Here is a 220,928-nt window from a genome sequence, read left to right as displayed (position 1 = left end):
TGCGAGTCGGTCCTCGTCTGCGGCAGCCTGCAGTTCGGGGCCGGCGTTGGCCGCGGCGGTGAACTCGGGGCTCGGCGCGAACGCCGCTAGTTCGGAGGTATCTGCTGCGCTCGTCATGGTGGCTATCTCTTTCTCGACTGACGTCGGCAGTCATGGGTGTGGCTGGCATCCAGCCTGTTTCACGGGTCTAGAGTCTTCTGCCGCAACGGTGTACCGGTGATCTTCGTTCGACACGGCATTGGTGCGGTGGAGTGGTGCTCTCGCGGGGAACGCGGTGTAACCTGCCGCGACACGGTGGTGTCGCGGCGGGCGGTTCTCCCACGGCGTTGTGGCGCCGAATTGGGAGGGGAAGCTCCGAGTAGCTTCCCCTCCCACGGTCCAGCCGGTGTCCAACGGCTGGAGCAGGATGCCGGCACCCGATCAGGCTGGGGCGCGGGTGCCGGCAAGTTCAGGGCCGTCAGTCGGTCTTGACGGCCAGCCGGCGCAGCAACTTCGTCGCCGCGATGTAGGCCGATGCGCTGAACGGCCACTGGGAGACGATCTTGCCGCTTCCGGCCTGGAAGTAGTTGCGGGTCGTGGCCCACACGGTCTTACCCAACGCGCTCTGTACCCAGTCGTTGTAGATCAGGAATGCCGAGCGCCGCACCGAAATTCGGGTGTGGCCCTTCTTTACGGCGCGGGAGATCAGCCCGGCGGCGAAGCTGGCCTGCGCCTCGTAGAAGGACACCAGCGGAATGGCGTTGGTGTTCGGGCCGTACATGATGAAGAAGTTCGGGAACCCGGGCACCATCATCCCGAGGAAGGCCTCGGGCTCACCTTCCCAGTGGCCGTGCAGATCGGCGCCGTTCTCGCCGCGGACCCGGTAGTTGCCGAGGTAGTTCGCTGCGTCGAACCCGGTCGCGAGGATGATGACGTCGAGGTCGTGCTCGTCGCCGTTGGCGTCGACGGCGCCGGTGCGCGTGAGTCCCTTGACGCCGTGGGGGACCAGGCTGACCTTGGGGCTCTTGAGCGCCGCGTAGTAGGTGTCGCTGACCACGGTGCGCCGGGCCTCGTAGGCGAACTTCGGGGTGACCAGCTCCATCAGATCGGGACGATCACCGAGCTCGCGCTGCATGAATTCCAGCGACTGCTGACGCTTGACCTTGTTGGTCCGGCCATCGGAGCGGGCGTGACTGGCCCGGTACTGCCGCTTGTCGTAGTCGGCGTACAGCTTGAACCGCCGCCAGGCGTAGATCGGTGCGAAGCGGTTGAGCTTGCGCTCCTGTTCGGTGAAGTCCCGGCTGTTCTTGGGGAGCAACCAGTTGGGCTCGAGCTGGAAGATCTTCACTTCCGAGCCGGCCTTTTCGGCCTCGGTGACGACCTGGACTGCCGACGAGCCTGTGCCGACCACGCCGATCGACTTGTCGGTCAGATCGAGGCCGTCGATCCACCGCGAGGTGTGGCACAGGGCGCCCTCGTAGTCGCTCTCGCCGCGGGCGAACGGCGGAACCAACGGGATGTTGAGGAAGCCTACCGCGCTGATGACGGACATGAACCGTCCGTGATCGGTGCCGGATTCGGTGGCCACGATGTAGTCGTGGTTCTCGTCCGACCAGGTCACGCTCTCGACCTTCTCGTTGAAGAGGATGTGCTTGTGCAGGTCCCACTTACGGGCGACGTGCTCGAGGTAGCCCTGCAGTTCCTGCCATCCGGCGTGGGTGCGGCTCCAGTCATAGCGCTCGTAGGAGAACGAGTAGATGTGGGACTCGAGGTCGACCTCGGCGCCCGGGTACCGGTTGTGCCACCAGGTCCCACCGAGTCCGGGGGACTGCTCGAAGATGATGAAGTCCTCGATCCCCTTCTTCTTCAGCGCGATCGCGGCTGCGATGCCGCTGAATCCGGAACCGATGATGGCAACTCGTGCTGTGGTCCGCCCGCGTGCGCTGGGTGCCATGGCGTTCTCCTGTCTGAAGGCTTGGTACTGGGGCCGGAGTCTGGGACCGTGTGGACTAACCCCAAACCTCTATTGGTTCAGTATTTAGGCCTTTAAGGTGGATGTCAATCCCCAGAGGGAAATTTGCTGATGCTGAGGGGTTTTTCGGGGGCGGCCGGGATGGATCGGCTCCCCGGGGTGGTGCGCGTGTGAGCGTGTCCGGGATCGGATCTCCGAGACCCGACCACGCGGCGTCGCTACTTGATCTGTGCTGTCCAACCGCCGTCGACGACCAGGTCGACGGCCGTGATGAAGGACGCCTCGTCGGAGAGCAGGAACGCAATTGCGGCCGCGATGTCCTCGGGGAGGCCCAGCCGGCGCAACGGTGTCCGGTTCTCCATGTCGGTGCGGCGCTCGGGCGCCCGCTCGTAGAGGTAGTCGATCATCGGGGTGAGGATCGCTCCGGGGCACACGGTGTTGGCCCGAATTCCCTCGGGGCCCAGCTGCAACGCCAGGGCATGGGTCAAGGAGACCACGGCGGCCTTGCTCACCTGGTAGGCGTCGAGGGGAGAATCCATCCCGCGGACCCCGGCGGTGCTGGCCACGTTGACGATGCTGCGGCCCTGACCACGTCGCAAATGGGGGATCGCGGCCCTGATCACCTTCCGCAGCCCGTGCAGGTTGATACCGAGGGTGGTGTCCCAGATCGACTCCTCGATGTCGAGCGTCGACCCGTCGCGATCGAAGAACGCCACACCCGCCGCATTGACCAGGTAGTCCAGGCCGCCGTCGGAGAAGGAGGCGAACAGGTCGTCGAAACGCTCGCCGGCAAGAAGGTCGAACGCCACGTACTCCACGCCGCTGGGCAGATCGTCGACCCGTTCCTTGACGTCGGTGGCCACGACCCGGACACCGTCCTTGACCAGACGATGTACCGTGGCGAGCCCGATCCCGCCGGCCGCACCGGTGACGAGCGCGGTGCGGGTCATCGCACGAGCTCCTGATCGAAGGCACGAGCGAGCCGGGAACCGGCGAACTCCATGGCGGCGGTGGCCGCGGGAAACACCTCGTCGAGCCCGAAGAAGCCGTGCACCATGCCGAGTGTCTGGTGCACCTCGACCGCGACGCCCGCGGCCTGCGCCGCTTCGGCGTACAGCTCGCCCTGCGGGCGGATCGGATCACATTCGGCGAGGATGACTGTGGTGTCGGGTAGCCCGCTCAGATCGGCCGACAAGACGTCCACCCGCGGGTCCTGCGCGAAGTCGGGGGAGGGCAGGTAGTTGTCCTGGTGCCACTGCATCTCGTCGCGCTCGAGCATGATTCCCTGGTACTCGTCGTCGAATCCGCAATCGAGGTCGCAGGTGGTGACGGGGTAGACGAGCAGCTGGTGACGCAGCCTGGCGACGCCGGTGTCACGCACATGAATCGCCACGGCGGCGGCGAGGTTGCCTCCGGCGCTGTCTCCGGCGATGGCGACGCGGGTGATGTCGACCGGCAGCCGGGCGTCGCCGCTGATCGCCCATTCGAGGGCGTCGATCGCGTCGTGGACTGCGGTGGGGAAGCGGTAGTCGGGACCGCGGCGGTAGTCGACGGACAGCACGGCACTGCCGGATTCGGTCGCCAGCAGCCGGGTGGTGACGTCGTGGGAGTCGATGCTGCCGAGCAACCAGCCGCCGCCGTGGAAGTACACGGTCAGCGGCAGGTCGGTCGCCTCGCTGGGCAGATAAAGCCGGCCGCGGATCCCCTCATCATCGCGCGTGGGAATCTCGACGTCGACGGTGTGATGGATCGCGGGCTTCGTCAGCGCCCCGAAGGTGTCTTCGAAGTTCTGCCGCGCGGTCTCCACCGGCAACAGGTGGGCGTTCGGTCGCCCCGACGCACGGGAGTCGTCGATCATCTTCTGGGCGATGGGATCCAATGGCATGGCGGTCCTTTCATGGACAAGGGTGTTAGACACGTTCGTAGTAGCGGCGGGTTTCCCAATCGGTCACCGTGTGGGAATCGAAGGAGGTCAGCTCCGCCTGGGCGGAGGCGAGGAGATGCTCGTAGACCTCGTCGCCGAAGGCTGCACGCGCCATCTTGTTCTTGGCGAACAGATCGATCGCACGGTGCATCGACGTCGGTACAAGTTCGACGTCGCGCCCTTCCCAGGCATTTCCGCTGAAGATCGCGGGCGTCGGCAATTGGCGCTCGATGCCGTCGAGCCCCGCGGCGATGGTGCCCGAGTAGGCGTAGTAGGGATTGACATCGGCACCGGGGATCCGGTTCTCGACCCGGTAAGACGGTCCGTGCCCGACCAGACGGAAGGCGCACGAACGGTTGTCCTCGCCGAGTGCGATGGCCGATCCAGCGAACTGGTCCGGCTGAAACCGCTTGTACGAGTTGACTGTCGGGGAAAACAGGAGGCTGATGTCGACAGCGTTGTCGAGCTGGCCGGCGACGAACGAGCCGAATTTCGCCGACATTCCGCCGTCGGCGGTCTCCGACCAGCACAGCGGCCTTCCCGTCTCGGTCGACCACATGCTCACGTGCAGGTGACAGGAAGAGCCGACGTCGTCGATCTTCGGCTTGGCCATGAACGTCACGGTCAAGTCGGCTTGGTGCGCGAGCTGCTTGATCCCGTACTTGAACAGGACATGGCGGTCGGCCATCTCGAGGGTGTCGCAATAGTCGAGGGTGATCTCCTGCTGGCCGAGACCCCACTCGGGCTTGGATGATTCGACCGAGATCCCGAACTGCGGCATCTGGTTTCGGATCTGGCGGATGAACCAGTCGTCCCGCCCGGACTGGATCATCTGATAGTCGGATCGGTAGTTCGAGAGCATCTTCAGGTCCTGATACCCTGCTTGCCAGGCGTCGTTGGGTGCGACGGCGGCGAGGAAGAACTCGAGCTCCGAGGCGAACTTGAACTCCAGTCCTTCTCGGTGGGCACGCTCGATCTGCCGCTTCAAGATGGTGCGGGGCGCCACGCTGAGCATCGTGTCCGAGCCGCACTCGTAGGCGTCACAGATCACCAGCGCTGTGTTCGGCTCCCAGGGCACCCGCCGCAGGGTGGTCAGGTCCGGAACCAGTCGGATGTCGGCCCATCCGTTGGCGGAGTTCGACACCGGCAGGTTGAGCGGAGTCATCTCGAGGTCGACGGCGAAGATGAAACTACTCGCGTTGATCCCGTCGCCGCTCAGGCCCAGCGACCGGAACGCTTGGATTGTCAGTCGCTTGCCGACCAGGCGCCCGTACGGGTCCGGGGTCGCGCAGACGATCGTGTCGATCTCCCCGGAGGAGACGAGTGCCTCGAACTGGTCGAGGTCGAGGGTCTGAATGTGTGTGCTCACTGGTGCTCCAGGTGTCGGGACAGTTCCCAGTCGGTGATCGAGTTGTGCATCCACTGCTCGAATCGTTCGAGTTCGGCCCGTCGGGTCGCCGCATAGGACTGGGTGAAGGTCTTGCCGAGCAGATCGGCGGCAAGTGCTGACGACTCGAACAGCGCCACGGCCTGAGCGAGATTGCTCGGCAGGTCGACCGCGCCGGCATCACGTGATCCGGAGTGGGGCAGGTCGAGGGATCGCTGGATGCCGTCGAGACCCCCGGCCAGCAACGCATCGGCGACGATGTAGGGGTTGGCATCCGCACCGGGACGGCGGTGTTCGACGCGCGCCGACCCGATCCCGCCGAGAAGCACGCGGCAGGCCACGTTTCGGTCGTCGTATCCCCAGGCTGCCTTCTCCGCAACGAACATTCCCGGCGCGATGCGCTTGTAGGAATTGACGAATGGATTGAACATCAGCGCCAGGTCGGGCATCGAGCTGACCAGGCCGGCGAGATAGTGACTGCCCTCCGGGGAGAGCTTGCCGGGTTCGGAGGCGAAGACGTTCTGGCCGCCGCGGGCGAGGCTCGAGTGGACATGGCCGCCGGCGCCGGACTTGTCGGCGAACGGTTTGGCCATGAAGCTCGCACGAAGTCCGTGCTCGGCGCACAGATCACGCAGGTACTGGCGTGCGCGAGCGGCGTTGTCCGCCGCCCGCAGCGCGGGCTGCGGGGTGAGAGTGAATTCGAAGAAACCCGGTCCGAGTTCGGCATGGAAGGCCTCGATCTCGATGCCGATCTCGTTCATCCGGTCGATGAACTGCTGGGCGAAGCGGTCGATCTCCGCGGAACGGGTCAGGCTGTAGGCGTTCTCCGTCGCCCCGAAGGGCTGGAACCGCGTCAGATCGCCGCGCTCGCAGTCCTTGTTCTCCTCGAAGATCCACACCTCGTACTCGTAGCCGAGCACGGGCTCGAGATCGAGTGCGCGGTACCGCTCGATCAGCGACTTGAGCACCGCACGAGGCGACGCCTCGAAGGGGCGACCATCGGGTGCGACATGGTCTCCGATCACCGCCTGCGTCCCCGGACGCCACGGCAGATCGATCCGGGTGCTCTCGTCGGGGACGAGTGTCATGTCGGGGTAGCCGTTCTCGGCGTTGCTGAACGGCGTGTCGGTCACCTCGTCGGTCAACGAGAGACCGTAGATGATGGTGCAGAAGGCGAGACTCGCGGGACTGACCGTCTTGTCCGACTTGACGAGCTTGCCGCGCAGGCCCAGGTCGTAGTCGGGGACCTCGAGCTGCGTCATCGAGACGTGATTAGACATGGTTGTGGTCCTTCGGGCGGAGTTCGGGGTTGCGTCCGACGCGCCGGTAGACGGCATCGGGTACGAGTGAGGGGTGTTTGTAGACCCACCAGGTGCAGGTGGCGTCGGCACGGCTCTCCGGCCACGTCGGTGGGTCGATGACTCTGGTCGGGTAGCCGAGGCGGTCGATGGGGATGACCTCGTTGAGCAGACAGCAGTGGACGCAGTAGGAGCAGATGCCGCGTTTGTTCCACGCCCAGTCATGGGGTTCGGTGGTGACGGCGAAGCCGAAGGGGGCATCGGCGCGGGGCTGGTCGGCGGTGATGTCGGGATCGAGCGAGCGACCGCCGGACCCACACGGAGCGAATCGGAAACCGATGCGATCGGGCTCGTCGATCAACTCGATGTCACCCTGTCGTGAGACCCCGGTCAGGTGGGCATGGAACCCGTCGACGATAGCGACCATCAGTTGGTGCGCCGATTCGTTCCAACTCTGGTTCGTCAGCGAGTAGCGACGGGCATGGATGTCGTACCAATCGCCCATCAGGAAATTCCACAGGTCGCCGAGTGACGACTCACCGATCAGGCGGACCGCGATGTCGATCGTTCCGGAGATACGGTCGACCGCCCGGTCGTGGATACCCAACCAGACCAGTCGAGCATTCTCGATGCTTCCCGGCGCTGCGGGGTCGTTGCGGCGGCACTGTTCGCTCGCCACGTCGACGGCCTGGACGAATTGTCCCCACTCCGCCTCGATGCCGGCCATCGCCGTCTCACCGATCAGATCGGTGAGACGGCGAACCGCCGCGTCGACGTCGTCCGCCGAAGCGCCGTGTGTCGTCATCCACTCGATCGCCCGGTCCGGCCACTGTTCGTAGATTTCGCGCAGTTCCTCGGCCTCGAGGACGGTGACCTCGACCAGAGCGGCCGCATCGTCGCACAGCCCTCGGCGGAACCGATCGACGGCGGTGCGGAAGGTCCCTTGGGCCAGTTCTTCCCAAGTGCCGACGCGTGCGTTTCTCCCGAGTGACGCCTCGTACGCCACCACGGGTGAGACTGGCTTCAGGGTGCTCATGTGAGAGTGAATCCTCCATCGATGCGAAGATCGGACCCGGTGATGAACCGAGCCTGATCGCTGAGCAGGAAGACGACGGCATCGGCGATCTCCTCCGGTCGCGCGAAACGACCGAGCGGAACGCGCGGAGCCAGTGACGGCGGGAGAGCGTCGGTGTCCTCGTGCGCGGCCGCCAGCGCCATCGGCGTGGCAACGAAGCCCGGCGAAACGCTGTTGACGCGGACCCCGTCGGCGGCGAATGCCCGGGCAGCGGACTGGGTCAGCATGGCCAGCCCAGCCTTGGACGCGGCGTACTGGGGAGTGGGGTCCGGGTTGCTCAACGCCACCACCCGGGCGCCTTCGATCGAGGTCACATTGACCACCCCACCGGACTCGGACTTGCGCAGCAGGTCCCCGGCCGCATCGATGACGTTGTAGGCACCGATGAGGTTCACTTCCAGGCACCGCAGCCACGACTCGCGGGAGACGTTCGCGAATCCGGTGTCGTCGAGAACCCCCGCGCAGTTGACGAGGTAGCTCAACCCTTCCGGGACGGTATTTTCGGTGATCACCGCCCGCAACGCGGCGACGTCGGTGACGTCGGCGGCGCAGCGCATCTGCAGGTCGGCGGGAATCCCGGGAAAGGACTCGGGCTCACGCAGGTCCAGGCAGATCGTGCGGATGCCGGCGGCCATGAGCGTGGCGGCGGTGGCGCGACCGATGCCTGAGGCGGCCCCGGTCACCAACGCCACCCGCCCGGTGAAGGTCAGCGGCAACGACCGCCGATCCGGCACGCTCGCGGTCATGATTGACCATACCTTTTGGCGTGCTCGTCCAGCGCCGCCGCGAAGCACTCGCGCGGTGCGCGGATCACTCCGGCGCCGATCTGGCCACCGTCACGACCGGCGAGACCGACATCCATGACTGGCAGGACGGCGGTGTCGAGGACCTTTCGGGCATCGACACCGGTGGGGGTGCCGCGGAAACCGAACAGTGGGATGCGGTAGGAGCTGTTCTCGCCGTGGGTGATCTCGTACATTTCCCGGTTACGTTCGATCATCACCTCGGGGGAGCCGCCCTGATAGTCCTGCAACGACAAGGCGCAGGCCTGCGCGAAGCCGCCGAGTCCGACGGTCTCGGTGATCGGGCTTTCCCCGCCCATCCAGGTGATTTCGTCCTCGCTGTGTCCGGCGAACAGCTTGCCCTGGTGGATCGGCGGCGGTCCTTCGAACCAGGTGTTGCCGAGGCCGGCAAGTTTGATCGCGAAGCCGCGGCAGCTGAACGCCATGGCGGAGACGAGGGTGGAGCCGGGGACGACCATCGCGTCGGCGGAGGCCTTCGCCGCGGCCATCGACAGGCGGAGGAAGAAGTAGTCGTTCTCGGCGAGGTGAAGCATGGTCTCGCGGACCCCGGGCACGGAGTCCTCGATCATGTCCAGCACCGACGGCAGGATTTCCCGGTTGAACAGGATCGAGGCGGCGGCGTTGCGGCTGTGCACCTCGTCGCCCATTCGCAGCGCCCGGGCGATCATCGGTTTGAGCGCGATGCCGCCGCGGCGGCGGATCGCCTCACCGACGACGGGCGCGAGAACCGTATTGACGTGCTCGAGCCGTTCGTGGACGCCCTCGTCGTAGCAGCCGTAGTTCAGCCGGCGCGGTTCCTTGCCCTCGTAGAAGTTGCAGAACCCGACGTTGCCGTGGGTCCGGTTCTCGACGACGAACACCGGCATCGACGCCGTGTAGATCCCGGCGAGCGAGCCGACCGCGTTGTAGTCGTGGCACGCGCCGATCTCGATGCTGCCGTCGGCGAACTTCGCGATCGCCTCGTCGCGGTCGGCGGCCAGGCCCTCGAACATGGCGCCACCGATCAGGGCTTCGCGTTGCCCACCGACGTAGGCCTCCCACGGCATCGGAGCGCCGGAGGTGAGCACCAGGTTGTCGCGGTAGCCGGGGAGCACCTCGCGTGCGGGCCGGACGTCGACCACCCACGGGTCGGCGTCGTTGAGGCGGCGAAACGCCTCGTCGTTGGCGGCCTCGACCGACCCGTCCCAAGCCTCGGCCGACCCGCCCCAGATCTCGGCGGGGACGGTCGCGAGATCGTTCGCGGTCACCATGCGGTGACACCGCCGTCGACGAGCAGGGTCTGGGCGGTGATGAAAGAGGCGCGCGGGGACAGGAGGAACTCCACAGCCTCGGCGACTTCTTCGGGCTCACCGATCCGCTTGAGCATCGCGTAGCCGGCGCTGACCTCTTCGCCGCCGGAGACCCGCGCCATCGATGGGCTCATCGGGGCCCGGATGACGCCGGGGGCGACGTTGTTGACCCGGATGCCGCGCGGGGCGAGTTCCTCGGCCAGGTAGCGGGTGTACGCAGCAATCCCGGCCTTGGTGGCGCCGTACACCGAGGCGCCGCGGAACCGGCCGAAGTGCCCGGTGAGGCTGCCTACATTGACGATGGCCGAGCCTTCGGTCAGCAAGGGTGCCGCGACGTCGATGACGCGTGCCATGCCGGCGATGTTCACCTGGAACATCAACTCCAGCTTGGCCTCGTCGAGCTCGCCGAGGAATGAGTCCCGAAGGATGCCGGCGCAGTTGATGACACCCGCGAGCGTCTCGTCTCCGGAGGTCACCGAATCGACGGCGCTCTCAACACTTTCGCGGCTGGTGACGTCCATCGCCACGGCGATGGTGCCCTCCAGTCCGTCCTGATTCGGGTCGAATGCGTCGATCGCCTGCTTCACATCCGCCGCGATCGGGGTGTAGCTGCTCTGCAGCAGCCGACGGCAGATCGCCTGTCCGATGACTCCTGCGCCGCCTGTGACGATTACTTTGTTGCCCACTTCGGGTTCCTTTCCAAACACGTGACCGTGGTCACCACGATGGACCCAGTTTCACCAATAAAGGACGATTGGTCAAGTGTTTAGGTCTTTTATTTCCGTGACTGACGCAGGCGCCGGGTTGCAGACTTGGTCTAAAGGCTGGAGCAAATAACATGAAGGTGAGTGGTGCGCTAGATTGGGGCGAGGGAAAGGAGCCTCGTATGACAACAGCCGCGGCAGCGCCATCCGGATTCGGTCCGATCCGGCAGATTCCTGCACACGAACTCGTCGTCGATCAGATGCGCCGGGCGCTCGAGCTGGGTCAGTTCCGCCCCGGCGACCGGCTGCCCACCGAGCGGGAGCTGTCGGAAATGCTCGACGTCTCGCGCACCGTGGTGCGGGCCGCGGTGGCGGTGCTCGAGCGGGAAGGCCTGATCGCGGTTCGCCGCGGTCGCGGCGGCGGATTCACCGTGCAAGCCCCCACCTACGACCCGGCGGAGACCCGCCGGCTGATGCGTCAGAACAAGACAGCGGTCCGCGATGCGTTCGACTACCGGATCGTGGTGGAGACAGGGGCGACCCGTCTGGCCGCGATGCGCCGTCGAGCGGCCGACCTCACGAAGCTTCGAACGTTGCTCGAAAGCATGGACAGCGCCCTCGACGCCGCGATGCAGGACCAGTCCGCGCACAGGGTCACCGAGTTCCAGACTCTCGACTCCGCATTCCACATGGGGATCGCCCAGGCCTGCCGAAACGACTATCTGCTCGAGTCGGTGGCCGACGCCCGCCGCAAAATGTGGCTTCCGACGGGGGCGATCTTCGGCCGCCTCGAGCCCAACGCGAACGACCATCACGAGGCGATCCTCGAGGCCATCGAGAGCCGCGACCCGGAGGTCGCCGCCGCTCAAATGGAAGAGCACATCCTCGGCACCCGGCACACGCTCGAATCCTGGCTCAAGCGCTGACCACGGCCTCGGGCACCTCCGGAAGGGTCTGGCCCCCGTCGACGGTCAGTGTCTGACCGGTCACGAAGCCTGCGCCCTCACTGGCGAAATACAATGCGGCGTGCCCGATGTCGGTAGTGGCACCCAGTCGACGCTGCGGTATGCACGATTCCATCCGGGCGATGGTGTCGGTGCCGAGACCATCGAGACCTTCGGTGCGGATGCTGCCGGGAAGGATGGCGTTGACGGTGATCTTGCGGGCGGCGAGTTCCAGCGCTGCCGAGCGCACGAAGCCCAGCTGGGCGGCCTTGCTGGCCCCGTAGTGACTCAGCCCGGGAAATCCGGTGGTCGGTCCGGTGATCGACGAGGTCACCACGATCCGTCCGCGGCCGGATCGGGTCAGCGCATCCAGGCACGCCTGGACGCTGAAGATCATGCCGTGCACGTTGGTGGCGAATACATCGTTGAGCTCGGCCGGGGTGATCTGCTCGAGTGTCTGCTCCGGGTAGATTCCGGCGTTGGCGCACAACACATCGAGGCCGCCGAGCAGCTCTTCGGCTTCGGCGGCCATCCGTGTACACGATCGGCGGTCGGCGACGTCGGCGACGATCGTCGCGACCGTCGCGCCGAGTTCGGCCAGCCGTGCGCGGGCCTTCTCCAGCTTCGCGGGATTGCGGCCCGCGATCGCGACCTGGGCACCGGCGGCGGCGAACACCTCCGCGATGCCCAATCCGATGCCCTGGCTGCCGCCGGTCACGAGCACGTTCATCGAGTCTGAAGTCTGCTTCATCATTTCCTCTTCCGGTTGCTGGGTACGGGTCGTGACCGTGTGTGGCCCCCTCGCCGCGACGAGGGGGCCACACACGGTGGTTGATCAGGCGGGCTCGGGTGCCGGCTCGGTCAGAAAGGAGCGGTCGGGTTCGTCGTCGAAGACGGTGCTGCCGATCCGCGCGTACAGGTGCGGCTTCTTGGTGCGCCAGTACAGAGCCAGTGCCATCGAGCCGAAGAACAAACCGACCACGATCCACGGGATCGCCTTGAAGAACAGCGAGTCCGATGCCGATCCGGCTGCCGCCTTCATGTTGGTCGCCATCAGATAGATCACGAACACCATGCCGAGGCCACCGATGATCGGGCTCACCAGCGTGCGCCACCAGTTCGCGGTTTCCGGGTGCTGCTTGCGGACGTGGAAGTAGACGATGACCGAAATCGAACACATCGTCTGCACGATCAGCAGGCACAGCGTCGCCAGGACACCGACCAGCACGAAGAGCACGGCGTAGGGATCGGAGTTGGTCAGTGAGCAGAGCACCAGGATGAGCGCGGCGAAGATGCTCTGGGTGAGCGAAGCGATCCACGGCGAGGCATGCTTCGGGTGAGCCTCACCGAGCCGGCGCCACAGCAGCCCGTCGCGGCCGAACGCGAACAGATACCGCGCAGCGGAGTTGTGGATGGCCAGAGCGCAGGCGAAGGACCCGCCGAGGACGAGCCATTCGAAGACCGTCACACCCCACGCGCCGACGTACTCGCGTGTCGGTGCATACAGCAGCTCGAAGGGATTGGGTCCGGAGGCGCGTTCGACGGCTTGATGTGCACCGTTACCGGTGACCACGCCCCAGGAGATGAAGGTATAGAAGACGCCGATGCCGACGACGGCAATCATCGTCGCTCGCGGGACGATCTTCTTCGGGTCCTTGGATTCCTCGCCGTAGATGGCGGTCGATTCGAACCCGACCCAGGACCAGAACGCCATCAACAGGCCCAACCCGACTACCCCTCCGGCAACTCCGTTCGTGCTCAGTGCGCTGGCGGGATTGAGGGAGGACCAGATGATGCCGTCGGGTCCACCGGTGCTCAAGGACCTAACAGCGGTGATCGTCAGCATCCCGATCTCACAGACCAGCACCACACCGAGGACCTTGGCGGCGACCGAGATGTCCTTGTGCGACAGGACCGCGATCACCGCCACACAACCGAATCCATACAGCTCCCACGGCAGATCGAGGCCGAACTGGGAACCGACCGCCTGCTTGGCGAACGCGGAGAAGATCCCGACGAGACCGGCTTCCATGATCATGTAGGTCGCCATCGACATCACGCCCGCTGCCAGGCCGGGAATTTTCGACCACCCGCGGGAGACGAACGTGTAGAAGGCGCCCGCCGCGGTGATGTGCTTGGCCAACGCCACGAATCCGACGCTGAAGATCGTCAGCACCACGGTGGCGATGATGAAGCCCGCCGGTGCCCCGATGCCGTTGCCGAATCCGACCGCGACGGGCAGATTGCCGGTCATCGCGGTGATCGGCGCCGAGAACGCCACTACCATGAAGACGACACCGACAAGACCGATCGCACCACGTTTGAGTTGAGCGGGGTCGGCGGCGGGGCCGGTGGGGGAGGGGCCCTCTGGGGGGTGTGAGTTGGCGATCATGCGGGATCTACCTTTCGCTTTGTCTGCTCGATGAGCCTAAGACCGTAAAAGGCCTAAAGACAAGACCAGTAGACCAGAAAAAGTGGTTTGAGACACATTTTTCTTCTGGCCGAAACATCGTCGACGCACGCGCGTCCCGGCCGGCCGCCGATCAGAGAAATGGTCTATTGACTAGTTCTATTAGTGCGTTTAGTGTCGTCTTGTCAGTCCTGTGGCCACCGGTTGGTCACGGGATCGGTTTTTGTGCGCACGGCTCGGCTGCCGTATCAGGCGCCAGATCGCCACACGTGCCGTCCAAAAAGGGTTCGCTCTTTACGCCGTTGTGCCCCAGTGAAATCCGAGGTGCGAAATCTCCGTTCATCTCGCGCGACTCGAGACGCGCATCGATCAGCTCCAGGAGTATCTCGACATCGCTGCCGAGCACGGTCGCGCCGCCGCGGTGGCCGGGCACGTCTCGACCCAGGTACCGGCGCTCAGCTCGGTGCCACCGACGAAGTTCGGCATGGCCGTGGCGACCGTGGACGGCTGCGTGCTCACCGCTGGGGACGGAACCGAACCGTTTTCGATCCAGAGCCTCTCCAAGCTCTTCGCCCTGTGTGCACTCCTGCAACGCAACCCCGCGGTGTGGGACCACATCGGATGGGGGCCGACCGACTCCGGCTACGGCTCGGTGGCCGAGCTCGAACGCAACCTCGGCCGACCACGCAACCCCTTCGTCAATCCGGGCGCCCTGGTGGTCACCGACCGGCTGATCGAACTCACCGGGGACGCGGTGGGTGCCACCATCGATCTCCTGGCCTCGACCTCCGGTACCGCGGTGATCAACTCCGACGGTCGCGTTGCGCTCTCGGAGACTGTCGCCGACCACCGCAACGCGGCCATCGCGCACGTCCTCGCCGAGCACGGCAAACTCGTCAACGGGATAGATCGAGTACTCACGCAGTACTTCGCCCAGTGTGCGATCGCCGCGTCCGTGGAAACGGTCGCGAAGTCGGCGCTCTTCCTGGCCGACCGCTCGGCCGACGCGACCGTCCTCGACAGCGGATCCGTCCGCCGGGTCAACGCGGTTCTGCTGATGTCCGGCATGTACGGCGCGGCCGGCGACGTCGCATACCGGATCGGCCTGCCCGCCAAGAGCGGCATCGGCGGTGGCGTCCTCGCCATCATGCCGGGGTTAGGCACCGTCTGCGTGTGGAGCCCGCCGCTCGACACCGACGGCAACTCCGCCGGTGGAGTGGCGGCGATCGAGGAGTTCGCCCGGTTGGCCGGCTGGTCGGTCTTCTGAGCTGCACATCGGGTAGTCGCGGGTAAATCGATCCTGCACAGGCAGTGCAGAAGGAGGAATGTCGATGAGCACAGAGATCCCTGTCATCGCAGTCACGCTCGACTTCGACGAACTGCCCGGGTTCGTCCACTGGAAGGAGATGTTCCGCGGCATCGTCGTCGCCGGCGCAGCACCGGTCGCCGTCGATTGCGGTAAACCGCGAACCGACCTTGCCGCGATTCTCGAGTCTGTCGACGGTCTGCTCATCAGCGGGGGAGTGGACGTCGACCCTTCCCTGTACGGCGGCTCACTCGACGACCCGCGTATCCAGAAGATCAATCCCCATCGAGATACGAACGAACTCGCCGCACTCGAGATCGCTCGTGCGCGTGGAATTCCCATCCTCGCCATCTGTCGCGGAGCGCAGTTGGCCAATGTCGCGCTCGGCGGCACGCTCTATGCTGATCTGGCCCGGGACTGGGTCGGGCGCACCGGGCACTGGCACAGCGAGAAGCCCTGATCGACAGCCTGCACTCGGTGCAGGTGGAAGCGGACACCCTCCTCGCCGACTGGATGGGGATCGACGGGATCGTCCCCGTCAACAGTCAGCACCATCAGGGCATCAAGACCCTGGCGCCGTCGGCGCGAGCGGTCGCCTACACCGACGACGGTCTCGTAGAGGCCTTCGAGATCGCGTCCGATCGCCTCGTCGCGGTGCAGTGGCATCCAGAAGTGCTGTGGCGGAACGAGCCGCATGCCCTCGAACATCTCCGCCGCTTCGTCACGGGAAAGAGGGGGGCGAGGAAGGCCGGCGCCACGGCGCTGGTCGGAGACGGGGCAGCGAACGGAGGGCCCTGAGGCTTCTGAGGGAGCGGGTCGGAACCGCTGAGAGTGCAGGAGAGCGAGCCGAAAGGTATCGGCAGACGACGTGAGGACGCAAGATCGCCGGCGGTGGCCGCGAGCCCCGAGCAAGGGTGGCGGCGTGCGGCCGAACGGTCCGGCGAGCCGATCAGGAAGCCGATGAGATCGTCCACTGCCGGAGTTCCCACATGTGTTCTCCTGGTCGATTCAACCGTCGATTACGGCGTCGTCGACCAACTCCGCGCCAGCGGGTTGTGCCCCGGCGTGGTGGTCATCCGAGTGCAATCACACCGCAGGGAAGGAATCGGCACCGTGCAGGCTCTCAGGGCCACACGGGTGAACGCCGCCATCGTCGTCGTCGGCAGTGTCGAGACGGTCGACGACCGCGTCGCCTTCTTCGATTCGGGGGCCGATCACGTCCTCGATGCCTCCCTGACCACGAGAGAACTGGTCGCCTGGACTCGGGCAATCCTCCGGCGAATGCAACGAGCCCCACAACGCCCGGTTGGCAGAACCAAGGGACTGGTCCTGCAGCGGGAGTGCAACATCGTCGAACGCCTGGGCCTTCACACGGCCCTGACCCCGACCGAATTCGATCTGTTGGCAGTGCTGGCCGACAGCGAAGGAAGGGTCGTCCCCCGTCGTCACCTCCTGATGTTGGTGTGGGGCATCGCCGAGGAGACGACGACGAACGTCCTCAACGCGCACATCTGGTCGCTGCGCCGAAAGCTCGGCAGCATCGGTGCGTCCCACGCACTGCAGACCGTTCGGGGAGTCGGTTTCGCGCTAGCCGATGCGTGACTGCCGAACAAGGAAACGGAAATCTGCCCTCTGCCGCGCAAACGGTGTCAGTGAACCTCAGCGGCAGCGGCAAGCGCGGTGTCGAGGAACGCGCCGGACAGGCCGGGGTAGAGGTCGGCCCCTTTCGGCTCTGCCAGGTGGGTACGCAAAGAGGCGGTGGCGGCGACAACGTCTGTGCCGCCGTCCGCGAGGAATCGGACCAGTTCGTGCCGGGCGCACTCGACCACGACGGGAACCAGCGCCGCCTCGGCGTCGTCGGCGCGCCCGGCCGCCCACAGACACGAGGCCAGCAGGCGCATGGCGTACAGCCGCGCCAGTTCACGTCCGGTCCCGGCGAGCGCACCCACCCAGTCCTCCGCCCACTGGCAGGCGAGCCGGCTCGCCGTTGGCTCACCGGTGCGCACCAGCAGCAGGATGGCCGTCTCGTCCTCGAGCTGCGCGGTAATCTGCTCGATTCCGTCGACCGGTTCCGAATGCGAGTTGCGGGTGACAGCGACGAATCCAGGGCGCGGCGGAAGACCGAGCCGGATACGTTCGGTGTCGACGGCCGCCCGCAGCCGCGGAAGCGAGAACCGGGCTGCGGTCCCGACACCCTCGTCGAGCTCCTTCGCCGCGCCGATACGGTCACCGCGGGCACAGAGGATTCGCGCGCGCAGACAATAGTGGCGAATCATGAAATCCGGAGCGCCACCGAGCGCGGCCGGGTCGAACGTCTCGCTGAGCAACTCGTCGGCCTCGGCGAGACGGTTCTGCTCGTACAACATCTCGGCGAGCAGAGCACGGGTGAGCCGGGCGTGCTGAGATTGCGTGTTTCCGGCATCGCGGACAAGTTGAAAGGCCCTGCGGTACAACTCCGCTGCACCGGTCAGGTCCAGTTGTTCCGCTTTCGCCATACCGGCAAAGCAATACCCGTAGGCAACAGTGTACGGACCAGTCGTTCTGCTGTGGTACGGAGCTGCCCAGGTCTGTCGGCGATAGGCATCCCGAAAGCGGAACTCGTATGTGTCGGCGATAGTGACAAGCAGTGCGGCCATCGACACCACGAACGGATGTTGCCCCGCCGGGTTGGCCAGGCATTCGGCGACCAAGTCCGTGATCCCAGCGACCCGGTCCGTGGTGGCGTCGATATTCGCTTGGAGAACATCGGCTTCCACCCGCATCCGCGAGCGCACGTCGGTGGGGAGGTCAAGGAGATCGAGCAGCTCGAGCGCGTGCCGCCGAGCCTCGACGGCGACGTCGATACGCTGCAGCTCGGCATTCGCCCATCCGATCGTCAAGTGCAGTCGCGGACTCGACAGCACCAGATCCGCCGGCAACTTCGCGATCAAGCCGAGCAGCGTCGACATCTGCGACCGATCGAGCAGATACAGGTCGTCGTGCTCGAGCAGATCCAGCGCCCCTTGCCGGTCATCGGCGGCGAGAAGATGGTCGAGGGCCTCACCGAGCATGTGCCGCTCCCGGAACCACGCGGACGCCGTGCGGTGCAACTGCGCAATCCGGCCCGGATGATCCCGTTCGAGCCGCTGCCGGAGCACCTGCGCGAACAGGTTGTGATAGCGGTACCACCGGCGGTCGTCGCCCGTGCGGTCCAGGAACAGATCACGGGCGACGACACGCTCGAGGCGGACCGCACCGTCGGGGACCTCGGCCAACGCGGACGCCAGGTCGCCGCACACCCGGTCCGGGATCGCGGTGACGAGGACGAAATCGAGCACATCGGGCTCGAGGGCGTCGAGCACGTTCTCGGCGAGATACTCACCCAGGGTGTCGTTTCCGGCACGGAACTGTTCGACCAGGCCCGCCGCGTCACCGGCCTCCCTCAGCGACAGTGACGCCAGCTGCAGCGCCGCGACCCAGCCGTCCGTCGACGCCCGCAGCTCCTCGACCTCGGAATCGGTCAGCGCGACCTGCCCCGGACCACCGAAGAAGCGGCGGGATTCGGGGAAATCGAAACTCAAATCCTCGGGACCGACCTCCCGCAGCTCGTCGTGCACCCGCATTCGGCTCAACGGCAGATTAGACCGGCTGCGGCTGGCCACCACGATCCGCAGGTGATGACAACCGTTGTCGAGCAGGAACTCCACCGTTGCGATCGGCTCCGCGGCGGTCACCCGATGCCAGTCGTCGATCACGACCACGAGGGGCTCCCCACTGTCGTGGAGCCGGTTGATCAGCGAGGTCACCACGAACCGCTCCACCGCCTGCCCGTGCTCCTCGAGTGCCTGCCCAAGCTCGCCAACCACCCCCGGGCGGACCAACCGGATCGCCTCCACCAGGTGCGAGAGGAACCACGCGCCATTGTTGTCGTCGCGGTCGACCGTCAGCCAGGCGACGGTGATTCCGTCGGCGACCAGTTCGTCGCGCCACTGCGCGACGAGGCTGCTCTTCCCGAATCCCGCAGGTGCGTGAACCAAGACCAACCGACGCTCCCCGGCAGTCCGCAACATGGCGAGGAGCCGATCACGGCGCACCAACTGCCGGGTAGTGGTGGGCGGACGGAATTTGGTCACCGGCACCGGCGGTGTGCGTGGTGACGACATGGGGTACACCCGCGGAGGCCGCTGCGCGGCATGCTCCATCCCCGCGCCGCGGGTGGAGCGAGGATCACCGGCACGCACGGCGGGAACATGCAGATCGTCGACGACGATCCCGTTGCGGCGCTGGGTGGCACGAAGCTCGTTCCCGAACTCGGCCGCACTGCCCGGCCGCTCTTCCACGGCGCGGGACATCGCCTGTTCCACGGCGTTGCAGACGTCGTCGGGGACATCGGCGTCGCGCAGGTCAGGGACGGGCTGCGTGGAGATCCGCAGGAACTGGGCGATCACCTGCTCGCCGCTGTGCCGCTCGAACGCGGCATGTCCGGTGAGCGCACAGAACATCGTCGACCCCAGGCTGTACACATCCGAGGCGGTGGTCGGTGGCCGACCTTCGAGTACCTCGGGTGCGGTGAAGGCCGGCGAGCCCGTGATCGAGCCCGCCGTGGTCTCGAACCCGCCCGAGATCCGCGCGATCCCGAAGTCGGTGAGTTGCGGCTCGTCGTAGTCGGTCAGCAGGATGTTCGCGGGCTTGACGTCCCGGTGCAGCGTGCCGCTGCGGTGGGCGGTCTCGAGCGCCCCGGCGATCTTGATCCCGAGCCGGAGCACCTGCTCCCACCCGATCGGCCCGGCCCGGCGAATCTGCGCTTCCAGGGATCCGTGCGAGTGGTATGGCATCACCAGGAAGGGACGCCCTCTTCGGGTAACGCCGACCTGGTAGAGGTCGACGATGTTCGGGTGTCCGGACATCCGGCCCATCGCCCGCTGTTCGCGCACGAAACGCGCGAGGTTCTCGGGATCGAGGTCCGTGGTGAGGACCTTCACGGCCACCGTGCGGTCGAGATCCTCCTGAAGGCAGCGGTAGACGATCCCGAAACCCCCGCGTCCGATCTCCTCAGCCTCGTCGAAGCCGGCGACGGCCAACTCGACCGCGATGTCCGGCTCGCGCTGTGTGGCCCCCGGGTCGTCCGCCATCGGCCGTCACCACCTCTGAGACGCTTCCCCCAGGATAGTCCGCACGGACGACGGGGCGAGGTCGTTGCGTGGCCCGCCTGGAGTCCGTGAGCAGCACTACCAGCGGCGAGTCGGACGGGTTTTCCGCGTAGTGCTCGCAGCCAGGCGGCCGTTACCTGGTGCGGCCCTCAGCCGGCAACATCCACCAGTGAAGGGTGCTTCTCTGCGCCCGGGTGATATCGAATTCAGTCGTCAGCCGCCGACGGGAAATTGCTTGTCGAGCCGCCCGAACCACCTGTTGCCACGGTTCCGCTGGCCTCGGCGAAGATCATGTGCGCGGCATCCACCATCTCCAAGGTCGCGTTGGGCAACTGTCTAGCTACTTCGACCTGAAAAACGGGGGCCCTGGTGAGCATGATTCGGCTGTTCTCGGCCGGTCAGGATTGGGTTGGCCGCAAGCCCCCCGATCCGCGTCCTTCACGCTGCCAGGGTGCTGATCTTGACCAGGTTGTGCGCCAGGACCCCGTGGCCGACCCAGATTTGGGCGCCTTCGGTGCTGTCGATGCGGGTGCGGTCCCAGCCGTATCCACGTTTGAGGGCGCTGATTCTGCCTTCGACTCCGGTGTTGATTGTGGATGAACAATCCTGGTGCCGCTGACGACGAGATCTTCGCGGGCAGAGGACTGGGTGTCGCGGGCCAAAGGAGTCACGTCCTGGTGGCGCACCCCGTCCGACATCCTCGACGGCCGAACCCCGTTGCAGGAGCTCGAGGACGGCGATCTGACCGAGGTCGCCGTCGACAACAGTGATCAGCGTGGCCAAACAGGGATGGTAGGAGAGTGGGGCTCCTGCAACGGCAATCCGGTCCGGTCCTCCGGCACCGTTATCAACAGCGTGGACTCCGGTTGTGCCGCGGCCGCGGCACAACCGACGGCGCGTGTCGATCCGATCATCGCGTTGCACGATGTGGCCGGTAGCCCGGGCCCGGATGCGGCGGAGACGACCAAGCATCCTCGTGGGGCGATCCTGGAGGAAGGGGCGGTATCGCCGACGGTGCCCGGCCGCCGTTGCGGTTATTTCGTTTGATGCGTATATTTCGTTTAGGAGGTGTGTGATGTCCGCAGCACATGAGCGGCCGACCGTTGTCGAACAGGAGCAGGCCCGCCAGGCACTGCAGTTGCTTCGTGATGTCGATCCGGCGGGGGAGACCCTCGATGTGACCGTGGCCGGAACTTCGGAGTCGGTGCATCTTCCTCGTGCAGCGCTCGATCTGATCCGTGAGGTCTTGGCGAATATGGCTGCCGGGCAGGGGGTCACCGTCGTCCCGGCGCACGCGGAGCTGACGACCCAGCAGGCCGCGCAGATGCTCAATGTCTCGCGGCCGCATGTGATCAAGCTCCTCGACGAGGGGAACATCGAGTACCGGATGGTCGGCCGCCATCGCCGGATCCTGGCATCCTCTCTGCTTGCCTACCAGCGGACGCAGCTGGGGACCTCGCGTGCCGCCGCGGACGAGTTGGCAGCCCTGACGGAAGACCTCGGGCTGTACTGACGTGACCTTCACCGTGCTGTACGACGCGAATGTGCTGTACCCAAATGTTTTACGCGACGTGCTGATCCGGCTCGCGCAGACCGGTCTGGTACATGCCCGGTGGACGGATCGCATCCTCGACGAGACATTCGAGAACTTGGCGGAGGATCGCCCGGACATCCCGGCAGCGACGTTGACGAAGCTGCGGGAGCTGATGAACCGGGCAGTACCGGACTGTCTGGTCACCGGCTACGAGGCACTTATCCCCGCACTCACGCTGCCGGATGAGGACGACCGGCATGTGCTGGCCGCGGCGATCCGCGCCGGCGCCCAGGTCATCGTCACAGCAAACCTGCGGGACTTCCCCGACTCGGATCTGGCGCAGTTCGGCGTCGAGGCCAAGCATCCGGACGAGTTCGTGATGGATCTGTTCCACCTCGACGGGGTGCGGGTCCATCAGGCGATCAGTGCGACTGCCGCGGCCTGGCGCAATCCACCCGGGACCCCGGCTGATGTGTGTGACCGCCTTGCGGCGGCGGGGCTTCCTATTTCCGCGGCCGCGCTCCGTCGCTGAGCAAGGTAGGGAACCGCGCGTAACTCTGCATAGTGTGGTTTGTCGTCTGAGGTCACCTGCGGTTGGCGGACGGCCAGGAGGAGGTGATCAGTGCCGGTTTCTTCGTGCCCGAGCAGGGCCGCCTGGCGCATGCTGCCCCCGACCACCTTCTTCGTCTTCGGGGTGAAGGATGGTGGTGGATGGAATGGTTGGTTGGGTTGTGGATGGTGGAGCCGATGACGGGAATCGAACCCGCGTATTCAGCTTGGGAAGCTATTTCAGGGTGGGAACGTGGGTTCGAGCGACCTGCGATTCTGTCCGTCCGCCGGGTGCCATTGCCGCAGTTCACAGCGATATTCCGGGGCGTTCCGAAGGTGCTGCGGTTGAGGTCCGGGGGACTGGATCTGATCTCCGTTGGCGGCGTATTCGCGGCGTCTGTCTCCGGGACAGCGCAACACCCCTGGCGATGGGAACAGGGGGAGTTCACGCCAGGGGTGTTATCGGTTCTTGCCGCGACGAGGCGACATGTCAGCGCTCGTCCGCACGATCAACCCGAAGTCGGACATGTCTACGCTTCGGGTTGCAAGCCCCATCCGCAAAGGGCGTTACGGATGGGGAGTCTCTGTGTAGTTGTCGGTCGCGACTAGCGGCGACGGGTAGCCCTCTTGCGGGGTGTTCGTCGTGTTCCTCGCGACCTTGAACCTGTCGCGCGGGTACGCCTTACCTTCCGGCCCGCCGAACCCGCAGAATGGGGCGTAGTCCGTCGTCCGGCTTTGGACGGGGCGGTATAGCTGGCAGCGCCCAACAACGCCCCCGCCGTCAGGCCCAAAATCGAGTCGTCAACGACACTGCCTGCTACAGCACCGCTGAGTGTCGACGCGGCGAACCGCCCGAGCGCGTCGCGCTTGAACACGCGCCGCCTCGCCATGGGTCAGTCGTCCTGTCCGCGTCGGAGTCGCGCGATGGCGCGGACCGCGTCGGCCGTCATCGACTCGCTCACCGTGTCGCCGGCAGCCGTTCCGCAGTAGCGGGTGACGCCTGCGGGGGACAGGCCTGGACCGTGAGAGAACTCCGACGCTCCGGGCGCTGGCCTAGTGTCACCGCGCGAGTTGCGTTGATTCTGTGTTGGCATCGCGGCTCACCCCTTTCCAAGCTGGCTACGAGACGACGACTTCGCCCGATCCGGCACCTGTGCTCGTGTACGGTCGCGACGTCGAACCTCAGCGGCGTTCTTGGCTGCTAGTTGCTTGGCCACTACGGCGTTACTCCGCGCGGCTGAAGAGGTCATTCCCACAGTCGCCCACCTAGTTCGGGAACACCGGAGCGGTGTAGCTGGTGGACGTGGTGACCTTGATGACGGCTGCGCCGCCCCGGTGGCGAACGCCGACACCGAAACCAAGCGCGTAGTAGCTGGAGATCAGCGGGTAGCGCTGATCCGAGCCGGGGATGATGCGGAGGCCCTGGTAGTCAGGGTTCGCATGTACGCGGAACCCGACCGGGTTGCCTTCGGCGTTCGGGCCAGCCGACGCAACGACCGCGACATACCCAGCAGGGATGAACCGGCTCTCGATCACGAGGGCGTCGCCGTAGGATCCGAGAACGGGAAGTCCGTTCCATTGCGCCGGAGCCTGCTCACCGATGATCTGCTCAGTCACCAGCCGCGCCGGGGCCGCGACAGACGGGATGAAGTCGAAGTGGGCTTCGACGCTGTCGGCCCCCGGTTCACCCGCGCGGAAGGTCGCGACGACCTTCGCTTCGTTGGGGTGAGCGAGGATGAGGAGCTTGCGCCCACTGTCTGCGTTGAAGCCCTTGCCGGAGACCTTTTCAAGCAGAGTCTCGACATCCGACGGGTCAAGCACGGCGGAACCTGTAGTCAGGTAGTGCGTGTCGGTATCCGGGTCGAACTCCGCGCCGAGGTAGGACGGGATGTGAAATCCATCCCCGCTGTACAGGCCGTACTCGGGGTTTCCCTCCGGGGTAGTGCCTTGCGCCGGATCGAACAGCCGCGACAGAACCGCCGTCGTGGTCTTTCGGTTCGCGCCCTCAAGCACTGACGCGTGGACAGCCTCAACCTGCCGCGTATCGGCATCGCGAAGGTACTTCCAGGTGAAGCGGCTGGCGATGTCGTAATCCTCGAACCCGTAGCCGAGCTTCAGCACATCGTTCGGTAGACGGTTGCCCTGCGGCACGCCGAACTCAGAGGCGACCTCGAACTGTGCTCCCGCTACCGACTGAGGCACGGCGTCGATCTGCCGGGTGGTCTGGTAGCTGATGAGCGATGCCAGCGCGGTCCGGTGCTGGTTGTAGATGTCGAGCGTCTCCAGGAACTCCGCCCAAACGGCGTTCAGGTCCGTTCCGTCCGAAGTTTGCGAGACGAGAACGTCGCCCTGGGTATTGGTGCCACGCTCGGCTCCGAAGACGCTGAAGAACGGAAGGTTGGTAGTCATGGGTATCTCCGATGGGTTTAGGTATGCGTTCACTCGGTCGCGCGCAGCGCGGTATCGGGTGGGCATCCTGCCCGTGGAGCCATGCCAGCTGCCGGGTCTCAGACCTTGAGGGAGCGTTGACTTTTCGATCATACCTCGGGAAAGTGCTGTTCATCGGGGTCTTGGAAGCGACCTCCGGGGGAAGGTAGCGGGGTTCCGGGGGATCGGCTATATTCGGTAGCGAGTCCGGTTCGCCGGGTTCTCGCTCCGATACGAAACTAGCTGACGCGATACGAAACTGTAGATGACGCCGGTGGTGGCCGAGAGACAACGGCCCCACAATACTCAGGGACCTTGACGTAGTCTGCCTGCCACCCTGGGGAACCTGCTCGATGCGCGAGAACGGCTCGCGAGGAGGGTTTCCAAAATACTGAAACGCGGACACCAATACCGACAGTATCGTCGGGAGGTGTGCGCGTTTTGCGATTCCCGCCTCCTGGCAAGTCCTCAGGAGGAACTATGACTAGCGCGTCCCGAGCCGCGAAGCAGGCTACGGCAGCACCTCGGAATCCGAAAGCGCCACTATCCCCGCGACTTTCGCCCGTTCCCAACATTCGATCGAAGCAAGGTGCGGTCGACTGGTACTGGGACGAGATGAGCCTTCGCGTCAGCTACAACGAGGTTCAGAGGAAGACCGCGAACGGTGAGATGCCTTCATTTCGGATTGGAGGCGCAGTCCACTACAGCAGCCAGGACCTCTACGACTACGTCATGCGTCAGAGACGTAGCTCGGTCGAGAATGTGGGCGGTGCAGCGTGAACGCCCCGCTGAGTCGCGCCGAGTTGCTGCGTAAGTACTCCGGACTCTCGCGGGACATCCACGCGGAAAGCCCGTTGGTCGAGCAGATCGAAGCCGCGATGCAGGGTGACAAGCCGGTCTACAAATATGCTGGGCGCAAGCGAAATCCGACCTTGGTGGGGTACAGCACCTTCTCGCCCGGAGTCCGCTTCCATCCGCGACTGAGTGAGGCGTTGGACTTTGCGAAGGAGATCCGCACCACGGTTCCCGACAGTCGTTGGCTTGAGGAGAACGGGCGTATCGACTACCTCCACAGCAACCTTCCGGGCCGGAAGCGACTGGACTACGACCCAGACGGACACTCGCTCAACGTAGTTGGAATGGACCACGCGTGCCGCGTTGAGGACTTCCGCCTTGGCCTGGATATCGGGGTCACCGGGCCGGTGGGTGTTCGATGCGTTGTGCTGGTTGATCCTCTCGCTCCGACGTATACGCCGAAGTTGCCGTGGTCAATGACGGAGGACGGCGAAGCGTCGCCGAGCGTCGTCGCCTTTCCTGTGCCGTTCGGGTACTCGACCGAACGCGTAGCGCGCCAGCTCATGCACTACTTCGCGTCTCAGTGCCACTGGTGTGGTTGCAGCGGAATACCGTTCGGAATCCTGGTGTCTGCCGGTTCCGTCACCTACTTGTTCCCCGTTTGCGGAACCTGCTGGTGGGAGTACATGAACGACTTCCACGGCGACTGCGAAATCAGTCTTGTGGGTAACGACGGCGAAGACTTTGGAACCGGCTGGCCCGCTGACGAGCATCGGTGAGAACGAAATCATGCAACGCCCCGGTAAGAGGCCGGGGCGTTGCGTTTGACGAAGAATCCCTATCCCAGATCGAGGAACCCTCATGACGAATTCTACGCGCTCGCGGAAGAACGATCGGCCCAGTCGAAGCCAAACCGCACCAGCAGGCCCCCAACTGTACGAACTTCTTGAGGTGCTCGGATACCGCGAGTCTGATCGCGTCTCCGTCAATATGAAGGAGCCCGATGGTCGCTTCACGTCCCGCGTTCGCACGGTTGCAGATCTCCACGGCTGGACACCGCCGCGGGACCGGGATGTGTGGTTCGGGGCCAACCCGGTATCGAAGTCGGTCAGCGGCGGCAGGCGCGGAACGGAATCAGACATCACCCGCGTGAAGTGTGTCTTTGCGGACCTCGACATCAAGGAAGGTTCGTTGCATACCCTCAATGAGTGCCGCGAGGTAGTAGACCGCTTGTCTCGGATTCTTGCGGTGAACCCTGTCGCGGTGGTCGAGAGCGGGCATGGTCTGCAACCATTCTGGCGCTTGGCTTCGCCGCGCTCGGCGACGGCCCGGATTGTCGAGACTTCCGGTTCAGGGTCGGAGTGGATGCGGCAGGAATGGCGGGAGGTGTATGCCCGGTGGGGTGGGCTCGTCCAGCAAGTAGCCCAGAAGGTGCGCCCCTCAGCGCAGGTAGACAACGTGTTTGACCTCTCCCGGGTGCTGCGGTGCCCCGGTTCGGTCAACCGCAAGTCGACCCCGGTCCCCGTTGTGACGCGGGTGTTCCCGAGCTCAGACCGAATCAGCCGGACTCGATTGGTGAATGTGCTCGACCGCTCTAACGCGCGTCCCCTTGGGGGTTCGGTGGGTCCGCTTCGACCTTCGGTGCCGACGTCGATGGAAGAGGCGGTCGCTTGGATCAACGCGCAGCCTGGAGCGGGGGCGTCGATTGAAGAGATGCACGAACTCGGCCCGCATCGTTCGATGCTCGCCTGCCTGGATCGTGCTGCTCTGGTGCACTCCTTCGTCGCGGGTGAGGATGACGAGTCGTCCGCGCATAACCTCATGCGCAACCGGGTGCAGTACGTCGTCTTGCTGAGCACCGAGAACCAGGCCGGGCTCGTGAAAGCGCTTGGCGTTATTGAGAGCGCCTACCTCGAGCTCATGCGACTTCGGAGAGCGGGGCGAGCGCCGGGTGAGGCGCGGTCGGAAGCCGTGGCGTTGGGCGACTTCTATCGGGCTGTCGTCGGGGCTGTCGCGAAGGCGCGGGGCCGGGGGAACTCCCCGGAGCCTCAACGCGACGCGACCGGCCGCATCGTCATTCGCACCACCACCACGAACGGACAAAGAGCATGACCGCCAGCACTATGCAGTCGCAATCCACGGACGGCGGCTACCGGCACAAGTTCGACGTGCCCGATGCAGTCGGGGCTGAGGCACCGTACTTGTCTGACGAAGAACTCGAACGCATCCGCGAAGCAAAGTTGGCTGGCGAGGTCGCAACCACTCTCCTCCGCATGGAGGCGACGGAGATCGCGCGGCATCGTCTCGCCGCGTCGAAATGGACCCCGCCTCCCCGCGCGAGGGAGATCCTCGTGGAGCTGGCGGAGGACACACCCCCGGTCCAATACACGGTGGAGGACCTTGCGCCGGTTGGGTCGAACGTCCTTCTGGTCGCAGAAGCCAAGGCGGGCAAGACGACGTTGGTCATGAACCTGGTCGTGGCGATGGTGAAGGGCTGCAAGTTCCTCGACCGCTACGCGATCAATCTCCCTGAAGGGAGTTCAATCACCTACTCGAACTTCGAGTTGGAAGGGAACATGGCCAAGAACTGGCTGCGGGATATGCGCGTGGCGGAGGATGCGTCGGACCACCAACACCGTCTCTTCGTGGACTCGTGGAAGGGCTATCCGTTGCCGTTGCCGGCGGAGCACGTCGAGGACGAGCTTGTGGATCTGCTCACGAGCCGCCGGTCGTCCGTATGGGTCGTGGATCCGTACGGAGCGGCAATCAGTCACGACGAGAACTCCAACGACGATACCCGCGCCTGGACGAACGCGATCGACCGGATTGCCCGAAGGGCGGACCTGTCGTTGGTCGTGATCGCTGCCCATTCCGGCAGCAGCTCCTCCGGCGCTCAGGACATCCGCGTGCGGGGTGCGTACCGACTCGAGGACTGGATGAGCGTGAAGTGGTCGTATACGCACGGCGGCGAGGTCAACGAAACCCCACCCGACAACCTCCGCTACCTCAGCGCTCGGGGTCGTGACGTGGCGGTTCCTCAGTTCACCCTCGACTACGACCCCGCGCGAAGGCACCTTCACCAGTCGTCGTCGGTCAGCAACAAGGCCCAGAACGAAGCCGAGCGGTGGGCTTTGAAGGTTTACGACGCCGTCTACAACCACGAGCACGAGGCCCGCGCGAAGGGCGAAGAACCAGCGCCGTTCAAGGCTGGCGACATCAACGACGCACTCGGCGTGGCGAAGACGGACAGCAAGCCCGGCGGCAAGGGCAAGGCTGTCGCTGCTGGTCGTCAGTACGCCGTGTCCCGTGAGTGGTTGATTGAGGCTACTGACCGCGGAACTCAAAACTGTTCACGGTCGGCTCGGTTAATCCGCGAGAGAAGGTCGTCCTGCCGTTCAAGTTCAACGCTCAAGCAACCGAAGAGGCGGAGGAAGAATCCAAAGAGGCTGTGGCCGAGTAATAGTCAGTGTTATCGGATAACACTCGATAAGACGGATAGTACTGAGTGTTATCTGTGTTATTCAGTGTTATCCGATAAAACGGGTAAGTATTAGTCCCCTCCGTAGGAGGGACTACTACCCGTCGATCCGCGACGGTTCGGGCGGGATACGACTAAGACTCGAGCCCGCCCGGCCCCGCCCGAACGTGAAGGGCTGGGGCCAAACCCATACATCAGGAAAGGATAGAGCAAGCGATGCGCGCCACGAAGTCTGAACGCTGGAACGAGGACATTGGTCGGCAACGTCTCGACAAGGCACGCCGAGAGCAGGCGCTAAGCGACGCGAAGGCGTGGAGGGAAGTGGACGCGATGGCGGAGAAGCGTGAGCCTGGTAAGCCGAAGGAAGAGACGTTCGGGGCGAGGGTTGGAGCGCCACCGGAAGACGGGTGGGAGTGGTTCTAGAGGAGGTAATCCCTACGTGCAAGGTAGGGAACAAGATAATCAATACGGTCGTATTTGGTTCTCTTTCGCTCCCGGTCAGTCCGCCCCTCCTCGCGGAATCCGCCTGAGGGGTTCGCCGCCTGGCGTTGGTTGCCCCGCCCTCTGTCGCGGGATCGGGGCGCGCTACTCGCGACGGCCGGGCGAACCTTCGACCCCGAACCCAGATTGCACCCACCCGAGCCGCAGCCTGCCCATTGTTGAGGGCCTCCTCGGGGGATCGGAGGGGTACGCCCCTTCAATCCCTTAGAACCAAGATGCACTGGGGTGTAGGGTAAATCGCTTTGTACCACCCTATGTAGCGCTCGGGCCGGATTCGCGCTATAAACGTCGCTATCGACCGATTCCGACGTTTACGACGCTCGAAAGTGTAGGGAGAGTGCAGATGTACAAGGTGATTAGGAACGCCCGAGAGGGTGAAGTTTGCGTTACGTGCGGCACTACGTTGCGCGGTCCGGACTATGAAGACGCTTCGGGCGTGGTCTTCGAGGTATCGACTCCTCGCGGAATCGAGAGCGAAACGTTTTGCCTCCCATGCGCGCCCATCGGTATCGACGGCGAACTCCCCGACTGAATCGAGAGGAACGACCATGAATTCAAATACTGAGGGACTCAGGGTAATTGGCTACGTGCGCGTTTCGACCTCCGCTCAAGGCGAGCGGGGGCACGGCCTCGGGGCACAGCAGGACGAGCTGAAACGGTACTGCGCCGCGAACGGGTTGAACCTGCTCACGATCTGCTATGACGTCGTGAGCGGGTCGCAATCCGAGAAGATGTTTGGGCGCGCTACCGCAATCGCAGCGATTGAGTCCGGGCTTGCGGATGCGCTGCTGGTGCGCGCTCTCGACCGTGCCACGCGGGATCAACTCGACGCTGCGTCACTCTTCAAGCGAGCCAACAAGAACGGGTGGCGACTGCTCGACTGCGATAGGGCCGACAGTGGAGACCCGAGCCAGCGACTCCTCGCGGATATCAGAATCGCGATGGCCGCTGAGGAGAAGCGCAAGATCAGCGAACGCACTCGTGATGGACTGCGACGCGCGAAGGCTCAAGGCCAGCAACTCGGGCGTCCGTCGCGGATCAGCAGTGGCATCGTGGAAGAGATCGTCGCGATGCGCCGCGAGGAGGGTTACAGCGCGCAAGTCATCGCAGAGCTACTGGACGCAGCGCGAATCCCAACGCCCGGAGGCGGGGCGCGTTGGGCGCACTCGACCGTTCGGCGGGTCCTGGCTCGAGAGGGCGTGGCGTGATGAGCGACTTGCTTTGGTGGCTGGGCTTCATCGTTCTCTTCATTACTTCGGGCGGCATTGCCGCAATCTTCGGCAACGACAAACGGAAGTAGACCAATGGCAAACGTTCGAAAGCTCACCAGGCCTGATGGATCGCACTTCTACCAGGTCCGCTGGCGGACTCCCGACGGAAAGCACCGCACCAAAGGCGGGTTCAAGACCAAGAGGGCGTCCACCGACTACGCGAACGAGGTCGACCATAGCCAGCGTCGGGGAGCGACCTTCGACCCCAAGTCAGGCCAGCTGCGGTTCCGAGAGGCGGCGCGTCGGTGGCTGGACTCGCGCCACGACCTCAAGCCCCGCACTCGCGCGGGCTACGAGTACCTGATCGCAGACGGCAGCGAGATTGACCGGACGTTCGGCGGCTACCCAGTCAACGCCATCAAGCGAACGTTCGTGTCGGAGTGGGTGGAAGGGCTGTCGAAGGCAGGCAAGAAGCCCTCGACCGTTCGCCACGCGTTCTTCGTGATCCGGATGGTCCTTGCGCAGGCTGTCGCGGATGGACGCCTCGCGGAGAATCCGTGCGACCACGTGCGGTTGCCGAGCGAGCGAAGCGCCAACGGAGGGACGCCGGGCGTGGTTGACGACCCGGACCAGTTCCTCACGGCCGCTCAGGTTTCGGCCCTGGTTGAGGCGACGCCGTGGCCGTACAACGTCATGGTCCACCTCGCGGCGTGGTCCGGGCTTCGGGCGGCTGAGCTCGCGGGACTCCAGGTAGGCGACGTTGAGTTGCCGGCGGCACCGATCAACCCGAACGCTTACGCGAAGCCGGGGTTGCTCCGGGTCGAGCGAACGGTGATGGTGATCGACGGGGTGCTGTCGTACGACACCCCCAAGACCAAAGGCTCGCGCCGTCGCGTCCCGTTGACGCCCGCGACCGTAGGAATACTGCGGGACTACCTCGTAGCCCATCCTCGTGGCGATGAGCTGGGTGCACCGCTGTTCCCCGCGTCGGTCCTCGTCGCGGCGAAGCCGACCGGGAAGCGCGCGACCGACGCCAACGGCAAGCGAATCGTGCCGAAGGCCGAAGTTGTCTTGGCCGCGCTCTCCGTCGTGGAGGCCGAAGAACGGTTGACGCTGGATTGGTCGGTGCCGTTGCGGCACCCGTCCTTCTACAAAGCTGTCTACCGGCCTGCGGTGCTTCGGGCGAACCGGCTCGACCTGGGCGTGAGGCTTCCGCCCGCGCTCAAGTTCCACGCCCTCCGACACACGTATGCGAGCCTTTGTGTCGCAGCGGGGATCTCGCCCTTGGAGATTGCGCGGTTTATGGGCCACGCGAAGGTCACCACCACGCTCACCGTGTACGCGCACCTCTTCGAGGACGACCACGCCGACGCGATGGCCGCGCTCGGAGCAATGGGCGCCGAAACGACTCACGCGGAGAACGTCGTGCCGTTCAGGCGTGCGTAGAGAAACGGTTCTATGACGCCGAGAGCATGGACGCGACGTATCCTATTGCCAGACCAGCGAACAGCAATCCGACGCCGGACCAACGGCGGACCTTGCTAATCGCGTACTGGGCCGCGACGAACTCGGTGAGAGCGCGACGCTCGATCATTGAACTAGGCCCAATCTGGTCGGCGAGCGGCCCGCGAGCCTGTTCTGGGATTGTCGGCAGGTGAATGGAACCGCCGCGCCATCCCCGGACGGCGCGTCCACTTTGCGCCGCCATTTGCTGCAGATGTTCTTCCTTTTTACTGTTGGCTTCATCGAGCCTCTGCTTGAACGTGGTGACGTTGTCCTGGGCTTGCTTGACGTCGAGTACGACTAGGACAGCACCAGCGAGCTGGAGGACGAAGGCAAACGTACTCAGGAGGTAGACCACAACTCTCATGCGCGAGATCATCGCATCCCGAACCGACACCGGCTCGGCAGGCCGACAACGCGGTGGAACTACACCTTCGGCGGTGGAGCAGCTACCGTGCGCTTAGCAGCTTCAGTGTCCTTCTTATCGAGGTAGACGGAGTATGCGTCAATGTCGGCAGCGATGATCGGGCCACCGGGCTGTGCACGTAGGAAATCCACGATCACGCGAGGATAAGGCAGCCCTCCATCGAGCGGGGCCGATGCCCAGTGCACCTGGTTATTGTCCTTTGTCGCTTCGAGGAGTTGCGCACACTGATTCGGATCCATTGTCCGCAACTCCCGGAGGTGCGCCCAAATTGCGTCAGTCTTGGCGAAGCTTGGAGATATTGCTAGGGCTGCAACCAACGAAGCGCCGAGTCCGGGGGCAAGCTCGGGTTTCGTGCGGATTCGTTGTACAACATCTTCCGCGATGATAGTTGGTGTTTCGTTCCGGATCACCTGCGCTTGATGCTTGCCGAAGGGGCCGTAGGGGTCGGCGTCGAACTTCAAGGCCATCACCGGAACATGACGTCCGAGAAGCCACCCGACTTCTTGATCGCACCAAGGGCTCGCCCTGAATCCGTCGTGCAGGAAGGCAAGACCAGCATCGGCTAGGTTCAGCGCCTTCTCGATTTCGTCGTGCCATTGGGCATCTACGGTGATTGAGTCGTGCGCAACGAATAGGTTAATTCCATACGTTGAGAGTGCGGTGGCGACCTCGTGTACGAGACCTTTGTGCTTTGAGAGGTGTGACGCGAAGACGAACAGCGGCTGGGCGCTCTTAACCGTGGTGGTTACCGCGGCAACTGGGGCATCGTTCGGCGTTTCGAGTCCGAAGTGTTGAGCAAGCTCGATCAGCTGCTCATCGCTGGCGGTATTGACCGTTTCCGCGGTTGAAGGTCCGAAGGAATCGTCGTCTAAGGATCGGACGCCGTATGTATTGAGGATGATGTTCGCGTGGTCCCAGCGGAGGTCGGGGGATTCCAGCTTTTCGGCGAGCTTGAGCACCAATTCCACGCGGCTCTTCTTGTCTAGCGTCATCACACCTCATTCTCGCAGTCTTATGAATTAGTAGTGCCCCGGTCCGGCAGACCGACAACGTCGTGCCGATCCGAAGGGAAGATTGAGCCTACTGAAGGTAAATATCGAGCTCGGGAGCGAAGTCAGGCGCTAGAATCTTCCAATGTGTGTGGCCGATAGCGATGCCGAGCGTCGTTAATTGGAACTGGGTCGCGGATGTCTCTTTCATTTGCGCAAGAAACTTGTGTAGCGGCGGCGCGAGGTCGGCGGTGATCTCCTCAATGTGCTGGGTCTCCATTCGATTTTGGCCAAGGGCATTCTTTACGTCGTCGGCCAAATGCTGCGCTTGGGGTGCCAATCGGCCCCTCAAGTTTTGGTCGGTCCCGAATGCGATGCACTTTCGGCCTGATCCATCATGGGCAGGGCGGAAAAGGTCACCGTCCGCAAAGGGGGTGAGAGGCTCCGGTATCTGACCTTCGGGATAGCCGAGATTGAAGGCGCCAGGATAATTCGATACCAAGCTCGCATAAGGCTCGTTGCCGAGGCCCAGCGATCCGACTCCAACCGAACCCATGTACTGATATGAAGAGTTGGTAGTTGGGATCTTGCCATAGAGTGGAGTTAGCTGTTCGTCAAGCCCCAGCAGTACATCTTTGGGCGTCTCCCAGTTGAACCTAACGGTTTGCACTAATATTACCAAAGCGCATAGTGCTGCGATCTGTTCGGTGGTGAGTTTGGGAATCGTTTCAATCGCACTAGCGAGGACAATTCCTTTCATCGAGCGGTTTTGTGTTGCAGATTTCTCGAGAAGTAGTTCCGCTAGAGCCTCGGCAAGCTGTGGATCGGCGGTTTCGACATACGCCTTCTGTGCGCTGTAGACCGCCGACTGCATTGCAGGCGTTCGGAACTGTTCGACGTTGTGAGTATCGGCCTGTTCAAGCCTCAGCAGGAGCATCTCCGCGAATTCGTCCGCAAGTCTCCGCGCTTCCTTCATAGCGTCCGCAGTCAATTCGAGATAGTTCATGCGGAAGACGTCAGATGCTACTTGGCGAACCTCTTCGAGCGTTAATCCGTGTTGGTGTAGTTCGACGCTATTTCCTTGCACCAGGGTGGAGTGGTCACCCGCCTGTTGCTGTTGGTCCTTCATGACTTACTGTCGCCCATGCCGCCCTCAATGTGGATGTCACCATCGCGGCTTTGAATCAGTCGGGAGTGTTCGCCAGCGGTTTGAGACTGGTTGTGTCCGACCCGGAGTATGGGCTTAGGTCCGTTCGATGACGGCCAAGGAAACGTCAGAAGAACTCCGATGAGGACAACCAACCCGAGTAATCCCACGATCCACCGCGGAGTCGTGCCCAGGATGGGCGCGAGGCTCAAGCCGATGCCGACCAGGGCGAGAATTGTTGCGCCGATCCAACCTACATACTTGCTCACGTTCGTACTCCGTCGACGTTGCGGACTGTTTGCTGTCGATTGTGGCAGATGCGACCGACAGGTCTGGTATGCCCTCGGTCGGAGTGGTGCGCCTGGGTACGTCTCGCTCGCGGCGTGTCGGCGGCGTCACCGGAAAGCAAGAAGGGCGCTTCCGTGAACGGAAACGCCCTCTACCTGCGGTAATGCTGGAGCCGATGACGGGAATCGAACCCGCGTATTCAGCTTGGGAAGCTGATGTTCTGCCATTGAACTACATCGGCGCGCACGATATTGGGCGCCCGTAGGCAGGCCCAACACCTTGCGGCGGCAACATTATCAGATGGTGATCCGGACTACGCGGGCACACGCGCGGAGTGTCATACGAGGGGTTTGCCGGTCCGCAGTCTGCGTCGGAGGTCGCGCATGAGCAGGATGTAGGGGAGTTCGCGGATGGTGACGGGGATGCGTCGGCTGATGGCGCCGATGGTGCTCATGGTCCGGTCGAAGCGTCGCTGATCCTTGGCGGTCCAGGTGAGGTGCATCTGGTCGCGGAAGAGTGGTGGCAGGAAGCCGGTGGTGAAGAACAGGTTGAGCCGGCCGAAGAGTCGGGACACGACGGCGGGCATGAATTCGACCTTGGCGACGGAGACCAGGTATTCGCGGATGGTGTCGTCGATCGACACGTCGGCGAGGGCTTTGTTCCAGTACTCCTCGAAGGCGGCGCGGGTGTCGGGCCACATCTCCTTCGGCACCTGCAGGGTGGTGCCGAAGGTGGCTCCCTGCTGGTAGAAGTATTCGCTCTCGGTGGCGGTGAGTTCGCCGTGCATGGAGCGGTGGACGTCCTCGAATCCGCGGTAGATGCAGGCGGCGACCCACAGCTGCAGTTCGGGGTCGAACGCGTCGTACTGCACGGGGCTGTCTGGCCCCGACTGCACCTTGGCGTGGACGCGGTTGACGCCGTTGCGAAACGCTTCTTTCTCCTCGTCGGTGCCGCGCGCCGCCACGACGAGGTAGGTGAGGGTGGTCCGGGTTCGTTTGATCGGGTGCCGGAAGATCTGTCCGCTTTCGACGCGGCTTTCCACGACGCCGTATCCGACGGCGGGGTGGGAGAGCTGCATGATCACGTTTGCTGCGCCGGCGAGCAGGCCGGCGCCGTCCATGACCAGTTCGAGTCGGTCCGGCACCTCGAGAGATGTCGACATGTGCACTCCTGTCGCAAGCGGTGAATTACCTATCTGAATACGACCGTACTCACATATATGTGGCGAGTCCAGAGGCAAGTGCGAAGATGTTTCCATGGCAATCGCGTCGGACAGGGTGTACGGCGGCCAAGAGGGTGACCAGCGTCGATCGGATCGACGCAGCCAGCTCATCGAGGCCGGACTCCACCTGCTCGGCAGCGCGGACGGCGACCACGCCCTGACCGTGCGCGGAGTCTGCAAGCAGGCCGGGCTCGCCACCCGTTACTTCTACGAGAGCTTCCCCGACCGCGACGCGCTGACCGTCGCTGTCTACGACCACGTCGTGGAACGCATCGCAACGAGCACCCTGGACGCCGTGACGCACGCCGGGCCGGGGGAGCGGGAGATCGTCCGCGCCGGGGTCCGCAACATCGTGCGGGAGGTTGCCGAGGATCCGCGGCACGGCCGGCTGATGTTCTCGGTGGCGCAGTCGAGCGCGGTGCTGGCCCAGCGTCGCCTCGACAGCTCGCGGCTGTTCGCGGGCCTGGTCACGAAGCAGACGGTCGGGTACTACGAGGTGGCCGAGAGCCCGCGCCTCGACCTGGCCGCGCACTTCATGGTCGGGGGCCTGGCACAGACCCTGACGGCGTGGTTGAACGGCACCGTGACCCTCCCCGAGGAGGAGCTGGTGGATACCTGCACCGAACTGCTGCTCTCGATGGCCATCCACACCCGTTAACCTCTACCTGTGCTCCTCTCCGATCGCGATCTCCGTACCGCAATTTCCACTGGACGTCTGGGCATCGACCCGTTCGACGATTCGATGGTCCAGCCCTCGAGCGTGGATGTGCGCCTCGACAGCCTGTTCCGGGTGTTCAACAACACCCGCTACACGCACATCGACCCAGCTCAGCGGCAGGACGAGCTGACCACGCTGGTCGAGCCGGCGGAGGGGGAGCCGTTCGTTCTGCACCCCGGCGAGTTCGTCCTCGGTTCCACGCTGGAAGTGTGCTCGCTGCCAGACGACCTGGCGGGCCGCCTCGAGGGCAAGTCCTCGCTCGGCCGCCTCGGACTGCTCACGCACTCGACCGCCGGGTTCATCGACCCGGGTTTCAACGGGCACATCACGCTGGAACTTTCCAATGTCGCGAACCTGCCCATCACCCTGTGGCCGGGGATGAAGATCGGCCAGCTGTGCCTGCTGCGGCTGTCGAGCGCGGCGGAGCACCCGTACGGCAGCTCGGCCGTCGGCTCCAAGTACCAGGGCCAGCGCGGCCCGACGCCGTCGAAGGCCTACCTCAACTTCGCGCAACGCTGAGCGTCGGCGGCCCGCCGAAAAGCTGCAAACCGAGTGGTCCGCTACTCGTGTGTATTGCGGCGAGGAAGAGAAGACTGGGATTCGAAGCCGCCCTCTCCTGGGCGTTCGATCCCGGAGGCCGCCATGAAAGACGTCGTCGTGTTGTTGCCCGGTATCGGCGGGTCGGTCCTCGCGCGTGACGGCAAAGACGTGTGGGCACCGACACCGGGCGTCGCGCTGGCGAGCGTGCTGTCGCTGGGCAGAAATATCAAAACACTGAAACTCGACGGCGACGACCCGGACGTCGACGACCTCGGCGACGGCGTCGTGGCCACCCGGCTGGTACCGGACTTCCACTTCGTTCCCGGGCTGGACTGGAAGATCGACGGCTATACGAAGTTCCGCGACGACTTGGTCCGCCGATTCGGGGCCGTTCCCGGCGACAACTATTTCGAACTGCCCTACGACTGGCGGCGCGACAACCGGGTGGCGGCCCGCACGCTGGCCCGGCGATCCCACGACTGGCTGGCGCGGTGGCGCGAGAAGTCGGGCAACACGGACGCCAAGCTCGTGCTGGTGTGCCACTCCATGGGCGGAATCGTCGCCCGACTGTTCCTCGAACTGCTGGACGGGTGGCGCGACACCCGCACCCTGGTCACGTTCGGCACCCCGTACTCGGGTTCGGTCAACGCGCTCGATTTCCTCGTCAACGGATTCCGCAAGGGCTGGGGTCCGTTCACCGTGGACCTCGGTGCGCTGATCGGGTCGTTCACGTCCGCCTACCAGTTGCTGCCGTCGTATCGGTGCATGGCGGGTGACGACGGGTCGTGGCGCGCACTCGACGACACGGCGCTCGACTGGTCGGGCACGGGACTCGACGCCGGCCGGATGGGCGCGGCGGTGCGCCTGCACCGGGGCCTGCGCGACGCCGTCGACGCGCGGCTGAAGTCGGGACCCGAGGGCTACGACATCCGTCCGGTGATCGGCGACTTCCAGCCCACCAAATGGGCCGCCCGGCTCGCCGGGTCGAAGGTCGAGACGATGACCGTCCGCGGGCCCGGTGAGAGCGGCGGCGACGGCACCGTGCCGAAGCTGTCGGCCACCCCGCACGAGCTCATGACGGGATGGAAGAACGCGGCGTTCTTCAGCCAGCGGCACGGATCCCTGCAGAACGACGACCCGGTGCTCGACCATGTGGGCGGGATCCTGACCACCGCAGTTCTCGCGCCGCCGAACGTGTTTCCGGCGGTGAACGAATCGGTGGCGCTGGAGGTCGACGACGTGACGACCGCCGAGCCGCTGGTGATCCGCGCGCGAACCGGTGCCGGGGGCGCTCGACTGGTCGCTTCGGTCGAGCCCGTCGCAGGCGGTCCGGGCGGGCAGCACCCGTTGTCGCCGGCCGTCGACGGCTGGCAGCAGGCAGTCCTCGACGGATTATCCGCCCAGGATTACCGGATCACCGTGCGCGCGCCCGGGGTGCACCCGGTCACCGACGTCGCGAGTGTCGTCGACCTCGACGAGATCGCCCGGTCCGTGGACGCCTAGGAGCGCGGAAACATGAGACCCGCAACCGGTTTCGAGGAACTGGAGATCAGCGTCCTCCGGGCGGGCGACCACGTCTGGCTGTCGGCGCAGTCCTGGATGGGGTCGGTGTTCGCGGTGCGGCGAGAGATCCCGGAATGGAAACTGCCGAACGACGTCACGGGAAAGACGATCGACGCGCCGTCCGGATGGCTGACCGACACCGTCCGGCACGCGCGCACCGACGCCGCGGCCCACGCGCTCGACGTCGGGAAAGTGCTGACGGACCTGGTGTTCGGGATCCCCGACATCGAAACGCTGTTGCAGCAGAGCCGGGGAATCGCCGGGAGGGCGGGAACTCAGCTCCTCGTGCGGATCCTCGCCGCGCCGCAGGAAGTGTGCGCCTGGCCGTGGGAGTTGCTGCTGGATCCGCAACGCCCCGACCAGTTCCTCGCCATGGCACGCGACGTCCACGTGGTGCGGTCCGGACGGTCGCGCACGTACCCGATCCGGCAGACGCCGATCGAGCCGCCGCTCAATCTCCTGCTGGTGATGTCGAGTCCGCTGCGGGAGGGCCCGGAGGATTCCGAGGCCCCGTTCGACCTGTACGCCGAGAAACGCAGCCTGCTGTCGGAACTGCGGCCCCTGGTCGACCGTGGTCTGCTCCGGGTGGTGGTCGAGGACCGTCCGTCCGTCGAACGTCTTCGCAGTCGAATGGGCATGCAGAGACGAGGGTTTCACCTCTTCCACTATCTCGGGCACGCCAATCCGGACGGTCTGAAGGTGGAGCGGCGCAACGGCCGCGGGATGCTGCTGCCGAGCCAGGAGTTCGCGTTGCTGTTGCAGCAGCTGCCGGACCTCCGGCTGGCGGTGTTCGCGGGGTGCGAGACGGCCCGCGCGCCGGACGGGGCCACCGACGACGACCCGTGGCCGGGGCCGCTGTCCTCGGCCGACATCTGTGTGCGTGATGCGTGCCCGATGGTGATCGGCATGCAGGCGGTGCTGCCGTTCCGGACGGAGCGACTGCTGACACGCTTCTTCTACGAGGCGCTGACCGCCGGCCAGCCCGTCGCGGAGGCGTTGCGGCTGGCGCGGCTCGCGATCAACGGCGACGAGAACAGCGGCGACCCCCTGCTCGACTGGGCGGTGCCCTGCCTGTTCGTCGGCGGGAGCGAGCCCGGCGCGATCATCGACCCGGACGCGAAAGCGCGGCCGGAACCCTCGCCCCGGCGGATCTCGCGGCGGATCGGGATCCGCCAGGGCGAACTCCGCTTCATCTCCCGCCTAGCGGAACTGCGCGAGGGGGTGGACGTGCTGTCCGGGCGGACGTCCGCCCGGTTGTTGCACGTGGTCGGGATGCCCTCCACCGGAAAGACCGCCCTCCTGGACCGCGTGCTCGAGGAGCTCGAACCGCAGATCGCGCATCTGTTCGTCAGCGCGAAACGGCTGCTCGCGAAACCCGACCCGCTCCGCGAACTGTCCCGGATCGTCGCCGAGCTGATGGACGACGCCGGGGTCCGCACCGCCCGGCCCGGCAGGCTCAGCGCCGGTGACTGGTGGGAGCGGCTACTCGACGACCTCACCGAAGTCCCCACCGCGATCGTCGTCGACGACGGCGACCTGCTTGTCGGCGACGCCCCCGGCGCCTCGGACCTCCTCGACGCCCTGGTCCTGTTGACAGAGCGTCGGGGCGACGCGCGGCTCGCCGTGGCGACCACTGGGGAACTCGCCGGACTGACCGAGTCGCTCCGCGCCGCGGAAGTGCGCACGATCCGCCTCGACGCCCTGTCCTGGCCCGAAGTGTGGCAATGGATCCGGCGCAATCTGCCCACGCTGACGCGTTACCCGGAGCAGGATCTCTCCCGGCTCTACACCGACGTGCGGCACCTGGAACTGTGGGAGCAGCTGGCGGATCTCGCCGCCCAGGACGGCACCTTCGAACCGCGGGACCTGCCGCTGCTCGTCCGGCAACTCGGTGTCGGTGCCGCGAAGCCGGCACCGCCGGTGTCGAACGGGTCCGACTTCTTCGGCGCCGGCTCCGGGGCACCCGAGGCCGAGGCGGCAGCCGCGGCGCCGGTGCGGCACGCACTGCGGTTGGCGGTGGCGGGACCGTTCACCGCCGGTCGCCGTGAGGAGATCGCGGTGGCCGTCACGCAGTGCGCCATCCGGCACGACGTTCCGGGCCGGGTGGTGGCCGGCGAGACGGGGCAGGGCGAATCGGCGCTGGCCGAACTCCTGCCCCAGGAGCTGGCCTTCGCGCACGGTGTCCCGTCCGAGCGTGACGTCTGCCGGTGGATGGAGGACGCCGCCCTCGCCGACGCGGACATCCTGGTGTTCGACTACGGCAACGCGGTCCCGTCCGACGCGCAGAACGCCGTCATCGCGCGCCTGGTCGGCGACGGACGACTCGTGATCGTCTCGGGTGACCACTCCGACGAACCGGCGTATCCCGCGTGGAGTGCGGACGCGTTCGCCGTCGGTGCCGTCGAGGACGACGGCACTCTCACCCACGAAACCCCGTACTTCCCCGACGCGGGCAAACCCGACGTCTACGCGCCGCGGACGATCACCGGGACGACGTGCGAGCGGCTCGTCGACCGGCCGGAGATGGAGGGCACGACCTTCGCCGCGCTGTACGTGGCCGTCGCGGCGATGCTGGTCTGGGCGACCGACCGCGACCTGGCCGCGCGGGACGTCCGGGCGCTGCTGGTCGAGACGGCGACACCGATACCGACGGCACGGGGTGACACCGCGAAGCAACTCGACGTCGAAGCGGCACTGGACAGCGCGCGGCGGGAGGTCGTCGTCGGAGCACTCGGATCGGACGCACTCGAACTCGGGCAGTTGCTCGCGGAAATCCCGATCCGCCCGGAACTGGCGGTTCCGCTGCTCGACGCCCTGGTGGCCGACGGCAACCGCATTCGGCGGGTCGTCCGGAACGGCGTCGAACAGTACGAACGCGCCGGCGCCGCGGTCGGACCGAGAAACGAGTAGTCGGCTACGCATGACCGGTCCGCCCGCGGCGCGAAGGCTGGCAGGCACAGCACCGAGCCGCCGCCTACGTGAGGACCGAGTCATGACCATCGTCGACAACATCGGAGACGGGCAGTCGCAGCGCGCGACGCCTGCGGGAACGTTCGAGGCGGAACGGCAACGACAACACGATGCGGCAGAACTGCGTGCGCGGGAACGGGCACCCCAGCGCGGCGAGCACGTGGAGGCGCTCAACGGTCCCGGCGGGGTTGCCGCGGCGGATACGCCCGAACGGATCGCGAAGCGGGTGGACCGGCTCGGTCGCTACTATGGCGAGGACGGCTGGGCGTCGGACACCCTCCCGGATCGGATTCTCGAGAAGATCGTGGGCACAGCAGATTTCGTCGGCGCCCGCTACCTCGATGCCGGCGTCGCCGCCGCCCGGTCCATCGGACGGGTGAATATCCGCGACGCACGGGGAACCCTGCAGGGCTACGGCACCGGTTTCCTCGTCTCACCTGCCCTGCTGCTGACCAACCACCACGTGCTGCCGGACGCCGACATCGCCCGCAGCAGCGTGATCGAGTTCGACTACCAGGACGGCGTCGACGGAAAACCGCGGCCCGTGCAGATGTTTCCGCTGGATCCGGGGCGGTTCTACCTCGCCGACCGGGAACGTGATTTCGCGCTGGTCGCGGTCGGGGCCGAGCCCGGGACGCTCGCGCAGTTCGGTTTCAGCCCGTTGATCCAGGCGGAGGGCAAGGCCGTGATCGGCGAGTTCGTGACCATCGTGCAGCATCCCCGCGGCGAGAAGAAGCAGATCGCGCTGCGGGAGAACCGCATCGTCGACATTCCCGAACGGTTCCTGCACTACTCGGCCGACACCGAACCCGGATCGTCGGGTTCACCGGTGTTCAACGACCAGTGGGAGGTGGTCGCCCTGCACCACGCGAGTGTGCGTGCGCCGCAGCACACCGAGTTCGGTGGAGTCCTCAACGAAGGGGTGCGGATCAGCCGCATACTCGAATACGTGCGTGCGCAGAACCTGACCCCGCAGTGGCGGGACCTCGTCGACGAGATCCTCGGCGCCGAGCGGACGGTGCCGGCGGTCCGCCCGGAGTTCGAACAGGCACGGGAGGTGACCGTCCGGGTTCCCCTGGAGATCACGGTGCGCCTCGGATCCGTCGAGTCACCGGCCGCCGCGCCGGAAGCGATCTCGGTCGATCCGAACTACGGCACCCGGGGTGGGTACGACGAGAACTTCCTGCGGGTGCCGCTACCACTGCCGCGGCCCGAGGTGCCTGCGGTGGCGTCACCGGAGTTGAAGTATCACCACTTCAGCGTCGTCATGCACCGCGAGCGGGCGCTGGCACTGTTCACCGCCGTGAACATCGACGGACAGCAGTCGCAGAGCCTCCGGCGCGACAGCGACAGATGGATTCTCGACCCCCGGCTTCCGGCCGATCAGCAGACGGGGGAGGACGTGTACCGCGACAATCCGCTCGACCGGGGGCACCTCGTGCGGCGTCTCGACCCGGCCTGGGGCCCGCTGGCCAAAGCGGCGAACGACGACACGTTCCACTTCACCAATTGCACTCCGCAACACCACAGTTTCAACGCGGGACAGACGCTGTGGCTGGGACTCGAGGACTACGTCCTGAAGAACGCGGACAACGCCGATCTCTCCGTCACCGTCGTGACCGGGCCCGTTCTCGCACCGGACGACCCGAAGTACCGCGGTGTGGCGCTGCCACGGCAGTTCTGGAAGACGGTCGCCATGGTGAAGCAGGACGGCAGCCTCTCGGTCACCGGATACCTGCTCAGCCAGGCCGCCCTGCTCGACGAGTTCGCCGAGGGGGAGGAGGCGTTCTCCTACGGCGCGTACCGCACGTTCCAGGTACCCGTCCGGCGGATCGCACAGTTGACCGGTCTGGGCCTGGACCCCTACATCGCGGCCGACCCGCTCGAACGAATCGAGGCGAGCAGCCTGCCCCGCGAACTGATCCGCCCTCAGGACCTGATCCTCTGAAACCGGAAGGGAACCCGACGTCATGAGCACCACCGAATCAGCGGCCGATCTGCCGACCCGCCGCACGTGCGGGGCGATGGACGTGCACCGCCGGCTGCTGACCGAGTCGGAGTCGTATCGCATCGCCCGCTCGGAGATCGAGAACCAGAGCATCGAACTGGAGCCGTTGCAGTCGATCGCCGCCCGCGGACCGGTCCGGATTCCGGTCGTCGTGCACGTGGTGTCGACGACAGCGGCGCAGAACATTTCCGACGCGCAGGTCGAGAGCCAGATCGTGGTGCTCAACAAGGACTTCCGCGCCACCAACGACGACATCGACACCGTTCCGCCCGCGTTCGAGCAGCTGATCGGCGACGCCGGCATCGAATTCTTCCTCGCCGACACCGGCCCGGACGGGCGGCCGTCGAACGGAATCACCCGCACCACAACCGAAGTCGATTCGTTCGACCAGAACGACGGCGTGAAGTCCGCGGAGACCGGTGGCGCCGACCCGTGGCCGACGCAGAGATACCTCAACATCTGGGTCTGCGCCCTCGGCGGTGGCCTGCTCGGCTATGCGCAGTTCCCCGGCGGCCCCGTCGCCACCGACGGCGTCGTGATCACGTACACCGCGTTCGGCACGACGGGCACCGCGCGGGCCCCGTTCAACCTCGGGCGCACCGCGACCCACGAGATCGGGCACTACCTCAACCTCTTCCATATCTGGGGCGACGACGGCACCGGGTGCCGGGGCTCCGACGAGGTCGCCGACACCCCCAATCAGGGCGGGCAGAACGTCGGGATGCCGCGCTTCCCGCACATCAGTTGCGGGAACGGCCCCCACGGCGACCTGTTCATGGATTACATGGACTACACGGACGACGCGGGGATGGTGATGTTCACCAAGGGGCAGGGCGCCCGGATGGGCGCGTGCCTGGACGGCGTCCGGAAGGCGTTGTGGACCGGACGGGCAGCGAGTCCGGCCGTCTCCGCACTGGTGGCCCCGGGTGCCGCTGGACGCTGGCGGCATTCCTTCGAGGAGGACCACGACGGTGTCCGCGTGTACCGGCCCGCCGGATTCGACTTCCCGCGGGCGCGGGGGCGTGGCGGGATCGAATTCCGGCCGGACGGCTCGTTCGTCGACTGGGCGATCGGCCGAGGCGACGCCGACGAACCACGGGAGGGAACGTGGGTGCCCGCGGACGACGACGGAAGGCTCGAGGTGACAACGTCGGCGGGCGACACGCGCACCGTTCGGGTGGTCCGGTTCGACGATGACCGCCTCGAATTGGACGTCGGGGACGTAGCGGCCGGAGGTACCTGCGGAGATATACTTCTCTGACCTGGTATTCACACTCAGTGACGCGGTTCCGCCGTACTCGGGGAGACGGATTGGCGCGCCCCGAAAGGAATTCCGATGTCTACTCGAAAAGTGCTGGGTCGGCTGGGAGCAGTGCTCGCCGTCGCGGGCGCACTGTCGTTCGCTGTGCCCGGTGCCGCCTCCGCCGCGCCGTTCGTCCCCGGCTCGATGTCGACGTGCGCCCCCGGAGCCTGGCTCACGTTCAACGCGGAACGCGTCGGACCCGACCGGATCCGGTACACCACCGCAGCGCCGTTCGCGCAGTGGAACGGCGCCGTCGTGCAGTTCACGAACCTCACCACCGGGTTCCGGGGTGTCGCGTTCGTCAACGATCCGGTACCGGCCGCCGTCGGGTTCGGGCCGGTGCTGAGTGAGGTCGCCGGGCTGTTGCCGTGCTTCGTCAGCGCGGGCGTCACCATGTCGTAGCCGCCCTCAGCTGGGGTCGGAGCCGCGGACCGCCGCCAACCACACGGCGACGGCCGCGGCCACACACGTCGCGCCGGCGAATGCCGAAAGCCCGCCGCCCGCGACGTACACCCACAAGGCCCCGGCGAACGGCGCCGCCACCGCGAACTGAGCGTCGAGGACGAGCCTGCGGGCGGGCCGGACCGCGACCCGGGCGCGCACCGGACCGTCCGGATCCGGACGCGACGGGTTGTCGATCAACCGGCCGGGCGGCTCCGAACGACGCGCTCGCCCGGAGGGGAGCAGGCGACGGCCCTCCCACACCACCACGGTGCGACGGCCCGCGTCGTGCACCGTCGCCGCGGTCGGCGTCGGCAGGGTGACCAGAGCGGGATCGAAGAACACCGGAATCCACAGCGAACCCGGTTCCTCACGTACCTCGATCCAGGACCTGCTGGTCAGTCGGTGTTGCTGGCGAACCCGGTGCACCGTGGCCGGCCGACCCGGCCCCGAGCGCGTGCGGGTGGCCGCGAACCACGTGTAGCCGGTGACCCCGAGCACCGCCGCCGCCACGACGACCAGTGCGCTGAACTGATCGGCGTCGGCGTCCACGGCGAACCCGCCGCACACCAGCAGTGCGCCCCCGGCGACGGCCACCGGGTAGTGCACGGCCGCGAACCCGCTAATTCAGGAAGCCGATCTTGGTGTAGTCGTAGGACGCGAGGCCGGCGGCACCGAAGTTCGCCAGGTTGTCGCGCACCGCGACGTTGCCCGGCGCCTGCATCAGCGGCAGCGAGAACCCCTCCTCGAACACCGCGGTGTCGACTTCGTTGGCCAGTTCGATCGCCTTCTGCGGGTCGAGTTCCGAGATCGTCCGCTCGATCAGCGCGTTCAGTTCGGGCGAACCGATCCGGCCGTAATTGCCCTGCAGGTCGTCGGGGTTGTACGCGTAGATCTGCGGCAGACCGCTGAGCGGGAACGGATCACCTACCCAGGAGAATTGGGCGAGGTCGAAGTCGCCGGGCTGGATGACATCGGTGAAGAACCCGGTGCCGCCCCGGGTGTCGATGTTGAGTTTGGCGCCGATCTGCGCGAGGTTCTGCTGAACGATCTGCGCGATCTGGACCCAGGTGGTCGACTGGTACATCACGTCACGGATCTCGAGCCGGCGCCCGTCCTTCTCTCGGAACTCGCCGTTCAGTTTCCAGCCGAGCTCGTCGAGCCGCCGCGCGGCCTCCTCGGGGTCGTAGGCGACGGCCGCACTGTTGTCCTGGTAGCCCTCCTGACCGCTGAGGTAGACGTGGTTGTTCAGCGGCTGAGGGTCGTCGACCAGACCGTTCTGAATCGCGGTCGCGATACCCTGCCGGTCGATGCCCTTGGACAGCGCCACCCGCAATTCCGGATCGGCGAGGATCGATCCGTCCGCGCCGTTGAACGTGATGTGCGAGAACTGGGTTCCCGGCGCCCGGCGGATCGCGATGCCGTCCGATCCCTCCGCCGTCTTCACCTCGTCGATCGTGCCCAGCCCGGACGCGTCGATCTCGTTGTTCTGCAGCGCGGGAATTCGCGCGGAGTCGTCGAGTACGCTGTACGTGATGGTGTCGAGTTTCGGGGTGTTGCCCCACCACACGGGGTTGCGACCCAACGTGATCCGATTCTGCGCCCGGTCGATCGACGCGATCCGGAACGGTCCCGACGTCAGCGAGATCCCGTCGCGCAGGCTCGTGTTGAACGCCTCGGGGGTCGCGGTGGCCGACTTCGGGTAGAGCATCGAATTGCCCGCGAACTGGCCCCGCCACTCGGCGTACGGCTCGGCGAACGTGATCACCGCCTGACGGTCGTCGACGCCGCGCTCGACCCGGTCCACCCGCTCGAATCCGGACGTGTTCGCGATCAGGAATTCCTTGTTCTTCCCGCTGAGCGCCGCGGCCTGGGACTGGATGTCCTCCCACGTGATCGGGGTGCCGTCGGACCACACCGCCTTCGGGTCGATCGTGTACGTGACCTGCTGCGGGTCGGTGCCGGTGAGCGCGACGTCGACGAAGTAGTCGTGGTTCACCGACAGCGCCCCCGCGGCGTCGGTGCCGAACGCGCGGGGCATCATCGGCTTCAGCATGCCGCCGATCTCGGAGTCGTTGCCGTCGTTGGACAGCGTGTTGAAGTTCGGCGGGAAACCCGACAACGCCAACCGCAGGTTTCCGCCGTCGCGCAGTTCGCTGGGGTCGTGCGGGTTGATGTCGTTGGTGGTGCCGATCGACCCGGATCCGGTCCCGGTGCCGCCGGTGTCCGAGCCCCCGCAGCCGGCGAGAACGAGGCCGATGGCCAGGAACGATACCGCGAGGCGGGTGCGCGCCGAACGAATCCTCATGGATGTGCCCTTCCTCGAAGGTCGCTGACCCTAGTGTGCCAAATACGTCGGATCCGGTACGGGGATTGCCGCGAGCAGTGCCCGGGTGTACTCGTGCTGCGGATCCTCGAAAATCGTCTGCGCGGCTCCCGACTCGACGATCCTGCCCCGGTACATCACCGCGACGTCGTGCGCGATGTTGCGGACCACCGATAGGTCGTGGGAGACGAACAGGTACGACATGCCCCGCTGCTCCTGGAGGTCGCGCAGAAGGTTGAGCACCCCGGCCTGGATGGAGACGTCGAGCGAAGACACCGGTTCGTCCAGGAACAGCAGTTCCGGATCGAGCGCGAGCGCCCGGGCGATGCTGATCCGCTGCTTCTGGCCGCCCGAGAAATCGGCCGGATACCGGTCGGCGTGCTCGCGTCGCAACCCCACCAGGTCGAGCAGTTCCGGTACCCGGCGGCCGATCTCCTCGCGCCCGCGGCCGTCCAGCCGCAGCGGCTCGGCGAGCACGTCGAACACCGGCAGCCGGGGGTCCAGGGACGCCGTCGGATCCTGGAAGACGACGGCCATCTTCCGCCGGAGGGCGCGCCTGCGGTGGGCGCTCAGCGCCGCGACGTCGGCACCCAGCACCTCGATCGACCCGGATTCCGGCGCGGACAGGTCGAGGACCTGCGTCAACGTCGTCGATTTGCCCGAGCCGGATTCGCCCACCAACGCCAGCGTGCGACCCGCACGAATGTCGAACGTGATGCCGTCGACCGCCCTTATCTCGCCGCGCTTGCGGCGGAACACCAGACCGCTGGTGATCGGATACGTCTTCACCAGGTCGGTCACCTGCAGCACCACCCGGTGCTCGGGTTGCGTCCTCGCAGTGGGGGCGGGGGCCGGCTGATCCCGCCGATATGCCGTGAAGAGGTCGCGGGTGCCGCTCTCGTCGACGCGGATGCACGCCGCCCGGTGGGCCGGTCCGGTCGCGACGAGTTCCGGTTCGGCGAGCAGGCAGGCGTCCACGGCGAGCGGGCAGCGCGGCGCGAACGTGCAACCGGGTGGCAGTGAATGCGGTGCCGGCGGGGCGCCGGCGATCGAGACCAGGCGGCTCCGGATCGGCGCGTCCATCCTTGGTACGGACACGAGTAGTCCTGCGGTGTAGGGCATCCGGGGTTCGGCGAACAGCTCCCGCACCGGAGCGGACTCCACCACCCGGCCCGCGTACATCACCACCACGCGGTCGGCGAGGGTCGCCGCGATGCCCATGTCGTGGGTGATCATCACGACGCCGGCGCCGGTGAGATCACGCGCCTTGCGCAGCAGGTTCAGGATTTGCGCCTGCACGGTCACGTCGAGGGCGGTGGTCGGTTCGTCGCAGATGATCAGCGCGGGATCGTTGGCGATCGCGATGGCGATCACCACGCGCTGGCGCATGCCGCCGGAGAACTCGTGGGGAAAAGCCTTGGCGCGCACCGCAGGATCGGGGATCCCGACCAGATCGAGCAGGTCGACGGCGCGCTGCTCGGCGTCCTTCCTGTTGCTCGCCCGGCCGTGGACCAGCAGCGCCTCGGCGATCTGGTCACCGACCCGGTACACCGGCGTCAACGCGGACAGCGGGTCCTGGAACACCATGCTGACCGTCTTCCCGCGCAGCGCCGACAGTTCCCGGTCTCCCATGCCCAGCAACTCGCGGCCCTGCAACCGGATCGAGCCGGTGACGCGCGCGTGCTCGGGCAGCAGCCCCATCACCGCGAGGGACGCCACCGACTTGCCCGAGCCCGACTCACCCACGATGGCCAGCACCTCGCCGTCGGAGACGGTGTAGCTGACGTCCCGGACCGCCTCGATCCGGCCCTCCTCGCTGGGAAAGCTGACCCGCAGGTTCTCGATGTCGAGCAGCGGTTGCCCGGTCACCGCTTCGCCTTCTTCCTGCTCTTGCGGGACCGGGCCCGCTTCGAGGTGGGGTCGACCGCGTCGCGCAGACCGTCGCCCACCAGATTCGCCGACAGCACGGTGATCACCAGCAGTCCGCCCGCGAACATGAACAGCCACGGGTAGGTGAGCGCGGATTCGGTACCGTCGGCGATCAGCGACCCGAGGGAGATGTCCGGTTTCTGCACGCCGAACCCGAGGAAGCTGAGCCCGGTCTCGGCGAGGATCGCGGCACCGACGTTCAGGGTCGCGTCGATGATCAGAATCGACGCGATGTTCGGGACTATGTGGCTGGTGATGATCTTGTGCGTCGGTGCCCCCATGTACCGGGCGGCCTGCACGAATTCCCGCTCGCGCAGGCTCAGCGTCATCCCGCGGACCATCCGGGCGGTGATCATCCAGCCGAACACCGCCAGCAGCAGGATCAGCAGGACGATCGAACTCGACGACTTCAGCCGGGGGGTGAACACGGCGATGATGATGAAGCTGGGAACGACGAGCAGCAGATCGACCAGCCACATGATCACCCGATCCGGCCAGCCGCCGACATACCCGGCCAGCGCACCGACGAGCGCCGCGATGGCGGTGGAGAAGAGCGCGACGCAGATGCCGATGATCAGCGACTTCTGCAGCCCGCGCAACGTCTGGGCGAGAACGTCCTGCCCGATCTGGTTGGTGCCGAAAGGATGTTCGGCACTGGGCGGCTGCAGCAGCGCGGTGTAGTCGAGTTGCTGATAGTCGTAGGGGAGCAGGTACGGTCCGACGAAACTGGCGACGAACAGCAACAGCAGGATGCACACCCCGGCGATGGCGGGTTTGTTCCGGAGAAACCGCCGAAACAGCAGGGTCCGGCGCCCGACGGCCGACACCGCCGCATCGGTGGACGCGATCTGGATCTCGGTCACCCCACACGCACCCTCGGGTCCAGCGCCGCATACACGACGTCCGAGAGCAGCCCTGACAACAGCACGATCAGCCCGGTGAACGACGTGATCGCGACGACGATGTTGGTGTCCTGGTTGTCGATGCCGATCACGATCCACTCGCCGATGCCGTGCCAGCCGAAGATCTTCTCGGTGAACGTGGCCCCGACGACCAGCGCCCCGAACCCGTAGGCGAACAGGGTCGCCATCGGGATCAGCGCCGTCCGGAGTCCGTGCTTGAGCAGTGCCGCCCGCCGGGTCAGCCCCTTCGCCCGCGCGGTCCGGATGAAGTCGCTCCCCAGAACGTCGAGCATCGCGTTGCGTTGATATCGGCTGTACCCGGCGATGCTGCCCAACGCCAGCGCGATGGTCGGCAGCACCAGATGCTGCACCCGGTCGACGAACTGCGGCCAGAACCCGGTGATCGTGCTGGCCGAGGATTCCCCGGTGTACAGAAAGATCTGGCTGCCGGTCGCCGAGTTGATCTGGAGAGCACCGTATTTCAGCAGGGTTGCCACCAGGAACACGGGCACGCTGAGAATCAGCAGCGACACGACGGTGCTGAAATAGTCGCTGAACTTGTACTGCCGGATCGCACCCGCGGCGCCGATCAGCACCCCCAGCACCGCCCCGATGACGGAACCGAGGATCAGCAATCGCATGCTTACCAGGATCCGGCGGCCCAACTCGTCCGACACCGGCTGACCCGTGATGGTGGTGCCGAAGTCGCCGTGCACCACGCCGCCCAGCCAGTTCGCGTACCGCACCGGGATCGGGTCGTCCAAATGCAGTTCCGCGGCCTTCGCGTCGATCACCGATTGCGGCGGCCGGGGGTTACGTTGTTCCAGGCTGTCGAGCGGGCGGAAGGTGAGCGAGGTGAGGCTGAACGTCAGGAACGACGCCAGCAGCAACAGCACCACGTAATTGAGCGCTCGTCGTAGCAGGAAGATACCCATCGATCCCCGTTCATCCTGAGTGTTGTTTGGTGCACTCGGCATGAGCGGCCGGGTTACCCCGGCCACGTTCACCACTATGTGGCGTTCCCGCAGCGATACCGTCTGCCCGCCGGATGGCGGGTCTTATGGTTGGTTTCTGTCGGGCGTCTTTTACGTCTCGTCCGCAACTCGCCGAAGACGCACCACCGTCAACAACCGCCGCGAGGGCAGCGAGGTTGAGGGCGGCATTGTGATCACGATCAGCGCGGAATCCGCACGAATCGCAGGTGAACACCCGAACATTGAGGGGTAGTTTGGCTTTCACTACCTGACAGTTCGAGCAGGTCTTACTCGACGGATACCAACGGTCCGCCACGTGCAGTCTTGTGCCGGTCCACTCGGTCTTGTAGGTCAGTTGTCGTCGGATCTCGGCGAGCGCCGCATCACGCAGAGCCCGGTTCAGTCCACGCTTGTAGGCGCCACCGGAGCGGGTCATCCCCGTGACATTGAGGTCTTCGACGACGACGGTGCCGACGTCCCGCACCAGTCGGGTGGTGAGTTTGTGCAGGTGATCGCGGCGCGCGTCGGCGGTGCGGGTGTGTACTGCCCTGATCTGGTCTTGGGTGCGCAGCCACCGCTGTGAGGGCTCTTGGCCGGTGAGGCGATCCGGGCCGATCTGGCGGGACGCGCGGCGCTGCAGACGACGCAACACCTTCGCGTGCTTTCGTGTGTGTTTCGGGTTGTCGATCATCTCTCCGGTCGAGAGGACCGCGAGGTGTTTCACCCCCACATCGACGCCGACCACCGAACCGTCCACACCACCATCGGCAACGGCGGAGGCACAGGTGGCGGTGGGCGGGAGTGCCCTGGCGGGGAGAGTAGTTTCGACGGAAAACGACACCTGCCACCGGCCGCGTCGATACGACACGGTCGCAGATCGGATCCGCGCCGTCCCAGCGATAGTCTTGCGGGCCAGTTTGCGGGTGGATTCGCACGTCCGGATCGCCCCGATCCGGGGCAACTGCACATGACGGCGGTCACCGCCATCGGTGACCAGCCCGAAACTGCCCGTCGTGAACCGGCACGACAGCACCGCCCGCTTACTTCGGAACCGCGGAAACCCCATCGAGCCTTTCCGTTTCCCGGACCGGGCGTCGGACCAGTTCGACAACGCGGCAGCACAGTTCGCGATCCCGGAGCTATACGCCTCCTTCGAGTTCTCTGGCCACCACACTTTCCCGGTCTCGGGGGCGACCGCGACGTCGTTCTTGACGGTGTTCCAGAATTTGCGCAGACGGTATGCGGACCACGACATCGACGGGGTCAGCTCCGCGTCGGGAACACCGTAGGACCGTTCCGCGGTCCGTTGATCGAGGTTCGCCTTGACTTGTGACAGTGCCCAGTTGTAGGCGAAACGCTGTGCCCCGCAATGCGACCGTAACGCCTCGACCTGTGCCGGGGTGGGATCGAGAACGTAGACGTACGCCCGGATCACCGTCCGAGACGGATCCGGCGCAGTGATGTCGGCAGTCCGATCCTCGAGTGCAGCAGCGGCCGTCATGGGCGGTCCGTCGCGGCGGCCACGGCAGCGGCGGCACGCCGACGTGCACGGCGCTGCCCGTTCAGGCGGGCACGCAGCGACGTCACCACCCCGGTCATGTCCCACCAGATCATCAACCACCCCCATCGTCGGCCAACGTGAGCAGAGTACGACCTTGCGCCGACAAAAACGGCCTCGATGCATTCGAACCCGAGCCTCGTCGGGCTGCTCCCGATGCTCCACCACGATCGTCGTCACGTTCTGATCGGCAAACAGCTTACGAATTTTCATGCCCTTCCCGACCCATGGCGTGCAGACCGCAGTATCTCCCACCAGGATCGTGCCCGACGGCAACTGCTGAGCTCGGACAGAAAGCGTTCCCGCATGAAACCACGCCGACGCGGTCCGGTACTTCACTCCGCTCGCTGCCGCCCAATCCCTCAACATCACGACACCAAACTCCACTAGACAGCACGAAACAATCCCACAAGCGAACGGTTGCAAACCCTCGCAACTAGGGCTCAACGCTACGAAGTATAGGAGCGTGCCGCCGGCGGTCGGCCCGACTCGGCGAAACGGGTGCCGCGTCCGAGATCGCCGCCCGGCATGTTGCGTCGTCGCTTGTTAGCGTTGGCGGTGTGACAATTCGTGCCGGCGCCGTCGAACAGGTGACGCGGCGCACGGCGCACCTCACCAGGTACGACGAGTACGCGGTGACGGTCCCGCGGTCCGGCGATCGTGCGCTGGTCGGGGTGCCGCGCGGGGTGACGCCGTCGGCAGTCGCGTACTATCTGCACGGGCGGACGGGGGACGAGAGGTCGATCGACGATCGCGCCGGACTGCGGGACGGCCTGCTAGACGCCGGATACGTGGTCGCGAGCCCGTACCTGCATGGCGACCTATGGGGTAACCGGTCGGCGCAGGACGCCGTGGTGGCGCTGGACGCGTGGGTGTCCCGGCGGTGGCCGGTGCTGCGGCGGTTCCTGATCGGCGAATCGATGGGCGGGAACGCCGCCGCCAACGCCGTGCGACTGCGCGAGGTGCCGTGGGACGGTGCCGTGTTCATCGCCCCGTCGCTGTCGCTGCGCGCGGTGTGGGAACGAGGCGAGCACGGACGCGACACCCTGCGGGACGCGTTCGACCTGTCCGCGGACGGGCACGACCTCGAATCGAAGACGGAGCACTGGGACGCCGTCCGGCACCGGCCGGGAGATTATGTGGGAGTACCCATTCGGGTGTACGCCTCGCGGGAGGACGAGGTCGCGAACATCGCCGGTGTCACGGGGCCGTGGGTCGAGATGATCCGCCGCGGCTCGGACTCGGTCGAGTTCGTCGAGGTGAGCGGCCCACACGTGTCGGAAGACCACTTCCGGGCCGCGGAGGTCGTGAAGTTCTTCGGGACGATCCGGTGAACGCGGGGAGGCCTTCGCGGCGAAGGCCTCCCCGCCCGTTCACGCCTCGGTGCGGTGCGTGGTGTCGAGACGGAAGATGTTGGTGAAGAAATCCTTGACGGCCTGGATCTTCTCGTTGGTCAGGTCGATGGCGTGGCGACGCGATTCTTCGAGCGCGGTGGGCATGGAGGCTTCCTTTCGTCGAGAGGGCACAGCATGGCGATCGACAGTCTGCCCCAACATGCTGACGCCCGCATGACGAACAGGTGTCGCGCATGCAACTCGAACAGCAAGCGGGGGAGCGTGTTCGGTTAACCTGGCACGATGACGACGAGCAGCGCAGACGGCCGGGTCGCGATCACTTACTGCACCCAGTGCCAATGGTTGTTGCGTGCAGCATGGATGGCGCAGGAACTACTCGGCACGTTCGGGCAGGAACTCGGCGAAGTCGCACTCGTCCCCGGCACCGGAGGGATCTTCCGCATCACCGTCGACGACGACCTGATCTGGGACCGCAAGGAGCAGGGCGGCTTCCCGGACATCACCGTCCTCAAGCAGTTGGTCCGCGACCGGGTGGCACCCGACCGCGACCTCGGGCACAGCGACCGGAAGACCCCCTGACGTCAGATCCCGACCGCCCGCTCCAGTGCGCGCAGTTCGTGTCCGAGCCGGGCCGGGATCGACTTCAGGTCGGGCACGGCGCTGCGGCAGCCGGTGACACCGAACGAGATGATGTCGTCGTTGCTGGTGCACGTGATGTTCAGGCCCTGGCCGTCGACGGGCACCGACAGCGGGTAGATGGCGTCGAGCCGCGCACCGTTCCAGTACAGCGGTGAGCTGGGGCCGGGAACGTTGGAGATGATGAGGTTGAACGGCGGGCGCACCCGCGAGTTGTGCCCGAACAGCATGCTCGCGCCGATCGGTGCCGCCCCGAGCGCGCTCATCGCGAGGATCTGCGTGGCGGTCATCGAGCCGTAGGCTTCCTTGCCCTCGCGCATGGAGGTCCGGATGGTCTCGAGCCGATCCGCCGGTTCGCGCAGGTGGGTGCCGAGGTTGCACATGAGCACCCCGATGTTGTTGCCGGTCGCCGCCTCGCGCTGGCTCTTCAGCGACACCGGCACCATCGCGATCAGCGGCTCGGCGGGCAGGGCGTTCTGATCCTCGAGGTAGCTGCGGAGCGCCCCCGAGGACATCGCGAGCACGACGTCGTTGATGGTGCTGTCGGACAGCTTGGCGACGAGGCGGAGACGTTCGAGCGGCCACGACTGCGCCGCGAACTGGCGGGCGCCGGTGATCGGCACGTTGAACGGAGTCTTTGGTGCGGACAGCGCGAGCGGGCCACCCTGGTCGCGGAAGGCGCGGGAGACGGTGCCGGCCAGCGCGGGCACGAGACCGGCGACCTCACCGACCGTCTCGCGGGCGGTGCGGATGGTGGAACCGGCGAGACCCGACAGGCTGAACCCCTTCGACGGCGTCCGCTGCGGGCGCGGGCCGCGCGGCTGCCACGGAGCGGGCACGTCCCGATCGTCGGAGTTCTCGCTGAGCGCGTTGCGCAGCATCTTCATGGCGGTGACGCCGTCGGCGACCGCGTGGTGGATCTTGGTGTAGACGGCGAACCGTCCGTCGCTCAGTCCCTCGATCAAGTGCATCTCCCACAGCGGGCGGCTGCGGTCGAGCAGCGATCCGTGCAGCCGTGAGCACAGGGCCATCAGCTCGGCCTCGCCGCCGGGGGCGGGCAGTGCGTCGTGCCGGATGTGGTGACCGAGGTCGATGTCGTCGACGGTCTCCCAGCTCCACTGGCCGAGCGAGGAGAAGGACCGGCGGGCCCGCTTGGCGAGCCGGGGTGTGACGATGCCGTCGCCCTCGACGAGCGCGCGGTCGAGCATCGCGCGCATGTCATAGGTGTCGGCGCCGTCCGGGAGCTGGAAGATCTCCACGCCGCCGACGTGCATCGGGTGCTCTCGGGACTCGCCGAGAAGGAACATCGAGTCGAGGGGGGACATGGGGAGCGGCATCTATTGCCCTTTCCATCCCGAAGACGACTTCCCGGATCGCAGGAGGGCTCGTCTGTGGTCTGAGGTAACGGGAGATGGTGACGTTCCGTTTGTCAGGGACCACCACCGGATAACTAATTGATATGGGACAGGTCACGAAAGCGTGACGCTCGTATTTCTACAGGTTTCCCGTGAGCCATGCCACTAGACAAGCGTCCAGTTGGGCGTCTGTCATTCGAGTGATCGACACCGAAAATGAACTCCGTGTGAACATCCCAATTTTGTGCACTCAGTGCGGAATTCGCGTTTCCGAAACTGCCTAGGGCCGAAAGTCCCTACTCGGTAAGAATTGTGGCATGACCAAGCCATGGGCAATTGTTGAACATGTGTCGTTCGAAGGACCGGCTCTCGTCGGAACTCTGCTGGCGGAGCGGGGAATTCGCTACACCGAGTACCCCACGTACCGAGCGTCGGAACTTCCGGACGTTCACGACATCGGCGGCCTCGTGGTGATGGGCGGTCCGATGGGCGCACTCGACGACGTTACCCACCCGCAACTTCCGCGAGAGCGAAACTTCATCAAAAAAATTGTGGACGCCGGTCTCCCGATGCTCGGGATCTGCCTCGGCGCGCAACTTCTCGCGGCCTCGTTCGGCAGTCCGATCCGCCGCGGGCCGAGCCCGGAGAACGGTGCGGGGACGGTGACGGTGTCCGACGACGGAACGCGCGATCCCGTGTTCGGTGCCGTCGGCGCCGAGGTGCCCGTCGTCCACTGGCACGGCGACACCTTCGACCTCCCGGACGGCGCGGTCCGGCTGGCGAGCAGCCGCCTCTACGAGAATCAGGCGTTCGCCATCGCACGCCGCGCCTACGGTCTGCAGTTCCACGTCGAACTCACCCGCGAGCAACTGCCCGTGATGCAGGCCCACATGCCGCCCGGCACCGCGCCGTCGGGGGAACACATGGACGCCGTGGAGGCCGCCGGACGGATCATGATCGGTTCGTTCCTCGACCTCGCCGAGAGCTGACAGAATCGGGCGCGCGGGCGCCGATGAGTTTTGCGCACCGCCGTGGTCTGTATCGATGACTTCCGCACTGGGCGGAACCCGAGAAGGAGAATCACATGTCCCGGATGCTCTTCGTGAACCTGCCGATCAATAACCTCGACGCGACCAAGCAGTTCTTCGGCGGACTCGGCTTCGAGTTCAACGCCACGTTCAGCGACGATTCCTGCACCGCCATGGTGATCAACGAGTCCACGTCCGTGATGCTCCTCGTCGAGTCCCGGTTCAAGGACTTCATCGAAGGCGGCATCTGCGACACCTCGAAGGCCGTCGAGGCGCTGCTGTGTATCTCGGCCGACAGCCGCGAGGAGGTCGACAGCCTGGTCGACAAGGCCCTCGCCTCCGGTGGCTCGGCGTGGGGCAAGCTCCAGGACGAGGGCTTCATGTACGGCCGCGCGTTCCGTGACCTGGACGGCCACGTCTGGGAGGTCATGTGGATGGATCCGGCCGCCGTGCCGGCGTAGGGGTCAGGCGGGCGGGGTCTCCGGCAGTCCGAACTTCTCGAACAGATCGATGTCGAAGAAGCAGACGACGTGGGAGACCCCGTCGGCCGTCACGTCCAGGACGTGCAGCTGAAACGGACGATGGACCCCGTCCTCCCCGCGCATGTACAGGCCGAGCGCCGGCTGTCCGTTCGACACCGTCGGCACCAGTCGCATGTCGCCTCGAGCCTTGGCCGGGCACTTCTCGCTGACCAGGGTGCCGATCGCGGTCCCGCCGCGGTACCAGCCCTCGAACGGCGGCATCTCCCAGACGGCGTCCTTGGTGAACAGTTCGACGATCCCGTCGATGTCGTAGTTCTCGAACGCGGCCACGTAGCGGTCGAGCAGTTCGCGTTCCTCGGGGGACTCCGGTTCGACGAGCGTGTCCGCCGACGGCGTGGCCAGTTCGAGTTGCGTCCGGGCACGCTGCAGCAGGCTGTTGACCGCCGTCGTGGTGGTGCCGAGGGCCGTCGCGACCTCCGACGCCTTCCACTGCAACACGTCGCGCAGGACGAGAACAGCGCGCTGACGTGCAGGAAGATGCTGAAGGGCCGCGATGAACGCCAACCGCACCGACTCGCGCGACGTCACGACGGTGGCGGGATCGCCGGCGTCGTCGTCGATGAGGCGGTTGGGGAGCGGCCCGAGCCACGGCACCTCGTGTCGTTCGACGAGTTCGGCGGTCGGGTCGGAGTCGGGAGCGCCCAGACCGCTCGGCAGCGGACGCTTCGACCTGTTCTGCAACGCCGTCAGGCAGGTGTTGGTGGCGATCTTGTACAGCCACGTCCGCAACGACGCCTGCTGCTGGTAGCCCTCGTATCCGCGCCACGCCCGGATGAACGTCTCCTGCATCTGGTCTTCGGCGTCGTGAAGTGAGCCCATCATGCGATAACAATGGGCGAGCAACTCGCGCCGGTAAGGGTCGGCGAGTGCGAGGAATTCCCCGTCGAGCGACTGCGCAGCCGTCATGGTTGGAGCTTACTGCGGCCATCCGACAGATGTCGGGCCCTCACGCCCGCCGACCCGGTATTCAGCCCCAGTTCACCATCGGCTGACCCGTCTCGAGCAGCGTCTTCATTCCGCTCAGCACCTCGTTCCAGCCGCCGCCCGCGCCCTCGGGTTCGTGCCTGCCCGCGACCATCTCCGCCAGGCCCGGAGCATTGGTGAGGTCGTGTGTGACAGTCAGTTTCGCGACTCCGGGCCTGCTCGACTGCACGATCTCGTAGGTCAGCGTGGTGAAACCCTCCACGTTGTCGGCGTCCATCAGCATCCGCCACGTCTGAACCAGTTTCTTCGGCGGATCGGATTCGATCACCTCGCCGTCGACGATCACGTCCGGAACGCCGGGGTATTCCTTCATCGCGTCGTCCGCGCGCGTGCGGAACGACCCGCCCGCGCGGAGGTCGTAGTCGACGAGGCCGCCGTACCCGTACTGCTGCGACCACTCGGGTTTCGTGATGGCCTCCCAGATGGCCTCCGGCGTCGCCTTGATGTAGACGGCGTAGATCTGGATCGCGTCGACGGTAGTCATTTCTCTTCCTCCAGTTCGGATTTCAGCTGAGCGAGCGCCGAGGTGTGACGCTCGGTGTACTTGTCGATCCACCGGTTGTGGATCAGCTGTATCGGCACAGGATTGAGGTAATGCAGTTTCTCCCGGCCGGAGCGGCGCGTGACGACGAGTCCCGCGTCTTCGAGCACACGCAGATGCTTCATGACACCGAATCGCGTCATCTCGACGTGCGACTCGAGTTCGGTGAGCGTCTGACCATCCTGGGCGAACAATCGGTCGAGTATCAGGCGGCGGGTCGGATCGGCCAGCGCCTTGAAGACGTGATCGTCGTCCATGGATCGAGAATAGGTGACCATTTGGTCACATGTCAACGGTTGTGCGGCTTCGCCGCCCGTGAGTACTTGTTAACCGCGGGCGGTTAAGAAGTACTCACGGGCGAAGTTCGCACTTGGTTCATTCGCCCGCCACGGTGCGTCCACGAAGCCGGGCACCGCGGTACCTACCGTCCTGAGGATCCGGTTCGTCACCATGGAGGTTTCACACAGTGTCCACTGCACCACTCAACCGCCGCGGATTCCTCGGTCGCACCGCGCTCACCGGCCTCGGTGTGGCTCTCGCCGGAAGCGTCGACGCCCTCGTTCGCCCGGCGTTCGCGTCCGCGGCACCGGGACAGGCGATCGGTTATGGACCGCTCGTGCCGGACCCGAACCGCATTCTGTCGCTCCCGGTGGGCTTTTCGTACACCGTCGTCTCCCGGTCGGGCGAGACGCAGTTGGACGGTGGCCTGCCGGTGCCGAGCGACCCCGACGCGATCGGGGTGTTCGCGCGACCCGGCGGTTCCACGCTCGTCACCAACCATGAGATCGGTAGCGACGAACCGTTCGGCGTGCCGGCGCTCGACGGATTGACGTACGACACAGGCGCGCGCGGCGGCACGACCACGACTGCGGTCGGTGCCGACGGCGCACGGCAGGGCCAGTATGTCAGCGTCGCGGGCACCGTGAACAACTGTGCGGGCGGAATCACCCCGTGGGGGACCTGGTTGACCTGAGAGGAGACGGAGGCTCGCGCGGGGGAGGGCGGGTTCCTGCTCGACCATGGCTACGTCTTCGAGGTGGACCCCGCGAGCCAGGACGCGAACAGGGGCAAAAGTCCTGTGCCGCTGAAGTTCCTGGGGCGGTACGCGCACGAGGCCGTGGCGGTGGATCCGGCGTCGAGCACCATCTACCTCACGGAGGATGCGTCGGGGCCGAACGGGCTGTACTACCGGTGGACGCCGCCGCAGGGCTTCCGGGGCGGGCCGAACGCGCTGCGCGAACTCGCCCAGTCTCCGGGCGGCGACACCGCAGGCGCACTCCAGGCGATGGCCTGCTTCCAGGGCGGAACGCACGTCCCCGACCTGTCGCAGGCCACCGAGCCGGGCACCGTGTACTCCGTGCAGTGGGTCGGTGTGCCGGACCGTGACGCGACGAGCACGTCGGTGCGCAAGCAGTTCGGGAACGACGCCGTCACCCGGAGCCGCAAGCTGGAGGGGCAGTGGTGGGGCGACGGCGGCGCCTACTTCGTCGCGAGCTACGCACGGACCAGCGACGGCAGCGTCGCCGAGCACGACGGCCAGGTGTGGTTCTTCGACCCGGCGAAACAGACGGTCACCTTGAAGACGCTGTTCGGTGTCAATCCCGATCCGGCTGTCGACACCGGAAACTACGACGGGCCCGACAACATCACGGTCTCGCCGTACGGCGGTGTGATTCTCGCGGAGGACGGCGAAGGGATCAGTCACCTCGTGGGTGTCACGGCGGAGGGGGAGCCGTTCGCGATGGCTCGGAACGAGTTGAACGACAGCGAATTCTGCGGTCCGGCATTCAGCGCCGACGGGAGGATCCTGTTCGCGAACATTCAGTCACCGGGGCTGACACTGGCGATCACCGGTCCGTGGCACCGCCCCATGCCGTGAGTACTTATTAACCACGGGCGGTTAATAAGTACTCACAGGCCGGAGGCAAAAACCCAGCCGCGGAGGGCGAGGAACCGCAGGCCGCCGACGACGGCGCTGACGGCGACGACGAGCGCGACCTGCACGAGGCCGTCGGCGCCGGGGAAGAGCGTGTGCAGGACGGCGAGCGCGAGGGAACTGACGGCCAGCCCGATCAGGGCGAGGGTCCCGCCCTCCCACTGTGCGACGAACCAGCGGACGCGATCCGCGGCGCGGAAGGTGAGCCGGCGGTGGAGTTCGTTGGCCAACACCGAACTGGTCACCACGCCGACCAGGTTGGCGACGAACGACCCGTACATGTCGAGGGTGAAGAACGCGAGAGCGTAGACCACATTGCTCGACGTGCCCACCAGGGTGAACCGGGTCAACTGAGCGAACACGCCGCCGGCCCGCCCACGTAGAGGGGGATACGTGGGCGAGCCGACGGCGTCGTGGAACTGAACGATCATCTCATTCAGCGGATGAGGGCACCGTTGCCGGTGTCCGTCACGTGACCGCCACCGAGGACGCCGGCCACTTGCTCTTCACTCAGTCCCAGCTCGCGCAGACGATCCCACACCTCGTCGAATTCGACGAGCTTGGCATTGAGATCGGTACGCAGGCGGTTGACCTCGTCGCGGATCTTCTCCGCTTCGTCGATCGCTTCCAGCGTCCGCTCCGGCTGGGGCAGGAGCATGGACAGGAGACGGTCCCGGGCGTCGGCGCTCAGCCCGGCGAAGGGCTGATGCTGATCGGCGGGGGCCTCGTGCCTGCCGCCGCGGACGTCGGACGACTGGATCGGCGCGGTGTCGGATTCGAGTGCGTACTCCGGGACGGGGGCGTACTCGGGTTCCTGGACGGGCTCCTGCTCGCTCGACAGGTCGATGGTGCGACGCAGCGGGCGGTTGGGGATCAGGATGACGGCGATCAGGGTGATGACGGCGACGACGGCGGCGATCAGGAAGATCCGCCCGGTGGCGTCACCGTATGCGGCGCGGATGACACCCTGCACGGGAGCGGGCATGGACGTCAGGTCCAGGCTTCCGCCGCCGCTGCTCGATCCGGTCGGGATGCGGAGTTTTGCGAAACCCTCGGCCGACAGGTCGGCGACGCGGGTGGCCAGCACCGAACCGAGAACCGAGACGCCGATCGCGCCACCGAAGGTCCGGAAGAACGCGACCGAGCTGGATGCCGCACCGATGTTCTGGACGCTGACGGTGTTCTGCACCGCGAGGACCAGGTTCTGCATCAGCATGCCCATGCCGAGACCGATGATCGCGATGTACGTGCCGACCAGGGTCAGGTTGGTCTCGTGATCGATGGTGCCGAGCAGTCCGAAGCCGACGATCATCAGGACGGCGCCGCCGACGACGAACGGCTTCCACTTGCCGAAGCGGGTGATGAGCTGTCCGGATCCGACCGTGCCGAGGAGCATGCCGGCGACCATCGGGATGGTGAGCACTCCGGCCATGGTGGGGGTATAGCCACGCGAGGTCTGGAAGTACTGGCCGAGGAACGTGGTGGAGCCGAACATTCCGACACCGACGGCGACGGACGCGATGATCGCGAGTCCGGTGGTCTTCTCCGTGACGATCTTGAGCGGGATGATCGGCGACTTGGCCTTGGCCTCGACGAGGATCGTCGCGGCCAGCAGGAGCACACCGGATCCGACGTACAGGGCGGTCTCACGGGAGAACCACTCGTAGTAGCCCGCCTTGCCGGCGAACGAGACCCAGATCAGCAGGATGGACACACCGGCGGTCAGCAGGAGGGCGCCGAGCCAGTCGATGGAGACGTCGTCCTTCTTCTCGGTCGCGAGGTGCAGTGTGCGCTGCAGCAGGAACAGTGCGATGACGGCGAGCGGGACGCACACGAAGAAGCACCAGCGCCAGCCGAGGGGGCTGTCGACGATGACGCCGCCCAGGATCGGACCGCCCGACATCGACACGGCCATGACGGCACCCATGTAGCCGGAGTAGCGGCCGCGTTCACGGGGCGAGACGATGGTGCCGATGATGGCGACGACGAGCGCTGTCAGGCCACCCATGCCGATGCCCTGGATGACACGCGCGGTCAGCAGGATCGGCACGTTGTGCGCGAATCCCGCGATCACCGAACCGATGACGAAGATGACGATCGCGCTCTGGACCAGGACCTTCTTGTTGAACAGGTCGGCGAGCTTGCCCCAGATGGGGGTCGAGGCGGCATTGGCGAGCAGTGCACTGGTGATGACCCAGGCGTATGCGGTCTGGGTGCCCTTCAGGTCGCCGATGATCGTCGGGAGTGCGGTGGCGACGATCGTGCTGCTCAGCAGGGCGGTGAACAGCGCTGCGAGCAGACCCGTGAGGGCTTCGAGGATTTGGCGGTGCGTCATGGCCGTCGTCTCTTCAACCGGCGGCCGAGTCTGTGTTTCGGTCATACGCTTTGTGTTCCAATCGGGTTCGAGCTCGTGACGATCCGGTGTTCTGGATCGACGAGTGTTTCCTTCAGGTGCCTGATCGAGTCGAGGGCAGTTGCTGCCTCGGTCTCGTTCCACCCCGTCAACAACTTCTGCATTCGTGCGGCACGCTGGGTTCGGAATTGTTTGACGTACGTCATTCCGACTTCCGAGACGCGTATTCGAAATGCGCGCCCGTCGGCGGGATCGGGATGGCGCGTGACGTAGCCGAACTCCACCAGGTCGGTGATCTGGCGACTGAGTGACGACTGGCCGACGCACATCTCGGTGGCCAATTCGTTCTGCCGGCATTCCCCGCGAGCCGCGAGGACGAGGAGGACCCCCGTCAGTGCGCGTGGCATGTGGCCGTCGGCTTCCGACATCAGGGCCTCCTTGAGCACTCGGCCGAAGAGGAAGACCTCGTCGATGAGCGCTTCGGTGGTGCCCAGAGATACGGAAGGCACTGACGTGATGGACATGGCAACCCCTGAAGGACGACTTACTTGATGCAAGCAACTATATACATCGTTAGTGCAAGCAAGTAAGCCATTTCGGTGTCTGGTGCATCACAAGGCGAAGTGACCTATTATCTGCGTATGAATGCAGATAAGCGCATTTGCCGGCGCAGGCTCGACGAAGACCAGGTAGGGCTGGTGGTCGAGGTCTTCCGCATGCTGGCCGATTCCACCCGGGTGCAGGTGCTGTGGCAGCTGGTGGGCGGCGAACTGTCGGTGAACGAGCTGGCCGAACGGGTCGGGAAGCCGGCGCCGTCCGTCTCGCAGCACCTCGCGAAGCTCCGGATGGCCCGCCTCGTGCACACGAGGCGGGAGGGCACCTCCATCTATTACAGCGTCGCCAACGAGCACGTGCAGCAGCTGGTGACCGACGCCGTGTTCAACGCCGAGCACGCAGGCCCCGGCATCCCCGGGCACCATCGCGCGTCGGGGGATCTGCAGGTCCTCCACGAGGGTGCGGATCTGGCCGCAGAGGAAGGTGCGTCGTGAAAGACCACGACCACGGCCACGGCCACGGCCGCGGGCACGGTCATTCGGGCGGCGTCCGCGGGGCGATCCGCGAGATCTTCGCCCCGCACAGCCACGACTCCGCGGACAGCGTCGACGACGCGCTCGAGGCCAGCGAGATCGGCATCCGGGCGGTGAAGATCAGCCTGGTGGTGCTGGGCGTCACCGCCCTGGCCCAGGTGGTCGTGGTGGTGCTGTCCGGTTCGGTCGCGCTCGCCGCCGACACGATCCACAACTTTTCGGACGCGCTGACGGCGGTCCCGCTGTGGATCGCGTTCGCCCTCGGACGGCGGGCGGCCACGCGGCGGTTCACGTACGGATACGGCCGGGCCGAAGACCTCGCCGGGTTGTTCGTCGTGGTGATGATCGCGTTGTCCGCGGTCGTCGCGGGCGTGGAGGCCATCCGGCGCCTGCTCGATCCCGTGCCCATCCAGCATCTCGGATGTGTGGCGCTCGCCGGGATCATCGGTTTCGCCGGCAACGAGTGGGTGGCGCTGTACCGCATCCGGATCGGCCGCCGGATCGGTTCCGCGGCCCTCGTGGCCGACGGACTGCACGCGCGGACCGACGGATTCACTTCTCTCGCCGTGGTATTGGGCGCAGGCGGTGTCGCGGCCGGTATTCCCCTCGCCGATCCTGTGGTGGGCCTGGTGATCACGGCCGCGATCCTGCTCGTGTTGCGGACCGCCGCCCGCGACGTGTTCCGGCGACTGATGGACGGCGTCGACCCCGGACTGGTCGACGCCGCCGAACAGGCCCTCGCCGCCGAACCGGGAGTGGTCGGGGTGCGGAGCGTGAAGATGCGCTGGATCGGGCACCGCCTGCACGCGGACGCCGAACTCGACGTCGACCCCTCGACCAGCCTCAGCGAGGCACACCGCGTCGCACACACTGCGGAACACACGCTCACCCACGCGGTCCCGAAGCTGAGCACCGCCCTTATCCACGCCTACCCGGCGCACGACGTGGAGGCGGCAGGCCGGCCGGGGTGACCCGCCGCTACCGCGGGTCGGGGCCGGTCGCGACCGGACGTCCGGGATCGGACGACCACTGCGACCAGGACCCCGGGTACAGGGCGGCGTCGATGCCGGCGAGCGCGAGCGCCGCGACCTGATGGGCCGCCGTCACACCCGATCCGCAGTAGACGCCGACCGGACGTCCGGGCTCGGCGCCGACCGCGGCGAACCGTGCGCGCAGCGCCTCGGCGGGCGCGAACTGGCCGTCGGGCCCGAGGTTCTCGGACGTCGGGGCGCTGTGGGCGCCGGGAATGTGCCCGGCGCGGGGGTCGACGGGTTCGGTCGCTCCCGAATACCGCTCGGCGGCGCGGGCATCGAGAAGGTGACCGCGGGCGGCGAATTCGGCGGCCTCGTCCGCGGTCAGCGTCGCCAGGTGGCCCGCGGTGAGCACGACGTCGCCGGGGACTCGCGCCTGTTCGTCGCCGGATCGGACGGGGTGACCAGCCGACGTCCACGCGCCGAGGCCGCCGTCGAGCATGCTCACGTCGGCAACGCCCGCCCAGCGCAGCAGCCACCATGCCCGCGCGGCGGCGAGGTTCCCCGTCGCGTCGTAGACCACGACCGCGCTGTCCGCCCGGATTCCCCACCGGCGCGCGGCGTCCTGGAGGTCCGTCACCGCCGGTAGCGGATGCCTGCCGAGTTCCGGGCGTCCCGGTGCGGCGAGTTCGGTGTCGAGGTCGACGAACACGGCCCCGGGAATGTGCGCGTCGAGATAGTGCTGCCTGCCCTCGGTGTCGCCGAGGGCCCACCGCACGTCCAGCAGGACCGGGGGAGCGTCGCTGCGCAACAGCGCCGCCAACTCGTCGAGCGTCACCACAGGGCTCATCGCACCACTGTCGCACAACGAAGGTTCCGCGTGCCGCGGAGACGGGAACCTGGCACCCTGGCACGAGTGACGGGACGTCTGTCGACGGCGCTGGTCGTGGTCGCACTGTTCGGACTGGTGGGGTGTGCAGCGGTCCCGCCGCCGAGGACGCTGCCCCCGGTTTCCCCGGGTACAGGCCTCCCCGTCTGGTCTGACTCTCGACGGACGCCCGCGGTGCCGGACTGAACGCCTTTGACGTCCTCTCGGCCGTAATCGACCGAGATTCCCCTCGAGACTCACGTCCCGAGGTTCCTGTTTCACCGACAGTCGCCGCCCCACACGTTATGTGCGGGGCGGTCTCACACCGTCTCCGCAGGCTGCCACCGTCAGTCCGACGGCCAAAATGTTCTTCGCAGCGTTCACATCGCGGTCGTGGACGGCGCCGCATCGGCACGTCCACTCCCGCACGTTCAGCGGCATCGTCGAGGCGACCTCCCCGCACACCGAGCAGGTCTTGGACGACGGACAGAACCGGTCGATCGCCACCACCCGGCGCCCGTACCAGTCGGCCTTGTATTCGAGCATCGACCGGAATTCGGACCAACTCGCATCCGAGATCGCCCGAGACAGCGACCGATTCTTGACCATGTTCCGCACACTCAGGTCCTCGATGGCGATCACTTGGTTTTCGCGCACCAGTCGAGTGGAGAGTTTGTGCAGATAATCGCGGCGCCGATCGGCGATCCGGCCATAGATCTTCGCGACCTTCAGTCGGGCCTTGGCCCGGTTCCGGGATCCTTTCTCCTTCCTGGCCAGCATCCGCTGCGCCTTCGCCAGCCGCTCACGATCCCTGCGCTCATGGCGCGGGTTGGTGATCTTCTCCCCCGTCGAGAGCGAGTAGAGGCTCGTGATCCCGGCGTCGAGCCCGACCACCCGATCGACCGGCTCGAGTTCGCTGATGGTGTCCTCGACGAGGATCGAGATGTGGTACTGACCGCGAGCGTTGCGCGACACCGTCACCTGCGACGGCGCGGCCCCGTCCGGGAGCGGCCTCGACCACCGAATGTCCAGGGGTTCGGACTGCTTGGCCAACCGGACTTGCCCATCCCTGAAAATGAAGCAGTTCGAGAAGTAGGTCGCCGAATCCTTCGACCGCCCCTTCCTCTTGAACTGCGGGTAGCCAGTCTGCGTGCGCCAGAACTTCTCGAACGCACCCTGCAACTGCCGCAGCGATTCCTGCAACGGCCCCTTCGACGGCTCCGCCAACCACTCCGTCTCGGGGTCCCGCTTCCATCCGGTGAGCATCTTCGAGGTGTCCGCGTAGGTGACCCGCCGCCGCTCCTGCGACCAGGCACGCGTCCGTTCGGCCAACGCCCGGTTGTAGACATACCGGGTGCACCCGAACGTCCGAGCAAGCTGTTCGGCCTGCACCGCAGTCGGATAGAAACGGTACTTGAACGCCCGCTTCACCACCCTCCCCGCCATAACCCAGACACTAGCCACACCGTCCGACAAAACCAGATCGGCAATCCCGGACCTGAAGGACCGGGCTTGCGCCGAAAGACTCACGGATCAACTGGCCACCGACTCGTCCGTCACCCGTGGGTGCGGCGCGGAGGTGGACGTGGACGGGTTTGCGGGTTCTTCGGGACCCTGCCGGGGGGTCGCTCACACGGTTCAACGCGTTCCAGTGCACAAAATTGAACCGAGACTCCACTCGTCTCGTCCGAGGGCCGCTTCGGCCCCGCAGCATGGGAGAGTGGCGCGTCAGTACGATCCCAAGGCTGCCGACGCGCAGACCAGTTCCCCTCCTATGGTCAGATATCAGCCCCGACGGACGGGTGTCCGCCCGTACGGTTGCCGTACGGGCGTGGTGTTCGGCAGTTCGGGGATCGGCCGTGTCACCGGAAACGAGTCGAGAGTGAACCGGTTTCCGTGGTGGGCGAGCTCAACCGGTTCGCCCGACAGCAGGCGGTACGTTGCGGTCTTCGCGCGGATGTCCACGTGGATCTGGCTGCCCCGCACCGTCATCCGGAAGGACAGGTTGACCAGCTGTGGTGGTATCCGCGGTGCGAAGGAGATGTCGCCGTCGTGGTCGCGCATGCCGCCGAATCCTGCGACACACGCCATCCACGTCCCGGCGAGTGATGCGATGTGCAAACCGTTCTCCACGTTGGAGTGGAGGTCGTGGAGGTCGGTCAGCGCGGCCTCGGCGAGGTAGTCGTAGGCGAGTTGGAGTTGACCGACCTCGGCTGCCATCACGGACTGCACGCACGCCGACAGGGACGAGTCCCGAACGGTAAGGGCCTCGTAGTAGGCGAAATTGGCGATCTTCTGTTCGTCGGTGAAGGCGTCGCCCCGCAGATACATTGCCAGCACCAGGTCGGCCTGCTTCACCACCTGCTTGCGGTAGAGGTCGAAGTACGGGTAGTGGAGCAGCAGCGGATAGTGCTCGGGCGGTGTGCCTTCGAAGTCCCACTCGTCGTGGTGCGTGAAGGCGTCGGATTGCTGGTGGACGCCGAGTGCGTCGTCGAACGGAATGCGCATGTGCTCGGCGGCATCTCGCCAGAGTGCTGCTTCCTCGTCGTCCACACCGAGCTCGCGCGCCAGGCCGGGGCGTCTCTCGCAGGCGGCCGCCGCGTCCCGCAGATTCTTCTGCGCCATGAGGTTGGTGAACACGTTGTTGTCGGCGACAGCGGTGTACTCGTCCGGTCCGGTGACGCCGTCGAGCCGGAACTCGCCCTGCGCATTGTGGTGGCCGAGCGACGTCCACAGTCGGGCGGTCTCCACGAGAAGTTCGACGCCGCATTCGGCTTCGAATTCCTCGTCCCCGGTCGCGGCCAGGTACCGGGACGTAGCCACGGCGACGTCGGCACCCACGTGGAAGGCCGCGGTTCCCGCGGGCCAGTAGCCGGAGCATTCCTCGCCGTTGATGGAGCGCCACGGGAATACGGCGCCGGCCTGACCGAGCTGGAGTGCGCGGTTCTTCGCCATGTCCAGAGTGGAGTGTCGCCAGCGCAGTGCGTCGCGTGCCGAGTCCGGCACCGTGTACGTGAGCAGCGGGAGGACGAACGTCTCGGTGTCCCAGAACGCATGTCCGTCGTATCCGGGCCCGGTCAGGCCCTTCGCCGGGATCGCGCGCGACTCACCGCGAGCACCCGCCTGCAGCACGTGGAACAGTGCAAATCGCACCGCCTGCTGCAGTTCCGCGTCACCGTCGATCTCGACGTCGGCCGTCGCCCAGAAGATGTCGAGGTACTCCCGCTGCCGTTTCAGCAGGGTCTCCCAGCCGGTTTCGAGTGCTCCGGCGAGCGCTCCCTCGACCTGGCCGCGCAGGGCAGGCGTCGACCGCCGCGCCGACCACCCGTAGGCCAGGTACTTCGTCACCTCGAGGCGTTCACCTTGCGGAATGTCGACGGCCACGGTGAGCCGGGCCAGATCCTCTTCCGTCTCGATGCTGCACCGTCCGTTGGCGGGGTACTCGATCTCGTGGTCCATACCCGCGGCCATCCGCAGCCCCGAGGCCCTCGTGTGGTGGGCGAGCACAGCCCTGAAGTCGTGGGCGGCGGCGAAATCGGAGACCAGGGGAGTGTCGAGGGCGGCGGCCACTCTCGGGTCGTCCGTACGGGCCGGGATGTGTTCGTTGGCGAGCAGATCCGACTGCAGGACGAGTTCGATGTCGCCGTCGAGCGGTTCGACCTCGTAGTGGATGGCGGCGACCGCACGCGAGGTGAACGAGACGAGGCGTTCCGAATGGATACGCACCCGGCGTCCGGTCGGTGACGTCCACTCCGTGGTGCGGCGCAGGGTGCCCGAGCGGAAGTCGAGGACGCGTTCGTGCGCCGGTGCGCTGCCGTACCGCATGTCCATGGGCTCGTCCTCGACGAGCAGGCGGATGATGCTGCCGTCGGTCACGTTGACGACGGTCTGCCCGTCTTCGGGGTAGCCGTAGCCTGCCTCCGCGTACGGCAGGGGGCGCTGCTCGTAGAACCCGTTGAGATAGGTGCCGGGGAGACCGCGCGGTTCACCCTCCTCGAACGTGCCACGAATCCCGATGTGCCCGTTGGACAGTGCGAAGGTGGATTCGGTGGCGTGCAGTGCCTCCAGATCCAGTCCGCGCCATTTCAGCTGCCACGGCGAGATCTCGTAGCCCTTGTCGTCCATGCTCACCTCTCCAGGAGTTCGGCCAGGTCGTTCACCACCACGTCGGCGCCGTGCTCGCGAAGCGCGTCAGCCTGATCGCCCCGGTTCACCCCGACGACGTAGCCGAATTCCCCTGCGCGCCCCGATTCCACCCCGGACAGGGCGTCCTCGAACACGGCGGCCTGGTCGGGGTGCACGTTGAGTGCGCGGGCGGCCGCGAGATACGAGTCCGGCGCGGGTTTTCCGCGGAGACCCTGCTCCCGGATCACCACGCCGTCGATGCGGACGTGGACGTAGCGGCTCAGGTCGGCGGCGTCGAGTACGGACTTCCCGTTCGCGGAGGACGTGACGACCGCGATCTTCAGGCCTGCGTCGTAGGCCGCGCTGATGTAGCGGACCGAGCCGGGGTAGGGGCTGGGGCCCTCCTCGTCGATGACCTTCAGCAGCAGCCGGTTCTTGCTGTTCCCGACGCCGTTCACGGTCTCGGCGCCGGGCGGATCGTCCGGCGACCCCTCCGGCAACGTGATGCTGCGGGAGGTGAGGAAGGTCCTGACCCCGTCGGCGCGGGGGCGTCCGTCGACGTAGTCGTAGTAGTCCTGGTCGGTGAACGGGTGGAAGTTCGCGCCCTCCCGGTGCTTCAGGAACTCGTCGAATGTGCGTTTCCACGCCTTCCGGTGCAGTACCGCCGTTGCCGTGAGCACACCGTCGAGATCGAACAAGCAGGCCGAGATCGCATCAGGCAGTCCCATCACCTCCCCGACGGTACCGCCGTCGACCGCGGATTTGCTGAGGCGCGCGCAAATCCTGCACCCGATCGACCGGCACGTGGTCGTTGACTTCGAGGCGACAACGGTCGAATACTGAGAGTTCCAACCGACTGTTGCGGAGTGCACCGTGAACGTGGAGGAACCGGTCCCGTCGGACCAAGTGAAATCCCTCGCTGTTCGGTCGATCGAGCTCATGGCGAACGGAAGCCGCGCCGATTTCGACGCCGTCGTCCACCCGGATGCATTCAACCGGGAGAGTGCGACCGAACCCCGCGGACGCGAGGACGCGGACCCGACGCGTTCTACGCCACCGCCGTATGGCTGCGCTCCGCCTTCTCCGAGCTGCGGTTCGACGTCGAGGACGTCGTGGTCGAGGGCGACCTCGCCGTCGTCTACACGATCATGAAGGGCAGGCACGCCGGCCCCTTCGTCGTCTACGACGAGCGCGGATCGATCGACCAGGTGTTCGCGCCGACGGGGCGAGTGCTCGCGGTCAAGCAGTCGCACTGGTTGCGCGTCGAAGCCGGCCGCGTCGTCGAGCACTGGGCAACCCGGGACGACCTCGGTCAGGCAGTCCAGCTGGGCTGGGTTCCGCCGACCCCGCTGTCGCTGGTGCGCAATGCCTGGGCCAAGCGTGCGGCGCGCAGAAACGCGCAGAGCTGAGCCGCAGGTGACGGTTTCTCGCACACTCTGTCGGCCGAGCGCACCCATCAGGCCCGACCCCGAGCCGCCTGGAGGCACCGCATGGCACGCATCCTGTTCGTGACCTGGGACGGAGGCGGCAACGTGCCACCCGCTCTCGGCATCGCGACGGAGGCACGCAACCGCGGTCACCAGGTCCGATTTCTCGGACACGCCCAGCAACGCCGGCGGATCGAAAGTCACGGTTTCCCGTTCACGCCCTACACCCACGCACGACCCTGGCAGTCGACCACCAATCATCCCGGTATCACCGGCTTGTACCAATCGCTTGCTGTCTTCACCGACGCCGGGCCCGGAATCGATCTGCTCGACACCGTCGCGCGCGAGCCGACGGACGTGGTCGTGGTCGATTGCCTGCTGTATGGGGCCCTGCAGGCCGCCGCCGACGCGCACCTGACGCGCGTGACGCTGGTCCACACCTACTACGAATTCATGTATCGAGGCGTGACACGTGGTGTGACGCCCGTGATGGCCCGTCTGAAAGGTCAGCGGCCACTGAAGCTGTGGACGTCGTCGGACCTGGCGCTGGTGACGACCGACAAGGACCTCGATCCGGCCTCCCGCCGAAGCCTGCCGGACTCCGTCCACTACACCGGGGTGGTGCGCCATCCGATGCCGTCCACGTTGACGCCCGTGTCCGAACGTGATCCGCTGATCCTGGTCAGCCTCAGCAGCCTCAATTTCGACGGGCAGCAGCGGGCACTGCGAAATATCCTCGAGGCTGTCGGTGGACTGCCCGCCCATACCGTGGTCACGACCGGACCGTCCGTCGACCCGGCAACCTTCACGGCGGGCCCGAACATCGAAGTACACGGCTACGTTCCACACGAACAGATCCTGCCGACCGCCACCCTCGTCATCGGACACGGCGGCCACGACACCACCATGCGCGCCCTCGCGCACGACCTTCCCCTGGTCGTTCTGCCGATCCACCCGGCGCTCGATCAGAAGATGATCGGCCGCAGTCTGGAGCAGCGCGGCGTCGCCCGTTGCCTCCGCAAGACGGCCGCGCCCGAGCGCATCCGGTCGGCGGTCGGCGAGCTGCTCGTAGCCGGACCACACAGGACGACCGCAGCAACTCTGGGAGCGCGGATCCGCGCCCATGACGGTGCCGTTCATGCCGCGGATCTCATCGATCAACTGCCGATCGGAGAACGACGGAGGGGAGTGCGATGACCGGCGGGCGTCGAGCGGGGGATCAGTCCGAAATGCTGTTGACGCGATCGGCGAGCAGCTCACAATAGGTGCGATCGGTGCCCGGCGCGATGCGCACCCAGTAACTGGTGTGGTCGCCCCGGAACAGGTACCCGTTCACGTCGTCGATGGCCTCGGAGTATTGCTGCCACACCGTCCAGGGTCGCCACCAGTTCAGGATCACCGCCTGCCACCTTCTGGTGCGGAGCCGGTCGAGGAGGTCCACCACCCACGCCCTCGGGTCGGCCAGCGAGAAGGCCGCCGACTGGTCCGCGAACGTCCGCAGCGGCGAGTTGCCTGGACAGCAGCAGATGGCGTCCAGTGGGTCGGCGATCTGCCACACGGGCATCCCCGTGATCGGGCGTTGCCCCGCAATGCCCCAGCCCGGAAGGTCCGGAGAGGCAGGCCGCAGCGGATCGGCGATCAGTCCGACCCCACGCACGTCCAGGGTGGGGTGCTGCCCCCGTCCCACCTCGGCCGCCACGTTGCCGGCGAGCGCAGCGCCTCCCGAGTAGCCGAGCAGAACAACGGGATTCGGGTCGTCGGCGATCATCCGCAACAGGAGTGTCCGTCCTTCGGACAGCGCCTTGTCGAACGCTGATCCACCCGGATCGGGCACCGGTCCGTAACTTGCCTCCCACGGGACCTGCTTGACGACGAACCGTGCGGGATCCAGGAGTGACGTGGTGTTGGTGAGCATGTTGACGTCGAGATCCTCACCGATGCCGCGACAGCACAGAACGGTGATCATCCAACCTCCCAGGTGAGTGCCGCTGCGCGTCCGAGCACACTTTCCCACTCACCTGCGGGGGTGTCCTCCGATCGGGGGAATCGGGATTCATCCGATGCGCGACCTGATCGGAGGACAGACGGAGATGGCTGGGCGCGGGAGAGTTGTCCCGTACCGGGATCAGCCGTTCACATGGACAGGAATCTTCGTCATGTCACCCATCTCCAGCATCGATGTCGCCCGAGCCCGTCGGTCTCGCCGCGTGCTGTTCATCGGCAATCCCACCCGCTACAACGACGTGTCGCAGTGGGCGATGGTCCGGCAATGGGTGGCACTCCACGGCCTGGAACCGATCCGTGAATTCGAGGGGGACGTGCTCTGCGTCATCGTCACCGAGGACATCCTGGACGGACGCTGCTCCGCGAAGGAATCGGATACCGTCCAGCGCGCCCGCGCACTCGGAGTGCCGTGCATCAGCGTCCACGACACCACCCGGATCTGGCAGGTCACCGCCCGCGTACGGTCGCGGATCGCACGGACGCCGGTGGCTCGATAACGGCGCCTGATCCTCGGTACTTTCACGTGAATACGTCACCGGCTCGGAATGTTGCACCCATTCACGGCGGCGAGATCGAATATGTCTGAAGGCAGCCGACTTCGAGTACGTATTGAGGGCCTTTGTCCGCACCACGGCTGCGTCCAGGAGCCCCGGCGCAGACTCGATCGGTCGAAAATTGTTCCGCCTCAGCACTTGTGGTCAGTTTGTCGAAATCGCCTGTGTCCAAACCAATTATGCGAGTGGATAACCGCTGCTCAGTGGGGGTTTATTGCAGACCGCGCGGTCTGATGCCGGCGGTGAAGATGCGACAGAACCGAATTGCGCTGCTAGGTTCGACACTCGTTGTGAATGTTCGATGTCGTCCAGCCACATGGCGGTGCTCGGGGCAGTTTGGATCGTTACTCGTAGGACAGTAGTCGCCTTCGTGTAAAGGCCGCACGGCACGCAAGGCGTTGCGCCATGGGTGACGGCGGCACTGTTGTACGTCCTGAAATCCGCTGTCGCGATACGGCCGACTCGACCATCACTCTGCCGGCGATCGGTTCGACAGTGGAGGGGATGCATGGCGACGTTCAACTCGACTGTGGAGCGGGCGTCGGTTGTACACGGCGTTGCGGCAGTTCCTGCGCAGCGCGGTGTCGCACGGCGGCGCTGGCTCGCCGTGTACCTGAGGCGAATCCTCCTCACCGACACGCTCGTCGTCGTGGCAGCGGTCGCTCTGGCCCAATGGGTGCGCTTCGGCGGCTACGGGCCCCTCGTCGACTCGCGCACGCTGAGCAATGTGAGTTACGGGCTGATCTCCGTCGCCCTCGTGACCTCGTGGCTCGGCATTCTCGCCGTCTTCCACGTGCGATCCCCGCGAGTGGTCGGGAGCGGCCCTGAGGAGTATCGGCGCATCGCCACCGCGACACTACGACTGTTCGGGCTCATCGCGATCGCGGCACTCCTTCTGCACGTGGAGTTGGCACGGTTGTACCTGGCGATCGCATTCCCCACGGGCCTGCTCGGTCTCCTGCTGACCCGGTGGATGTGGCGCCGCGTCCTCGCCCGCAAGCGTGCCCGCGGTTTGTGCCAGACGTCCGTCCTGGTCGTCGGAGCCGAACACTCCGTGCGCAACCTCGCTCGGACGTTCGACCGTGGCACAGCGGACGGGTACAACGTGGTCGGGGTCTGCATCCCAGCGCACCACCGGGCAACCGAGGACACGATCACCGTGGACGGACGGCGGATACCCATTCTCGGCGACGAGCACGACGTCGTCGACGCGATCGAGCGATCCGGGGCCGATACCGTCGCGGTCACGGCGACCGAGCATCTCGGCCATCACGGGCTACGCGAAATGGTGTGGGATCTCGAGCAGTTGAACGTCGACATGGTGGTTGCTCCCGGAATGATGGATGTTTCCGGGCCACGCCTCGAGATGCGGCCCGTCGCGGGGCTGCCGCTGATCCACGTGGAGAAGCCGCGCTATCACGGCGCCAAGCGGTTCGGGAAGACGTCGTTCGATCTGATCTTTGCGATCGTCGCGCTCGTCGTCGTGAGTCCCTTGATGTTGTTCGCGGCCGCCGCCGTCAAGCTGACGAGCCGGGGTCCCGTGTTCTACAAGTCGGAGCGAATGGGATTGGACGGCAAACCGTTCCCGATGCTGAAGTTTCGGTCGATGGTGGACGAAGCAGACCGGCACCGTGCCACCTTGAGCGGCCCCAACGAGGGCGCCGGTGTGCTGTTCAAACTGCGAGACGACCCGCGTGTCACCCGTGTGGGCCGCGTCATGCGCAAGTTCAGCATCGACGAATTGCCACAGTTCATCAACGTGCTGCGAAGAGAAATGAGTGTGGTGGGTCCGAGGCCTCCGCTGCGCGTCGAGGTCGAGTCGTACGAGAACGAGGTGCATCGCCGGCTCCTGGTGCGGCCGGGTGTCACCGGCCTGTGGCAGGTCAGCGGGCGCTCGGACCTCTCGTGGGAGGACTCGGTGCGTCTCGACCTGTCCTACGTCGAGAACTGGTCGATGGTCGGCGACATGCTGATCATCGCCAAGACCCTGAAGGCGGTCGTGCGTGGTGACGGTGCGTATTGATCGACGACGACGTCAATGATGCGGTGCCCATCTCGAGATGTGTTTCGAGGCAGATCGACACGGAAAGCTGGTGATCTGGTAATGCGAATCCTGGTCGATGCGTATTGGTGGGTCGACGGACCGTATTCGAACCGGCTCGTGTTGCGGGAGATCGTCGGCGGATGGCGGTCGGCGTTTCCCGACGACGAACTTGTCCTTGCGATTCCGTCCAAGTGGAGCGACTCCGATGCTGAGTTGCCTGCGGGAGTCGAGCGCATTTCGACGCGAATGAGACGGCATCCGGCAATCAACGCGATCGAACTTCCCCTCTACCTCAAGTCGGGACGCGATTTCGACGCCATCTTTCTGCAGAATTTCGGTGCACCGACCTCGAGCGCTGCGGTTCTCGTTCACGACGTTCTCTTCCAGAGCAACCCTGAGTGGTTCACGAAGATCGAGCGGCTTTACCTCTCGGCGATACCGATCCTCGCGAAACGCACCGGCCTCGTCATGACCACTACACAACACGAGGCGAAGCGCGTGGTCGCGCACAACTCCCTCTCGTCGGAGGTGGCTGTGACGGGCCTGGGGCTGTCGACGACACTTCTGAACGCTCCTGCGCGAAAGCCACGGTTCGGATTGAAGTCCCACGCGTTCCTGCTGACCGTGGGCCGACTGAATGTTCGCAAGAATCTGGAGAACACCATCGCCGCCGCGATCGAATCAGGTGCAATCTCAGAGCACTTTCCCCTCGTCGTCGTCGGTCAGAGATCGGGCCGTTTCTCGGAGTCCGGTGTGGTCAGGTCGGGGGTGGCCACCGGTGCAGTCATGTTCGTCGAGTTCGCGCCGGATGACGAGTTGCGGTGGCTGTACGAGAACTGCGCGCTCTTCTGTTTCCTCTCCCTCGGTGAGGGATACGGCCTGCCGCCGGTGGAGGCGGCGTACTTCGGCGCGCCAGTTCTCGCGAGCGACATACCGGTCTTCCGGGAGAATCTCGGCGAAGCTGCAGCCTATGTCGATCCGAACGACGTCTCGGCGATCTCGAACGCGATCACCGACTTGTTGGCCCCAGCCAGGCGTGAGCGGGGACATACCACGCTGCCGGGTGCGGAAGGTCGAATAACAGGGGACTGGGACTTCACCGTGGAAACCATCAGAACTGCCATCGCGGAACTCGCCGACAGCACATAATCCCGACCGCTTGTTTGTGAACAGTGTGGTTTCGACAGGAAGAGCAGGAGTTCAATGACGTCAGTGCGCCGTTCGGTTGCAATCATCGGTACGAGGGGCTATCCGAGTTACTACGGCGGCTTCGAAACCCTGATCCGGCGTCTCGCCCCGTGCCTTGCGGAGAAAGGGTGGGACGTCACCGTCTATTCACGCCCCGGCGCCACCGTCCCTACCGACCCGGCCCGCGACCGGAGAGTCGTTGTCCGCAACACGATCGGATTCGAATCGCGCTCTCTCAGCACGCTGTCCTACGGGCTGACGTCATGCCTGGACGCGGCGGTGAAGAAGCCCGACGTGGCCCTTGTCCTGAACGTGGCGAACGGGTTCTGGCTACCTGCGCTGAAGTCGCGGGGAATTCCCACTGTCGTCAACGTGGACGGGATCGAATGGGAGCGCGCAAAGTGGGGTAAGGGCGCCAAGAAGGTGTTTCGCACGGGCGCCTCCCTCACGGCGCGTTACGCGACGCGCTTGGTGGTCGATTCCCTGGAAATCAAGCGTCGGTGGGAAAACGACTTCCACCGTGAGGGCGATTTCATCCCGTACGGAGGCGACTTCGTTGCTCCGCTTCCCCCCGTCGAGGGACTCACTCCGAAGAAGTACGTACTGATGGTGGCACGGTTCGTGCCGGAGAACACCGTGGTCGAGTTCTTCGAGGCCGCGGAGGTCCTGAGTCGCGATCGCGACGTCGTCATCGTCGGGTCATCGGGGTACGGCGGCGAGTTGGATGAGCAGGTGCGCGCCCTGGCCCATCGAAACGAACGGATCACGTGGATGGGCCACGTCAGCGACGACCGAAAACTGTTCTCACTATGGCAGAACGCCGGAGCCTATTTTCACGGTCACAGTGTGGGTGGAACGAACCCGGCGTTGGTTCAGGCCATGGCGTGCCAAGCACCCATCGTGGCCCGGGACACCGTGTACAACCGCGAGGTACTCGGTGACGCAGGAAGATTTGTCGCGGCGGAACCCTCGGAGATCGTCACCACGGTGAAGGACGTCATCGCCGATTCGGCGGGCCAGCAGGTGATGCGAGATCGAGCACTTCAACGGGCGTACGACTACTACACCTGGGAAGATGTCTGCCAACGTTACGAAGAGTCTCTCCTCGCGGCGATCGGCTGATCCTCTTTGAGTTGTTCGACAAATCTCCAAGGACCTTGATTGATGATTGCGCAGTCCACTGAACCTCGACGTGTCGCCGGTTGGCGCACTCTCGTCCACGAGCGCGACAGGCACGAGTTGGTGACCCTCGCGCTGGTGGTCGCTGTCGTCGTCTCCTCCTTCCTCGGCCATTACGGTGTGGCGATAGCCGGTTACAACGTCCGCGTCGAGCAGGTGGTCCCGCTGTTCCTCGTCGGGTGGCTGACTGCGGGGGCACGGTCCAGGGCCGACCTCTTCCGCGCCCTGACACATCCGGTGGTGCTCGTCTTCGGTGCGTTCATCGCGTGGAATGTCTTCGCCACGCTGATGTTCTCGCCGAGCCTCGGGAAGAGTGCATCGATCCTTGTCTGGCTGGTCATCGATCTCCTGCTGCTCGCGGGACTCGTCTCGCTCGGCACGCGCGCGATATGGGCCGAGAACACCGGCATACGTTGGGTCGTTCCATGGGGACTGGCAGGCTTCGCCGCGTTCATCGTCGCCAACGTTTCGCATGGCGGCTTCACACCCGGTACGGATTTCGACGGGATGTACCAGCTCTACGTCGCGCGCATGACGTCGCAGGAAGCCAACATCTATGCGGCGATCCTGGTGCTGTGGACTCTTCTCCTCGTGGCGCGAAAGGGGCGCAACCGAATCTGGATGCTCGCCGCTGCCATTGCGGTGCCCCTGGGAGTGATCGGTTCACAGACGCGCACGGCCGTCTTCTGCCTGGTCGTAGGTCTGATCGTCTATCTCGCGTACGAAGTGGTGCGTTCGTATCAGAACGATGAGCCACGCACAGGGCTGTGGTTCGGCCCGGTGCTCGTGATCGTGGGGATTGCTGTCGGCTACGGCGCCGCAACCTTCCTTCCCTCCTTCGGTGAGGGTGTCGGGCGGGCGGAACCTGCAGCGACGGCGCCGTCCTCCACTGCGGATGCACTCGAGCCGTCGGGGAAGTTGGGTGACATCGACTTTCAGGGCGGAAACATTGGTTTCAGGATCGAGGTAGCGAAGGCTGCCGCCGAAGACATGCACGGAGTGCACCTTTGGCTCGGCAACGGCACCAACACATTCAGTCTGCGTCACGACCAGCCGGGCTCGCCCGGAGTTTCCGGGCACATCATCATGCTTCCAGTGCAAATACTCTACGACGTGGGCATCGTCGGTTTGCTGTTGTTGGTGGGGCTCGTCGTCACGGTGTTGCGCCACGTGCCGTGGCAGAGAAGACCGATTGCCTACGCGGTGGTGGTGACGTTTGCCGCGGCGGCAACGATGACCAGTATGTTCTGGTTCAGCGTCACCTGGATCATCATGGCGTCACTGATCCGCCCGCTGACGGGCGAGGACGAGGGGACGAACGTCGCCGGGGATTCCGCGGCATGCGGGCACGACGACAGCTCCGCGGCAGCATCCCCTGCGATGAAGGGCCTCTGACTCATGCACCGGAACCTCCTGCACGTCGAGATCGCGGAGGTCGTGCAACGCGGAAACTGTTCCGGTTGTGGGGCATGTGCGCTGCTCGACAAGGACGTTGCCCTGGCACTCGCAGACGACGGATTCATCCGTCCCCGGGTGAGCTCGTCCGAGTCTTCGGAAACCGACCCGACGGCCTTGGTGGAGTTCCGCAGGTCGTGTCCCGGTATTTCCGTGACGGCACAGCGCCCAGTAGATGCCACCCGTCACGATTTCCTGGGCCCGATCGTGTCGATCTGGGAGGCTTACGCCCTCGACGAGGACATCCGATTCACGGGAAGCAGTGGCGGCACCCTCACGGCTCTCAACGAATGGTTGCTCGCCACCGGGCAGATCGACAGTGTCGTTGTCGCTGCCGCCTCGGAGTCGGGTCCCGAGAGGACCGAATCGAGCGCGGTTCGGACGAGATCGGATGTCGTCCGGGCCGCCGGTTCCCGGTATGCACCCACCGCGAATGCGGCGGTGGCCGACATCGACAATCCAGGGTCCGCCGTCGTCGGGAAGCCCTGCGAGATAGCTGCTCTGAGAGCGCTTGCGAAGTCCCGCGATCAACAGCCTCCGCTGCTGCTTTCCTTCTTCTGCGCGGGTGTACCCAGTCAGCACGCGACCGACTCCCTGATCCGCGGGCTCGGCGTGGACGAGGACGCCGAGTTGGCAGCGGTGCGTTATCGGGGGCATGGCTGGCCAGGCGACTTCTACGCGGAGGATGTACGCGGCAACTCGGTTCGGACGACCTATGACGACTCGTGGGGGAAGCATCTCGGGCCGGCGGTCCAGCAGCGTTGCAAGCTGTGTCCGGACGGCGTCGGCGAAAGCGCGGATATCTCTGCCGGTGACTTCTGGCGAGCGGACGCCAAGGGCTACCCCGACTTCACCGATCAGGATGGGCTCAGCGTTCTGATCGCGAGGACAAGGCGAGGAGAGGAGGTCATCCGGCGCGCCGCTCAGGACGGCGTGATCTCGGTCCGCGCCGTCGACCCGGACGATGTTGCGGCTGTGCAACCGTTCCAGGTGGTTCGGCGCGCCACCTTGCTGGGACGTCTGGCGGGAAGCAGGCTGGCGGGACACCCGACGCCCCGGTATCGCGGCTTCCGCCTGTGGCGGTTGTCGTTGCGATCACCGGTCAGAACCCTGCGTGCCACGGCCGGAACGTTTCGACGGGCCCGGCGATGGTAGCTGGTAGCGATGCGCGGACGAAGATCTCGGCGGTAGTCCAGTCGCCGAGCATCATCGCGGTGACGCGGCTGATCGTCCAGCTTGCCCCGCTGATCACTGCTCCGGTGATCGCGCGAGAGTTGGGACCCGCAGGGCGGGGACTCTATTCGGCCTGCTTCGCCGCCATGATTCTCGCGCCGGTCGTTCTGGGGATGGGGTTGCCGCTTGCCGTGCGTCGGCGTGCGTCGACAGGCGCTCCGGAAGCGACGCTGCGTGCCGTATACGTGGTTCTGCCGTTCCTGGTACCCGTGGCAGTGGCGGTCGGCTTCCTGCTCGAGCGGTATGTCGTCACTGAGCTCGATCCCGACAGTGCCAGGGCGTTCATCCTCGGGATGGGTTGTTCCGTTGGATTCATCGCAACACTGTGCTTTCAGAGTGTGTTGATCGGAGGCCGGCGGTACGGCGCTATCGCGCTCCTGCAATCGACGCAACCAGTTGCGCTCACATTCGGCGTCGCCCTCGGATGGATTCTCGGAAGCCTGACCCTGCCGTGGGTACTCGTTTGTGCGGCTGCGAGCACACTTCTGTCCACCCTCATGGGGGTGTACCTCACGCGTATATCGCCGCGTGGACCGAGGTCCCGCCTGCGTCCACTGGCGCGGGAAAGCATTGCCTTCTCCGGGAGCCAAGCCGCAGAGACGGCGGCGAATACGCTTCCTCAGATCATCGCGGTGGTCGCGATCGGGGCTCACGATGCGGGATTGTTTGCCATCGCCATAACAGTTGCGAGCTTGCCGATGACCCTGGGGCACACGATTGCGTCCGTAATGTTCCGGGATGCCGCTGCCTCGGCAGGGGAGGCGAACATGCGCCTGTCGGCGTTGTCGATTCGCATCACCGCCCTGACCGCTGTCGTGCCTGTCGCAGTGTTGGCATGCGCGACGCCCGTGCTCATTCCACTCATCTTCGGTGAGGGCTTCCGGGGTTCGGTATCGATCACTCTGATCTGTCTGTGTGGATCAGTCTTTCTCGCCGTGAACTACGTTGCATCCCAGATGCTTGTGGCGCAGGGCAAAGGTGTCCTCATGACCGCCGCGCAGCTTGTCGGGCTGGGCCTGAGTGTCGCATCGATGTTCGTTCTGGGACCTGCTCTGGGCGGCGCGGGGGCGGCGCTGGCGTCTGTTGCGGGTTGGCTGTTGACGACCGTCGCGAGCGTGCGTGCTCTCCGACTGACTGCCACGTCGTTGCTGTTTGACGCCGGTGACCTCCGTCAAGCCTTCACCGTCGTGACGAAGGGCCACATCGATCATGTCTGACGGATGACTGTGTCACCGAGGGTGGCGCCGAGTTCGTCCATCCTCGAATCGGTCCCGACAAGGAGTTGCAGCACCCGGGTGCGTGCCACGGTGAAGTCCGTCGAGTCGATGAGCGTGAGGGTGTCGCGAGCGGGATCCGCAGTCGTTCTCAGATCGACGTGCAGGTTCCACCCCAGCGCATCCATCAGCGGTGCGAACTTGCGCGAGTACGCCCAGGGAATTGCCGGCGTACCCACGGACAGCGAGTTGAGGCACGCGTGCATGCGCGCACCGACGACCACGTCGGCCGTGGCGAGAATGCCGCGAACCGATGTCAGGGAGTCCGGAACGAGGATCTCGACCGAGTCTCCGAAGTGCCTGCCGAGTTCTCGGACTGCCGGTACATCGTTGTCTGTCACGGTCGAATCGAGGACGTGTGCCAGGAGGCTGACTCTGCGATCGCGTTGGAGCAGTCCATCGATCAGCGCTGTGACGGATCGACGATAGCTTTCGCAGTCGACGTGCGGGTTTTCGTGCCAGAGAAGCCCGGAGACGTTGATCACCACGTCTCGCTCGACACCGCCGGTGTGATCTGCACGCGGCAGCGCGAACACCAGGTCCGTCGACTCGGACGTCGACTGCCGTCCCAGCTGTTTCGCGTACTCGAGACTGACCGGATCGCGGGCGAACACGCGGGTGGCCCGTTGGAGGGATCTTGTCGCGATCATCCGCCCGAGCCTGCTGTCGAAGGGGCCGATCGTCTGGGGCATGAGAATGGTCGGCACTCGCAACCGTGCGGCGACGCGCTGCACATAAGCCATCAAGATGAGGCGTCGAAGCCCGTAGATGTCCGTGAAGCTGTCGCCGGCGCCGGTATCCAGAATCGCGTCGTATCGGGAGAGTTCCCGCTTGATCGGTCCGCGTGAGCGGAAGATGTCCCGGAGCACGCTCCGCTTGCTGAGCGGGGTATCGTCGCTGTCCTGAGTATGGAACGTCAATTCGGCGTTCGGCCACCTCCGTTCGACTATCGACTCCGTTCCTTCCGCCAGGGCGCGAAGGCCGAGATTCGTCGAATCCCGATCGGCCCAGAGCACGAGGATTCGCGGATTCGGAGGGGTCATGTCGCGGCCTCATCGATTCTGCTGGATTGCGCGAGAAGTGAACGGGTGTACCAGAGGAACTTGTGCGACTCGGACCGCCACAGCACCGATCGTTCCGGTGCGCCGAGCGATTTCACGTAGAACGCCGCCGATCTCGACAGTAAGCCCGCAGCGACGGAAGCCTTCCACGCCACACTCTGTACACGATTCCGCGCCATCTTCCACTTGTACAGATCGTAGAGATTGATCACCCATGCAGGATTCGGCCTTGTCGATGCAGTGGGGCCTGTACTACCTCCGACGACGTGGGTTCCCGACTGCTCGGCACTCATGATGATCCGCATGCCGTGTTGCCGTGTGCGAAGACAGAACTCCAGGTCCTCCGCATACATGAACCATCTCTCGGTGAGTCCGCCCAATTCGTCCCATGTCTGCTTGCGGACCATCATGCACGCTCCGGACACCCAATCCAGCTCTCGAGTTGCGAAATCGTGAGTATGGAGGAGATACAGACCTTCGAAACGATGATGTCTGTGCGACAGTCGCGACAGGCCCGAGAAGTGGTTGAACACGCTGACCACGTTGGGTCTCTTTCCGCCTTCGCGGATCCGGAGGCGTCCGGCCGGTTGAATGAGCGTGGGTGCGACGATCCCGGCCTCTGGCGACTCGTCGAAGATGGCCGCCAGCGCGAGTACGTCCCGAGGGGAGATGCGTGCATCGGGATTGAGCAGCAGTATCGCTCGTCCCCGCGCATCGCGTGCCGCACGGTTGACTCCCCGGGCGAACCCCACGTTCTCCTCGCTCCGAATTACGACGGCGTCCGGCGCTTCCTCGGCGAGAACTGTCAGCGTGCGATCCGTGGATGCGTTGTCCAGCACGATGAGTTCGATTCCGTCCTGTCCGGACAGTGGGCGAACGCAATCGCTGATGACGGCCTCGCTGTTGTAGGTCACTATCACCACGGAAACCTGCGGCTCGCTCATTGCTTTCCTTCGATCGGTGCGCGGCTGGTGCATGACACGAGCGGAAGGGTCATCCGCCGCACGCTGGTGCATTGACGGTCACTTTCGGATCATCGACGAGCGGCTGGATCGGCACCCGCGCCTCACCCGGTGCGGTGGGCTCGTTCAGTTCGTATCGCAGTTCGACGGTTGCGCCCTTCGGGATGGTGACGGGCACCGTGAAGACCGGGTGGCCCAGTTCATTTCCCTGAATGGCGAACGACTGCTTGCCGTCGATGCTTGCTTTCGTCAGGGTCGCGCCGTTGGTCGACAGTAGCGAGACCATGGCGAGGTTGGTGCCGTACGGCAGGGGCTTGTCCTTGAACGTGCCTGCGACGATGCGCGGAAAATTGGTGTCCGGGGTGTTGTTGGTCAGACGCACGGTGACTGCGGACGTGCGGGTGTCGCCCGTGCAGTCGGCGGCGGAGTAGTCGATCTCGCGGTCGAGGTAGTAGTCCAGCTTGTTGCCGCCGTTGTTGTTGATCACGACGCCGGCGTACGGGGCGGGGTCTTCGGGCACCGTGTATCCCAGCGTGGTGCCGGCGAGAATTGCCTGCTCTTCCGGGTGGGAACTCCACACGGCGATGCGGCGCTCCCCGGCGGCTCGACCGACCGCGTCCAGCAGTCGCTGAGGTGACTCGATCTTGCCGGTCATCTTCTCGACGACCTTGCCGGCGATGGTCTGCAGGTATTCCTTGCGTTCGGCGTTGTCTTCGGTGTAGTTGGCCTCGTTGGTGATGAACCGGGTGTAGGCGGTGGATTCGGTGAGTTCGACGACGTTGCTTGCGTCGACGACCTCGCCGTCGGGCAGGGTGACCGGGCCGACGGCGGCCAGTACGTAGCTCAGCGCCACCGGGTCGGTCGCGATCGCCCCGTCCACTTGTTCGCCCGACTCCTGCGCCCACATGGACTGCCAGATCTGGCCGGCGTACGGAAAGTGGGAGCTCAGATTGCTGTTGCGGATGTCGACCGAGGGGTTGTAGTTGCCGTACATGCTCTCGTAGTCGGGGCCGAGATCGAGCGGGCGCTTGTCGTAGGTCACTTCGGAGTTCTTGCCGAGCTTCTCGATGCCCAGTTTTCCGTCGCTGGCCCGGATGACGCTGTAGCCGCCGACGAGTCCGCCGGTGCCGCGTGCCTCGGCGTTGGTCTGAAAGGCGAGGAAGTAGCTCCGAGGTCCGTCGAGGCCGAGCATCGCCGGAAGTACCTTGGCGCCGATCGTCGTGTTCTCCAGGAGTTTCGCCACGTCGTCGGTCTGATTCTGCAGTTCGGTTCGCGCGTCGTCCACCAGGCCGACGTACCCTGCGCCGCGAATGCCCTGCGCCTGGGTGGCCAGGTTCCGTGCTGCGATCGACGTTTCCTGCAACGTCGGGGCGGCGTCGCGCAGCGGTTGCAGTTGCACGTTGCCGCCCTCGCCGACCAGATCCCGGGGTGACAACGCGACGCCGATGTCGACCGCGGGGGTGAGGACGTCACGCGTGAGCCCGACCACGACGTCGGACATCTGCTGCGCCGATTCGAACGGTGCTCCGAGCCCGGGGACGGCTGCGAGGGAACTCCAGGGGGCCGAATGCAGATTGTCCCGGGCGTCTGCGGCCCGTTCCCGGGCTTCGGCCGCCGCCCGCTGGGCACCCTCGGTGTTGCCGTCGAGCAGTGAATTCTTGGCGAGCTGCGCGTTGTCCCTCGCGCCGGTGAGGTTGTGCTGGACCTGCGAGGCCGAGAACCCGAACCATGCGACGACAGCGACGGCGGCGACGCCCACACCGATCAGTACCCGCCGTCGAACGGTCGAGCGGCGCGGTTCCGTCGGTGCCTCAGCGGGTGTCGGACCGTCGCTGTGGGAGTTGTTGGGCGACTTCGCGTCCATTCGGGTCTGCTCCTAGCTATCGAGGATGAGGTTTCTGGTCGCGTAGCTGAACTGTCGGTCGCGGAAGGGCCGCCCACGACGGCCGCTGATCGTGTCATGACGGCAGTTTCCGCTGCCGCCGTCCCGTTTCCGGCGAAGTTCGTGGACCTGCGGCACGCCGTATTCTCCTCTGTCCGTGTCTGTTCCGATAGAAGAGTAAGGGTATGTGCTTTCACGTTCCTGTTCGGAGGTGGTTGGATGCAGTATTGCGAGTACGCGCGGGAATGCTGCCGGTAACCGCTACGTGAGCGCTGCGAACGTGCTGGGACTGCGAGTAGGGTCACTGTAACGATTTCCGCTGCAACACCTATACGTATACGGCCCGCGTTCGGGCCGTTCGGCAAGTGGTAGATCGGGGGGACGGATAGTGGGCTCGGGGTTCCCGCGTAAGGCTGCAGGTGAACTCGATTCGCGTGCCTTCCCGCTCTCGCATGCCCAAAAGGGGTTGTGGTTCGCGCAGCAGTTGGACCCGTCCGTTCCCATACTCGTCGCGCAGTACGTCGAGCTCCGTGGGCCGGTGGACGTCGGCGCGTTGAAATGGGCGTCCGAGCAAGGCTCGTTCGACATCGAGTCACCCGGTGTGCGGCTCGTCGACCACGCGGGTGAGCCGTATCAGTTGGCGGACGAGACGATCGATGACGAACTCGCGTACATCGACTTGCGGTCCCACGAAGATCCGGTGGCCCAGGCACACCGGTGGATGGACGAGCGCCGCCGCAGGCCCATGTCGGTGTACCGGGATCGCCTGATCTCCGCGACCCTGCTGCACGTCGGCGGCGACCACTACTTCCTCACCACGTTCGCGCACCATCTGATCCTCGACGGCTACGGCGCCATGGTGCTGATGAACCGGGTGGCCGAGCTGTACACGCATGCGGTGGATCGCACGGAGGCTCCCGCGTCGAAGGCCGTGCCGCTGCGGGAACTGTACGAATCCGAGGATGCGTACCCGCGGTCCCGCCGCTTCGAGATCGACCGCGAGTACTGGTCCGAACGAACGAAGGACCTGCCCGAGCCGTCCCGATTGACCGACCGGGACAGCGCCCCGTCGGCGGTGTCGTTGCTCGCCAGCGAGGTGATGGACCCGGTCGTCGTCGACGAGCTGAAAGCGCTGGCGCAGGAGTGGAATTCGTTCGAGGTGCCGATCGTGGTCGCGGCGTTCGCGGCATTCCTCGCGCGGATGACGGGCAATTCGGATGTCGTGCTGAGTCTTCCGGTGTCGGCCCGCACCACCGCGGGCGCGCGCCGTTCGGGTGGCAGCGTGGCCAACATCGTTCCACTCCGGATCGAGGTGGATCCACGCGGGACCACACACGACCTGGTGCGTCGTGTCCAACTGGAACTCACCGGTGCGCTGCGGCACCAGCGTTTCCGCTACGAAGACATACTCCACGACATGCGGTCGACGTCGCGCGTCGGCCGCGGCTTCGGGCCGATGGTCAACATCATGATGTTTCACACCGAGACGTGGTGGGGTGACGTACTCGGCGAATTGAACGTTCTCACGGCCGGTCCGGTCGACGACCTCGCGGTGGCGATCTATCCCGGTGCGGCCGGGCAGAACGTCCGCGTGGACTTCGAGGGCAACCCCGCTGTGTACGAGCGAGAAGAACTCGCGGGCCACCACGCGAGATTTCTGGACTATCTGGGTGGATTCGTGGGCGCGGACGCCGACGCGGCCGTGGGTAGCCTGCCGCTGCTCGTCCGGGACGAACTCGACGCGCTGATCCCTCTCGACGGTCCTGCGTCGGCGGACCCGCTCACTCTTCCGGACTTGCTGGACCTGACAGTGGATTCCGACACGGTCGCGGTCCGCTGCCGCGACGTCGAGATGACCTACCGCGCTCTGCACGAGCGATCGAATCGGCTCGCCCGCAGACTGCTCGCACAAGGGGTCGGCGTCGGCAACCGCGTTGCGTTGATGCTGCCGCGCTCGATCGAACAGGTGGTGGCGGTGTGGGCCGTCGCGCGGTGTGGTGCGGCGTTCGTCCCGGTGGACCCGGACTATCCCGCCGAACGCATCGCGCACATGATCGCCGAATCCGGCGTCACCATCGCCGTCGCCGTCGATCCGGGGGTGGTGCCCACGGGTGTCCGCTGGGTTGACGTCGCCGACGCCCCGGGGGACGGCACACCGGTCGCCGATGCGGAATTGGCGCATCCCGTCAGGCTGGACAACGCCGCCTACGTCATCTACACGTCCGGCTCGGTGGGGGCACCGCGCGGAATCACGATGCCGCACCGAGGACTTGCGAATCACGCAGCCGCATTGCGGCGTCTCTACGCGGCGGATTCCCGGTCGCGGGTGCTGATGTGCGCGTCGCCCTCCTACGACGCCTCGATACACGAACTGCTGGTCGCGGCTACCGCGGGCGCCACGTTGGTGATCGCGCCGCCGCCGGTGCGCGGAGGAAAGACCATGGCCGACCTGCTGCGCCGTGAGCGAATCACCCACTGGACCACGACACCGGCCATCCCGGCACAGATGGACCCGGCCGGACTGCCCGACCTCGAGGTACTCGCCGTAGCAGGTGAGGTCTGCCCGCCGGAACTCGCGGCGCGGTGGGGCGTCGACCGCACGGTCCTGAACCTGTACGGGCCGACGGAGGTCACCGTGTGGGCAACGGCCACCGAGCCGCTGGTCCCCGGTTCCCGTCCCACGATCGGGCGACCGATCGAGGGAGTGTCGGCAGTCGTGCTGGACCGCTTCCTGCAGCCCGTGCCGGCAGGGGTGGTGGGCGAGCTGTATCTGTCCGGTCCCGGGGTGGGTCGCGGATACCTGGAGCGGCCGGGTGCGAGCGCGACACGTTTCGTCGCGAACCCGTTCACGACCGACCTGCAGCGCATGTATCGGACCGGCGATCTCGTGCGGTGGTCGAAGAACCACGAGCTGGAATTCGTCGATCGTGCCGACGATCAGGTGAAGATCCGCGGATTCCGGGTCGAATTGGGCGAGATCACTGCGGTTCTCGGCCGGCATCCGGGAGTCGACACGGCGATCGCGGTGGCCCACGACCGGAACGGCGAGTTGGCAGTGGACGGCTATGTTCACGGCACCGGCCTGGACCCCGACGACGTGCTCGCCGGGGTGGCCGAGCGACTGCCGGCGTACATGGTGCCGTCGACGGTCACCGTCCTCGATGCCGTGCCGCTCACGCCGAGCGGCAAGGTCGATCGATCCGCGTTGCCTGTTCCGGCGCCGTACGACCGCGAGTTGCGTTACTGGAAAAGGCAGCTCGAGTGTCTGCCGCCGTTGTCGCTGCCGGAAGCCCGTGAAGTCTCAAACGATGCCGGGGCGTTCAGCGGCCGGGTTCCGTTCGCCGTGGAGCCCGCCCTGTGCCGGCGGGTGCACGAACTGGCGGCCGAACAGGCGGTCTCACCGTTCACGATCGTCCACGCCGTTGTCGCGGTGTTGCTGTCCGTCGTGAGCGGTGCGGACGACCTCGCCATCGGAGCGGTCCTCCCGGACGGCCACACCGGCGGCGACGACTGCGAGCCGCTGGTGCTGCGCAGCAGACTCGATCCGCAATTGACGTTCGAAGAGTTCCTGCTGGAGTCGCACCGCGTCGAGCAGGCCGCCCGAGCGCACGGCGACGTGCCGTTCACGCACGTGGTCGACGTTGCCGGGCAAGATCTTTCGGCCGGTCGTCACCCGCTCGTCCAGGTGATGCTGTCGGTGGACGCGGAGCCGGAACGGGAGTTCGACGGCCTGGATCTGGTGGTGACGCTGCGTGGCCGACTCGACGGCGACCGGTTCGAGGGGGTGTTGCGCTACGCGGCGCACCGTTTCGAGCGGCGGACGGTGGAGCAGTGGGCCCGGCGGCTACACCGACTCCTCGTGGTGGTCGCCGAGAACCCTGGCGTCGCGCTCAGCGCGATCGACCTGCTGACACCGGAAGAGCGGGCCCTGGCCGTCGGGGGAACGCAGGATTCTGCGCACGACGTCGCGTCGCTGTCCGAGGTCTTCCGCCGGCGCGTTACCGACAGCCCGGACGCCGTCGCCGTCACGTGCGGTGGGAAGGCGGTCTCCTATGCCGAGGTCGACCGCCGGTCCGCCGTTCTGGCGCGGGCACTGAACGGCTCCGGGATCGGAGATTCGAGCATCGTCGCTGTCGGACTGTCGAATCCGGTCGACAGCGTGGTCGCCCACATTGCCGTGCTGCGGTCGGGCGCGACCTGCCTGCCCCTGAGCCCCGACCACCCGACCGAACGCATTCGGTACCTGCTGGCCGACGTGGTGCCCACCTTGTTGCTGATCAGTTGTGCCGACGCCGACGCGATTCCGCACGGCGGGTACCCGACCGTCCTGCTGGACGACGTCGAGTTCGGCGAAGACGGCGCACTCGACGTCACGGCATCGGAACCGGGACCGATCCACCCGGGCCGGGTCGCCTACGTGCTCTGCCCCGTGGGCTCGGAACCGGTCGCGGTGACCCACGCGAATGTCCTGGCGCGGGTGCGGTCGGGCAACGACGGCGACGGCGTCGTCGCCGACCTGTGGGCGCCACTCGTCGAGGGTGGAACGGTGGGGCCCCGCTGCGGAGAGCGCGGGCCCGCGCAACCCACCTACCTCGACGCCGGGTCCCGCGTCTACGTGCTGGACAGGGCGTTGCGACCCGTCCCGCCCGGGACGGTCGGGGAACTGTATGTGGGAGGCCAGCAGGTGGCCCGGGGATTTCACCGTCGGCCCCCGAGTACCGCCGGACGGTTCGTGGCCGACCCGTTCGTGCCGACGGGTACGGGGGACGCCGGGGGAGTGCGGATGTACCGCACCGGGGACCGGGGGCGGTACGTCGACGGACGACTGGAGCGGCTGCCCCGCTCGTCCGGCGACAGCAGCCTCGCACGGTGGCAGCGGGCGCTGCGCGGCGTCGGTTCGTCGTCGCCGGTGCCCACGGACCGGATGGTCGGGGGAATTGCGTCTCCGTCGGACTGCGTGCACGAGTTCTCGATCGACTCCGATCGCCACGAGGCCGCCGCACGGCTGGCGCGCGAACAGGGCGTGACGCTGTTCACGGTGCTGCGGGCCACTCTCGCAATCCTTCTCGCCCGCATCGGTGTTCACCGGGACATCGTGATCGGCGGCGAGGCGGGGCTGACGGGAGACCGGGCGAACACGGTGGCGTTGCGGACCCGCGTCACCCCCGCCATGTCGTTTCTCGAGGTCCTCGAGCAGGTCCGGAGCTTCGACGTTGCGGCGTTCCAGCACGCGGACGTGCCGTTCGAGGCACTCGCCGACCTGCTCGGTGGCGAGCGTCCGCAGGTGTCGCTCGCGCTCACGCCGACGTCCGAGAACGGCACCGTTCCGACGCCGTTCGATCTGGCGTTCACGTACTCGGAGCGCTGGTCGGATCACGATCCCGCCGGAGTGGACGGTGTGGTCACCTACACGCCGTCGCTGTTCGACGCCGCCACCGTCCGGTCGCTGGCCGAGTTGTTCGTGGATGTCCTGGCCGCGGGCACCGACCGTCCCGGGATCGAAGTGGGCAGCATCGGCCTCGCTGCCGGCGCAGTCCTCGACGGCGGCGAACCGTCGGCACCGAGAACGCTGTCCGACATTCTCACCGGCACCGCCCGCGACTTCCCGGACGCGCAGGCGCTCTCCGACGGCACCGTGACCCTCACCTACCGTGACCTCGACGCACGCTCCGATTCGCTCGCGCGCGTCCTGATCGACGCGGGTGCGCGCCCGGGCCGCGTGATCGCGCTCGCCCTGCCGCGATCGGTGGACTTCATGATCGCACTGTGGGCCATCACCAAGACCGGTGCCGCCTTCGTCCCGGTGGATCCGACGCATCCGGCGGAACGTCTGGAACGGGTGCTGACCGAGGCCGACGTGTGCATCGGGGTCGGGGCGATGTCGGTGGGCGGTTCCCGGATCACGTGGCTGCCGGTCACGGCGGGCGACTATCTGAACGGGGTTCCGCCGGTGCATGTTCCGGTGCATCCGGACGAGGTGGCGTACGTCATCTACACGTCGGGCTCCACCGGGACGCCCAAGGGCGTGATGGTGCCGCACCGCGGGGTGTCCTCGCTGACCGGGGAAGCGGTGCGCCGGTACCGGGTCGCGCCGGACTCGCGGGTGCTCCACGCCTACAACCCCACGTTCGACGCCGCGCTCCTGGAGGCGCTGCTCGCGTTCGGTTCCGGTGCCTGCCTGGTGGTCGCCCCCGCCGAGGTGTATGCGGGACCGGATCTGCAGCGGGTACTTGTGAAACACCGGGTGAGCCATTACCTGTCGACGCCGGCGGTGCTGTCGTCGCTGAGTGTGGACGGGCTCGAGCACATCGAAGTCGTCGCGGTCGGCGGCGAGGCGCTGCATCCGGATCTCGCCGCGGCGTGGAGCGACGGCCGGCGGATGCTCAACGCCTACGGGCCGACGGAGTCGACCGTCGTGGCCACCCTTGCCGCGGTCGACGGCCACGTGACCATCGGCGGGCCGATTTCCGGCACCACCGGCCAAGTCCTCGACGACCGGCTACGCCCGGTTCCCGTCGGTGCGATCGGCGAACTGTATCTGTCCGGTTCCGGGCTGGCGCGCGGGTACGTCGGCGACCCCGGGCGGTCCGCGGTGCGTTTCGTCGCGGCGGCAGGCGGTGTCCGCATGTACCGCACCGGCGACCTGGTGCATCGTCGCGCCGACGGCAATCTGCAGTTCATCGCGCGAGTGGACCGCCAGGTGAAGATTCGTGGTGTCCGCATCGAACCGGGGGAGGTCGACGCGGTGATCAGCCGGGTCGCCGAAGTCGACGGTGCGATCACGGTGGCACGGCCCAACGCGGCAGGAGCCGACGCATTGGTGTCGTACGTCGTGCCCCGCGGTTCCCTCGATGTGGAGTTGTTGCGCAAGAGACTCGAAGACGTGTTGCCGTCGTACCTGGTGCCGTCCGCGATCGTGGTGCTCGACGCGTTTCCCCTGAACCCCTCGGGCAAGATCGACGTGAAGGCGCTGCCGGCGCCGGTACTCGAGTCGCGGGTCTTCCGGGCACCCGAGTCGGCGGTGCAGGAGACCGTCGTCGCCGTGTTCGCCGAGGTTCTCGCCGTGGAGCAGGTCGGGCTGGACGACGAATTCTTCGCGCTGGGCGGCAACTCGCTGATCGCGACGCAGGCGGCCGCACGGTTGGGTGAGGCGTTGAACGCGCACGTGCCGGTCCGGATGCTGTTCGAGGCACCGACGGTGGAAGCGCTGGCCGAGCAGGTGTCTACGCTGCTCGGCACGGGCAACCGTCCGGTCCTGTCGCAGCGGCCCCGTCCCGAACATGTTCCCCTGTCGCCTGCGCAGCAGCGGATGTGGTTCCTGAGCCGCTTCGACCCGGCGTCCCCGGCGTACAACATCCCGCTGGCCGTTCGGGTGACCGGAGACCTGAACGTGCCCGCCCTGCAGCAGGCGCTGCGCGACGTGCTGGAACGGCACGAAGCGCTGCGGACCGTGTTCCCGGAACACGACGGCGAACCGGTGCAGGTCGTGTTGCCCGCAGAACGCGTCGAACTGGACCTCTCCCCGATGACCGTCACGGCGGACGTCGTGGACGCTCACGTGCTTTCCGTCCTCGCCCGGGGATTCGACGTCTCGGCCTCGGTCCCGATCCGAGCGCGACTTCTGCAGGTCAGCGAACACGAACTGATCGTGGTCGTCGTGGTGCACCACATCAGTGCGGACGGCGTCTCGATGGCACCGCTGGGCCGGGACGTGGCGACGGCGTATCTGGCGCGGACGCGGGGGGAAAGCCCCGGGTGGGCGCCGCTCGAGGTTCAGTACGCCGACTTCGCGCTGTGGCAGCGGGAGGTGCTGGGCGCCGAACACGACCCGGACTCTCTGGCGGCGACCCAGTTCGACTACTGGACGCGCACGCTCGCGGGGATCCCCGAATTCCTCGAACTGCCGACCGATCGCCCACGCCCGGCGGTGCGTACCCATCGGGGTGCCGCCGCGCCGGTGGCCATCGACGCCGACACCCATCGCCGTCTCGGTGAGATTGCGCAGCAGCACAATACGACACTGTTCATGGTGGTACACGCCGCTCTGTCGGTGTTGCTGGCACGGGTGACGGGAACCTCGGACATCGTGATCGGCACACCGGTCGCGGGCCGCGGTGAGCGGGTGCTCGACGACGTGGTCGGCATGTTCGTCAACACGCTGGTGCTGCGGACGGAGATCGATCCCGGCGCCTCCCTCCTCGACGTGCTGGAACAGGTTCGTCAGACCGATCTGGACGCGATGGCGCACGCGGACGTGCCGTTCGAGCGTCTGGTCGAGATTCTGAACCCGGTTCGTTCCCAATCATATTCGTCCCTCTTTCAGGTCATGCTCGCGTTCCAGAATCAGGCGCCGGCGGTACTGGAACTGCCGGGTCTGACCCTCGCGCCGCTCGAGATCGACGCGCACGTCACCAAGTTCGACCTCGACTTCTCGCTCTCGGACAACTACGACGCGAACGGTGCCCCTGCCGGCATCGCCGGGAGCCTCACGTACTCCACCGAACTGTTCGACTCCGAGACGGCGGAACGGTTCGCGCGGAGTGTGATCCGCGTCGTCGAGGCGTTCGCAACGCAACCGGGGCAACAGGTCTGCGACGTGTCGCTGCTGACGGGCGACGAGACGGCCCGGATGCTGGGGGCGTGGAATGCGACGGACGTGGCGTCGGACACGGCGACTCTGGTGGATCTCCTCGATGCCCAGGTGATCCGAACCCCGGGTGCGGTCGCCGTCGCGTTCGAGGGCGAAGTGCTGACGTACGGCGAACTCGACGCACGGGCCAACCGCCTCGCGAGAATGCTCGTGGAGCGGGGAACGGGCCCGGACTCCCTCGTGGCGCTCGTGTTCGAACGGTCGACGGAGATGATCGTCGGAATGTGTGCCGTCCTCCGCGCCGGCGGCGGCTATGTGCCGATCGACCCCGAACACCCGGCCGAGCGCATCGCGGACGTGCTGGACTCCGCGGCACCCGAACTGGTGCTCACCACCTCGTGGACCCGCGGCTGCCTGCCGCCCGGCGTCGCGCACGTCGACGTCGACACCGTCGATCTGTCCGGGTTCGATGCGCACCCGATCCGCGATGCCGACCGGGTGCGCCCGCTGCGGCCGCGGAACACGGCCTACGTTCTGTTCACGTCGGGATCCACGGGCCGACCCAAGGGTGTGACGGTCAGCCACGCAGCGATCGTGAATCAGCTGCGCTGGCTGACCGAGGAGTACGGGGTCACCGCGAACGATCGCGGAATTCTCAAGGCGCCGTACACCTTCGACGTGTCCGTGTGGGAGGTCTTCCTGCCCCTGGTCGTGGGTGCCCGGCTGGTGGTGACGCGCCCCGGCGGGCATCGTGAACTCGACTATCTGGCCGCCGTGATCCGCGAACACCGGATCACGATGATGCATTTCGTGCCGTCGGTGCTGGCCGCGTTTCTCGCGACGGGCGAGGGGGAGACACTGTCCTCACTGCGGCACCTGTACGTGGGCGGCGAGGAGATGCCGGCCGAGCTGGCGGAGGACGTGATCGCTCTGCGGCGGGGCGCATTCCACAATACGTATGGTCCCACCGAGTTGGCGATCACCACGACCGCGTTCGAGCTGCGCGAATCCGTGGAGGCGCGGGTGCCGATCGGTGCGCCGGTGCGGAACACCCAGGCGTACGTGCTGGACGCGCGGCTTCGTCCGGTCCCGGTGGGGGTTGCCGGTGAGCTCTACCTCGGTGGCGACCAACTCGCCCGCGGCTATGTGGAGCGGAGCGCGCTCACCGCGGAACGCTTCGTGGCCGACCCCTTCGGGCGGCAGGGAACCCGCCTCTACCGCACCGGTGATCGTGTGAAATGGGCCCGAGAGGGTCAGCTGGTGTATCTGGGCCGCACCGATCTCCAGGTCAAGCTGCGTGGACTGCGAATCGAACTGCGGGAGGTCGAGGCGGTGCTGGAGGCGGCCGCGGGTGTGTCCCGGGCAGCCGTGGCACTGGTCTCCGACGAACGGGGCGGTGACCACCTCGTCGGTTACGTCGTCGCCGAGCAGGGCCGGCAGATCGATACTCACGACGTGACGGCCTCTGCGCGAGAGCGGCTCCCGTCGTACATGGTGCCGTCGCAGATCATGATTCTGGACAAGCTGCCGTTGGCGTCGGCCGGCAAACTCGACCGGCGTGCGCTCCCGAAACCACGCTTCGAACCGCGCGCTTTCCGCGCCCCGAGCACGGACACCGAGATCGCGGTGGCCACCGTCTTCGGTGAGCTGCTGGGCGTCGAAAGGGTGGGTGCCGACGACAATTTCTTCGAGCTGGGCGGAAACTCCCTGACCGCGGTGCGGGTGGTGCGTGCCCTCGAGGCGTCCACGGGTGTTGCAGTGTCGCTGCAGACGGTGATGACGGATCCGACGCCGAGTTCGATCGCCGCCCGCATGAGCACGGCCGACCCGGAACGGGACGGGGCGCTCGACGTGGTGTTCCCCATCAGGACTGCGGGGGAGGGGCGCCCACTGTTCTGCATCCACCCGATCGTGGGACTCGCCTGGTGCTACACCGGTCTGACGTCCCGGATCGATCCCGATCGGCCGATCTACGGCCTGCAGTCACCGGCGATCGCGGGCGAGGACACGCCGCCGACGTCGATCGACGGCCTCGCCGCGAGGTACGTGCAGGAGATCCGCCGGATCCAGACCGACGGTCCGTACGACCTGCTGGGCTGGTCGCTCGGCGGCGTCCTCGCGCATGCCGTCGCGGTGCAACTGCAGGCTGCGGGTGAGGAAGTGGCGACCGTCGTGATGCTCGACAGTTACGCGCAGCAACCGGACTCGAGGGACACCGAGATGCCGCTGAGCGTGAGCGACCTGCTTGCGGGAATCGGTGTCGAGGGCGACGTGCCGGCGGCCGTCGCGGAGATGGCACCCGAATCCGCGGTAGACCTGCTGGCCACCGCGGCGGGTGGGCCCATGGCCGTTCTCGGCCGTGACCAGATCGAGGTGCTCATCGAGAGTGCGGCGCACACGTGCGCGTTGCTGGACCACCACACCCCCGGGGTCTTTCGCGGCGACGTCGCGTTCTTCACCGCGGGTCGCGACGATCCGACGGGATCGGCGGCGGCGACGAGTTGGGCGCCCCATGTGACGGGCTCCGTCCGGAACCGCACCGTCGACAGCGCGCACTGGCACATGACGTCACCTCGCGTGCTGCGGGTGGTCGGATCGGCGTTGAGGCGCAGATAGCTCGACAGTCGCAGACGGCCGCTCAGTACCGGGAACGAAGTAGCTTCCTGCGGCGCCGCGTGGTTCGCCGCGCCCACGGGCGGTCGCCGGTGGTCGCGAACGTCCATACGGCGATCGCGAGCGCCGCAACGGACAGGAGATCGGACACCGTGAGGCCGTGGGTGGCGTCGAATTCCCAGAGCACCTGGCCCTCGAGCGGGCCGTTGCCGAAGATCCAGACCACCGCGGCGACGACGGTGGCGCCTGCGGTCAGGCTGGAGGGGCGTGCAAGGCACAGTGTGGTCGCCGCGAACAGGAAGTTCATGAACACGAGTGGATAGAAGGGCAGCGCCATCCCGTCATTCTTCCAAGCTGCATCGGGATCGCGCACGGCGCGTCAGGCAACCGTACGGTCGGGAGGGTCGTTCTTACTTGTCGCGTCCTCTTTGGCGGGCAGTTCGTGCAGGTCTTTCTGCCGTATCGCTTTCCCGATGAGGATCGCGAGCGGCACCGACAGTGCTATCCACGCGAGCAGGACCCAGGCAATCCACCACACACATCGAGTATGCCCGCCCCTGGACGCGTGCCCAAGGGCGTCGGGTGCGCCGCCGTCCGTGGGGACTGGTCGGTAGCGGAAATTCGGAAAAATTACCTGGTCATCGCCGGTTTGCCGTAGCGAGTTCGGGGCACCCCCTCGATAGGGATTGGTTCTCTTTTTCAAGGAGGTGGGTGATGACGACACCAGGTATGTCGATCGAGAGACACCCTGATATCGCCGAGTTGCGGGCTCGCTACGACCGAGTCTCGGAACAGCCGATGACACAGGTCACCGAGGGCCTGATGTTCATGGCAGGCCTGTACATGGCGGCGTCGCCGTGGATTGTCGGGTTCGCAAGCCAGTCTGGCCTGGCGATGTGCAACTTGCTGTCGGGTATTGCGGTGGCACTGCTTGCCGTCGGTTTCACGTCGGCCTACTCACGCACGCACGGCATGGCATTCGTCGCGCCGTTGCTCGGACTGTGGATGATCGTCAGCCCGTGGCTGGTCGTCGGAGTAACCACCACGGCGGGAATGATCTGGTCGAACGTGGTCTGCGGCATCGTCGTGTGTCTGCTGGGTCTCGGTATCACCGCCATGGGTATGGCGGACGGCGGCATGAGGATGAGGAGGAGGTAGACACGCACGTGCCCGCATGGGGATGGGGCACGAGCCGAAGAAGCGCCCGCCGGATCCGGTGGGCGCTTCGACTGCGTTCAGCTGGTCCCGCGTTCGGCTAGTTCTGTTTGAGGAACGCGTCGTGCTCTCCGTGGGCGCGTTTGATGAGGTCCAGGAGTGCGGTTTCCTCGCGGACCATCTTCTTGAATTTCGGGTCGAGTTTCTTGAGTTGTTCTTCTTCGTTGATCAACCTGTCGTACATGCGTTCGCGCTCGGCGAGGTCGGCGGTGTAGTCGAGGTCGAGGTAGTTGACGGCGTGCCGCCGGGCGCCGGCGATGGTGGACTGCGCCCTGCCTTTCTTGCTGGCGAGCGACGCGATCACGGTGATCACGAGGATGCCGATGATGACGCCCAGTGACACGAATGTGCTGATCTCGATGACGTTTACCGGTTCGCCGCTGTTGATGAACGGCAGGTTGTTCTCGTGCAGTGCGTGCAGGATCAGCTTGACCCCGATGAACGCGAGGATCGCCGCGAGTCCGTAGGACAGGTAGATGAGGCGGTCGAGGAGACCGTCGAGCAGGAAGTACAGCTGCCGCAGGCCCATCAGCGAGAACACGGTGGCGGTGAAGACGACGAAGACGTTCTGGGTGAGACCGAAGATCGCGGGGATGGAGTCGAGGGCGAACAGGAGGTCGGTGCCGCCGATCGCCACCATCACCAGCAGCATCGGCGTCATCATCCGCTTGCCGTTCTCGACGGTGAACAGCTTGTCGCCGTCGTACTGCTCGGTGGTGTGCATGAATTTCTTCGCGATGCGGATGATGAAGTTGTCGGCCGAGTGCGAGTCCTCGGTTTCGGGTCGCAGCAGGTTGCCGGCGGTGATCAGCAGGATGAGGCCGAAGAAGTAGAACACCCACGCGAACGAGTTGATGAGCGCGGCGCCGAGGAAGATGAACCCCGTCCGGGCGAAGATCGAGAACACGATGCCGAACAGCAGCACTTTCTGCTGGTCTTCCCGCGGCACCCGGAAGCTGGAGATGATGATGAGGAAGACGAAGAGGTTGTCGACGGACAGTGCCTTCTCCGTGACGTAGCCGGCGAAGTACTCCGTGCCCATGTCGACGCCGCCGAAGATCAGGACGGCGACACCGAAGAGCAGCGCGAGTCCGACGTAGATCGACGACCAGATCGCCGCTTCCTTCAGCGTCGGGATGTGCGCGTGGCGGACGTGGAAGAAGTAGTCGAACGCGAGCAGCGCGACGATCACCACGATCGTCAGAATCCAGGCGAAGGGAGTTACATGCACCGTTTCTGCCTCTCCGTCGAAGCGAACGCTCTGCCCGTCAGCGTAGTCCCGCGCACGGCGCGACTTGGCAGAACCGGCGCGGTCGCCGGGGCGGCACAGTTGCTGCCGCCCCGGCGACCGGGCTCAGTTTCGGTCGCCGAACACCGTCCGGTGCCAGTCCTTCCTGGCGGTTCCGGTGATGTCGGACATGACGTGCTTGACGTTCGTGTACTCGTCGAGCGAGTACGTCGACATGTCCTTGCCGTAACCGGACGCCTTGTACCCGCCGTGGGGCATTTCGCTGATGATGGGGATGTGGTCGTTGATCCACACGCAGCCCGCCGCGATGTCGCGGGAGGCGGTCTGCGCCCGGTACAGGTCCCGCGTCCACGCCGACGCCGCCAGCCCGAAGTCGGTGTCGTTGGCCAACGCGATGCCGTCCGCATCGTTTTCGAACGGCAGGACGACGAGGACGGGGCCGAAGATCTCGCGCTGCACGATCTCACTCGACTGGTCGGCGCCCACGACGAGCGTCGGCTCGTAGTAGAAGCCGGACGCGAGGTCGCCGCCGGGGACGGCACCGCCGCGCACTATCTTCGCCCCGGTGTCGCGGGCGCGGTCGACGAACCCGGCGACGTGCTGCTGCTGCCGCCGCGACACCAACGGACCCATGTCGGTGCCGGGATCGGACGGGTCGCCGAGGCGGACGGTGTCCATGAGCGAGGCGACGCCGGCGACGAAATCGTCGAACAGCGGACGCTGCACGTAGGCGCGGGTGGCCGCGGTGCAGTCCTGGCCCGAGTTGATGAGGGCACCGGCGACGGCCCCGTTGATCGCCGCCTCGAGGTCGGCGTCGTCGAACACGATGAACGGGGCCTTCCCGCCCAGTTCCAGGTGCAGCCGCTTGCCGGCCGCGGCGGCCGCGATCTGCCGTCCCACGGGAGTCGATCCGGTGAAGCTGACCATGCTCACGTCCCGGTGCGACACCAGCGATGCGCCGGTGGTCGCGCCGCGGCCGGTGATCACGTTGACGACGCCGTCCGGCAGTCCGGCCCGGGTCGCCGCCTCGGCGAACAGCAGCGACGTCAGGGGAGTGATCTCCGCGGGTTTGAGCACGATGGTGTTGCCTGCGGCGACGGCGGGCAGGATCTTCCACGCCGCCATCTGCAGTGGATAGTTCCACGGCGAGATCGACCCGATCACCCCGACGGGTTCCCGGCGGATGCTGGACGTGTGGTCGGGCGAGTACTCACCCGACGCCTTTCCCTCCAGATTGCGAGCCGCGCCGGCGAAGAACGACACGTTGTCGATCGACCCGGGGACGTCGAACTCGGTCGACAACTTGATCGGCTTGCCCGTCTGCCGGGTTTCGGTGGACGCGAGGTCGTCGGACATCTCGGTGAGTTCGGCGGCCCATCGCGTCAGGACGGTGGAACGCTCGCCCGGGCTCGTCGTGGACCATTGCGCGTACGCGGCTTTCGCGGTGGCGACCGCGTCGTCGACGTCGACGACCGAGGCCTCGGTGCGCGACGAGATCACCTCACCGGTGGCCGGATCGAGCACCTCGTACCGTTCGGACGCTGCGCCGTCCCGGTAGCGGCCGCCGACGTACAGCCCGGGAAGGTCCTGGTGGTTCACAGCAGATTCCAGGCTTCGGTGAGGACGCCGCGGAGGATGTTTTCGATTTCGTCGAATTCGGTTTGCCCGCAGATCAACGGCGGTGCGAGTTGGATGACCGGGTCGCCGCGGTCGTCGGCCCGGCAATACAGGCCGGCGTCGAACAGGGCGGTGGAGAGGAACCCGTGCAGGATCCGCTCGGCCTCGGCGTCGCTGAACGACTCCTTCGTGGCCTTGTCCTTGACCAGTTCGATGCCGTAGAAGAACCCCTCCCCGCGCACGTCCCCGACCATCGGCAGATCGGTCAGCTTGTCGAGGGTGGCCCGGAACGCCGGCGCCTGCTCGGCGACGTGCGCGTTGAGGCCCTCGCGTTCGAAGATGTCCAGGTTCGCCAATGCCACCGCCGCGGAGACCGGGTGCCCGCCGAAGGTGTAGCCGTGCGCGAACATCGACGTCCCGTCCGCGAACGGTGCGAACAACCGGTCCGAGGCGATCATCGCCCCGATCGGTGAGTACCCCGACGTCAGGCCCTTGGCGCAGGTGATGATGTCGGGCACGTACCCGAAGTCCTCGCACGCGAACATCGACCCGATCCTGCCGAACGCGCAGATCACCTCGTCCGAGACCAGCAGCACGTCGTACTCGTCGCAGATCTGCCGGACCCGCTCGAAGTAGCCGGGCGGCGGCGGGAAGCAGCCGCCGGCGTTCTGCACCGGTTCGAGGAAGACGGCGGCGACGGTGTCGGGGCCCTCGAATTCGATGGCCTCGGCGATCCGGTCGGCGGCCCAGATCCCGAACGCCTTCGGATCACTGCCGAGGGGGTCGGGGGCGCGGTAGATGTTGGTGTTGGGGACCCGGAACGCGCCGGGGGTGAGCGGTTCGAACGGCGCCTTCAGCGCGGGGATACCGGTGATCGCCAGCGCCCCCTGGGGGGTGCCGTGGTAGGCGATGGAGCGGGAGATGACCTTGTGTTTGCCGGGTTTGCCGACCTTCTTGAAGTACTGTTTGGCCAGTTTCCAGGCGCTTTCGACGGCCTCGCCGCCGCCGGTGGTGAAGAAGACCCGGTTCAGATCGCCCGGGGCGTAGCCGGCGAGGCGTTCGGCGAGTTCGATGGCGGGTTCGGTGGCGTAGGACCAGAGCGGGAAGAACGCCAACTGTTCGGCCTGCTTGGCGGCGGCCTCGGCGAGCTCGGCCCGGCCGTGCCCGGCCTGCACGACGAACAGCCCGGACAGCCCGTCGAGGTAACTCTTACCGGTGGAGTCCCAGATCCGGGCGCCGTCGCCGCGGGTGATGATCGGCGGGGTGATGTTGTCCCCGTGCCGGGAGAAATGCCCCCACAGATGGCGGCGGGCGGACGCTTCGAGCTGCGCTGAGGTGCGCGAGGAGGTGGTTTCCGTAGTCATCGGGTTCCCCAATCATATTGCTGCTTGACAAGTTTCAGGTACACCATCGTCTCGGTGCCGAGCACGCCGGGGATGGTGCGAATCTCTTTGTTGAGCACGGTCAGGAGGTGGTCGTCGTTCTCGCACACGATCTCGGCCAGAATGTCGTAGGCGCCCGCCGTCAACACGACGTAGTCGATGGCGTCGACGTCGGCGAGCCGGGCGGCGATCTCGGTGACATCACCCGAGCAGCGGATCCCGACCATGGCCTGGCGTGAGAATCCCACTTGAACGGGGTCGGTGACCGCGACGATCTGGGTGACGCCGGTGTCGATCAGCTTCTGCACGCGTTGGCGTACAGCCGCTTCCGACAATCCGACGACCTTGCCGATGGCCGAGTACGACCGTCGTCCATCCTCCTGAAGTTGCTCGATGATCTGCTTGGACACGGGATCGAGAGACGCGGGCTGCTCAGACATGGTCGAATCCTCCCTTGCTCACTGTGTCGAAGACAATCGGCTCGGACATTGTCGGAAACTATCGCCTCTTCCCGGTGGCTTCGGCGCTCATCACTCGGGCGCCTTCACTTCCGTGTCGGCGGTGAGGGTGCGTCCGCGGAAGAAGTTCCCGGTTCCGGTGGCGAAACACAGCAACATCAGGGGGATTCCGACGACCAGCATTCCGACCCCGAGAACGAACACGCCACCGAACGGGCCGAACGCGGTGAATCCGTAGTCGGGACGCAGCATGTCGACGGCGCTCTGAACGAAGGCCCACGTCATACAGAGTGCGCCGAGCAGCGGGAAGATGCCGCGCATGAACAGATTCCGGGTCGAGTCGAACAGTGTCCGCCGGAAATACCAGACGCAGGCGTAGGCGGTGATGCCGTAGTAGAAGGCCACCGCGAGCCCGAGTGATGCCACCGAATCCTGCAACGCGTTGGAACTGGCGAACGACAGCACCAGGTAGAACAGCAGCGCCGCCGCCCCCATGACGAGGGTTCCGAAGCCGGGTGTCATGTATCGGGGGTGCACGGACGCGAACCGTTTCGGCAGCGCCTCGTAGACCGCCATCGACAGCGTTCCGCGCGCCGTCGGCAGGATGGTGGTCTGGGTCGAGGAGAGCGCGGAGATCGACACCGTCAGCAGCAGCAGCGAGGCTGCCACCGGCCCGGCGACCGGCCCGCCCAGGGTGGTCAGCACGTCGTCGACGTTCTCGGGGTTGTTCAGTCCGATCCCGGTGTCGCCGAACCCGGCGAACGACTGGACCGCGTAGCCGACCAGGACGTAGGTGGCGACGAGAATCACCGTCGTCAGCACCGCGGCACGGCCGGGTGTCCGCTCGGAATCCTTCGTCTCCTCACCCACGGCGAGGCAGGCGTCCCACCCCCAGTAGATGAAGATGCACAGGATGATCGCCTGCGCGGCACTCGACATCGAGACACCGGTCGGGATGATCCAGTCGAGTTGCGGGGTGACGGCCTGCGGGCCGGCGGTGCCGCCGAACACCTTCGACAGCGCGAGGACGCTGACGCCGATGAGGACGGCGAACTGCACGGCGATCAGGACGTTCTGCAGCCGTTCGCTGATGAGGATGCCGCGAAAACTGACGTACGTCATGGCCGCGATGAAAAAGCATCCCAGCAGTACCTTCGCGGCGAGCGACTCGGCCGCCGCGTGCAACCCGAGAACCTCGAACAGGTAGATCGCGGCGATCTCCGCCGTGTTGGCGAGGACGATGATCGCGGACACGGCGAGCCCCCACCCCGCCATCCAGCCCACCCACGGACCGAAGGCCTTGGTGCCCCAGGTGAACGAGGTCCCGCAGTCCGGGGTGTCCCGATTCAGCTCGCGATAGGCGAACGCCGTGAGCAGCATCGGAATGAAGGCGACGAGGAACATCGACGGCGCCTTCTCGCCGACCGCCAGCACGACGTACCCCAGCGTCGCGGCGAGGCTGTAGGCCGGCGCGACGGACGAAAGCCCGATCACCGTGTTGCCGATCAATCCCAGTGCGCCGCTGTTGAGCCCCTTCGCGGAGCTGTGCGGATCGGGGGTCTGGGTCTTCAAGGGGGGTGGTTCGGCAATGCTCATTCATACTCCCTCGAGGTGTGGCTGTGGGTTTGAGTGCCCGGGCAGGTGTGGTTAAGGGGTGCAGTGGTTTTCGTGGCTATGTGGCCGGCGCGGCGAGGAATACCTTCCGCAGCGTGTCGCGCACGATCCACCGGGTCTTCTGGCCGGCCCGCACGCGCACGACACTTCCGGGACCGAGGTCGAGATCCGGGGTGTCGTCCTCGAACTGCACGGTCGCGTCGCCGCTGAGCACCACGAACACCTCGTCGATCTCGACGTCGCACGAGACGCTGGGCTCGATTTCCCACACGCCGACGGTGACCCCGGCGAAGTCACCGAGCATTCGTTCGCCGACCATCGGCGCTCCCTCGCCGACGACCTGGTCGCCGGGCAGGCGGTGGTAGGTGAGATCGGCGGTTCGAGCCGCGGTGTGCGGTCCGGAACGCCAGGATTCGTCGGTGTGGACGGCGGTCACGAATCGAATCCCAGGCCGACGGCGTCGAGGGCCTTGAGGAAGACGTTCCGTCGGCCTTCGTTGTGGTCGGCGCGATCGAGCGACCAGCGGGTGGCATTGATGCCCGCTGCCGCCAACGGCTCCGGCGGGAAGGGGAGGGGCATGTCCTTCACCAGGGCCAACTCGGTCAGGGCAGTCTTCTCGCCGGCGACCTTGTCGAGCATGACGTTCGCCGCGAAGCGGGAGGCGCCGACGCCGAGACCGGTGAAGCCGGCAGCGTAGGCGATGCGGCCCTTGGCTGCGGACCCGAAGAACGAGCAGAAGCGCGTCGACGTGTCGATGACGCCGCCCCACCTGTGCGTGAACTCGAGGCCCTCGAGCTGGGGGAACGTGGTGAAGAAGTGCCGCGCGAGCCTCCTGTGGGACTCGGGGCGGTCTTCGAGGTCGTGGTTCAGGCCGCGCCCGAAGTGGTAGATGGCGTCGTATCCGCCCCAGAGGATCCTGTTGTCCCGGGTGAGCCGGTAGTAGTGGAACTGGTTGGACATGTCGGAGATGCCCTGTCGCGCAGACCATCCCACCTCCGCGAGCTGGGCGTCGGACAGCGGCTCGGTCATGAGGACGTAGTCGTACACCGGAACCGTGTGCAGCCGGTACCGCTTCAGCAGGGACGGAAAGGCGTTGGTTGCCAGGATCACTCGGTCCGCCGACAGGGTCGCGCGCGCCGTCCGGACGCCCACTCGGGACGACGAGCGGGAGCGGACGAGGTCGAGAACCTTGGTGTGTTCGTGGATCTCGACGCCGTGCTCAGCGCAGACCCGGCCGAGTTCGGTGGCGAGCTTGGCCGGATGCACCAGCGCGGTGGACGTCTTGTCCCACACCCCGGCCAGATACGTCGGCGAGTTCACCTGGGCGCGCATCGCGGGCCCGTCCAGCACCGCGGTCGTCGCGCTCGGCGGGGTGCCGAGCGCTTCCTCGGCCTGGTAGTCGGCGATGGCGACCGAGATGGCGCCGTTCCGTTCGAAATCGCAGTCCAGGCCGAGCGTGTGGACCGTCTTCTCGATGGCGTCGAGGTTCTCGAGCCCGAGCGATTCGAGGGTGTCGATCTCCTCCGGCCAGCGTCGGCGGCCGTTCTCGCTGCCGTGGGTGAGGCTGGCCTCGACGAATCCGCCGTTACGGCCGGAAGCGGCCCACCCGATCGTCTCGCCCTCCACGAGGGCGACGGACAGTTCGGGGTGGCGTTGCTTGGCGAGGAGCGCGCTCCAGAGTCCGGTGTAGCCGCCGCCGACGACCACCAGGTCGTATGCGGCGTCGGCCGTGGCGGCCGGATAGGTGCGGGTGTCGGCGACGTCCTCGATCCAGAACGGTGCCAACCGGGTGCGCCGGAGCGCATGGTCGACAACCGTGGCGTTCGGTTGTTGCTTCTCGAACACTGTCTGCAGCATGTAGCACCTTTGTCGATGGACTGACCGAAGGTGACGTGTGAGGCACGTCACCGTGATCCATCCTGACGTGGAGTCGCCACTATTTCAATAGCAAATGAGGAAAATCGTTACTGATTCCGTGGTTGATATCGGATTTGGGAACCGAATCGGTTGTTTGGATCGGCTGGCGCCGAACCGCCGACCGTCAGCGTGCGAGCTTGCCGAGGTGCAGCGACACCGAGCGGACCGGGCTGATCCTCGCCTCGTCGCCGGACTTGACGGCGTGGATCGTGCCGAATTCGACGGTCTCGTCGGGGTAGCTGCCCGCGAAGGCGTAGGCGTAATACGTTCCCGCGACAGCATCGCCCGGGACCGTGTACGTGACGGCCTCCTCGAGGACCTCGCCGGGTTGAAGGTCGACGTCGATCGGTCCGAAGAACGGATCGCTGGTCCGGTTGTCGGGCGACACGGCGCTCACCCACACCTGGCCCGTGTAGGGGCGATCATCGGGTGCCTCGACGAGCATGGTGGCGTCGACGGTCCCGCCGTCCGCGGGCAGCGTCGTGTCGGAGTCGGCGCGCAGCGTGACCCGCACCGGCAGATCCGTGTCGGGGTTCGCAGGCCCGGTCGACGCGGGTGAACCGTCGCCGACCTCGGGCCAGCCGTTCGCCCAGACGATCCGGTCGATCATCCCCTCGCGGCGCCGGGCTCCGCTGGGCAGATCCCGGTTGTCGCGCGGAATGGCGTGATACACGATCCAATCCGCGCCCGCGTCGTCGGAGACCACCGTGTTGTGACCCGGCCCGGCCCACGGTTCGCTGCCGGCGAGGATGAGCGCGCCGCCGCCGTCGTTCAGGTCCTGCCCCTTCCGGTCGAGGTACGGACCGGTGAGTGATTCGGACCGGCCGACGAGGACGCGGTAGGCGGTGTCGGCGCCGTTGCAGCAGTTGCCTGCCGAGAGGAACAGGTAGTAGTAGCCGTCGTGGAATTCGACGTAGGGGCCTTCGAAGCGTTCGTCGGCGACGCGGACGGGTTCGCCGGCCGCCGCGGTCCCGTCCGCGCTGAGCGGGATCGCGTGGACGCCCTGAAAGTTGCCGACGAACATCGTCTTCGTCGTCCCGTCGTCCCACACGAACGGGTCGATGGTGCCGCCCACGCCGACGTCGTGGGCGCAGAAGACGGGTCGGCCGAGGTCGTTCCACGGTCCGGTGGGACTGTCGGCGGTGGCGAGGCCGATGCAGGGATTCGCCTCGTCGTAGAGCGAGTAGTAGAGGCTGTAGCGGCCGTCGGATTCGAGGACGTTCGGGGCCCACGCCAGCTTGCCGTCCGGATGCCACGCAGGCCGGTCGGGGAAGACGTCGCCGAGGTACATCCAGTCCATGAGGTCGGCGGACTTGAAGATCGACATGTTGTGCATGCCCTGGCCGTCGCCCCAGTCGTCGGCGGTGGTGTACATGTAGAACATGCCGTCGGAGGCGCGGACGACGCTCGGGTCGGCGGCCACCGGTTGCACGATCGCGTCGGCCGTTGCCGACGGGGCAGGCGCAAGCGTGAGGACGAGCAGAGTCAGGGCCGCGGTGATCCACCCGCGCCGCGGCAGGTGCCGGGTATGGGACCTGTGCAACCCGGATCTGTGCAGCGCAGCATCGTCAGTGTTCACGTTGCTCCCAACCTCGCCTGCCCGGAATGCGCAAATCTATAAGGGTGAGGTCGAGGTTGAGGGCGGATCCGGCTCACTGGCGCCGGACTGCAACCGAACCGTGTTCTGAGGGCGGTGACCGGTGTCAGGCGGTGGGTTCGAGCAGAACCAAAGGGATCTCGCGATCCGTCTTCTTCTGGTAGCCCGCGTAGCCCTTGTAGGCGGCGGTCACCTGCGGCCACAGACGGGCCCGCTCCTCGGGGGTTGCCACGCGGGCGCGCATGGACTGCGCGGGCTGCCCCTGGACCGAGAGCTGGACCACCGGGTTGGCCTGCAGGTTGAGGAACCACGCGGGGTGGCGGTCGTCGCCGCCGCGTGAGGCCACCACGACTCGGGTGTCGCCCTCGGTCACCGGCACGGTCAGCATGACGCTGTGCACCTTCCCGGTCTTGCGGCCGACGGTGGTCAACTCCACCGCAGGCATCTTGCCGAAGCTCTTCCCAACTCGCCCGCCGGTGATGCGCAGGACAGCGCGGTGTAGGGCGTTCATGAACTTGAGTCCGCGGTCCGAAGGCATGGTGTCAGCGTAACGAGGTCGGCGCCCGGCGGAGGCCGGCTCCGCCGAACCTCACCTCACCGCACCGCTGGTTGCTCGTCGACGAGTTCGCTCGGGCCGATTCCCGCCTCGCCGGCGATTCCGGCGAGTTCCGCGCCCACCGATTCGTGCGGCTCGTCGGCCGTCGGGTTCTTCTGCGGTCCGGTGAGCAGTGAGGCGATTCCCCCGATCACGCAGGCGACGATCGCGAACGCGAACGCCATTGCCAGGCCGTCGGCGAATGGTCCCGAGATCAGCTGGGGAAAGAAGTCCAGGCCGGTCAGGTGTGCCTGCTGCTGCTCGCTGAGTGCGGACAGGTTCGGTCCGAGCAGTTCCTGAATCGGGTTGACGCCGAGGAATGCCGCGAACAGGACTGCGACGGCGGGCAGATTCGCGATCTGGGTGGCCTGCGCCGCGGGCACCCCGTTCGCCATCAGTCCGTCGCTCATCGCTGCCGGAAGGTTGGAGCTGAGTCCGGCGATCATCAGGCTGAAGAAGAATCCGATCGACAGCACCATCGCCGCGTTCTGGAAGGTCGTCATCATGCCCGCGCCGACGCCGCGCGCGTCGGCGGGCAGGCTGTTCATCACCTCTGCCCGGTTCGGCGCGGAGAACATGCCCATGCCGATGCCGTTGATCAGCAGAATCGCGGCGAAGGCCCAGTACTCGAAATCGACCGGCAGGGCGATCAGCAATCCGAAGGTTCCCGCGGTGATGAACATGCCGACGCTGGTGAACCACTTGGTGCCGAACCTGTCGGAGATGACCCCGGACACCGGCGCCGACATCAGGAATCCGATGGTCATCGGCAGCATGTAGATGCCCGCCCACAGCGGAGTGCGGCTGTAGTCGTAGCCGTGCTGCGGCAGCCAGATGCCCTGGAGCCAGATGATCAGGATGAACTGCAGTCCGCCGCGGCCGAGTGACGCGACCAGATTGGCGATGTTGCCCCAGGTGAACGACTTGATCTGGAACAGGTGCAGGTTGAACAGGGGATTGGCGACCCTCGTCTCGATGACGCAGAAGGCCGCGAGGACGGCGAGACCGCCGATGACGCACCACAGCACCAGCGGACTGGTCCAGCCCATCGACGAGGAGCCGTACGGCTGGATGCCGTAGGTGATGCCGACCAGGACGGCGATCAATCCGATGGCGAACGTGACGTTTCCCCACCAGTCGATGTCGGCGTGCCGGCGGACGCCGGTGTCGCGGAGTTTCAGGTACGCCCAGATCGTGCCGACCACGCCGAACGGGACCGAGACCAGGAAGATCAGGTTCCAGTGGATCGGCGCGAGGATGCCACCGATGAGCAGGCCGAGGAACGATCCGGCGATCGCGGCGACACCGTTGATGCCGAGCGCGAGCCCACGCTGATCGGCGGGGAAGGCGTCGGTGAGGATTGCCGACGAGTTCGCCATCAGGAAGGCGCCGCCCACGCCCTGGACGACGCGCCACCCGATGAGCCACAGTGCGGCCTCGGAGCCGTCGAACCACGTCACGGCCAGGAAGATCGAGGCGATCGTGAACACGGCGAAACCCATGTTGTACATCCGGGCGCGGCCGAACATGTCGCCGAGCCGTCCGAAGCTGACGACCAGCACCGCGGTGACGACGAGGAAGCCCATCATCATCCACAGGAGGTAGCTCGTGTTGCCGGGTTCGAGCGGGTTGAGATGGATGCCCTTGAAGATGTCGGGGAGCGCGATCAGCACGATGGACGAGTTGATCGTGGCCACCAGCATGCCGAGGGTGGTGTTCGACAACGCAATCCACTTGTAATGCGGGCCGAGCTCGTCGAGCGCCGTGGTGCGTTCATCGTTCGGGACGGCAGGTTCCTGCGTCTGCGAGACCAAGGAATTTCACCTCTGGGCTTTCATAGTTTTCAAAAGTAAGTAAATGGAAAGCAAAGTGTTCGGTTGTCGTGTGTGCTCTTTGTGTATGACATTCGGTCGACCGTGGCATCCCTCGATCGGAAGTGCCCGGGTTGTCCGTTATGTCGGTGTCGCTCAATCGGTTCCGCTGAGCGACGTGGATCAGTTTCGGATGATACGACGTCTCGATCGACCCCGCACCCCCAGGCGCTGTGACGTCACCGTCGGTCGATCGGGGGACAGTCGAATCATCCGGTTCTCGGCCCGATCGGGGGACGGTCGTGAGGCCCGATCCGCGACAGGATGATTTTTGTCCGGGGGCCGGCAACAGGATGAGGAAGATGTCGACGATTGCGAGCACGACCCTGGCCGAATTGGCATCCGAGTGGTGCACTGAGGCGGAGATTCAGATGCAGGCATCGCCTGCGTCGGGCGGACGGAACGCGACGCGGAGCGTGTTGTTCATCGGCAACCCGTCCACCGTCACCGAAGTGACGCACTGGGCTGCCGTGCGGCACTGGACGGTGGAGCAGGGGTTGAAACCCGTCCGCGAATTCCGCGGCGACGTGGTGTGCGCGATCGTCACCGAGGCCGTCGCCGACGGCACTTGCCCGTCGGCGGATGCGGCGGTGGTGCAGCGTGCACGCGCCCGCGGCCTGGACTGCATCCCCGTCTACGACATCGAGCCGTGGGGGACCGCCCGGTTGTCCAGTGTGCGGCCGGCTACGTCGGCTCCGTGAGCGCCCGCTGGGCGGCGGGCCAGAACTCGAATCCCGCGGTCATCAGTCCGCCGAGTCCGATGATGACCACCGCGGCGTCGACGCTCGTCCGCCCCTCCTTCGCCCAGTAGACGTCTTCGAGGTCGAGCAGCAACGCCAGTTCGTCGACGATGAGCGCGGTGCCGACGCCGTACGAGATCGGGACCGTCGGATGGCGGCGTTGCTTCTCCGAACCCCGCACCGCCACGGCCCCGACCCCGGCCAGCGCGGCGATGCCGAGGTTGTAATGGTGGAAATGGCGGCCGTGGAGACTCAACCCACCACCTGCCGGCCCGTGCCCGCGCCTGATCCAGTGAGTCAACGCCCGCACCCCGGCGAACGTCGCCGTGAACGCCGCCCACGACACGACCGCCGACTGCTCACTCGGATCGAGCTTCCTCCGCCACGCCGCACGCAGACGGCGCAGGCGACTGCGGTGGGGTACATCGTCGAGCGGGCGACTGGTCACGGGGTCAATCGTGCCACTGACGCGCCCTGTCCATCCGCAAATCGGTTAGTGAGCGTTGGGCACACGGCGATCTGCAAACGGAACTGAAATGCCACCCCGGTAAAACAGTTCTCGCTGTGCCCGCCCCCGCTGTGGGGGCGGGCATTTCTTCGCTACGTATTGACGCTGCCGAAATTCAGCGCGTGCACCAGCTCCGAGCCGAACGAGAAAAGCATTCCCCATGGGGTATTCCAAATGCTGTCTCTATCCACGCGAACACTCTCCCTTTGATTGTGATGGTTCGGCGCCGATCGTAGAGCGGCCAGTCCGATCGCCTATGCGGCGGTCCCGCAGGGTCATTCACGCAAATGACAGCAGACCGTCAACGGTAGGCGCCTGAAGGTAGCGCGTAGGGCGCCATCCTGACCTGACCCTCGAGTAGGGTTCGCGGCAAAATACCGGAACCTTTCCCGATACGCCAGGACTTTAGACCCTATCTGCGGCGCCCGGTGTGGTGTACGCGGTGTCATTCAATCGGTGTACAAAGCCGTGACCTGCACAGGAACCTGTTCTCGCGGTTGGGATCTCGCGGCTGTGACTCTCGCCACTCCGGTTGTAACGAAGAAGGTTGAAGGTGCGATCATCATCCCGGCAGCATTACAGGGGGGCGGTCGTCATTCACCGCCAACAGTCGGAAGACAGAAGCGCTTGCCGGCTTATTGGTTCTCAGGTGGAAGGCAACGAATGTGACCGCATTCGATGTTCCGCTCGGCCCCGCATCGGGTACGCCGGGCGCAACAATGGTCTCTTCGGAGACAGGACGACTCGGGAGTCGTCGAGAGTGGCAGGCGGCCTACATCCGGCGTCTGCTAATCTCCGACACCCTGGTGGTGATCGCTGCTGTCGCGTTGGCCCAGTGGATTCGCTTCGGCGACAGTGGTGTTCTGACCACGGGCCAAGCCCTCCACGACCTGAGCTACACACTCGTTTCGGCCCTGCTGGTGGTCGCGTGGCTGGTGACGCTGGTGATCTTCCGGACCCGCACAATCCGGGTCATCGGTAGTGGTCCCGACGAGTACCGCCGGATCTTCGTATCGACGGTGCGTCTCTTCGGATTCATCGCGATCCTGGCACTTCTTTTCAGGCTCGACCTGGCACGCCTCTACCTGGCGATCGCATTCCCCGTGGGCTTGATTGCCCTGATGGTGAACCGCTGGGTGTGGCGCCAGGTGATCACGCGCAAGCGTTCGCATGGAGAGTTTCAGACCTCCGTCCTTGTGGTCGGTGGGGAGCGGTCGGTACGGAATCTTGCCGAATCGTTCGCCCGCGGCACTGCTGACGGATACCGCGTTGTCGGCGTGTGCATCCCGGGGCACACGGGCAAGTATGGCGACAAGATCACCGTGAATGGGCGGGAGATTCCAGTACTCGGTGACGAGCAGGACGTGGTGGAGTCGCTGGAGTTCTGCCGAGCAGACACAGTGGCTGTTACGGCAACCGAGCACCTCGGTCATGACGGAATGCGAGACCTGGCGTGGGCGCTCGAGCCGCACCACGTCGACCTCGTGGTAGCCCCCGGGATGATGGATGTGTCAGGCCCCAGGCTCTCGATGCGACCCGTCGCCGGCCTCCCACTGATCCATGTGGAGAAGCCGCAGTACCACGGTGCTCAGAGGTTCTCGAAGCTGTCTTTCGACTTTGTATTCGCAACACTGGCGCTGATCCTGATCAGTCCGGTTCTGTTGGCGGTCGCGATCGCGATCAAGCTGACCAGTAAGGGCCCAGTCTTCTACAAGTCCGAACGGATGGGCTTGGACGGCAGGCCGTTCCCTATGCTGAAGTTCCGCAGCATGGTGGTGGACGCAGACAAGCAGGTGTCCTCGCTGATGAAGATGAACGAGGGTGCCGGCGTGCTGTTCAAGATGCGCGAGGACCCACGCGTGACGAAGGTGGGTCGGTTCATGCGCAAGTTCAGCATCGACGAGCTGCCCCAGTTCATCAACGTTCTGCGTCGCGAGATGAGCGTGGTCGGCCCGCGGCCGCCACTGCGCCGCGAGGTAGAGGCCTACGACGGCACCGTGAGGCGCCGCCTCCTCGTGAAGCCTGGTGTCACTGGACTGTGGCAGGTGAGCGGGCGCTCGGACCTGTCGTGGGAAGAAACTGTGCGGCTTGATCTCTCGTACGTGGAGAACTGGTCGATGATGGGGGATCTGCTCATCATCGGTAAAACGGCAAGAGCAGTTGCTGCGAGTGATGGGGCGTATTGATTCACCCGGGATAGCTCGACCTGAGTGGATTGCGAGCACCAATCACGCCAAAGGTGCTGAATATTTTTCAGCGCGACCGAAGAATTTGATTTCAATTCCCAGTAAAGACTCCCCACGGTCGAACAACTATCATTTGAAAGGGGGACTGATATGCAGAAGGTTTCATTAGGACGAGTGCACGCGACGCCAGTGACTTTTGCTGAGTCAATAATTCAAATAATGCATATGACAAACGAGCAGCGCCCACACATTGTCGTTACGCCAAATATTGCGCACGTATGGCAGGCAAAAGATAACCCCGCGCTAGCTCAAGCTTACCAACTCTCAAACTTCTCTCCACCAGACGGATGGCCGGTCGTCGAGGCCCTCCGTCTCCTCAGCGACGTCGAGGAGATCGAACGAGTTACGGGTGCCGATCTCCTGATAAAGCTCTGCGAGCTCCCGTTGGTGGTCTCGTTTGTTGGTGGGCGAGCCGACTCGGCAGAGCTAGCTGCAGCACGGCTTTGTCGGAGAAACCCGCAACTAAGGATCGGCGTCGTCGAGAAAGCGCCCAATGACGAACTGATGGAGGCGGAGTTGCGAACCGCTTTGATCAGGCGCGTCGTGGAGTCGGACTCAGACATCGTCTTCGTGGGGCTCGGCGTCCCCAAGCAAGAACAGCTAGGTGTAGAGCTATTTCAAGTCATGGACCGTGGAGTTGTCATCTGTGTTGGTGCAGCGATTGAATTTGCGGCCGGAACGCTCCAACGGGCGCCCGAATGGTATGCAAAAGCACGTCTGGAGTGGCTTCATAGACTCTCAAGTGAGCCACGAAAGCTCGCAAGGAGATACATTCTGTCGGCACCGTATTTCCTAAGGATTGTTGCTCAAGAAATGTACAAATTGCGCTGAACTTATCGACACCGTCGTATTTTCCTAGAGAAGAATGAGTATCGATGCCCACACACGAACCGAAATCGGTCGAGCGACTGATAGTCCATCAATTTGATGCCGCTCGGCCGTCGCCCGGAGGAATAGATACTTGTATTCGCGGTATTTGCAAGTACTACCCGGGTGCAGGAACTCTTGCCGTGATCGGAGTGGACACGGGTATTCGGTCGAGGGGCCACGATCTCGGATCTTGGGAAGAACACAAGATCGGCGAACGAACCGTCTGGTTCCTTCCGGTGGCAAGGCTAGACCCTGCCAACCAAAACAGAATTGTGCCGCATTCGCTCAGACTGGTTGCCGGAGTGATACGCAATATCCGCAAGATACCACGTAGCAGGACGGTTCAAGTTCACCGCATGGACGTTGCTGTTGCCATCAAGATTATTCTGCGCCCGAAACTGCTCGCGTATTTCGTTCACACTCAGCAGAACGGTCTTACGGGCGGCAACTCTGATTCGCTGTGGCGATATGGTCAAAGAATGCATAGCGCCCTTGAGCGTCATCTCATCAAAACATCATCTGACGTCGTTGTATTTAATCCCGAGCACGCCGACCATGCAAGCAAGTTGAACCCAAATGCAAAATTCTCACCCACGTGGTTTGACCCAGATATTCTACAGTCGGGCGAGCATCAGCGCAAAGATCTGTCAATCATATGGGTGGGGAGAATGGAGGTCCCCAAGGATCCTCAGCTTGCGCTCACCGCGTTCGCGCGCCTAATCGAGTTGGACCCCAAACGGGGTTGGACTTTAAGAATGATCGGCGGAGGGACGCTAGAGAATGAGCTGAGAGCGTATGTCGCGGAGCTGCCCAACTCCGTTACTGAACGAGTCGAGATAATTGGCAGGATGACACCAAGCGATCTCAGTGCCGCAATGGCAACTTCGCATGTCTTTCTGATGACATCACACGCTGGTTACGAGGGCTTTCCGAGGGTTCTCGTGGAAGCAATGGCTTCCGGCTTGTCAGCCGTAGTAACCCACGGTTCTGATACTGGCGGACTCGTGAAGTCGGGTGTTACGGGCTTCACGACAAGTCGAGATCCGGAAGAAATATCCAGAAGAATCATTGACGCGACAAGAATTGATCCGACATACCCACGGGCTGAAGTATCAAAGTTCAGTGCGCTAGAGGTCATTGGCCAAATCGTGCGGGCAGAAGAGCGGAATCCAATGGTTTCGAATACTAATAATATGGAGCAATGATGAAAGCACTTGTAACTGGAGCGGCTGGGTTTGTTGGCTCGTCCCTCGCTCGACGGCTTGTCGCCGACGGTTGGGATGTTGTCGGAATCGATTCATTCACTGACTACTATTCGCGCGACCTGAAACGGATAAACATTGCTTCCATCCCGACCGATGCCTTCGAACTGGTCGAGGCGGATCTAAACAGCATTGATTTAGATCCCATATTGCAAAATTCAGTTGATGTCGTTTTCCATCAAGCAGGCCAGCCAGGTGTCCGCAAATCGTGGGGATCCGAATTCCAGGAGTATATTGATGCCAATATTGCGGCGACGCAGCGCCTGCTCGAAGCATCAGTGAAAGTGGGCAACCTATCCCGTTTCGTGTATGCGTCTTCGTCGTCTGTTTACGGTGATGCACTAACGTATCCGACCGATGAGACGCATACCCCCAAGCCGGTAAGTCCCTACGGAGTGTCTAAGCTAGCCGCGGAGCACCTGTGCACCCTGTATGCACACAACTTCGGGCTACCCGCGGTATCGCTTCGCTATTTCACCGTTTATGGCCCAGGCCAGCGTCCTGATATGGCTTTCACAAAATTCATGACTTCAGCCCTCGGATCCATGCCAATACCGGTGTTTGGCGACGGCGAACAGATCCGAGACTTCACATTCATCACTGATGTTGTCGACGCAAATGTTCGGGCAGCGACCTGTAACGGTGTTCGTCCTGGGGCGGTATTCAACGTTGCCGGCGGTGGAAGCATATCCGTGAATGAAACTCTGAAGATCATTGAAGAGTTGCACTCAAAGCCGCTCGAGATTGAGTATCGTGATCGTGTCAGTGGGGATGTCCATCGGACGGGTGGAAGCACCGAATTGATCCGTACTACATTGAATTGGTCGCCGGCAGTGTCGATCGAAGAGGGCCTCTCTGCTCAGTACGAATGGGCAAGGTCGCTACCCTCTCGAATCGGTGGGCCCGCGAGTCTAGGTGCTTCGGTATGCAGGATCTGACCCCCCACGAAATAATTGCAGACGTCGGATCGTGGCGCGCATTTCGTCGCGCCGATTTGAGGGCTTACGGGCGAACACGGTGGCGCGCTCACTACCGACTCATCTATCCCGGGCTGTATTACCAACGGATAATGCGCGACGTTGAACTCATGAGGGCATTAAACCTCAAGCGGTCGGCCGTCATTCGGCAGCTCCACCTCAAAGTTGTCGGAATCATAACGGGAATATCGATCCCTCCTGGTGTATTTGGGCCAGGACTCTCAATCCCGCACTATGGTTCCGTCATTGTGAATAACAAGGTTCGGGCTGGTCGATTTTGTCGTATCCACTCAGGCGTCAATATCGGTGAGAGTCGTGGGTTTGCGCCGGTGTTGGGTGACGGAGTCTACTTCGGACCCGGCGCTGTTGCCTACGGTGATATCGCGATCGGTGATCGAAGCGTCGTCGGCGCAAATTCGGTGGTGAATCGTAGCTTTGGAAATGACGTAGTCATAGCTGGCGCGCCCGCAAAACAGATCGGATCGAATGGGATGCAATCCGCCATGCCGACCTGGATTGTCAAGGAGATATCGCCCCTTGTCGAATAGAGACTTCCCCAAGCCGATCACGCTACACCTGGGACTGACGTTCGCTATCAGGCGCCCGGGAGTCGTGCTAACTCTGGTGTCTAACCGCGAAGTGAGGGTTTGAAGTGGCGATGCCGGGAGGGGGCGTAGCCAAATTCCTCCTTCCCGCTTTGTTGCAGAAAGCGCTCCCGCTTCTGACTCTACCCATCTTCACGGCCTTGATGGCACCAGCGCAGTACGGGCAGGCCATGATTCTCGTAACCGGCTTCATGCTGGGTACGGTATTAGTCAGCTTTGGGCAAGATACTGTTCTCTATCACGATGCAGGTACCGCAAGTGGTGCCGGGCGGATGCATGGCTTGAGATCCAGTGCAATATTAGTTCTTTGGTCAACAGCAACAATTTCGATATTCTTTGCGATCGCAGTATTTTCGTTCGGGCTCACAATGTTCGGTATTGGGAGCGATGTCCTTGCGATCGAATTGGTGGCGATCGGAATATATTGTGTTGGGTTTGTGCCGGCCGCAGCGCTTTACAGGATCGAGCGGATGGCGCTGCGATTTTCGCTCGTTCAATTGGGATTTGTATCCTCGCAGCTCACAGGTCGGCTTTGCTTCATACTGTCAATAGAAAATAGCCTACTGGCCTGGGCGCTCGCCGACGTTGCCGCGGCTTCGGTGGCATTGGTATTTGGATTTCCGATCGTCCGGAAAAATATACATCTTCGACACTTGAGTTCGGCTCTGATAGCAAATGGGATCAGGGTGGGCGTGCCGATGGTTCCAAGTAAACTGGCCCAATGGGTTGGCTCATTGTCCGACCGAATAATCATCTCGGCAAGGGCTGGGGTAGCTGCCGGCGGTGTCTACTCTTTGGGATCTCAAATATCATTCGCGGCATCCTCATTAATAGTTGAGATATGTCGATATTTTCTTCCGGAGTATGCTATCGGCGTATCTCAGGGCAAGCGTGCGGCGCTGGCACGGATCTTTGCAATTGAACTGGGACTGATATCGCTTATTTCTTCGGCTGTGGGGGTGGTGGGCCCAACAATAGTTGTTCTGCTCTTTCCGAGCGAATATTCAAGTGCTGCGTCGGTCGTCGTTATCTTGAGCTTCGCTGTAGTTTTGAACGGTATTCAATTCGTGGTCGTTGATTTTGTTAGTGTGGGCCTCGGCGTGACGGGACGGATCTGGGTATTTACGTCGATTGGCGCTGGTATTAGCGTCATTGGAAACTTCGCCCTGGTTCCGATTGTTGGGATAGAGGGTGGAGCATGGACATCTGTGGTGACGGCGGGCGTTGTCTTGCTGATGATGGGTTGGAAGTATCGACGGGAGTTGTCCGATTTTGGATTCATTGGTAGGAAGACAACTCTAGTTTTGTGTCTAAATTCGACCATAGTCTTAGGTTCTGTCGCAATAAGAGAAATTAATCCGGACCTGGACCTTGCATCGGTCGCACTAGTTGCTCTCGCGGCTGTCGGATGGTGGAGTGTGCGATCTGAAGTATCTGCACATAGAGCATCTAATTCACCCGTTACTGACGTGCTTGACTCCGCACCCCACTTACTGAGTTCTCGTCAATCGATCGACGTCAGAAAGTCTTGATATGCCGACCTTGAGTGTCATTCTTCCGGTTCGAAACGGTGAAAGATTTATTTCCGCTGCAATACGATCTACGCTTTCGGCGATGCCGCGGGACTCCGAACTGGTTGTGCTCGATGACGGGAGTACGGATCGGACTCCTGAGATCCTCGACGGAATCTCCTCCGCCAGGGTACGCGTACTGCGGGGAGCCGGAAATGGCGTCGCGGGTGCTTTGAACACTCTTATCGAATGCACCCAGAGTGAATATGTTGCGCGGATGGATGCCGACGACATAGTGCTTCCGATGCGATTTACAACGCAACTCTCTGTTCTCTCGCGCGGTGTGGATTTCTCCTTCCTTCCTGTCTTTCACCTTGGACCCTCCCGTTTTAAGGTGCGGCCGACCCGAATCAACCGAATGGGGCCGGGTGAACTACGTTTACGGCTCTTGCTTGACAACCCCGTAGCGCATTCCACCTTGGTTTGTCGTAGGGCTGCGATTGAAGAACTCGGGGGTTACAGGGAGGTCTGTTCTGAAGATTATGATCTGTGGATGCGTGCCGCAGCATCCGGTTACCGCCTTCATCGGGGTAATATTCCTGGCTTGCTGTATCGGCATCACGATGCTCAAGTGACGGCGTCGACTTCCTGGCTAGAGGAATCACGCGTGGAACCGTTGCTCGCCGCTGCGCACGATGATCTGAGTGCTAAGCAGCTTGGAATTTCTTTCCAGTGTATAGACGCGATTCGTCGACCGAGCTTGGCGACTTCAGAGTGTATTGATCGTGGTTCAGTAATGGTTGATCGAATCATTGCGCTAGCGCGCCAGCAACTTTCACCTCCAGCTGTTAGGCGTTTGTCAGCACGAGCGGACGCGATTGCTTCTGCGTGGCGGGCGCGATCATGCTAATCAACCATTTGGGATCAGGGATCTTCGGGAGCCACTCGACGGGCTGGAGGTCATGAGATGATCTATGCTGTCGCCGCATCCGCGTTAGTTGCTTTGGTTATATTGCCGGTATTCCCGAAGCGCTTATTGCTTATGCTGCTCGTCGCCGGCCGTTCATTGTGCGATATTGGTGTAGCCCAGTTTGACCGAGTTGATGAGCTTGCGATTGTAAGCGGTGGAATTGCTGTGGCTGCAATTATTGGTGCCGTTCTGTCTTTGTTGAGCGATTCTTCTTTTACCAGGGTCGCACTTCTTTGGTGTGTGTCGTGTTTCGTTGGGGTTTGGTCTGTTGTTGCCTTTCAGATTTACGGTATCCGTACGGGGTTGCTAGAAGAGACCATTCGTTTGGTTTCAATTATCGGCATCTTGGTCATTGCTCACTCGGTCGCGCGCAAACGTGCGTCTGATTTTGTACTCATTTCCTGGATGATGGCGCCAGCTGTGATCTACGCAATCTCCGGACTCGTCCTGGGGTTTCCAAATATGACGATCTACAGTGGGCGGCTGACGGCGAGTTTTAGTCATCCAAATGCTGCGGCGGCATTTTTTGGTGTTGGGTGCGTGGTGGGTGTTCTGCTAATTGTGATTGGGCCCTCGTTCTGGCGTAGCGTGTTCCTCATCGCAAACGCGTATGCTCTCCTACTTACCGGGAGTTTGGGAGGGATCGTTGCGGCAAGCATCGGTGCAATGGTTGTGATCGCGCTGACTCCGAATCGAAGTTCGGAGTTCCGAGCGGTTTGGTGTCTAGCAGTGCCACTTTGCTTGGTCGTTTCATTTCCCATTTTTGGCTTATCTGACCGCCTTTCCGAATTTGGTGGCGAGTCATCAAAGCTCGCACCTGATTCTTTTGAATGGAGACTGCAGAATTGGCGGCTATTGGTTGATATCTGGCGTGAGCGGCCTGTTTTTGGATATGGATGGGGGTCAACTAGTCTTTTTATCCAGCCTCTCGGCGGTCCTCCTCACAGCGCTTTTGTGCAGGTTCTTGTGGAGGCCGGCGTTGTTGGTGTTTTGCTTGCATGCGGTACGGTGGCTTATCTAGCAATTCGATCTATTAGGTCCGCTCGTCGTGGCAGCACGTTTGGCACGCTTACATTCGGTCTTGTTTCGTTTGCCCTGGTGAACGGTTTTGAGAGCAACCTCCTCGGTTATACCGCGGCGGGCTATTTGCTGGCGGCATTGTTCGGAATTTCTTTAGGGGCGGCGGATGCGCAAGTTAGCGCCGTCCAGATGAGTTCTGTTACCTCGGATGGAAAAAGGAATGGTATTCATGTCGAAAATTATTCTCGTTTTCTGTGATCGAAGCGTGAATCAGGGGCGCCCGCATATTCAGTTCCTTCTGGCTTGTTTCAGGTTGGCGCAAATTGGCCGGGCGTCGGTCAGCCCTGCTGCGCGATTCCTGGTTGGTGCGCCCGCTAGCGCTTTTTACCGGAGTATTGGTCTATTCCTCTTTGGAATCGATATTCCAGTTAGTACAAGGGTAGGTACGCGCTTGTCTATCCATCACGGTGTGGGTCTCGTGGTGCATAATCAGGCGAAGATTGGTTCCGACGTTACGCTCCGACAGGCGACGACGATCGGGTCAAAACGAGGCAGAGGTGCTCCAATCATTGCGGACGGCGTTGATATTGGACCAAATGTTTGCATCATTGGCGACATCGTGATCGGTCGTGGTTCCGTGATTGGGGCGGGCAGTGTCGTCGTGGCCGACGTCAGTGACGGCTGTGTTGTTGCAGGCAATCCCGCCCGGTTACTGCGCCGACCGGAGTAGTCATCGATGGGTGAATGTCGTCGTGGAGGCGCGGGCGTTCTTGTTTAGCGCCAAATAGATTGGGATAGGAATTATGGGCGTTCAAATTGCAGTGTTCGGGACCGGCTATCTCGGTGCTACCCATGCCGCATGCATGGCTGAACTGGGCCATGAAGTGCTCGGCGTCGATGTCGACGCGGCTAAGCTCGCCAAACTCGAAGCCGGCGAGGTGCCCTTCTACGAACCGGGCCTCGAAGAAGTCTTGCGGCGGAACCTCGCCGCGGGACGCCTGCGGTTCACGTCCTCCTACGAGGAGGCGGCCGAGTTTGCCGACATACATTTCCTCGGCGTCGGTACCCCCCAGAAGAAGGGGGAGTTCGCTGCCGATCTCAAGTTCGTTGATGCGGTTATCGAAACCCTCGCACCGCTTCTCACCGGGCCGGCGGTGATCTTCGGTAAGTCGACAGTCCCCGTGGGAACTGCCGAACGGTTGGGTGCGCGCGCTCGCGAACTCTCGCCCGCCGGAGATGCCGTGGAGGTGGCGTGGAATCCCGAGTTTCTGCGTGAAGGCTTCGCCGTCCAAGACACGTTGCACCCGGATCGACTCGTCCTCGGAGTCGATCGCAGTCGACCCGGCCGAGCTGAGGCAGTCGCACGCGAGGTGTACGCGCAGCTTCTGGACGAGGGCATCCCGTTCCTGGTGTCGGATCTCGCCACGGCTGAACTGGTGAAGGCCTCGGCGAATGCGTTTCTGGCTACGAAGATCTCGTTCATCAACGCGATCGCAGAAGTGTGTGAAGCATCCGGTGCCGACGTCACGGTGCTGGCCGACGCAATCGGCCACGACGCTCGCATCGGTCGGCGCTTCCTCAACGCCGGACTTGGCTTCGGCGGCGGCTGCCTACCGAAGGACATCAGGGCGTTCATGGCGCGGGCAGGCGAGTTGGGTGCAGACCAGGCCCTCACCTTCCTACGCGAAGTCGACAACATCAACATGCGTCGTCGAACCCGTATGGTCGAGCTCGCGCGCGAAGCATGCGGCTCCCTCTTGGGCGCAAGGGTTGCGGTGTTGGGAGCGGCATTTAAACCGGACTCCGACGATGTGCGTGATTCCCCGGCTCTGAACGTCGCCGGCCAGATCCAGCTTCAGGGTGCCGCGGTCAACGTGTACGACCCCAAAGCCATGGACAACTCACGGGCGCTGTTCCCCACACTCGGATACTCGGACACCGCGTTGGATGCGTGCGAAGGGGCCGACGTAGTCCTGGTACTGACCGAATGGCCTGAGTTCCAGAAACTTCAGCCCGCAGATCTGGACGCCGTGGTTCGCAAGAAGGTGCTCATCGACGGACGCAACTGCCTCGATCCGCAACAATGGCGCGATGCCGGTTGGACCTACAGAGGACTGGGCAGGCCGTAGCCGGTCGTCGAGCGCCTCGTAGGTGTCTCGTCCCACGGTCCGAGATGATGCCATCTACTCTGGGACCGGTGCGGCGACTGGCGATCCTTGCAGTGAGTGCTCTTGGGGCTGCGGCTGTAGGAGTAGCCGGCCTGGGAGGGATGGGCTACTTCCTCTACTCCAAGTCGCATGTCGATCCGATGAGACCTGTCGATGCCATCATCGTGCTCGGCGGGGATCGCGATGGTCGCGAGGAGTACGGCATCGAACTTGCGCGGGAGGGCTTCTCGACGAACATTGTGCTGTCGAATCCTTACTGGAAGGGCGACCGCAAGATGGCCGACTTTTGTGCCATCCAGGATCCGCGCTTCACCGTCACCTGCGTCCCGCCGCAACCGAGTACGACGCGAGGCGAGGCCCTGTTCACGCGGGACCTCGCCGCGCAGCACGGGTGGACCAGCGTCATGGTGATCAGCTGGCGATACCACCTACCGCGTGCGCGGTACATCTTCTCCCAGTGCTTCGAAGGCGAGATCGTCATGCGGCCGGTCCCGCGAGACTACGACTTCAGCCTCGCCCAATGGGAATACATCTACCTCTATCAGACGTTCGGGTTCGTGAAGGCGTTCTTCCAGAGGCGCAGCTGAATTGTGGCTCTCGGTTGCGAAGGGTGCGGCGGCTGATCTAGTCCACCTTCCGAACATCCAGTGCCCGGAAGTGGTAGCCGTCCTGCGTTCCGCCGATCGTCGATTCGGGCTCGAACGTGACCCGGTGTCCCGGGGTCAGAAAGCGAAACCCCGGGCCTGAAACATAGCTGAAGTGCGCCCACGCGCCACCGGGAGTGGCGTCGGAATCGATCACACCCCAGCCCTCTTCGTCGCTCCAGGTGCGCACGATTCCGGTAGTGCGGTCTGCGTGAATCCGCGGGGGCGCGGGAGGAAGATCCGCTTCGGTGATCTCCCTCGCCGTGCCGTCGGGAAAGGTGATCCACAATCGGGACGCGTAAGGGCTGTCCGGCGGTGGCGCGACGTACGGCTCGCTCCCCGCTGGCCACGCGCGAATCGTGGAGAAATTGCACCCGTCCATTGGGTTGTCGAGCGCGTTCCACTCGAACTCCACCCTGGGCCTCGCGAAGTGTGGGGAAGCCCTCGACCGCCACGCTGTGAAACAACGTCCAGCATCAACCCGACGTTTCGCCGGAATCCGATGATGCCTTACATCTCCTGGAGGCGCCGGCTGCGAACGACGCCGGGAGTTGTCATGCCGCCATTGTTGCTTGGCTCGCGTGCGAAAGAGCCAGTTTGCACTAGCCATTGACTCGAAAGTGTGTTCGAACTAGAATTCGAGCATGGGGATCGGGGAGGATATCCAGGGGGCGTTGTCGGACGAGATTCTGGCGACCGCGGTCGGTGATGCGTGGCGTCTGGCCGAGGCGGAGCTGCTCGACTCAGTGGTGCGGGTCTCGGAGGAGATCCAGCGACTCGAGGCGCTGCGCGTCAAGCTGGTCGGTGCCGTCGACCATCGCTGCCACGTCGATGTGTTGGGATTTCCGAACGCCAAGATGTGGCTGGCGTCCAAGACATTGCTCGAGGTCGGTGCAGCGGGGCGAATCGTGATGTTGGGCCGGGGATTGCGGTTCCAACCGGAGATCGCCGACGAGTTTTACGACACCAACATCTCGGCGGAGCATGCGGCGCTGATCATGAAGTTCTGCGAACGGCCACCCAAGGGCATGCCGGACGAGGCGATGGACGACTGCCGGAACGCGTTGCTCTTCGCCGCAACCGGTCCGACCGCAAACACCGATGCGGTGCGTGCGGTGATCGCCCGACTGGAGCGCGTCTTCGAATCGGATGACCCGCCGCCCAGTGAAGACACCGAACGCAACGAGTTCCACGCCTCCAAAACACTGAACGGACGCATCGCGGTGAAGGGCGACCTGGATGCGGTGACCGGTGAAATGCTGCTGTCGGCGCTGTCCGGCCTCTCCAAGCCACGACCTGCGCAAGACGGAACCAAAGACGACCGCACCCCCGGACAACGACGGGCCGACGGGTTCACCGAACTGCTGCGCCGCTACCTCGATTCCGGGATCGCCGGCGAAGAAGGTGGCGAACGGCCACACGTCTCCCTCCACGTCAACATCAAAGACCTCGCCGACCACACCGACTGCAGTGCGCGAGAACAGAACAGTGCGCCGGTGCCCGATGGGCAACTCTTCGCCGTCGACGGCGTGGCCTGGACCGAGTGGATGGGGCCACTGAGCATCAAAGCAGCCCGGCTCCTGACCTGCGATTCGATCTACACGCCGATCGTGCTCGACGAGAACGGATCGCCCCTCGACCTCGGCATCTCCACCCGGACAATCACCAAGAGACAGCGAAAAGCGTTGGTGGCGAGAGATCGAGGATGCGCATTCCCCGGATGCGGAGCGCCGCCATCGTGGTGCGAGGGCCATCACATCATCCACTGGTCCGCCGGGGGACCCTCCGACATGGGCAATCTGGTACTGCTCTGCGGATTTCATCACCGGCTCATGCACCACAGTGACTGGGAAATAGAAATGGGAGCCGACCGGCACCCCATATTCATCCCACCTCGGCAAGTCGACTGGGACCGGAAACCGATACCTGCACACAACAGGGCACGGCCCCGAGCATCCTGACCCGGGGCGCCCCACACATCGCCGACTCCGCAACAGGACGATTCCTGTTGCCGAGCCGGCATGTCGTCGTGCCCGGAGTGCGGGCAGTGTCAGCGAACCGTCGACCTCATCGATGCTGGCGACGACATCTGATCGCACCACGCCGACAAGCGCTACGACCGCAGCAGTGCGCTCGCTCGAACGCCGCTCGTCTCCGGCAGGCGTGAACGCGATTACTACCCGAGCACAGGCGTCCACGGCATTGGGCAGGGCGCCAACTCCCTCGAACTCCGCTGCCGATGCCCCATCACACCCGTCGCCCGACTGCCCTGCGTCGGCATGCCTGGCCGCATTCTCGGCAAAATGGCCGTCGCAGATGTCGGCCAATCGCCGAGACGACTGGCGGTAGTCGCGTCACCGAACTGGGTGGTAACTCGTGATGTGGCCGGTCCCGCGGGACCACCAGGGCAGCGTCGCCCGCTGGGAGCTCCTCTACGTCTCCCAAACCGTCGGGGGCATCAACGCATTCCTCCAGGTGCGATGCTGAGTTCTCGATACTCGAGATGACGGCAAAGCCGAAGGCGGCTCTACTCCACCTTTCGAACATCCAGTGCCCGGTAGTGGTAGCCGTCCTGCGTCCCGCCGGCCACCGTCTCTGGCTCGAATGTCACCTTGTGCCCGGGCGTCAGCGAACGAAAACCCGAACCCGTGAGGTTGCTGTGGTGCGTCCACGCGCCACCGGGAGTCGCATCGGAATCGATGACGCCCCAGCCCTCTTCGTCCCTCCAGGTGCGGACGATTCCGGTGGTTCGGTCGGCGTGGATCCGTGGCGGCCCCATCGACTCCGCCAACCCGTTGCGATCACCGACATCGAGTTTCATATACGCCCGGTAGATATGGCCCTCCACCGTCCGCACTGACACGAACAGCCGATCGGCAATCTGCTTATTCGACAACCCAGCCGCCGCCATCGAGGCCACCTCCCGCTCACGACTCGTGAGGGGGAGTGGATGTGCGGCCTCAACGAGTGCGGGGGACGACATGTGGTCGCATCGGGCCGTCAGCGCCTCGGCCGCATCAGCGCACTTGATCGAACGCCGTCTGTCTCCGGCATGTGTAAACGCGATCGCCGCCAGTGCATAAGCGTCTGCGGCATCCGGCAGGGCGCCGATCGTCTCGAACTCCGCTGCCGCCGATGCCACACCGCATCCGTCGCCAGTCGCGATCGCTGCCGCGTGTCGGGCAATGATGTCGACAAGTTGGCCATCGCAGATGTCGGCCAACTCGGCGAGACGCGTCGCGGTTGTCGTGTCACCGAACCGGGTGGCAAGGTGCAGCGCGACTGCCTCGATGCCGAATTGACCGGCTGTGCACGCGGACTCTGCAGCCGACCGCGACAGATCAACGGCCCGGGAGGTTTCCCCGCGTGCCGCGGCAAGCCACGCCTGCGACATCATGAGCTGGGGCCCGAACACGGCAACGTGCCGGCCGTTCCGGGCCTGCGCAGCGGTGATGATCCCGTCCGCCTCGTGGATGCGACCGAGTTCCGCATATGCCTGACCGAGGACGATGTAGGCGGGGAAACTCCACGAGATGGCGTCGGCCGTGTCGCCCACGTTGAGGGCGGCGATCGCCTGCTCGAGGCGACCCGCAGCGTCGTGGAACCGACCACGGGCAAGCTCCACCGTCCCGACCAGGATGTTCGCAAGCCCCCACGCAACGTATCGGCCGCTCGACGCCAACGAGAGGTACTCCTCGGCTCGGCGTTGTGCCGCGGCGAACTGTCCGGTGAGCGTCAACGCGAGGATCTCACCGTGTGCGGCCGGGAACCGCAGAAGCCCGTCGATCTGATCGGCCACCGCCGCGCTGCGTGCCGCCAGCTCGGGCACCCGGTCGCCGCGTCCCATCAAGGCCAGCGACAGTCCGCCACCGAAGAATGCCCACTCGACCGCCCACGGCAACACCCGATCGGCGGCCAGTATCGCCATCGCTGCTGCCGCCGCTTCCTCGGGCCGATTCTCGAACACCGCGCACACCGAGCCGATTCCCTCGATGATCGGCACGAGACTGGGGTGAGTCACCTTCGCGCGGAGCACCGCGAGGACCTCGTCGGCCTTCTCCGACTCGCCGCTCGCCCAGAACAGGTTCGCGATCCGCGACGTGCCCCAGCGCACCAGCTGCACCTGGTCGAGGCTGTCGGGCGAAAAGGAGCGCAGCAACGATTCCGCCTCGGTGGCGTGTCCCTGCCACAGCAGTGCTCGGGCCAGGAGGTCGGCCGCCTCGAAGCTGCCGGTCTGGTCGAGTGCCGCGCGGGCGAGCCGTTCCCCCAGAGGTACATTCGCCAATCCGATGGCATCCTCGGCGGCGTCGACCAGCAGGGCGGGCTCGACGGATCGATCGCTGTCGAGGGCCAACTCTGCCAGCCGAATCCGATTCGACGACCCGACCACGGCGCGACTGCTCAAAGCCTCCACGAGCTGTCCGCGGAGTCGCCGCCCCGCCGCGCGCCCCACCCGTCGCCGGATCACCTCACCGAATAGTGGATGCGTGTAGCGGACGTCGAGCCGGCGTCCGTCCTCGATGATCCTGACGAGGCCGCGTCGCTCGGCCTCCTCCACTGCGTCCTCGCCCGCCAGCTGACCGAGGATGTCCAGATCGAGCGGCTCGCAGAACGTGAGAAGCTGCAACGCCTGCAGCACGTCGTGGGGTATCTGATCGATCCGGTGCTCCAGCAGGGATGCGAGTTCGGACGTGATGGCGGCTCGTCCCCGTAACTGCCAGACGCCACCGGAGCGGCGCAGCGTCCCGGCTTCGAGGGCGCCCTCCACCAGGTGCCGGACGAACAACGCGTTCCCACCGGACGCCTCCCAGATCATGTCGGCGCTCAGCCCCTCGAGGGGGCCGTCGAGCACGGACTCGATCAGTTCGATGCTCTGATCCCGGCTGAACGGCGCCAGCTCGAGTCGCAGGAGGTGGCCGTCCTTCCACAACGACGTGATCGCGTCGGGGACGGTCTCACCGTTGCGAACGGTGGCGACGATGTGGACGGCCTTGTCGAGGGCGAGCTGGTGAAGGAACGTTGCCGACAGCTGATCGAGGAGATGAGCGTCGTCCACGCCGACCACCACGTCGTGACTGTGACCGTCGTCGAGGAGCGCCTGCCGCGCCGCGGACAGAAACGCGACCGGATCCCGGGAGGTGGACGTTCCGACCAGATGGGCGAACACACCCAGCGGAATGCTCCGGGCCGACTCGGTGCCCGCCACCCATTTCACCTCTTGAGGCAATGACTCGGTGGCGAACCGCGCGAGAGTGGTCTTGCCGACGCCGGGATCGCCCGTGAGGACGACACCGCATCCCCCGGACCGAGCCGTGAGCGACGCGGTGATCGCGTCGAACTCGACTTGCCGCTGAACGAGAGGCCACACCGGACCCATAGGTCTGATTCTAGATTCTCGCGCCCCCGGAAACAGCACCGCGACGAGGATCGAACGCGAGTTGGGAAGCAAAACAGTGCAATACAACCTCGGAGTCGCTTTTCGCCGCAATACTCCGGAAGCGTCGACGGGTTGAGTAGGCCGGCACGGGCGCCGGTTCGGTTTCGTTCTCGACCCGAGGCGTGTCCCGCGCGTTCGAGTAGGGCGCTACTCGCGAGACTAACTGACATTTCGGCCAAGCTGAATGCGTATCGCGGAAAGTTATTGCGTCGAACTACAGGAGAACGTCATGACCGCGCGGCCGGAGCCCTTCTTCAGTTGGACGGCGAGACGGGTCGAACTCCGCGAATCCGAGTCCACCGATCTGGTGCTGGACGAACTCGTGCCACTGGGAACCTGCACGGCCCGTCTGATCGCCGCCCGCGACGAGGACGACGATGTCGATTACCTCGCGCTGGTCGTCGGAGACGTCGCGGACGGCCGGGACGTCGCGGTTCGCGTCGTCGACGAGGAGATGCTCCTCATCGAGGGCGGCCGCTCCAGCGCGTCCCCGGAAATCCTGATCGGGCTGACGGCCACGCCGAACATCTGTGATTGCTCCAGCGCACGACACGTCGAGAGCCAATTGTGTGTCGACGGCCCCATCCGCACGATGATCGCATCGGTGGGAGTGCGGTCCGTCGTCGTCGACTGGTATCACCCCACCTCGACGGCGGCGTGAGCCGAACTACTCTGCCCGCCGGCTCGGTCCACCCAATAGTCGGGTAGAGCGCCACTCGTGGAATTCGGGACCAATCGATGGAGCGTTGAGGTGTTCGAACACTGAAGGCCCCCTCTGAACGCCGGTCGACGATCGAACCGACCCACAGCGCTCACCTGAATGACTCACCCCGATCAAGGACGACATCGTGATATCACACGGAAATTCATACGGCGACAACGACGGCGACAACACACTCGCCGCCCCCTCCGAACCCGAAGTCACGGGCAGCCACGTCGTCGTCTTCACCGAAGGCGGCAACCGAACGGACGCCGCACAGACACTCCGCGACGTTGCGGGGCTGTCCGACGTGGCACGCAGCACCGAATTCGAATCCAGCGCGCTGGACCTGTCGGAGACGCAGGACGCCGACGCCGTCGTGTTCGACGAACTGGGGATCGCGGTGGTCACCGCCGATCCCGACCAACTGGCGGCACTACGGGCGGCCGAGGCCGGCGACGGCCCGGTGCTCTCCATCGAACCCGAACTGATGCACTACGCCCTCTCCATCGGCACCGATCCTCGGGTGCAGGCCGAAGTGGCAAGCTTCACCGACACCGCGGACATCACGTGGGGACTGCATGCCACCAATGTCAGCGCGTCGGCGTGCGGGGGCTTCGGCGTCAAGGTCGCCGTCCTCGACACCGGCTTCGATCTGGCGCATCCGGATTTCGAGAACCGCGCCATCACCGCCCAGTCGTTCGTGCCGGGTGCCGCCGCGCAGGACGGTCACGGGCACGGCACTCACTGCGTCGGAACCGCGTGCGGCCCCAAGTCCCCGAGCGGCACCCGCCGATACGGAGTGGCCCACAAGGCAGACATCTTCGTCGGCAAGGTGTTGTCCGATCAGGGACGCGGAGCCGACCGGGGAATTCTCGCCGGAATCGAATGGGCGATCGTGAACGGCTGCCAGGTCATCTCGATGTCCCTCGGCGCGAACGTGGAGGCGGTGTCCGTTGCGTACGAGACGGTGGGCAGCCGGGCACTGGCATTGGGGTCGCTAATTGTCGCGGCCGCAGGCAACAACGCGAACCGCGCGGCAGGGAACATGGGGTTCGTGGGTCCACCCGCGAACAGCCCGTCGATCATGGCCGTCGCAGCGATCGACTCGGCGCTCGGACTGGCCAACTTCTCGGCCCGCAGCAACCCCGTCATCGGCGGTCAGATCGATGTGGCGGGTCCCGGGGTGGGCGTGTTCTCGACCGTCCCCGTGCCGACGCGGTACGGCACCAAGAGCGGGACCAGCATGGCCGCCCCACACGTCGCGGGCATCGCCGCGCTGTGGTGCGAGGCGACCGGACGCACGGGCCCCGACCTGTGGGCCGTCCTCACGCAACAGGCCCGCAGACTCCTGCTGCCGTCCCTCGATGTCGGGTCGGGGCTGATCCAGGCACCGGCATGATCGCGATCACCGTGACCGTCGACGCCGACCACCTCGACGACATCGAGGCGGTCGGCGCGGCGCTGCGGCTGCGCGGAATGCGTGTCGATCAGGTACTGCACACGATCGGAATCATTTCCGGCGCGGTGGGGGAGGACGAGCATGCCCTCCTCGAGTCCGTTCCCGGCGTGCAGTCCGTCGAGACGGAGAACGTCGTCCAGATACCGCCGCCCGACGCGAACCCGCAGTAGCGGCGGTACCTCACGATCAGCTGCCGCAGTTCGGCACGTTCACCGTGACGTTCGGCGAATCCACCAACGGCTGCACCGGGACCCGGGCCTCGCCCGGAGCGGAGGGCTCGGTGAGCTCGAATTTCACCTCGGCGGTCTTTCCCCGTTGAACCATCGCTCGCACGTTGAAGGCGGGGTGACCGAGTTCGGTGCCGGTGAAGACGAACTGCTGAGCGCCGTTGACCGTCACCTTGTCGAGGGTCGCGCCGCTGGTGGCGAGCAACGACAGGTCGACGGCGTTGGTGCCCTTCGGAACGTTACCGACCGTCTCGAACAACCCCGCAACATAGTCGGGGAATTCCCCCGCGGGGGTGTTGTTGGTCAGACGCACGGTGACGGTCGACGAACGGGTATCGTCGACGCAACTGTCTGCGACGTATTCGATCTCACGGGACAGGTAGTAGTCGAGCTTGTTTCCGCCCTGGTTGTTCACCACGACACCCGCGTACGGCGCCGCGTCGTCCGGAACGACGTTGCCTACCTTCGTGCCCGAAAGCACCTGCTGCAGAGCGGGGTCCGCACTCCACACCGCGATACGCCCCTCGCCGGCCGCCTTGCCCAGCGCGTCGAGCAGCGCCTGCGGGGACGACAGCTTGCCGGTCATCTTGTCGACCACCCGCGCGGCGACAGTCTGCAGGTACTGCTTACGGGCCTTGTTGTCGTCCGCGAATCGCACATACGCGGTCGATTCGGTGAGCTCCACGACGTTGTCCTTCGTGATCACCTCACCGTCCGGCATCGTGACCGGGCCGATGGCGCCGAGCACGTAGCTGAGCGCGACAGGATCGGTCGCGACGGCTCCGTCAACCTGTTCGCCGGATTCCTGCGCCCACAGCGATTTCCAGATCTGCGCGGCGTAGGGAAAGTGGGAACTGAGGTTGCTGTTCCGGAAGTCGGTGGTGGGTCGGCTGGGGCCGTACCGTGCCTCGAATTCGGGGCCGAGATCGAGGGGTTGCTTGTCCATCGACAGCTCCGCGTTCGAGGCGAGCGTGTCGACCTTCGCCGATCCGTCGTGGGCGCGAACGATGCCGAATCCGCCCAGCAGCCCACCTGTTCCACGAGCTTCGGCGTTCGTCTGGAATCCGAGGAAGTAGTTCCGCGGCCCGTCCCCGCCGAGCATCGCCGGCACCACCTTCGCGGCGATCGCGGTGTTGCTCAGCAGCTTCGACAGCTCGGCCGTCTGATCCTGCAACGCCGTGCGTGCCTCGTTCACCACGCCGAGGTAGGTGGCCTCGTCGATGGACTGCGCCTGATCCGACAGTGACTGCGCGGCAACGGATGTCCGATCCAGTACCGGAACGGCGTCACGCAACGACTGCACGTTGACGCGGCCACCGCCCTCGATCAGCTGATCGGGGGCCAGCGTGCTTCCGGCGTCCACGGCAGGACTCAAGACGTCGTGGGTGAGCCCCCGCACGACCTCGGAAATCTGCTGAGAAGTTGCTAGCGGGCTACCGAGAACCGGGACGGCGGCGGTGATGCTCCACGGAATCGAGTGCGTGTTGTCGTAGGCCCGCGACGCGTACTTGTCGGCGTCGGCCGCCGACCGCTGGGCAATCTCGGTGTCGCCGTCGAGCAGGGCGTCCTTGGCGATCTGCGCGTGACCACGCGCCTCCTCGAGGTTCGCCTTCGCCTCGCGGGCAGTGAAGCCCAGCCACGCGCCGAACGCGACGACAACCACCACGGCCACCGAGCCGCCGACGATCACGCGCCGCCGGAGCCTATGCGCCCGCACCCGAGGTTGGTGTGTCCGGCGTTTACGGACACGTCGAACCGGTGTTCCGTCCGCCGCCTGAGCCCGGCCGTCCGACCCGTGATTGTCCGGGCCTGACGTGCCGAAACCCGACGGGCCCGTGACGTTGTCGTCCATTACTGCATGGCTCCTGTCTGAGGGTGTGCAGAGATTATCGTGACGTACCGCTCACAGTCCCCCCTCGTGTGGAGGGGCGATGATTTGCCCAGTATTGTCTAGCCCACGTAACGAACCACGAGGCGCCCACGATGTAAGTCCCGTCGAGGCACTGCCTCATAACTTTCGAGGTACGGCTGAGTGGCGGGACATATGGGTGGCAACGCCCTGTGAGGGCGGGGTGGCGGAAGTGAGAGCGTTTCCGCTTTCGCGTGCGCAACAAGCGCTGTGGTTCGCTCAGCAACTCGACCCGGCCGCGCCCTTCAATATCGCCCAGTTCGTCGAGGTACGTGGACGGGTCGACTACGACCTCCTCGTGTCGGCCACCGATCGCGGTTGTCGCGAGTTGGAGTCCGCCTTCGTCCGCCTGGTCGACGTGGCCGGTGAGCCCCGTCAGGTGGTCGATCTGAGCATCCAGGATGCGCTCGTCTACCGGGACATGCGCGACCACGCGGACCCGGTCGCCGAGGCACACCGCTGGATGACTGACGAATACAGCCGGCCACTCGACGTGATGACCGACCGGTTGATCGCCGCAACCCTGTTGCATCTCGGCCAGAACCACTACTACTGGTACTCCCGCACTCATCACCTGGTGATGGACGCGTACGGCGCCATGGTGCTGATGAATCGTGTGGCGGAGCTCTACACCCATCTCGTCAGCGGAACCGAGGCGCCGCCGTCCACCGCGATGAGCCTGCGCGCGCTGTACGACGCAGAGATCGAGTACCGCACTACCGGCCGATACCTCCGCGACCGCGAGTACTGGGCGGAACGGACCGCTGAACTGCCCGAACCGGTCCGGTTCACGGATCGACATGCGCGACCGACGTCTCCGCCACGGGTAGCGAGCCGTGTCATGGAGGCTGCGGTCGCGAGCCGGATCGAGGAACTGGCGCGCCAGTGGAACTCATCCGAAGTGCCCGTGATCGTTGCCGCGTTCGCCGCGTATCTAGGACGAATGGCCGGTGCCGCGGACGTGGTACTGAGCCTTCCTGTTTCGGCTCGGACAAGCGCATCCGCCCGACGTTCGACGGGAATGATGGCGAACGTCGTCCCCTTGAGGGTTCACCTCGATCCCGGCGGAAGCATCGAAGAACTGGTCCGGGAGGTTCAACTCGAACTGACGGGTGCATTGCGTCGTCAGCGATACCGTCACGAAGACATGTGGGAAGGCCGCGCACAACCGTCCCGCCGCGGGTTCGGCCCGACCGTCAACGTCATGAACTTCCACCGAGAGATCGTGCTCGGTGAACTCGTGGGCGAGTTCAACGTGCTCACGACCGGTCTGGCCGACGACTTGTCGCTCAACCTCTACCCGTCGGTGGACGGGTGCACCGTCCGGGTCGACTTCGAAGCGAATCCCGGCCGCTACGGCGAAGAGGAACTCGACCGGCTGTTGTCGCGGTTCGTCGACTTCCTGAGCTCCTTCGCCGCTGTCGAGAGCGACGCTTCGATGGGGGCGATCGACGTTCTCACCGCTGAGGAACTGGCCGACGCCCTGACGAGCGTTCCCGGACGCGAGCCCGCCGCCGCGTTCCTGCACGAGTTGTTCATGGACTGCGCCGTCGAACGCCCCGACGCGGTGGCGGTCACGTTCGGGGACCAGTCGCTGACATACGCGGATCTCGACGAGCGCTCCGCTGTGGTCGCCTCGTCGCTGAGCGAGGCGGGTGTCGTCGCCGGCGACGTCGTGGCCGTCGTGCTGCCGCAGTCGCCGGATCTGATCGCCGCGATCGTCGGGGTCGTCAGGGCCGGCGGCGCCTACCTGCCCGTCGACCCGCAGTACCCCGCGGAGCGCATCCAGTACCTGCTGGACGATGCGAAGCCGGTCGCGGTGATCGCCGATGCGGCTGCGCCCCCCGTGAGTACTTCTTACCCACGGGCGGTTAACAAGTACTCACGGGCACGAAGTGCATACGTGATCTACACGTCCGGGTCGACCGGGCGGCCGAAGGGCGTGCTCGTCTCGCACGCCAATGTGCTGTCGCTGCTGGCGAATACGCAGGACGAGTTCGGGTTCGGGCCGGACGATGTGTGGACGATGTTCCACTCACCTGCCTTCGACTTCTCCGTGTGGGAGATGTGGGGCGCCCTCACCACCGGTGGCCGGCTGGTTCTCGTAGACCACTTCCTGGCCCGTTCGCCGCACGACTTCCGGCAACTGCTGGTCCGTGAGGGCGTCACCGTCCTCAACCAGACGCCGTCGGCGTTCGGCCAGCTGGTGGAGGTCGACGGAGATACGGATCTGGCGGTGCGGCTGCTGATCTTCGGCGGCGAAGCACTCGATCCGACACCCGTATGGCCGTGGCTCGAACGGCATCCCGGCGTGCGGGCGATCAACATGTTCGGCATCACCGAAACCACCGTGCACGTCACCGCGGCAGAACTCGACCTCTCGGCCCGCGACGCGTCGGCGTCCATCGGTCGCGCACTGCCCGGAGTACAGACCTACGTGCTCGACGCCGCGCTGCGGCCGGTGCCACCAGGCGGCGTGGGGGAGCTGTACATCGCAGGGGCCCAGGTTTCCTCCGGATATCTGCACCGTCCCGGCCTGACCGCGGAACGGTTCGTCGCGAACCCGTTCGTCGAGGGCGCGGTGATGTACCGATCCGGTGATCGAGTCCGCTACCGCGGCGACGGTCGCCTCGACTACGTGGGACGGGCCGACGCTCAGATCGAATTGCGCGGATACCGGATCGAACCCGGCGAAATCGAGGCCGCACTCCTCCGGCATCCCGGCGTCGAGCGAGCGGTGGTGGTTCTCCGCGACACGACTGCCGGACGACAACTCGTCGGCTACGTAGTGACCGATGCCGATCAGCCCACCCTGACCCGGCACCTGCGGACGGTCCTGCCCGATCACATGGTGCCCGGCGCACTGGTGCAGGTCACGGCAATTCCGTTGACCGTCAACGGCAAGATCGACCGCGACGCGCTGCCCGATCCGGGTGTCGTGACCGCGGAGGGGCAGGGCACCCACACACCCATCGAGGACGTGGTCGCGGATGTGTTCGCCGAGGTGCTCGGCGGTGCCGAGGTGGGGACGCGGCACAACTTCTTCGACCTCGGCGGCAATTCGCTGCTCGCCACCCGGGTGTCCGCACGCGTCAGTGCCGTCTTCGACATCGACGTGACGGTGAAGGACGTCTTCGAAGCCCCGACGGTCGCCGAGTTGGCCGCCCGGATCGAGGAGCGGTCCGGTGCCGGGCGTCGACGTGTCCCGCTGCGGCCGGCTTCGCACGACGGCCGCGTTCCGCTGTCGCCGGCGCAACAGCGCATGTGGTTCGTCAACCAATTCGACACCGGTGCTTCGGGATACAACCTCCCGCTCATCGTCCGCCTCGACGGCGAACTGGATGTGCACGCGCTGGCGTCCGCCGCACACGACCTGCTCGAGCGGCACCGCACTCTGCGCACCGTGTACCCGTCCGATGCCGACGGCGTGCACCAGGTCGTCCTCGACGCCGCGAACGTCCCGCTGGATCTGACGCCGATCGCGCTGCCCGGGGACGCCGTCGACGCGCACCTGCGCGCGTTCGTCGACAGCGGATTCGACGTGTCCGTCGACGCACCGATCCGGTCGCGGCTGTATCGCGTCGGACCCGACGCGCACGTGTTCGCCCTCGTGGTGCACCACATCGCCGCCGACGCGTGGTCACTCACCCCGCTGATCCGCGACACGATGACGGCGTACCAGGCCCGCCTCGGGGGAGGCAGCCCCGAGTGGCTCCCGCTGCCCGTGCAGTACAGCGACTACAGCGTGTGGCAACGGGCGGTTCTCGACGACGAGTCCGCCGACACCCTGCAGCGGTACTGGCTCGACACCCTCGCCGACCTGCCCGAGCAGGTCACCCTGCCCACCGACCATCCGCGCCCGGCGGCGGCGTCCGGTCACGCCGGCACCGTCGGCGTCGAACTGGGCGAACAACTGCACGACGCGGTGCACACGCTGGCGCGCGGCGGCCGGGCCACCACGTTCATGGTGCTGCACGCCGCACTTGCCGCCGTCCTCTCGCGATACAGCGGCAGCCGTGACGTCCCCATCGGGACCGCCGTCGCCGGTCGCACCGATCCGCAACTCGACGACATGGTGGGAATGTTCGCCGGCACCCTGGTGCTGCGCACCGCGGTGGACCCGACGGCCACGTTCGCGGAACTGCTCGCTCACGTCCACGAACGGGACATCGCCGCCTACACGCACGCCGACATGCCGTTCGAGGCTCTGGTCGAGCTACTGAATCCGGCGCGGTCGATGTCCCACCACCCACTGTTCCAGGTCGCGTTGTCGATGCAGCGCAGCCGGCTGGGCCAGGTGGCGCTCCCAGGGCTGACGGTGACACCCGTCGGCGACGTCGTCGACCGGGCCAATTTCGACCTGCAACTGACCGTCACCGAGTCCGGTCCCGGCGGGCGCCTGCACCTCGACTTCGGTTATGACGCAGACCTGTACGAGCACTCGACGATCGAGCAGTTCGCGTCGCGGCTGGTGCGGTTCCTCGAGGCCGTCAGTGCAGACCCGCTGCTGCCGGTGGGCGACATCGACCTCTTCGAGGCCGCGGAACGCGCCGCCCTGGTGCCCGCGGTCGGTCCCGCAGCCCCCGCGTCGTCGACGCTGCGTGAGATTCTGACCCGCGGCGCCGTCCTCGCGCCAGGCGCTGTCGCGGTGTCGGGTGGGGGCGTCGAACTCACCTACCGCGAATTGGACACGAGATCCGACACTCTCGCCCGCGAATTCGGCGAGAGCGGGGTGGGCCGCGGAAGCCTGGTTCCGTGGGCCGAGCCGCGGTCGGTGGACGCGGTGGTGCGGCTGTGGGCCATCGCGAAGATCGGTGCGGCTCCCGTGCTGTTCGACCCCGCGCGCACCCCGTTCACCCCACGTGAGTGGGAAAGTGTGCCGGAGCACGCTTTGCCGCTCACGTCCGAGGTGGCGTACGTCGTCTACACCTCGGGAACGACGGGCACACCCAAGGGCGCCGTCGTGACCCACGGCGGTCTGGCCGCACTCGACGCCGACCTGCGCGAGCGGTATGCGGCGGGCCCCGGCTCCCGGATGCTGCACCGCGGTGCGCCCGGATTCGACATGACACTGCTCGAGGTCCTGGTAGCCGGGGCGTCGGGCGCCACGCTGGTGATCGCGTCGGACGCCGAATACGCCGGCCCGCCGCTCGCCGACCTGATGGAACGCGACCGCATCACGCACGCCTGCATGACCCCGACGATCCTCGCCACCCTCGGCGAACGGGACCTTCCGAGCCTGCAGGTACTGATGGTCGGTGGTGAGCGGCTCGGTAGCGAGTTGGTGCACCGCTGGGCCGGGCGTCGCCTGTACAACGCGTACGGTCCCGCCGAAACCACCATGTACGCATTCAGCACCGGGCCACTCGGTGTGGGGGAGCCCGTCTCGATCGGCGCTCCCGTGCACGGTGTGTCCGCGATAGTGCTCGACGACCGCCTCCGCCCGGTACCCCCCGGCGTGCCCGGGGAGCTGTATCTGGCAGGCGGCGCGCTCGCCCGCGGATACACGGACCAGCCGGGGCAGACGGCGGAGCGGTTCGTCGCGGCCGAAGGCGGCACACGCCTGTACCGCACCGGCGACCTGGTGCGCTGGCGGAAGACCGCCGCCGCCCACGAACTCGAGTACCTCGGGCGCAACGACTCCCAGATCAAGATGCGGGGAGTGCGCATCGAACCGGCCGAAATCGACACCGTCATCGCGCGGCTCGCCGACGTCGACTTCGCGGCCACCGTCGTGCGCACCACCGGCGCCGGCACCGAGATGCTGGTGTCCTACGTGCTGCCGAACGGCCACCTCGACACCCACGATCTGCGACGCCGCCTCGCCGAATCGCTGCCGGCCTACCTGGTTCCGACCGCGGTGGTGGTGCTCGACGCCGCGCCGCCCACCGTGAACGGCAAACTCGACCTGCGGTCGCTGCCGATGCCGGAACTGGCGATCGCCGAGAACGAACCGCCGCACACCGACACCGAGCGCGCCGTGGCCCGCGTGTTCGCCGACGTCCTCGGACACGAGAACGTGGGCCGCGGAACGCACTTCTTCGACGCGGGCGGCAACTCCCTCCTCGCCACCCAGTTGACGGCACGGCTCACCGACTCCATGGGACACCTCGTGCCGCTGCGAACCCTGTTCGCGCACCCCACCGTCGCCGAACTGGCCGAAGCCCTCGACGACGCGGTCCCCGAGACCGACCTGCGTCCCGCACTCGTCGCACGGCCCCGACCGGACCGCATTCCATTGTCCCGCAGCCAGTACCGCATGTGGGTGCTGAACCGCACCGATCCCGGGTCGCCGACGTACAACCTGCCCGCCACCGTGCGGTTGGAGGGCGCACTCGACGTCGCCGCGCTGACCGCGGCGTTCGAGGACGTGATCCGGCGGCACGAGACGTTGCGGACCCGGTACCCCGTCGACGGCCACCCCCATCAGGAGATCCTCGACCCGGCGCCGCTCGACCTGACGCCGGTCGACGTGCGCGATCCCGACGAGTTCATGGAGCAGTTCGCCGCCCGCGGATTCGACCTCACCGAGGACCGGCCCATCCGCGTCGCGCTGTTGCGTCTGCACCCGCAGTGCCACGTGCTGGCCGTGAACATCCACCACATCGCCGCCGACGGATGGTCGCTGACCCCGCTCGTCGCCGACGTGCTCAGTGCCTACGCCGCGCACACCGCCGGGATCGCCCCGCAGGAGAACCCGCTGCCGCTGCAGTACGCCGACTACGCCGTGTGGGAGCGGGACCTGCTGGACGGCGAATACGGGCAGCGCCGCGTCGAGCACTGGCGCCGGGCGCTGGACGGCGTCGACAGCACGGCGCCACTGACACCGGACCGGTCGGCGCCTGGTTCGACACGCGCCGGCGTCGTCGAATTCGACGTGTCGGCGGACGTGCGGCAGGCCGTGCACCAGTTGGCGGCGCAGCACCACGCGACACCGTTCATGGTCCTGCACGCGGCACTGTCCGTGGTGCTGTCCAGGCTCGGCGCCCGGACCGACATCGTCGTCGCCACGGCCGTCGCGGGCCGTGGGGAACGCGCACTCGACTCTCTGGTGGGCATGTTCGTGAACACCCTCGCGCTGCGGGCGCAGGTACTGCCGGACATGCCGTTCACCGGACTCCTCGCACAGGTCCGGGACTTCGACGTCGACGCCTTCGAGCACGCGGATGTGCCGTTCGAGGTGGTGGCCGGACTGCTCGGCGGGCGGACCCCGCAGGTGGCCCTGGCCCTGCAGAATCTGCAGATCCCCACCCTCGAGGCGGCGGGCATGACGGTGACGGCGCAGGAATTCGACACCGGAACAGCGAAATTCGACCTCCACCTGACCTTCACCGAGACCTCCGACGGTGATGTCCCTACGGGGATGCGCGGCGCCGCCGTGTACTCGGCCGACGTCTTCGACCACGCGACCGTCGACGCCGTGGCGACCGCCCTCGGACGGGTACTCCAGGCGATCTGCGCCGACCCCGACGTGCCCGTGGGCGACGTCGCGCTGACCGCAGCCGAGCCCCTCGTCGGTGCGCAGCCCGCCGGTGAACGGACCCTGGCCGAGATCCTGACGGCCACCGCCGCCGCGTACCCCGACAGCGCCGCGCTCACCGACGGCGATGTCACGCTGACCTACCGCGAACTGGACGAGCGTTCCGATGTGCGGGCGCGCAAGCTCACCGCGCTGGGCGTCGCACCGGGCGAGGTGGTTCCGATCGACCTGCCGCGGTCGTCGGACTTCGTGATCGAACTCTGGGCGATCGCCAAGACCGGTGCGGCATTCAGCCCCGTGAGCGGTTTTGGTCGCCAGGGTTACCAGAAGTGCGCACGGGACGTGGCGTACGTGATCCACACCTCCGGGTCCACGGGTGCGCCCAAGGCCGTCGCCGTCACCCACCGCGGACTTGGCCCGCTCACCGCCGAGGTGGTGCGCCGGTACCGGGTGGGCCCCGACGACCGTGTGCTGCACGGCTACAACCCCGCCTTCGACGCGGCGCTGCTGGAGATGCTGCTCGCGTTCGGCTCGGGCGCCTGCCTGGTGGTGGCCCCCGCCGACGTCTTCGCCGGCGCCGAACTGCATCGGCTGCTGGTCGAGCAGCGGGTCACGCACTACCTCTCCACGCCGTCCGTCCTCGCGACGCTCGATCCGCACGGGCTCGAGTCGGTGCGGGTCGTGGGGGTCGGAGGCGAGGCCCTGAGCCCCGAACTGGCCGGAACGTGGAGTGCTGGAAGGCTTCTGCTCAACGCCTACGGTCCGACCGAGTCGACGGTGGTCGCGACGCTGACCGAATTCGAGCCCGGATCCGCGACCGGCACGGTGACGATCGGCGCCCCGATCCCCGGGACCACGGCGGTCGTGCTCGACACGCGGCTGCGCGCGGTCCCCGTCGGCGGTGTCGGTGAGCTCTACCTCGCCGGACCCGGACTCGCCCAGGGCTACCTCGGCGCACCCGACCGGACGGCGGAACGGTTCGTCGCGGCGTCGGACGGCGCCCGCATGTACCGCACCGGCGACCTGGTGCACCGACGGGCGGACGGCCACCTCACCTTCATCGGCCGGGCCGACCGCCAGGTCAAGGTGCGCGGCATGCGCATCGAACCGGCGCAAGTCGAGGCGGCCCTGCTGGAGCTGGACGGTGTCGAGCAGGCAGCCGTGTCGGTGCAGCGACACGACCTCGTCGCCTTCGTCGCCGGCACGGACCTCGACTCCGCGACTCTGCGACAGAAGCTGACGGGCCGACTGCCCTCGTATCTGGTGCCGCCACGCATCGTCACGATGGACACGCTGCCTCTCACCGCCAACGGCAAGCTCGACGTCGCCGCGTTGGAGGCCCGGGGCGACGACGTCGTCGCGGCACCCCCACGCACCGCGGCCGAGGAGATGGTGGCCGGCGTGTTCGCCGACGTGCTCGGCTCCGCCCGGATAGGCGCCGGACACAACTTCTTCGACGCGGGCGGCGATTCCCTGACTGCGACGGCGGTGACGGCCCGACTGTCCGCGACGTTCGGCGTCGACGTGCCCGTGCGGGTGCTGTTCGAGAACCCGACCCCCGTGTCGCTCGCCCGGTGGTTGGACGCCCCCGCGTCGGGCGCGATGCGGCCGGTGCTCGGTCCCCGCCCGAGCGGGGCGCGAGTGCCGCTGTCGCCCGCGCAGCAACGCCTCTGGCTGCTCAGCCGGGTCAACCCCGACACCGCCCTGCACAACATGGTGTTCGTCACCCGGGTCGGCAGTGACGTCGACGTCGACGCCCTCCGGCTGGCGATGCGGGACGTGCTGGAGCGGCATTCGATGCTGCGGACCGTCTTCCCCGTCGACGCCGAAGGTCCGTATCAGCTGGTGATGCCCGTCGAGTCCGTGACCGAGGACCTCGGCGCGGAAGCGGACTTCGCCGTCGACACGTGGAGCGCCCGGCCGTTCGACCTCACCACCGAGACCCCGGTGCGGGTGAAGCTGTGGCGCACCGAGGGCGGCGGCTTCATGCTCGGCGTCGTGGTCCACCACATTGCGCTGGACGGCGGTTCGATGGGACCGCTGCTCACCGACCTCGACACCGCCTACCGGTGCCGCGCGGACGGGTCGGCCCCGCAGTGGGCGCCGCTGGTCGTGGATTACGCCGACTACGCGATCTGGATGCGCGAACTGCTCGGGACCGCCGCCGATCCCGGCAGCGCGGCTCGCGCCCAGCTCCAGCATTGGGCGCAGGTGCTCTCCGGTGTGTCGGGGCCGCTCCCGCTGCCGACCGATCGCCCCCGACCGGAACTCCCCAGCCACGTTGGGGCCAGTGTGGAATGGACGCTCGACGACGACCTGCGGGAGCGGGTGGTCGCACTGTCACGCAGCCGCGGAACGACCGTGTTCATGGTGCTCCACGCCGCCCTCGCGGTGCTACTGGCCCGCGTGAGCGGACAGTCCGACGTCGTGGTGGGCACGGCGGTCGGCGGCCGTCCCGATCCGGTGCTCGACGCCGTGGTCGGCATGTTCGTCGGCACCGTGGCACTGCGCACCGCGGTCTCGCCGGCGCAACCGTTCCAGGATTTCCTCGCCGACGTCCGCGCCGTCGACCTCGACGCGCTCGCGCACGCCGACGTCCCGTTCGACGACGTCGTGACACACCTCGCCCCACCCCGATCCGCGGCACACAACCCGCTGTTCCAGGTGATGCTGACGTACCAGCGGGCCGTCGACTTCCCTGAACTTTTCGTCGGCACCGACGAATACCACCCCGAGACGCAGGCCACGGAATTCGACCTCGTGTGGGACGTGACCGACGCGGCCGAGAACATGACGGTGCGACTCGACTACGCCACCGACCTGTTCGACCGGCAGACGGCGCTCACGCTCCTGAGCCGGTTCGCCGTCGTCCTCGAGGCCGCCCTGACCACCCCGTCGGCGGCCGTCGGCGACCTCGACATCCTCGACGACACCGAACGCGCACAACTCGTGCAGGGCCCGCGGCCGGTGGCCCCGCCGCGGACGCTCGGCGGCATCCTTGCCACCCGTGCTGGCGCCACCCCGTCCGCCGTCGCGGTGGTCGACGGTGACACCCGGTGGAGTTACCGCGAACTCGACGAAGAATCGGACCGCTGGGCCCGCGCACTCGCGTCCCGCGGCGTCGGCCCGGAGGACGTCGTCGCCGTGGCGACACCCCGCGGCCGGCACTGGCTCCTGGCGGTGTGGTCGGTGACCAAGGCCGGTGCGGCGTGGGTGTCGCTGGATCCCACCCATCCCGCGGAGCGGCTCGACTGGATGCTAACGGACTCGCGCGCGGTGCTCGGTTTGACGGTCGGTGGCGTCGGGGATCTGCCGCGATCGGTCGACTGGTTGTGCCTGGAGGAGCGGCCCTCCGGTGACGCGGATCCGGCGGCACCCGATGTGGACAACGCGGCGTATGTGATCTACACGTCGGGTTCCACGGGCCGGCCGAAGGGCGTCGTCGTCACGCACCGCGGACTGACGACCCTCCTCGCCACCCCCGCCTACACGTCGGACGCGGCGGGCGGCGACGACGGCCGGGTGCTGCAGTCGACCTCCCCGACCTTCGACGTTGCGGTGTTCGAAATGCTCTGGGCGGTGTCGCTGGGCAGCGCCCTCGTGGCTGCACCCGCCTTCAGCTATGCCGGTGAGGAATTGGCTCAGTTCCTGGTGGCACAGAACATCACCCACTTCACCCTCACACCGACCGTGCTGGCCTCCCTCGACCCGCACAGCCTCGCACCGTCGACGGTCGTCGTCGGGGGAGAGGCACTGCCCGCGGACCTCGCCGACCGGTGGTCGCGGCGGCACCGGCTGTTCAACGCCTACGGTCCGACCGAGTTCACCGTCGACGCGTGCGTCGCGGGCCCCCTCGAACCCGGACTGCCGATCACCATCGGAAGCGCCCTGGACGGCGACGCCGCGTTCGTCCTCGACATGCGTCTGCATCCCGTGCCCGACGGCGTGACGGGCGAACTGTATCTGGCGGGCAGTGGCATCGCCCGCGGCTACCTGGGCCGAAGTGACCTCACCGCAGGACAATTCGTGGCACATCCCTACGGGAAGCCAGGGGAGCGGCTGTACCGCACCGGCGACGTGGTGCGGCGTGACCCGGGCGGCCGACTCGAGTACCTGGGCCGCAGCGATTCGCAGGTGAAGATCCGCGGAATCCGCGTCGAACCCGCCGAGGTCGATGCCGTGCTCGCCGGGCACCCCGAAATCGAAGTTGCCGTGACGATCCCGGTGCCGACACCGACGGACACCGTGCTGGCGTCGTACGTCGTGGGCGCCGCGGGACTGACGCCGCGATCCGTGTTCGACTTCGCGCGCGGCAGGCTGCCGCGGCACCTGGTCCCCGCGTCGGTGACGGTCGTCGACACGATGCCGCTGCTGCCGTCCGGCAAACTCGACCGCGCCGCACTGCCGGCACCGACGATCGAGATCGTCGAATCCGCTTTGCCGGCAGGCGAACTCGAAGAGACGATCACCGCCGTGTTCGCGGACGTCCTGGGCATCGCAGACGTCCCCGCCGACGAAGCCTTCTTCGCTCTCGGCGGCACATCGATGGGGGCGGCGTCGGTGGCGACGGAACTGCGCCGCCGGCTGGACCGCGACGTCCCCATCGAATGGGTCTTCACCGACCCCACGGCGCAGCGCCTCGCCGCCCGGATCGACGACGGTGCACGGCCCGAGAGCTTCTTCGGCACCGTGGTGGAACTCCGCCCCGCCGATGCGGGAGCGCCGCTGTTCTGCGTGCACCCGCTCAGCGGATTGGCCTGGTGCTTCGGCGGTCTCGCCGATCACGTCGGTGACCGCCCGCTGTACGGCATTCAGGCGACCGGAATGCCGGACCTGCCCGAGACGCTGTCCGAGCTGGCCGCGCGGTACGTCGACGCGATCCGGTCCGTCCAGCCGGCGGGCCCCTACCACCTGCTGGGGTGGTCGCTCGGCGGAACCATCGCCCACGAGATGGCCGTCCAGCTCCGCGACGCCGGCCACGAGGTAGCCGCGCCGGCACTCCTCGACACGCTTCTGCCGCAACATCAGCCACCCGAACCGGAAACCCTGAGCGAGGACGAACTGATCGCGCAGTTCGGCGCGTACGTGAGCGCCGACCGGCTGCGCGAGATCCGGGCCGTGATCGAGCGGCTCGAGCTGATCGCGTCGGCCCACAGCCCCCGGCGGTTCGACGGCGATGTCCAGCTGTTCGTCGCCGCCCGGGACCTGGACCGGCACCCCGACGTCGTCGACGCCTGGCGCGAGTACGCCGACGGCGTCGTCATCGCACACCACATCGACACCACCCACTCCGAGATGGCAGACCCGGGCCCGCTCGCCGAGATCGGCCGACTGCTTCGGAGATCGGGGGACCACGGCGGACCGTGACGGCACGTGACGCCGACAGTGGACCTCATCACTACGATGTAGCGATTCAGTCGGGTCAGAACGATGTGAATGACAGCTCGATCGCGCCGCTGAGCGCGACGCAATTGGAAGAGACTCGATAATGGAAATTCAGGACTACCTGCGAATTCTGCAGTCACGTTGGAAAATCATCGCGATCACGACCGTGGTCGCGATTCTCGGTGCGCTCGGAGCGTCGTTGCTGACCACTCCGATCTACGAGGCGTCGACCCGGTTGTTCGTCTCGACGTCCGCCGGATCGTCGGTGAACGAGGTCTACCAGGGCAACCTGTTCTCGCAGCAGCGGGTGACGTCCTACACCAAACTGCTCACCGGCGAGACCCTCGCGCAGCGGACGATCGACAAGCTCGATCTGGGCGGCACGGCGGCGGCGCTCGCCTCACAGGTGAAGGCCAGCTCCGCGCCGGACACCGTGCTCATCGACGTCAAGGTGCAGGATCCGTCGCCGGAACGCGCCCGCGACATCGCCAATGCCCTGTCCGACGAGTTCGTCGTCATGGCCCGGGAACTCGAGACCCCGGAGAAGGGTGGCGCACCCGCCGCCCGCGTCGTCGTCGAACAGCAGGCGCAGACTCCGTCGACTCCCGTCTCGCCCAAGACGCTGCGCAACCTCGCGCTGGGCGCGGCGGTCGGGCTGCTGCTCGGCATCGCCTTCGCCGTCCTGCGTGATCGCCTCGACAACACGGTCAAGGATCGGCGCACCGTCGAGGAACTGGCCGGTTCGGCGCTGATCGGCACCATCCCGTTCGACAAGGAGCGGCAGACGCAGCAGGCCATCAACTTCGCCGAGGGCAATTCCTCGAGCGCGGAGGCCTACCGCGAACTCCGCACCAACCTGCAGTTCCTCGAGGTCGACAACCCGCCGCGTGTCATCGTGGTCACCAGTTCGCTGCCCACCGAGGGCAAGACCACCACCGCGATCAACATCGCGCTCGTGCTGGCGGAGGGCGGCCAGAACGTGTGCCTCGTCGAGGGCGACCTCCGGAAGCCGCGGGTATCGAAGTACCTCGGCGTCGTCGGCTCCGTCGGACTCAGCAGCGTCCTGGCAGGCAAGGCCGACCTCGACGCCGTGCTCCAGCCGACCCAGTACTCGGGTCTCACCGTCCTGGCGTCCGGGCCGATCCCGCCGAACCCGAGTGAGCTGCTCGGAACGGAGACGGCCCGCCAGGTGCTGGCCGACCTCCGCGGACGATTCGACTACGTGATCGTCGACGCGTCGCCGCTGCTGCCGGTCACCGACGCGACCGTGCTCACCGCGATGTCGGACGGCGCCCTGGTCATCGCCCGGCACGCCGAAACCAAGCGGGACCAGCTGTCGCGGGCGGTGGGCAACCTGCACAGCGTCGGGGCGACCATCCTCGGGACGATCATCACGATGACGCCGAGCCGCGGTCGCGGGGTCTACGAGTACAAGTACTACTACGAGACCGACAAGTCGCTGCCGCAGATGCAGCAGGCCGCCCCCGCGCAGCCCGCCGTGCAGCAGCAGACACCCCAGCAGCCGGTGCCACAGCAACAGGCCCAGTACGTTCGCGAGGAGTACCCGCAGCAGCCGTACGGGGGAGATCCGCAGGAAGCTCCCGTCTACCAGGGTGCCCCCGCCTACCAGGGCGCCTACCACGGCGACCAGGGCCAGCAGTGGTACTCGGGGCCCGACCACTACGGCAACGAGCAGCAGTCGGGCGCACCGGTGCCTCCCACACCGAGGCGCACCCGTCGCTACCGTGACGACCAGGAACCCTGGTCAGAGACGGATGCTCCGCGAGATCACACCCAGTAGATCGGCGATCTCGGACCCGATGGTCAGGAACGTGTCCTCGTCCTTCCCCATCGGGTCCGGCACGTCCTCTGGAGTGTCGTCGGCCTTGTGTCTGGGACGCGCCGCAGCCAGGTCGGCCACCGACTTCGCGTCCGCTGCCTCGGCGAGGCGGGCGGCCTCCTTCAGGGTGAACGTCTTCTTCAGCTGCTCGGGAGCCAGCGCCAGCACCTTCTCGCGCTGACGTTCGGTCATCGTCAGCACCAGGTCGGCGTCCACCGCGAGTTCGGCGGTGAGCATTCGCGCGGTGAACTCGGCCGGATTACCGCCGAGCCCTTCCAGGACTTGCGCGGCCGTCGGTTCCATCGGGCGTCCGACGGCAGCGCGTGTACCTGCACTTTCGGCGGTCAGGTCGGTGATCCCGAGCTCCTCGGCGTATGCCACTGCGAGGCGCTCGGCCGTTGGGGAGCGACAGACGTTTCCGGTGCAGACGAAGAGAACATGCATGGGCGAAGCATAGGGTCTCGCCCCGCACCGTCCGTACACGCACTGTTGGCTTCGAACATCTGCCGGGTAAATATCGCGCTCACCTGCACTGGTTATCAAGGGTGCATGCGCTGCACCGTGTTTGGAACCGGATACCTGGGAGCCACCCACGCCGCCTGCATGGCGGAGCTGGGTCACGACGTCCTGGGCGTCGACATCGACCCCGGAAAAGTGGCGAAACTCTCCTCCGGAGAGGTGCCGTTCTACGAGCCGGGGCTCGCGGATGTCCTGCGCCGGAACATCGACGCCGGCCGACTGCACTTCACCACGTCGTACCGCGAGGCCGCGGAGTTCGCGGACCTCCACTTCCTCGGCGTCGGCACCCCGCAGAAGAAGGGGGAGTACGGCGCGGACCTGCGGCACGTGCATTCGGTGATCGACACCCTCGCGCCGATGCTCGATCGCCCCGCCGTCATCGTCGGCAAGTCGACCGTTCCCGTCGGGACGGCGGCCGATCTGGGTGCGCGGGCCCGCGCGCTCGCGCCGGCGGGTGACGCCGTGGAGGTGGCGTGGAACCCGGAGTTCCTGCGGGAGGGCTTCGCCGTCGAGGACACCCTGCACCCCGATCGGATGGTGCTGGGAGTGGACCGCCTGCGCCCCGGACGCGCGGAGGCCGAGTTGCGTGAACTGTACGCCCGGCTGCTCGGCGAGGACATTCCCTTCCTGGTCACCGACCTCGCCACCGCGGAACTGGTCAAGGTCTCGGCCAACGCGTTCCTTGCCACCAAGATCTCGTTCATCAACGCCATCTCCGAGGTGTGCGAGGCCACCGGCGCCGACGTCACCCAACTCGCCGACGCCCTCGGCTACGACGCGCGGATCGGCCGCCGGTTCCTCAACGCCGGTCTCGGCTTCGGCGGCGGCTGCCTGCCCAAGGACATCCGCGCGTTCATGGCCCGGGCCGGTGAGCTCGGTGCGAACCAGGCACTGCACTTCTTGCGGGAGGTCGACAGCATCAACATGCGCCGGCGCACCCGGATGGTGGAGTTGGCGGCGCAGGCGTGCGGAGGGTCGCTGCTCGGCGCCAACGTGGCCGTCCTCGGCGCGGCGTTCAAACCGGAATCCGACGACGTCCGCGACTCCCCGGCACTCAACGTCGCGGGAATGATGCAGTTGCACGGGGCCGTCGTCAGCGTCTACGACCCGAAGGCCCTCGACAACTCCCGCAGGCTGTTCCCGACGCTGAACTACGCGACGTCGGCGGTCGAGGCGTGCGACAACGCGGACGCGGTGCTGCTCCTCACCGAGTGGGCGGAGTTCGCCGCCCTGAAACCGGAGGATCTGAACGGTGTGGTGCGTGCCCGGGTGATGGTCGACGGCCGCAACTGCCTCGACGCCGAGGATTGGCGCACGGCCGGGTGGGTCTATCGGGGGCTCGGCAGGGGATAGCGACCCGTGACCTGGCGGCCCCTGCGATAACGGGTTTGACGATCTCCACTGCCGGCGGCATCGGCGAACGGTAGCGTCAGCCCAAATCGCAACGGAGGGCTGGGCGATGTCGAAGGCACGTCACGGATCCCTACTCGCACTCCTCGCTGCCGTGATCTGCCTGCTCGGCGCCGCGCCCGCTCACGCGGCGGAAGTCCCGACCCTGCCGGGGCCTCCGCAATCCGACGCCGGCACCGCGATCGCGTACGCGAAGCAGCATCCGCATTCCGCGCCGCCCGGTGCCAACGACTTCTCGTGCCGCCCCGATTCCGCGCACCCCCGTCCCGTGATTCTCGTGCACGGAAGCGACGGCAGTGCCTACTCGAACTGGGCCGGGTTGAGCCCGAAACTGAAAGCCGCCGGCTACTGCGTGTTCGCCCTGAACTACGGACGGAAACCGGGCACCGAACACTTCGGGATGCAGACGATGACCGAGGGGGCCGCCGAACTCGAGGTGTTCGTCGACGACGTGCTGTCCGCAACCGGCGCGGGCGAGGTCGACCTGATCGGGCACTCGCAAGGCGCGACGGTGGCGCGGTACTACGTCAACAGGCTCGGCGGGGCGTCGAAGGTGCACCACTGGATCGGTCTGGCGTCGCCCACCTACGGGGGAACGTTCTTCGGGATCGCGACGGCGGTGACGTCCGTTCCCGGGGGCACCGAACTGATCGAAGCGATCGGTTCGGAGGCGCTTGCCGAACAGGTGCAGGGATCGCCGTTCCTCACCGCCCTCAATGCCGGCGGTGACACCGTCCCCGGCGCCGAATACACCACGATCGGGACGCGCTACGACGAGGTGATCCAGCCGTACACCAACGTCGCGCTGCACGACCCCGGTGCCACCAACATCCTCGTCCAGGACCTGTGCCCGATCGATCAGACCGGACATTTCAACCTGCCCTACGACCCGTACTCCCAGCAACTGGTGCTCAACACGCTCGATCCCGCCCACGTGGTCGTGCCGCCGTGCGCGTTCGTGCCGCTGGGCACGGGCATCCCGGGAGTGATCATCGCGAGCAACTTCTGAGTTGTCTGCCGCCGAACGGTTGCCCGGTTGCCGTGTCGGACCGCTTCGCTAGACTGCGGGCCATGGAGTGGGGGGATTCCGGATCGAACCCGTGCACAGTCGAGTTAGGCGGCCCATGAGTTCGGTTCTAGGTGTGTCGGTCGGTGCGAGCGCTGTGCGCTTGGCGCGACCCGACTCCGTGAACCGTGACGACGCCGCAAGCCGGCACGTCCCCGATTTCCGGGCCCAGGTCGTCGCCGCAGGCCGGGATCTGCCGGAGGAGCTGGCCGCCGAATCGATCGGCGTGGTCCTCGCCGGGGCACCCGACGCCGGGCAGGTGCACGCCACCGGCGTCGCCTACCGCGACGAAGCGCAGGCGGGTGCCGTCCAGGCGGCGATGGCCCGGCAGCAACTCGCCAACTACCAACTCGTCACCGAGGCCTCGGCCGCGCTGAAATTCCTCGACGTCTCGGGAGCCCTCGGCGACCACGCGACGCTCGTGTTCTACGACCTGGGCAGTTCCGGGCTCACCGTGAGCGTCGTCGACCGGGCGACGGGTGAGGTGGTCGAGACGGTCCGCACCGACACGGTGAGCGGCGACGTCTTCGACCGGATGGTTCGTGCCAACCAGTTGGAGAACAACCGCATCGAGGCGCCCCGCGACGCGGCCGCGAGCCTGGCGCTCGACCTCCGCTGCCGCGAGGCGAAGGAGCGGCTCTCCACCGGCGGCGCCGTCGCCGTGCCCGGCGAGGGCGGTCTGCTGCTGTTGTCGCGCGACGTCTTCGACTCGCTCATCGGTGTCACCGTCGAATCGTCGGCGCGCCTCGCCCGCGACGTGATCACGCGGTCGGGACGAAACCCGGATGCCGTGGTGCTCACCGGTGGCGGTGCGCGCATTCCCCTCGTGCGCACGGTGCTGCAGTCGTGGCTCGGGTTGCCCGTCATCGTTCCCGACCATCCCGAACTCGTTGCGGCACAAGGTGCTGCGCTGCTCGCCCAGCAGGTGGTGCCGCCGGCCGTCGAGGTCGCCCGAGTCCTCCCGCCGCCGCAGTACGCACCTCGAGCCGGTTTCGAGGCGCACGTCTCCCGGCACGCTCCGAGTGCAGTGGTCGCGCGCAGCGGTGCGCCGTCGAGCACCCCGTCGTGGCTGAGCGCCGCGGCGCCGCCGCCGAGTCAGCCGGTGGCCAAAATCCAGATCCGGGGCGCCACGCTGGCGGGCACCGCGCTCGCCGTGGTGGCGGTGATCGGCCTCGGTCTCGGATACGGAAAGAATCTGTGGGCGCGCACCGAGGGGTCGTCGCAGCCGGTGACCACGCAACTCGTCACCGAACCGCCGGTCGTCACCGAAATGGCCACACCGTCACCGACGACGCCCCCGCCGGCTCCGACGTCCGAGACCGTCGAGGCTCCCGTGCAGACGGCGTCGCAGATCCGGATTCCCGAGCCGCAGCCCGCGCCGCCACCACCTCCGCCTCCGCCGATATTTCCCGGCCTGCCGCAGATCCAACTGCCGCCGTTCCAGCTGCCCGAACTCCCCAGGTTCCCCGGAACCTAGACGTCGCGGGGGCCCGCCTGCCGATTCGAGGTGTCGGGGCCCGCTCCGCGGGCCTACGATGGGAATGGTTCCGGCGTAGAGAGGATGTGTGCAGTGACTGCAAATCCCGCGGAGTTCCACAGCACTCCCAACGTTCCCCCGTCTTCGGCGGCCGCGCCGGCAGAGACACGACGGCTCGTGGCGTATACGAAGCCGATCCTGAAGATGTTCCCGCCCACCAGCGAACACGCGGCCAAGGTGACGATGCTGACCGTCTACGCGCTGATGGTCATCGCCATCATCTTCATCGTCCTCCGGGAGGTCGGACTCTTCAGCTAGCGGACTACCCGTTACTTGGAATGACGGCCGCCCCGTGACGGCCTGACTGCGGCCACGTTGCCGCTGGGACCCGCGCCGATCGGGCGCGCCAGCATCACCGCGATCGCGGTCGTCAGCGGAACCGACAGCGCCAGCGCGATGCCGCCGACCGCCGAACGCACGATCTCGATGGCCACGGCGTCGCTGAGCAGCACGTCCTGGATCGACCGCCCCGCCACACTGAACAGCAACAGCAGTGGCAGCGCCCCGCCGGCATACGCGAGGACGAGGGTGTACACCGTGCTGGCGATGTGATCGCGGCCGACGCGCATCGCCGACCCGAAGATCTGGCGTCTCGACGCGCCCGGGTCGAGCGAGGCCAGTTCGAACGCTGACGCCGCCTGCGTGATGGTGACGTCGTTGAGCACGCCCAGCGAGCCGATGATGAAGCCGGCCAGCAGCAGGCCGGTGATGCTGACGTGCTGGATATACGTCTGAACGTTGGTGTTCTGCTCCTCGGACAACCCGGTCAGGCGCGTCATCTCGATGGTGGCGTAGGAGAGGACCGCCGCCAGGGCCATCGACGCGAGGGTGCCCAGCAACGCCGAACTGGTGCGCAGGGAAACACCGTGCGCGAGATACAGCACGGCATACAGGATGACGGCGCCGGACACGAGCGCCACCGGGATCGCCGGTTGCCCGTCCAACAGGGCCGGAAGTGTGAACAGGACGAGCACACCGAACGAGACGACGATGCCGACGAGCGCCCGGAACCCGCGCCACCGCGCGACCGCGATCACGACGACGGCGAATGCGAGAGCGATGAGCGTGACGGGCAGACCACGGGCGTAGTCCTCGAACGAGTATTCCGTCGTGCCGTTCACATCCGTTTGGCGGGACAGCCGGATGTTTTCGCCCACGCGGAGGTCGGGCTGGCCGGGGCCGGGGATGATCTCGAGCAGCGTCTGGGTGCCGGTGTTGGGACCGGACTCGATGTCGACGATGCTGCGCTGGCACTCGTAGGCGCCGGCGGGCGCGGGCAGCGGTGCGCCGGTGAAGACCCGCCCGGCCGACGGGCTCCCGCAGTCGCCGATGTTCTGCATCGTGACCGTGCCCGACTCCGTGACGACGGCACCGCCCTGGGCGCTCTGGAACGGCTGCTCGACGTCGACGCTCGGCTTGCCGGGCCACAACGCGACGGCGCCGATGAGTACCGCGACACCGATGGCGACGAGGAGCCCGACGACCACCTTGGCGGCGACGGGGCCCATCGGGGCCGGTCCGTCGCTGTGGCCGTGTCCATGGCCGTGGCCGTGTCCGTGGAATTCGCTCATCGTCCGCTTCGCGCCGGCTGCTGGGGGGATTGTCTCCGCACGCACGACAGGGTAGCCGGAAGCAGGCCGGGAACGCTGTGACGGAAGTGGCGGGCGGTGCCGGTGTTGCCGACCTGTCCGGTGTGTATTGCTCTCGTGTCGCTTATATGTCGCCGGTGTGATTAGATATCGGAACATGGCACGCAGCAGCTAATCTGCAGCGAACGCCGAGCTTCACGCAAGGGTGGTCCGGAACTCCGAACGAGGGGTGTGTTCCGCGGGCGACGAGCCGCTGCGTGGAGAGAAGTGCCGAGCTGGGTGGCGGGGTACAGGGGGGGTTGACCCCGCCACCAACCTGGCGCCCACAGGGGGGGGAGGGGCGACAGGTGCTCGCGGCACTCGAGGTGCCGGTTGCCAATCTACCGACACATGAGGGGTATTCGTCAACCGGGTAGGTGAAATCGCCCACATGTCGTGACCTCGAACGCCGACAGCCTAGGATTATGGCCGTTCGGAGGTGTTCCAGTGCGAATCTCGCGGCCGTCGCGACGACCCAGCAACCATCTTCGCCGGATCGTGGCGGAGATGGGTATTCCCGTGCCCTGGAACAGGGATCAGCTGATCGGCGGTGTCGCAGCCCGCCGGGGTCGCCCGATCCACCTGGTCCCCGTGTCGCACGCCCTGGTCCAGGGCGGACATTCCGGACTCTGGCTCGCACGGGCCGAGGACGACGTGATCCTTTACGCGACAGGGATGTCGGACGTGCACGCCACCCACATCATCTGCCACGAACTGGCGCACATGGAACTCGGCCACGACCGCGACACGATCGGGGACACCTCGGTCGACTCGACGGTGCTGTCGGTGGCCGCGCCGTCGGTCGACACGACAGGCGTGGTCAAGATGCTCGGCCGGTCCAACTATTCGAACGATCAGGAATACGAGGCGGAACTGCTCGCCACCCTCATCATGGCGGGCCGCCGCGTGACGACGGGCGGCGACACCGCCGGTGACGCACGGGTGTCGCGGATGCTCGGAACGTTCTGACGCCGTGTACGAACCGCCCACCTACGTGAGCTGGCCGCTGCTCGCCGTCGTCTGGGGGACGACCCTCCTGCGCGTGGCCCTGGTCCGGTCGACGGTCGCCGAACGCCGGATGAACGCCGCCCTCGTCTTCGCCTCGCTCTCCCTGGTCCTCCAGCGGTCGCTGGCGCAGCACTGGCTCGACCTCTGGTTCGGGTACGGATTCGCGAACACCCTCAGCAACGTCTGCATCATCCTCACCGCGGCGTCGCTGATCAGTCTCTTCTCCGCGTGGGCGCTCGGCCCGGCGCGTCTACCCCGCATCCACGTCGTGTCGCTGTCGGTGTGCCTCGTCGCGGGGGCGATCCTCATCGCCCTCAGCGCCCCGGCGCGGTCGCGGGGTGTCGCCATCGCGGACGAGGGCGGCTGGCTCTTCGCGGCCTACTGCATCACATATGCCGTTCCGATCCTCGCCGTCGCCGCGCTCAATCTGTGGATCTCACTGAAAGCCGTGCGCAGCGCCACTCCGGGACACGAGCGCCGGGTGTTTCTCGCCGTCATCGCGCTGTCGCTGTTCGAGGTGTTCGACATGGGTGTCGTCATGACGACCGGGGTGGTCAACGCCGTCAGCGAAGACAACGCACTGACCGAATCGCACAGCGACTCGGGGGCGTTCATCCGCGTGCTCGTCGTGTCGGCGGGCGCGATCATCTCGGCGGGACCGGTGATCCGGGCGCTCGGTCACCGGTGGCGGTCGCGACGGGTCACTCGCCGGCTGCAGCCGATGTGGCGGACCCTGACGGGCGCGGTCCCCGAAGTGGTCCTGGAACTGCGTCCGGCCGATCGCCGGGCGCTGTCCGCCCGCGGCCGGCTGGACCGGATGAGCGTCGAGATCCGCGACGCGATCATGGTCCTCGACCGGCACGTCGTGGTCGAACTCGGCGACCTCACCGGCAGCGCACCACCGGTGGTCATGGCGGCGCGACTGCACCTCGCGTGCCTGGCCCGCAGCGCCGGCCACCCGGCGCACGGCACGGGCGGGACGACGCACCGGTTCGCGACCGACGTCGGCGGCGAACCGTGGGAACTGGCGCAGCTGGCCGACCACTGGACGGACGGCGAGCGTGTGGCGGCCGCCCTGTGGGCGCGGCGCCTCCCGCAGTTCGGCGGACCCGAGGACCCGTCGGCGCGCGTCCCCGCTCAGGTCTGACGGGGGTCCGGCGACGCGATCGGCAAGGGGCCGTGGCTCCGCCGCAGATTCTCCAGAAGCGGGATCAGCGATTCCATCTCGGCGGTGGTCGGCTCCGCGCTCGCGTCGAGCGATCGCATCGACAGGTGCCGCACCCCGGCCTCGCGGACCGCGATCTTGAACCGGACCAGGGTGTCGTAGTCGTGGTAGCCGTCGGCCGCGAGGTACTGCTCGGGGGCGTGGAAGTGCTGTGCGACCGCCCGCAGGACGTCGGGCTCGGGAGGCTCGTGATCGTTCGTGCGCAGCGACTCGATCTCGGACGGCGCGACGGGGCGGCCGAGGATCCGCGACACCCCCGCGGCGACGGTGTCCTCGCCCGGTTCGGGACCGTCGACATCGTGGGCGAGGGAGAACAGGCGGTTGACCCGCACCGACAACGGCACCCCGTTCATGCGGTCACCTCCGCGTCTCCGCTGCGTTCAGGATCGTCGGTGGCGACGAGTTTCACCGCGTCCTCCCATCGACGCCAGAAACGCTCCCGGGTGGCCGCGTCGAGATCCTCCCCCCGGCCGTAGAGGAAACGGCGATACCGCGCCTCCTCGAGTTCGCGGGGGTCGGTGACGGTCGACGGTTCCTCCAGCAGGTGGCCGAACGCGAACTCGACCAGCGGCTGGCGGGGTCCGGCGGGTCCTCCGTTGACTTCCAGCAACCGCGTCACGTAGGCGCCGGTGATCTTCGAGACCACACGGCTCAGTTCACCCGCCGCCTCGACCAGCCCCGGAACCTCGGGGTGCGCCACGCTCAGCTTCGTGAGCTGGGTGTGCGGCCCCAGGATCTCGATGATCGTGTCCAGGTCCAGCGGAATCTCCGACGGTCCGAGCGTCAGCGGACGCGACGACGGCGCCCGCTCGTCCCCGTCGAGCGCCTCGAGGGGAGTGGGGTGACCGCCGTCGAGGGTGCGGGCCGCGCTGCCCGGCGCCCACCGCAGCGCGACATCCAGTTTGCGGAGCGTCTCGATGCTCGGATCCGGGCCGGTCCCGTTCTCGGCGCGCGTCTGAGCTGCGTCGGACGGGCCACCGGCGGCCGTGACCTGGTCCTGTGTGAGGTTCAGCAAACGCCGTCGCCGATGGACGAATTGTCCGAAACGCGCGCGGGTGCTGGTGACCATTCTTTTCCCCCAGGAGACACGCAAGCGACGCGCGTGTCGCTTGCTGTGTCTCGATCCTACTGCTTGTAGCTGGTGAGGAAATTACCGAACCGCTCGATGGCGACAGCGAGATCCCGCGCCCACGGCAGCGTCACGATCCGGAGGTGGTCGTGGTCCGGCCAGTTGAAGCCGGTGCCCTGCACCATCAGGATCTTCTCCTGCAGCAGCAGGTCCTGGACCAGCTTCTCGTCGTCGTAGATCTCGTAGACGTTCGGGTCGAGGCGGGGGAACGCGTACAGCGCGCCCTTCGGCTTCACACACGAGACACCCGGGATCATGTTGAGGCGCTCCCAGGCCACGTCACGCTGCTCGAGCAGCCGGCCACCCGGCAGGATCAGGTCTTCGATGCTCTGGTGCCCGCCGAGCGCCACCTGGATGGCGTGCTGACCGGGCACGTTCGGGCACAGACGCGTCGAGGCCAGCAGGTCGAGACCCTCGAGGAAACCCGCGGCGTGCTCCTTGGGGCCGGTGATGGCCACCCAGCCGGACCGGTAACCCGCGACGCGGTACGCCTTCGACAGGCCGTTGAACGTCAGGCACAGCAGATCCGGGGCCAGCGTCGCGAGCGAGATGTGCTTGGCGTCGTCGTAGAGGATCTTGTCGTAGATCTCGTCCGCGAGAAGCAGCAGCTGATGCTTGCGCGCCAGGTCGACGAGCTGCTGCAGCACCTCCATCGAGTACACCGCACCCGTCGGATTGTTCGGGTTGATGACCAGGAGGGCCTTGGTCTTGTCGGTGATCTTGGACTCGATGTCCGCGATGTCGGGGTTCCAGTCGTTGCCCTCGTCGCACAGGTAGTGCACCGGGGTGCCGCCGGCGAGGCTCGTCATCGCCGTCCACAGCGGGTAGTCCGGCGCGGGGATCAGCACCTCGTCGCCGTTGTCGAGGAGCGCCTGCATCGTCATCGTGATGAGCTCGGACACGCCGTTGCCCAGGTAGATGTCGTCGACGTCGAGTTCGGGGAACCCGGCGACCAGTTCGTAGCGGGTGACGATCGCGCGCCGTGCCGACAGGATGCCCTTGGACTCGGAGTACCCCTGCGCGTACGGGAGCGCGGCGATCATGTCGCGCATGATCACGTCGGGCGCGTCGAAACCGAACGGCGCGGGGTTGCCGATGTTGAGCTTGAGGATCCGATGTCCCTCCGCCTCCAGCCGGGCGGCGTGGGCATGTACCGGTCCACGAATCTCGTAGAGCACGTTCTGGAGCTTGGTGGACTGCTCCAGCTTGCGATGCGGCATGCGGTGGTGGCCGTGGTCTGGGTTGCTCACGACGGTCATTCTCCCACTCCCGGGCAACCCGATTTCTACTGGTGGGTATCGGACCGTCGTCGTGTCGTCGAAACACGCCGCCCGCGCAGGAGCCCGTCGTACCCTCGAGAGGGGGTCGTGTTCACCGCGCGCGGAGGGAAGGACGCCCATGTCAGCACCGGTAACCCGTCGTCCCGGACCCGTCGACGTCGCGCATCACAGCCACCTCGTCGGGGTGTTCGCGCCGCAGCGGGAGGAGGTCGACGTCCGGGATCTCGAGGTGATCGGCGAACTGCCCGCCGATCTGCACGGCACCTACCTGCGCAACGGTCCCAATCCGCGGTTCGACCCGATCGGCACCTACGTGTATCCGCTCGACGGCGACGGCATGGTTCACCGGATCGAGTTGGCCGACGGCACCGCCCGGTACACCAACCGCTTCGTCCGGACCCCGATGGTGCAGGCGGAGGAGAAGGCCGGGCACGTCATCTGGCCCGGGGTCACCGACCTGTACACGCCGACCGAGGACGAAGTGGGACCCGACCTGGCGGGCACGTCCCGGGAACTGCCCGACATCAACATCGTCCGGCACGGCGGGCGACTGCTCGCGATGGCCGAAACCACGCTGCCGTTCCGCCTCGAGCCTGCCGACCTGAGCACGCTGGGGCGGGACAACTGCGACGGCGCCATGGGCGTGGGGAGCACCGCGCACCCCAAGATCGACCCGGTCACCGGGCAGATGGTGCTGTTCAACTACATGCTGGAATCCCCGTATCTGACGTGGTCGGTGGTGAACCCCGACGGTTCGGTGGCGCGGACCCCGACGGCGGTCGAGGGCGTGGACACGCCGTTGATGGTCCACGACATGGCGCTCACCCAGCACTACATCGTGCTCATGCTGTGCCCGCTGGTCTTCGACATCGCCGCGGTGCTGACCGGCGGGTCCGTGCTCGACTGGCGGCCCGAGGACGGCACGCGGATCGCGCTGATACCCCGCGACGGCGGTCCGGTGCGGTGGACGACGCACGACGCGTACTGGGTGTGGCATTTCGCGAACGCCTTCGACCTGCCCGACGGGAGGGTGAGCGTCGACTACGTGGAATGGACGTATCCCGGCGGGTTCGCGAAGGCCCCGGAGCCGTCGATGGGCTCGCTGGTCCGCGCCGTCGTCGACCCCGGCAGTGGACGGGTGACGCGAGAGGTGGTGTGCGACCGCGACGTCGAGTTCCCGCGGGTCGACGACCGTGAGCTGACCCGAGGGCACCGCACGGTGGCGACGGTCGGCAAACTCGACCGCAGCCAGGGACGGCAGGATTCGCTGTGGTTCTTCGACACCGCCCGCGGCACCGAGACGCACTGGGACCCGGGCAGTGTGTCGGTGGGCGAACCGATCTTCATGCCCGGCGCCGAACGCGAGTACTGGGGAATGATCGGCACCGACCGCAGCGACATGTCGTCCTGGTTCTTCGTGCTGCCCGCCGACGACCCCGGGTCGGGGCCGATCGGGAAGGTGCGGCTACCGATTCGGGTTCCGGCGGGCCTTCACGGCGCGTGGCTGCCTGCGGAGTAGCGGGCGGCGGAATATCCTCGGCGGATGACCTCTGCGCCCTACGGTTCCTGGCCCTCTCCGATCGCGGCGGCGGACCTCGCCTCCAGCGGCCACCCCGTCGAGGGTGGCCGGTACGTGGGCGACGACGTGTGGTGGTCGGAACTGCGGCCCAGCGAAGGCGGGCGGGTCGCGGTGCGGCGCCTCGGCCTCGACGGCGAACCGGAAGACGTCCTGCCCGCGCCGTGGAACGCACGCACCCGCGTCCACGAGTACGGCGGCGGCGCCTGGACCGTCACCGACGCCGGCCGCCTCGTGTTCGCCGAATTCAGCGACCAGCGCCTGTACCTGCTGGAAGGCGGGACACCGGCGCCGCTGACACCGGAACCGCCGCAAACCTGCTCGCTGCGGTACGGCGACCTGTCGGTCGTCGACGGCGAGGTGTGGGCGGTCCGCGAAACGCACGACACCGAGGGCGGCGTCTCCCGCGACATCTGCGTCGTCCCGCTGGACGGGTCGGCGGCCGACGACCCGCATCGGGTGCGGTCCGTCGTCGCCGGCTCGGACTTCCTGGCCAATCCGCGGCTGTCTCCGGACCGCAGACACCTCGCCTGGATCGCATGGGACCACCCCCAGATGCCGTGGGACGGCACCGAGCTCAGGGTCGTGGCCGTCGAGGGCGGCCGCGTCACCGGAAAAGTGCGGACACTTCTCGGCGGTACCGAGGAATCGGTGCTGCAACCCGAATGGGTCGGGCCCACCGAGCTGTACACGATCAGCGACCGCAGCGGCTGGTGGAATCTCTACCGGGTCGGCATCGACGACCCCGAACCGGTGGCGTTGTGCCCGATGGACGCCGACTTCGGCGGTGCCCTGTGGATGCTCGGCGGCCGCTGGCACACCCGCCGCGACGACGGCACACTGCTGACCGTGCGCACGTTCGGCACCGACACCCTCGCCGTGCTCGATCCGGCCAGTGGTTCGCTGGTGGACATCCCGCTCGACGGACTCACCAGCATCGGTCTCGGGGATCGCAACGGCAACCGGATCCTGCTGCTCACCGGCGGCGCCCAGACCCCGTCGGGCCTGCGCGAACTCGACCTCGACACCGGTGAACTCCGCACCGTCAGGCTGTCCGTCACCGAATTGCCCGAGGCGGCGTACCTTCCCGAAGCCCGGCAGCTGACGTTCCAGGGCGCCGACCGCGAAGTCCATGTGATCGCCTACCCACCCCGGCACCCGCGGTACCGGGGCGAGGACGGGGAACTGCCGCCGTACGTGGCGTTCGTGCACGGCGGACCGACGTCACGGGTCGCACCGTCGCTGAATCCCGTGTTCGCGTTCTTCACCAGCCGCGGCATCGGCGTCGTCGACGTGAACTACGGCGGGTCCACCGGGTACGGGCGCGAATACCGCAACCGGCTACGGGGCCAGTGGGGGGTCGTCGACGTCGAGGACGTGGTGACCGCGGTGACCGGTCTGGCCGAGGCGGGGATGGCGGACCCCCGCCGGCTGGCGATCGAAGGCGGATCCGCCGGCGGCTGGACCGTGCTCGCCGCACTGACGACGTCGGACGTGTTCGCCTGCGGTGCGTCCTACTTCGGTGTGGCCGAACTCGACGGTTTCGTGAAAGAGACGCACGACTTCGAGTCCCGGTACATCGACGGCCTGATCGGCCCGCTGCCCGAGGCCGCCGACCTCTACGCCGAGCGGGCGCCGCTGAACAACGTCGCCGGGCTGAACTGCCCGGTCCTGCTGCTGCAGGGGCTCGACGATCCGATCGTGCCGCCGTCGCAGGCGGAACGGTTCCGGGATGCGCTCGTGGAGAAGGGCATCCCGCACGCGTACCTCGAGTACGAGGGGGAGTCGCACGGATTCCGGAAGCTGGCCACCCTCATCAGCTCCCGTAACGCCGAACTGTCCTTCTACGGGCAGGTACTGGGATTCGAGCCGCCGGACATTCCGCGACTCGAACTGTGGCAACCCGAGGGGTAGACGCGTTCATCGGGCGAGCAGGGCCTCGCAGGAACGCGCCGCACACGCGCACGCCTGCACCGTCGCCGTGTCGATGGTCGGGCGCCCCGCCTGGGACCGCCAGAACCGCAGGGCCGTCAGCGCGACGCGCGAGATCTGCTCCGGGGCGGCGTCGGCGGGCATGCCGAGGCGGGTGTGCGGCGACATGCCCTCACCGCCGAGCACCCGCTCGAGCAGCACGACGTCCGAGTCCCGGAGCTGCAGACCGCTCGAGCGCAGGCCCGACAGCACCCGCAGTTCCCGGAACACGTGGGTGTCCGCGAGCAGGCGATCCGCCGCCCGGCTCAGGCTGCGGCTCGCCGACGACGGGGTCCGGGCCAGCACGGCCTTCAGTGTGCGGAGCGCCGAGTGCGCCTTCAGTTCGGTGCTGCGCTGACCGAATTGCAGGTGCAGCGTGCGGCGCAGATCCTCGAGGCCGCTGTGCGCCGTCAGCTCGCGGGCCAGCGCCGGAGCGTCGGTCGCGCCCGCACGGATCAGCATGACCGCGAACCGGATACCGAACAGGCCGAAACTCTCGAGGAGGTCGCGTCGCTGACCGGGCGACAGCACGAGATCGGTGTCCGCCGCCGTGAACCGGGTGATCGAACGCAGCGCGGACTCGAGGGTGCCCTCCGGAACGGTGGCGAGCACCGCGAGGTCGTCGAACTCGGTCTGACGCAGAGTGCGACCGCGCAGCGCGAGAAGTCCCGACACGGGCAGCAGGCTGCGTTGCACCCGGCGACCGGCATCGTCGGCGGCGGCCCGGGCCGCGTCGAGGGTGCGTTCGCGGCCGCCCTTCACCTCGTCGGCCCGCGACAGCACACCGACGATGCCGAGCGGACCGGCGGCCGTGCCGACCCGGGTCTGCAACTGGTCGAGCAACCGCACGTCCGCGCCGTCGGTGCCCCGAGTCAGGTAGACGACGGCGTCGACGTCGCACGGGCCCTCCTCGGGGAGGAGCAGCGCCCGGGTCCGCGCCGACACGTCCCGCGAGTTCGACGACGTTCCCGGCGTGTCGACGAGCGTGAACTCGCCGAGCAGCGCCGACGGCCACCCCACCTGCAGCCGCTCCACCCGATCCGCGGTCACCGTGCCCAGGTCCAGCGAGAGCCGGCCCTCGTCCCGGTGCACGGGCAGTCGCGTGCGGCGTCCGGAGTCGTGGGTGAGATCGATTCGCGGCGTGGCGGACTGCTCGAACCAGGTGACCACCCGGGTGCACTCGGTGGCGTCGGTGGGTGCGATCTCCTCGCCGACGAGGGCGTTGAGCAGCGTCGACTTCCCGGCCTTCAGCGTGCCGGTGAGGGCGACGCGCAGCGGTTCCTCGAGGCGGGCCCCGCAGTGCCGGAGTACGTCGACGGATGCGGGGTCGCCGCGCAGTTCGTGCCGGGCGGCATCGATCAGCTGGCGGGTCTGGACGCCCAGGCGAGTGACGCTCATGCCGCCACCGGCCCCGCGAAGCCGGCGGCCTGCACGCGGATCTGCCGCAACGTGTCGAGTTCCGTGCGGATCTGCGCCGACCGCGTGGCACGGTGATCGTCGTGCATCTTCGACGCGTCCGTCGCCGCGCGCAGCGAATCGTCGACGGAACGGAGCATCTCGTTCGCCAGATCGGTGAAGTGGTCGCGCAGGACGCGTTGCACCTCCCGCAGCCGCTGCTTCGATTCCTTCCCCACCTGGAAGATCACGTCGTCCATCAGTCTCGACACCGCCACCTTCGCCTCCGCCTGCCTGCGGGCGGTGCGCGCCTTGCGGTCCTCGCGATACGTGTTGGCGCCGAGCAGCACTCCCGCGCCGATCGAGAAGGGGTTCACCAGGGCCAGGCCTGCCAGGCTCGTGACGAGACCGACCATCAGCACGCCGCCGTACGACCCGCGCATGCTGGACAGCACGCGCTGTGTGAAACCCTGTGCACTTTCCAGGGATTCGAGAGTGTTCACGGGTTCGAGCACGTGATCCACATTGTCGATGCGCAGCGCGGGAACCGGGACCCTGCCGTCCTCGGCGAAACGCTGCGCGACCGAGAGGGCGAGGGCCTGCGAACGAGTGTGAGCCGTCACGAAGTTCTCCCGCACACACGTCGCGATCTCGCTGTCGAGCCAGGAACCGAATTCCTCCCACCGCGGTGCCGGATCGGACTTGCCGATGTCCTCCTCCGCCGCGCGGATCACGGTGCGCAGACGATGACGCAGGTCGTGTTCGATGTCCGTCATCAACTCGATTGCGCCGTCGGCCAGCGTGTACTGCCAGTTCGCGGACCGCTGGCGGAGCTGATCCGCCGCCGCGCGGGCCCGGGTCATCTGCTCGACGAGCGCGGCGCCGCGCTGCGGATCGCGCAACGCGTCCAGTTCCGAGCTCAACGACAGCGACAGGTGGTCGGTCACGGTGCGCACGTCGGCGATCACCGAATTACGGAGCACAACATCCGCTTTCGCGACGACCTGACTGCGAAGATAGTCGACCAGCTGCGGAATGCCGGATTCGACGTCGAGCGCGTCGTCGCCCGCCTCGAGAGCGTCCGCGTGCATCATTGCGGACACCGGGAGCAGTGGCAGCGCGAGATCCACATTCTGCAAGTGGGTGCGGTTGGCCTTCTGGATGTCCGCCCACCGCGGATAGAAGTCGATCTTGTTGACGACGCAGATCACCATCGGGCACAGCTTGTGCACCTGTGTCAGCAGGGCGACCTCGGGTTCGGTGTATTCCTGACTCGCATCGGAGACGAACAGCACCGCATCCGCCGTGGGGACCAGTGCCAGCGTGTCCGCCGCGCGGGCCGGAGCATGACCGGAGAAACCGGGTGCGTCGACCAGCACCAGACCCTCCGCGAGCAGATCGTGGGGGAGGGTGACCGTCGAATCCGGATCCGACGCGACAGGTCCGTACTCGACGACCACCGGTTCGTTCCGGGACCGCGCCGTCGCCGACACGTCCGCGTCGACGAGCGCACCCGCCACCGAACTGACACCCTTGTCGGTCAGGCCGAGCACCACCACCCGCGTCCGCGGATCGGTGAGACGAGACTCGGTGTGCGACAGCCGGGTCAGGAGATCACCGCGACCCGCAGTCCGGGTCAGTGCCGCCAACTGCGACAGCAGAGCCGTCATCGACGCAGTGGTCTCGGCGGGAAGATTCGGGTGCACAGGGGCGGTGGCGGCTGAGGATTCGAGGGTGGCGTTCATGATCTCCGCAAGAGTCGGTGACGGGCATTCGAGCGAGGGGAGTGGCGGGACCGCTGCAGGGGAGTAGGCGGTCCCGCCACGTCGAGGTCAGAACATGTGCTGGTCGACGGTCGTCGTCGCAGTCACGCTCTGATCGTGGGTGTCGAGAGTGCTGCCGGAATCGGCGGTCAACCCCGACGAGAGGCTCGTCGCACTCGTCGCGTCGAGCGACGTGCCGGTGTCGAGCGCGGTGCCCGAGTCGTACGTGGTGCTCGCGTCGTACGAGGTAGTGGTGTCGTGCGAGGTCGTCGCGTCGAACGCCGTCGCGGTGTCGGTGGTTGCCGTGGTGGCGGTGTCGGTGGCTGCGGTGTCATGGCTGAGACCGGTGTCCGACGCCGTGTCCGTGAGCGTGCTGACCGCGGAACCGTGGTCCGTCGACGTGAGGTCACTGCTCGCCGTCGTGGTGGTGGTGGTCGCAGTGGACGGGGTGGCCGTCTGGGCGTGGCCGAGGTCGGCGGCCGGCGCGGTCGCCGGGGTTGTCGTGGTGGTCGCGTCCGGTGTTTGGGTCGCGGTGGTCGTCGCATGGTTGTCGGTGTTGCCGGTCGTTGCCGTTGTCGCCTCGGTTCGTCCGAGATCAGCGGTGGGTGCCGTCGCGTTCTGCGTGGCGGAGTCGGTCGGGGTGGAGTCGGTCGGGGTGGTGTCCGTCGATGCTGCTCGCGTTCCCTCGTCGCCGGTGACCGAGGCAGCCTCCGCGCTCCGCGTGTTCTGCTGGTCCGCAACCTGACTCTGACTCTGACTCTGATTCCGGTCCGGTTCGGACGACGTCGTCACCGAGGCCGGTTCGGTGTTCGTCTGCCGGATCGTGGTGGCGAGAGGCTGCGACGTCACCGCCGCATCGGAATGGGTCGACACCGGGGTCGCCGTGATCGGCTGGGCCGCGGACGCCGCCGTTGCGGGCGCCGCGCTCGTCGCCGGACCGAACGTGGCGGGCTGCACGGCCGGCGACGTCTGCGCGGAAATCGGCGACGTCGGCGCCAGACTCGACGGCTGCGTCGCAACCGGGTTGCCCTGGCCGAATGCGGGCTGGGACGCGGACGCGGCGCCCGAGTTCACGGCCGACTCACCGCGGCCCGGGTTGGAGAACGACGCCGACGGTCCGGACTGGGCGTTCTCGTGGCTCGCGACGTTATGGCCGTCGGTGCGTCCGTCGTGGTCGGTGGCGTTGTTCGCGTGGGCCTGGTTGCCGGTGTCGGTGGTGTGGTGGCTTGCGTCGTCGCGGTGGCCGGCATTGTCCTGGTGGTTGGTCTCGTCGCCGCCGGTGTTCTGCTGGCTGGTGTTCTCGAACGCACGACCGTCGTTCTCGCGGGGACCGTTGTGCGAATTCTGTTGCGGCTCAGTGTGCTGAGCAGGATGTCCGCCGCTGGGGTTCGCCGGGCGGAGGTCGCGCAGGAGTCCGTCGAGTCCGTCGCGGAGAAGGTCCGCCGCACGGGGCGCGCCGCCCAGGTCGGGTTGCGGTGCCCGTGCGTCGATCGCGGCGTGCGGGGCGGGGACGTCGTGTTCGAGGACGGCCGACGGGTGGATTTCGCTTCTCGTCATGAGTGCTCCTTCATCTCGGGTTTGCCCCTTCGAGGCGACTGCCGACGACGTTATGGGCCATTCCTGGGAAGACCATGGGAGGACGCTGCACCTTCCCTAGGGGCGTGCGCCGCCGAGCACACAGGAACATCGCAGGAAGCGCACAGCGGTCGGTACAGGAAGGCGGTCTAGCGTTTCGATCGGCAGGAAAGTCGCCTGCCGTACCACGGAATGGAGATCACGACATGCGGACATCGATGGGGATCAGTATGGGTTCCGACTCGTTCGTGTCCGCACAGATGCACGGTGAATCGCAGGCGCACCACGAGCACGACGGATTCACGGTGGTGCGGCACTCCGCCGAACTCGCGCTGTCGTCCAGCAGCGCACCCACCCTCGGATCGCACCGTGTCGGTCCGCTTCCTCAGGGCAGCATCGTCTTTCGTGACTTCATCGACAGAGTCGGTGACCCCGTTCCGGTGATCGGTGACGACGGGACCCGCACCCCGGCCGTGCAATTGGTGACCACGGCGCTCGACTGTCTGATTCGGGGCCGCACCCCGGCGCCCGACCATGTGGTGGTCGCAGGTCCGGCGGGCTGGTCGGGGTATGCGGTGGAGGAACTCGAGGACGAGATCCGCCGCTGGGGTCTGCTGCAGAACCGCACCGTCACCGTGATCCCCGAAACCACTGCGGCACTCACGTGGGTCGCCCGGGTCGAGAAACTCGACGACTGCGACACCGTGCTGCTGTGTGACGTCGGAGCCCACTCCCTCGACCTGACCGTGGGCACCCGGCGCGGCGACGAATTCGATGTTCTTCCGTCGACGCGGAGCACCGACTTCAGCGGGGCTCACGCCGATCGACAACTGATGGGGCATGTGGTCGCACTGGTGCAGAACGCGAACCCGGACTTCGACGTCGACGATCCCGCGCACCGCGCGGCGCTGGCCGAACTCGCGGCCCGCTGCCGGGTCGCGAAGGAGCGGTTGTCGCAGGACACCTCGGCCGCGGTGACCGTCGAGCTCCCCGGCATCCGCCGCCAGATACGTGTCATGCGTTCCGAATTCGAGGACGTCATCCGCGAGTCACTCACCCACGCCGCGAACGCGGTGGCACGCGAACTCGAACGACTCGCCGAGACCGGAACCCCCGTCGACGCCGTCGTGCTCCTCGGCGGCGGAGCGGCGGTTCCACTCGTGACGGAAGTGCTGTCGACAGCCGTGGGCGTCCCCCTCGTCGTCTCGCCCGACCCGGCGACGGCGTCCGCCCGCGGCGCGGCGGTGATCGCCGAGCGGGCATCGCTCCGGCAGTCGGGTTCCCGGGTGATGTCGGCGCCGGGACCGCGGGTCCGGCCACCGGCGGCGCCGCGACCGATCGCGGCGGCAGCGTCGCGTGTGTTGCCTCCCTCCGCATCCGCCGGGGTGCCGACCAGGCCCGTTGCGTCGACCACAACAGTCGTCACGCCGACAATTGTCCCGGTCGCGAAGGCACCGAAGTCGGGCATCCGCGGCTGGATGGTCGCGGCGAGTGCCGCCGCTCTCGTCCTCCTGGGCGGCGGCGCGGCAGCGACTCAACTGATCGGCCAGGACGACACGCCCTCGGCGACGACGACCACCACCTCGTCCGTCGAACAGGCATCGTCCGCCGACCAGACTGCGCAGGACGACACCGCGCAGGACGACTCGGTGCAGGAATACACCGTGCAGAACCCGGCGCCCGCTCAGCCGATGCGCGGCGGAACTCCGGGACGCGGCGGCGCCGGACCGCGGTAGAGACCAGCGACGCCCCCCCACCGTGACTGGTGGGGGGCGTCGCTGTTCACTGCTGTCGGCTAGCTCTTCCGGCCCGGTGCCTTCGCGCCGGCCTTGAAACCGAGTCCACCGGGCTTGGCCTGCGGCGGGGCTTGCCCCGTCTCCGGTGCCTTGCCGTTGGACCCGTCGCCGTTCGACTCTTCCACCTTCGGAGCCTCGGCCTCGGGTGCTTCGGCTTTCGGTGCTTCAGCAGGGGAAGCCTCGGGTGCCTCGGCCTTCGGTGCTGCGGCCTTGGGCGCTGCGGACTTGCGGGCCCCGGGAGCCTTGGCACCGCTCTTGAAACCGAGCCCACCGGCCTTCGCCACCGGAGGAGCCTTCGGAGCCTCGGCCGCGGGAGCCTCCGAAGCGGAGGAGGTGTCGGCGACCTCCGGTTCGGCAGCCGGGGGTGCGGCTGCCGGGGGTGCGGCAGCCTGGGGTTCGGCGACCGCCGGCTCAGCGGGGGCAGCCTTCGCGCCGGGAGCCTTCGCCTTGCCCTTCATCTGCAGGCCCTTGCCCGGTGCCTTGGCGCCGGACGCGAGTCCGAGTCCCTTCGGCTTCGCTGCGGGCGCGTCCTGAGCGGGCGTTTCGACGGCGGGAGCCTCCGCGGCCGGTGCGTCGGCGGCCGGAGCGGCGGCCTTCGCGCCGGGTGCCTTGGCGGCACCCTTCATCTGCAGACCCTTGCCGCCCGGTGCCTTCGCGCCACCGGCGAGCCCGAGGCCCTTCGGCTTGGGTGCCTCCGCTGCCGGAGCATCGGAGCCTGCGTCAGCCGTCGCGGCGGGAGCAGCCTTCTTGGCGCCGGGAGCCTTCGCCCCACCGGCCATGCCGAGACCCTTGCCGGGTGCCTTCGCTCCGGGAGCCTTCGCTCCGCCCGCCATGCCGAGACCGGGTGCCTTGGCGCCGGGAGCCTTCGCGCCGGGTGCCTTGGCCAGGCCCTTCATCGCCAGGCCCTTGCCCGCGGGAGCTTCCGTGGCGGCCGGAGTTGCAGCGGCCTCCGGGGCCTCTTCGACGCGCTCCTTCTCGACCACCGCTGCCTTGGCCTCGGCTGCCGCCGGTTCGGCCGGCTTCTCGCGGGGGACGACCTTGATGTTCTCGGTCAGCTTCTCCGGCTCGAGACGCGTGATGGACGAGAGCATCAGCTGAGCGACGTCGACGACCTCGACACCCTCACCCTGGCCGGACTCCTGGCGAGCCGTGACGCCGTCGGTGAGCATGACGCGGCAGAACGGGCAGCCGGTCGCGATCTTCTTCGGATCCGTGCTGAGCGCCTCGTCGACCCGGTCGATGTTGATGCGCTTGCCGATGTTCTCTTCCATCCACATCCGGGCACCACCGGCACCACAGCACATGGACCGTTCGCCGTGACGGGGCATTTCCTTCAGCTTCGCGCCGGAGGCTTCCATCAGCTCGCGGGGAGCGTCGTAGACCTTGTTGTGGCGGCCGAGGAAGCAGGGGTCGTGGTAGGTGATGTCCTCACCGACGGAGGCGACCGGAATCAGCTTCTTCTGGCGGACCAGGCGGTTGAGCAGCTGAGTGTGGTGAACCACCTCGTAGTCGCCGCCGACCTCCGGGTACTCGTTGCCGAGCGCGTTGAAGCAGTGGGCGCAGGTGACGACGATCTTGCGCTTGCGCTGCTCGACGCCGTCGAAGACCGAGTTCAGCAACTCGATGTTCTGCATGGCGAGCTGCTGGAACAGGAATTCGTTACCTGCGCGGCGAGCGGAGTCGCCGGTGCACGTCTCGTCGGCGCCGAGCACCATGAACTTCACGCCCGCGGTGGCGAGCAGTTCGGCGACGGCCTTCGTGGTCTTCTTGGCCCGGTCCTCGTAGGCGCCGGCGCAGCCGACCCAGAACAGGTACTCGTAGTCCTCGAAGCTGTCCGCGTCCTGTCCGAACACGGGGATCTCGAAGTCCATCTCACTGATCCAGTTGAGACGGTCCTTGGAGTTCTGACCCCACGGGTTGCCCTTGTTCTCGAGGTTCTTGAACAGGCCTGCCAGCTCGGACGGGAACTCCGACTCGATCAGCACCTGGTAGCGGCGCATGTCGATGATGTGGTCGACGTGCTCGATGTCGACGGGGCACTGCTCGACGCACGCGCCACAGTTGGTGCAGCTCCACAGCGTCTCGGCGTCGATGACCGGGGCCAGCTCGCCTTCGACGGTCTCGCCGACCAGCTTGCGCTCGGCCTCCCGGCGGGCCGCCTCGGGGATCGCCGCCAGCTTGGCGTCGTCGACGGCGCCTTCGCCGTTCACCAGGCCGACCTCGTCACCGCCCATGTCCTTGCGGCCACCGGCGAGCAGGTACGGAGCCTTGGCGTAACCGTGGTCGCGCAGCGACGTGATGAGCAGCTTCGGGGACAGCGGCTTACCGGTGTTCCATGCGGGGCACTGCGACTGGCAGCGCCCGCACTCGGTGCAGGTGGTGAAGTCCAGCCAGCCCTTCCAGGAGAAGTCCTCGATGTTGCCGGCGCCGAACGTGTCGGTGTCGGGATCGGCGTCCTCCATGTTGATGGGCTTGCCACCGGACATCATGGGCTTGGCGGCGCCGAGTGCGACGTCGCCGTCGTCCTCACGCTTGAAGTAGATGTTCGCGAACGCCGCGAACCGGTGCCAGGCGACACCCCAGGTGATGTTGCGGCCGACGACGTAGAGCCAGATCATGCCCGACATCAGCTTGACGAAGGCGAAGAACGCGACCATGTTCGGGCTCGCGGGAAGCAGCTTCGCGAGGTTCATCGTGAAGAAGTCGGTCCACGGGTTGGAGTGGCCGTAGGTGGCGATCTTCCCGGCCTTCACGAAGATCATGCCGAGGCCCTCGATGAGGACGACGGCCTCGACGAAGTACGCGGCCTTGAAGTCGGAACCACCGAAACGGGACAGCCGCGCGGGCACGCGGGGGTGGTTGAGCTGGCGGATCACGATCAGCGTGGTGATACCGATGACCGTGCCGAGGCCGAGGATCTCGTCGACGAAGTGGTAGACGGCGGTGTTTCCGACCAGCGGCCAGTGGAACTCCGGGTCGAACGTCTGGCCGTACGCCTCGAACCACACGACGGCTCCGAGCATGAAGCCGACCATGACCAGCCAGTGGGCCCAGCCGACGGTGCGGAACTTGCTCATGCGCGTGTGGGCGATGAACTCGACACACATCTGCTTGAAGCGCGGGAAGAAGGGGTGCCATCGATCCGGGGCCGACTGGCCGATCCGGACGACGTTGACCATCTTCAATGCGCCTGTGATGAAGGAGAACCAACATATGAGGCTCAGCAGCACGCCGATGGTGCCCAACGTGATCGTCAGGGCATTCATGTCGCGGCCTTTCGTTTCAGGGCGGCAGGGCGGCCACCTCGGGACTGCTCGTGATCCTAACGCTTGCTAAGTTACCCATTGGTAACTTATCTATCCTACCTATGGGTAACTTAGCCCTGTTCAGGGGCATTTCTGCAGCTGGGGCGCCGATGCGGCATGTGGCGCATGCCACAATCGGACTTTCTGTTCGCCACGTTAAAGGGTCGAATTTGCGGCGTTCACCCAAGGTCGCCCTAACTTCGGCCGACGGCCTCGCGGGGCCGTCCAATAGCCCTCGAGGGCTGCTCCAGCCGCAGTTTGCGTCACGAATTCGACGCGGTTGCGTTGCGGCGGGATAACGACGGGCAAATAATCCGAAGCGTCGATGTCGCCGCTGCCGAAAATCCGCCTTCCGAACGTAATTCACACCATGTAATTCATGCGAATTGCGTTGTGATCGGCCAACTGCCGACCGGTGCCTCGATACCCGATGAATTTTTCGTCAATGAACATTTCGGCCGTGATTTCACTGTTACTCTGAGCGTGTTTTCCGGCCCTGGTCAGCGGTCGCAAACGGGGGTCGTGCAGTGCACTTCGATCACATCAGTACTTCGTCGCGTCGGTCCTGAAATGAGGCATCAATGATCGTGAGAAGAGCTGCAGTAACGGCAGGCCTGGCGGTTGCCGCCATGGGTCTTGCTGCCGGAGTTTCCCACGCGGGGCCGGCTTCGACACCCGCCCCTGTGGCGCCCGCGCCGACCGCGTCGGCACCCGCGGTACTCCCGCTGCCGTTCCACGACGTCGCGTCCCGTGAGGAGAACGACAGGGCCTTCGGCCAGTTCGGTGCGCAGGTGGGTATCGCCGTCACGGTCGGGAGCCTGATCGGAACCATTGCCGGTGCCGGAATCGGTTGTATCGCAACACTTCCCGCCGGATGTGTCGCGGGTCTCGTCACCGGGGCGGGCATCGGTGGGGTAGTGGGAACCATCGTCGCCGGTGGCCCCACTCTCGGCGTCAGTGCATACCAGTTGTGGGAGACGTACAACGCCGCCCCGGGGACGTCGATCTACGCGGACAGGGACGAGTAGGGCCCTCGTCTCGATCCGCCGGCCCCGTCGTGTCATGCACGGCGGGGCCGGGTCGTGTGCGGGCCGCCTCCGCGAAGAAACCGACCGGTTCCCCGCTTTCTGTCGCAATTACTGAATGGACGACTGGTGCCATTCTTGGAATTCGGTCCCGGCCCCGCTCCTGATCCGAAATTCCATAACCCCTCGTCGACTATTGGTGAAGCGGCTTTTCTCGAGTCGAAACTCAATTGGGATCTGTCACAGCGGCAAGTTACTGTTTAGCAACGGATGGGGTTGGAACCTTAAGGGGATGGAATGAAGTTGCGTCGTTTCGTTACGACTTCGGCACTTTTGGTGGGTGCACTCGCGGCCGGATCCGGGGTGGCGATCGCGGAACCCGTGGCCGAGCCCGGAGCCGACATCGCATACGAGACCCGGGTGGAGGATCGGGCAGTCGTCACGAAGATCGACGCAGGCGCATTCGTGGTGTCGTCGGATCGGAAATCGGTTTCACTCGAGGACGGCGCTGGAAACGCCGTCCTCTCGCTGCCCCTCGCGTACCGCTTCGACGGTCTGCAGTTCCCGTTCGACGAGAAGGTCAGCGAGGACGGCAAGACTCTCACGTTGACTCCCGTCATCGATCGCGCGAAGGCAACGCCGATCGCGGACGCCGATCTTCCGCTGAGCGACGTTGCCTCGGTCGAAGAGAACACGCGCGCCCAGGCCAATTTCGGTCAGCAGCTTGCACTGGCCTCGGCGGTCGGTGGACTGGCCGGCACCGTCGTCGGCGGCGCGATCGGACTGGTCGGCCTGATTGCCGGGCCCGTCGCGCTGGCCACCGTCCCGGTGTTCGCGGCGGTCGGTGCGATTGCCGGAACCGTCATCGTCGGTGGTCCGACCCTGGTCGTCGCGGGGATCCAGCTTGCGCAGACTCTGACGGCGCCCGATGGCACCACGGTCTGGGCAAAGAACGACAAAGGTTCGAAGTAGCTGGTTGCAGAGGCGCGTGCGCCCAGGGGAGGTATGAGTATTCATGGCGGAACTGTTCGGAATCCTGGCCGACATCTTCGGCTACGTGATCACGATCGTGACTGTCGGTCCGAAGCTGCTCTGATGTCTTCGCGAGAAGTCTGCACGCTTTCCGGCACCACGAAATGGGTGAAGTAGCCGCACGGCTGCAGCACCCCTGACACCGCCCGTCCTCCTTCCGGAGGCGGGCGGTTCGTCGTCGTATGCACTTTCCGAAAGTGAACCTCGTCACAGCGGCGGAGCTGGCCTGCCGGATTTGCCAATGCTTAGGCTAACCTTCGTCCGTCACAGCGCTGCTCTTGAAACGGGTCTCGATGAACCTCCGACGGTTTACTGCCACATCCATGCTCGTCGTCGCGGCGATGGGAGTCGGGGCGGCCACGTCATACGCCGATCCAGCCGCCGCACCCCGGCCGGCAGCGGAACAGGGCATCCCGAACATCAACTACCAGACCGCTCGTGACGGCGACGCCGCTGTGGCCACCCTCGACGCCGGCGCCTTCTCGATCAACGCCGCGAACGACACCGTCGACGTCGTCGACGACGGTGGCCGCGTCGTAGCGTCCATTCCCACGTTCTTCCGGGTCGACGACCTGCAGCATCCCTTCGCCGTCGCGGTCGACGAGTCCGCGCGTGTCCTGCGACTCGTCCCGAACATGGATCCCTCCGCAGCGACACCCGTCCCCGTGTCGGAACGGCTGACCCTCGACGACGTCGCCGCACCCCAGGACAAACAGGAACGCGACGAGCGCGCACTCGACGACTTCCAGCAGCAACTCGGAATCACGACCGCGATCACCGCGATCGTCGCCGCCATCATCGGCGGGGCGATCGGCTGCGCGGTCGGCATCATCCCCGGCACGGCGGCGCTGGTGATTCCGTTCCTCGGTCTTGCCGGGCCGGTGGCGGGATGCATCGGAGGGGCGCTGATCGTGGCGCCCGTCGTCGCGCTCGCCGGCACCATCGTGGTCGGCGGCGGCGCCCTGGTCGTCCTGGGTATCCAGTACTTCAACACCATCAACAGCCCGTTCGTCGCACCGGCACCCGCGGCATGAGCGGCCGGTTTGCACGGAACCTGCGGGCCGTCACCGGAGCAGCGTTCCTCGTCGTCGCCTCCCTCGGCATCTCCGCAGGGACGGCACATGCAGCGCCGCTGACGCAGCAGGATTCGCCCGACATCGGGTACAAGGCGCACGCCGAGGGTGAGTCCGTGATCACGTCGATCGACGCGGGCGCGTTCCGGATCACCGACACCCGGGAAGCGATCGAGGTGGTGGACGGCAGCGGCAAGGTGGTTGCTGCGCTGCCGCTCACGATTCGGCTCGGTGATGTCGTGTATCCGATCGACGCCGATCTCGACGGCCGCACGGTGAAACTCACCCCGCAGATTCCCGACGACGTTGCGGCGTCACTGAAATCGGTGGCGCAGGACGGATTCGACACACAGAAAGAGCGCGACGACGTCGCGCTGGCCGACTTCAACAGCTATCTCGGCTACGCGACGCTGATCGGCGGCCTGATCTTCGGGGTGATCTTCGGCGTCGTGGGTCTCGCCGTCGGGTGCGGGCTACTCGCCGTGACCGTGATCGGCACTCCCGTGGGATGCCTCGGCGGCCTCATGGCGGGATTCGCCGCCGGCGGGCTCGCCGGAACCATCTTCGTCGGTGGCGCCGCGCTCGTGATCCTCGGAATCCAGTACCTGATCACCATCAACACGCCGTTCGTTCCGCCCGCGCCGGAACCCACCGCCTGATCGGTTCGTACGCAGCCCACCAGTGCGCCGACGACAACGGCCCGCCTCCCCGAAGGGAAGCGGGCCGTCGTCGTCGGTAGGCGTTGCGTTACGAGGTGCGGACGCGCAGACCCGGATTCTCCGCCAGCACCTCGTTGATCGGCGTGGCGAACAACTCGGGGCTCTCGCCGAGGACGAACGTGACGACGTCCGCGACCTGGCAGATCGGGTACTGCCCGACGTTGGAGGCGCTCGAGATTCCGAGGGCCAGCGTGCCGGTCACGATCGTGCCGCCGCTGTCGCCCTGCAGGGCGCACATGCTCGTCGAGAAGCTGTCGGCCAGCGTGCGCTCACCGACGGAGACGGTCTGCGCCACGGACGTGACGCGACCGCAGGTGAAGCCGGTGGTCAGACCCGACTTGCACACCGGGGCGCCGACGACCGGGTCGGCGGTTCCCGTGATCGCGACCGGCGCCGCACCGGGCACCCGGACGCCGTTGTTCTCGAACCGGCGGGCGGCGTCGTCGTCGGCCCGGATGATCGAGTAGTCGTGGATGTCCAGGCTGGTCTTGGCGAACGTGCCGATCCGCGGACCGGTGCCACCCGGGACCAGGGAGAACGCCTCCGACGCCTCCGCGGTGCCTGCAGCGGCCCGGTTGGGGTCGCAGTGCCCTGCCGTGATGTTCACCGGCCTGCCCGAGCCGTCGGTGCCGTTGAACCCGAGCGAGCAGCGCAGCCCGACTCCGCCGCCGAGCGAGCCGTACGCGTCGCCGCCCAGCAGGGCGTCGGCGGGCAGCGGTTCGGCGATGGGGGTGAGATCGGTGGACGGCAATGGAGCGGCCGTCGCAGGCGACTGCACGACGCGGGCGCCCTTCAGGAAGTCCGGAAGCTGCAACCCGCCGACGTTGTCGGCGCGGAGCACGAGATCGTTGTTCACGATGTCGATGGCGACGCCGCGAACGAGATCGGCGACGGCGGGCGGCTGGGTGTCGAGCCAACCGTCGAGCGACTTCACCTGCTGCTGCAGGCTGCTCTCGCTCTGCGCCACATCCTTCACCTGGAAGCCGGCCTTCTCGGCTGCGGCGACCGCAGCCTCCTTGTCGGCGCCGTCGGCGAGCCCCACGATCGGGGTGCCTGCGTTGTCGAGCCACGTTCCGGCGAAGGCGTCCGGGAACTGGGTGCGGGCGATCTTCGCGAACTCGGCCAGCTTCTGGCCCAGCTCGGAGTGCTCCAGGTACTGGTCCGGGCTCAGCGACAGATCACGCGAAATTGCGTCGATCAGTTCCGCGGGCAGCTTGGCGGCCTGGCCGGACACTCCCGGCTCGACCGGATCGGCCTGAGCGGAGGCGGTGACCGGACCGAGGAGCAGCAGCGCGGCGGAGCCGAACACGGCGGCACGACGTGCGATGGAGCTTCGCATGGGGGCCTTTCTATGTTGTTTGTTCGCAGTTGCCTCGCGGGCGCACGCGAATACGACCCCCCTGACAGGTAAGGCCGTACACAGTCGGAGTCGACTATATGGGTTCGCCCCGTCTATTCCCACCTGTAACACTCTCGGCGGACGACGCCGCTGGACAAAGCGGACACCGGACAGCCGGGGCGCTTCTGCCGTACACACACCTGCGCCCGGTGTCCGAGACGAAACGGGCACCGGGCGCAGGGTGAAAGCGGTGGCGAACTAGTCGGAGATGGTGCGCACGCGCATCCCGGATCCGACCGTGTCCACGATGTCCGCGACCGGGATGCCGAGGCTGGCCGTGCCACCCTCCGGTGCCAGCACCAGGTTCGCCTCCGTGCAGTTGGGGGCGCCGCTGGCATTGGAACCACTCGTGATGCCCAGTGCGAGAGTGCCGGTGACGATGGCACCGCCGCTGTCACCCGCGAGGGTGCAGGCGGTGCCCGCGAAACCGTTGATCACGCGGCTCGAACCGTCGGCCACGAACAACTGCGTCTCGACGTGATCGGCGGCGACCACACCACACGTGAACGACGACGTCTGGCCCGACTTGCAGATCGGGGCGCCGACGACGGGACGGGCGGTGCCGGTGATCTCCAGGGTGGTGCCGTTCGCGCCGCGCACCGCGGGACGGTCCAGGCCGGCCTTGACACCCGCGTCGTTCAGCTTGATCACCGAGTAGTCGAGCTTGTCGGCCGGGTTACCCACCGACGACTTCGAGAACACGCCGATCTGCTGGCTGTCGTCGACGTTCTGGTGATTGGGGAGGAACACCGGCGACTGCTGACCCTCGGCGGGGTTGCAGTGCCCGGCGCTGATGTTGACGGCCTGGCCGCTGTCGTCGACGGCGTTGAAGCCGAGCGAGCAGACGGAGATCTCCGAGATCGGCGTCTTCGGCAGTTCGCCCGCGGTGGTGATGTACGTGTCGCCGGCGAGGGGACCCCGCTCCACCGGACCGCCGCCGCCGGGGCTCAGCATCACCTTGACGTTGGCGAGCAGCGTCGGCAGGTTCAGCGCTTGGCCGACGGGGCTGTTGACGACGTCGATGACGACGCGGTTGTCGAGAACGTCGATCGACGCGGAGTTGACCTGGGAAGCCACGTCCTTCGGCAGTCCCGCGATCCAGCCGTTCACGTCGGAGAGGGTCTTCTCCAGGCCGTTCGCGGACACCGGCGCAATGCGGGTGTCGTACCCGGCCTTGGCTGCGGCGTCGGCGGCCTCGTTCGTGGTGACCGCGACGACGGGCTTGCCGTCGAGGCCGATCCACGCCCCGGCGAAGTCGTCGGGATGCTGCTCCCGGAAATCCTCGGCGTAACTACCCAGCTCCTGTGCCTTCGCGGCGCGGTCGAGGTATTCCTGCGGGCTGATCTTCAGGTCGCGGGTAATGGCCTCGACGAGTTCGGCCGGCAACTTGTCGGCGCTCAGCTGCGTGGTGTCGGGCTGCGTAACAGGGTCGGCCTGGGCGGCAGTGGAAAACGGAAAGAGAAGAAGCATTGCCGAGGCGCCTACAACAGCGGCGCGGTGCGCCAGCACGTTACGCATGAAATCCCTTCTGCACGGAATCCGTTCACTGGGGATTCCTTCTGGGGTGGGTATCAGCGCCCCACCTTAAGCTACGGACGGGTCGACCCGTCGGGGAGGTGCGACCGAAGCCTCACTGACCTGGCGTTTTCAGCGCAGGCAGCACCGGAGTCGTCGTGGTGGTCGCGGCCAGCGGTTCCTTCGTCGTCGTGGTGGTGGTGGTTGTCTCCGGCGGTGTCGTCGTGGTCGTCGCGGCGGTGGTCGTCGTGGTGGTCTGGGGGACCGTGGTGATCGAGGGAAGGGTGATCACCGGCGTCGTCGTCGTGGTCGTCGTCGGCGGGGGCGGCGGCACGAACACGGACGTCCTCTCCACCGGGGCGGGCGGGGGAGCGACCGGGATCGGGGCCTCGAACTCCGTCGTCACGGCCACCTCCTGCGTGCTCGCCGTCGGGAAGACCGCGGGTGCGACCGGTGTGGGTCGCGCGGTCGACGTCGTCACCGACGCGGTCTGGGCGTCCTGGATCGACGGGACCGCGGTGCTGTTCTTGCCGGTGAGCGCGAACGCGACCGCCCCACCGGCCACCACCAGTGCGGCCGCGGCGACACCGGCGATGATCAGTGGCCGACGGTCGGGGCGCTTGGCGGCTGCGGTCGGTGCGCTCGCCTCGGTCTCGGCCGGCGGAGACGCGTCGGCGGACGCAGCCGCCGCCGCGGGCACCGCCGTCACAGCGGAGTACGCGGTGTGCAACGGGGCCTCGACGACGGGAATCGACTCGGTGTCGGCGCTCGTGTCCTCGTCGGTCAGGGCCAGCCCGGCCGCCAGCAGCGCCGCACCGTGGGCCGGGGACTCCGGCGACGCGGCGAGCGCCACCGACTCCGGGATGAGAGTTGCGTCGCCCAGACCCATGTAGTCGAGGGATTCACGCAGCTTCGTGACGATCTCCGGCGCCCAGTCCGACGGATGGGTCGCGGTGACCTTCACCGTGCCGGACAGTCCGTCCGACGCCTCCCGGAACAGGCAGAACATCGCCGTCGCGACGAGGTCCTCGGCGCGGGTCAGGGAACCCGCGTACTCGATGCCCGCGGGCTCACCGACGCGTGCGAGGAAGTCGCGGACGGCGCCGGTCGACTCCGTGCCGGGGTCGCCGAGCTGAACAGTGCCGTCCGGGGCCGTGAACAGCACGGACGGGTGTTCGATCGTCCTCACGTCGGTTCCGGAAGCGGTCACCACCGCCGTGGAAACCGAATCGCCGACGGTGAGTCCGACTCCGGTGGTCATGGAAGATCCTTACTGGCACGGTTCGAGAGGTGCGTCATCGCACCACGTGCACAGTGTGTCGCGCGCCGATGCCGAATGGTTACATACGGCACCCGGGAGTGCTTGTTAACCGCCGGCGGTTAACAAGCACTCACAGGTGGCGGAGCCGCAGACCCGTGGCCCATCGCACGCAGCATCGACAGCAGTTCCGACCGCGACCCGGCGCCCAGCCGCCGGCGGATCCGGGCGACGTGGTGCTCGATCGTCTTCGCGGAGATGTAGAGGCGCGACCCAATCTCCCGGTACGTCAGCCCCTGGACGAGCAGTTCGGCGACCTCCGCCTCGCGGTCGGTGAGCGACCCCGGCGTGCTCGGGCTCGGCACGACCGCGGAGTCGGTGCCGTTGCCGGCGGACGTCGGCTGGCGCAGGGCCCGGGCGACCTGCAGCAGGGTGGTCGCCGCCCGGGTGTCGGAGGCGCGCAACGCGGCCTCACCGGCGAGGCGCGCGCCGTCCCACGGCAGGCCGATCCGGTCGAGGGTGCGGGCCGCGTCCTCGACGGTGGCGGCGTCGATGTCGCCCTGCAGCACGCGCAGCCAGGCGCGACCGGCGGCGGCGAGCCCGGACGCGTACGTGCTGACCTTGGCGGCCTCGCCGAGTGCGCGGGCGTGGGGCATCAGATCGGCGGGGCATTCGGCGAGGATCGAGGCCTGCACGCCGTACCAGTGCAGCGCCGACCCCCACATCGCCGGTTCGCCGAGGGTCCGCAGCAACGACCGGGCGTCCTCGACGAGGTGGGTGATCCGCCCGGGTTCGCCGACCCGGATCGCGGTGAGCCACAGTTCGCCGAGCGGCAGCAGGCTCAGCAGGTCCACCGAGTACTCGGCGAGCACGCCCTGCGCGCCCGCCCACGCCTGGAGCAGGGCCGCGTTGTCTCCGGTGCGCCGCGCCAGCCCGACCCGCAGGCCGTGGACGAACAGCAGATCGCGCTGGTGCATCGACGCGGCGTCGAGACCGTCGAGCCGGGACTGCGCCGACGTGAGGTCGCCGCGGACCATCGACGTCCACGCGGTGAGCAGTTGGTGCCGGTTCGCGGTGACACTGCCGGGGCGCTCGGCTTCCCGGGCCCGGGTGAGGACGGCGTCCGCGTGGGCGAGTTCGCCGCAGTGGAGTGCGGCGAGGGCGGTGATCGCGGCGGGGGAGTCGGGCAGCATCCGGGGCCGCGACGCGCGGCCGGGCAGCGACAGGGCGCGGGTCAGTGAGTTCAGTGCCGCATTCGCGGACGCGGTCACCGACTGCACGAGTCCGGTCGCGACGAGGGCGGCGCCGGCGGTGGCGGCGGTGGGGGGTGCGCCCGCGCTCGTCGTGAGAACGGCTTCGGCGTCGTCGAGTCGGCCCGCGACCACGAGGACGGAGGCGGCGAGGGGGGCGTCGGCGCCCGCCCGGTCCGCGCCGAGCCAGGCGTACAGTTCGGCGCTGCGGTCGATCATGCCGCAGAACGCGGCGCCTGCGGCCGAAATGCGTACGGCCGCAGCGAGTTCCGGGCCGTCGACGGTCGCGGATCGTTCGAGGACGGAATCGGCCAGCCCGACCGCGGTGTCGAGGTCACCGTTCAGGGCGCTCGCCTCGGCGTACGCGACGACGGCCGTGTCGCGGAGCTTGCCGACCCGGCCCGCTTCGGCGTACAGCGCGACGGCGACGGCCGGTTCGGCGAGTTCGGCCTGGGCGCAGAGGAATTGGCTCAATTTTTCGCTGGGTGTGCCGGTCGCGGCCACCGCGCGGGCGACGGGAAGCGTGAGCGTTCCGCCGTCGACGTGATGGGCGAGCAGGCGGCGGGCCAGCATGTGCAGGCGGTTCTCGCCGAGCGTGGTCATGAGGCGCGTGTGGTCCGCGAGAACCAGCGTGTCCCGTTCGTCGACCCAGCCGTCCGAACGGAGCGCGTCGACGGCCGCGCGGGCACGGTCGGGTTCGACGTCGAGTACCCGGGCGACGACGGTCTCGTCGAGGTCGCTGCCGAGTAGAACCAGTGCGAGAGCGGAGAGTTGCGGGCTGTCGAGGTCCGCGAGTTCCGTGGGAGGGAGCGGTGAGGGCAGCGTGGACACGTCGCCCTATCCGCCGTTGCCGAGGACGCCGGGCACCAGGCCGGTGACTCCGCCGACGACGCCGCCGACCGTGTCGCCCACGCCGTTGACGGTGTTACCCACCGCGCCGGCACCGCCGACGATGGTGTTGGCGATCGCGGCGCCGCCGTCGGACGGAACGCTCGGTGCCGGAGCGGGCGCAGGTGCCGGCGCGGGGGCGGGTGCGGGTGCCGGTGCGGGTGCGGGTGCGGGGGCAGGCGCCGCAGCGGCGGGGGCCGGGGCCGTGCCGGGCGCCGCGACAGCCGGTGGGGCCGCGGCGGGTGCGACGGTGCCGGGTGGGACGGTGCCGGGTGCGGCGACCGGAGTCGCGACGCCGGCCGCGGTGCCGGGGACACCGGTTGCGGCGGCGACACCCGCAGCCTCGGTGCCGGGTGCGACGGCGCCTGTCGCGGCGGCCTCCGCCGGAAGACCGGACGTGGAGGCGGCGCCCGCCGACGTGCCCGACGACTGCGAGGTGGTCGAACCCGAACTGGATGTGGACGCCGGTGCGACGTCGAAGACCGTGCCGAGCGACAGCCCGCCCGCAGCAAGCAGGGCGATGGCGGCGACGGATGCGGAGATGATCCCGGCCTTCTTCTTGCGCGACATCCCGGTGGGGGCGGGGTCGACGGGTCTCGGTGCGGGAGGCCGGGCGGCGAGGACGACGGTGTCGGCGTCCGATTCGACGGCCGGGACGGCGGCGGGCGCTGCCGTGGCAGGCGCGGCGGTGGGAACGACGACCGGCATCCGCGCGACGGTCGGGGCGGCGGCGCGTCCCGCATCCCGGTCGGCGGCGAGCAGCGCGGCACCCAGGGCGGCGGTGTGGCCCGGACGTTCGGCCGCGACGACAGGAACCCGCAGTTCCGCGGACAGAAGTTCGGCGACGAGCGGGATCGCGGCGCTGCCGCCGGTGAGTACCACCTGGGTGACGTCGCTGGATTCGAGGCCTGCGGCGTGGATGCTCTCGCGGACCAGCGTCACCGAGTCCTGGAGGGGTTCGCGGATGAGGTCTTCGAGTTCCGAGCGCACCAGCCGCACATCGGTGGAGATGCCGGGCAGTTCGATGCCGATGGTGGCCTCGGTGTCGGAGGACAGTGCCTCCTTCGCCGCGGTGCACCGGGTCCGCAGGCGGGTCAGCGCGGCGACGGTGTCGGGGGCGAACGGGTCGATGTCGCCGAACTCGTCGGCGACGTTGCCGAGGACGTACTGCATGGCGGCGTGGTCGAAGTGGGCGCCGCCGAAGTCCTCGGACCGCACCGGCTTGCCGAGGACCCCGGTTTCCGTGCCATGTGCGTCCGAACGGAACAGGGTGATGTCGAGTGAGGTGCCGCCGAGGTCGTAGATGACGGTCAACGCGTCGCCGAGGGTGCCGCGGGTCCGTTCGAGCCACGTCATCACCGCCTGCGCCTCCGACACGAGGGTGGCGTCCGCGACGCCGGCCTGCTCGAGCGCGTCGGCGAGGACGCCGACGGTGTACGGCGGCCAGACGGTCGGGTGGGCGACGACGGTGGCCGGGAGGCCGTGCCTGCCGGATGCCGCCTCGTGCACGATGCAGCTCACGGCGGTGGCCACGAGGTCTTCGCCGGAGTAGGTCGAGCCGTCGTCGGTGAGGATCCCGACCGGGTCGCCGACGCGGTTCGCGAAGTCGGACACCGTCACCGCATCCGGTTCGCCGCCGTCGGCGCCGAGTACGGGTGCGCGGTCGGGGGAGAGGTGCAGAACACTCGCGCGGGACAGGACGGTGAGGTCGGCGGCATCCGTCACGCTCGCCCCGTCCGTGTCGACGGCGGCCACCGTATTGACCGATCCGACACCGATGCCGAGCGCTGCAGCCATGTTCCACTCCTGTGGTCCGGGCGGGCGTCACGCCGCCTGTGTCAGGCGGACGGTGCCGCCGTCGTATGTGACGGCCGGGGCCGTCGTGGTCACTCGAATTGTCGCGTGCGGCGGCCGTTTCGTTACGCCGATGCGCAGGTCGACGGCAGTTACGGGGCCGATCCCCTAATGCCCCCTCATCCCCTAACGGCGAGGCTCCGACCCCCGGTGGGAGATCCCCGATACCGGGGTCCGCGAGTAGGGGGCGCCGCCCCGTTGGGAAGGGGGCCGCCGATCCATAACGTGTATTTCACTCGCCGTCACAGCAGTTGTGGTGGCCACCCGAACTCCCCGAACCTCGACCACAGGAGAGATTGCCATGGCTACCAACGCCGTCCTCGACTTCATCCTCGGCCTTCTTCGCGACGAGCAGGCTGCGGCGGCCTACTGCGCCAACCCGACCGACGCGCTGTGCGCTGCCGGTCTGCAGGGTGTGAGCCACGCGGACATCGTCTCCGTCGCTCCGCTGGTCGCGGAGTCGGGACTGTTCGCGGGCAGCGGGGCCGACCTGGCAGCGATCGTCAACGCCGGTGCCGACGTCGCCGGTGACGTCGCCGGCGGTATCGGCGCAGGTGTCGGCGGCGGTCTCGGTGGCGGCCTGGGCGCCGGCCTCGGTCTCGGCGGCGGCCTCGGCGGTGCGGTCGGTCTCGGAGCCGGCGCGGGCCTCGGCCTGGGTGCCGGCCTGGGCGGCGACTTCGACTTCGCCGCGGAACTGGCGGCCGGCCTGAGCGCCGCGCTCGGTGCCGCACTGGAGATCGGCGGCGAGATCGGTGCACAGCTCGGTGCCGCGCTGGGTGCGGCCCTCGACGCGGCACTGTCTCTCACCGGTGGCGTCGACCTCGGCAGTGCACTCGACCTCGGCGCCACGATCAGCGGAGCCCTCGGAGGAGCGCTCGGGCTGGGCGCCGACCTGACCGCGCAGCTCGCCACCACCCTCACCGCGGCGATCACGGCCCTGCCGGTGGTCAACGTCGCCGGTGGTCTCACCGGGATCCTCGCGCCGGCCCTGTCGATCGGCGGCGACCTGGGCGCCGAGCTGGGTGCGGCTCTCGGTGCCGCCCTCGCCAGCGTCGTCGACCTCGGTGGCAGCGTGGACGGCGACATCCTCACCGGAGTCGGTGCCGGCCTCGACCTCGGTGGCGTGCTCGGAACGACCCTCGGCAGCGTGCTCGGTGTGGACGCCGGTCTCGGTGGCACGCTGGGCGGCGCCCTCGACGCGGCGATCGGCGCCGGCGGCGGATTGGGCGCGACCCTCGAAGGCCTGCTCGGCGGTGACCTGCTCGGCGACGTCGCCGGTTCGCTCGGCGGAGTCCTCGGCACCGACCTCGGCGCGGTCCTCGGTGGCGCGCTCGGCGGTGTCCTCGGTGCGGGCGGTGACCTCGGTGCAGACCTCGGTGGCGCCCTCGGCGCGACGCTCGGTTCGATCGCCGACCTGGGCGGCGGACTGGACCTCGACGCGATCCTCGGTGCGGGCGGCAGCCTCGGCGGTGCCCTGAGCGGGCTGCTCGGCGGTGAACTCGGAGTCGGCGGCGACCTCACGGCCGGTCTGGGTACCGCACTGGACGCGGTGCTCGGTGCCGGCGGCGGACTCGACCTCGGTGCCGTGCTCGGTGCCGACGGCGGCCTCGGTGGCGCGCTGAGCGGCATCCTCGGCGGCGTCCTCGGCGCCGGCGGCGACGTCAGCGGTGACCTCGGTGGAGCCCTGGGCGGTCTGCTCGGCGGCGCCCTCGATCTGGACGGCGGCCTCGGCGGCGCACTGTCCGGTGCACTCGGCAGCGGACTGGGACTGGACGCCGCACTCGGCACGGTCCTCGGCGGCGCCCTCGGCCTGGACGGTGGCCTGGCCACCCAACTGGGCAGCACTCTCGACGCCGCGCTCGGTGCCGGCGGCGTGACGGGCATCGACCTGGGCGGCCTGCTGGACGGCGGACTGGACCTCGGCCTGGGCGGCGACCTCGGCCTCGGCGGAGAACTGACTTCCGAGCTGACCACGGCACTGAGCGGTGCCCTCGGTCTGGGCGGCGACGCAGGCGCGAACCTGGGCACGGTCCTGGGCGGCGCACTGGAGAGCGGTCTCGGGCTGGGCGGCGTCCTCGACACCGGTGCCGATCTGGGAACCACGATCAGCAGCGCGCTCGGCGGAGTGCTCGGAGTCGACGGTGACGCCACCGCGGGCCTCGGCGCGGCGCTCGACGCGGTGCTCGGCGCGGACGGCGGAGTCGACCTCGGCGGGGCGACCGACCTGGGTGGTCTGCTCGGCGGTGCGTTCGGTGCCGGCGGCGCCGCGGGCGCCGATCTCGGCGCGGCCCTCGGCGGTGTGCTCGGCGGTGCGCTCGAGACCGGCGGCGCCCTCGACCTCGACAGCGTCCTCGGCGCGGAGGGAAGCATCGGCAGCACGCTGGGCACCGCTCTCGGCGGCGTCCTCGGCGCGGACGGCGGCCTCAGCGCGACCCTCGGTTCCGCACTGGAGACGGCACTGGAGGCCGGTGGCGGGCTCGATCTCGACTCCGCTCTGGACGCCGACCTCGGACTCGACGCCGCGGCCGGTGTTGGCGGCGCCCTGGACGGTGCGCTCGACGCGGGCACCGGTCTCGCGGGTGGCCTGACGAGCGGCATCGACGGCGCGCTGGGCGGGCTGCTCGACGTGGGCACTGACGTCACGGGCAACGTGGGCGGCGCCGTCGGCGGCGGTGTGGCGGGCGGCGCGGACGCAGCGGCCGGCATCGGTGCCGGTGTCGCGGCGGGAGTCGGTGCGGTTGCCGACGCCGGCGCAGACCTGGGCGGCAGCCTCGGAACCAACCTGGTCGGCGGACTGGACACGGCCGGTGGCCTGGGCGCCGGTCTGACCAGCGGCCTCACCGGTGGTCTGGGTGGAATCTTCGACACCGGTGCGGGCCTCGGCTCCGCACTGACCGGCAGCGTCGGCGGTGCCGTCGATGCGGTCGGTGAGGCAGGCGCCTCGGTCGGCGCGGTCGCCGACGCCGGTGCGAGCCTGGACGCGAACCTCGGCGGCACCGTGGACGCCGCTGCCGGAATCGGCGGTGACGTGGCCGGCGGACTGGAAGGCAGCGTGGACAGCGCCGTCGACGCCACCGCAGGTCTGACCGGGGGCCTGGACGCCACCACCGACGCGGCCGCCGATCTCGGCGCCGGACTGTCCGGTGGCGTGGGCGGTCTCGGATCGCTCGGCACCTCGGTCGGCGGCGCCCTCGACGGTGCCGTCGGTGGAGCGGTCGACGGCGGAGCGGCAGTGGGCGGCGCCCTCGACGGCGCAGCGTCCGCCGGTGGATCGGTCGCGGGTGGCGCTTCCGCAGGCGGTTCCGCCGCCGCGGACGGTTCCGCGGACCTCGGAGCGGTCGGCGGCGCCGTCGTCGACACCACCGGTTCGATCGCCGGCGGCCTCGGATCCACCCTGGGCGGTGCCGTCGACACCGGGGCCGACACCTGGTCGTCGATCGACGCGGACAACGCGTTCGGCGCCGACTCGGGCCTGCACGCCGACACCGACGGTTCGCTGTTCGGTGACACCGACTCCTCGGTGGACCTCTCGCACGACGTCACGGGCGTGGTCGATCACCTCGAGCCGTGATGAGCCGGCGGTTCCGGCATCCCCCAGACGGGGCGGCCGGGACCGCCGTACGATGTAACGAAATCAGCCCCGGACGCGTTATGCGTGCGGGGCTGTTTCACAGTCGGGTGTCGGGGCACCGAACAGGTGCCCGCACGAGGTCGGAAGAATTGCGGGTCAACGAAGCTCATGGACAGTGCAGCCGCCGAGAAGAGTCCAGCCCGATCCCAGTCGATGACGGCGCTGCTCGAGCAGGCCCTGGACGTGGCGAAGCGGTTCGGTCGCGGCGACCTGGCCCAGCGCCTGGATTCCGCCCGGGGCCGGGTGCAGGATCCGCGGATGCGGATCGTGGTGGTCGGGCCGCTGAAGCAGGGCAAGAGCCAGTTCGTGAATTCGCTTCTCAATCTCACCGTGTGCTCGGTGGGCGACGACGAGACCACGGCGATCCCCACCGTCGTCCAGAACGCGGAGACGGCGTCGGTGGAGCTGGTCCTCGCCGATCCGGGCGCCGACCCGATCCGGGTGCCGCTGCCACTCGACGAGCTGAACGGCATCACCCCGGCCTCACCCCGCGCCGGGGGCCGGGAGGTGCTGCGCGTCGAGGTGAACGTCCCGAGCCCGCTGCTCGCCGACGGGCTGGTCCTCGTCGACACCCCCGGGGTGGGCGGTGCAGGCAACCCGCACGCCGCGAGCACGCTCGGACTGATTCCGGCGTCGGACGCCGTGTTCGTCCTGTCGGACGCCAGCCAGGAATTCACCGAGCCGGAGCTCGGTTTCATCCGCCAGGTCACGAGCCTGTGCCCGTCGGTGGCCTGCCTGATCAGCAAGACCGACCTGTACCCGCACTGGCGCGAGATCGTCGAGGCGGATCGCGGGCATCTCGCGCGCGCAGGTCTGGACGTTCCCCTGATCCCGATCTCCTCGGTGCTGCGTTCGCACGCGCTGCGACTGCAGGACGAGGAACTCAACACCGAATCCGGTTTCGTCGAGCTGTACGCGTTCCTGCGCGACCGGGTGGTGGCGCGTGCGGAGGCGAATACCCGCCGGGCCGTGTCGCTGGACGTGTCCTCCGCCGCCGAGCATCTGACCCTGGGGATCGGCAGTGAGCTTGCCGCCCTGCGTGATCCGGCGAAGGGCGTCGCCGCGGTCGCGGAACTGCAGAAGGCGAAGGCGGCCGCCGAGGAACTGCACAAGAAGACGTCGCTGTGGCAGCAGACGCTCGGCGACGGCATCGCCGACCTGGCCGCGGACATCGACCACGACCTCCGGGACCGGTTGCGCCGCGTCACCCGGGAGGCGGAGGAGACGGTGGACGAGGGCGATCCCGGCAAGGACTGGGACGCGCTGGGCCAGTGGCTCGAGCAGGAATTCGCCACCGCGATCGGCGACAACTTCGTCTGGGCCCACGACCGCGCGCTGTGGCTGGCCGAGGTGGTGGCGCAGCACTTCGCGGAGACGGGTGCCGTCGAACTGCCGCACCTGGACGTCGCGAACGTGGACGGCGTCCTCGAACCGGTGGCGTCGCTCGCCGACCTCGAGGCCGGACGCATCGGCATCACGCAGAAGGTCCTCGTCGGGATGCGCGGCTCCTACGGCGGCGTCCTCATGTTCGGTCTGATCACCACCATGATGGGGATGGCCCTGGTCAATCCGATCTCGATCGGCGCGGGAGTCCTGCTGGGCACCAAGGCATACCGGGAAGACCGGGAGAGCCGGATCCTGAAGCGGCGGGCGGAGGCGAAGACCGCGATCCGCCGGTTCGCGGACGACGCCAGCTTCCAGGTGGGCAAGGAGTCGAAGGATCGGCTCCGGTCGATCCAACGGTTGCTGCGCGACCACTTCACCGCGATCGCCGAGCAGGCGCTGCGGTCGATCAACGAGTCGCTGCGGGCCGCGCAGGAGGCGGCGAACCTCGAGTCCACCGAGCGGACCCGCCGCATCGCGCAACTCGAGAAGGATCTGCACGTCGCCTCCGAGCTGAAACAGCAGGCCGCGCAACTCGTCGCAGGCGATGTGGGAGCGGTCACGGCATGACCGCCGCTCCGCTCCAGGAAGCCCGGGCACTCATCGCCTCGGCCCGGCAGTTGTACGCCGGCCGCCCCGAGATCCGGGATCAGCTGACCGAATGCGCCCGGCGACTGGAACAACCGCTGCGGGTGGCCCTGGCCGGTTCGCTGAAGGCCGGCAAGTCCACTCTGCTCAATTCCCTGGTGGGGCAGGACATCGCGCCCACCGACGCGACCGAGTGCACCCGCGTCGTCACCTGGTATCGCAGCGGGTCGACGCCGACCGTGACGGCCTGGTACCAGCCGGACCCGGGCACCGGCGGTCAGCGTTCGGCGAACGTCCCGGTGCTGCGCCGGGACGGACATCTCACGTTCGACCTCGGTCATCTCACCGCCGATCAGGTGGACCGCCTCGACGTGGAGTGGCCGTCGTCCGCGCTGGCGCACACCACGATCATCGACACCCCAGGCACGTCCTCGCTGTCGCGGGACGTCTCGGCCCGCACGCTCGAGATGCTCACCCCGGACAACGAGGCGTCCGGCGCCGACGCCGTGGTCTACCTGCTGCGCACCCTCAACGCGACCGACGTCCAGTTCCTCGGTCAGATCGGCGACCACGTCGGCGACGAATCGGGACCGCTCGGTGTGGTCGGGGTCGTGTCGCGGGCCGACGAGGTGGGGGCCGGACGCCTGGACGCCATGATGTCCGCGAAGGAGGTGGCGTCCCGGTTCGCGGGCGAACTCGAGCGCACCGGGCTGTGCCAGGCCGTCGTCCCCGTCGCGGGTCTGCTGGCGCTCGGTGCCCGCACGATGCGTCAGGCCGAGTTCACCGCGTTCCAGCATCTCGCCGAGGTCCCGGTGGACGACCTGAACCTGGCGATGCTGTCGGCCGACCGGTTCGCCCGTGAGGACAGTCCGCTTCCCGTGGACGCCCGGATGCGGGCCCAGCTGGCGGATCGCTTCGGGCTCTTCGGGATCCGGATGGCCGTCACCCTGATCCGGCTGGGCACCAAGGACTCGCCGACGCTGGCGGCCGAACTGGTGGAACGCAGCGGTCTCGACGAACTGCGCCAGGTGATCGACATCCAGTTCGGGCAGCGGGCCGATCAGCTGAAGACCCACTCGGCGCTGGTGGCACTCAAGCGGGTCCTGACGGCGCATCCGGTGCCGGGGGCGGGCGAGATCCTGATATCGGCCGAACGACTGCTGTCCGACGTGCACGGTTTCCAGGAACTGCGCCTGCTCGGGCGGCTGCGCTCCACCGAGGTGGGGCTGCCCGCCGACGACGTGGCCGAACTGCAGCGCCTGATCGGCGGGTTCGGCATCCAGATCCCGGAACGGCTGGGCACCGACGGCGACGACTCCGTGGAGTTGCAGCGGATGCGGGCACTCGCCGCGGTACGGAAGTGGCGCGAACGCGCACGGCACCCGTTGCTCGACCAGTTCACGGCGAGGGCCTGCACCGTCGCCGCCCGCAGCGCGGAAGGTGTTCTGGAGGAACTGAACACGGTCCGCCTGTAGGCGGGTCAGGTCGCGGACACGCCCGCGATCTCACCCTCCCGGAACGCGTCCACGAACAGCTGGTGGTCCTTGCGGCTCACCTCGGCGTACGCGATGCCGAAGTCGATGATCTCGCCGACGAACTCGTCCAGCCTGCCGTCGACGACGTTCTGGATCGCGTCCTCGGTCTGGAACGTGACCAGGGTCTGATCGCTGTCTTCGTCGGAGACGCAGTGCACCTTCGCCGTCGCCCGGCCGAGGTCCTCGAGCACCGGCACGATGTCCTCCGGTTCGGTGAGGTCGGACCAGTCGAGGTCCAGTTCGTACGGGGAGAGTTCGGCGACCACGAAACCGGTGTCACCGATCTCGGTGTAGCCGAGCAGCGGATCGGTGTGGACCTGCAGAGCCCGCTGACTCACCACCGTGCGGTGGCCTTCGTGCTCGAAGTAGTCGCGGACACGGGGTTCGTCGACGACGCGGCTGGGCGCGGCGACGTTGCCCTGCTTGAGGGACAGCACGATGTCGTTCTCGAGCGCCTGCGTCGCCCCTTCGATGAGCACGTTGTACGCCGGGAGGCCGGCGCTGCCGATCCCGAAACCTTTCCGCCCGACCACGTCCTTGACCCGGTAGAACACCGGTCGCGCGGATCGTTTGCTGCGGGGCACCCTCTCGATGTACGTCTCGAGCGCCTCGCACACGGTCGTGCGTTCGTCCTCGTCGAGTTCGCGGACTCCGCGGCCCCGCCGGAAACGCCGGTCGTAGTCCTCGATCACCGTGACGGATTCGAGCAGGTCCACCCGGGTGGCGAGGCGCGCGCTCAGCAGCAGATCCTGGATTGCGCCGCGCGAATTGTCCAGGCGCAGTGCGTACGCCTCGTCCGCCTCCCGTTGCACGTACTGCAGGACGTGCGCGACGTAACTGCGCAGATAGGTGTCGGCGAGTGCCCGGACATCACTCTCGGGGAGGGCCTTCTGCCAGCCCATCAGTGCGAGACTCGCGACGAACCGGCGAAGATCCCAGCTGAACGGCCCCACGTACGCCTCGTCGAAATCGTTGACGTCGAAGACGAGGGTGCCCTCCGAATTCATGTACGTGCCGAAATTCTCCAGGTGCAGATCGCCGTGAATCCACACGCGGCCGGTGCGCTCGTCCGCCCACGGATCGTCGAAGTCACGCAGATCGTCGTAGAAGAGGCAGGCGCTGCCCCGGTAGAAGGCGAACGGATCGGCGGCCATCTTCCGGAACTTCGTGCGAAACGCGCTCGGGTCCGCCTCCATCAGACCGGCGAAGGCCTCGACGAGGACCTCCACGATCCGGCCCTGCCTCGTGGAATCGTCGACGTCCACAGCAGCCTCCTTCTCGCGGCGACCGGTCACGACCGCACGGAACCACGGTAGCGTTCCCGCGCCCCCAGCGACTGCAGATACGTCCACGCATCGGCCACGATCGCATCGAGGTCCGTGTAGCTCGGCCGCCAGCCCAGTTCGGCCTGCACACGGGCACCCGACGCGACGAGCACCGCCGGATCGCCGGCGCGGCGCGGGGCGTCCCGGGTGGCGATGGTTCGGCCCGTCACGCGTTCGCAGGACGAGATCACCTCCCGCACACTGAACCCGGTGCCGGTGCCGAGGTTGTAGATCCGGTGCGTTCCGGGCTGGGCGGATTCGAGCGCGAGGACGTGCGCCTCGGCCAGGTCGCGGATGTGGATGTAGTCGCGGACGGCGGTGCCGTCGGGGGTGGGCCAGTCGGTGCCGAACACCGAGATCTCGTCGCGGTCCCCGGCCGCGACCTGCAGCACCAGCGGGATCAGGTGGGTCTCCACGCGACGGTTCTCGCCGAGACCGGCGTACGCGCCCGCGACGTTGAAGTACCGGAGGCTGCACGCCGCCAGCCCGTGGGCGTGCGCGTACGACGTGATCGCGTGGTCGATCGCCAGTTTGGTGGCACCGTACGGGTTGGTCGGCCGGGTCGGTGCGTCCTCGGTGATCGGCACGGAATCCGGCGAGCCGTACGTCGCCGCGGTGGAGGAGAACACCAGCCGGCCGGTGCCGGAGGAACGCATCGCCTCCAGCAGCGTCAGCGTCTTGACGACGTTGGCCTGCCAGTACGTTTCCGGGGTCTCCACCGATTCGCCGACGAGTGAGCGGGCGGCGAAATGCAACACGCCGTCGACATCCCCGGCGCCGAGAACGCGGTGGGCTGCGATCGCGACGTCGTCCTCGACGAACTCCGCCCCCGCCGGGACCGCGTCGGCATTGCCGGTCGACAGGTCGTCGACGATCACGACCGTGTGGCCGCACTCGAGCAGTCGCTGCGCGCAGACGCTGCCGACGTAACCGGCACCGCCGGTGACGAGAAGTTTCACTGTTTCCCCCCGGTCAGTCGCCGAGCCGGGCGCCGGTGGTGGGCGAGAAGAAGTGCAGGCGGGCCGGGTCCGGTGCCAGCCGGATCACGTCGCCCTTGGCCGGGGAGGCGGAGTCGCTGACCCGGGCGACGATGTCGTGTCCGCCGAGGTCACCGTCGCGAACGAGGCGTCCGTAGATGTAGGCGTCCGCGCCGAGTTCCTCCACCACGTCGACCTTCACCGCGGTGCCCTGATCGGACACGGTCCACGCCTCCGGGCGGACGCCGACGACGACCCGCCCGGTGTCCAGGGCGCCCAGCACCGACCGCTCGATCGGCGTCGACAGCGAACCGATCCGGGCGTCGCCGTGCACGACGTCGACCTCGAACAGATTCATGGCCGGTGATCCGATGAACCCGGCGACGAAGCTGTTGACCGGCTTCTCGTACAACGTCTTCGGGCTCGCGCACTGCTGCAGGACGCCCGCCTTCATGACGGCGACGCGGTCGCCCATGGTCATGGCCTCCACCTGGTCGTGGGTGACGTACACGGTGGTGGTGGCCAGTCGGCGCTGCAACAGTGAGATCTGGGTACGGGTCTGCACCCGGAGTTTCGCGTCGAGGTTGCTCAGCGGCTCGTCCATGAGGAACACCTGCGGGTTGCGGACGATCGCCCGGCCCATCGCGACTCGCTGTCGCTGCCCGCCGGACAGTGCCTTCGGTTTGCGGTTCAGGTAGTCGCCGAGATCGAGGATCTTGGCGGCCTCCTCGACGCGGCGGCCGATCTCGGCCTTGTCCATGCCGGCGATCTCGAGGGCGAATCCCATGTTCTTCGCGACCGTCATGTGGGGGTACAGGGCGTAGTTCTGGAACACCATCGCGATGTCCCGTTCCTTCGGGGCGAGGGCGGTGACGTCGCGTTCGCCGATGCGGATGGCGCCGTAGTCGACGTCCTCGAGGCCGGCGAGCATCCGCAGCGACGTCGACTTGCCGCACCCGGACGGGCCGACGAGGACGAGGAATTCGCCGTCCTCGATGTCGAGGTTCAGCGAATCGACCGCCGGCACATCGGAACCGGGGTACATCTTGGTGGCTGCGTCGTACGTGACTCGTGCCATGGTGTTCTCCTGGTCGTGGAAGGGGATCTCAGAGTCGGTGTGCCGAACCCGACGGCTCGGCGTGCAGGAACTGCGGTGTGGGCAGGGACGCGGTGTCGGCGCGTCGGGCGACGTTCTCGACGACGGCGTCGACCCGGTCGGTGGGCACGAGGGCGATCGCGGAGCCGCCGAAGCCGCCGCCGGTCATCCGGGCGCCCCAGGCGCCGGCCTCGCGGGCGGCGTCGACGGCGGAGTCGAGTTCGACGGAGCTGACCTCGTAGTCGTCGCGTAACGAGGCGTGGGAGCGGTTCAGTGCGTCGCCGATGTCGGCGATCCGGCCGCGGTCGAGCAGATCGGCGACCTCGTAGACGCGGCGGATCTCGCCGAGCACGTGCCGGGCCCGCTGCGCTGCCGGGGAACTCAGCGCCGCGACGGCCGCGTCGGCGTCGGCGACGTCGCGCAGGGTGGCGACGCCGAGGTCGGCGCAGGCCTTCTCGATGGTGGCGCGCCGGTTGCCGTACTGGCCGTCGACCAGCCGGTGCGGCGCGTTGGTGTCGATGACCACCAGCCGGGCACCCGCGGCGTCGAAGTCGAGCGGGACGTGCCTGCTCGCGCCGTCCCGGCAGTCGAGGAGCAGGGCGTGGCCGGGGCGGGCGAGCATCGCGACCGACTGGTCCATGCCGCCGGTGGAGGCGCCGGCGATCTCGTTCTCCGCGCGGATGGACGCGTCGATCAGCGGCCGGCGGCCGGACTCGTCCGTGGGCAGTCCGGCGAGGTCGGCGACGGCGAGCGCGAACGCGCACTCGAGCGCGGCAGAACTCGACAGCCCGGAGCCGACGGGGACCGTCGAATGCACCGCCACATCGAAACCCGTTTTCGCCGTGAGATGTCCGGACCGGCGCAGCGCCCACACCACCCCGGCGACGTACGCGGACCAGCCGGACGGGTGGCCCGGCGCGACGTCGGCGAGCGGGCCCTGCCAGGACTCGCCGGTGTGTGTCGACACGGCGTGCAGGATCCCGTCGTCCCGCACGCGGACGGCGACGACGGTGACGTAGGGGAGGGCGAACGGCAGGACCAGCCCGCCGGCGTAGTCGACGTGCTCGCCGATGAGGTTGACGCGGCCGGGTGCCGCCCAGACACCGTCCGCGTCGCCGCCGAACGTGCTGCGGAACAACGCCTCCGCGGTGCCGGTGACCGCGTGGACGTCGACGGGTTCGACCCACTGCGCCGCACTCACGACGCCACCTCCCGCAGCCGGTCGGCGATGCGCTCGGGGGTGGTGTCGTTGACCCACGCCCCCATCCCGGACTCGGATCCCGCCAGGTACTTCATCCGGCCGGGCGACCGCATCATCGAGAACAGCTGGAGGTGAAGCCGTCCGAGCAGGCGGTCCTCGCCGACGGGCGCCTGATGCCACGCGGCGATGTAGGGCACGGCGTCGACGCCCTCGAAGAAGCGGTCGACCCGCCGCAGCAGCTCGAGATACACCTGCGCGAGTTCGTCGCGTTCGCCGTCGGTCAGTTCGGTGAGGTCACGGACGTCGCGGTGGGGTGCGAGGTGCACCTCCAGCGGCCACCGGGAGGCGGCGGGAACGTACGCGGTCCAGTGTGCGCCGGCCAGGACCACCCTCCTGCCGGAGCGTGTTTCGGCGTCGAGGACGTCGGCGAGCAGCAGCCGCCCGGTGCTCTCGAAGTGCTCGCGGGAGCGCCGGATCAGCGCGTCCGTGCGCGGCGGCAGATACGGGTAGGCGTAGATCTGACCGTGCGGATGGGTGAGGGTGACACCGATTTCCTTGCCCCGGTTCTCGAAGCAGAACACCTGACGCACCCCGGGCAGCGCCGACAGTTCGGCGGTGCGGTCGGCCCAGACGTCGACGACGGTGCGGACCCGGTCGACACTCAGCGTGGAGAACGCGGCATCCGGGTTGCTGGTGAAGCAGACCACCTCGCACCTGCCCGCTCCCGGTGCCAGCGGCCACAGCGCTTCGCCGTCGACACAGTCGGGGAGGTCCTGGTTCGCGGCGGCCGTCGCGAGCGAGGGGAAGCGGTTCTCGAACACCACCACGTCGTAGTCGTCGGCCGGAATCTCGGTGGGCGCCTTGCCCGGCATGCTGGGGGCGAGTGGTGACGCGTCCGGCGGCGGCAGAAACGTGCGGTCCATCCGCTGGGCGGCGATGACCACCCATTCCCCGGTGAGCACGTCGAAACGCATCTGCGACTGCGACACCGCGGGCGGCAGCGGACGTGAATCCACCAGTTCTCGCGTGGCGCCGCCCGACACGTACGGCTCGGAGTCGTCGAAGTAGAGGAGTTCGCGGCCGTCCGCGAGAGTTGTCCGGGTCTTGCGCATCCGGACCCGCGCGGGGGCCTCCCGCGCCTCCTGTTCGTCACGCACGGTCATCGTCAAGTCCTTCCCGGTTCTCCCGTGTCACCACGAGATCGCCGACGTGGTCGGCGAGGGCTTCCTGGGCGGCGCGCTCGAGCCCGGCGTCGGTGATGAGGATGTCGACGTCGGACAGTGGGATCGTGTTCGCCAGCGCGGTCACCCCCCACTTCGTGTGGTCGGCGAGCACCACGACGCGGCGCGAAGACGCGACGAGCGCCTGATTGGTCTGGGCTTCCATCAGATTGGGGCAGGTCAGCCCCGAGTCGATCCCCATGCCGTGCGTGCCGAGGAACAGCATGTCCACGTGGATGCCGCGCAGGGCGGCGACCGTGAGCGGTCCGACGAGGGCGAACGACGGGGTGCGCTGACCTCCGGTGAGGAGGATGGTCTGGTCGTCGCGGCCGCCCTCGTGGAAGGCGTCGGCGACGGGCAGCGAATTGGTGACGACGGTGATGTCGGGGACGTCGAGGAGTTCGCGGGCGAGGGCGTGCGTCGTGGTGCCGCCGGAGATGCCCACCGACGTGCCCGGCCGCACCAGCCGGGCCGCGGCGCGGGCGATGGCCCGCTTGGCTTCACGGTCGAGTTCGGACTTCGCCGAGAACCCCGGTTCGTGGACGCTCGCCGAGCGCGGCAGCGTCACCCCGCCGTGCACCCGCTCGACGAGACCCTGCTCGACGAGTTCGTTGATGTCGCGGCGGATGGTCATGTCGGAGACCCCGAGCGTCGCGCCGAGGTCGACGACCTTCACCGCGCCGTGCGCGGTGACCTCGTCGAGGATCACCTGCTGGCGCTGACGTGCGAGCATCATGCGTCCGCCTTCCGTGTCGGGGCGCCGATGCCGGCGCTGTCTTCGCGAATCACAGCACAGTTGCCCGGTTCCAGCGTGAGCGGTCCGTCGACCACCCGTTCGGTCACGAGGTCGGTGCCGGACACGTCGACGGTCACCTTCTCGTTCGTGTGGTTGAGGACGAACAGCCACGACCCGTTCTCGCCCCGCCTGCGCACGATCTCGACGTCGGAGTGCTGCCCTGCATGCAGGTCGAGACCGGCTGTGGCGCAGATCGTCTCGGCGAGCCGCTCCAGGCCCCGCATGTCGGGAACGGTCGCGAGATACCAGGCGGCACCGTCGCCGACGGGACGCCGGGTCACTGCGGGCACGCCCTGCAGGTGTCCCTCGGTGTGGCGGGCGAGGACGTCCACGTCCTCGGCGACCGTGAGGTATTCGGTCCAGACGCGGGCCGTCGTGCCGTCGTCGAGGGCGACGGTCTCGTCGGCGCCGAGCGGAAAGAACTCCTCGGTCCGGACGCCGAGCAGGTCTCCGAACGCCCCCGGGTAGCCGCCGAGCCGGACGTGGTCGTCACGGTCCGCGATCCCGGAGAATGCCGTCACCAGAACCTGCGCGCCTGCGCGGGCCGCCGCCGAGATGCGGTCCGCCTCCTCGTCGCTGCACAGGTACATCGCGGGCACGACCAGAACCGAGTACCGGCCGAGGTCGGCGTCCGAGGGGACGACGTCGCAGGTCACCCCGGCGAACGCGCGGTGCATCTGCTCGGCGATCGTCATCGGCTGCATCAACCGCGACGGGTGCCCGTCCTGCTCGCATGCCCACTGCGACTCCCAGTCGAACAGAATGCCGACCGGGGCCTCGACGCGGCTGCCGGCGACCGGTTCGAGCCGGCGCAGGACGGCACCGAGCTGGACGACTCCACGCCACCGGGCGGAGTCGGTTCCCGCGTGCGGCACGAGGGCTGAGTGGAATTTCTCGGCTCCGGCCTGCGACGCGCGGAACTGGAAGAACGCGACACCGTCCGCGCCGCGAGCCACGTGGGCGAGGGAGTTGCGCAGCATCTCGCCGGGCGTCTTCGCCCGGTTGACCGGCTGCCAGTTGACGGCGCTCGTCGAATGCTCCATCAGCAGCCAGGGCTGTGAGCCGGCAATGCCGCGGGTGAGGTCGGCGGCGAACGACAGCCGGTGGTGGGCGGCGCCGTCACCGGTCGCGGGTCCGACCAGATAGTGGTCGGTGGAGACCAGGTCCTGTTCCGGCGCCCACTGCGCGTAGTTCATGTCGCCGGCGAGGGACTGCGGCGAGCCCATGCCCACCATGAAGTTCGTCGTCACCGGGACGTCGGGCGTGATGCGCCGCAACACCTCCCGCTCCGCGAGGTACTGGTCGAGGAGGGCGTCGGAGCAGAAGCGGCGCCAGTCCAGCAGATGGGTGGGGTTGCCGAACGTCGTGCTCGCGGCGGGCGGCACCACTTCGTCCCACGCGCTGTAGTGCTGGCTCCAGAACGTCGTGCCCCACGCCCGGTTGAGTTCGGTGAGGTCGCCGTAGCGACGTTGCAGCCACCGCCGGAACGCCCGCGCGCTGTCGGGGGAGTAGCAGCGCGAGTTGTGGCAGCCGAGTTCGTTGGACACGTGCCAGAGGGCGAGTGCCGGGTGGCCGCCGTAGCGGACGGCCATCTTCTCGACGAGGGTGAGGGAGTGGTCGCGGTAGATCGGGGAACTCGGGCTCCACGTCTGCCTGCTGCCGATCTCGTACCGGTAACCGCGTTCGTCCACGGGCCGGACCTCGGGATGCGCCGCCGTGAGCCAGGGGGGTGGGGACGCGGTGGCGGTGGCCAGGTCGACGCGGACGCCGCCGTCGTGCAGGAGGTCGAGGACGCGGTCGAGCCAGCCGAAATCCCACGTGTCGGGGGTGGGCTGCAGCCGGGCCCAGGAGAAGACGCCGACGGTCACGAAGTCGACACAAGCCTCGCGCATGAGTTCGACGTCGCGCTGCCAGACCTCTTCCGGCCACTGTTCGGGGTTGTAGTCACCGCCGAAGGAAATGCCCCGGGTCGGCCACCGCAGGTGCCGTCCGCGGGAATCGATCGCTGTGTGCATGCTCACAATCTGTCCGATCGATGCTCAAAAGTCAACACGAATGAACATTTTTGCACTTCCGCAGGTGAAAGCACTTCCATCCGGTTGACAATGCGCAGCGCGGCGTGATTTTGTAACGTGCATCACGTAACGGCGTGAGGCGACACCAACGAAATGTGATCGAAGTTGTTCGATTTCGATCAGATGGTGAGCGACTCCGCCCCACCCCGCTACTCGAGCGAAAAGGGCACCATGAACCGAAACGAGCTGCCGCACCCGTGGCAACCCTCCCGGCGCACCTTTCTCAAGGCCGCGCTCGGCGCCGCGGGCGCCCTGTCGACGGCGGGCCTGCTGTCCGGGTGCACGGGCGGCGTAGACCCCCACGTGATCACCCTCGGATCGCGGCTGTCGGACAAGAACGCCAAACTCGGCGTGCAGGACGTCGTCGGGATGTTTCAGCAGCAGTCCGGCGCCGCCGTGCGGATCAACTCCGTCGACTCCACCTCGTTCCAGGAGAATGTCAACAACTACCTGCAGGGCACCCCGGACGACGTCTTCACCTGGATGTCGGGATACCGGATGAAGTACTTCGCCGACAAGGGTCTCGTCGACGACGTCAGCTCGGTGTGGCAAGCGCACGGCAGCGGTTTCAGCGACAGTTTCCGCGAGGCGTCCACCGGAACCGACGGCAGGCAGTATCTGGTCCCGTTCTTCTACTACCCGTGGGCCGTGTTCTACCGTCCCAGTCTTTGGCAGCAGCGCGGCTACGCGCCGCCGAAGACGTTCGACGAATGGGTGGCCCTGTCGAAACGCATGCAGTCGGACGGGCTCACCCCGATCGGATTCGGGGTCCGCGACGGCTGGCCGCCGTTCGGCACGTTCGACTACCTCGATCTGCGCCTCAACGGCGTCGACTTCCACCGCTCCCTGCTCGCCGGCGACGTGAGCTGGACCGACAACCGCGTCCGGTCGGTGTTCGACACCTGGCGTGAGATCCTCCCGTTCCACCAGCCGCAACCGCTGGGCCGCAAGATGTCCGAGGCGCAACAGGCGCTCCTCAACAAGGAAGTCGGGATGCTGGTGGCCGGCATGTTCGTCGCGCAGAGCTTCCCCGCGGGGCCCGACCGGGAGGACCTGGACTTCTTCGCTTTCCCCGAACTCGACTCCGCCGTCGGCACGTCGGCGGTCGAGGCGCCCATGGACGGATTCATGATGCGCAAGGACCCGCGCAACCTCGGCGGCGCGCAGCAGTTCCTCTCCTTCCTCACGAACGCCGACGCCGCCGTCGCGTACGCGAAACAGGATCCCCAGGCGATCCCGGCGCACCGCGACGCCGACCTGTCGAGTTTCCCTCCCCTCGTGCAGAAGTCGGCCGCCCTCGTCCAGGGTGCGGGGTCCATCACCCAGTTCCTCGACCGGGACACCCGCCCCGACTTCGCGTCCGTCGTGATGATCCCCGCGATGCAGCAGTTCCTCGGCAACCCGAACGACGTCGACGGCCTGGTCCGCAGCATCGAGCGGCAGAAGGCGGCGGTGTTCGGGCAATGAGCGCACACGAGAAGACAACGACCACCATCACGGTCCCGACAGGTCAGGTGAATTCATGACCAGCACAGTTCCTCCCCAGGCCGGAACCGAACCCCGGATCCCGGCCCCGAAGATCCGACGCAGCCGCGGCGACCGGTGGACCATCGCCGTCATGCTCGGGCTGCCCGCCGCAATCGTGATCGGGCTGGTGTGGATTCCCACCGTCTTCACGGTGATCCTGTCGTTCGCCCGCTGGGACGGCATCGGCGGCACATCGACCATCGAGTGGATCGGCCCGCAGAACTACGTCGACGCCGTCCAGGCGTACCCACCGTTCCAGCAGGCCCTCCACAACAACGTCCTCTGGCTGGCGTTCCTCTTCGTCTTCCCGACGATCCTCGGCATCTTCCTCGCCGTGCTGCTCGACCGGGGCCTGAAGGGAAGCCGGCTGTACCAGAGCATCTTCTACATCCCCGTGGTGCTGTCGATGGCCCTCGTCGGGTTCGTGTGGCAGTTGATCTACTCCACCGACGGCGGCGTGCTCAACACCATCCTCGGCACGGACGTCGACTGGCTCGGCAACCCCGATGTCAACATCTGGGCCGTCATGGTCGCCGCGAGCTGGCGGCACACCGGCTACATCATGCTGTTGTACTTGGCGGGTCTCAAGGCCATCGACCCGTCGGTGCGCGAAGCCGCCCTCATGGACGGTGCCGGGCCGATCCGCACGTTCTTCCGGATCGTGTTCCCCCTGATGAAACCCACCAACCTGCTGATCATCGTCATCACCGTCATCGAGGCACTGCGCGCCTTCGACCTCGTGTGGGTGATCAACAAGGGCCGCAACGGACTCGAACTGATCTCCGCCCTCGTCACCGCCAACGTCGTGGGAGAAGCGGGCCGCGTCGGATTCGGTTCGGCCCTGGCGACGATCATGCTCGTGATCTCGCTGGTGTTCATAGCCCTCTATCTCTGGATCGTGATGCGGAGCGACGACTGATGACCATGACGACACCCCTCGCCGACCGCAGTGCGCCCGCCGATCGGAGCGGGCCCCGCAACAAGGCCGCGGTGGCCAACCGGCGCCGGCTCAGTGCCGCGCACGCGGCGATGTACCTCCTGCTCACCGCGCTCGCGTTGCTGTGGATCTTCCCGCTGCTCTGGGCGCTCTACAACTCGTTCCGCGACTACGACTACGTCCTCACCCACGGCTACCTGTCCGTCGGCGGATTCACGCTGAGCAACTACACCGAGTCGTGGGAGGTCGGCGGAATCCCGCACTACTTCCTCAACTCGATGATCATCACCATCCCGGCGGTGCTGCTGATCCTGTTCATCGGGTCGATGGTGGCGTTCGTGCTCGCCCGGTTCCCGTGGAAGTTCAACGTGATCATGCTGGCGGTGTTCATCGCGGGCAATCTGCTGCCGCAGCAGACGCTGCTGACCCCGCTGTTCCGCCTGTACAACGCGATTCCGTTGCCGTACTGGATGAGTTCGTCGGGCTCGCTCTACGACAGCTACTGGGGACTGATCCTCGTGCACGTCGCGTTCCAGACCGGGTTCTGCGTGTTCGTGCTGAGCAATTACATGAAGACGGTCCCGCCGGAACTGCTCGAGGCGGCGACGGTCGACGGCGCCGGACTGTTCCGCCAGTACTGGCAGGTGGTGCTCCCACTGTGCCGTCCGGCGCTGGCCGCGCTCGCGACGCTCATGATCACTTGGATTTACAATGACTTTTTCTGGGCGCTGGCGCTGATGGTCAGCGGCGACAAGCTGCCGGTCACCACCGCGCTGCAGAATCTGCAGGGCAGCTTCTTCACCGACACCAACCTGCTCGCCGCCGGATCGGTCCTCGTCGCGTTGCCGACGGTGCTCGTATTCGTCGCGCTGCAGCGGCATTTCGTTTCCGGACTGACGATGGGAGCCAACAAGTGAATGCGACAGTCCCACCGCACGCGTACATCCACCTCACCGCCGGCGGCGTGTCCGTCGTGCTCGACCTCACCGGCGGCAGGTTGCCGGCGATCGTGCACTGGGGTGCGGCGCTCGGCGATCTGAACCTCGCCGACGTCGAGGCCCTGGCGCAGGCGAACATCGAGCCCCCAGCGGGCAACGTGGTCGACCTCCCGGTGCGGCTGTCGATACTCCCCGAACACCACACCGGGTGGGTGGGCAAACCCGGGATCGCGGGCCACCGAGACGGCACCGACTGGTCGCCGCTGTTCACGACCACCACGCTGACTGTCGACGGGGCCGAGCACCGGTCCGGACTCGTCGCAGTCGGTGCCGGTGAGGTCCGGGTCGCCGCACACGACCGGGTGGCCGATCTCGGTCTGGTCCTCGACATCGAACTGCTGCCGAGCGGCCTCCTGCGGGCGCGCGCCGAGGTCACCAACACCGGCAGCTCGTTCTACGTCCTCGACGACCTCCAGCTCGCGTTCCCGGTCCCGCCGCAGGCCCGCGAGATCCTCGACTTCGCAGGCCGGTGGGGGAAGGAACGGACCCCGCAGCGCAGCGAACTGACCGTCGGGATCCACGAGCGCGAGGGGCGGAAGGGACGCACCGGCCCGGACGCCGCGACGGTGCTGTCCGTCGGCGTGCCCGGTTTCGGTTTCGGCAGCGGCGAGGTGTGGGGCGCCCACGTCGCGTTCAGCGGCAACCACCGGCACTACGCCGAACGTCTCTTCACCGGTTTCCAGGTGATCGGCGGCGGAGAACTGCTCCTGCCGGGCGAGATTCGGCTGTCGGACGGCGAAAGCTACGAAACGCCCTGGATCTACGGCGCGTACGGCGACGGACTCGACGCCCAGGCGCATCGCTTCCACGACTACCTCCGGTCGCGGCCCACGCACCCGCGGCGCGCGCGCCCGGTGACGATCAACGTGTGGGAGGCCGTCTACTTCGACCACGACCTGGCCCGGTTGAAAGACCTGGCGGATCGAGCGGCGAAGCTCGGCGTCGAGCGTTACGTGCTCGACGACGGCTGGTTCCGGTACCGGCGCAACGATCTGGCGGGGCTGGGGGACTGGCACGTCGACGAGACGGTGTGGCCGGACGGTCTGCACCCGATCATCGATCATGTGCGTTCGCTCGGCATGGAGTTCGGCCTGTGGTTCGAGCCGGAGATGATCAACCTCGATTCCGACCTCGCGCGGGAGCATCCCGAGTGGATCATGGCGACCGGCGGGCGCACGCCGGTGCCGTCCCGGAACCAGCAGGTGCTCAATCTGGGGATCCCCGAGGCGTACGACCACATCCTGGAGCGGATGTCCGCGATTCTCGGCGAGTACGACATCGCCTACATCAAATGGGACCACAACCGAGACCTGATCGACGCGGGCACCGCTCCGCACGGGCGCGCCGGCGTCCACGATCAGACCCTCGCGACGTACCGGCTGATGGACGAGCTGAAGCGCCGGTTCCCCGGACTGGAGATCGAATCCTGCTCGTCGGGTGGCGCGCGGGTGGACCTCGGCATCCTCGAGCGCACCGACCGCGTCTGGGTCTCGGACTGCATCGATCCGCTCGAACGCCAGCAGATGAACCGGTGGACGATGCAGCTGCTTCCGCCCGAGCTGCTCGGTTCGCACATCGCGTCGGGCATCTCTCACACGACGGGCCGGTACCACCGACTGTCGTTCCGGGCGGGGACGGCGCTGTACGGGCATCTCGGGATCGAGTGGGATCTCGCAACCGCCACCGAAAACGAGAACGCACAGCTCGCCGTGTGGATCGACCTGTACAAGCGGCAGCGGGAACTGCTGCACACGGGAACGATGGTGCGCGCCGACGAGATCGACCCCACCCTGCTGGTCTACGGTGCGGTCGCGGACGACCGGGCGGAGGCACTGTTCTTCCTCGCGTACGTGGGGCGGTCCGACGTGTCGCCGCGGGGCCGGTTCACGTTGCCCGGGCTCGACCCGGACCGACGCTACCGGGTGCGTCCCGTCTTCGCCGGTGAACCGGACGAGGGCCTGAAACCGCCCGCGTGGTTCAACGTGCCACCGAAGCATCAGCCGACCGTCACCACCCCGCCCGGCGGCGGACGAGCCGACGGACTGTCCGCGGGCAGCGAGGTTCCCGGCGTGTCGATGACGGGACGAGCCCTCGCCGTCGTGGGTCTGCAGACACCCGCGTCCTTCCCCGACGACGTGGTCGTGCTCTCCGTCACGGCGGAGGCGTAGCCGCAGAACCAGGTGGGCAACATTCACCCTGGGGGTGGTAGCCGGTGCCCACGCACCGGGGCACCATAGTTCTCACCAGTCGGCGAAACGTTGAACCGCAGGACGTCAGTCAACACCCGAACCCGCCACAGGACGAGAAACACCTCACCGGAACCCGAAGCCGGTGAGGTGTTTTCGTCTGTGCCGCGGGTGGGTCAGAACTCCATGCCCGCGTCGGCGCCCATCTGCATCGTGGTGTTTCCGCCGTCGAGGGATTCCCGGATGATGTCGGCGTGACCGGAGTGGTGGGCGGTCTCCCGGATGATGTGCAGCAGGGTGCGGCGGATCGTCCACCACTGCCGCTCGGGTGCCCAGGGTGCGGTGGGAAGGGGGATGAGCACATCCAGGTCGTCGAGGCCGGCCACGGCGGCCTCCGTCGCGCGGGCCACCTCGGCGTACTCGGCCAGCAGTCCCTCGAGGGTTTCGTCGTCCCGCATGTAGTACTTCTCCATGGCCCACTCCATGTCGAACTCCGCGTTCTCGTCGGGTTCGAGAATGGTTTCGACCCAGTGCTTTTCCGTGTGGGACACGTGCTTGATCAGTCCGCCGAGCGTCAGGTCGCTGACGGTCGAGCGCTGCCGTGCCTGTTCGTCGTCGATGCCGCGGACGGTGATCAACAGGGTGGATCGCTGCTCCTGCAGGATCTGGAGGAGGTCGGCGCGCTCACCGGTGACGGGGGACTTCTGCGAAGTGGTCATGAGAAGAACGATAGAAGCGATTGAGGTCAGAAACGGTCCTCAATTAGCAAGGTCTTCTCAGGGTTTTTCTCGGGGTCCAAGTTGGGTGCCTTCCTGGATGTGCGGAAAGCGGCCGCCGCGAAGGATTCTCGGTATGAACCTCGACTCTCCAAGGCCGGCGCCACGGCCTTCGCGCCGACGCAGATGGCCCCGCGTTCTCGCGGGCATGGTGTCGCCCGTTCTCGTCGCCGTCACGGTGGGAGTCGGCACGGTCGCGTACGCCTCGACCGCCGCCGAGATCGACACCGGCGGGCAGATGGAATCCAGGCGAGCGCTGACGGTTCCCTTACTCGCACCGGACGTCAACGTGCCCGGAACACTTTCCCGGCCACCGACGAGTGCCGAGTGAGAGTCTCAGCGGCTCCGGCGCAGCCACGGAGACACGCCGGGAGCGAACAGGGCGAGCACTCCCACCGCGACGAGGGCGCTGTAGGCGAGCGGCGCCCACTGCAGCACTCCGGCGGTCGCGTCCCCGGCGTCGGACAGCAGGGTCCACAGGCCCACCCCGCCGGCGGCGCTGAGGACGCCGACGACGGCGAGGGTGATCCGGCCCGCCGGTTTCCGGGCGCGCAGGAGTTGTATCCCCAGTAGTCCGAGGAGGATCAGGACGACGGCGATGGCGCCGCTGCCGATCAGCGTGAGGTTCACCGTGTCGGTGATGTCCGTCGCCGAGTCTCCGGGATTGTCCGCGGCGACCGACGCCTCGAGGGCGTCGCGGACGGCGCCGAGGTCGAGCGCGATGGCCCCGGCGATTCCGGCGAGGACGACGAACGACCCCACCCAGGCGGACAGCGACACCGCGACCGCCTTCGGGGTGGCATCGGTGGGGGCGGCACGCAGCGGGGTGACCGCGAACTCCGGACGCGGCGGTACGGGTCGCGGCGGTTCCGGCCGGCGTGGCGGCTGTTCGGGTGTCGTCACGCTGCGATCCTATCGAGCGGCCGCGTGTAGGTTGGCCGACGCGCACGGGCCACGTCGGCGGCGCCGACACAAAATCCGGGCGGCGGCGCCGACACAAAATCCGGGCGGCGGCGCCGACACAAAATCCGGGCGGTGGCGCCGACACAAGGTGCCGAAACAAGATCTGGGCGCCCGGGAACAAATCTTCGCACCCCTCCGTTGAGCCTTACGACAAGGTTGAGCGTGCAAGACTCAAGTTCGAATTGACTCCAGACGGTGTCGGAGTGCAAACTTGAGCGGAGGGCGCTCACTAAGCGCCGACATCGCAGTTCAGTACTGAACAACCTGCCCACAGGACTGCAAAACGAAAGTGAGGAACACTATGGCTCGTGCCGTCGGTATCGACCTCGGTACAACGAACTCGGTCGTGTCTGTACTGGAAGGCGGCGAGCCCGTAGTGGTCGCCAACGCCGAAGGTTCACGCACCACCCCGTCGATCGTCGCCTTCGCCAAGAACGGTGAGGTGCTGGTCGGCCAGCCCGCCAAGAACCAGGCCGTCACGAACGTCGACCGCACCATCCGCTCCGTCAAGCGCCACATCGGCACCGACTGGAACGTGGAGATCGACGGCAAGAAGTACACGCCGCAGGAGATCAGCGCGCGCACGCTCATGAAGCTGAAGCGCGACGCCGAGGCCTACCTGGGCGAGGACATCACGGACGCCGTGATCACCGTCCCCGCGTACTTCGAGGACGCCCAGCGTCAGGCCACCAAGGAAGCCGGCCAGATCGCCGGCCTCAACGTCCTGCGCATCGTCAACGAGCCCACCGCGGCCGCACTGGCCTACGGCCTCGACAAGGGCGACAAGGAACAGACCATCCTGGTCTTCGACCTCGGTGGCGGCACCTTCGACGTCTCGCTGCTCGAGATCGGCGACGGCGTCGTCGAGGTCCGCGCCACGTCCGGCGACAACCACCTCGGTGGTGACGACTGGGACGAGCGCATCGTCACGTGGCTCGTCGACAAGTTCAAGGCTCAGAACGGCATCGATCTGACCAAGGACAAGATGGCCCTGCAGCGTCTCCGTGAGGCTGCCGAGAAGGCGAAGATCGAACTGAGCTCGTCGCAGAGCACGTCGATCAACCTGCCCTACATCACCGTCGACGCGGACAAGAACCCGCTGTTCCTCGACGAGCAGTTGTCCCGCAGCGAATTCCAGAAGATCACGTCCGATCTCCTCGACCGCACCCGGGCGCCGTTCCAGGCCGTGATCAAGGACAGCGGAATCGCCGTCAAGGACATCGACCACGTCGTGCTCGTCGGTGGTTCCACCCGTATGCCCGCCGTCTCCGACCTGGTGCGCGAGCTGACCGGTGGTCGTGAGCCCAACAAGGGCGTCAACCCGGACGAGGTCGTCGCCGTCGGCGCCGCCCTGCAGGCCGGCGTGCTCAAGGGCGAGGTCAAGGACGTGCTGCTCCTCGACGTCACCCCGCTGTCCCTCGGCATCGAGACCAAGGGTGGCGTGATGACCAAGCTCATCGAGCGAAACACCACCATCCCGACCAAGCGGTCCGAGACCTTCACCACGGCTGACGACAACCAGCCCTCGGTGCAGATCCAGGTGTTCCAGGGTGAGCGCGAGATCGCCTCGCACAACAAGCTGCTCGGCTCGTTCGAGCTGGCCGACCTGCCGCCCGCCCCGCGTGGCGTGCCGCAGATCGAGGTCACCTTCGACATCGACGCCAACGGCATCGTGCACGTGACCGCGAAGGACAAGGGCACGGGCAAGGAGAACACGATCAAGATCCAGGACGGCTCCGGTCTGTCCAAGGAAGAGATCGAGCGGATGGTCAAGGACGCCGAGGCGCACGCCGAGGAAGACAAGGCCCGCCGTGAGGAGGCCGAGGTGCGCAACCAGGCCGAGTCGCTGGTGCACCAGACCGAGAAGTTCATCAAGGACAACGAGGACAAGGTGCCCGCCGACGTCAAGGAGAAGGTCGAGGCTGCCATCAAGGAAGCCAACGACGCTCTCGCAGGCACCGACATCGCGGCCGTCAAGACTGCGGTCGAGAAGCTGGCCACCGAGTCGCAGGCCCTCGGCCAGGCGATCTACGAGGCCAGTGCCGCCGAGGAAGCCGCCAACACCGACGGCTCCGGCGCGAGCGGTGCCGATGACGTCGTCGACGCCGAGGTCGTGGACGAGCCGTCCGACGCGGAGAAGAAGTGACGTCCGACAACACCGAGCAGGAACCGGTCACTTTCGTGGACAAGCGGAAGATCGACCCCGAGACCGGTCTCACACGGGACGCGGAACCGGTAGTGGAGCCCCTCGCGGGCGCCGCTGCCGCTCCGCAGCCCGGCTCGGTGGACGAAGGGGCCCTGTCGGAGACGGCGGCACCGGAGACGGACGAGTTGGCGGAGCGCACCGCCGACCTGCAGCGACTGCAGGCGGAGTACGCGAACTACCGTCGCCGCGTCCAGCGCGACAAGCAGGCCGACATCGCGAACGCGAAAGCGTCCGTCGTCGGTGAGCTCATCGCGGTGCTGGACGACCTCGACCGCGCCCGCAGCCACGGCGACCTCGACTCGGGGCCGCTGAAGGGTGTGGCGGACAAGCTCACCGGCACCCTCACCTCGCTCGGTCTGAGCGAGTTCGGTGCCGAGGGCGACGCATTCGACCCGGCGCTGCACGAGGCAGTGCAGCACGAGGGCGAGGGTCACGACCCCGTTCTCGGCACGGTGATGCGAAAGGGCTACAAATTCGGTGATCGCGTCCTGCGGCATGCGATGGTAGCTGTGATCGACCGCGCCGGCGATGCCGACGCGAACACCCCCGACGGGGCGGCGAAGCCCGCCGCGTCGGAACAAGAGTAAGAGCGAGAGGAGGAGACGCCCAGTGAGCCAGCGGGAGTGGATCGAAAAGGACTTCTACAAGGAGCTGGGCGTCTCGTCCAACGCATCCGCGGACGAGATCAAGAAGGCGTACCGCAAGCTCGCCCGCGACCTGCACCCCGACGCGAACCCCGGCGACACGAAGGCCGAGGAGCGTTTCAAGTCCGTCAGCGAAGCACACGCCGTGCTGTCCGATCCGGCCAAGCGCAAGGAATACGACGAGGCCCGTCGGCTGTTCGCGAGCGGCGGCTTCGGTCAGGGCGGCGGCGGATTCAACCCCGGAGCCGGCGGTTTCGGCCAGGGCGGATTCGACATCAACGACCTGTTCGGCGGCGGCGGCGCGGCGGCCGGTGACGGCGGCCTCGGCGACATCTTCGGCGGCCTGTTCAATCGGGGCGCCGGCGCCGGTGGCGGAGCAACCCGCACCACCAACCGTCCCCGCCGGGGCAGCGACGTCGAGACGGAGACGACCCTCGAATTCCGCGAGGCCACGCTGGGTGTAACGGTTCCGCTGCGGCTGACCAGCCCGTCGCCGTGCACCACCTGCCACGGCAGCGGCGCCAAGCCGGGCACCAGCCCGCGAGTCTGCCCGCGCTGCAACGGGACCGGGATCGTCAGCCGCAACCAGGGCGCGTTCGGGTTCAGTGAGCCGTGCGACGACTGCCGCGGCACCGGATCCATCATCGACTCGCCGTGCGAGGTGTGCCACGGCAACGGCGTCACCAACCGGACCCGCACCATCACCGTCCGCGTCCCCGCGGGTGTCAGTGACGGACAGAAGATCCGGCTGGCAGGCCAGGGCGAGGCGGGCCTGCGCGGCGCGCCGTCCGGCGACCTGTTCGTGACGGTCCGGGTGCGTCCCGACAAGGTGTTCGGCCGCAACGGCGACGACCTCACCCTCGTCGTCCCCGTCAGTTACGGTGAGCTCGTGCTCGGAACCACCGTCTCCGTCCCCACCTTGGAGGGTCGGGTCGGTGTGAAGATTCCGGCGGGCACGGCCGACGGCCGGATCCTGCGCGTACGCGGTCGGGGAGTCCCTAAGCGTGCCGGTGGCGCCGGTGACCTGCTGGTCACGGTCAAGGTCGCGGTTCCGCAGAAGCTCGACGACCCGGCTACCGAAGCACTGAAGACCTATCTGGAAGCAGAGAAGGCCAGCGGATTCGATCCGAGGGCCGGGTGGGCTGGTGCCTGATGAGCGACACGACCGGGGATCCACGCGAAACCGCCGTTGATCCGGATGCCCAGATCTTCGTGATCTCGGTGGCCGCGGAACTCGCGGGCATGCACGCCCAGACATTGCGCAACTACGACCGGCTCGGGCTCGTCACCCCGCACCGCACATCCGGTGGCGGGCGACGCTACTCGCCGCGGGATGTGGCGTTGCTCCGCGAGGTGCAGCGCCTCTCCCAGGACGAGGGTGTCAATCTCGCCGGGATCAAGCGGATCATCGAACTCACCAACCAGGTGGAGGCTCTGCAGCACCGGGTTCGCGAGCTGGCGGAGGAGATCTCGAAGGTCCACGCCGGCTACCGGCGCGACCTCGTGCCGATTCCGCGGAGCAACGCGCTCGTCGTGTGGAAGCCGCGGCACCAGCGCTGACCGGGCGTTCCGCCGTGTGAACCGGAACCGATGTCGCACTGATCCTGTCGGAGTGGATCAGTGCGACATCGTGCCCCCGGCCCCCGGCCCGCGGCCCCCGGCCCCCGGCTTATCGGTCGCGGCTGCCCCAGCGGGGCCCGCGGCGGGTGTGTGAGCGTGGAATGTCCATCTGCTCGAGTCGTGCCTTGATCTCCTCGGTGCTCCACAGTGCCTTGGAGACGGTGGGTGTGGGGGTGGGGGTGACGTGCATGATCATGGTCTCGGTCTTTCGGCGAGTGTTCGGTGGATGGTTGTGGTCGTCGATCAGGGCTGTCCGTACAGGTGGTAGCCGGCGTTCATGTTCGGGTAGCCCGAGTCGATCCAGCTGCTGATGCCGTAGCCGTGGCCGAAGTTGCCGTCGATGCGGGTCCCGTCCACGTCGGTCATGTTGTTGTAGTTGTCGGCGCGGAACACGGCCTGCGCACCACCGGGCAGCGCGTAGGTGGCGTCCACCTCGACGCCGTTCGGGTCGTTGGAGTATGCCTTCACGATCTGGCTGCTGTGCGGGGCGAGGTAGTCCGACGGCGCCTGCATCCACTGCCCGTACGGGTTCGACGATCCGGCGAGAACCATCGGCAGGTCGGTGTCGTTGCTGATCGTCATCGCGATCGTCGGTCCCGACGTCGGCATCGTGCCTGCGGTGGCGACTCCGGCGGCCGCGACGGCGAATCCGGTGACGGCCAGTGCGGTGGCGGGCAGTGCGATGAAGAGGGCGACGCGGCGGCGGGCGTTGGTGCGCATGATGGCTTCTCCTGAGTTGTGGCTCTGAGGGGGAACGTCTGGGGCCGTGGGGGTTTCGTTTTCCGATCTCCCCGTTTTCCGGTGTGCACCAACTATGTCGCGAATGCGCGCCGCAGTCTGTCCACCGACAGGACCGAGGGCGGGATGAATCCGGTGTCCCCCGATCGGGGGACACCGGCGCCGCGAAGTGCTCCGCGCGGGCCCGCTCACGTGAGAAAGTGAGCAATGGACTTCGCCGGAGTCGACACGGATCGGACCGCGCCGTGACCGCCGTGCGGGTCGTGGTGGGCGACGACCACCCGATCTTCCGGGACGGTGTCGTCCGTGCCCTCCTCGCCAGCGGCGACATCGAGGTGGTCGGTGAGGCGGACGACGGTGCGGCGGCGCTCGCCCTGATCCGCGAACTCGCCCCCGACGTCGCGCTCCTCGACTACCGGATGCCGGAACTGGACGGTTCGCAGGTGGCGGCGGCCGTGCGGCGTGCCGAACTCGCCACCCGTGTGCTGCTGTTGTCGGCGCACGACGAGTCCGCGATCGTCTACCACGCGTTGCAGGAGGGGGCGGCGGGATTCCTGCCGAAGGAGTCGACGCGGGCGGAGATCGTGAAGGCCGTCCTCGACTGCGCTCAGGGACGCGACGTCCTGCCCGCCTCCCTCGCCGTCGGGCTGGCCGGCGAGGTGCGGCGCCGCAGCGAACCGGTCGGGCCGGTGCTGAGCGGCCGGGAGAAGGAGGTGCTGGCGCTCATCGCGCGCGGCCAGAGCATCCCCACGATCGCCGGCGAGCTGTACCTGGCGCCGTCGACGGTCAAGACCCACGTCCAGCGGCTGTACGAGAAACTCGGGGTGAGCGACCGCGCGGCCGCCGTGGCCGAGGCGATGCGACGCGGTTTGCTGGAGTGACGTGCGCGAGACGTCGCAGAGTCGCGTAGTCCGCCGCTACACCACCGAGGCGGTCCGGGTGACCGCCATTCTCCGGTTACCGCTGATCGGGCTGATGGCGCTGCTCGGGCCGGTGATCAGCGTGACGCACTGGCAGCCCGACGTGTTCGCGGGGCTGCTGATCGGATATGCGCTGCTCTCGGCCGGCTGGCTGATCTTCGTCCTCGTCCGGGACGTCGGACCGTGGGCGGGCTGGGTGTCCACCGCCGCGGACGTCTCCGCGGTGGTGGCGTTGTGCATCGCGTCGGGCGGCGCGACGTCGGTGCTGTTGCCGGTGTTCTTCCTGCTGCCGATCTCGGTGGCGTTCCAGTACCGGCCGCGGCTGACGGCGATCGTCGGGGTCTGCACCGCCGTCGGGTACCAGGTGGTGTGGATCGTCTACTCGAAACGCGACGACCTCGTGGGTTTCCCCGACGAGGTGTACCTCTACTTCGGGTTCCTGTTGTGGCTCGCGGCCGCGACGACGGCGTTGTCGTACGTGCTGGTGCGGCGTTCCGCGACGGTCATCTCGCTGATGGATGTGCGCAGGCAGCTGATCGCGGAATCGATGGGCGCCGAGGAGCGTGAGCGGCGGCAACTCGCCGAGCACCTCCACGACGGGCCCCTGCAGAATGTTCTCGCGGCGCGGCTGGACGTGGAGGAGGCGCTGGAGCGGCACCCGGACGCGCAGCTCGACGCCGCCGAATCCGCGCTCCGCGAGACCGCGGCGCAACTGCGTTCGACCGTCACCACCCTGCATCCGCAGGTACTCGCGCAGCTGGGCCTGACCGCGGCGCTGCGGGAACTCGCGGACCTGTTCTCCCGGCGCGGTGAGATCGAGATGTCGGTGAGCCTCGACGACGTCGGTCACCCCGACTGTCAGGAGCTGCTCTACCGGGTGGCGCGGGAACTGCTCACCAACGTCACCAAACACGCCGGTGCCACGAAGGTCGAACTCGCACTCACCCGCGCCGGCGGGCAGACCACGTTGACGGTCGCCGACGACGGCACCGGATTCGATCCCGCCGTCGTCCCGGAACGGGTGGCGCAGGGACACATCGGACTGGCGTCGCACATCGTGCGGGTCGAGAGTCTCGGCGGCACCTTCGACGTCACGTCCTCGCCCGGATCGGGCACCCGGGTGGTGGTGACGGTCCCGGATCCCTGACGATGACGCCCGCCGAGTTCACTGCGGGTGGCGGCCCTCGGCGAATTCCTCGACGATCTTCGCGCAGAACGCTGGGCAATTCCTTTCGACGAGAAGGTGTTACGGCTTCAGGAGGATCTTCACCGCGCCGTCCTGCTTCTTCTGGAAGATCTCGTACGCGTGCGGTGCGTGGTCCAGGGGCAGTTCGTGAGTGGCGAACGTGTCCACACCCAGAGGGTCGGCGTCGGTGAGTAGCGGCAGGATCTCCGGGGCCCACCGCTTGACGTTGGCCTGCCCCATGTGCAGCTGAATCTGCTTGTCGAACAACGTGAGCATCGGGATCGGGTCGGCCATCCCGCCGTACACCCCGCTGAGCGAGATGGTGCCGCCGCGCCGCACGATGTCGATGGCCGAGTACAGGGCGTGCAGGCGGTCGATTCCCGCCGTCGACATCAGCCGGGCCGCGACGGCGTCGGGAAGGAACGAGGTGACCTGTTGCAGGAGTTTCGCGGTGGGGGAGCCGTGCGCCTCCATGCCGACGGCGTCGATGACGGAATCGGGACCGCGGCCGTGGGTCATGTCGCGGATCACGCCGCCGAGTTCGCTCCCGGCGTCGTTCAGGTCGACCGTCTCGATCTGCCGCGCCTTCGCGCGGGCGAGCCGCTCGGGCACGAGGTCCACGCCGATGACACGAAAACCCTTGTGCGCGGCGATGCGTGCCGCCATGTCGCCGATCGGTCCCAGCCCGAGAACGACGACGGAGCCGCCCTCGGGCACGTTCGCGTATTCGACGGCCTGCCATGCCGTCGGCAGCACGTCGGACAGGTACACGAACCGCGAGTCCGGTGGGCCCTCCGGGACCTTGATGTGGGTGTTCTTCACGTGCGGCACCCGGAGATACTGGGCCTGGCCGCCGGGGACGCTCCCGTACAGCTTCGAGTACCCGAACAGTGCGGCACCCATGCCCTCGTCCCGGATCTGCGTGACCTCGCACTGGGTGAACAGTTTCCGGTCGCACATGTGGCAACTGCCGCAGGATATCTGGAACGGGATGACCACCCGGTCACCGACCTTCACGTCTGTCACCTCGGACCCCACCTCGCGGACGATGCCCATCGGCTCGTGCCCGAGGATGTCGCCCTCGCTCATGAACGCGCCGAGCACCTCGTACAGGTGCAGGTCGGAACCGCAGATGTTGGTGGTGGTGATCTCGACGATCGCGTCCGTCTTCTGTTCGATCACCGGGTCGGGCACGGTGTCGACGCTGACCTTCCGCCTGCCCTGCCAGGTGACGGCTTTCATCGCGCTCTCCGGTTCGCCTTCACGAGGGCCTCGACGAGTTCGTCCTTGGTCATGGTCGAGCGGCCGTGGATGTCGAGTCGCTGCGCGAGGTGCATCAGGTGCTCCTTGCTCGCGTTGGCGTCGACGCCCTCGGCGGTCTCGCCGGACGGGTTCGGGCCGCCGCTCTCCGCACGTTCGTCGGAGGGGCCCTTCTCGGCCTTGGCCTCCCAGTGGTCGCCGACCTTCTCGTAGCTGTGTTTGAGTGCGTCGAACGCGACGCGATGCGCTCGTTCCTCGTCCCCGTACTGGTCCATCGCGGAGTCGTAGACCTTGGTGAACGTGCGCTGCGCCTTGTCGGACGACTTCTTCAGGGTCTCGGGGAGTTCGCTCTTCTTCGGCTTGCCGCTCTCGGTGGTCTTCGGCACGGAATCCTCCTCGGGTGTGGCGGTGCCCTCGCGGACGATTACCCGGCTCCCGGAGATTTACGCGACGGGCGGAGGCACGCGGCCGGGCACCGAGGCCAGCGCCTGCTCGAGCAGGCCCAGTGCGTGTTCGGTCGTGGCGGTCACGACGTCCTGCGGTTCGCCGTCGAAGTGTCGCATCTCGGTGTCGATGCGGCCGTGGGCGAAGAGTCCGAACCAGACGGTGCCCGGCGGTTGCCCGTCCTGGGGGTCGGGGCCGCCCGCGCCGGTCACCGCGACGGCGACGTCGGCTCCGAGCAGTTCCGCGACCGCCCCCGCCATCGCGCGGGCGCTGGCCTCGCTGACGACGGGACCCTCCGGCACCTTCAGCACCCGGTGTTTCACCTCGCTGGAATAGGCGACCACGCTGCCCCGGTACCAGTCGGAGGACGCGGGTGCGGCGCCGAGAAGGCACGAGATCTGCCCGCCGGTGAGGGATTCCGCCGTCGCGAGGAAGACGCGCGCGCTCCGGGCCGCCGTCGAGATCCGTTCGGCAACCCGATCCTGCGGAGTCATGGACCTCACGTTATCGGACGTGCCCCCGCCGGGAGGGGCGGTCGGCACCCGCAACGGGAGTGGAACAGGTTTCAGTTTTGCCGGTTTCCGGTTAGGGTGTCGGTGACCCAGGACACAGAAAATCCAGGCCGCCGGACGACGCACCCCGGCCTCGCGGGAGTAGAAGGATCACAGATGACCGACGAGTTCGCAGATCTGCATCGACCCGCCTTCGCTGCAGACCTCCTCATCACTGCGCTGGACCGCAATTCCGACAAGCCGGCGCTCTACCTCGGCGACGTCGTTCTCACCGGCGGTGAGATGCGCGATCAGATCAGTTGCTTTGCGCAGGCACTGGCTTCGCTCGGGATCGGCAAGGGGACGAGCACCGCCATGCTGTCCAAGAACCGGCCCGAAGTGCTCATCAGCATGGGCGCCACCATGATCTCCGGATGCCGCGCCAGCGCCCTGAACCCGATGGGCTCGCTCGACGACCACCTCTACATCGTCGGCGACGCCGGGATCCAGACCCTGATCTTCGATCCCACCGCCTTCGAGGGGCGCGCCGCCGAACTGGTGGCGCAGTCGCAGTCGATCGAGAACGTGTTGTCGTTGGGGCCGTCCGAGGTGGGCACCGACATCCTGGCGCTCGCCGAGACGTTCACCCCGCAACGCCTGCGGGCGGCGGACGTGGCCGCCGACGACAACAGCAGCATGGTCTACACCGGCGGCACGACCGGTAAGCCGAAGGGCGTCGTCGGCTCCTACCAGTCCGGCGCGACACTCAACCAGATCCAGATGGCCGAATGGCAGTGGCCCGACGAGCCGCGCTTCCTCATCTGCACGCCGCTGTCGCACGCGGGCGCCGCCTTCTTCATTCCCACCCTGCTGCGTGGTGGCGCGCTGATCGTGTTGCCCGCGTTCGAACCCGGCGCGGTCCTCGAGGCGATCGAGAAGCACAAGATCTCCGCGACGATGCTCGTCCCCACCATGATCTACCTGCTGATGGACCATCCCGACCTGCCGAAGCGGGACGTGTCCAGCCTGCAGACGCTGTTCTACGGCGCGTCGGCGATGTCGCCTGCCCGGCTGAAGGAGGGCATCGAGAAGTTCGGACAGATCTTCTTCCAGTTCTACGGGCAGACCGAATGCGGAATGACCATCGCGGTGCTGCGGAAGGAGGAGCACCTGCCGGACGACCCCAGCCGCCTCGCGACGTGCGGACGCCCCGTGCCCTGGCTGAACGTGGCGCTGCTCGACGACGACCTCAACGAGGTCCCGCAGGGTGAACTCGGCGAGATCTGCGTCCGCGGCCCCCTGGTCATGAAGGGGTACTGGAACAAGCCCGCCGAGACCGCCGAGGCGTTCCGCGGCGGATGGCTGCACACGGGCGACGTCGCGCGCAAGGACAAGGACGGTTTCATGACGATCGTCGACCGCAAGAAGGACATGATCGTCACCGGCGGATTCAACGTGTTCCCCCGGGAGATCGAGGACGTCATCTCGGCGCACCCCGCCGTCGGCTCGGTCGCGGTGGTCGGCGTTCCGGACGAGAAGTGGGGCGAGGCCGTCAAGGCGTGCGTGGTGCTGCGGGCGGGACGGACGGTGGAGGCCGCCGAACTCGTCGAACGGGTGCGGGCCGCGAAGGGGTCGGTGCACGCCCCCAAGTCGATCGATTTCGTCGACACCCTGCCCCTGACCCCGCTGGGCAAACTGGACAAGAAGGCGCTGCGCTCCCGGTACTGGGAAAGTGCAGACCGAGCGGTCGGATAGCACGACC

The 220,928-nt window shown here is 66.7% G+C and carries 166 protein-coding genes, 1 tRNA gene and 4 pseudogenes; 84 read left to right on the top strand and 87 right to left on the bottom strand.

The genetic code is table 11. The features are described from left to right. Positions 1-457 precede the first annotated feature (457 nt). From CJ179_RS10555 to CJ179_RS10515, 9 genes are all read right to left on the bottom strand, one after another. Positions 458-1,933, bottom strand: a complete 1,476-nt coding sequence (locus tag CJ179_RS10555) for an NAD(P)/FAD-dependent oxidoreductase (protein ID WP_095861409.1) — start codon at positions 1,931-1,933, stop codon at positions 458-460. A gap of 236 nt (positions 1,934-2,169) precedes the next feature. After that, positions 2,170-2,901, bottom strand: coding sequence for an SDR family NAD(P)-dependent oxidoreductase (locus CJ179_RS10550; RefSeq protein ID WP_095861408.1), 732 nt, complete (start codon positions 2,899-2,901; stop codon positions 2,170-2,172). After that, a complete protein-coding gene (locus tag CJ179_RS10545) occupies positions 2,898-3,836 on the bottom strand; it encodes an alpha/beta hydrolase (RefSeq protein WP_095861407.1) in 939 nt (312 codons plus the stop codon). The genes CJ179_RS10550 and CJ179_RS10545 overlap by 4 nt, the downstream gene beginning before the upstream one ends. A 25-nt stretch (positions 3,837-3,861) precedes the next feature. After that, a complete protein-coding gene (locus tag CJ179_RS10540; RefSeq protein WP_095861406.1) occupies positions 3,862-5,244 on the bottom strand; it encodes a glutamine synthetase family protein in 1,383 nt (460 codons plus the stop codon). After that, positions 5,241-6,542 (bottom strand): glutamine synthetase family protein, encoded by a 1,302-nt coding sequence (locus CJ179_RS10535; RefSeq protein ID WP_095861405.1) that lies wholly within the window; start codon positions 6,540-6,542, stop codon positions 5,241-5,243. Before CJ179_RS10535 ends, CJ179_RS10540 begins: the two co-directional genes overlap by 4 nt. Then, positions 6,535-7,596, bottom strand: a complete 1,062-nt coding sequence (locus CJ179_RS10530) for a hypothetical protein (RefSeq protein ID WP_095861404.1) — start codon at positions 7,594-7,596, stop codon at positions 6,535-6,537. The genes CJ179_RS10535 and CJ179_RS10530 overlap by 8 nt, the downstream gene beginning before the upstream one ends. Then, complete coding sequence (locus CJ179_RS10525) at positions 7,593-8,381, bottom strand: SDR family NAD(P)-dependent oxidoreductase (RefSeq protein ID WP_095861403.1); 789 nt, start codon at positions 8,379-8,381, stop codon at positions 7,593-7,595. The genes CJ179_RS10530 and CJ179_RS10525 overlap by 4 nt, the downstream gene beginning before the upstream one ends. Next, the gene (locus tag CJ179_RS10520; RefSeq protein WP_095861402.1) at positions 8,378-9,688 is read right to left on the bottom strand and encodes a DUF1116 domain-containing protein; all 1,311 of its coding nucleotides are present in this window, start codon (positions 9,686-9,688) and stop codon (positions 8,378-8,380) included. Before CJ179_RS10520 ends, CJ179_RS10525 begins: the two co-directional genes overlap by 4 nt. Further along, positions 9,682-10,413 (bottom strand): SDR family NAD(P)-dependent oxidoreductase, encoded by a 732-nt coding sequence (locus CJ179_RS10515; RefSeq protein WP_095861401.1) that lies wholly within the window; start codon positions 10,411-10,413, stop codon positions 9,682-9,684. The genes CJ179_RS10520 and CJ179_RS10515 overlap by 7 nt, the downstream gene beginning before the upstream one ends. A 200-nt stretch (positions 10,414-10,613) precedes the next feature. On the opposite strand from CJ179_RS10515, the gene CJ179_RS10510 reads away from it, so the two are divergent. Then, complete coding sequence (locus tag CJ179_RS10510; protein WP_072937560.1) at positions 10,614-11,357, top strand: FadR/GntR family transcriptional regulator; 744 nt, start codon at positions 10,614-10,616, stop codon at positions 11,355-11,357. Here the strand turns inward: CJ179_RS10510 and fabG are convergent. The 3 genes from fabG to CJ179_RS50540 form a co-directional block, all read right to left on the bottom strand. Next, on the bottom strand, positions 11,347-12,126 hold the full coding sequence (gene fabG, locus CJ179_RS10505; protein WP_095861450.1) for a 3-oxoacyl-ACP reductase FabG: 780 nt from the start codon (positions 12,124-12,126) through the stop codon (positions 11,347-11,349). The genes CJ179_RS10510 and fabG overlap by 11 nt on opposite strands. Positions 12,127-12,210: 84 nt before the next feature. Beyond that, complete coding sequence (locus CJ179_RS10500) at positions 12,211-13,767, bottom strand: APC family permease (RefSeq protein ID WP_095861400.1); 1,557 nt, start codon at positions 13,765-13,767, stop codon at positions 12,211-12,213. Between the two features lie 226 nt (positions 13,768-13,993). Then, a complete protein-coding gene (locus tag CJ179_RS50540; RefSeq protein WP_143051402.1) occupies positions 13,994-14,218 on the bottom strand; it encodes a hypothetical protein in 225 nt (74 codons plus the stop codon). Here CJ179_RS50540 and glsA point away from each other — a divergent pair. From glsA to CJ179_RS10480, 3 genes and pseudogenes are all read left to right on the top strand, one after another. Then, entirely contained in the window at positions 14,207-15,052 is an 846-nt protein-coding gene (glsA, locus tag CJ179_RS10495) for a glutaminase A (RefSeq protein WP_241031500.1), read from the top strand. The two genes, CJ179_RS50540 and glsA, sit on opposite strands and share 12 nt — an antisense overlap. A 58-nt stretch (positions 15,053-15,110) precedes the next feature. Beyond that, positions 15,111-15,889, top strand: a pseudogene (locus CJ179_RS53975) (gamma-glutamyl-gamma-aminobutyrate hydrolase family protein). A 162-nt stretch (positions 15,890-16,051) separates the two neighbouring features. Further along, positions 16,052-16,693 carry a response regulator transcription factor gene (locus CJ179_RS10480; protein WP_143548883.1) on the top strand — a complete coding sequence of 214 codons (642 nt, stop codon included), beginning with the start codon at positions 16,052-16,054 and terminating at the stop codon, positions 16,691-16,693. A gap of 47 nt (positions 16,694-16,740) precedes the next feature. Here CJ179_RS10480 and CJ179_RS10475 read toward each other — a convergent pair whose 3' ends face one another. From CJ179_RS10475 to CJ179_RS10470, 3 genes and pseudogenes are all read right to left on the bottom strand, one after another. Then, the gene (locus CJ179_RS10475) at positions 16,741-20,202 is read right to left on the bottom strand and encodes a serine/threonine-protein kinase (protein WP_095861395.1); all 3,462 of its coding nucleotides are present in this window, start codon (positions 20,200-20,202) and stop codon (positions 16,741-16,743) included. A 224-nt stretch (positions 20,203-20,426) separates the two neighbouring features. Beyond that, positions 20,427-20,597, bottom strand: coding sequence for a hypothetical protein (locus CJ179_RS52140; RefSeq protein ID WP_218834804.1), 171 nt, complete (start codon positions 20,595-20,597; stop codon positions 20,427-20,429). 61 nt (positions 20,598-20,658) lie between these two features. Continuing rightward, positions 20,659-20,805: pseudogene (locus CJ179_RS10470) on the bottom strand (ISNCY family transposase); the annotation flags it as partial. A gap of 24 nt (positions 20,806-20,829) precedes the next feature. Here CJ179_RS10470 and CJ179_RS51325 point away from each other — a divergent pair. The 3 genes from CJ179_RS51325 to CJ179_RS10455 are packed head-to-tail and all read left to right on the top strand — an operon-like array spanning position 20,830 to position 22,286. Then, positions 20,830-21,267 (top strand): hypothetical protein, encoded by a 438-nt coding sequence (locus CJ179_RS51325; RefSeq protein ID WP_179377538.1) that lies wholly within the window; start codon positions 20,830-20,832, stop codon positions 21,265-21,267. Between the two features lie 28 nt (positions 21,268-21,295). Beyond that, the gene (locus tag CJ179_RS10460) at positions 21,296-21,733 is read left to right on the top strand and encodes a helix-turn-helix domain-containing protein (protein ID WP_095861393.1); all 438 of its coding nucleotides are present in this window, start codon (positions 21,296-21,298) and stop codon (positions 21,731-21,733) included. 1 nt (position 21,734) lies between these two features. Next, positions 21,735-22,286 (top strand): PIN domain-containing protein, encoded by a 552-nt coding sequence (locus tag CJ179_RS10455; RefSeq protein ID WP_095861392.1) that lies wholly within the window; start codon positions 21,735-21,737, stop codon positions 22,284-22,286. A 1,283-nt stretch (positions 22,287-23,569) separates the two neighbouring features. On the opposite strand, the gene CJ179_RS10445 is transcribed toward CJ179_RS10455, so the two are convergent. Beyond that, the gene (locus CJ179_RS10445; RefSeq protein WP_095861391.1) at positions 23,570-24,712 is read right to left on the bottom strand and encodes a hypothetical protein; all 1,143 of its coding nucleotides are present in this window, start codon (positions 24,710-24,712) and stop codon (positions 23,570-23,572) included. A 794-nt stretch (positions 24,713-25,506) separates the two neighbouring features. Between CJ179_RS10445 and CJ179_RS10440 the strand changes: the two genes are divergently transcribed. From CJ179_RS10440 to CJ179_RS10410, 6 genes are all read left to right on the top strand, one after another. Next, on the top strand, positions 25,507-26,304 hold the full coding sequence (locus CJ179_RS10440) for a hypothetical protein (protein WP_095861390.1): 798 nt from the start codon (positions 25,507-25,509) through the stop codon (positions 26,302-26,304). A gap of 82 nt (positions 26,305-26,386) precedes the next feature. Further along, positions 26,387-27,637 carry a hypothetical protein gene (locus CJ179_RS10435; RefSeq protein ID WP_143548882.1) on the top strand — a complete coding sequence of 417 codons (1,251 nt, stop codon included), beginning with the start codon at positions 26,387-26,389 and terminating at the stop codon, positions 27,635-27,637. Further along, positions 27,634-29,079 (top strand): AAA family ATPase, encoded by a 1,446-nt coding sequence (locus CJ179_RS10430; protein ID WP_095861388.1) that lies wholly within the window; start codon positions 27,634-27,636, stop codon positions 29,077-29,079. Before CJ179_RS10435 ends, CJ179_RS10430 begins: the two co-directional genes overlap by 4 nt. A gap of 140 nt (positions 29,080-29,219) precedes the next feature. Further along, positions 29,220-29,426 carry a hypothetical protein gene (locus tag CJ179_RS10425; protein WP_095861387.1) on the top strand — a complete coding sequence of 69 codons (207 nt, stop codon included), beginning with the start codon at positions 29,220-29,222 and terminating at the stop codon, positions 29,424-29,426. 626 nt (positions 29,427-30,052) lie between these two features. Further along, complete coding sequence (locus CJ179_RS10415) at positions 30,053-30,712, top strand: recombinase family protein (RefSeq protein ID WP_095861385.1); 660 nt, start codon at positions 30,053-30,055, stop codon at positions 30,710-30,712. Positions 30,713-30,808: 96 nt separating this feature from the next. After that, complete coding sequence (locus CJ179_RS10410) at positions 30,809-32,161, top strand: tyrosine-type recombinase/integrase (RefSeq protein ID WP_095861384.1); 1,353 nt, start codon at positions 30,809-30,811, stop codon at positions 32,159-32,161. Positions 32,162-32,171: 10 nt separating this feature from the next. On the opposite strand, the gene CJ179_RS10405 is transcribed toward CJ179_RS10410, so the two are convergent. The 5 genes from CJ179_RS10405 to CJ179_RS10385 all read right to left on the bottom strand — a co-directional run bounded on the left by CJ179_RS10405 (position 32,172) and on the right by CJ179_RS10385 (position 36,231). Next, positions 32,172-32,585: a hypothetical protein gene (locus tag CJ179_RS10405; protein ID WP_143548881.1), complete on the bottom strand. Its 414-nt coding sequence runs from the start codon at positions 32,583-32,585 to the stop codon at positions 32,172-32,174. A 59-nt stretch (positions 32,586-32,644) separates the two neighbouring features. Next, positions 32,645-33,637, bottom strand: coding sequence for a toll/interleukin-1 receptor domain-containing protein (locus CJ179_RS10400; RefSeq protein ID WP_095861382.1), 993 nt, complete (start codon positions 33,635-33,637; stop codon positions 32,645-32,647). 88 nt (positions 33,638-33,725) lie between these two features. Next, the gene (locus CJ179_RS10395; protein WP_095861381.1) at positions 33,726-34,763 is read right to left on the bottom strand and encodes an LPO_1073/Vpar_1526 family protein; all 1,038 of its coding nucleotides are present in this window, start codon (positions 34,761-34,763) and stop codon (positions 33,726-33,728) included. Between the two features lie 473 nt (positions 34,764-35,236). Further along, a tRNA-Gly gene (locus CJ179_RS10390) sits at positions 35,237-35,310 on the bottom strand. A gap of 96 nt (positions 35,311-35,406) precedes the next feature. Beyond that, entirely contained in the window at positions 35,407-36,231 is an 825-nt protein-coding gene (locus tag CJ179_RS10385) for an oxygenase MpaB family protein (protein WP_072937535.1), read from the bottom strand. A 94-nt stretch (positions 36,232-36,325) separates the two neighbouring features. On the opposite strand from CJ179_RS10385, the gene CJ179_RS10380 reads away from it, so the two are divergent. From CJ179_RS10380 to CJ179_RS10350, 7 genes are all read left to right on the top strand, one after another. Then, entirely contained in the window at positions 36,326-36,949 is a 624-nt protein-coding gene (locus CJ179_RS10380; RefSeq protein WP_095861380.1) for a TetR/AcrR family transcriptional regulator, read from the top strand. Between the two features lie 9 nt (positions 36,950-36,958). Next, entirely contained in the window at positions 36,959-37,528 is a 570-nt protein-coding gene (dcd, locus tag CJ179_RS10375) for a dCTP deaminase (RefSeq protein ID WP_072937534.1), read from the top strand. A 123-nt stretch (positions 37,529-37,651) separates the two neighbouring features. Next, complete coding sequence (locus CJ179_RS10370) at positions 37,652-39,052, top strand: hypothetical protein (protein WP_095861379.1); 1,401 nt, start codon at positions 37,652-37,654, stop codon at positions 39,050-39,052. A 12-nt stretch (positions 39,053-39,064) separates the two neighbouring features. Then, a complete protein-coding gene (locus tag CJ179_RS10365; RefSeq protein ID WP_095861378.1) occupies positions 39,065-42,022 on the top strand; it encodes a CHAT domain-containing protein in 2,958 nt (985 codons plus the stop codon). A gap of 82 nt (positions 42,023-42,104) precedes the next feature. Continuing rightward, positions 42,105-44,030, top strand: coding sequence for a DNA/RNA non-specific endonuclease (locus tag CJ179_RS10360; RefSeq protein ID WP_095861377.1), 1,926 nt, complete (start codon positions 42,105-42,107; stop codon positions 44,028-44,030). 22 nt (positions 44,031-44,052) lie between these two features. Next, positions 44,053-45,351 (top strand): zinc metalloprotease, encoded by a 1,299-nt coding sequence (locus CJ179_RS10355; protein ID WP_095861376.1) that lies wholly within the window; start codon positions 44,053-44,055, stop codon positions 45,349-45,351. A 75-nt stretch (positions 45,352-45,426) separates the two neighbouring features. Beyond that, complete coding sequence (locus tag CJ179_RS10350) at positions 45,427-45,795, top strand: hypothetical protein (RefSeq protein WP_095861375.1); 369 nt, start codon at positions 45,427-45,429, stop codon at positions 45,793-45,795. Positions 45,796-45,801: 6 nt separating this feature from the next. Here CJ179_RS10350 and CJ179_RS10345 read toward each other — a convergent pair whose 3' ends face one another. The 6 genes from CJ179_RS10345 to tnpB are packed head-to-tail and all read right to left on the bottom strand — an operon-like array spanning position 45,802 to position 53,466. Continuing rightward, positions 45,802-46,407 carry a hypothetical protein gene (locus CJ179_RS10345; RefSeq protein WP_095861449.1) on the bottom strand — a complete coding sequence of 202 codons (606 nt, stop codon included), beginning with the start codon at positions 46,405-46,407 and terminating at the stop codon, positions 45,802-45,804. 49 nt (positions 46,408-46,456) lie between these two features. Beyond that, positions 46,457-48,142 carry an ABC transporter family substrate-binding protein gene (locus CJ179_RS10340; protein WP_095861374.1) on the bottom strand — a complete coding sequence of 562 codons (1,686 nt, stop codon included), beginning with the start codon at positions 48,140-48,142 and terminating at the stop codon, positions 46,457-46,459. 30 nt (positions 48,143-48,172) lie between these two features. Then, positions 48,173-50,029, bottom strand: a complete 1,857-nt coding sequence (locus CJ179_RS10335; RefSeq protein ID WP_095861373.1) for an ABC transporter ATP-binding protein — start codon at positions 50,027-50,029, stop codon at positions 48,173-48,175. After that, on the bottom strand, positions 50,026-50,952 hold the full coding sequence (locus CJ179_RS10330; RefSeq protein ID WP_095861372.1) for an ABC transporter permease: 927 nt from the start codon (positions 50,950-50,952) through the stop codon (positions 50,026-50,028). The genes CJ179_RS10335 and CJ179_RS10330 overlap by 4 nt, the downstream gene beginning before the upstream one ends. Further along, entirely contained in the window at positions 50,949-51,926 is a 978-nt protein-coding gene (locus tag CJ179_RS10325; protein ID WP_095861371.1) for an ABC transporter permease, read from the bottom strand. The genes CJ179_RS10330 and CJ179_RS10325 overlap by 4 nt, the downstream gene beginning before the upstream one ends. 10 nt (positions 51,927-51,936) lie before the next feature. Next, positions 51,937-53,466, bottom strand: a complete 1,530-nt coding sequence (tnpB, locus tag CJ179_RS10320; RefSeq protein ID WP_095861370.1) for an IS607 family element RNA-guided endonuclease TnpB — start codon at positions 53,464-53,466, stop codon at positions 51,937-51,939. Between the two features lie 617 nt (positions 53,467-54,083). Here tnpB and CJ179_RS10315 point away from each other — a divergent pair. Continuing rightward, entirely contained in the window at positions 54,084-54,857 is a 774-nt protein-coding gene (locus CJ179_RS10315) for a serine aminopeptidase domain-containing protein (RefSeq protein ID WP_095861369.1), read from the top strand. A 39-nt stretch (positions 54,858-54,896) separates the two neighbouring features. Here the strand turns inward: CJ179_RS10315 and CJ179_RS52655 are convergent, their stop codons facing one another. Further along, on the bottom strand, positions 54,897-55,022 hold the full coding sequence (locus tag CJ179_RS52655; RefSeq protein WP_255314952.1) for a hypothetical protein: 126 nt from the start codon (positions 55,020-55,022) through the stop codon (positions 54,897-54,899). A gap of 138 nt (positions 55,023-55,160) precedes the next feature. Between CJ179_RS52655 and CJ179_RS10310 the strand changes: the two genes are divergently transcribed. Further along, positions 55,161-55,457, top strand: a complete 297-nt coding sequence (locus CJ179_RS10310; protein WP_072937524.1) for a SelT/SelW/SelH family protein — start codon at positions 55,161-55,163, stop codon at positions 55,455-55,457. A gap of 2 nt (positions 55,458-55,459) precedes the next feature. On the opposite strand, the gene CJ179_RS10305 is transcribed toward CJ179_RS10310, so the two are convergent. Beyond that, entirely contained in the window at positions 55,460-56,851 is a 1,392-nt protein-coding gene (locus tag CJ179_RS10305; protein ID WP_072937523.1) for a wax ester/triacylglycerol synthase family O-acyltransferase, read from the bottom strand. 335 nt (positions 56,852-57,186) lie between these two features. Between CJ179_RS10305 and CJ179_RS10300 the strand changes: the two genes are divergently transcribed. Both CJ179_RS10300 and CJ179_RS10295 read left to right on the top strand, forming a co-directional pair. Next, the gene (locus CJ179_RS10300; RefSeq protein ID WP_095861368.1) at positions 57,187-57,858 is read left to right on the top strand and encodes a type 1 glutamine amidotransferase; all 672 of its coding nucleotides are present in this window, start codon (positions 57,187-57,189) and stop codon (positions 57,856-57,858) included. A gap of 95 nt (positions 57,859-57,953) precedes the next feature. Continuing rightward, positions 57,954-58,358 (top strand): VOC family protein, encoded by a 405-nt coding sequence (locus tag CJ179_RS10295; protein WP_095861367.1) that lies wholly within the window; start codon positions 57,954-57,956, stop codon positions 58,356-58,358. A gap of 3 nt (positions 58,359-58,361) precedes the next feature. Here the strand turns inward: CJ179_RS10295 and CJ179_RS10290 are convergent, their stop codons facing one another. From CJ179_RS10290 to CJ179_RS10280, 3 genes are all read right to left on the bottom strand, one after another. Beyond that, positions 58,362-59,345 carry a sigma-70 family RNA polymerase sigma factor gene (locus CJ179_RS10290; RefSeq protein ID WP_095861366.1) on the bottom strand — a complete coding sequence of 328 codons (984 nt, stop codon included), beginning with the start codon at positions 59,343-59,345 and terminating at the stop codon, positions 58,362-58,364. A 61-nt stretch (positions 59,346-59,406) separates the two neighbouring features. Beyond that, positions 59,407-59,907, bottom strand: coding sequence for an SRPBCC family protein (locus tag CJ179_RS10285; RefSeq protein WP_095861365.1), 501 nt, complete (start codon positions 59,905-59,907; stop codon positions 59,407-59,409). Beyond that, positions 59,904-60,221 (bottom strand): helix-turn-helix transcriptional regulator, encoded by a 318-nt coding sequence (locus CJ179_RS10280; RefSeq protein WP_174705445.1) that lies wholly within the window; start codon positions 60,219-60,221, stop codon positions 59,904-59,906. Before CJ179_RS10280 ends, CJ179_RS10285 begins: the two co-directional genes overlap by 4 nt. A 209-nt stretch (positions 60,222-60,430) precedes the next feature. Between CJ179_RS10280 and CJ179_RS10275 the strand changes: the two are divergent. Beyond that, positions 60,431-61,843, top strand: a pseudogene (locus CJ179_RS10275) (alkaline phosphatase PhoX). A gap of 32 nt (positions 61,844-61,875) precedes the next feature. Here CJ179_RS10275 and CJ179_RS10270 read toward each other — a convergent pair. Genes CJ179_RS10270 through CJ179_RS10260 form a run of 3 tightly spaced genes read right to left on the bottom strand, consistent with a single transcriptional unit; the run spans position 61,876 to position 64,777 of the window. Beyond that, positions 61,876-62,331, bottom strand: coding sequence for a GtrA family protein (locus CJ179_RS10270; RefSeq protein ID WP_095861364.1), 456 nt, complete (start codon positions 62,329-62,331; stop codon positions 61,876-61,878). A 5-nt stretch (positions 62,332-62,336) separates the two neighbouring features. After that, positions 62,337-64,280, bottom strand: a complete 1,944-nt coding sequence (locus CJ179_RS10265) for an MDR family MFS transporter (RefSeq protein ID WP_095861363.1) — start codon at positions 64,278-64,280, stop codon at positions 62,337-62,339. Further along, positions 64,277-64,777 carry a MarR family winged helix-turn-helix transcriptional regulator gene (locus CJ179_RS10260; RefSeq protein ID WP_095861362.1) on the bottom strand — a complete coding sequence of 167 codons (501 nt, stop codon included), beginning with the start codon at positions 64,775-64,777 and terminating at the stop codon, positions 64,277-64,279. Before CJ179_RS10260 ends, CJ179_RS10265 begins: the two co-directional genes overlap by 4 nt. Positions 64,778-64,894: 117 nt before the next feature. On the opposite strand from CJ179_RS10260, the gene CJ179_RS10255 reads away from it, so the two are divergent. Beyond that, positions 64,895-65,302 (top strand): metalloregulator ArsR/SmtB family transcription factor, encoded by a 408-nt coding sequence (locus CJ179_RS10255; protein WP_095861361.1) that lies wholly within the window; start codon positions 64,895-64,897, stop codon positions 65,300-65,302. Beyond that, complete coding sequence (locus tag CJ179_RS10250) at positions 65,299-66,312, top strand: cation diffusion facilitator family transporter (protein ID WP_095861360.1); 1,014 nt, start codon at positions 65,299-65,301, stop codon at positions 66,310-66,312. The genes CJ179_RS10255 and CJ179_RS10250 overlap by 4 nt, the downstream gene beginning before the upstream one ends. 7 nt (positions 66,313-66,319) lie before the next feature. Here CJ179_RS10250 and CJ179_RS10245 read toward each other — a convergent pair whose 3' ends face one another. From CJ179_RS10245 to CJ179_RS10225, 4 genes are all read right to left on the bottom strand, one after another. After that, positions 66,320-67,153, bottom strand: coding sequence for a sulfurtransferase (locus CJ179_RS10245; RefSeq protein WP_095861359.1), 834 nt, complete (start codon positions 67,151-67,153; stop codon positions 66,320-66,322). A gap of 330 nt (positions 67,154-67,483) precedes the next feature. After that, positions 67,484-68,626: an RNA-guided endonuclease TnpB family protein gene (locus tag CJ179_RS10240; protein WP_095861358.1), complete on the bottom strand. Its 1,143-nt coding sequence runs from the start codon at positions 68,624-68,626 to the stop codon at positions 67,484-67,486. A gap of 339 nt (positions 68,627-68,965) precedes the next feature. After that, positions 68,966-71,305 (bottom strand): glycoside hydrolase family 65 protein, encoded by a 2,340-nt coding sequence (locus CJ179_RS10230; RefSeq protein ID WP_095861357.1) that lies wholly within the window; start codon positions 71,303-71,305, stop codon positions 68,966-68,968. Positions 71,306-71,307: 2 nt separating this feature from the next. Beyond that, entirely contained in the window at positions 71,308-72,033 is a 726-nt protein-coding gene (locus CJ179_RS10225; protein ID WP_095861356.1) for an HAD family phosphatase, read from the bottom strand. A 145-nt stretch (positions 72,034-72,178) separates the two neighbouring features. On the opposite strand from CJ179_RS10225, the pseudogene CJ179_RS10220 reads away from it, so the two are divergent. Beyond that, positions 72,179-72,714: pseudogene (locus CJ179_RS10220) on the top strand (ester cyclase). Between the two features lie 81 nt (positions 72,715-72,795). Beyond that, on the top strand, positions 72,796-73,929 hold the full coding sequence (locus tag CJ179_RS10215) for a glycosyltransferase (protein ID WP_095861355.1): 1,134 nt from the start codon (positions 72,796-72,798) through the stop codon (positions 73,927-73,929). A gap of 22 nt (positions 73,930-73,951) precedes the next feature. Here CJ179_RS10215 and CJ179_RS10210 read toward each other — a convergent pair whose 3' ends face one another. Then, positions 73,952-74,698, bottom strand: coding sequence for an alpha/beta fold hydrolase (locus tag CJ179_RS10210; protein ID WP_095861354.1), 747 nt, complete (start codon positions 74,696-74,698; stop codon positions 73,952-73,954). A 190-nt stretch (positions 74,699-74,888) separates the two neighbouring features. Here CJ179_RS10210 and CJ179_RS10205 point away from each other — a divergent pair, with 190 nt between their 5' ends. The 7 genes from CJ179_RS10205 (at position 74,889) to CJ179_RS10175 (ending at position 83,606) form a co-directional block, all read left to right on the top strand. Next, positions 74,889-75,233 (top strand): hypothetical protein, encoded by a 345-nt coding sequence (locus CJ179_RS10205; protein ID WP_072937505.1) that lies wholly within the window; start codon positions 74,889-74,891, stop codon positions 75,231-75,233. Positions 75,234-75,798: 565 nt separating this feature from the next. Next, entirely contained in the window at positions 75,799-77,313 is a 1,515-nt protein-coding gene (locus tag CJ179_RS10200) for a sugar transferase (protein WP_095861353.1), read from the top strand. A gap of 81 nt (positions 77,314-77,394) precedes the next feature. Beyond that, positions 77,395-78,483, top strand: coding sequence for a glycosyltransferase family 1 protein (locus CJ179_RS10195; protein WP_095861352.1), 1,089 nt, complete (start codon positions 77,395-77,397; stop codon positions 78,481-78,483). A 54-nt stretch (positions 78,484-78,537) separates the two neighbouring features. After that, positions 78,538-79,644, top strand: a complete 1,107-nt coding sequence (locus CJ179_RS10190; RefSeq protein WP_072937502.1) for a DUF1972 domain-containing protein — start codon at positions 78,538-78,540, stop codon at positions 79,642-79,644. A gap of 120 nt (positions 79,645-79,764) precedes the next feature. Then, positions 79,765-81,096, top strand: a complete 1,332-nt coding sequence (locus CJ179_RS10185; RefSeq protein ID WP_095861448.1) for a hypothetical protein — start codon at positions 79,765-79,767, stop codon at positions 81,094-81,096. 3 nt (positions 81,097-81,099) lie between these two features. Next, entirely contained in the window at positions 81,100-82,311 is a 1,212-nt protein-coding gene (locus CJ179_RS10180; protein ID WP_095861351.1) for a Coenzyme F420 hydrogenase/dehydrogenase, beta subunit C-terminal domain, read from the top strand. After that, the gene (locus CJ179_RS10175) at positions 82,305-83,606 is read left to right on the top strand and encodes a lipopolysaccharide biosynthesis protein (protein ID WP_095861350.1); all 1,302 of its coding nucleotides are present in this window, start codon (positions 82,305-82,307) and stop codon (positions 83,604-83,606) included. The genes CJ179_RS10180 and CJ179_RS10175 overlap by 7 nt, the downstream gene beginning before the upstream one ends. Here CJ179_RS10175 and CJ179_RS10170 read toward each other — a convergent pair. Genes CJ179_RS10170 through CJ179_RS10160 form a run of 3 tightly spaced genes read right to left on the bottom strand, consistent with a single transcriptional unit; the run spans position 83,597 to position 87,550 of the window. Next, positions 83,597-84,706, bottom strand: coding sequence for a polysaccharide pyruvyl transferase family protein (locus tag CJ179_RS10170; protein ID WP_095861349.1), 1,110 nt, complete (start codon positions 84,704-84,706; stop codon positions 83,597-83,599). The two genes, CJ179_RS10175 and CJ179_RS10170, sit on opposite strands and share 10 nt — an antisense overlap. After that, entirely contained in the window at positions 84,703-85,668 is a 966-nt protein-coding gene (locus CJ179_RS10165; protein WP_095861348.1) for a glycosyltransferase family 2 protein, read from the bottom strand. The genes CJ179_RS10170 and CJ179_RS10165 overlap by 4 nt, the downstream gene beginning before the upstream one ends. Before the next feature lie 49 nt (positions 85,669-85,717). After that, positions 85,718-87,550, bottom strand: a complete 1,833-nt coding sequence (locus CJ179_RS10160; protein WP_095861347.1) for a DUF4012 domain-containing protein — start codon at positions 87,548-87,550, stop codon at positions 85,718-85,720. A 406-nt stretch (positions 87,551-87,956) separates the two neighbouring features. On the opposite strand from CJ179_RS10160, the gene CJ179_RS10155 reads away from it, so the two are divergent. After that, positions 87,957-98,774: an amino acid adenylation domain-containing protein gene (locus CJ179_RS10155; RefSeq protein ID WP_095861346.1), complete on the top strand. Its 10,818-nt coding sequence runs from the start codon at positions 87,957-87,959 to the stop codon at positions 98,772-98,774. 22 nt (positions 98,775-98,796) lie between these two features. Here CJ179_RS10155 and CJ179_RS10150 read toward each other — a convergent pair whose 3' ends face one another. Then, positions 98,797-99,108: a hypothetical protein gene (locus CJ179_RS10150; protein WP_095861345.1), complete on the bottom strand. Its 312-nt coding sequence runs from the start codon at positions 99,106-99,108 to the stop codon at positions 98,797-98,799. 42 nt (positions 99,109-99,150) lie between these two features. Further along, entirely contained in the window at positions 99,151-99,309 is a 159-nt protein-coding gene (locus CJ179_RS52135) for a hypothetical protein (RefSeq protein ID WP_167372168.1), read from the bottom strand. 176 nt (positions 99,310-99,485) lie between these two features. Between CJ179_RS52135 and CJ179_RS10145 the strand changes: the two genes are divergently transcribed. Further along, positions 99,486-99,929 carry an SPW repeat protein gene (locus CJ179_RS10145; protein ID WP_072937494.1) on the top strand — a complete coding sequence of 148 codons (444 nt, stop codon included), beginning with the start codon at positions 99,486-99,488 and terminating at the stop codon, positions 99,927-99,929. A gap of 97 nt (positions 99,930-100,026) precedes the next feature. Here CJ179_RS10145 and CJ179_RS10140 read toward each other — a convergent pair whose 3' ends face one another. The 10 genes from CJ179_RS10140 to CJ179_RS10095 all read right to left on the bottom strand — a co-directional run bounded on the left by CJ179_RS10140 (position 100,027) and on the right by CJ179_RS10095 (position 112,229). Further along, a complete protein-coding gene (locus CJ179_RS10140; protein WP_072937493.1) occupies positions 100,027-101,217 on the bottom strand; it encodes a TerC family protein in 1,191 nt (396 codons plus the stop codon). A 123-nt stretch (positions 101,218-101,340) separates the two neighbouring features. Beyond that, positions 101,341-102,834: a gamma-aminobutyraldehyde dehydrogenase gene (locus tag CJ179_RS10135; RefSeq protein ID WP_095861344.1), complete on the bottom strand. Its 1,494-nt coding sequence runs from the start codon at positions 102,832-102,834 to the stop codon at positions 101,341-101,343. Beyond that, positions 102,831-104,216 carry an aspartate aminotransferase family protein gene (locus tag CJ179_RS10130; RefSeq protein ID WP_095861343.1) on the bottom strand — a complete coding sequence of 462 codons (1,386 nt, stop codon included), beginning with the start codon at positions 104,214-104,216 and terminating at the stop codon, positions 102,831-102,833. The genes CJ179_RS10135 and CJ179_RS10130 overlap by 4 nt, the downstream gene beginning before the upstream one ends. Beyond that, positions 104,213-104,674, bottom strand: coding sequence for an Lrp/AsnC family transcriptional regulator (locus CJ179_RS10125; RefSeq protein WP_009478710.1), 462 nt, complete (start codon positions 104,672-104,674; stop codon positions 104,213-104,215). Before CJ179_RS10125 ends, CJ179_RS10130 begins: the two co-directional genes overlap by 4 nt. A 90-nt stretch (positions 104,675-104,764) precedes the next feature. Then, on the bottom strand, positions 104,765-106,288 hold the full coding sequence (locus CJ179_RS10120) for an APC family permease (protein WP_095861342.1): 1,524 nt from the start codon (positions 106,286-106,288) through the stop codon (positions 104,765-104,767). Between the two features lie 76 nt (positions 106,289-106,364). Beyond that, positions 106,365-106,742 (bottom strand): cupin domain-containing protein, encoded by a 378-nt coding sequence (locus CJ179_RS10115; protein WP_095861341.1) that lies wholly within the window; start codon positions 106,740-106,742, stop codon positions 106,365-106,367. Next, complete coding sequence (locus tag CJ179_RS10110; protein ID WP_095861340.1) at positions 106,739-108,163, bottom strand: FAD-binding oxidoreductase; 1,425 nt, start codon at positions 108,161-108,163, stop codon at positions 106,739-106,741. Before CJ179_RS10110 ends, CJ179_RS10115 begins: the two co-directional genes overlap by 4 nt. Before the next feature lie 184 nt (positions 108,164-108,347). Then, positions 108,348-109,802 (bottom strand): family 43 glycosylhydrolase, encoded by a 1,455-nt coding sequence (locus tag CJ179_RS10105; RefSeq protein ID WP_095861339.1) that lies wholly within the window; start codon positions 109,800-109,802, stop codon positions 108,348-108,350. A 124-nt stretch (positions 109,803-109,926) separates the two neighbouring features. Next, positions 109,927-110,358: a nitroreductase/quinone reductase family protein gene (locus CJ179_RS10100; protein WP_095861338.1), complete on the bottom strand. Its 432-nt coding sequence runs from the start codon at positions 110,356-110,358 to the stop codon at positions 109,927-109,929. Positions 110,359-110,414: 56 nt separating this feature from the next. Further along, positions 110,415-112,229, bottom strand: a complete 1,815-nt coding sequence (locus CJ179_RS10095) for an MFS transporter (RefSeq protein WP_095861337.1) — start codon at positions 112,227-112,229, stop codon at positions 110,415-110,417. A 359-nt stretch (positions 112,230-112,588) separates the two neighbouring features. On the opposite strand from CJ179_RS10095, the gene CJ179_RS10090 reads away from it, so the two are divergent. Further along, entirely contained in the window at positions 112,589-112,987 is a 399-nt protein-coding gene (locus CJ179_RS10090) for a hypothetical protein (RefSeq protein ID WP_095861336.1), read from the top strand. On the opposite strand, the gene CJ179_RS10085 is transcribed toward CJ179_RS10090, so the two are convergent. Beyond that, entirely contained in the window at positions 112,971-113,474 is a 504-nt protein-coding gene (locus CJ179_RS10085) for a hypothetical protein (protein ID WP_095861335.1), read from the bottom strand. The two genes, CJ179_RS10090 and CJ179_RS10085, sit on opposite strands and share 17 nt — an antisense overlap. 779 nt (positions 113,475-114,253) lie before the next feature. Here CJ179_RS10085 and CJ179_RS10080 point away from each other — a divergent pair. The 11 genes from CJ179_RS10080 (at position 114,254) to CJ179_RS10030 (ending at position 125,750) form a co-directional block, all read left to right on the top strand. Continuing rightward, positions 114,254-115,720, top strand: a complete 1,467-nt coding sequence (locus CJ179_RS10080; protein WP_095861447.1) for a sugar transferase — start codon at positions 114,254-114,256, stop codon at positions 115,718-115,720. A gap of 189 nt (positions 115,721-115,909) precedes the next feature. Beyond that, positions 115,910-116,611 carry a WecB/TagA/CpsF family glycosyltransferase gene (locus CJ179_RS10075; RefSeq protein ID WP_179377551.1) on the top strand — a complete coding sequence of 234 codons (702 nt, stop codon included), beginning with the start codon at positions 115,910-115,912 and terminating at the stop codon, positions 116,609-116,611. Between the two features lie 44 nt (positions 116,612-116,655). After that, positions 116,656-117,855 (top strand): glycosyltransferase family 4 protein, encoded by a 1,200-nt coding sequence (locus CJ179_RS10070; protein ID WP_095861333.1) that lies wholly within the window; start codon positions 116,656-116,658, stop codon positions 117,853-117,855. Continuing rightward, positions 117,852-118,850 carry an NAD-dependent epimerase/dehydratase family protein gene (locus CJ179_RS10065; protein WP_206015025.1) on the top strand — a complete coding sequence of 333 codons (999 nt, stop codon included), beginning with the start codon at positions 117,852-117,854 and terminating at the stop codon, positions 118,848-118,850. Before CJ179_RS10070 ends, CJ179_RS10065 begins: the two co-directional genes overlap by 4 nt. Positions 118,851-118,981: 131 nt before the next feature. Then, positions 118,982-119,437 (top strand): serine O-acetyltransferase, encoded by a 456-nt coding sequence (locus CJ179_RS10060; protein WP_095861332.1) that lies wholly within the window; start codon positions 118,982-118,984, stop codon positions 119,435-119,437. A gap of 110 nt (positions 119,438-119,547) precedes the next feature. Beyond that, a complete protein-coding gene (locus CJ179_RS10055; RefSeq protein WP_095861331.1) occupies positions 119,548-121,026 on the top strand; it encodes a lipopolysaccharide biosynthesis protein in 1,479 nt (492 codons plus the stop codon). A 1-nt stretch (position 121,027) separates the two neighbouring features. Further along, positions 121,028-121,915, top strand: a complete 888-nt coding sequence (locus CJ179_RS53970) for a glycosyltransferase family 2 protein (protein WP_095861330.1) — start codon at positions 121,028-121,030, stop codon at positions 121,913-121,915. Positions 121,916-121,972: 57 nt separating this feature from the next. Next, positions 121,973-123,253 carry an O-antigen ligase gene (locus CJ179_RS10045; RefSeq protein WP_095861329.1) on the top strand — a complete coding sequence of 427 codons (1,281 nt, stop codon included), beginning with the start codon at positions 121,973-121,975 and terminating at the stop codon, positions 123,251-123,253. Further along, positions 123,225-123,725 carry a serine O-acetyltransferase gene (locus CJ179_RS10040; protein ID WP_179377550.1) on the top strand — a complete coding sequence of 167 codons (501 nt, stop codon included), beginning with the start codon at positions 123,225-123,227 and terminating at the stop codon, positions 123,723-123,725. Before CJ179_RS10045 ends, CJ179_RS10040 begins: the two co-directional genes overlap by 29 nt. Before the next feature lie 73 nt (positions 123,726-123,798). Continuing rightward, entirely contained in the window at positions 123,799-125,124 is a 1,326-nt protein-coding gene (locus CJ179_RS10035; RefSeq protein ID WP_095861327.1) for a UDP-glucose/GDP-mannose dehydrogenase family protein, read from the top strand. 179 nt (positions 125,125-125,303) lie between these two features. After that, entirely contained in the window at positions 125,304-125,750 is a 447-nt protein-coding gene (locus CJ179_RS10030) for a YdcF family protein (protein WP_306454237.1), read from the top strand. A 37-nt stretch (positions 125,751-125,787) separates the two neighbouring features. On the opposite strand, the gene CJ179_RS52650 is transcribed toward CJ179_RS10030, so the two are convergent. Continuing rightward, positions 125,788-125,997: a cold-shock protein gene (locus CJ179_RS52650; RefSeq protein WP_241031505.1), complete on the bottom strand. Its 210-nt coding sequence runs from the start codon at positions 125,995-125,997 to the stop codon at positions 125,788-125,790. A gap of 454 nt (positions 125,998-126,451) precedes the next feature. Between CJ179_RS52650 and CJ179_RS10020 the strand changes: the two genes are divergently transcribed. Continuing rightward, on the top strand, positions 126,452-127,768 hold the full coding sequence (locus CJ179_RS10020) for an HNH endonuclease signature motif containing protein (protein WP_095861326.1): 1,317 nt from the start codon (positions 126,452-126,454) through the stop codon (positions 127,766-127,768). A gap of 566 nt (positions 127,769-128,334) precedes the next feature. On the opposite strand, the gene CJ179_RS10015 is transcribed toward CJ179_RS10020, so the two are convergent. Continuing rightward, positions 128,335-131,184 carry a LuxR C-terminal-related transcriptional regulator gene (locus CJ179_RS10015; protein ID WP_095861325.1) on the bottom strand — a complete coding sequence of 950 codons (2,850 nt, stop codon included), beginning with the start codon at positions 131,182-131,184 and terminating at the stop codon, positions 128,335-128,337. Positions 131,185-131,473: 289 nt separating this feature from the next. Between CJ179_RS10015 and CJ179_RS10010 the strand changes: the two genes are divergently transcribed. From CJ179_RS10010 to CJ179_RS10000, 3 genes are all read left to right on the top strand, one after another. After that, positions 131,474-131,905, top strand: a complete 432-nt coding sequence (locus tag CJ179_RS10010; RefSeq protein WP_095861324.1) for a hypothetical protein — start codon at positions 131,474-131,476, stop codon at positions 131,903-131,905. 187 nt (positions 131,906-132,092) lie between these two features. Beyond that, complete coding sequence (locus tag CJ179_RS10005) at positions 132,093-133,346, top strand: S8 family serine peptidase (RefSeq protein WP_095861323.1); 1,254 nt, start codon at positions 132,093-132,095, stop codon at positions 133,344-133,346. Further along, positions 133,343-133,576: a hypothetical protein gene (locus CJ179_RS10000; RefSeq protein WP_095861322.1), complete on the top strand. Its 234-nt coding sequence runs from the start codon at positions 133,343-133,345 to the stop codon at positions 133,574-133,576. The genes CJ179_RS10005 and CJ179_RS10000 overlap by 4 nt, the downstream gene beginning before the upstream one ends. Positions 133,577-133,592: 16 nt before the next feature. On the opposite strand, the gene CJ179_RS09995 is transcribed toward CJ179_RS10000, so the two are convergent. After that, positions 133,593-135,485: a DUF4012 domain-containing protein gene (locus CJ179_RS09995; protein ID WP_241031506.1), complete on the bottom strand. Its 1,893-nt coding sequence runs from the start codon at positions 135,483-135,485 to the stop codon at positions 133,593-133,595. A gap of 229 nt (positions 135,486-135,714) precedes the next feature. Between CJ179_RS09995 and CJ179_RS09990 the strand changes: the two genes are divergently transcribed. Next, positions 135,715-148,389 (top strand): non-ribosomal peptide synthetase, encoded by a 12,675-nt coding sequence (locus CJ179_RS09990; RefSeq protein ID WP_241031507.1) that lies wholly within the window; start codon positions 135,715-135,717, stop codon positions 148,387-148,389. Between the two features lie 121 nt (positions 148,390-148,510). Beyond that, positions 148,511-150,208: a polysaccharide biosynthesis tyrosine autokinase gene (locus tag CJ179_RS09985; protein ID WP_095861320.1), complete on the top strand. Its 1,698-nt coding sequence runs from the start codon at positions 148,511-148,513 to the stop codon at positions 150,206-150,208. On the opposite strand, the gene CJ179_RS09980 is transcribed toward CJ179_RS09985, so the two are convergent. Continuing rightward, positions 150,173-150,691 (bottom strand): protein tyrosine phosphatase, encoded by a 519-nt coding sequence (locus tag CJ179_RS09980; RefSeq protein ID WP_095861319.1) that lies wholly within the window; start codon positions 150,689-150,691, stop codon positions 150,173-150,175. The genes CJ179_RS09985 and CJ179_RS09980 overlap by 36 nt on opposite strands. A gap of 105 nt (positions 150,692-150,796) precedes the next feature. Between CJ179_RS09980 and CJ179_RS09975 the strand changes: the two genes are divergently transcribed. The 4 genes from CJ179_RS09975 (at position 150,797) to CJ179_RS09960 (ending at position 155,037) form a co-directional block, all read left to right on the top strand. Next, the gene (locus CJ179_RS09975; RefSeq protein WP_072937454.1) at positions 150,797-152,119 is read left to right on the top strand and encodes a UDP-glucose/GDP-mannose dehydrogenase family protein; all 1,323 of its coding nucleotides are present in this window, start codon (positions 150,797-150,799) and stop codon (positions 152,117-152,119) included. A 106-nt stretch (positions 152,120-152,225) separates the two neighbouring features. Then, complete coding sequence (locus CJ179_RS09970; protein WP_095861318.1) at positions 152,226-153,185, top strand: triacylglycerol lipase; 960 nt, start codon at positions 152,226-152,228, stop codon at positions 153,183-153,185. 115 nt (positions 153,186-153,300) lie between these two features. Further along, positions 153,301-154,719: an Hsp70 family protein gene (locus tag CJ179_RS09965; RefSeq protein ID WP_179377549.1), complete on the top strand. Its 1,419-nt coding sequence runs from the start codon at positions 153,301-153,303 to the stop codon at positions 154,717-154,719. Between the two features lie 93 nt (positions 154,720-154,812). Then, on the top strand, positions 154,813-155,037 hold the full coding sequence (locus tag CJ179_RS09960) for a hypothetical protein (RefSeq protein WP_072937451.1): 225 nt from the start codon (positions 154,813-154,815) through the stop codon (positions 155,035-155,037). Positions 155,038-155,048: 11 nt separating this feature from the next. Here CJ179_RS09960 and CJ179_RS09955 read toward each other — a convergent pair whose 3' ends face one another. Continuing rightward, positions 155,049-156,350, bottom strand: coding sequence for a YibE/F family protein (locus CJ179_RS09955; RefSeq protein ID WP_095861317.1), 1,302 nt, complete (start codon positions 156,348-156,350; stop codon positions 155,049-155,051). 564 nt (positions 156,351-156,914) lie between these two features. Between CJ179_RS09955 and CJ179_RS09950 the strand changes: the two genes are divergently transcribed. Together CJ179_RS09950 and CJ179_RS09945 are read left to right on the top strand one after the other, a co-directional pair. Then, the gene (locus CJ179_RS09950) at positions 156,915-157,376 is read left to right on the top strand and encodes a hypothetical protein (RefSeq protein ID WP_241031509.1); all 462 of its coding nucleotides are present in this window, start codon (positions 156,915-156,917) and stop codon (positions 157,374-157,376) included. A 4-nt stretch (positions 157,377-157,380) separates the two neighbouring features. Further along, entirely contained in the window at positions 157,381-158,562 is a 1,182-nt protein-coding gene (locus CJ179_RS09945) for an MAB_1171c family putative transporter (RefSeq protein ID WP_095861316.1), read from the top strand. Here the strand turns inward: CJ179_RS09945 and CJ179_RS09940 are convergent. The 3 genes from CJ179_RS09940 to CJ179_RS09930 are packed head-to-tail and all read right to left on the bottom strand — an operon-like array spanning position 158,553 to position 161,028. Next, a complete protein-coding gene (locus CJ179_RS09940; RefSeq protein ID WP_095861315.1) occupies positions 158,553-158,993 on the bottom strand; it encodes a hypothetical protein in 441 nt (146 codons plus the stop codon). The two genes, CJ179_RS09945 and CJ179_RS09940, sit on opposite strands and share 10 nt — an antisense overlap. Further along, positions 158,990-159,709, bottom strand: coding sequence for a helix-turn-helix domain-containing protein (locus CJ179_RS09935; RefSeq protein WP_072937446.1), 720 nt, complete (start codon positions 159,707-159,709; stop codon positions 158,990-158,992). The genes CJ179_RS09940 and CJ179_RS09935 overlap by 4 nt, the downstream gene beginning before the upstream one ends. Before the next feature lie 56 nt (positions 159,710-159,765). Continuing rightward, positions 159,766-161,028, bottom strand: a complete 1,263-nt coding sequence (locus CJ179_RS09930; RefSeq protein ID WP_005253480.1) for a pyridoxal phosphate-dependent aminotransferase — start codon at positions 161,026-161,028, stop codon at positions 159,766-159,768. A 139-nt stretch (positions 161,029-161,167) separates the two neighbouring features. Between CJ179_RS09930 and CJ179_RS09925 the strand changes: the two genes are divergently transcribed. After that, a complete protein-coding gene (locus CJ179_RS09925; RefSeq protein ID WP_095861314.1) occupies positions 161,168-162,568 on the top strand; it encodes a carotenoid oxygenase family protein in 1,401 nt (466 codons plus the stop codon). 24 nt (positions 162,569-162,592) lie between these two features. Continuing rightward, positions 162,593-164,539 (top strand): prolyl oligopeptidase family serine peptidase, encoded by a 1,947-nt coding sequence (locus CJ179_RS09920; RefSeq protein ID WP_095861313.1) that lies wholly within the window; start codon positions 162,593-162,595, stop codon positions 164,537-164,539. A gap of 6 nt (positions 164,540-164,545) precedes the next feature. Here CJ179_RS09920 and CJ179_RS09915 read toward each other — a convergent pair whose 3' ends face one another. From CJ179_RS09915 to CJ179_RS09905, 3 genes are all read right to left on the bottom strand, one after another. Further along, positions 164,546-165,994 carry a dynamin family protein gene (locus tag CJ179_RS09915; RefSeq protein WP_095861312.1) on the bottom strand — a complete coding sequence of 483 codons (1,449 nt, stop codon included), beginning with the start codon at positions 165,992-165,994 and terminating at the stop codon, positions 164,546-164,548. Next, on the bottom strand, positions 165,991-167,736 hold the full coding sequence (locus tag CJ179_RS09910; RefSeq protein ID WP_179377548.1) for a dynamin family protein: 1,746 nt from the start codon (positions 167,734-167,736) through the stop codon (positions 165,991-165,993). Before CJ179_RS09910 ends, CJ179_RS09915 begins: the two co-directional genes overlap by 4 nt. A gap of 87 nt (positions 167,737-167,823) precedes the next feature. Next, a complete protein-coding gene (locus CJ179_RS09905; protein ID WP_095861311.1) occupies positions 167,824-169,311 on the bottom strand; it encodes a hypothetical protein in 1,488 nt (495 codons plus the stop codon). Positions 169,312-169,535: 224 nt separating this feature from the next. Between CJ179_RS09905 and CJ179_RS09900 the strand changes: the two genes are divergently transcribed. Then, on the top strand, positions 169,536-171,065 hold the full coding sequence (locus tag CJ179_RS09900) for an Hsp70 family protein (RefSeq protein WP_257015399.1): 1,530 nt from the start codon (positions 169,536-169,538) through the stop codon (positions 171,063-171,065). Between the two features lie 59 nt (positions 171,066-171,124). On the opposite strand, the gene CJ179_RS09895 is transcribed toward CJ179_RS09900, so the two are convergent. Then, positions 171,125-174,391, bottom strand: a complete 3,267-nt coding sequence (locus CJ179_RS09895; RefSeq protein ID WP_095861309.1) for a (Fe-S)-binding protein — start codon at positions 174,389-174,391, stop codon at positions 171,125-171,127. Positions 174,392-175,011: 620 nt separating this feature from the next. On the opposite strand from CJ179_RS09895, the gene CJ179_RS09890 reads away from it, so the two are divergent. The 4 genes from CJ179_RS09890 to CJ179_RS09875 all read left to right on the top strand — a co-directional run bounded on the left by CJ179_RS09890 (position 175,012) and on the right by CJ179_RS09875 (position 178,219). Continuing rightward, on the top strand, positions 175,012-175,458 hold the full coding sequence (locus tag CJ179_RS09890) for a hypothetical protein (protein ID WP_095861308.1): 447 nt from the start codon (positions 175,012-175,014) through the stop codon (positions 175,456-175,458). 294 nt (positions 175,459-175,752) lie between these two features. Then, a complete protein-coding gene (locus tag CJ179_RS09885; protein WP_072937437.1) occupies positions 175,753-176,427 on the top strand; it encodes a hypothetical protein in 675 nt (224 codons plus the stop codon). A gap of 383 nt (positions 176,428-176,810) precedes the next feature. Then, a complete protein-coding gene (locus tag CJ179_RS09880; RefSeq protein ID WP_241031512.1) occupies positions 176,811-177,521 on the top strand; it encodes a hypothetical protein in 711 nt (236 codons plus the stop codon). Beyond that, the gene (locus CJ179_RS09875) at positions 177,518-178,219 is read left to right on the top strand and encodes a hypothetical protein (RefSeq protein ID WP_095861307.1); all 702 of its coding nucleotides are present in this window, start codon (positions 177,518-177,520) and stop codon (positions 178,217-178,219) included. The genes CJ179_RS09880 and CJ179_RS09875 overlap by 4 nt, the downstream gene beginning before the upstream one ends. Positions 178,220-178,307: 88 nt before the next feature. Here the strand turns inward: CJ179_RS09875 and CJ179_RS09870 are convergent, their stop codons facing one another. From CJ179_RS09870 to CJ179_RS09850, 5 genes are all read right to left on the bottom strand, one after another. Next, positions 178,308-179,618 (bottom strand): S1 family peptidase, encoded by a 1,311-nt coding sequence (locus tag CJ179_RS09870; protein WP_095861306.1) that lies wholly within the window; start codon positions 179,616-179,618, stop codon positions 178,308-178,310. A 258-nt stretch (positions 179,619-179,876) separates the two neighbouring features. Continuing rightward, the gene (locus tag CJ179_RS09865) at positions 179,877-181,196 is read right to left on the bottom strand and encodes a S1 family peptidase (RefSeq protein ID WP_072937433.1); all 1,320 of its coding nucleotides are present in this window, start codon (positions 181,194-181,196) and stop codon (positions 179,877-179,879) included. Between the two features lie 112 nt (positions 181,197-181,308). Then, the gene (locus CJ179_RS09860; protein WP_095861305.1) at positions 181,309-182,454 is read right to left on the bottom strand and encodes a hypothetical protein; all 1,146 of its coding nucleotides are present in this window, start codon (positions 182,452-182,454) and stop codon (positions 181,309-181,311) included. 119 nt (positions 182,455-182,573) lie between these two features. Next, a complete protein-coding gene (locus CJ179_RS09855; RefSeq protein WP_095861304.1) occupies positions 182,574-184,532 on the bottom strand; it encodes a LuxR C-terminal-related transcriptional regulator in 1,959 nt (652 codons plus the stop codon). A gap of 6 nt (positions 184,533-184,538) precedes the next feature. Beyond that, on the bottom strand, positions 184,539-186,386 hold the full coding sequence (locus CJ179_RS09850) for an Hsp70 family protein (protein WP_095861303.1): 1,848 nt from the start codon (positions 186,384-186,386) through the stop codon (positions 184,539-184,541). Positions 186,387-186,744: 358 nt separating this feature from the next. Between CJ179_RS09850 and CJ179_RS09845 the strand changes: the two genes are divergently transcribed. From CJ179_RS09845 to CJ179_RS09835, 3 genes are all read left to right on the top strand, one after another. After that, positions 186,745-190,014 (top strand): IniB N-terminal domain-containing protein, encoded by a 3,270-nt coding sequence (locus CJ179_RS09845; protein ID WP_095861302.1) that lies wholly within the window; start codon positions 186,745-186,747, stop codon positions 190,012-190,014. Positions 190,015-190,182: 168 nt separating this feature from the next. Further along, on the top strand, positions 190,183-192,027 hold the full coding sequence (locus CJ179_RS09840; protein ID WP_095861301.1) for a dynamin family protein: 1,845 nt from the start codon (positions 190,183-190,185) through the stop codon (positions 192,025-192,027). After that, entirely contained in the window at positions 192,024-193,520 is a 1,497-nt protein-coding gene (locus CJ179_RS09835; RefSeq protein ID WP_072937413.1) for a dynamin family protein, read from the top strand. Before CJ179_RS09840 ends, CJ179_RS09835 begins: the two co-directional genes overlap by 4 nt. A 5-nt stretch (positions 193,521-193,525) precedes the next feature. On the opposite strand, the gene CJ179_RS09830 is transcribed toward CJ179_RS09835, so the two are convergent. The 7 genes from CJ179_RS09830 to CJ179_RS09800 are packed head-to-tail and all read right to left on the bottom strand — an operon-like array spanning position 193,526 to position 202,210. Then, positions 193,526-194,845, bottom strand: a complete 1,320-nt coding sequence (locus tag CJ179_RS09830; RefSeq protein WP_072937412.1) for a DUF2252 domain-containing protein — start codon at positions 194,843-194,845, stop codon at positions 193,526-193,528. 26 nt (positions 194,846-194,871) lie between these two features. Then, entirely contained in the window at positions 194,872-195,864 is a 993-nt protein-coding gene (galE, locus tag CJ179_RS09825) for a UDP-glucose 4-epimerase GalE (RefSeq protein WP_095861300.1), read from the bottom strand. A 13-nt stretch (positions 195,865-195,877) separates the two neighbouring features. After that, complete coding sequence (locus tag CJ179_RS09820; RefSeq protein ID WP_095861299.1) at positions 195,878-196,960, bottom strand: ABC transporter ATP-binding protein; 1,083 nt, start codon at positions 196,958-196,960, stop codon at positions 195,878-195,880. Between the two features lie 28 nt (positions 196,961-196,988). Continuing rightward, positions 196,989-198,179, bottom strand: a complete 1,191-nt coding sequence (galK, locus tag CJ179_RS09815; RefSeq protein ID WP_095861298.1) for a galactokinase — start codon at positions 198,177-198,179, stop codon at positions 196,989-196,991. Beyond that, entirely contained in the window at positions 198,176-199,342 is a 1,167-nt protein-coding gene (gene galT, locus CJ179_RS09810) for a galactose-1-phosphate uridylyltransferase (protein ID WP_095861297.1), read from the bottom strand. Before galT ends, galK begins: the two co-directional genes overlap by 4 nt. Continuing rightward, a complete protein-coding gene (locus CJ179_RS09805; RefSeq protein WP_095861296.1) occupies positions 199,329-200,135 on the bottom strand; it encodes a DeoR/GlpR family DNA-binding transcription regulator in 807 nt (268 codons plus the stop codon). Before CJ179_RS09805 ends, galT begins: the two co-directional genes overlap by 14 nt. Continuing rightward, entirely contained in the window at positions 200,132-202,210 is a 2,079-nt protein-coding gene (locus CJ179_RS09800; protein WP_095861295.1) for a beta-galactosidase, read from the bottom strand. The genes CJ179_RS09805 and CJ179_RS09800 overlap by 4 nt, the downstream gene beginning before the upstream one ends. A gap of 231 nt (positions 202,211-202,441) precedes the next feature. Between CJ179_RS09800 and CJ179_RS09795 the strand changes: the two genes are divergently transcribed. From CJ179_RS09795 to CJ179_RS09780, 4 genes are read left to right on the top strand one after another with little or no spacing between them, the layout of a single operon-like run. Continuing rightward, complete coding sequence (locus CJ179_RS09795; RefSeq protein ID WP_095861440.1) at positions 202,442-203,737, top strand: ABC transporter substrate-binding protein; 1,296 nt, start codon at positions 202,442-202,444, stop codon at positions 203,735-203,737. Between the two features lie 55 nt (positions 203,738-203,792). Continuing rightward, positions 203,793-204,716, top strand: a complete 924-nt coding sequence (locus tag CJ179_RS09790) for a carbohydrate ABC transporter permease (protein ID WP_005238326.1) — start codon at positions 203,793-203,795, stop codon at positions 204,714-204,716. Beyond that, the gene (locus CJ179_RS09785) at positions 204,716-205,651 is read left to right on the top strand and encodes a carbohydrate ABC transporter permease (RefSeq protein ID WP_095861294.1); all 936 of its coding nucleotides are present in this window, start codon (positions 204,716-204,718) and stop codon (positions 205,649-205,651) included. Before CJ179_RS09790 ends, CJ179_RS09785 begins: the two co-directional genes overlap by 1 nt. Next, positions 205,648-207,900, top strand: a complete 2,253-nt coding sequence (locus CJ179_RS09780; RefSeq protein ID WP_095861293.1) for an alpha-galactosidase — start codon at positions 205,648-205,650, stop codon at positions 207,898-207,900. Before CJ179_RS09785 ends, CJ179_RS09780 begins: the two co-directional genes overlap by 4 nt. 194 nt (positions 207,901-208,094) lie before the next feature. On the opposite strand, the gene CJ179_RS09775 is transcribed toward CJ179_RS09780, so the two are convergent. Continuing rightward, on the bottom strand, positions 208,095-208,637 hold the full coding sequence (locus CJ179_RS09775; protein ID WP_072937403.1) for a DinB family protein: 543 nt from the start codon (positions 208,635-208,637) through the stop codon (positions 208,095-208,097). Positions 208,638-208,842: 205 nt separating this feature from the next. Between CJ179_RS09775 and CJ179_RS52645 the strand changes: the two genes are divergently transcribed. Next, on the top strand, positions 208,843-209,025 hold the full coding sequence (locus CJ179_RS52645; protein ID WP_241031513.1) for a hypothetical protein: 183 nt from the start codon (positions 208,843-208,845) through the stop codon (positions 209,023-209,025). A 5-nt stretch (positions 209,026-209,030) separates the two neighbouring features. On the opposite strand, the gene CJ179_RS09765 is transcribed toward CJ179_RS52645, so the two are convergent. Further along, complete coding sequence (locus CJ179_RS09765) at positions 209,031-209,597, bottom strand: hypothetical protein (RefSeq protein ID WP_072937402.1); 567 nt, start codon at positions 209,595-209,597, stop codon at positions 209,031-209,033. 361 nt (positions 209,598-209,958) lie between these two features. On the opposite strand from CJ179_RS09765, the gene dnaK reads away from it, so the two are divergent. From dnaK to CJ179_RS09745, 4 genes are read left to right on the top strand one after another with little or no spacing between them, the layout of a single operon-like run. Then, positions 209,959-211,803: a molecular chaperone DnaK gene (gene dnaK / locus CJ179_RS09760; RefSeq protein WP_072937401.1), complete on the top strand. Its 1,845-nt coding sequence runs from the start codon at positions 209,959-209,961 to the stop codon at positions 211,801-211,803. Further along, positions 211,800-212,450, top strand: coding sequence for a nucleotide exchange factor GrpE (grpE, locus tag CJ179_RS09755; RefSeq protein WP_072937400.1), 651 nt, complete (start codon positions 211,800-211,802; stop codon positions 212,448-212,450). Before dnaK ends, grpE begins: the two co-directional genes overlap by 4 nt. A gap of 22 nt (positions 212,451-212,472) precedes the next feature. Then, entirely contained in the window at positions 212,473-213,660 is a 1,188-nt protein-coding gene (dnaJ, locus tag CJ179_RS09750; RefSeq protein WP_095861292.1) for a molecular chaperone DnaJ, read from the top strand. After that, the gene (locus CJ179_RS09745) at positions 213,660-214,067 is read left to right on the top strand and encodes a heat shock protein transcriptional repressor HspR (protein WP_072937428.1); all 408 of its coding nucleotides are present in this window, start codon (positions 213,660-213,662) and stop codon (positions 214,065-214,067) included. Before dnaJ ends, CJ179_RS09745 begins: the two co-directional genes overlap by 1 nt. A gap of 109 nt (positions 214,068-214,176) precedes the next feature. Here the strand turns inward: CJ179_RS09745 and CJ179_RS51320 are convergent, their stop codons facing one another. Further along, positions 214,177-214,323 (bottom strand): hypothetical protein, encoded by a 147-nt coding sequence (locus CJ179_RS51320; RefSeq protein ID WP_167372165.1) that lies wholly within the window; start codon positions 214,321-214,323, stop codon positions 214,177-214,179. 47 nt (positions 214,324-214,370) lie between these two features. Further along, positions 214,371-214,847, bottom strand: coding sequence for a hypothetical protein (locus tag CJ179_RS09740; protein ID WP_072937398.1), 477 nt, complete (start codon positions 214,845-214,847; stop codon positions 214,371-214,373). Between the two features lie 263 nt (positions 214,848-215,110). Here CJ179_RS09740 and CJ179_RS09735 point away from each other — a divergent pair, with 263 nt between their 5' ends. Together CJ179_RS09735 and CJ179_RS09730 are read left to right on the top strand one after the other, a co-directional pair. Next, complete coding sequence (locus CJ179_RS09735; protein WP_072937397.1) at positions 215,111-215,746, top strand: response regulator transcription factor; 636 nt, start codon at positions 215,111-215,113, stop codon at positions 215,744-215,746. A 1-nt stretch (position 215,747) separates the two neighbouring features. Beyond that, positions 215,748-216,932: a sensor histidine kinase gene (locus tag CJ179_RS09730; RefSeq protein WP_095861291.1), complete on the top strand. Its 1,185-nt coding sequence runs from the start codon at positions 215,748-215,750 to the stop codon at positions 216,930-216,932. 99 nt (positions 216,933-217,031) lie between these two features. Here the strand turns inward: CJ179_RS09730 and CJ179_RS09725 are convergent, their stop codons facing one another. Genes CJ179_RS09725 through CJ179_RS09715 form a run of 3 tightly spaced genes read right to left on the bottom strand, consistent with a single transcriptional unit; the run spans position 217,032 to position 219,169 of the window. Further along, complete coding sequence (locus CJ179_RS09725) at positions 217,032-218,213, bottom strand: zinc-dependent alcohol dehydrogenase (RefSeq protein WP_072937395.1); 1,182 nt, start codon at positions 218,211-218,213, stop codon at positions 217,032-217,034. Beyond that, a complete protein-coding gene (locus CJ179_RS09720) occupies positions 218,210-218,617 on the bottom strand; it encodes a ChaB family protein (protein WP_095861290.1) in 408 nt (135 codons plus the stop codon). Before CJ179_RS09720 ends, CJ179_RS09725 begins: the two co-directional genes overlap by 4 nt. A gap of 57 nt (positions 218,618-218,674) precedes the next feature. Continuing rightward, the gene (locus CJ179_RS09715) at positions 218,675-219,169 is read right to left on the bottom strand and encodes a CinA family protein (protein WP_072937393.1); all 495 of its coding nucleotides are present in this window, start codon (positions 219,167-219,169) and stop codon (positions 218,675-218,677) included. Positions 219,170-219,343: 174 nt separating this feature from the next. Here CJ179_RS09715 and CJ179_RS09710 point away from each other — a divergent pair, with 174 nt between their 5' ends. After that, positions 219,344-220,921: an AMP-binding protein gene (locus CJ179_RS09710; RefSeq protein ID WP_072937392.1), complete on the top strand. Its 1,578-nt coding sequence runs from the start codon at positions 219,344-219,346 to the stop codon at positions 220,919-220,921. Positions 220,922-220,928: the final 7 nt, after the last annotated feature.

Origin of the sequence: Rhodococcus sp. ACS1, from assembly GCF_002300155.1 — a bacterium.
GTDB classification, from domain to species: Bacteria; Actinomycetota; Actinomycetes; order Mycobacteriales; family Mycobacteriaceae; genus Rhodococcus_F; species Rhodococcus_F koreensis.
Note: the sequence above shows the minus strand (reverse complement) of the source record. Positions and strands in the feature narration are given on the sequence as shown.

Bases quoted from the DNA above. Each gene is read 5' to 3' on its own strand.
- CJ179_RS10555 (WP_095861409.1), bottom strand. From the start codon at position 1,933: ATGGCACCCAGCGCACGCGGGCGGACCACAGCACGAGTTGCCATCATC.
- CJ179_RS10550 (WP_095861408.1), bottom strand. From the start codon at position 2,901: ATGACCCGCACCGCGCTCGTCACCGGTGCGGCCGGCGGGATCGGGCTC.
- CJ179_RS10545 (WP_095861407.1), bottom strand. From the start codon at position 3,836: ATGCCATTGGATCCCATCGCCCAGAAGATGATCGACGACTCCCGTGCG.
- CJ179_RS10535 (WP_095861405.1), bottom strand. From the start codon at position 6,542: ATGTCTAATCACGTCTCGATGACGCAGCTCGAGGTCCCCGACTACGAC.
- CJ179_RS10530 (WP_095861404.1), bottom strand. From the start codon at position 7,596: ATGAGCACCCTGAAGCCAGTCTCACCCGTGGTGGCGTACGAGGCGTCA.
- CJ179_RS10525 (WP_095861403.1), bottom strand. From the start codon at position 8,381: ATGACCGCGAGCGTGCCGGATCGGCGGTCGTTGCCGCTGACCTTCACC.
- CJ179_RS10520 (WP_095861402.1), bottom strand. From the start codon at position 9,688: ATGGTGACCGCGAACGATCTCGCGACCGTCCCCGCCGAGATCTGGGGC.
- CJ179_RS10510 (WP_072937560.1), top strand. From the start codon at position 10,614: ATGACAACAGCCGCGGCAGCGCCATCCGGATTCGGTCCGATCCGGCAG.
- fabG (WP_095861450.1), bottom strand. From the start codon at position 12,126: ATGAAGCAGACTTCAGACTCGATGAACGTGCTCGTGACCGGCGGCAGC.
- CJ179_RS10500 (WP_095861400.1), bottom strand. From the start codon at position 13,767: ATGATCGCCAACTCACACCCCCCAGAGGGCCCCTCCCCCACCGGCCCC.
- CJ179_RS10480 (WP_143548883.1), top strand. From the start codon at position 16,052: ATGAGATCGTCCACTGCCGGAGTTCCCACATGTGTTCTCCTGGTCGAT.
- CJ179_RS10475 (WP_095861395.1), bottom strand. From the start codon at position 20,202: ATGGCGGACGACCCGGGGGCCACACAGCGCGAGCCGGACATCGCGGTC.
- CJ179_RS52140 (WP_218834804.1), bottom strand. From the start codon at position 20,597: ATGCTCACCAGGGCCCCCGTTTTTCAGGTCGAAGTAGCTAGACAGTTG.
- CJ179_RS10460 (WP_095861393.1), top strand. From the start codon at position 21,296: ATGTCCGCAGCACATGAGCGGCCGACCGTTGTCGAACAGGAGCAGGCC.
- CJ179_RS10445 (WP_095861391.1), bottom strand. From the start codon at position 24,712: ATGACTACCAACCTTCCGTTCTTCAGCGTCTTCGGAGCCGAGCGTGGC.
- CJ179_RS10435 (WP_143548882.1), top strand. From the start codon at position 26,387: ATGACGAATTCTACGCGCTCGCGGAAGAACGATCGGCCCAGTCGAAGC.
- CJ179_RS10430 (WP_095861388.1), top strand. From the start codon at position 27,634: ATGACCGCCAGCACTATGCAGTCGCAATCCACGGACGGCGGCTACCGG.
- CJ179_RS10425 (WP_095861387.1), top strand. From the start codon at position 29,220: ATGCGCGCCACGAAGTCTGAACGCTGGAACGAGGACATTGGTCGGCAA.
- CJ179_RS10415 (WP_095861385.1), top strand. From the start codon at position 30,053: ATGAATTCAAATACTGAGGGACTCAGGGTAATTGGCTACGTGCGCGTT.
- CJ179_RS10410 (WP_095861384.1), top strand. From the start codon at position 30,809: ATGGCAAACGTTCGAAAGCTCACCAGGCCTGATGGATCGCACTTCTAC.
- CJ179_RS10405 (WP_143548881.1), bottom strand. From the start codon at position 32,585: ATGAGAGTTGTGGTCTACCTCCTGAGTACGTTTGCCTTCGTCCTCCAG.
- CJ179_RS10400 (WP_095861382.1), bottom strand. From the start codon at position 33,637: ATGACGCTAGACAAGAAGAGCCGCGTGGAATTGGTGCTCAAGCTCGCC.
- CJ179_RS10395 (WP_095861381.1), bottom strand. From the start codon at position 34,763: ATGAAGGACCAACAGCAACAGGCGGGTGACCACTCCACCCTGGTGCAA.
- CJ179_RS10385 (WP_072937535.1), bottom strand. From the start codon at position 36,231: ATGTCGACATCTCTCGAGGTGCCGGACCGACTCGAACTGGTCATGGAC.
- CJ179_RS10380 (WP_095861380.1), top strand. From the start codon at position 36,326: ATGGCAATCGCGTCGGACAGGGTGTACGGCGGCCAAGAGGGTGACCAG.
- CJ179_RS10370 (WP_095861379.1), top strand. From the start codon at position 37,652: ATGAAAGACGTCGTCGTGTTGTTGCCCGGTATCGGCGGGTCGGTCCTC.
- CJ179_RS10365 (WP_095861378.1), top strand. From the start codon at position 39,065: ATGAGACCCGCAACCGGTTTCGAGGAACTGGAGATCAGCGTCCTCCGG.
- CJ179_RS10360 (WP_095861377.1), top strand. From the start codon at position 42,105: ATGACCATCGTCGACAACATCGGAGACGGGCAGTCGCAGCGCGCGACG.
- CJ179_RS10355 (WP_095861376.1), top strand. From the start codon at position 44,053: ATGAGCACCACCGAATCAGCGGCCGATCTGCCGACCCGCCGCACGTGC.
- CJ179_RS10350 (WP_095861375.1), top strand. From the start codon at position 45,427: ATGTCTACTCGAAAAGTGCTGGGTCGGCTGGGAGCAGTGCTCGCCGTC.
- CJ179_RS10340 (WP_095861374.1), bottom strand. From the start codon at position 48,142: ATGAGGATTCGTTCGGCGCGCACCCGCCTCGCGGTATCGTTCCTGGCC.
- CJ179_RS10325 (WP_095861371.1), bottom strand. From the start codon at position 51,926: ATGGGTATCTTCCTGCTACGACGAGCGCTCAATTACGTGGTGCTGTTG.
- tnpB (WP_095861370.1), bottom strand. From the start codon at position 53,466: ATGACGGCCGCTGCTGCACTCGAGGATCGGACTGCCGACATCACTGCG.
- CJ179_RS52655 (WP_255314952.1), bottom strand. From the start codon at position 55,022: ATGCCCACCGCGCTCGAAGAATCGCGTCGCCACGCCATCGACCTGACC.
- CJ179_RS10310 (WP_072937524.1), top strand. From the start codon at position 55,161: ATGACGACGAGCAGCGCAGACGGCCGGGTCGCGATCACTTACTGCACC.
- CJ179_RS10305 (WP_072937523.1), bottom strand. From the start codon at position 56,851: ATGCCGCTCCCCATGTCCCCCCTCGACTCGATGTTCCTTCTCGGCGAG.
- CJ179_RS10300 (WP_095861368.1), top strand. From the start codon at position 57,187: ATGACCAAGCCATGGGCAATTGTTGAACATGTGTCGTTCGAAGGACCG.
- CJ179_RS10295 (WP_095861367.1), top strand. From the start codon at position 57,954: ATGTCCCGGATGCTCTTCGTGAACCTGCCGATCAATAACCTCGACGCG.
- CJ179_RS10290 (WP_095861366.1), bottom strand. From the start codon at position 59,345: ATGACGGCTGCGCAGTCGCTCGACGGGGAATTCCTCGCACTCGCCGAC.
- CJ179_RS10285 (WP_095861365.1), bottom strand. From the start codon at position 59,907: ATGACTACCGTCGACGCGATCCAGATCTACGCCGTCTACATCAAGGCG.
- CJ179_RS10280 (WP_174705445.1), bottom strand. From the start codon at position 60,221: ATGGACGACGATCACGTCTTCAAGGCGCTGGCCGATCCGACCCGCCGC.
- CJ179_RS10270 (WP_095861364.1), bottom strand. From the start codon at position 62,331: ATGATCGTTCAGTTCCACGACGCCGTCGGCTCGCCCACGTATCCCCCT.
- CJ179_RS10265 (WP_095861363.1), bottom strand. From the start codon at position 64,280: ATGACCGAAACACAGACTCGGCCGCCGGTTGAAGAGACGACGGCCATG.
- CJ179_RS10260 (WP_095861362.1), bottom strand. From the start codon at position 64,777: ATGTCCATCACGTCAGTGCCTTCCGTATCTCTGGGCACCACCGAAGCG.
- CJ179_RS10255 (WP_095861361.1), top strand. From the start codon at position 64,895: ATGAATGCAGATAAGCGCATTTGCCGGCGCAGGCTCGACGAAGACCAG.
- CJ179_RS10240 (WP_095861358.1), bottom strand. From the start codon at position 68,626: ATGGCGGGGAGGGTGGTGAAGCGGGCGTTCAAGTACCGTTTCTATCCG.
- CJ179_RS10230 (WP_095861357.1), bottom strand. From the start codon at position 71,305: ATGGACGACAAGGGCTACGAGATCTCGCCGTGGCAGCTGAAATGGCGC.
- CJ179_RS10225 (WP_095861356.1), bottom strand. From the start codon at position 72,033: ATGGGACTGCCTGATGCGATCTCGGCCTGCTTGTTCGATCTCGACGGT.
- CJ179_RS10215 (WP_095861355.1), top strand. From the start codon at position 72,796: ATGGCACGCATCCTGTTCGTGACCTGGGACGGAGGCGGCAACGTGCCA.
- CJ179_RS10210 (WP_095861354.1), bottom strand. From the start codon at position 74,698: ATGATCACCGTTCTGTGCTGTCGCGGCATCGGTGAGGATCTCGACGTC.
- CJ179_RS10205 (WP_072937505.1), top strand. From the start codon at position 74,889: ATGTCACCCATCTCCAGCATCGATGTCGCCCGAGCCCGTCGGTCTCGC.
- CJ179_RS10200 (WP_095861353.1), top strand. From the start codon at position 75,799: ATGGCGACGTTCAACTCGACTGTGGAGCGGGCGTCGGTTGTACACGGC.
- CJ179_RS10195 (WP_095861352.1), top strand. From the start codon at position 77,395: ATGCGAATCCTGGTCGATGCGTATTGGTGGGTCGACGGACCGTATTCG.
- CJ179_RS10190 (WP_072937502.1), top strand. From the start codon at position 78,538: ATGACGTCAGTGCGCCGTTCGGTTGCAATCATCGGTACGAGGGGCTAT.
- CJ179_RS10180 (WP_095861351.1), top strand. From the start codon at position 81,100: ATGCACCGGAACCTCCTGCACGTCGAGATCGCGGAGGTCGTGCAACGC.
- CJ179_RS10175 (WP_095861350.1), top strand. From the start codon at position 82,305: ATGGTAGCTGGTAGCGATGCGCGGACGAAGATCTCGGCGGTAGTCCAG.
- CJ179_RS10170 (WP_095861349.1), bottom strand. From the start codon at position 84,706: ATGACCCCTCCGAATCCGCGAATCCTCGTGCTCTGGGCCGATCGGGAT.
- CJ179_RS10165 (WP_095861348.1), bottom strand. From the start codon at position 85,668: ATGAGCGAGCCGCAGGTTTCCGTGGTGATAGTGACCTACAACAGCGAG.
- CJ179_RS10160 (WP_095861347.1), bottom strand. From the start codon at position 87,550: ATGGACGCGAAGTCGCCCAACAACTCCCACAGCGACGGTCCGACACCC.
- CJ179_RS10150 (WP_095861345.1), bottom strand. From the start codon at position 99,108: ATGGCGCTGCCCTTCTATCCACTCGTGTTCATGAACTTCCTGTTCGCG.
- CJ179_RS10145 (WP_072937494.1), top strand. From the start codon at position 99,486: ATGACGACACCAGGTATGTCGATCGAGAGACACCCTGATATCGCCGAG.
- CJ179_RS10130 (WP_095861343.1), bottom strand. From the start codon at position 104,216: ATGACTACGGAAACCACCTCCTCGCGCACCTCAGCGCAGCTCGAAGCG.
- CJ179_RS10125 (WP_009478710.1), bottom strand. From the start codon at position 104,674: ATGTCTGAGCAGCCCGCGTCTCTCGATCCCGTGTCCAAGCAGATCATC.
- CJ179_RS10120 (WP_095861342.1), bottom strand. From the start codon at position 106,288: ATGAGCATTGCCGAACCACCCCCCTTGAAGACCCAGACCCCCGATCCG.
- CJ179_RS10110 (WP_095861340.1), bottom strand. From the start codon at position 108,163: ATGCTGCAGACAGTGTTCGAGAAGCAACAACCGAACGCCACGGTTGTC.
- CJ179_RS10100 (WP_095861338.1), bottom strand. From the start codon at position 110,358: ATGCCTTCGGACCGCGGACTCAAGTTCATGAACGCCCTACACCGCGCT.
- CJ179_RS10090 (WP_095861336.1), top strand. From the start codon at position 112,589: ATGTCGACGATTGCGAGCACGACCCTGGCCGAATTGGCATCCGAGTGG.
- CJ179_RS10080 (WP_095861447.1), top strand. From the start codon at position 114,254: ATGGTCTCTTCGGAGACAGGACGACTCGGGAGTCGTCGAGAGTGGCAG.
- CJ179_RS10070 (WP_095861333.1), top strand. From the start codon at position 116,656: ATGCCCACACACGAACCGAAATCGGTCGAGCGACTGATAGTCCATCAA.
- CJ179_RS10065 (WP_206015025.1), top strand. From the start codon at position 117,852: ATGATGAAAGCACTTGTAACTGGAGCGGCTGGGTTTGTTGGCTCGTCC.
- CJ179_RS10060 (WP_095861332.1), top strand. From the start codon at position 118,982: ATGCGCGACGTTGAACTCATGAGGGCATTAAACCTCAAGCGGTCGGCC.
- CJ179_RS10055 (WP_095861331.1), top strand. From the start codon at position 119,548: ATGCCGGGAGGGGGCGTAGCCAAATTCCTCCTTCCCGCTTTGTTGCAG.
- CJ179_RS53970 (WP_095861330.1), top strand. From the start codon at position 121,028: ATGCCGACCTTGAGTGTCATTCTTCCGGTTCGAAACGGTGAAAGATTT.
- CJ179_RS10045 (WP_095861329.1), top strand. From the start codon at position 121,973: ATGATCTATGCTGTCGCCGCATCCGCGTTAGTTGCTTTGGTTATATTG.
- CJ179_RS10040 (WP_179377550.1), top strand. From the start codon at position 123,225: ATGTCGAAAATTATTCTCGTTTTCTGTGATCGAAGCGTGAATCAGGGG.
- CJ179_RS10035 (WP_095861327.1), top strand. From the start codon at position 123,799: ATGGGCGTTCAAATTGCAGTGTTCGGGACCGGCTATCTCGGTGCTACC.
- CJ179_RS10030 (WP_306454237.1), top strand. From the start codon at position 125,304: ATGAGACCTGTCGATGCCATCATCGTGCTCGGCGGGGATCGCGATGGT.
- CJ179_RS10020 (WP_095861326.1), top strand. From the start codon at position 126,452: ATGGGGATCGGGGAGGATATCCAGGGGGCGTTGTCGGACGAGATTCTG.
- CJ179_RS10015 (WP_095861325.1), bottom strand. From the start codon at position 131,184: ATGGGTCCGGTGTGGCCTCTCGTTCAGCGGCAAGTCGAGTTCGACGCG.
- CJ179_RS10010 (WP_095861324.1), top strand. From the start codon at position 131,474: ATGACCGCGCGGCCGGAGCCCTTCTTCAGTTGGACGGCGAGACGGGTC.
- CJ179_RS10000 (WP_095861322.1), top strand. From the start codon at position 133,343: ATGATCGCGATCACCGTGACCGTCGACGCCGACCACCTCGACGACATC.
- CJ179_RS09995 (WP_241031506.1), bottom strand. From the start codon at position 135,485: ATGGACGACAACGTCACGGGCCCGTCGGGTTTCGGCACGTCAGGCCCG.
- CJ179_RS09985 (WP_095861320.1), top strand. From the start codon at position 148,511: ATGGAAATTCAGGACTACCTGCGAATTCTGCAGTCACGTTGGAAAATC.
- CJ179_RS09980 (WP_095861319.1), bottom strand. From the start codon at position 150,691: ATGCATGTTCTCTTCGTCTGCACCGGAAACGTCTGTCGCTCCCCAACG.
- CJ179_RS09975 (WP_072937454.1), top strand. From the start codon at position 150,797: ATGCGCTGCACCGTGTTTGGAACCGGATACCTGGGAGCCACCCACGCC.
- CJ179_RS09970 (WP_095861318.1), top strand. From the start codon at position 152,226: ATGTCGAAGGCACGTCACGGATCCCTACTCGCACTCCTCGCTGCCGTG.
- CJ179_RS09965 (WP_179377549.1), top strand. From the start codon at position 153,301: ATGAGTTCGGTTCTAGGTGTGTCGGTCGGTGCGAGCGCTGTGCGCTTG.
- CJ179_RS09955 (WP_095861317.1), bottom strand. From the start codon at position 156,350: ATGAGCGAATTCCACGGACACGGCCACGGCCATGGACACGGCCACAGC.
- CJ179_RS09950 (WP_241031509.1), top strand. From the start codon at position 156,915: ATGGGTATTCCCGTGCCCTGGAACAGGGATCAGCTGATCGGCGGTGTC.
- CJ179_RS09940 (WP_095861315.1), bottom strand. From the start codon at position 158,993: ATGAACGGGGTGCCGTTGTCGGTGCGGGTCAACCGCCTGTTCTCCCTC.
- CJ179_RS09935 (WP_072937446.1), bottom strand. From the start codon at position 159,709: ATGGTCACCAGCACCCGCGCGCGTTTCGGACAATTCGTCCATCGGCGA.
- CJ179_RS09930 (WP_005253480.1), bottom strand. From the start codon at position 161,028: ATGACCGTCGTGAGCAACCCAGACCACGGCCACCACCGCATGCCGCAT.
- CJ179_RS09925 (WP_095861314.1), top strand. From the start codon at position 161,168: ATGTCAGCACCGGTAACCCGTCGTCCCGGACCCGTCGACGTCGCGCAT.
- CJ179_RS09920 (WP_095861313.1), top strand. From the start codon at position 162,593: ATGACCTCTGCGCCCTACGGTTCCTGGCCCTCTCCGATCGCGGCGGCG.
- CJ179_RS09915 (WP_095861312.1), bottom strand. From the start codon at position 165,994: ATGAGCGTCACTCGCCTGGGCGTCCAGACCCGCCAGCTGATCGATGCC.
- CJ179_RS09910 (WP_179377548.1), bottom strand. From the start codon at position 167,736: ATGAACGCCACCCTCGAATCCTCAGCCGCCACCGCCCCTGTGCACCCG.
- CJ179_RS09905 (WP_095861311.1), bottom strand. From the start codon at position 169,311: ATGACGAGAAGCGAAATCCACCCGTCGGCCGTCCTCGAACACGACGTC.
- CJ179_RS09900 (WP_257015399.1), top strand. From the start codon at position 169,536: ATGCGGACATCGATGGGGATCAGTATGGGTTCCGACTCGTTCGTGTCC.
- CJ179_RS09895 (WP_095861309.1), bottom strand. From the start codon at position 174,391: ATGAATGCCCTGACGATCACGTTGGGCACCATCGGCGTGCTGCTGAGC.
- CJ179_RS09890 (WP_095861308.1), top strand. From the start codon at position 175,012: ATGATCGTGAGAAGAGCTGCAGTAACGGCAGGCCTGGCGGTTGCCGCC.
- CJ179_RS09885 (WP_072937437.1), top strand. From the start codon at position 175,753: ATGAAGTTGCGTCGTTTCGTTACGACTTCGGCACTTTTGGTGGGTGCA.
- CJ179_RS09880 (WP_241031512.1), top strand. From the start codon at position 176,811: ATGCTCGTCGTCGCGGCGATGGGAGTCGGGGCGGCCACGTCATACGCC.
- CJ179_RS09875 (WP_095861307.1), top strand. From the start codon at position 177,518: ATGAGCGGCCGGTTTGCACGGAACCTGCGGGCCGTCACCGGAGCAGCG.
- CJ179_RS09870 (WP_095861306.1), bottom strand. From the start codon at position 179,618: ATGCGAAGCTCCATCGCACGTCGTGCCGCCGTGTTCGGCTCCGCCGCG.
- CJ179_RS09865 (WP_072937433.1), bottom strand. From the start codon at position 181,196: ATGCGTAACGTGCTGGCGCACCGCGCCGCTGTTGTAGGCGCCTCGGCA.
- CJ179_RS09860 (WP_095861305.1), bottom strand. From the start codon at position 182,454: ATGACCACCGGAGTCGGACTCACCGTCGGCGATTCGGTTTCCACGGCG.
- CJ179_RS09850 (WP_095861303.1), bottom strand. From the start codon at position 186,386: ATGGCTGCAGCGCTCGGCATCGGTGTCGGATCGGTCAATACGGTGGCC.
- CJ179_RS09845 (WP_095861302.1), top strand. From the start codon at position 186,745: ATGGCTACCAACGCCGTCCTCGACTTCATCCTCGGCCTTCTTCGCGAC.
- CJ179_RS09840 (WP_095861301.1), top strand. From the start codon at position 190,183: ATGGACAGTGCAGCCGCCGAGAAGAGTCCAGCCCGATCCCAGTCGATG.
- CJ179_RS09835 (WP_072937413.1), top strand. From the start codon at position 192,024: ATGACCGCCGCTCCGCTCCAGGAAGCCCGGGCACTCATCGCCTCGGCC.
- CJ179_RS09820 (WP_095861299.1), bottom strand. From the start codon at position 196,960: ATGGCACGAGTCACGTACGACGCAGCCACCAAGATGTACCCCGGTTCC.
- galT (WP_095861297.1), bottom strand. From the start codon at position 199,342: ATGACCGTGCGTGACGAACAGGAGGCGCGGGAGGCCCCCGCGCGGGTC.
- CJ179_RS09805 (WP_095861296.1), bottom strand. From the start codon at position 200,135: ATGATGCTCGCACGTCAGCGCCAGCAGGTGATCCTCGACGAGGTCACC.
- CJ179_RS09800 (WP_095861295.1), bottom strand. From the start codon at position 202,210: ATGCACACAGCGATCGATTCCCGCGGACGGCACCTGCGGTGGCCGACC.
- CJ179_RS09795 (WP_095861440.1), top strand. From the start codon at position 202,442: ATGAACCGAAACGAGCTGCCGCACCCGTGGCAACCCTCCCGGCGCACC.
- CJ179_RS09790 (WP_005238326.1), top strand. From the start codon at position 203,793: ATGACCAGCACAGTTCCTCCCCAGGCCGGAACCGAACCCCGGATCCCG.
- CJ179_RS09785 (WP_095861294.1), top strand. From the start codon at position 204,716: ATGACCATGACGACACCCCTCGCCGACCGCAGTGCGCCCGCCGATCGG.
- CJ179_RS09775 (WP_072937403.1), bottom strand. From the start codon at position 208,637: ATGACCACTTCGCAGAAGTCCCCCGTCACCGGTGAGCGCGCCGACCTC.
- CJ179_RS52645 (WP_241031513.1), top strand. From the start codon at position 208,843: ATGGTGTCGCCCGTTCTCGTCGCCGTCACGGTGGGAGTCGGCACGGTC.
- dnaK (WP_072937401.1), top strand. From the start codon at position 209,959: ATGGCTCGTGCCGTCGGTATCGACCTCGGTACAACGAACTCGGTCGTG.
- CJ179_RS09745 (WP_072937428.1), top strand. From the start codon at position 213,660: ATGAGCGACACGACCGGGGATCCACGCGAAACCGCCGTTGATCCGGAT.
- CJ179_RS51320 (WP_167372165.1), bottom strand. From the start codon at position 214,323: ATGATCATGCACGTCACCCCCACCCCCACACCCACCGTCTCCAAGGCA.
- CJ179_RS09740 (WP_072937398.1), bottom strand. From the start codon at position 214,847: ATGCGCACCAACGCCCGCCGCCGCGTCGCCCTCTTCATCGCACTGCCC.
- CJ179_RS09725 (WP_072937395.1), bottom strand. From the start codon at position 218,213: ATGAAAGCCGTCACCTGGCAGGGCAGGCGGAAGGTCAGCGTCGACACC.
- CJ179_RS09715 (WP_072937393.1), bottom strand. From the start codon at position 219,169: ATGACTCCGCAGGATCGGGTTGCCGAACGGATCTCGACGGCGGCCCGG.
- CJ179_RS09710 (WP_072937392.1), top strand. From the start codon at position 219,344: ATGACCGACGAGTTCGCAGATCTGCATCGACCCGCCTTCGCTGCAGAC.